Below are 225,332 nucleotides of genomic sequence, written 5' to 3'. Positions count from 1 at the left end.
CTGCTGCTCGGCGATATGAATGTGGATCGGGCATTGGGGGTCGCTGGCGGCTGTCACGTCGCTGATCTGTTGTGGGGTCACGGCGCGCAACGAGTGAAAGCAAAGCCCCAGGGCCTGAGCCGGCTGCTTACCGATGATCGGCTTCAGACGGGACTGCAAATCCAGGTAACTGTCGGTGCTGTTGATAAACCGGCGCTGCCCTTCGTTCGGGGTCAGACCGCCAAAGCCGGAGTGGCTGTAGAGCACCGGCAGCAGAGTCATGCCGATGCCAACCGAACTTGCCGCCTGACTGACCTGCAGCGCGAGTTCGGCAGGGTCGGCGTAAGGCTTGCCGGTGGTGTCCTGATGGACGTAGTGAAATTCGGCGACCGAGGTGAAGCCGCCCTTGAGCATTTCGATGTACAGCTGCCGCGCGATGACGCCAAGCTGCTGCGGACTGATCTGCCCGACGAGGCGATACATCAGGTCCCGCCAGGTCCAGAAACTGTCATTGGGATTGCCGGCCACTTCCGCAAGACCGGCCATGGCGCGCTGAAAAGCGTGGGAATGCAGATTGGGCATGCCCGGCACGACCGGCCCGTTGAGCAACTCGGCATCACCGCGCTCGGCGTTGGCCTGAACCTGGCTCAGCAAGCCGTCGGCGCTGACCTCGAAACGTACGTCAGTGGCCCAGCCGGTGGGCAGTAACGCGCGTTCGGCAAAGAAAACGGACATGAATCGGCACCCCCTTGCTTGAAATTGTCTATACATATACAGACGTTTATACGGCCGGTAAACTGCGAGGCGCTTGTCGGCCCACGTGTTAATGGTTAGCGTGAACGCTGTAACCTCTCTCGCCTGAATAACGCCATAACAAGGATTTCTCTGTGCCGACTCCACCTGCCCATTTGCCGCTGGCCTCCCAGATGGGTGACAGTCCGGCGCCGCTCTACGCCAGGGTGAAGCACATGATCACCCAGCAGATTCAGAACGGCACCTGGCCGCCGCATCACCGCGTGCCGTCCGAGAGCGAACTGGTGACGCAGCTGGGCTTCAGCCGCATGACCATTAACCGCGCCCTGCGCGAGATGACCGCCGAAGGGCTGTTGGTGCGCATGCAGGGCGTCGGCACTTTCGTCGCCGAGCCCAAGACTCAATCCGCGCTGTTCGAAGTGCATAACATCGCCGATGAGATTGCCGCCCGCGGACATGCCCACACCTGCAAGGTGATTATTCTGACCGAAGAAGCTGCCGGCTCCGAACGCGCGCTGGCGCTGGACATGCGTGAAGGCCAGCGGGTGTTTCACTCGCTGATTGTGCATTTCGAAAACGATATTCCCGTGCAAATCGAAGACCGCTTCGTCAACGCCCTCGTCGCGCCGGATTACCTGCAGCAGGACTTCACTCAACAAACGCCCTACGCTTATCTGTCCCAGGTCGCGCCGCTGACCGAGGGCGAGCACGTGGTCGAGGCGATTCTCGCCGAGCCCGACGAGTGCAAGTTGCTGCAGATCGAGAAGGGCGAGCCGTGCCTGCTGGTGCGTCGCCGCACTTGGTCCGGCCGCCAACCAGTGACCGCTGCCCGCCTGATCCACCCCGGCTCACGCCACCGCCTGGAAGGACGCTTCAGCAAATGACTCAACTGACTGTTCTGCGCGCCGCTGACTACCCGCGTATGCCGTGGAAAAACGGTGGCGGCAGCACTGAAGAAATTACCCGCGATGCTGGAAAAGGACTGGAAGGTTTCGGCTGGCGGCTGTCCATCGCCGACATCGCCCAGTCAGGTGGCTTTTCGGTGTTCGCCGGTTATCAGCGCATCATCACGGTGCTGCAAGGTGCGGGCATGACGCTGAATATCGATGGCAGAGACAGCGAGCCACTGCTGCCCTCCGATCCGTTCGCGTTCAGCGGCGACAGCGCGGTGTCATGCAGGCTGCTCGACGGCCCGATACGCGATTTCAACCTGATCTACTCGCCGGCCCGCTATAGGGCGCGCCTGCAGTGGATCGACGTGATGCAGCCGCAGCGATTTTTCAGTTCGGCTGACGTCTTTCTGGTGTTCAGCACCGCTGAGCAGATGGCCGCCAACATCGGCGAGCATCCGCCGCAATTGCTCGAACAACATGACTGCTTACAATTGGACAATGCCCCCGGTGCGCTAGTGGAAGCGGTGCTCTACGCTCCACGCGCCAGCCGCGTCTGCGTGATCGAGCTGTCACGCGTCTGAGTCCCGCCGTCACTGTGGTAGATTGCGTTTTTTTTCGCCAGCACACAGGGACGACCATGACGACGCTCAACAACAGAGAAAGCCCACGAGCCCTCGCCATTCTTGCCAGTTTCCTTACGTCGGAATCAGCAGGCGGCCTTGTGCTGATGGGCGCCGCCCTTGCAGCAATCATCGTTGCCAACTCCCCCCTCGCCCCCACGTATTTCGACGCACTGCAAAGTGTCTGGGGCGGGTTGTCGATCGAGCTGTGGATCAACGACGGGCTGATGGCGATCTTCTTTCTGATGGTCGGTCTGGAAATCAAACGCGAAGTATTGGCCGGCGGTCTCGCCAGTTGGGGTCAGCGGGCACTGCCCGGTTTTGCAGCAGCGGGCGGCATGCTGGTGCCGGCGCTGATCTACATCATCGTCAATATGGGCAACGCCGAGACCCTGAGCGGTTGGGCGATCCCGGCGGCCACCGACATCGCTTTCGCCCTCGGCGTGCTGTCGTTGCTGGGCAAGCGGGTGCCGACGTCGTTGAAGGTTTTTCTTGCCGCGCTGGCGATTCTCGACGACCTGGGCGCCGTTACCATCATTGCGCTGTTTTACAGCACCGGCCTGAACATGCCGATGCTCGGCGCCTCGTTCGCGACGCTGGCCGTGCTGGTGATCATGAACCGAATGGGCGTGCAGCGATTGCTGCCGTACCTGCTGCTCGGTCTGTTGTTGTGGTTCTTCGTGCTGCAATCAGGCGTGCATGCAACGCTGGCCGGTGTAGCCCTGGCGCTGTGCATTCCGTTGGGCACGCGCAAGGAAGAAGCCCGCTCGCCGCTGCTGTTTCTTGAAGAGAAAATGCACTACTGGGTGGCGTTCGCGGTGGTGCCCGTTTTCGGCTTCGCCAACGCTGGGGTGTCCTTGTCGGGCATCACGTTGGGCAACCTGGTAGACCCGGTGCCGCTGGGCGTGGCACTGGGGTTGTTTGTCGGCAAGCAGATCGGTGTGTTTCTCGCGGCGGTGCTGGCCATCCGGTCCGGTCTGGCGACACTGCCGGAAGGCAGCAACTGGACGCAGCTGTATGGCGTGGCCCTGCTCTGCGGGATCGGGTTCACCATGAGCCTGTTCATCGGCAACCTGGCATTCCCGGGCGTCGCGCATCTGATCGATGAAGTGAAAGTAGGCGTGTTGCTGGGCTCGATCGCGTCGGCGCTTGCCGGGGTGTGGCTGTTGCGCAGCAAGCTGGCTCAGCGCTGATTAGCACTGAGACTACCCTGATATATCCAGCGCTACCGATCATGTGGGAGTGAGCTTGCTCACGAAGATGGCAGTACATCCGCTACATCTCCGCGGCTGAAATGGCCTCTTCGCGAGCAAGCTCGCTCCCACACGTCGCGTTTCAGCGCACAAGGTTCTGTTACCCCTAGCCACGCACCGCACTGGGGCGCGCGCACCGAAAAGTAACAATTTCCTTCCTGTGGCCGCTTCTGCGCTTTTCGATATCCCGACTCACTCACCTTCGGAACGACCGGGCCAGCGCGGGCCAACGGCTTTTCTGCGCCCGCAAAACCAACATTGGCCCCTTGGTTGCATATGCTTGTATGTACAAGTAAGCATGAGTCAGCACGAGGCCATCGAGCCCGGTCCGGATCACAACGGCAGCACTCACGCAGAACCTTATTCCACGTTCGTCACGGACCCCGCGTCCAGGCCGGATTGATCATCGAGGATTGTTAAGTGACTACTGACCACACCCCCCCTGCTCAGCAATGGACCAAACGCCGCGATGTCGAAATCCGCGCAGCCCGTGGCACGCAACTGACCGCCAAGAGCTGGATGACCGAGGCGCCATTGCGGATGTTGATGAACAACCTCGACCCGGAAGTCGCCGAGAACCCGAACGAACTGGTGGTCTACGGCGGTATCGGTCGTGCAGCGCGTAACTGGGAGTGCTACGACAAGATCGTCGAGAGCCTTACGAACCTGAACGACGACGAAACCCTGCTGGTGCAATCCGGCAAGCCGGTCGGCGTGTTCAAGACTCACAGCAACGCGCCCCGCGTGCTGATCGCCAACTCCAACCTGGTGCCGCACTGGGCCAGCTGGGAACACTTCAACGAACTGGATGCAAAAGGCTTGGCGATGTACGGCCAGATGACCGCCGGCAGCTGGATCTACATCGGCAGCCAGGGCATCGTTCAAGGCACCTACGAAACCTTCGTCGAAGCCGGTCGCCAGCATTACGACGGCAATCTTAAAGGCCGCTGGGTGCTGACCGCAGGACTGGGCGGCATGGGCGGCGCGCAGCCACTGGCTGCCGGCATGGCGGGCGCCTGCTCGCTGAACATTGAATGCCAGCAAAGCCGCATCGATTTCCGCCTGAAAACCCGCTATGTCGATGAGCAAGCCACGGACCTCGACGATGCCCTCGCCCGCATCGCCAAATACACCGCCGAAGGCAAAGCGATCTCAATCGCCTTATGCGGCAACGCCGCCGAGATCCTTCCGGAAATGGTCCGCCGTGGCGTACGCCCGGACATGGTCACCGACCAGACCAGCGCCCACGACCCGCTCAACGGCTACCTGCCCAAAGGCTGGACCTGGGAGCAGTACCGCGAGCGCGCCGCCACCGAGCCTGCCGCAGTGGTCAAGGCCGCCAAGCAGTCCATGGCCGAGCACGTCGAAGCCATGCTGGCGTTTCAGAAGATGGGCGTGCCGACGTTCGATTACGGCAACAACATCCGCCAGATGGCCAAGGAAGTCGGCGTGACCCATGCCTTCGACTTCCCCGGTTTCGTGCCGGCCTACATTCGTCCGCTGTTCTGCCGTGGCGTAGGGCCATTCCGCTGGGCCGCGCTGTCGGGCGACCCTGAAGACATCTACAAGACCGACGCCAAAGTCAAAGAGCTGATCCCGGACGACGCACACCTGCACAACTGGCTGGACATGGCCCGTGAGCGCATCAGCTTCCAGGGTCTGCCGGCACGCATCTGCTGGGTCGGCCTGGGTCAGCGCGCCAAGCTGGGCCTGGCCTTCAACGAAATGGTCCGCAGCGGCGAGCTGTCGGCGCCGGTGGTGATCGGTCGTGATCACCTGGACTCCGGCTCCGTCGCCAGCCCGAACCGCGAGACCGAATCGATGCAGGACGGCTCCGACGCTGTATCCGACTGGCCACTGCTCAACGCCCTGCTCAACACCGCCAGCGGCGCGACCTGGGTCTCGTTGCACCACGGCGGCGGCGTCGGCATGGGCTTCTCGCAGCACTCGGGCATGGTCATCGTCTGCGACGGCACCAATGAAGCTGCCGAGCGCATTGCCCGCGTCCTGCACAACGACCCGGCCACTGGCGTGATGCGTCATGCCGATGCCGGGTATCAGATCGCGATCGACTGCGCCAAAGAGCAGGGCCTGAACCTGCCGATGATCAATAACTGATCAATGCCATTGGTGCACGTGGCACCTGTGGGAGCGAGCTTGCTCGCGAATGCTGAGGCCCAGACGCAGGTGATGCGTCGTCCGTACCGGCCCCTTCGCGAGCAAGCTCGCTCCCACAGGTCAGCGGCAGCACACGCAGGCGCGTCAACACTCGCTTTAAGGGGGATGTTTGAGATGGCTGTTCCAGATGATCGTGCTGCACCTGCTTCCGTGATCGAACGGCGTTCGATCGATTACATCCCTGATGCCGAACGACACGGGCGTCTGTTCAGCCAGTTCACCCTCTGGCTGGGCGCCAACCTGCAGATCACCGCGATTGTCACCGGGGCGCTGGCCGTGGTGCTGGGCGGCGATGTGTTCTGGTCGCTGATCGGGTTGTTCATCGGTCAGCTCATCGGCGGTGGCGTCATGGCGCTGCACGCGGCGCAGGGCCCTAAGCTCGGTCTGCCGCAGATGATTTCAAGCCGGGTGCAATTTGGCGTCTATGGCGCGGTGATTCCGCTGGTGCTGGTGTGCCTGATGTACATCGGATTTTCCGCCAGCGGCTCGCTGCTCGCAGGGCAAGCGGTGGCGCAACTGATCAACGTGCCGGACTGGCAAGGCGTGGTGATCTTCGCGGCGGCCATCGTGGTACTGACCATTCTCGGCTACCGGGTCATCCACATGATTGGCCGGGTTGCCAGCGTCATCGGTGTGATCGCCTTCGTTTACCTGTTCGCTGCGCTGCTGGCAGGCAACGACGTCGGCGCCCTGCTGGGCAACAAGCATTTCTCGCTAAGCAGCTTCCTGCTGGCGATCTCGTTGTCGGCATCCTGGCAGATTGCCTTTGGCCCTTATGTCGCGGACTACTCCCGCTACCTGCCGCGCAGCACATCCGCCGGCAAAACGTTCTGGGCAGTGGGTCTGGGTTCGGTGATCGGCGCGCAGGCGTCCATGGTCTTCGGCGTGTTCGCCGCGGCACTGGCCGGCAAGAACTTTGCCCATCATGAGGTCTCGTTCATCGTCGGCCTCGGCGGGACCGGCGCGGTGGCGGCAGCGCTGTATTTCAGCATCGCATTCGGCAAGGTGACCATCACTACGCTCAACGCCTACGGCAGCTTCATGTCCATTGCCACCATCGTCAGCGGCTTTCGCGGCAACCGGCACATCTCCAGCGCACTGCGACTGACGTACATCTTCGCCATGGTCGGCATCGCCACGGCCTTGGCGCTGCTGGGCAAGGACTCGTTCCTCAAGGACTTCTCGGCGTTCATCCTGTTTCTGCTGGCGTTCTTCACACCGTGGAGCGCGATCAATCTGGTGGATTTCTACTGCATCACCAAAGAGCGCTACGACATCCCGGCGCTGTCGGACCCGAACGGTCGCTACGGCCGCTGGAACGGGATGGGCATCGGGATATACGTGTTGGGCGTGCTGATTCAAATGCCGTTCATCTCCACGCATTTCTACACCGGCCCACTGGTGGCGAGCCTCGATGACACTGACATCTCATGGATCATCGGTCTCATCGTGCCGGCTGTGCTGTACTACGTGGCGGCGAAGACGTGGCCGGGTAACGTGGCCGATCGTTTGATCCTGCCAACGGAGCAAAACGCGTCTCCTGCAAGCGGCAGCGTTGCTCCTGCGCACGTCGAGGTGAACTGACCGTTCGTCATGCACGTCTGTTGCAGGGGGCATGCTGGAGAGAGAAGCGGGAAGAGGCCGACAAGTGCCTCTCCCCTTGGCTGGAAGCCGTCTGTTTTCGTTACTGCCGTCATCCACTACAAGACCGGAGCGTCACTCAATGAACACGAAAAAGGCCCTGCTATCCACGTTGCTCACCGCCGGCGTGCTCGCCAGTGGCGCCAGTCAGGCTGCGGGATGGTGCGAGTCCGGCAAGCCGGTGAAATTCGCCGGTCTGAACTGGGAAAGCGCAATGCTGCTGACCGATGTGCTGCAAGTTGTGCTGAACAAGGGCAATGGCTGCGAAACGGACAGCCTGCCGGGCAACTCCATCACCATGGAAAACGCCCTGAGCACCAATGACATTCAGGTGTTTGCCGAAGAGTGGGTAGGCCGCAGCGAAGTCTGGAACAAGGCTGAAGCCGCCGGCAAAGTGGTCGGTGTCGGCGCGCCAGTGAAGGGCGCGGTGGAAGGCTGGTACGTGCCGCGTTACGTGATCGAAGGCGACGCCAAGCGCAAGCTGGAAGCCAAGGCACCGGACCTGAAGTCCATCGCCGATCTGGGCAAATACTCGGCACTGTTCAAGGACGCCGAAGAACCGGAGAAAGGCCGCTTCTATAACTGCCCGGCTGGTTGGACCTGCGAACTGGAAAACAGCGAAATGCTGAAAAGCTATGGCCTGGAAAGCAAGTACACCAACTTCCGCCCAGGCACCGGCCCGGCGCTGGATGCGGCGATTCTGTCCAGCTACAAGCGTGGCGAGCCGATCCTGGCCTACTACTGGTCGCCAACACCGCTGATGGGCCAGGTGGACATGGTGCGTCTGGAAGAGAAAGACGGCGTGAACAAGACCATCGAGATCAAGGTCGGCCTGTCCAAGGCGTTCCACGAGCAGGCGCCTGAACTGGTGGCAGTGATGGAAAAGGTCAATATCCCGATCGACCTGCTCAACCAGAACCTGGCGCGCATGACCAAGGAGCGCATCGAGTCGCCGAAGCTGGCGAAGATCTTCCTCAAGGAACACCCGGAAGTGTGGCATCAGTGGGTGAGCGAGGATGCGGCGAAGAAGGTGGATGCTTCGCTGTAAGGTCTTGATCCGGGTGCCGTGGGATTGGCGGCATCCGAACCTGTAGGCCATCGCTTGCTCGCGAATGCGGATAATCAGGCGTCGAGATGCGGTGAATGTAAGCACTTCGCGAGCAAGCTCGCCCCCAAAGATTCGCCGCCAACCACCGACCCCCAAGCATTACCTGCACCCCGTATTTGAATGAGATAACGATATGTTCCCCGAAAGCTTCACGTTCTCCATCGCCGACTGGGTCAATGACTGGGTCGATAAGCTGGTCACCAACTACGGCGACGTGTTCCGGCACATCTCCGACACGCTGCTGTGGGCCATCGTCAAACTCGAAGGCCTACTGCGCGTTGCGCCGTGGTGGCTGCTGCTGGCCGTCGTCGGTCTGATCGCCTGGCACGCGACACGCAAAATCACGACCACTGTGGTCATCGTCGGGCTGCTGTTTCTGGTCGGTGCCGTAGGCCTGTGGGACAAGCTGATGCAGACCCTGGCGCTGATGCTGGTCGCCACGCTGATCTCGGTGATCATCGGCATACCGCTCGGCATTCTGTCGGCGCGCAGCAATCGCCTGCGTTCGGTGTTGATGCCCTTGCTGGACATCATGCAGACCATGCCCAGCTTCGTGTACCTGATTCCGGTGCTGATGCTGTTTGGCCTGGGCAAGGTCCCGGCGATCTTCGCCACGGTCATCTACGCCGCGCCGCCGCTGATTCGCCTGACCGACCTGGGCATTCGTCAGGTGGATGGCGAGGTCATGGAAGCGATCAACGCATTCGGCGCCAACCGCTGGCAACAACTGTTCGGCGTGCAACTGCCGCTGGCCCTGCCGAGCATCATGGCCGGGATCAACCAGACCACGATGATGGCGCTGTCGATGGTGGTGATCGCCTCGATGATCGGTGCGCGCGGCCTGGGCGAAGACGTGCTGGTCGGCATCCAGACCCTCAACGTCGGACGCGGCCTGGAAGCGGGCCTGGCCATCGTCATTCTGGCGGTCGTGATCGACCGCATCACGCAGGCCTACGGCCGCCCACGGCATGAGGCGAACAAATGAGCGTCGAGACTATTAATCCAGCGAGCTCGGGCAATCCGCTTGGCGCGGGCAGTCCAGATAGCACGGACGGCAAAATCGTCGTCAAGAACGTGTACAAGATCTTCGGCAACCGCGCCAAGGATGCGCTGGCGATGGTTCAGAACAACCAGAGCAAGGATCAGGTCCTGGCGCAAACCGGTTGCGTGGTCGGCGTGAACGACCTGTCGCTGTCCATTTCCAGCGGCGAGATTTTCGTGATCATGGGCCTGTCCGGCTCCGGCAAATCGACCCTGGTGCGCCATTTCAATCGTCTGATCGACCCCACCAGCGGCGAGATTCTGGTCGATGGCGAGAACATCCTGACCTACGACATGGAAGCGCTGCGCAACTTCCGTCGGCACAAGATCAGCATGGTGTTCCAGAGCTTCGGTCTGCTGCCGCACAAGACCGTGATCGACAACGTCGCCTACGGGCTGACCATTCGCGGCGAGAGCAAAACGCAATGCGCCGAGCGCGCGCAGCACTGGATCACCACGGTGGGGCTGAAGGGCTACGAGACAAAGTACCCGCATCAGCTTTCCGGCGGCATGCGTCAGCGCGTCGGTCTGGCCCGGGCATTGGCGGCTGACACTGACATCATCCTGATGGATGAAGCGTTCAGCGCCCTCGACCCGCTGATCCGCGCAGAGATGCAGGACCAGTTGCTGGAGCTGCAATCGAGCCTGAAGAAAACCATCGTGTTCATCACCCACGACCTCGACGAAGCCGTGCGCATCGGTAACCGCATTGCGATTCTCAAGGACGGTCGGCTGATTCAGGTTGGCACGCCGAAGGAAATCCTCTACTCGCCCGCCGACGATTACGTTGATCGTTTCGTGCAGCGGCGCGTGGCGACTCTTTAAGGACGCTGTGGTCATGTCGCGAGCAGAACAGATCATCATCGGCGAAGGCCCGCTCAGCTGGCGGGATGTGACCGCGGTTGCCCGTCATGGCGCGACGCTGTCGTTGTCGGAAGCCGCCTGGGCGCGGATCGACAATGCTCAGGCGATCGTGCAGCGCATCGTTGCCAGCGGCGAACGCGCCTATGGCGTGAACACCGGCCTCGGCGCCCTGTGCAATGTGTCGCTGGCGGGCGAGCAACTGGGTCGACTGTCACGCAATACCCTGCTCAGCCATGCCTGCGGCGTTGGCCCGGCGTTACCGGACGAGCAGACCCGCGCGATCACCTGCGCCGCGATCATCAACTACAGCCAGGGCAAGTCCGGGATTCATCGTCAGGTGGTCGAGGCCTTGCTCGCCCTGCTCAATCGACGCATCACCCCGCAAGTGCCGTCCCAGGGTTCGGTGGGTTATCTCACCCACATGGCGCACATCGGCGTCGCGCTGCTCGGCGTGGGTCAGGTCAGCTATCGCGGGCAGGTGATGTCGGCGTTGCAGGCGCTCAGCGAAGAAGGCCTGTCGCCGGTAGAGCTGGGCGCAAAAGACGGGTTGTGTCTGGTCAACGGCACGCCGTGCATGACCGGCCTCAGTTGCCTGGCCGTTGCCGACGTGAATCGCCTGATGCAGTGGGCTGACGTGATCAGCGCCATGACCTTCGAGGGCCTGCGCGGCCAGCTCGACGCTTTCGACGAAACCATCATTGCGCTCAAGCCGCACCCCGGCATGCAGCAGGTCGGCAAAAACCTGCGCGGCCTGCTCGCCGGCAGTGAAGTGCTCGCCAACAGTCAGGGTATCCGCACCCAGGACGCCTTGAGCATCCGCTCGATCCCCCAGGTCCACGGCGCCACCCGCGACCAGCTGGACCACGCAACGCGGCAGATCGAGATCGAGTTGAATTCCGCCACCGACAACCCGCTGCTGCTCGGCACGCCCGAAGCGTATCGCGTGGTTTCCCAAGCCAACCCCCACGGCCAGTCCGTAGCGATGGCGGCTGATCTGCTGGCGATTGCCATGGCCGAACTGGGCTCGATTGCCGAGCGACGGCTGGACCGCTTGATCAACCCGACAGTCAGCGGACTTCCGGCGTTTCTGGTCAGCCAGCCGGGGGTCAATTCCGGGATGATGATCACCCAATACGTCGCCGCCTCGCTGTGCGCGGAAAACCGCCAGCTGGCACAACCGGCGGTCATTGATAACTACGTGACGTCCGGCCTGCAGGAGGATCATCTGAGCATGGGCACCAGCGCCGCCTTGAAGCTGCACAAGGTGCTGGAGAACGTGACGCAGATCCTCGCGATCGAGTATTTGCTGGCCGCCCAGGCGTTCGAGTTTTTCAAGGGCCCGCGCTTTGGCGTCGGCACCGAAGCGGCGTGGCGTCTGCTGCGCGAGCGCGTGCCGGCCTACGACGAAGACCGCTGGCTGGCCCCGGACATCGCCAGCAGCGTGACCCTGCTGAAGAACGAAGAATCATTGGAAACCGTATTCCAGCGCTGCCGCGATTACGCGGCGCAGGCTCACCCCGACACCGACAACAACGGTCGCAGCGCAAGCGCCCCCCGCGCAGGACAGGCAGGAGCCGGTTCAGCGCAGACGACCGATATCCATTCAGGAGTAGCAGCATCGTGACCGACACCCAACAGGCGACCCCGCTGAATCTGATCCCCGGCCAATTGAGCCTCGCCCAGTTGCGCGCGATTTATCAGCGGCCGGTTACGCTGACCCTCGACGCCGGCGCCAATCGGCAGATCGAAGACAGCGTGGCCTGCGTCGAGCAGATCCTCGCGGAGAACCGCACCGCCTACGGCATCAACACCGGTTTCGGCCTGCTGGCGTCGACGCGCATTGCCAGCGCCGACCTCGAGAACCTGCAGCGTTCGCTGGTGCTGTCTCACGCTGCGGGCGTTGGCGGGCCGATCAGCGATGAGCTGGTGCGCCTGATCATGGTGCTCAAGGTCAACAGCCTGAGCCGGGGTTTCTCCGGGATTCGCCGCCAGGTCATCGACGCGCTGATCGCCCTGATCAACGCCGAGGTTTACCCGCACATCCCGCTCAAGGGTTCGGTCGGCGCCTCCGGAGACCTCGCGCCATTGGCGCACATGTCGCTGGTGCTGCTGGGCGAAGGCAAGGCGCGCTACAAGGGCGAATGGCTGAATGCTGTGGAAGCACTGGCCATCGCCGGGCTCACGCCGCTGACGCTGGCGGCCAAAGAAGGCCTGGCGCTGCTCAACGGCACGCAAGTGTCGACGGCGTACGCGTTGCGCGGCCTGTTCGAAGCCGAAGACCTGTTCGCCGGCGCCCTGAGCTGCGGCGCGCTGACCGTTGAAGCCGTGCTCGGCTCCCGCGCGCCGTTTGACGCGCGCATCCATGCGGCGCGCGGTCAGCGCGGCCAGATCGATTCGGCTGCGGCCTATCGCGATCTGCTCGGCGACGGCAGTCAGGTCTCCGACTCCCACCGCGACTGCGACAAGGTTCAGGATCCCTACTCCCTGCGCTGCCAGCCCCAAGTCATGGGCGCTTGCCTGACCCAACTGCGTCAGGCCGCCGAAGTGCTGGCGATCGAATCCAACGCGGTGTCGGACAACCCGCTGGTGTTCGCGGCCGAAGGCGAAGTGATTTCCGGCGGCAACTTCCACGCCGAACCCGTTGCCATGGCGGCCGACAACATCGCCTTGGCCATCGCTGAAATCGGCTCCCTCAGCGAACGCCGCATCTCGTTGATGATGGACAAGCACATGTCGCAGCTGCCGCCGTTCCTGGTGGCCAACGGCGGCGTGAACTCCGGCTTCATGATTGCCCAGGTCACGGCCGCTGCGCTGGCCAGTGAAAACAAGGCGCTGTCCCACCCGCACAGCGTCGACAGCCTGCCAACCTCCGCCAACCAGGAAGACCACGTGTCGATGGCGCCTGCCGCCGGCAAGCGCTTGTGGGAAATGGCGGAGAACACTCGCGGCGTGCTGGCTGTAGAATGGCTGGCTGCGTGTCAGGGTCTGGACTTGCGCAACGGTCTGAAGACCTCGGAAAAGCTGGAAATCGCCCGCACCACGCTGCGCGGCAAAGTCCCGTTCTATGAGAAAGACCGCTTCTTCGCCCCTGATATCGAGGCCGCCATCGAGCTGCTGGCTTCCAACTGCCTGAGCGACCTGGTTTCTGCTGACCTGCTGCCGAGCTTCTGATCGGGACAGGCCAGGATGGCCTGTCGTTGAAATGAGTGTGGGGGTATCGCCCCCTGTAGGAGTGAGCTTGCTCGCGATGCAATAGGTCAGAAACGCTTTGCCGTCTGACACACCGCAATCGCGAGCAAGCTCACTCCTACAAAAGCCTCTCGTTTCGCAGCAAAAAGTAAGACTAGGAACGTGTGAAATGACATCGCAAAACGCTACAGATCTGAAACGCGGGCTCAGCGCGCGTCACATTCGCTTCATGGCGCTGGGCTCGGCCATTGGCACCGGGTTGTTCTACGGTTCCGCGTCAGCCATCCAACTGGCCGGTCCCGCCGTTCTGCTGGTGTACATCATCGCCGGCGCTGCGGTTTACATGGTCATGCGCGCCCTTGGCGAGATGGCCGTGCGCAACCCGGTGTCCGGCTCGTTCGGCGAGTATGCCACCACTTATTTGGGCCCGCTCGCAGGCTTTGTCCTCGGCTGGACCTACGCGTTCGAGATGGTCATCGTCTGTTTAGCCGACGTCACCGCGTTCGGCATCTACATGGGCTTCTGGTTTCCCGAGGTGCCGCGCTGGATCTGGGTGCTCGGCATCGTGTTTCTGATCGGCGCGCTCAACCTGTGCAGCGTCAAGGTGTTCGGTGAAACGGAGTTCTGGCTGTCGCTGCTCAAGGTCGGCGCAATCATCGCGATGATCCTCGCCGGCTTCGGCATCATGCTGTTCGGCCTCGGCTCGGTCTCAGGCGGCGGCGTCAGCAGCGTGAGCAATCTGTGGGCCTACGGCGGCTTCATGCCCAACGGCATCGGTGGTCTTGTGGCCTCGCTGGCGGTCGTCATGTTTGCTTTCGGCGGCATCGAAATCATCGGCATCACCGCCGGCGAAGCGCGCAACCCGGAGCGCGTGATTCCTCGCGCGATCAATGCGGTGCCGCTGCGGATTCTGCTGTTTTACGTGCTCACGTTGTTCGTCCTGATGTCGCTTTACCCGTGGCAGCAGATCGGCAGCCAGGGCAGCCCGTTCGTCCAGATCTTCGATCACCTGGGGATTTCGTCCGCGGCCACCGTCCTCAACATCGTGGTGATCACAGCAGCCGTTTCGGCGATCAACAGCGACATTTTCGGTGCCGGACGCATGATGTACGGCCTGGCAAAACAGGGTCAGGCGCCCAAGGGTTTTGCTCAGTTGTCCGCCCAGGGCGTGCCGTGGATGACCGTGCTGGTGATGGGCGTCGCGCTGCTCTGCGGCGTTGTGCTGAATTACCTGATTCCTGAAAACGTGTTCCTGCTGATCGCTTCGATCGCAACCTTCGCGACCGTCTGGGTGTGGCTGATGATTCTGGTCACGCAGATCGCCATGCGCCGCTCCATGAGCGCAGAAGAAGTCACCCAGCTGAAATTCCCGGTGCCGTTCTGGCCCGTCGCGCCGATCGTTGCCACGTTGTTCATGGTGTTCGTATTTGGCGTGCTGGGTTATTTCCCGGACAGCCAAGCCGCGCTGGTGGTGGGGGCGGTGTGGATCGGGTTGCTGGTGGTTGCGTACTGGGTATGGGTCAAGCCGAAGCAGAACCTGAGGAAGGCAACATCAAACCGCTGATAAATGGGCTGTCATGAATGGTCCGTGTGGGAGCGAGCTTGCTCGCGAAGACTGAAGTTCAGGCGTTGGAGATTTGGCGGACACACTCGCCTCTTCGTGAGCAAGCTCACGCCCGCACTTAACGCTTGCTATACCCGAAACAGGTTGTAAAACCGGACTCTTGGAGGCATCGATGAAAACGCTCTGGCACCACTGTCACGCAGCAACCATGGCGAACGGCACGTACTCGATCATCGAGGACGCCGCCATCGTGACCGATGCAGCACAGATCGTCTGGATCGGTCCTCTCCACGAGCTGCCGGATCAGGGCGACATCAAGCGCGTAGACCTGAACGGCGCATGGGTGACGCCGGGCCTGATCGACTGCCACACGCACACCGTGTTCGGTGGTAACCGCAGCGGCGAGTTCGAGCAGCGTTTGCAGGGCGTCAGTTACGCGGAAATCGCCGCAGCCGGCGGCGGCATCGCCAGCACCGTGCGAGCCACCCGCGCCGCCAGTGAAGAAGAACTCTACGCCAGCGCCGAGCGTCGCTTGTTGCACCTGCTCAGGGACGGCGTGACCACGATCGAGATGAAATCCGGCTACGGCCTGGACCTCGCCAGCGAGCGCAAGATCCTGCGGGTGATTCGCCAACTGGGTGAAAACCTGCCGGTCACCGTGCGCAGCACTTGCCTGGCCGCCCACGCCCTGCCGCCGGAATACAAAGACCGCGCCGACGATTACATCGCCCATATCTGCAGCGAAATGTTGCCCGCGCTGGCGGCGGAGAATCTGGTGGATGCGGTCGATGCGTTCTGCGAATACCTGGCGTTTTCGCCGGCGCAGGTCGAGCAGGTGTTCATCACCGCCGGCCAGTTGGGGCTGCCAGTGAAGCTGCACGCCGAGCAATTGTCTTCGCTGCACGGCTCGAGTCTGGCGGCGCGTTATCAGGCACTGTCGGCTGATCATCTGGAGTTCATGACCGAAGAAGACGCCATCGCGATGGCGGCCTCAGGCACGGTCGCCGTCTTGCTGCCGGGGGCGTTCTACTTCCTGCGCGAAACTCAATTGCCGCCGATGGATGCCCTGCGCAAACACGGGGTGAAGATCGCCATTTCCACCGACCTCAATCCGGGCACGTCGCCGGGCCTGTCGCTGCGGCTGATGCTGAACATGGCCTGCACGCTATTCCGCATGACGCCGGAAGAAGCCCTGGCTGGCGCCACAGTTCATGCGGCTCAAGCGCTGGGCATGACCGAAACCCATGGCTCGCTGGAAGTCGGCAAAACGGCGGATTTCGTCGCCTGGCACATCGAACGGCCTGCCGACCTGGCCTACTGGCTGGGCGGCGATCTGGACAAACGCGTCGTGCGTCATGGCGTGGAACGCACTCTCTAATCAGGGGAATACTGTGGACAAGGTTCTGAGTTTCACTCGCGGTCGCGTACCGCTGCTGATCAGCATGCCGCACCCGGGACTGCACCTGACGCCCGTCGTGCGTGACGGTCTGGTGGACGAGGCCGTGAGCCTGCCGGACACCGACTGGCACATTCCGCGTCTGTATGACTTTGCGTCTGATCTGGGGGCAAGCGTGCTCTCGGCGGAATATTCGCGCTTCGTCATCGACCTCAATCGCCCGTCCGACGACACGCCGCTGTACGCGGGTGCGACCACCGGGTTGTTTCCGTCGACGCTGTTCGAAGGCGATCCGTTGTTTAAAGAGGGTTTGGCGCCAAGCAAGGAAGAACGCGCGACTTATCTGGAGAAGATCTGGACGCCGTACCACGATACGCTGCGCAGCGAGCTTGAGCGCCTGCGCGCGGAGTTCGGTTACGCGCTGCTGTTCGATGCGCATTCCATCCGTGGGCACATCCCGCATCTGTTTGACGGTCGGCTGCCGGACTTCAACCTCGGGACCTTTAATGGTGCGAGCTGCGATGAAGCGCTGGCCCGGCGTCTGGATTCAACCTGCGCCGCGGCGAAGAACTACAGCCATGTGCTCAACGGTCGTTTCAAGGGCGGCCACATCACCCGCCACTACGGCGACCCGGCCAACCATATCCACGCCGTGCAACTGGAACTGGCGCAGAGCACGTACATGGACGAGTTCGTGCCCTTCCACTACCGCCGTGATCTGGCCGAGCCGACGCAAGTGGTGTTGAAAGGTTTGCTGGAAGAAATGATCGCCTGGGGGCGGGAGAAGTACGGGAAGTAACCACCGGATGATGGTTCCCACGCTCTGCGTGGGAATCAATCCCCGGACGCTCCGCGTCAAAGGACGCGGAGCGTCCGCCACCCGCGTGCCCACGCAGAGCGTGGGCACGATCATCAATGCGCAGGTGCCTTTTGTAGGACCGGCTGTAGCCGGGAAGAGGCCTGTCTAAGCACCATCAGTCTCCTGATGGTGAGCGTCACTTCTTCAACAACCGCAACCCGTTGAACACCACCAACAGACTCACGCCCATGTCGGCGAACACCGCCATCCACATGGTCGCCATACCGGCGAAGGTCACCGCCAGAAAGATCAGCTTGATCACCAACGCCAGCGCGATGTTCTGCTTGAGCACCGCTGCGGTGTCCCGCGACAGCCGAATGAAGGTCGGGATCTTGCGCAGATCATCGTCCATCAGCGCCACGTCGGCGGTTTCGATGGCGGTGTCCGTACCCGCTGCCGCCATGGCAAAACCGATCTCTGCCCGGGCCAGCGCCGGCGCATCGTTGATGCCGTCGCCGACCATGCCCACTCGGTGGTTCTGCGCGTACAGGGCTTCAATGGCTTGCAGCTTGTCGGTCGGCATCAGATTGCCCTGAGCCTGATCGATGCCCACCTGAGCGGCAATGGCCTTGGCCGTGTGCGGGTTGTCGCCCGTCAGCATCATCGTCTTCACGCCCAGCGCATGCAGCTGCTCAATGGCCTCGCGGCTGCTGTCCTTGACCGTGTCGGCGACCGCAAACAAGGCCAGCGGGCCTGAGGCGTCGAACAACAGCACCACGGTTTTGCCCTGGCTCTCCAGCGCTTCAAGTTGCGCTTCCAGTTCCGCCGAGCAATAACCGGCGTCATGCACCAGACGGTGGTTGCCCAAGTGGTACAAACGCCCTTGCACCTCGCCCTTCACGCCAAGCCCCGCAAGGGCTTCGAACGCTTCAACCGGCAGTCGGGTACCGTCCTGCGCGGCCCTGGCGATAGCCTGAGACACCGGGTGATCCGAGCGACCGGCCAGGCTCGCCGAGATCGCCAGCGCCTGCTCGCCCAATGACGCGTCAAGCAATACGTAATCGGTCTGCACCGGCTTGCCGTGGGTGATGGTGCCAGTCTTGTCGAGGGCCAGGTAATCGTGCTTGTGCCCCATCTCCAGGTACACGCCACCCTTGATCAGGATGCCTTTGCGCGCCGCCGCCGCCAGGCCGCTGACGATCGTCACCGGCGTGGAAATCACCAGTGCACACGGGCACGCAACCACCAGCAGCACCAGCGCGCGATAGATCCAGTCGAACCACGCCGCGCCCATGAACAGCGGCGGGATGATCGCGATCGCCAGCGCCAACGCGAACACCGCAGGTGTGTAGATTTTTGAAAAGCTGTCAACGAATCGCTGGGTCGGCGCGCGCGCACCCTGGGCCGCCTCGACGGCATGGATGATCCGCGCCAGCGTCGAGTTGTTGGCAGCGGCGGTCACCTTGTATTCCAGCGAACCGGCCTGGTTAATCGTGCCGGCAAAAACCTTGTCACCGACGGTTTTCTCGACCGGCAGGCTTTCACCGGTAATCGGCGCCTGATCGATGCTCGACTGGCCGGCAACCACTTCACCGTCCAGCCCGATGCGCTCGCCCGGTTTGACCCGAACGATGCTGCCTAACTCAATGCTCTTGACCTCAATCTCACGCCACTCGCCATTCTGCTGCACCGTCGCGGTTTCCGGCGTCAGCTGCATCAGACCGCCGATGGCGTTGCGGGCACGGTCCAGGGACTTGGCTTCAATCAGCTCGGCAACAGTGAACAGAAACATCACCATCGCCGCTTCTGGCCACTGCCCGATCAGCACCGCGCCGGTGACGGCAATGCTCATCAGCGCGTTGATATTCAGATTGAAGTTTTTCAGGGCGATCCAGCCCTTTTTGTACGTGGTCAGGCCGCCGCTGAAAATGGCGATCAGCGCAACGATGGCGACCACCCAGGTGGGCGCGGCGTTGGTGAAATGGATAACTTCCGCAGCCAACGCAGCGACGCCCGACAGCGCCAGCGGCCACCACGGTTTGTTGGCAGGCGGCAGCGACGCGGTTTCCTTGTCGGCGCCCTCCTCGATCAGGTCCGCCTGCATACCCAGCGAGCCAATAGCGTCGCGGATGGGATCGGTGGACGGCAACTCGTGCCACACACCCAGCACGCGGTTGATCAGGTTGAATTCAAGCTTCTGAATGCCCTTCATTTTGCCGAGCTTATTCTGGATCAGCGTCTGCTCAGTAGGGCAGTCCATGGCTTCGATACGGAAGCTGCTGAGCTGACCTTCGGCGTCTGACGCGCCATCGATGGTCACGACGGCCGGCGCGCTGTCGTGGGAGCAGCAGGCGTGGGCAGCGTGGTCGTGTTTGTGCACGGGCGTGAGTTTGGCGCGCCCGTGGTCGTGACCGGCGTGATCGTGATCGGCGTGGTCATGGGCTGAATGGTCATGCCCTGCGTGATCGTGCTCGGCATGGTTGTGCGAGTCGTGGGCAGGTTTGAGCGATGAAGATGTGGGTACAGAGTCACTCATGGATTGAGTCTCTAAATGTGCGTGTTGCCAAGTGAACACCCTGTAGCCACTATAGGGTCAAGCGTCCTATCGAGATCTTGCTCATGAACCCTTCATTTAAAATCGGCGAACTGGCAAAACTGACGGACTGCCCGGTGGAAACGATTCGGTACTACGAGCGAGAGGGTCTGCTCAGCGAACCCGCGCGCAGCGAAGGCAACTATCGTTTGTACACGCAGGACCACGTTGAGCGCCTGACCTTCATCCGCAACTGCCGCAGCCTGGACATGACGCTGGACGAAATCCGCAGCTTGCTGGCCCTGCGCGACAGTCCGCGGGATCAGTGCGAGAACGTCAACGCGCTGATCGACGAACACATCCAGCACGTGAACGCCCGCGTTGCGAGCCTGCAAGCGCTGCAGGAGCAATTGGTGGACCTGCGCCAACGCTGCAGCGAAGGCGCACCGGATCACTGCGGAATACTTGATCGACTGGAAATCAGCGGCAGCGTCGTGGCCGCGGATATCGAACACTCCCACGTAGGCCGCAGCCACGGGCATTGACTGGTTAGTGGGACCGGCTTTAGCCGGGAAGGGGCCATTGGGGGCAACATCACTTTCGCGGTGTGGCATCCGACGCTCTCCCGGCTTAAGCCGGTCCCACAGGGATCAGGCGTTGTGAATACGCTCAACCGCAGCCGCCACACCAATCCCGTACTCAGGATCGGCCATCGAGCAGTGTTCGATGTGCAGCTGGATAATCGGCGCCGACACGCCGCGCAGCGAGCGGGCGGTGTTGTCGAACAGCGACTGTTTCTCCCGGGCGTTCATCAGGCGGAACAGGTTGCCTGGCTGTGAGTAGTAGTCGCCATCCACGCGGTGGTTCCAGTGAGCGGCCGCGCCTTCGATGGACAGCGGCGGCTCTCTGAAATCCGGCTGTTCCTGAAACGCGCCCTTGGTGTTCGGCTCGTAAGAGGTCATGCCCCCACGATTGCCGTCGACGCGCATCAGGCCGTCGCGGTGGTAGCTGTTCACGTGCAGCGCCGCCCGTGGCGAGTTCACCGGGATCTGGTGGTGATTGACGCTCAAACGGTAGCGCTGCGCATCGCCGTAGGAAAACAGCCGACCCTGCAGCATTTTGTCCGGCGAGAAGCTGATGCCGGGCACCACGTTGGAAGGCGCAAATGCCGCCTGCTCGACGTCCGCAAAGTTGTTCTCCGGATTGCGGTTTAGCTCGACCACGCCCACTTCGATCAGCGGATAATCGCCCTTCGGCCAGACCTTGGTCAGGTCGAACGGGTTGATCGGATACGAGCCCGCCTCTTTCTCCGGCATGATCTGCACGAACAGCTTCCAGCGCGGGAAGTTGCCCTGCTCGATGTTTTCGTACAGATCGCGGTGATGGGACTCACGGTCACGTCCGACCAGTTCCTGCGCTTCGGCGTCGCTCAGGTTGGCGATGCCTTGTTGAGAGACGAAGTGGAATTTGACCCAGAACCGCTCGTGCTGCGCGTTGAGGAAGCTGTAAGTATGGCTGCCGAAACCGTGCATTTCGCGGTAGCTGCGGGGGATGCCGCGCTCGCTCATCACGACAGTCACCTGGTGCAGCGCTTCCGGCAGTTGAGTCCAGAAGTCCCAGTTGTTTTCAGCACTGCGCATGCCGGTGCGTGGGTCGCGTTTGACGGCGTGGTTCAGGTCAGGAAACTTCATTGGGTCACGCAGGAAAAACACGGGCGTGTTATTGCCGACCATGTCCCAGTTGCCTTCCTCGGTGTAGAACTTCATCGCAAAACCGCGAATATCCCGCTCGGCGTCAGCCGCACCGCGCTCGCCGGCAACGGTGGAGAAGCGGGCGAACATTTCTGTGCTCTTGCCGATTTCAGAAAAGATTTTTGCGCGGGTGTAGCGGGTGATGTCGTGGGTGACGGTGAAGGTGCCAAACGCGCCAGAACCCTTGGCGTGCATGCGACGCTCAGGGATGACCTCACGATCGAAATGGGCGAGCTTCTCGAGGAACCAGACATCCTGCAGCAGCGCGGGGCCGTGGGGGCCAGCGGTCTGGATATTCTGGTTATCGACTACAGGGGCGCCAAAAGCGGTCGTCAGTTTGTTGCTCATGCGTGTTTCTCCACCAAGGATACTGGCGGGCGACCTCTGTTGAGGCCGCCCTGTGTCTGTCCGATGGGGAGAACGATAGGGAAATCGACGCGTTTAAGCTCATTGTCACTGCGCACTGAGCGGATAGAGGATTTCAATCGATTGCCGATTGATCAATAGCCTCCGCTCATGAGCGCAGCCGGATCACACCGCTACGGGCGCCTTGATGCTCGGATCCGCGTCATAACCCACGATCTCGAAATCTTCGAATCGATAATCGTAGATGCTCTCCGGACGACGCTTGATGTTCAGCTGCGGCAGCTGTCGAGGCGTGCGGGTCAGCTGCGTCGCGATTTGCTCTTCGTGGTTGGAGTAAGCGTGGGTGTCGCCCAGGCTGACGATGATCTCGTGGGGGATCAGGTCGCATTGTTGAGCGAGCATGTGGGTCAGCAGCGCCAGCGCGGCGATGTTGTACGGCAGGCCGAGGAAGACGTCGGAACTGCGAATGTACAACTGCATCGACAGCTTGCCATCGGCCACGAAGGCCTGATACAGCAAATGGCACACCGCAAGGGCCTGACGCCCGGCCTTGACGTTCTCCTGGGGCGACAGCTTCTCGTCCGGAAGGTATTCGGTATTCCAGCCGTGGAACAGGATGCGGCGGCTGTTCGGGTTGTTTTTCAGGCAGTCGACCATGTAGTCGATCTGGTTGATCTTGCCGCCGTCCTTGGTCGGCCAGCCGGTCCACTGCGCGCCGTACACCGGGCCCAGGTCGCCGTCTTCGGTGGCCCACTCGTCCCAGATGGTCACTCCGTTTTCATTGAGCCACTTGGTGTTGGTGTTGCCGCTGAGCATCCAGATCAGTTCGTTGGCGATGCTCTTGAAGTGCAGTTTTTTGGTGGTCAGCAGCGGGAAGCCATCGGCCAGGTTGTGGCGAATCTGCCGACCGAACACGGCAGTGGTGCCGGTCCCGGTGCGGTCGCCCTTGCGGGTTCCGTTATTGATGACGTCCTGCAGCAGCTCAAGGTATTGCTTCATGACCAGAGGTCCTCTGATTCGGTGAATCCGCCGAACCCTTCAGGCCCGGCGTTCAGCAGATGTAACCGGCGCGTCACGCCGCAGCGTTGTTGGCAGCGGGCGCGCGGTGGTAGGCAAGCCAGATCAGCACCAGACCGCCGATGATCATCGGCAGGCTGAGGATCTGCCCCATGGTGACCCAGCCCCAGGCCAGATAACCCAGCTGCGCGTCCGGTACCCGAACGAACTCCACAACAAAGCGGAAGATGCCGTAGAACAGGGCGAACATGCCGGACACGGCCATGGTCGGACGCGGCTTGCGGGAATAAAAATAGAGAATGGCGAACAAGGCCACGCCTTCCAGCGCGAACTGGTAGAGCTGGGACGGGTGGCGCGCCAGCTGCGCAGGATCGCTGTAGGGCGGGAACACCATGGCCCAGGGCAGATCAGTCGGTTTGCCCCACAGTTCGGCGTTGATGAAGTTGCCGATGCGCCCGGCGCCCAGACCAATCGGCACCAGTGGCGCGATGAAGTCCATGAGCTGGAAGAACGACTTGCCGTTGCGCTTGCCGAACCAGTACGTCGCGATCATCACGCCGATGAAACCGCCGTGGAAGGCCATGCCGCCCTTCCACACTTCGAAGATCAGCAGCGGGTTGGCGATGTAATTGGGCAGATCGTAGAACAGCACGTAGCCGAGACGCCCACCGACAATGACGCCCATGGCGACCCAGAAAATCATGTCCGAGAGTTTTTCCTTGGTCCACGTCGGGTCGAAGCGATTAAGCCGACGGGATGCCAGGTACCAGGCACTGCCGATACCGACCAGATACATCAGGCCGTACCAGTGAATTTGCAGCGGACCGATGGCCACAGCTACCGGGTCAATCTGCGGGTAAGGCAGCATTGCGACTCCTTGAAATAGAAGCGCTCATTGAGCGACGAAGCAGAACTATGCGGCGGCGGCAGCAGGTCATGCCACCCAATAATCATGAAATCTGGTGTAAGGCGACTGCGAAGGGAAACCCGCGAGCCGATGATGTCACCACAGCTTGGTGGGGCATCTCTCAAAAACAGAGTGCGGCATGTTACCGGACCGCGCCGATCCGCTCTAGCAGCGTGCGATGGATGTCGGTGTGCGGGGTGGGTAAAGTGGCGAAAAAAGGAGTCATCCATGTGCCTTATCGTCTTCGCCTGGCGGCCGACGCACGCGCAGCCGCTGATTCTGGCGGCCAATCGCGACGAGTTCTACGCTCGCCCTACTCTGCCGCTCGCGCAGTGGGAAGAAGCGCCACAGATCTACGCCGGACGCGATCTTGAAGCGGGTGGAACGTGGCTGGGGATCAATGCTGACGGACGATTCGCAGCGCTCACCAACATCCGCGAGCCAGGCAAGCCGCCAGGCCGTCGTTCGCGGGGGGAATTGGTCGCCGGTTTTTTAAACAATGAACTTGCAATTGACGAGTATTTGCGTGGTGTCGCCGCGCGTTCGGCGGAGTACGGCGGGTTTAACGTTCTGGTAGGTGATCGTGAGCAGTTGCACTTCCTCAATGGGAACGATCCAACACCCCGCCGACTGGAAGCAGGCATCTACGGAGTGTCCAACGCCGGGTTCGACACGCCGTGGCCCAAGCTGGTGAAGGCCAAGGCTGCCCTGTCTGATCATTTGGACAATCCTGATCCCGAGGCGCTGTTTGGCTTTCTCAGCGATCACGCGCCTGCGCCAGACGCTGAACTGCCAAGCACCGGCGTTGGGCTTGCGACGGAGAAGCTGCTGTCGAGCGTGTTCATCGCCAGCCCCAATTACGGCACGCGAGCGAGCACGGTGTTGCTGGTTAATGCGGATGGCAGCCGGCGACTTATCGAGCGCAGCTTTGGGCCGTATGGCGGGAGATTGGGGGAGGTGGACCTGCAGGTTTAACTGGCGCTGCGGTGTATCTGCTTACACATGATCTGAGGGAGTGAGCTTGCTCGCGAAGACTGCATCCCAGCCGCTGAAACTCTAGCGGATGTACCAGCCTATTCGCGAGCAAGCTCACTCCCACAATTTCTCGGTCGACAGATACATCTGCAGTGGTGTCTGAGCTAAGCCGGCTTTAGCCGGGAAAGCGTCCTGTGTCACACCGCACATTTGAGGGTGACTGATCCGGCCTCTTTCCGGCTGAAGCCGGTCCCACCAGGAGCAGCGCAGCGCCAGCCGTCAATGCCCTTTCACAGACCCCGGATTGATCATCCGCGACAGGCCCAGATTCCTCAGCGCCAGTTGCAACGAGCTGCTGATGACTTGCGGGTTATCGTTCTTCATCAGTTGGGCCAACAGGTCCTTGGCCATGCTCAGGTTGATCTGACGCAGCATCCATTTCACTTTCGGCAAGTTGGTGGCGTTCATCGACAGGCTGTCAAAGCCCATCGCCATCAGCAGCACCGCCGCCGCAGGATCACCGGCCATCTCGCCGCAAATGCTCACCGGCTTGCCTTCGGCGTGGGCATCACGCACCACGCTCTGCAAGGCCTGGAGCACCGCCGGATGGAGGTAATCGTACAAATCCGCCACGCGCGGGTTGTTACGGTCGACCGCCAGCAGATATTGAGTCAGATCGTTCGAACCAACAGACAGGAAATCCACCTGACGCGCCAACTCACGGGTCTGGTAGACCGCCGCCGGCACTTCAATCATCACGCCCACCGGCGGCATCGGCACGTCGGTGCCTTCATCGCGCACTTCGCCCCACGCCCGGTGGATGAGGTGCAGCGCCTCTTCGGTCTCGTGGGTGCCGGAGATCATCGGCAGCAGAATCCGCAGGTTGTTCAGGCCTTCGCTGGCCTTGAGCATGGCGCGGGTCTGCACGAGGAAGATTTCAGGATGATCCAGCGTCACGCGGATGCCGCGCCAGCCGAGGAACGGGTTGTCTTCCTTGATCGGGAAGTACGACAGCGACTTGTCGCCGCCGATGTCCAGGGTTCGCATCGTCACCGGCAATGGGTGGAACGCCGCCAATTGCTCACGGTAGATGGCGAGCTGTTCCTTCTCGCTCGGGAAACGCTGCTGAATCATGAACGGCACTTCGGTGCGGTACAGGCCAACGCCTTCCGCGCCCCGCTGTTGCGCGCGGGCCACGTCCGCCAGCAGACCCGTGTTGACCCACAGCGGCATGCGGTGTCCGTCGAGGGTCACGCAGGGCAATTCACGCAGCGCGTCGAGGCCTTGAGAAAGCTGACGCTCCTCTTCGACAACGACGGAATACTGTTTGATCAGAATCTCGGACGGGTTGGTGAAGACCTCGCCGTGATAGCCGTCGACGATCAGCTGGATGCCGTCGACTTTCGAGTACGGCAGGTCCACCACGCCCATGACCGTGGGAATGCCCATGGCCCGGGCGAGAATGGCGACGTGGGAGTTACCCGAGCCGAGCACCGAAATCAGGCCCACCAACTTCCCTTCCGGCACCTCGCCGAGCATGGCGGGGGACAGCTCTTCGCTGACCAGAATGGTGTTGTCGGGATAAACCAGTGTTTGCTGGCGCGCTTCCTGAAGGTAGGCAAGCAGGCGGCGACCGAGGTCTTTGACGTCCGATGCACGTTCGCGCAGGTAGGCGTCGTCCATCAGCTCGAAGCGTTTGACGTGCTCGTTGACCACCGAGCGCAAAGCGCCCTGGGCCCACTGGCCGGTTTTGATGACGTTGGTGACTTCACTGCCCAGCGACGCATCGTCGAGCATCATCAGGTATACATCGAAGAGCGCGCGTTCTTCTGGGCGCAACTGTGTCGCCAACTTCGCCGAAAGGGTGCGCATGTCATTGCGAACGCCTTCAAGGGCAGTCTGGAACAACTTGAGTTCAGCGGTGATATCAGAGACGGTTTTGTCCGGCACAACTTCGAGGTCAGCCGGCGGCAGCATGACCAGCGCAGTACCCACCGCAGCGCCCGGCGAACCCGGCACACCGACGAATCGGGCTTCCTGAATGCCCTTGCCCTGCCGACCCAGCCCGCGAATGGAGCCGGTGGCTTCCGCATGGGCGATAACGCCTGCGAGTTGCGCGCTCATCGTCACGAGGAAGGCTTCTTCGCCCTCGTCGAACTGACGGCGCTCCTTTTGCTGGATCACCAATACGCCCACTACCCTGCGGTGGTGGATGATCGGCGCGCCGAGGAACGACGCGTAACGCTCTTCACCGGTTTCAGCAAAGTAGCGATAGCGAGGGTGGTCGGCGGCGTTTTCGAGGTTCAGTGGTTCTTCACGTGTGCCGACGAGACCGACGAGGCCTTCGTTCGGGGCCATGCTCACCTTGCCGATCGAGCGCTTGTTCAGGCCTTCGGTCGCCATCAGTACAAAGCGGTTGGCTTCAGGGTCGAGCAGATAGACCGAGCAGACCTGGCTGCTCATGGCCTCTTTGACGCGTAACACAATAATGCCCAACGCCGCCTTGAGATCCTTGGCGGAGTTAACTTCCTGGACGATCTTGCGCAGCGTATTGAGCATGGCTCGGGGTCGAACTCCGTGTCAGTCGCGCGCCAACAGGCGCGGGGCAAGCTCTTTGAGTGCGCGGCGATATACCTCGCGCTTGAATGTCACCACCTGGCCCAACGGGTACCAATAACTGACCCAACGCCAGCCATCGAACTCCGGTTTGCCGGTCAAATCCATCCGCACCCGCTGCTCGTTGGAGATCAGGCGCAGGAGAAACCATTTTTGCTTCTGGCCGATGCACAGCGGCTGGCTGTGGGTACGGACCAATCGTTGCGGCAGACGATAGCGCAACCAACCCCGGGTGCAGGCAAGAATTTCAACATCATGCCGTTCCAGCCCGACTTCTTCATTCAATTCACGGTAAAGCGCGTCTTCCGGCGTCTCTTGAGGGTTGATACCCCCCTGCGGAAACTGCCAGGCGTCTTGATTGATGCGCCGAGCCCATAAGACCTGACCAGCATCATTTGTCAGAATTATCCCGACATTAGGGCGAAAACCATCGGGGTCGATCACGGCTACAACCTCGCAAACGCATGTCGCCGCATTGTTCCACAAAGATCGTGAAGGCAGCAACGAGGCTGCGACAGCTTATCGTGACAACGGCATTAATAGATGCGGTCTCTCGGGCAAACCTCGTATTCTTGTGCTCTTTTTTCTGATATTTCAGCGAGTAAAGCTCATGCGCCTGGCCCTCTTCGACCTCGACAACACCCTTCTCGGCGGCGACAGCGATCACGCCTGGGGCGATTACCTGTGCGAACGCGGCATCCTGGACGGCGCGGCCTACAAGGCACGCAACGATGCTTTTTATCAGGACTACCTGGCCGGCACGCTGAACCTGACCGACTACCTGAATTTCAGCCTGGAGATTCTGGGGCGCACCGACATGGCGCAGCTCGACGAATGGCACCGGGAATTCATGCGCGATTGCGTCGAGCCCCTGATCCTGCCAAAGGCCATGGCCCTCATCGCCAAGCACCGCGACGCTGGCGACAAACTGGTAGTGATCACGGCGACCAACCGTTTCGTCACCGCGCCGATCGTGGCCCGACTGGGCATCGACACGCTGCTGGCGACCGAGTGCGAAATCGTCGATGGCCGCTACACCGGGCGGACCACTGACGTACCGTGCTTCCGCGAGGGCAAAGTGACCCGCCTGAACCGCTGGATCGAAGAGAACGGTTTCAATCTGGACGACAGTTGGTTTTACAGTGATTCGATGAACGATTTGCCATTGCTGGAGCAGGTGGCGAACCCGGTGGCGGTCGATCCTGATGAAAAGCTGCGCGCCGAAGCCACCCGTCGCGGCTGGCCGGTGATTTCACTGCGCGGCTGAAAGCCTTCGCGAGCAAGCTCGCTCCCACCGTTCTTTATCGGCAGGAACATCTGCGCTGGCGTCAGTTTGGATGACTGAGGTTTAAACCGGTTTGGCACCCATAAGACCGGCAATCGCCACGAAGCAGACGACGCTGAAGATGGCCAGCGCCAGAGTGAAGCGGGAGTTACCCACGATGACCGGCCGGCGCAGGCGATTGACCCGTACCGCCAGCCAGGCCCAGCTCAGAGCGCCGAGTAGATACAGGACACTCGCCGCCAGCAGCCAGGTCTGTCCCAGCGGCCAGCCGGCGTAGTGCACCAGCCACCAGCCGCTGATCGGCAGGGTTAGCAGGCATACGCCCATCAGCACCCAGACGAATGCCCACGGCCGTTGCATGGCGCGGTTCTGCACGGTCACATCGCCGGCCCGACGGCCACGGACGATCCACACAACCAGCCCCATCGCGCAAATGAACAGCAGCACCGTGCTGACGACGTGCAGAATTTTCAGTGCAGCGAAGTGTTCCATTGTGTTCGTGTCCCTGTGTCTGGCGGTGTTTGAAGCGTAGCAGCCGGTCGCATGCCGCTGCCGTTATCCCAAAAACAGCTTGTACGCCGGGTTTCTGGTCTCGTCCCAATACGGATAACCGATCTCCGCCAACGCCTGCGGCACAAGATGCCGCTCATCTTCCGGCACCACCAACCCCGCCACCACTCGGCCATCCGCCGCGCCGTGATTGCGGTAATGAAACATCGAAATATTCCACTTCCCGCCCAGCTTGTTCAGGAAGTTGAACAGCGCTCCCGGCCGCTCCGGGAATTCAAACCTCAGCACTACCTCATCGCTGACCCGCTCCGAATGCCCACCCACCATGTGCCGCAGGTGCAGCTTGGCCAGTTCGTTGTCGGTCAGGTCGAGTACCGGAAAACCCTGTTCCGTCAGGCTCGCAATCAGGGCTTTGCGCGGGTCGGTGTCGGGGTGGGTCTGCACGCCGACGAAGATGTGCGCCTCGCGGTCGGTGTGATAGCGGTAATTGAATTCAGTGATCTGCCGCTTGCCGATCGCTTCGCAGAACGCCTTGAAGCTGCCCGGCTGTTCCGGAATGGTCACGGCAATGATTGCTTCGCGGCCTTCGCCCAGCTCAGCGCGCTCGGCCACATGGCGCAGGCGGTCGAAGTTGACGTTGGCGCCGGAGTCGATGGCCACAAACGTCTGCCCGGTGACTTCGTACTGTTCGGTGTACTTCTTGATCCCGGCCACGGCCAGCGCGCCGGCGGGTTCGGTGATGGAGCGGGTATCGTCATAGATGTCCTTGATCGCCGCGCAGATTTCATCGGTGCTGACGGTGATCACCTCGTCGACGTAATCCTTGCAGATCTCGAAGGTGTACTGCCCGATCTGCGCCACCGCGACGCCATCGGCGAACAGCCCGACTTGCTGAAGCACCACGCGCTCGCCGTAGGCCATGGCCTGTTGCAGGCAATTGGAGTCATCGGGCTCGACGCCAATCACCTTGATCTCCGGGCGCAGGTATTTCACGTACGCCGCGATACCGGCAATCAACCCGCCGCCACCCACCGGGACGAAGATCGCGTCCAGCGGCCCCTGATGCTGACGCAGGATTTCCATCGCCACCGTGCCTTGCCCGGCGATGGTGTCGGGATCGTCGTACGGATGAACGTAGACGTAGCCGTGTTCCTCAACCAGTTTCAGCGAATACGCCAGCGCCTCGGGAAACGAGTCGCCGTGCAGTACGACTTTTCCGCCCCGGGAGCGCACGCCTTCGACCTTGATCTCCGGCGTGGTCTTCGGCATGACGATGGTCGCCGACACGCCCAGGGTCTTCGCCGCCAGCGCCAGGCCCTGGGCGTGATTACCCGCCGAAGCCGTCACCACGCCCCGCGCCAGCTCTTCCGGACTCAGCTGCGCCAGCTTGTTGTACGCGCCGCGGATCTTGAAGGAATAGACCGGCTGCAAGTCTTCGCGCTTGAGCAGGACGTTATTGCCCAGGCGCTGGGACAGTTGGCGCGCGGCGTGCAGCGGGGTTTCCACGGCAACGTCGTAGACGCGGGAAGTGAGGATCTTTTTGACGTAGTGCTCGAGCATCGGAGAAGAATCGCTGGCGAAGGGGCAGGACCCGGAAGTCTACCCCTCGTCCCGGCGCACGACCATATCAAGACTCAGGCTTTGGCCACGGCATGTCGTTATACTGCCGGCCCTCGGACCTATCGCTATTCCCTGTAACCGGAGCCCACCTCGCATGACCCAGGATCAACTCAAACAGGCCGTTGCCCAGGCCGCCGTCGATTTCATTCTTCCGAAACTCGACGACAAAAGCGTTGTGGGCGTGGGCACCGGCTCTACCGCCAATTGCTTTATCGACGCACTGGCCCTGCACAAAGGCGCGTTCGATGGCGCAGTCGCAAGCTCTGACGCGACGGCCGCACGCCTTAAAGGGCACGGCATTCCGGTGTATGAGCTGAACACCGTCAGCGATCTGGAGTTTTACGTCGACGGCGCGGACGAAAGCGACGAGCACCTGAACCTGATCAAGGGCGGCGGTGCAGCCCTGACCCGCGAGAAGATCGTGGCCGCCGTGGCCAAAACCTTCATCTGTATCGCTGATGCCAGCAAACTGGTGCCGGTACTGGGAGCGTTTCCTCTGCCGGTCGAAGTGATCCCGATGGCCCGCAGCCACGTGGCCCGCGAACTGGTGAAGCTGGGCGGCGACCCGGTTTACCGCGACGGTGTGCTGACGGACAACGGCAACATCATCCTCGATGTGCACAACATGAACATCACCAACCCGGTGGAAGTGGAAGCGCAGATCAACAACATCGTCGGCGTCGTCACCAACGGCCTGTTCGCCGCGCGCCCGGCGGATCTGTTGCTGCTGGGCACCCAAGAAGGCGTAAAAACCCTCAAGCGCTAATGGTTGCGGGGCAAAGCAAATCCTAGCGGAGATGCCTTGCCCTCAGCGCTTCTTGAACACATAGAACAGGTTCGGCTCGCTCACGACGTACAACGTGCCGTCGTCCCCCATGGCAATGCCTTCGGCCTGGGGCACGCTTTTGCTCAGGCCCATGCTGCCCTTGGTCAGAGACACGTTGGCGACGGGTTTGCCTTCAGTGTCCAGTTCGAGAATCTGCCGCGACTCATCCGACAGCGCCAGCAGATGCCCGCTGCGTTCATCGAATTGCAGGCTGGAAAGGTCGCGCACAAACAGGCCTGCATCCCGCTGCTTGCTGGACGTCACTTCCAGAATATTCGGGGAATGGGTGCCGGCGTCAGGAAAGCCGCGCACTTCGATGATCTGCACGGGCCGCCGCTCTTTGGCGACGAACAGCCGACGGCCCTGATTATCGTAGGCCAGGCCTTCGAAGCCGTTGTTGCCGCCGGCGTCGATGCCCAGGGTCAGCTGCTCGGCATCGGCCGCGTCGAGAAATGTCGTGTCGTCATCCACATGAACCTTGATCAGCCGCTGACTGTGCTCGTCGCTGATCACGTAAATCCCGGGGCTGATGTACTCGACCGCCTCGGCGTCACCAAACCCGGTCAGGGGAATTCGTCTGAGAATCCGCCCTTCCAGGCTCAACTCGACCAGCTCGGGGTTTTTGTTGGTCACGGTAAAGAGGGTTTTGCGCTGCGGATCGAAGCTGAGCGCCGAGACATTAGCCTCCAGGCCGTCGATGGCCCGCGCCTCAATCTCGACCTCATAGGCATCGAGCCCCAGCGCTTGCGCATCGCTGGATTGCCAGAACACGTACCAGTTGAACCAGAGCCGCTCGATGACCCGGTACTCGCGCGCCACGAAAAATGACGCGGTCAAAATCAACAGGACAAGTAACGTGAGCACGACGCTCTGGAACGGGGACACACGACGCATGCAGGGGGCTCGACTTCAGTGGGGCGACTTTAATAGCACCGTATTCTGAAGCCAAACTGAAAGCGATGTGACATCTCGTTTGGACTTTTCGGGGCCATGACGAGCCCCGACCGACGTTCCAGGCGAAGCCAGCCGAGGCTTACCGGCGCTTGAAGGTATAAAACAGATTGGGCTCGCTGACCATGTAAATGGTGCCGTTCTCGTCCATCGCCACCCCTTCGGCGCGTGGAATGGTCTGGCTCAGCCCATTGAAACCGCTCAGCAGCGTCATGAAGCTGACCTGATTCCCCTTGCCGTCCAATTCCAGCAGCATGTGCGACTCGGCAGACAACACCAGCAAATGCCCGGTTTTCTGGTCCGCGTACAGAGACGACAGATTGCGCACGATGAGGTTGTCGTTAATCAGCTTGCGCTTCTCGCCCTTTACCTCGCTGCTGCCATCGGCCTTCCAGCTGTACAGCGCTGGCGGGCGCTCTTCACCGAATAGAAACTGCTGATCCCGTGGGTCCCAGGCGATGCCTTCGAAGGCTTTGTTCTGGTCCTTCGACGGACCGAGATCGTACTTGGGGAAGTCGGCGATGTTGAGGGTTCTGGTGTCAGGCGTGACGTGGACGATGGTCATCAGGTGCTGGCGCTCATCGACGATAGCAATCAGGCCGTCGCCCAGAACGGCTACACCCTCGGGATTGCCCCAGCCCTCAAGCGGAATTTTGCGAATGAAGTCGCCGGTCAGCGTGATCTCGGAAAGGAAAGGGTTTTTGCCCATCACCGAATACAGGGTTTTAGTCGCCGGGTCGTAGGACAAGTCCGAGGCCTCATCCTTTTCCATGCCAGTCAGCGGCTTGGCGTCGATGTCTACCTTGTAATCCGGCAGCCAGATGCCCGCCGCGCGCTCGGCTGGCGTGACGTTGCGCTCGCGCAGCCACAACAGACCGCGATCGTCCCAGTGCCAGGCGTAAGACAGACCGGCCAAAATCACCAGTGCTGCAGCGAGCAACCACCACCAACGGAAACGCAGACGGCTTCTACGCTGTGTCATCCGCGAACGTCGCTTTCAAAACGGCTGTGGCCGGTCAGCTCCAGCACGATCTCATCGCCAACAGTGAACGGCCCTACGCCGGCAGGCGTGCCGGTCATGATCAGGTCACCGGCCTGCAGCGAGAACTGCGAGGCCATGTGCTGGATCATCGGCACGATCGGGTTGAGCATGTGACTGCTCTTACCGTCCTGGCGGACTTCGCCGTTGATGGTCAGGCGGATGGCGATGTCGGTCAGGTCGGGATAAGCGTCAGCGGATACGAACGGCGCGATGACCGCCGCGCCGTCGAACGATTTGGCGATTTCCCACGGCAGGCCTTTCTCTTTCAGCTTCGACTGCACGTCACGCAGCGTCAGGTCCAGGCCCGGGGCGAAGCCGGAAATCGCGTCGAGGACTTCTTCGCGGCTGGGGTTCTTGCTCAGCGGTTTGCCGATCAGCACGACGATCTCGGCTTCGTAATGCACCGAACCCCGGTCCTGAGGAATGCTGAAGCCCCCCTCGATCCCGACCACGCAGCTGCCCGGCTTGATGAACAGCAAGGGCTCGGTCGGTACCGGGTTATCCAGCTCCTTGGCGTGCTCGGCGTAGTTGCGGCCGATGCAGACGACTTTACCGAGCGGAAAGTGAACCTTGGTGCCGTCGACGTATTTGTGCTGATAGCTCATGAGCGCTCCTGAGAAGCTTGTTGTAATGGGGAACCGCTTACACAGCGAAGATTTTGCCAGGGTTCATGATGCCGTTCGGGTCGAACACCGCTTTGACGGCCTTCATGTATTCGATTTCCACCGGCGAGCGGCTGTAATGCAGGTAGTCACGCTTGGTCATGCCGACGCCGTGCTCGGCAGAGATCGAGCCGTTGTACTTCTGGACGATCTCGAATACCCACTTGTTCACCGTTGCGCACTTGGCAAAGAACTCGTCTTTGCTCAGGTTTTCCGGCTTGAGGATGTTCAGGTGCAGGTTGCCGTCGCCGATATGCCCGAACCAGACGATTTCGAAATCCGGGTAATGCTCACCAACGATCGCATCCACTTCAGCGAGAAACGCCGGGACTTTCGAAACGGTGACCGAGATGTCGTTCTTGTACGGCGTGAAGTGGGAGATGGTTTCCGATATGTATTCGCGCAGTTTCCACAAATTCTGCAGTTGCTGTTCGCTCTGGCTCATCACGCCATCCAGCACCCAGCCTTGCTCGACACAGTGCTCGAAGGTTTCCAGCGCGTGGTTGGCCACCTCTTCGGTGGTCGCTTCGAATTCCAGCAGCGCGTAGAACGGGCACTCGGTTTCGAACGGGGACGGCACGTCGCCGCGCGCCATGACCTTGGCCAATGCCTTGTCCGAGAAAAACTCGAAGGCGGTCAGGTCCAGCTTGCTCTGGAACGCATGCAGCACCGGCATGATGGCGTTGAAATCAGTGGTCCCGAGCACCATCGCGGTGAGGTTTTTCGGCACGCGGTCCAGGCGCATGGTCGCCTCAACCACAAACCCCAACGTGCCTTCGGCGCCAATGAACAGCTGACGCATGTCGTAGCCGGTGGCGTTTTTGATGAGGTCTTTGTTCAGTTCGAGAAGGTCGCCCTTACCGGTGACAACCTTGAGGCCGGCGACCCAGTTGCGGGTCATGCCATAGCGAATCACTTTGATCCCGCCGGCGTTGGTGCCGATGTTGCCGCCGATATTGCTGGAGCCTGACGACGCGAAGTCCACCGGGTAATACAAACCGTTTTCTTCGGCGAGATTCTGCAGCTGTTTGGTGACCACGCCTGGCTGACAGATGGCTGTGCGGTCTGTCAGGTTAAGTTCGAGCACCTGATTCATGTAATCGAAGGAGACGACCACCTCACCATTGGCGGCAACGGCGGCGGCGGACAACCCAGTGCGGCCGCCCGAAGGGACCAGTGCGACCTTGCGCTCGTTGGCCCAACGGACGATGGCCTGCACCTGTTCGGTGGTCTTGGGGAACACGATGGCGGTGGGCGCCGGGGCGAAATGTTTGGTCCAGTCCTTGCCATAGGCTTCGAGGGAATCGGCGTCGGTCAGGACCTTGCCAGGCTCAACCAGGTTCTTCAGCTCATCTATCAGCGCAGGATGGGTCATCAACAGAACTCTCGAACAATTCATGGTCATCCTGAGAACGGCTCACGTCCAGGAATGGGGTGTTTCGCGGGGGGCATATGCTAGCATACGCCCCCCGCCAATCGAGCTTTCGACCCATTGGCGCGCGCTTCACTTACTGCCATTTCTCTCCGGGACACAGGTTTACGCAGATGAGCAAGACTTCCCTCGACAAGAGCAAGATCAAGTTCCTTCTTCTCGAAGGCGTCCACCAGTCCGCGGTCGACGTCCTCAAGGCCGCCGGTTACACCAGCATTGAGTACCACACCAAGTCTCTGCCGGAAGCCGAACTGAAGGAAAAGATTGCCGACGCTCATTTCATCGGTATTCGTTCCCGCACTCAACTGACTGAAGAACTGTTCGATAGCGCCAAGAAACTGGTCGCGGTCGGCTGCTTCTGCATCGGTACCAACCAGGTTGACCTGAACGCAGCCCGCGAACGCGGCATCGCAGTGTTCAACGCCCCTTACTCCAACACCCGTTCGGTGGCGGAGCTGGTGCTGGCGGAAGCCATCCTGCTGCTGCGCGGTATCCCGGAGAAGAACGCTTCCTGCCATCGCGGTGGCTGGATCAAGAGCGCGGCCAACTCGTTCGAAATTCGTGGCAAGAAGCTCGGCATCATCGGCTACGGCTCGATCGGCACGCAGTTGTCGGTCCTGGCTGAAGGCCTGGGCATGCAAGTGTACTTTTACGACACCCTGACCAAGTTGCCGTTGGGCAACGCCACTCAGGTGTCCAGCCTGAACGAGCTGCTGGGCATGGCTGACATCGTCACCCTGCATGTTCCGGAAACCAACGAAACCCAGTGGATGATCGGCGAGAAAGAAATTCGCACGATGAAGAAGGGCGCCATCCTGATCAACGCGGCGCGCGGCACGGTGGTCAAGCTCGACGCCCTGGCTGACGCGATCAAGGATCAGCACCTGATCGGCGCGGCCATCGACGTGTTCCCGGTCGAGCCACGTTCCAACGATGACGTGTTCGAAAGCCCGCTGCGCGGCCTGGACAACGTGATCCTGACCCCGCACATCGGCGGCTCGACCGCTGAAGCCCAGGCCAACATTGGTCTGGAAGTGGCCGAGAAGCTGGTCAAGTACAGCGATAACGGCACGTCAGTTTCTTCCGTCAACTTCCCGGAAGTGGCCTTGCCGGCCCACCCTGGCAAGCACCGTCTGCTGCACATCCACGAGAACATCCCGGGCGTGCTGATGGAGATCAACAAAGTCTTCGCTGAAAACGGCATCAACATCTCCGGTCAGTTCCTACAGACCAACGAGAAAGTCGGTTACGTGGTGATCGACGTCGACGCCGAGTATTCCGATCTGGCGCAAGAGAAACTGCAGCACATCAAAGGCACCATCCGTAGCCGCGTTTTGTTCTAAAACGGTGGTTTCGGGGTGATAAAAAAGGAGACCCTCGGGTCTCCTTTTTTTGTGCGCGAATCACGTAACACGCCGGCACCGGCTGTGCGCCAAATGCCCAGCCTACAGCAGGTTATTTCACCGTGATGGTGATCTTCTGCGACTCAACCGGCGGGTTCAGCGGGACATGGTTCTTGTCGCCAACCAGCAGTTGCAGGGTGTGCTGGCCCGGCGTCAGGTTCAGCTCGGTTTCCGTCTGGCCCTTGCCGAAGTGGCGGATGTTGTCGGTGGTCGGCAGCGGCGCGGTCATGTCGGGCTGATCCTTGACGTCGATCAGCAGGTGATGATGGCCGGTGTCCGGTACATCAACGCCGGCCGGGGCGACGCCCATGCCTTTGAGGCCGAACTGCACCTTGAATGCGCCGTTGACGGTCGCGCCGTCTTTGGGCGAGATGATGTAAACCTCGGCGCCTGCAGGCGATGCAGTGCGCGGCATGTCAGCGGCCTGGGCCAGCAAGCTCGCCCCCAACAGCAGTCCGGTCAGGGCAGTTCTCGCGAATAACGTCTTCATGATCTCTCCGTTTTTATCGATGTGCGATTGGCGGGCTCGGGGGTCGAAGCTTCTTTATCCGACAGACAACCGCCCAGAAACGACCTTCACCTTAGCTGCGTTGGCCGCGAAGTGTTTCGCTGAGTGGCTTGATGTAGAAGATTTCATGTTGGACCGATGCAGAGTTACACAGCTGCCACATCCCCTGCGGGAGCCGTCACGCCTCTGTCGCGCAGCAAACACCGTCCATGTGGGAGTGAGCTTGCTCACGAAGGCGGCATTTCAGGCGCAAAAGATGTAGCGGATGTCTGGGCCTCTTCGCGAGCAAGCTCGCTCCCACGGGATCGCGGGTCGGCTTGCAATCTCCGGCTGCTGCGGGACTTGTGGGGGTGAGTTTGCTACAGCTCGAACGGCTCGTTCCCGCGTCGCCTGAACCAGCCGGTCAGCGACAGACGCTCGCGGGTCGAGGGCATGACTTCGTGGGGCATGTCGCCCGAAAGAAACACCACGAGGCAGCCGCCCGTTGGCTGCACGTCATACTCAACGCCGCCTTTGAGGTACATCCGCAACTGGCCGCCGTGCTCTGGCAACCAGCCGTCGTTGAGGTAGACGACCGCTGAGACCATGCGTTTATCGTCATCGCGAAACCGATCCACATGCTTGAGGTAGAAGGCTCCCGGCGGATACAGCGCGAAGTGGCTTTCGTAATCCTCAAGGCCCAGAAACAGCCCCCGGTTCAGCGCCTGACGCAGGCTCTCCATCAGGTCGAGGTAACGATCGCACGGTTCGGCCTGCCCCGCTTCCAGCCATTGGATGTGGTCGCCGCGAATACCCTCGCGCACCTCCTGCGCCGGCCCGCGCCCCACTGCGGCAGGCGCGAGCTCACCCTGAACGGCACGCGTGCGGCATTCAAGGGCCAGCTCGCGGGTCAGGGTATCGGGCAGGAAGATGTTCTGCTGCGACCAGCCACGCTCGGCCAGGTCGTCGACGATTCGCAACAGCAGCGGGTGATCAGGGGATATGCGCATGGCGCGCATAGTATCCATACGCCGATTAATCCGACAGGGCCTGCAGTCCGGCGAATGAGGAATATTTTCGCGGGTTTGAATACGCCCGGCGGTTTTGCCCGATCACTGATCGAACCCACGGTTTTTAGCGGGGTCTGGCAAGTGTTAACTCGACAAATCCCCGCTGCCCCACCGAGAATGGCGGCCTGCCGACAGGAGTCTCTAATGCGCCGTCTGTTTTTCCTGCTGTTGATGTTCTGCACTTTGCCCGCTTGGGCAGACGGCCACGACCAGCTCTACAAGCTCGCCGGCTGGCCGGAACAACGCGCTCATTTTGTCGATGCCTTGAAAGCCGCTCAGCAGCGTTACCGCAACAGCCTTCCGCCCGCCGTATTCGACGCTCTGGTGAGTAACAGCAATCAGCGGTTCGCGCCGCAGGCGATGGACCAGCGCGGGGAGCAAATGTTGCGCCAGACGCTGCAGGACCCGAACCCTGCGCTGCAGTTTTTCCAGTCGCCGCTGGGCCGCAAGATCGTCAACGCCGAGCTCACCGCCACGCGCCCGGACCAGCTGGCCAAAAACGCTCAAGGCCTGCCGCACATCCAGGCCGACGACAACCGACTGCTGATCATCGGCCACCTGGCCAACGCCCTCCCCGCCAAAGAAGCCGGCGCCGAGGTCAGCATGGCGATTGCTGGCGTCGCCGCCGACAGCCTGAGTTCGATGATTCCAGGCCTGATGGGCGGCGGAACGACCCAGGCCATGCTCGACAGTCAGCGCCAGCGGCTCATGGGGCAGATCGGCAAGGACGTGAACAACACGCTGCTCTACGTGTATCGCGACCTGTCGGATGGCGAGCTGGACGAGTTCGCCAGCTTCGCCGAGTCCAACGATGGCAAGGCCTATTACAAGGCAGCGCTGGCAGCTGTTCGCGCGGGATTGGCGGTCGGCCAGACTGTCAAATGACGTCAGTGGGACCGGCTTCAGCCGGGAAGAGGACTGAGTGAACACCCCCCATCTTTCGGTGTGACCGCTGAAGCCTTCCCGGCTAAAGCCGGTCCCACACTCGCTATGTCTGCCGGGAAACCTGCCCTTCAAGCCCTACCCCATACGCTGCGTCAGAAACTCAAAAAACCGCGCGCGCAGCTCGGGTGACTCATTGACGAGATGGTGCCGCGCTTCGTGCAGCATGAAGATCTGCGGCTCGGCGAACTTATCCTTGAGCACCGGCAGGTTATGTTTCCAGTCCACGGTCATGTCCGACTCGCCCTGAACGATCAGCGGGCTGCGGCGGCTGCGGGGCGCGCGCTCGATGCGTTCGATCCATTTGGCCAGCGCGCCCACCCAGACGGTCGGCAGGCGTCGCGGCTGCAACGGGTCCGCCAGCAGAAAAGGCAGAAAGGTCGGAGCGTTTGAGTTTTCGCTAAAGCGTCTGTCGATGGCTTTGACGAAGCCGCGCAGCAGGTAATAGCTGAGTTTCGACAAGGCCCAGCCACGCGGCCGCACCAGCGGCGCGAGCAGGATCGTCTGACCCTGCGCCGGGCTGGCATCGCCGTGGTGCAGCAAGTGGTCGATGACAATCGCGCCGCCAGTGCTTTGCCCGCAAAGGTGCCATGGCTGCGGCAGGTTGAGGCTTTCGACCTCAACAAAAAGCCGGTCCAGCACCACCTGGTACTCCGAAAAGTCGGTAATGCTCGCCCGCGCCCCGCTGGACAATCCATGGCCCGGCAAGTCGCAGGCAATCACCGCCAGTCCAAGCCCCAGCGCCCAGTCGATAACGTGACGATACAGCCCGACGTGATCGTAAAACCCATGCATCAGCACCAGCGTGCCAACGGGTTGATCGGGCATCCACAGCTGCGTGACGATCTCATAGCCGCCCACTTCAACGCGTCCTATCCGGCTACTGGTCGCGCCACTCGGGCCGAGCGCATTCAAACCGTAGAAACGCTGATAAGCCTGGGCCTCTGCAGATGGCGCCTGTGACGCGTTCAGCGGCAACAGCTCAGCACGCAGATGGTCGGGGTCGAACGTGTCGGACATCGGAATTCCAGATGAAGGTGTGTAGGAAGCGACCGCACGGAAGTGTCATCTGTCCGCTGCGGCGTGGCAAGTTACGCCACTTAAATCCATCGGCGCGCCGTCTACCCAGTCGCGAGACAAATCTGTAGCCTGCAAAACCTTCCCGATTCTCATTTGAGCCCCTGGATGAAACGCAGCCTTTACGTCGTCGTCGCATTGTTGGTGCTCATCGGGGGCGCAGGCGCGTGGTACATCCACAGCAAACAGCCGGTCCGCGATGGCGAGCCAAGCCTCGCAGGTTTGCAGGCCCCGGTCACCGTGCGCTACGACGAGCGCGGCGTGCCGCATATTAGTGCCGACAACCAGGACGACTTATACCGCGCACTGGGCTACGTCCACGCCCAGGACCGCCTGTTCCAGATGGAAATCCTGCGCAGGCTGGCGCGCGGCGAGCTGGCTGAAGTGCTGGGTCCCAAGCTGGTCAGCACCGACAAGCTGTTCCGCAGCTTGCGCATCCGCGAGCATGCCGATGCCTATGTCGCCCGCCAGGACAAAAACTCGCCGGCGTGGAAGGCGCTTCAGGCGTATCTGGACGGCATCAATCAATACCAGGCGACGCATCCCAAACCGATCGAGTTCGACGTGCTGGGCATCCGCGAGCGACCGTTCACGGCGCAAGACACCCTCAGCGTCGGCGGTTACCTGGCGTACAGCTTCGCCGCGGCGTTTCGCACTGAGCCGCTGATGACCTACGTGCGAGATCAATTGGGCCCGGAATACCTGAAAGTGTTCGATGTGGACTGGCAGCCAAGAGGCGCCGTTGACCAGTCCCCTGCATTGACGAGCAGCGACTGGAAGGGCCTCAATGATCTGGCGCTGCTCAGCCAACAAGCGCTGGAGAAGGCCGGTCTGCCGCAGTTCGAGGGTAGCAATGCCTGGGCGGTGTCCGGCAGCCGCACCCAGAGTGGTAAACCGCTGCTGGCGGGTGATCCGCACATTCGTTTCTCGGTGCCAGCGGTCTGGTACGAAGCCCAGCTGACCGCGCCGGGTTTCGAGCTGTACGGGCATTTTCAGGCGCTCAATCCCTTCGCGCTGCTCGGCCATAATCTGGATTTCGGCTGGAGCCTGACCATGTTCCAGAACGATGATCTGGACCTGATCGCTGAAAAGACCAACCCCGATAATCCCGATCAAGTCTGGTACCACGGCGCCTGGGTAGACATGACGTCTCGGACCGAGCAGATCAACGTCAAGGGCGAATCTCCCGTCACGCTCACCCTGCGGCAGTCACCCCACGGCCCGATCGTGAACGACGCGCTGGGCGCCAATGGGCCGCAACAGCCGAGCGATACGCCGATTGCGATGTGGTGGTCGTTCCTGGAGTCGGACAACCCGATCCTGCAGGGCTTCTACGAAGCCAACCGCGCCGACACGCTGGAGAAGATGCGCAGCGCCGCCGAGAAGATTCAGTCGCCGGGCCTGAACATCGTCTACGCCAACGCCAAGGGCGATATAGGCTGGTGGGCGGCGGCGCAGTTGCCGAAGCGGCCTGCGGGGGTCAATCCGACGTTCATTCTCGACGGCAGCTCCGAGCAGGCTGACAAGCACGGTTTCTACCCTTTCAGCGACAACCCGCAGGAAGAAAACCCGGCGCGGGGTTATATCGTCTCGGCGAACTTCCAGCCGGTGTCGCCGACGGGGATGGAGATTCCGGGCTACTACAACCTCCCCGAACGCGGTCGCCAGTTGAATAACCAGTTGAGCGACGACAAGGTGAAATGGAGTCTGGAGAACAGCAAGGCGCTGCAGCTCGGCACGCGGACGGACTACGCCGCGCAGATTCTGACGCCGCTGATTCCGGTGCTGCGCCGGGTGGTGAGCGAACCGGAGGAGCACGATTTACTGGAGCGGTTGGCGGCGTGGAACGGTGAGTACTCCGTCGATTCGGTGGGGGCGACGCTGTTCAATCAGTTCCTGTTCAATCTGACCGATCAGGTGTTCCATGACGAGCTGAGCGACGGGATGTTCACGACGCTGCTGTCGACACGACTCATTGACTTGGCGCTGCCGCGACTGGCTGCCGACGCGGATTCGCCGTGGTGGAACAATCGCCATTCAAGAGAGCCCGAGAGCCGCGACAACACGGTGAAGGTCGCGTGGCATGCAGCGGTCTCGCATTTGAAATCGCTGTACGGGCAGAACCCGGATGAATGGACGTGGGGCAAAGCGCACACGCTGACCCACGAACATCCGCTGGGCAAACAACCGCCGCTGGACATGCTGTTCAATGTCGGACCGTTCGCTGCGCCGGGTACCCATGAGGTTCCGAACAACCTGTCAGCCAATATAGGCCCGGCCCCGTGGCTGGTCACTTACGGGCCATCGACGCGCCGCCTCATCGACTTCGCCGACCCGGCCCATGCGCTGGGGATCAACCCGGTGGGCCAGAGCGGCGTGCTGTTCGACGAGCACTACGCCGATCAGGCGCAGCGCTACGTCAACGGCGAGTACGCGCCGGAGCGGTTCAGCGAAAGAGATGTGGCGGGGAACAGCAAGGAAGTGTTGAGGCTTGTACCAGGGCGTTGAACCCATCTTCAGATTGTGGGACCGGCTTTAGCCGGGAAGGCGTTGAGCGCTGCACCGCAGAACTGCAGCGCTCACACCGGCCTCTTCCCGGCTGAAACCGGTCCTACGAGATCAAACCGATCCGACCACCTTCGCACGGCGCAGGTCCGGCTGTTTCCAGCCGTCTGCAGCGGCTTCTTCGATGGCTTGCTGGATCGCGCGTTTGCGGTTGTTTTCCGCGCGGCGGCTGAAGAACCAGACCAGGAACGTCGCAATCGACACCGCCAGCAAAATCAAACTGGCTATCGCATTGATCTCAGGCTTCACGCCCAGGCGCACCGCCGAGAACACTTCCATCGGCAGGGTCGTCGAGCCCGGGCCGGAGACGAAGCTCGCCAGCACCAGGTCGTCCAGCGACAGTGCGAAGGACATCATCGCCCCCGCCGCCAGCGAGGGCGCGATCATCGGAATAGTGATCAGGAAGAACACCTTCCACGGCCGCGCACCGAGGTCCATTGCTGCTTCTTCGATGGACATGTCCAGCTCACGCAGACGCGCCGACACCACCACCGCCACATACGCCGCACAGAACGTCGTGTGAGCGATCCAGATGGTGACAATGCCGCGCTCCTCGGGCCAGCCAAGCAACTGCGCCATCGCCACGAACAGCAGCAACAGCGATAGACCGGTGATCACTTCCGGCATCACCAGCGGCGCGGTGACCAGACCGCCGAAGAAGGTCTTGCCCTTGAACCGGGTGATGCGCGTCAGCACGAACGCCGCCATGGTGCCCAGCGCCACCGCCGCAATCGACGTATAAAGCGCGATTTCCAGCGAGCGCATGACTGCGCTCATCAGTTGGGTATTGTCGAGCAGCCCGACGTACCACTTCACCGACCAGCCGCCCCAGACCGTCACCAGCTTGGAGGCGTTGAACGAGTAGATCACCAGAATGACCATGGGCGCGTAGATGAAGATCAGGCCCAGTACCAACATCAGGTTCGAGAATCGGAAGCCTCTCATGCCTTGCCCTCCAGCTCTTTGGCCTGACTGCGGTTGAACAGAATGATCGGCACAATGAGGATCAACAGCATCACCACCGCCAGCGACGACGCTACTGGCCAATCACGGTTGTTGAAGAATTCCTGCCACAGCACTTTACCGATCATCAGCGTCTCGGGGCCGCCGAGCAGTTCCGGGATGACGAACTCGCCCACCACCGGAATGAATACCAGCATGCAGCCGGCGATGATGCCGTTCTTGGACAGCGGCACGGTGATCTTCCAGAAGCTGTTGAAGGTGCTCGAACCCAGGTCCGATGCGGCTTCCAGCAGACTTTGATCGTGCTTCACCAGGTTCGCGTACAGCGGCAGGATCATGAACGGCAGATACGAATAGACCACGCCGATGTACACCGCGAGGTTGGTGTTGAGGATCTGCAACGGCTCGCTGATCACGCCCAGCCACATGAGGAAAGCGTTGAGCAGGCCGTTGTTGCTGAGGATGCCCATCCACGCGTAGACGCGGATCAGGATCGCGGTCCAGGTCGGCATCATGATCAGCAGCAACAGCACCGTCTGCATCTCTTTGCGGGCGATGGAGATGCCATACGCCATCGGATAGCCGATCAACAGGCACAGCACAGTGCTGATGAACGCCATCTTCAACGAGCCGAGATACGCCGAGATGTACAGATCGTCACTGGTCAGCAGCGCGTAGTTGGCGAAGTTGAGCACGATGTCGAGCTTCTGCTCGACGTAGGTGAAGATCTCGGTGTACGGCGGAATCGCTACATCGGCTTCAGCGAAGCTGATCTTGATGACGATCAGAAACGGCAGCGCGAAAAACAGGAACAGCCACAGGAACGGTACGCCGATAACGGCCTGACGCCCGGTGGGTTTTATTCGATTGAAAGCCCGTTTAATTTTTCGGATTTTCATGAGCGCAATACCACGCCGCTGTCGTCTTCCCACCAGACGAACACTTCGTCGTCCCAGGTCGGTCGCGTGCCCTGGCGTTCGGCGTTGGCGACAAACGACTGCACCAGCTTGCCCGACGGCAGCTTCACGTAGAACACCGAGTGACCGCCCAGATAGGCGATGTCGTGAACCTTGCCCCGGGACCAGTTGTGTTCGAACGAAGGCTGCTCAGTGGTCACCAGCAGCTTTTCAGGACGCAGCGCATAGGTAATCCGCTTGTCTTCCACCGACGTGGTGACGCCGTGGCCGACGTAGATTTTGCGTTCGAGCTCAGGGCTGCTGATCAGCGCGTGGCCTTCCATGTCTTCGATGACCTCACCGTCGAACAGGTTGACGTTGCCGATGAATTCACAGACCAGACGGCTGGTGGGCGTTTCGTAGATATCGATCGGGCTGCCGATCTGCGCGATCCAGCCCAGGTGCATGATCGCGATGCGCTCGGCCATGGTCATGGCCTCTTCCTGGTCGTGGGTCACCATCACGCAGGTCACGCCGACGCGCTCGATGATCTCCACCAGCTCCAGCTGCATCTGCGAGCGCAGTTTTTTGTCCAGTGCGCCCATGGGTTCGTCGAGCAGCAGCAGCTTCGGCTTCTTCGCCAGCGAACGCGCCAGGGCCACACGCTGACGCTGACCGCCGGACAACTGATGGGGCTTGCGCTTGGCGTACTGGGTCATCTGCACCAGTTTGAGCATCTCGGCCACGCGGGCTTCGACTTCGGCCTTTGGCAACTTGTCCTGCTTGAGGCCGAAGGCGATGTTGTCCGCCACGGTCATGTGCGGAAACAGCGCGTAGGACTGGAACATCATGTTGATCGGACGTTCATACGGCGGCATGTCGGTGATGTCGACGCCGTCGAGGTAAATGCGGCCTTCGGTCGGTCGTTCAAAGCCGGCGAGCATGCGCAGCAGGGTGGATTTCCCCGAGCCGGAGCCGCCGAGCAGGGCAAAGATTTCACCCTTGTTGATCTGCAGAGACACGTCGTCCACAGCAATCGTCTCATCGAACTTCTTCGTGACCCGATCGATTTTGACCAGCACCTGTTTCGGTTGCTGACCACCCTCAAGGGATTTCTTGTAGGCGCCGGAGGCAACTGCCATGGGTGAAACTCCCAACTGTTTTTGCGCCCGGCCAATGTGGCCGGGCGCCAAGGTCTTTATTTACCGGTTTTGATCTTCGTCCAGCTGCGCGTCATCACACGCTGGATCTTCGGCGGCAGCTCGGAGTTGACGTACAGGCGCTCCTGTATTTCCTTCGAGGGGTAAACCGCCTCATCGTTGCGAATCTCCTGATCCATCAGCTCACCCGAAGCCGGGTTCGGGTTGGCGTAACCGACCTGGTCACTGACCTTGGCGATGACGTCGGGCTTGAGGACGTAGTTGATGAACGCGTGAGCGGCCTTCACGTCCGGCGCATCCGAAGGGATCGCGAGCATGTCGAACCACAGGTTGCCGCCCTCTTTCGGGATCGAGTAGGCAATCTTGACGCCCTTCCCGGCTTCTGCGGCACGGGCCTTGGCCTGGAAAACGTCACCGGAGAAACCGGCCGCGATGCAGATGTCGCCATTGGCCAGGTCCGTGATGTACTTGGACGAGTTGAAATAGGTCACGTACGGACGGACTTTGAGCAGCTTGGCTTCAGCGGCTTTGTAGTCTTTCTCGTCGGTGCTGTTCGGGTTTTTGCCCATGTAGTTGAGGACCGCGGGCAGCATCTCGTCAGCCGAGTCAAGGAACGCGACGCCGCACTTCTGCAGCTTCTTGATGTTTTCAGGCTCGAACAGCGTGGCCCAGGAGTCGATGGTGTCGACGCCCAGCACTTCCTTGATCTTGTCGACGTTGTAGCCGATGCCGTTGGTGCCCCACAGATACGGCACGGCGTACTGGTTGCCCGGGTCGTTCTTTTCCAGGCGCTTGAGCAGTTCGGGGTCGAGATTGGAGTAATTGGGCAGCTGGGATTTATCGAGCTTCTGAAACGCCCCGGCCTTGATCTGTTTGCCCAGGAAGTGGTTGGACGGCACGACCACGTCATACCCGGTGTGGCCAGCCAGCAGCTTGCCTTCCAGGGTTTCGTTGGAGTCGAAGACGTCGTACTTGGTCTTGATCCCGGTGCTGGACGTGAAGTCCTCCAGCGTCGTGGTGCCGATGTAATCGGACCAGTTATAAATGCGAACGGTGGAATCCGCGTAGGCACCGGCAGCGAGGGTGAGCCCGGCGCCGAGCAGCAAGCCTTTTGAAAATAAAGAAATAGACACGTGTGCCGTCCTTTTTAGTAGGTGGGCTGTTGCCCGTACCGATGACAGTAACGACTGCCTGTGACCCATCCGGCGCGCAACTTACCTTCGATAAACCCTTCTCGCAAAAAAACTTTTTGTGACGCGGGTGTCATGACGGGTGATGTGGGTGGGGCAAGCGCCCCACCCGGTCAGGCTTATTTACCCGATTTGATGTTGGTCCAGCTGCGGGTCATCAAGCGTTGAGTCGCCGCCGGCAAGTCGGCGATCGCGTACAACTTGGCCAGAACGTCTGCTGGCGGATATACGCCCGGGTCAGAGGTAATGTCCTTGTCGACGAACTCGGTTGCCGCCTTGTTGCCGTTCGGGAAGTGAACGGAGTTGGTAATTTCAGCCATCACCTTCGGTTGCAGGAGGAAGTTCATGAACTTGTAAGCGCCTTCGACGTTTTCGGCATCTTTAGGGATGGCGACCATGTCGTAGAAGCTGCCTGCACCTTCTTTCGGAATGTTGTAGCTGACTTTGACCTTGCCGCCCGCTTCCTCAGCGCGCGCCTTGGCCTGATAGATGTCACCCGAGTAACCGACGGCTACGCAGATGTTGCCGTTGGCCAGGTCCGAGATGTACTTGGACGAGTGGAAGTAGGTGATCGAAGGACGAATCTTCTTGAACAGATCCTCGGCCTTCTGGATGTCCTCTTTCTTCTGAGTGTCGGTCGGCAGGCCCAGGTAATGCAGCGCCACTGGCAGCATTTCGGTTGGCGAGTCGAGGAAGCTGATTCCGCAGCCCTTCAGCTTGGCAGCGTTTTCCGGCTTGAACAGCAGGTCCCACGAGTTGACCGGTGCATCAGCGCCCAAAGCGGCTTTGACTTTTTCAGCGTTGTAGCCGATGCCGATCGAGCCCCACATGTACGGGAATGCGTGCTTGTTGTCCGGGTCGCTGATCGACACGGCTTTCAACAGCGCAGGGTCGAGGTTTTTGTAATTTGGCAGCTTGGACTTGTCCAGCTCCTGGTAGACGCCGGCTTTGATTTGCTTGGCCAAAAAGTTGTTCGACGGAACGACGATGTCGTAACCCGATTTCCCCGCCAGCAGCTTGGCTTCCAGGGTCTCGTTGCTGTCGAACACGTCGTAGACCACTTTGATGCCCGACTCTTTCTCGAAGTCGGCGATGGTGTTTGGTGCGATGTAATCGGACCAGTTATAGACGTGCAGGACTTTGTCATCGGCCTGTGCAGCGGCGGCCACTGCGCCCATGAGGGACAAGGCCAGGAGGGTTTTGCCAAATTTCTTCATTCGTACGGCTCCAGTGTTTTTATGTAAGCGGCGTCTAGACGGCGGACAGTCTGGCAATTTCCCGGTAAAAATTCAGCCCTGCAATGACTCAAGCGTCAGGTCCAGGCACTTGCGCGCCTTTTCAATCAACTCGTCGATCTCGGCAAAGGTAATCACCAGCGGCGGCGAGATGATCATGGTGTCGCCCACGGCCCGCATGATCAGGCCATTGTTAAAGCAAAAAGTGCGGCAAATCATGCCTGCGCCTTTGCCGACATAACGCTCGCGAGTGGCCTTGTCTTTCACCAGTTCGATTGCGCCCAGCATGCCGACGCCCCGCACTTCACCCACCAGCGGGTGATCGCTCAGCTCGCGCAGACGCTTTTGCAAATAGGGTGCCGTTTCGGACTTCACCCGTTCGACGATTTTTTCTTCGCTCAGAATGCGAATGTTCTCCAGGCCCACTGCTGCCGCCACCGGGTGCCCGGAGTAGGTAAAGCCGTGGTTGAAGTCGCCGCCCTCGTTCAGCACCCTGACCACCTCGTCGCGCACGATGACGCCACCCATGGGGATGTAGCCCGAAGTCAGGCCCTTGGCAATGGTCATGAGGTCAGGCTTGAGGTCGTAGAAGTCGCTGCCAAACCATTCGCCGGTACGGCCAAAGCCACAGATCACTTCATCGGCCACAAAGAGGATGTCGTACTTGGCGAGGATCTCTTTGATCTTTGGCCAGTAGGTGTCCGGCGGCACGATCACGCCGCCAGCGCCCTGAATCGGCTCGGCGATGAACGCACCGACGTTGTCCACGCCCAGTTCTAGAATCTTCTTCTCCAGCTGTTCGGCCGCCCAGACGCCGAACTCGTCGGGCGTCATGTCGCCGCCTTCACCGAACCAGTACGGCTGCGGAATGTGCACGATGCCCGGAATCGGCAAATCGCCCTGCTCGTGCATGTAGGTCATGCCGCCCAGGCTCGCGCCAGCGACGGTCGAACCGTGGTAACCGTTGACGCGGCTGATGATGACTTTCTTGCTTGGCTGGCCTTTGATCGCCCAGTAATGGCGAACCAGGCGCAGCACCGTGTCGTTGCCTTCGGAGCCTGAACCGGTGAAGAACACGTGGTTCATGCCCTCGGGGGCAATGTCGGAAATGGCTTTGGCCAATTGAAGTGCCGGCGGGTGAGCGGTCTGGAAGAACAGGTTGTAGTAAGGCAGCTCGCGCATCTGCTTGCTGGCAGCGTCGGCCAGCTCTTCACGACCATAACCGATGGCGACGCACCAGAGCCCGGCCATGCCGTCGAGGATTTTGTTGCCTTCGCTGTCCCAGAGGTACACGCCCTTGGCGTTGGTGATGATGCGCGGGCCTTTCTCTTTCAACTGCTTGAAATCGCTGAACGGCGCCAGGTGATGATCACTGCTGAGGGCTTGCCATTCGCGGGTTTGCGGGTTGTTGGAACTCATGAATCACTCCATTGTGGTATCGCGTGTGGGGCGCCGTCGATCCGCTCGTGATCCACTCGGATCTGGCTCGGATCCGGCGACGCCCCGTGACGTCAGACGGCAAAGAGCAGGAATTCCCGCTCCCAGGAACTGATCACACGCTTGAAGTTTTCGTGCTCGGCGCGCTTGACCGCGACGTAGCCGGTGATGAATTTCTTGCCGAGGTATTTTTCGACCGTCTTGCTGTTTTCCATGCGTTCCAGCGCGTCTTCAATGGTCAACGGCAGGCGCAGGTTGCGGCGCTCGTAACCACGGCCGACCACAGGGGCGCTGGGGTTGAGGCCCTCGACCATGCCAATGAAACCGCACAACAGGCTGGCGGCGATGGCCAGATACGGATTGGCATCGGCGCCGGGCAGACGGTTTTCCACGCGGCGGTTCTGCGGACCGGCATCCGGTACGCGCAGGCCAACGGTGCGGTTTTCTTCGCCCCACTCCACGTTCACCGGCGCGGAGGTGTCCGGAAGGAAGCGGCGGAACGAGTTGACGTTGGGCGCGAACAGCGGCAACAGCTCGGGGATCAGCTTTTGCAGGCCACCAATGTGTTGCAGGAACAGCTGGCTCATCGTGCCGTCTTCATTGGAGAAGATGTTCTTGCCGGTCTCGATGTCGATGATGCTCTGGTGCAGGTGCATGGCGCTGCCGGGCTCGCCGGTCATGGGCTTGGCCATGAAGGTCGCGGCCACATCGTGCTTGAGGGCCGCTTCGCGCATGGTGCGCTTGAACACCAGAATCTGATCCGCCAGCGAAAGCGCATCGCCGTGACGGAAGTTGATCTCCATCTGCGCGGTGCCGTCTTCGTGAATCAGCGTGTCCAGGTCGAGGTTCTGCAGTTCGCACCAGTCGTAGACGTCTTCGAACAGCGGGTCGAATTCGTTGGCGGCTTCGATGGAGAACGACTGACGACCGGTTTCCGGACGACCTGAGCGCCCCACCGGGGGCTGCAGCGGGTAATCGGGGTCGTCGCTGCGCTTGGTCAGATAGAACTCCATCTCCGGCGCAACAATCGGTTGCCAGCCTTGATCGGCATAGAGCTTGAGGACTTTCTTGAGGACGTTGCGCGGGGACAGCTCGATGGGGTTGCCTTGCTTGTCGTAGGTGTCGTGAATCACCTGCGCAGTCGGCTCGATGGCCCAGGGCACCAGAAACACCGCGCTCTGGTCAGGACGGCAGAACATGTCGATGTCTGCAGGGTCCAGCAATTCGTAGTAGATATCGTCTTCGACGTAATCGCCCGTCACGGTCTGGAGCAGTACGCTTTCCGGCAAGCGCATGCCTTTTTCAGCGATGAACTTGTTGGTCGGTGAAATCTTGCCCCGCGTGATACCGGTGAGGTCGGCGATCATGCATTCGACTTCGGTAATCCTGTGTTCTTTCAACCAATCGGTGAGCTGGTCGAGGTTGGTACTCATAAATACCTCAGGGTTTTAATTCCTGGTCGCCGTCATGGCGGTCAGGCGTTCTTTGAAGCGCTGGCATTAGGGTGTCGCATTTTGAATCGAGGCATCGCCAAATGCTGGAAGACTCAAAGATAGTCGTGCTTGTGCGAAACGCGCGGCGGGAGATGCCGCAGAAAGCCGGGGCCGGGTACGACAGCCGAAGCAAAAGACGCGCCCGCTGGAACCGCTGCGTGGATAAAGAGTAAGGTGTCGAGGTGCCGCGCAGAGGCATGGGCAGTGCACGGCGCCCTGGCTGGGCCGCTACACTGAACGCGTGTGGTATGAAAAGCAGGTGCCCGAATGGCTGAGTGCAGGCGGTGAGGCCGATCAGCGGAAGGCGAAACATGAGACCCCCGGTATTATTGCTGTTATGGGTTGCAATCGAGCTTAGCGTTGTTCATTTTTTTCCACAACACGCCCGTAAAAAATAAAACACGCCCTGCTCAAACCCGCAGTTTGCATTACGTTAGGTGCCTAACATTTGCCCTAAAGTGCGGCGAAAATGGCTTTTTGGCGCCCTTTTAGGGCAAATCAGGGCTCCCTTGACTTCGTCTGGCCTTTCGGATTGACTGAAACCCGTAATGCTCGATGATTGATATTTTCAACAACAAAGGTGTTGCATCATGTCGGTACCCCCGCGTGCCGTTCAGCTCAACGAAGCGAACGCGTTCCTTAAGGAACATCCTGAGGTTCTATACGTTGACCTTCTGATTGCAGATATGAATGGAGTGGTGCGCGGCAAGCGCATCGAACGCACCAGCCTTCATAAGGTTTACGAGAAAGGCATCAACCTCCCAGCTTCCCTATTCGCACTGGATATCAACGGCTCGACGGTGGAAAGCACCGGTTTGGGTCTGGACATCGGTGACGCTGACCGAATCTGCTATCCAATCCCCGACACTCTCTGCAATGAGCCCTGGCAGAAGCGTCCTACCGCACAACTCCTGATGACCATGCACGAGCTGGAAGGCACGCCTTTCTTCGCGGATCCGCGTGAAGTGCTGCGCCAGGTGGTCAGCAAGTTCGACGAGATGGGCCTGACCATCTGCGCTGCATTCGAGCTTGAGTTCTACCTGATCGATCAGGAAAACGTGAACGGTCGTCCGCAACCGCCGCGCTCACCGATCTCCGGCAAACGTCCACATTCGACACAGGTCTACCTGATCGACGATCTGGACGAGTACGTCGACTGCCTGCAGGACATTCTGGAAGGTGCAAAAGAGCAAGGCATTCCCGCCGACGCGATCGTCAAGGAAAGTGCCCCGGCGCAGTTCGAAGTGAACCTGCACCACACTGCCGACGCGCTGAAAGCCTGTGATTACGCGGTGCTGCTCAAACGCCTGATCAAGAACATCGCCTACGACCATGAGATGGACACCACCTTCATGGCCAAGCCTTATCCGGGCCAGGCAGGTAACGGTCTGCACGTGCACATTTCGATCCTGGATCGTGATGGCAAAAACATCTTCACCAGTGAGGATCCCGAGCAGAACGCCGCATTGCGTCATGCGATCGGCGGTGTGCTCGAGACCCTACCCGCGCAGATGGCGTTCCTTTGCCCGAACGTCAATTCGTACCGCCGGTTTGGTGCTCAGTTCTACGTTCCGAACTCGCCGTGCTGGGGTCTGGATAACCGGACCGTGGCCGTACGCGTACCGACCGGTACCGCCGATTCGGTGCGTATCGAGCACCGAGTTGCCGGTGCGGATGCGAACCCGTATCTGCTGATGGCATCGGTACTGGCAGGTATTCACCACGGTCTGACCAACAAAATCGAGCCCGGTCCGCCCGTGGAAGGCAACTCCTACGAGCAGAACGAGCAAAGCCTGCCGAACAACTTGCGTGATGCACTGCGCGAGCTGGACGACAGCGAAGTCATGGCCAAGTACATCGATCCGAAGTACATCGATATTTTCGTTGCGTGCAAGGAAAGTGAGCTGGAGGAGTTCGAGCACTCCATCTCCGACCTTGAATACAACTGGTATTTGCACACGGTTTGATGGCTGCAAGGTCAAGAAAACGCCACCTTTTCGAGAGAATCGGTGGCGTTTTTCATTCTTTCGGCTGCGCCTGTAGAATGCCTGCGCCACCGACCGAGAGAGCGCCGATGACCCGCCTTGCCCCACCCCGCAAACCTCGTGCACGCAGCCAGGCGCGGATCGACTCAATCCTTGATGCCGCCCGTGCGCTGCTGGCCTCGGACGGCGTGGCCAGCCTCTCCATCTACAGCGTCGCCGAACGGGCCGAGATCCCGCCTTCCTCGGTCTATCACTTCTTCGCCAGCGTTCCCGCGCTGCTCGAAGCGCTCACGGCCGATGTTCACGAAGCCTTTCGCGAAAGCCTGCAGCAGCCCATCGATCATGATCAGTTAAATCAGTGGCGTGACCTGTCCCACGTAGTGGAATCGCGCATGCTCGCGATCTACAGCGACGACGCTGCCGCGCGGCAGTTGATCCTCGCCCAACACGGTTTGACCGAAGTCACTCAGGCGGATCGTCAACACGACATTGAACTGGGCAACCTCATGCACGCGCTGTTCGCCCGGCATTTCCAACTGCCGACGCTGCCCGATGATGTTGAGGTGTTTGCCCTGGCGCTGGAACTTGCGGATCGGGTGTACGCGCGCTCGGTGCAATTGCACCACGCGATTACCCCGCGCATGGCCGAGGAAGGGTTGCGTGTGTTTGATGCGTATCTGGGGTTGTACCTGCCGCCGTATTTGCCGAAGCGGTTAATCGAGCAATAATGCAGGTCAGTTGTGGGGGCGCCACCCCGGTCACTCCCACAAGTCCTCGACCAGCCCGAAGCCCGAGTCAGACGCTAAACCTGTGGGAGCGACCGGGGTGGCGCTCCACCTTGCTCGCGAAAGCATTCTGTCAGACAGCCTAACTATTACTGACCCACCGCATTCGTGAGCAAGCTCACTCCCACAAGTCCTCGATCAGCCCGAGGCCCGAGTCAGACGCTGGAGTTGTGGGAGATCGCTTGGGATCCAGCATCGATCACAACTTGGCGATCGAGACCTCGGTGGACTTCACGAACGCGATCACTTCGCTGCCGACCACCAGCTCCAGCTCTTTGACGGAGCGAGTGGTGATAACGGAAGTGACGACGCCCGACGCGGTCTGCACGTCGATCTCGGACAGCACGTCGCCGGTGACGATTTCCTTGATAGTGCCTTTGAACTGGTTACGCACGTTGATGGCTTTGATAGTCATGGTAAGGCTTCCTTAGTGAGATCAGCTCCGGGGCAAGATTGCCTCTGGAGTTAGTTGGCCCAACGCAGTTGCGTGGGCAGCGGTGAAGTCGGTTCGGGGTCGGGCGGATTGCCTGGTAGCGACAACACGCGGTTGAGCACTTCGGTTTCCAGCGCGGCGAGTCGGTAGGAGCCGCGCGCCCTCGGACGGGCCAGATCCACCTGTAAATCAAGCCCGATGCGGCCCTCTTCGATCAGCAAGACCCGGTCGGCTATAGCGACTGCCTCGCTGACGTCGTGGGTTACCAGCAATACGGTGAAGCCGTGCTTCTTCCACAGGTTCTCAATCAGTTGCTGCATCTCGATTCGGGTCAAGGCATCCAACGCGCCAAGGGGCTCGTCGAGCAGCAACAGGCGCGGCTGATGAATCAGCGCACGCGCCAGCGCCACACGTTGTTTCTGACCACCTGATAATGCCGCCGGCCATTCATTGGCGCGCTCGGCCAGACCCACGGCTTCCAACGCTTCCAGCGCTTTGCCACGCCAGTCGCCGCTGAGGCCAAGGCCGACGTTGTCGATGATCTTTTTCCAGGGCAGCAAACGCGCTTCCTGGAACATCAGTCGCGTGTCTTCGCGCGCATCCGCCAGCGAGCCGTTACCGGCGAGCAGTTGGCCGCTCGACGGCTGATCAAGGCCCGCCAGCAGGCGCAGTAACGTGCTCTTGCCGCAGCCGCTTCGGCCCACGACCGCCACGAACTGGCCGGCCGGGATGTGCAGATCGATATCTTTCAAGACTTCCCGCGAGCCGAAGGTCTTCTTCAGCTTGCGGACCTGCAAGGGGATCCCGCGCAAGAGGTTTGCCGGTTGTTGGAGATTGCTCATTGCGCGCCACCTTTAGCCACTTGATACGCCGGGTGCCAACGCAGGCAGACCCGTTCCAGACCACGCGCCGCGAGGTCTGCCAGTTTGCCGAGTACGGCGTAGAGGACGATCGCCAGTACCACGACGTCGGTCTGCAGAAACTCCCGAGCATTCATCGCCAGATACCCGATGCCGGAGCTGGCCGAGATGGTTTCCGCAACGATCAGCGTCAACCACATGAAGCCCAGCGCAAACCGCACGCCGACCAGAATCGAAGGCATCGCGCCCGGCAAAATCACGTGGCGGAACAGTCCGAAGCCGCTCAAGCCGTAGCTGCGGGACATTTCCACCAGCGCCGGATCGATATTGCGAATGCCGTGATACGTGTTCAGGTAAATCGGGAACAGCGTGCCCAGCGCGACCAGAAATATCTTCGCGGTCTCGTCGATGCCGAACCACAGGATGACCAGCGGAATCAGCGCCAGATGCGGCACGTTGCGGATCATCTGCACAGAGCTGTCGAGCAGGCGTTCGCCCCATTTCGACAGCCCGGTGATGAAGCCGAGCGCCAGACCGATCCCTCCGCCGATGGCGAAGCCGATCCCGGCACGCCAGCCACTGATTGCCAGATGGGTCCAGATTTCGCCGCTGCGCACCAGCGTGACGCCGGCCTCAATCACTGCGCTCGGGGCTGGCAGAATGCGGGTAGACAGCCAGCCCGCGCTGACCGCCAGTTGCCATATCGCCAGCAGCAGGACCGGTAGCAACCAGGGCGCCAGTCTGTGGGTAATTCTTTCCACGCTCATGGAGTTGTCTCCTTCCAATGCCGGGCTTACTGGGCTTTCGCGACAGCAGCAGGTGGCGTCCAGATCACATCAGCGATGCGCAACGGTTTAGGGATCAGCTTGAGCTGGTAGAAGGTGTCGGCGATTTTCTGCTGCGCGGCGACGGTTTCGGGCGTGATGAACGAGGCGCCATAGCCCTGACGTTTCACCGCCGTGCGCGTGATGTCTTCCGGCAGGCCGAGCAGCGGCGCGACCTGCTTGGTGACCTCCTCCGGGTTGGCCTTGGACCATTCGCCGACGGCGCGCACTTCTTCAACCAGGGTCTGGATCACCTTGGGATGCTGCTGCGCATAGGGTTTGGTCGCCAGGTAGAACTGATTGTTGTCGACGATGCCTGTGCCGTCGCGCAGGGTTTTGGCCTGCAGCTGCTGCTCGGCGGCGGCCTGGTACGGATCCCAGATCACCCAGGCATCGACGCTGCCGCGCTCGAAGGCTGCACGGGCATCGGCCGGTGGCAGGAACACGGTCTGGATATCGGTGTACTTCAGGCCAGCATCTTCCAGTGCCCGCACCAACAGGTAGTGCACGTTGGAGCCTTTGTTAAGGACGACTTTCTTGCCTTTGAGGTCTTTGACCGAACTAATCGGCGAATCCTTGGGCACCAGAATCGCTTCGCTGGTGGGCGCAGGCGGCTCGGAGGCGACGTACACGAGATCAGCGCCGGCGGCCTGGGCGAACACGGGTGGGGTTTCGCCCGTCACACCGAAGTCGATCGAGCCCACGTTCAGGCCTTCAAGCAACTGCGGGCCACCGGGAAATTCGGTCCACTGGACCTGGACGCCTTGATCGGCGAGCTTCTTCTCGAGCGAGCCTTTTGCCTTGAGCAGCACCAGCGTGCCGTATTTCTGGTAACCGATGCGCAAGGTATCGGCCTGGGCCTGAGTAAGGGCGCCGAAGGAAACCGCCGCAGCAAACAGAGCGACCAGGCCTCGACGCAAAATAACGGTGCCCATGGCACGCTCCTTTGGTGTGTAGCTAAGAGGTGGCACCTGCTTGTCCGATGACGGACCAGTAAGGCAGAAAGGGATTCATGGCCGGCGATCTCGCCAGGACGGAGAGACCATAACAGGGGATAGTTATTCTCTAAAATCATATTTATTCATTTGGTTAGCACCAAAACGAATATACGCACATCCGTTGTCTTTTTGCAGACAACAAACTTATGGGAGCGGGCTTGCTCGCGAATCGGCCGATATATGCACTGAAATTTGCGGCGGCTGGAATACAGCATTCGTGAGCAAGCTCACTCCCACATGGGCTGTGTTGGCTGTGCGATAGCGCTGTGTCAGAACCCTCGTAAACCTAAAACATGTTCAGCGTTTACAGCACAAAAAAAGGGCCGATAAATCGGCCCGAATGTCATGGTTGAAACGGGTGTATCAGCGGTTCGGCTGTGGCGTCAGGCGCAGGTAAGGGGTAACGGCGGTATAGCCTTTAGGGAAGCGCTCTTTGATCTCTGCTTCGTCCTTGATCGACGGCACGATGACGACGTCTTCGCCATCCTTCCAGTTCGCCGGCGTCGCGACTTTATAGTTGTCGGTCAGCTGCAAGGAATCGATCACCCGGAGGATCTCGTGGAAGTTACGCCCAGTGCTGGCCGGGTAGGTGATCGTCAGGCGGACCTTCTTGTTCGGATCGATCACGAACAGCGAGCGGACCGTCAGGGTTTCGCTGGCATTGGGGTGAATCAGGTCATAGAGCTCGGAAACCTTGCGATCTTCGTCTGCCAGGATCGGGAAGTTCACAAGGGTGTTCTGTGTGGTGTTGATGTCGCCGATCCACTTGGTGTGGGATTCGGCCGAGTCCACGGACAGGGCAATCGCCTTGACGTTGCGCTTGTCGAATTCGTCTTTCAGTTTTGCGGTGAAGCCCAGTTCGGTGGTGCAGACAGGCGTGAAGTCGGCGGGGTGCGAGAACAACACCGCCCATTTGCCATCCAGCCATTCGTGAAACCTGATCGGTCCTTCGCTGGAGTCCTGTTCGAAGTCGGGTGCAATGTCGCCGAGTTTAAGGCCCATACGTTGGTGCTCCTTGGTGATGATTCATCGGTTTACTGTGCATGCCAGCATCTGAAAGCAAAAGGAACGATTCGTGCTGAGTGGCATTGTTTCAGGCATAAAAAAGCCCCGCCGAAGCGGGGCTCTTTTCAACACATCACGCTTATTTGAAGGCGTAGGTGTAGTTGAGGACCAGACGGGTCTGGTCGGTGTCTTGCTGGCTAGCGTACAGATCGGAATCAGAACGCAGGCTGGCACGACGGAGGGTCACGCCGAAGCCTTTCATGAAGCCGTCCTGGAACACGTAGTCGATACGCATGTCACGTTCCCACTCCGAACCACGACCCAGCGCAGCATTCTGCAGGCGAATCTGGTCGCCCTTCAGGTAAGCAACGGCCGCTTTCAAACCTGGAACGCCCAGACGTGCAAAGTCGTACGAGTACTGACCGAACTTGGTCTTCTCACCGGTGCGGGTGAAGTTGGTGATCATGCTGTCGGTGAACAGGTAAACGCTGTTACCGCCTTCGCCTTCGTTGCGGCCGCGGCTATCGACGACGCTGCCGTTGTTGATGATCGGCATGGCGCCGTCGTCACTGACAGACTGGTAGCCCAACAGGAATGCGTTGCCACCCAGGGTGTAGGTGAACATCGCGGTCCAGGTGTTGTTGTCGACTTCACCGTTGTCGCTGTAGCCGTTGTTGTTGAACTTGTAACCGGTGTTGGCGGTTTGGCCGTTCTTGCCATCGGAGGTGCTGTGGAAGTAGCGCAGGTCAGTCTTGAACGACTGGTCTTCGGCGATCGGCAGGACGTGTACCAGGCCGAGGAACTGTTGCTTGTAATAATCTTCCAGGTTGGCGTAGTAGTACTGAACGGTCAGGTCTTTTGTGACCTTGTAATCGCCGCCAGCGAACTGGAAGTTATTGGAACCTTTGGTACCACCACCCAGAGACAGGTCATCGTAGTTGGTGGACGCACGACCGGCAGCCTTGGTCAATTTACCCGCTGTCAGCGTCAGGCCGTCGATTTCCTTGGACGTGACGATGCCACCCTCGAAGGTTTGCGGCAGCAGACGACCGTCGTTCGATACGAGGATTGGCAGGTTAGGCTGTAGGGCGTTACCCACTTTCAGCTCGGTCTTCGACAGCTTGACCTTGGCGTTCGCACCGGCACGCGCCCAGTCAGCCACCGGCGTACCGTCAGTGGATGTCGGAGAGACGGTGTTCGCAGTGCTGCCGTCGACGGCACGGTTGTCGATACCACCGCTCAAGTTGATGCCGTACATGCCTTGAACGTCGAGACCGAAACCAACGGTACCCGGGGTGTAGCCCGAGATGAAGTTGAACAGGAAACCCTGGGTGGTCTGACGCTGATCCTGACCTTTGAGAGTACCGCTAGCGTTACGGTTCTCACGCGGATCTTGTTCGAAGTACAACGTACGGGAACTGAGTGTCGCTTTGCTGTCATCCAGGAAACCGGCTGCACCAGCCTGAGTAGCCAAGACACCTGCGTATACGGCCAAGGCCAGGGTGGACTTCTTCATTGTGTATCGCTCCTCGTGAATCTAATTTTTGTAGTTCCCGGGCCCGAGCCTAAGGCTCAAAACCGAGGATGCGCGATTAGCGCCGGACCTGACTCGGCGAGTCAATGGCCCCAAGACTAATTGACTAGACCGCGTTACAGCTGGCTGCAAGGTAAGGTAGATCCTTTAAACCGAAAAAGACTTGTTAGACCTGCTTTTATGCCAAGCAGTTATATGTCACAAGCCGTTTCAGCCGTCCGTTGCGGAGTGTATCGGCCCTAATCCCTAATTCCCAAAACATATTTCAGTGCCGTTCGTCAGATCGATAGGTTTGGGCGGGTCATACAACAGGAACTTGACCGGCAAGTCACGGTCAGCCTGCGAAACCAGGTGAGAATTGCCGCTCCAACCTGCTGAAATACATGAGATTTCTTCGCCGCTAGCCGCATTCATTGCAGTTGTCACTCTGCCTTTCGTCTGTTTCCGAACGACGCAGGGCGAAAAGCTCATTCGCGACAACGCCCCCGTTAAACTCGTCGCCTCAACCGTGCAGTCATCCCACATCAGCCTGTTAAAAATGCGCCATCCCTGCGGAGACATCGTTTAGCGGGCGTCGCGATCGTATTTACAAATTGTGACGTTTAGATGAACTGTCTAGCGGAACAGTGCTTTTTGTTCTGGGCTCATAGGCTGTTGAGCACGCACAGAAAGAAATTAGCGCTAAGGAAATTCCAAAAGGTTATTTATTTCGATTTTCTTAGATCATTTACGCTCTGCGGCATTCGAAGGCGATCTGCCTTTCCACGGAGCCTCACCATGAAACTGCTCAACCCTTTACGCGCTCTGGCGGCCTTGTCCTTGGCCGGCTCCGTGCTCTTCGCCCAGGCCGCTGACTTCACCGTCGCCTACCAGACCACCGTGGACCCGGCAAAAGTCGCTCAGGCCGATGGCGCCTATGAAAAGGCGACGGGCTCGAAGATTTCATGGCGCAAATTCGATAACGGCGCGGACGTGATCACGGCGATCGCGTCCGGTGATGTACAGATCGGCTATCTCGGCTCGAGCCCTCTCACAGCGGCGGCAACGCGCAAAGTACCGGTGGAAACCTTTCTGATCGCCACCCAGATCGGCGCTGCCGAGGCGCTGGTTGCGCGTAATGGCTCCGGTATCAATGGCCCACAGGATCTGATCGGCAAAAAGATCGCCGTGCCGTTTGTGTCCACCGGCCACTACAGCCTGCTGGCGGCCCTGAAGTACTGGAAGATTGATCCGGCGAAAGTGACCATCCTCAATCTCGCCCCACCGGCCATTGCGGCAGCATGGAAGCGCGGCGACATCGACGCCACTTACGTCTGGGACCCGGCGCTCGGCGTGGCCAAGGAGACCGGCAAAGTGCTGATCACGTCGGGCGAGCTGGCGAAAGTCGGCGCGCCGACCTTTGATGCGTGGATCGTGCGCAAGGACTTCGCTGACAAACACCCGGAAATCGTCAAAGCCTTCGCCAAAACCACCCTCGACGCCTACGCCGCGTACCGCAAGGATCCAGCGGCCTGGCTGGCCGACGCCAGCAACGTCGACAAGCTGGTGAAGTTGTCCGGCGCCAAACCTGGCGACATCCCCGGCCTGTTGCAGGGCAACGTCTACCCGCTGGCGGCCGATCAGGTAACTGAACTGGGCGCGCCGACCACCGACGCCATCACCAAGACCGCCGCGTTCCTCAAGGAACAGGGCAAGGTCGACGCAGTGCTAGCTGATTACACCCCTTACGTGAGCGCGAAGTTCGTCACCCCGTAAACGAAAACGTCCACCCGATACCGCGCCGGCTTCGACGGCCCTGCCGCTCGCGCACATCTATTAACGCGGAGTCCACGCCATGGCTTTGTTACAGCTGGAGCGCATTAGCGCACAGTATCCCGGTGCGGCCGAACCGGTGCTGTCGGATATTTCCCTGACCCTCGGTCCGCAGCAGCTGCTGGTTGCCCTGGGCCCATCCGGCAGCGGCAAGACTTCGTTGTTGAACCTGATTGCCGGGTTCGTCGCCCCCAGCGCAGGCCGCATCACCCTTGATGGCGCACCGGTTAACGGGCCCAGCGCCGAGCGCGGCGTGGTGTTTCAGGATGACGCTTTGCTGCCCTGGCAGGACGTGTTGACCAATGTGGCATTCGGACTTGAGCTGGCGGGTGTGCCCCGGGACAAACGTGAGACGAAAGCGCGGGACATGCTGACGTTGGTCGATCTCGCCGGTTTCGAGAAGCGGCGTATCTGGGAATTGTCCGGCGGGCAGAAGCAACGGGTGGGCCTCGCCCGAGCGCTGGCGGCCGATCCGCGGGTGCTGCTGATGGACGAGCCTTTCGGCGCGCTGGACGCCTTTACCCGTGAACAGATGCAAGAGCTGCTGCTGCAGGTGTGGCAACGCAGCGCCAAGCCGGTCTTCCTGATCACCCACGACATTGAAGAAGCGGTGTTCCTGTCGACCGATCTGATTCTGCTTGCGCCGAACCCTGGTCAGATCGTCGAGCACCTGAAGCTCGACTTCGGTCAGCGTTACAGCGCAGGTGAATCGGCCAGAGCCATCAAGTCCGACCCTCGCTTCATCGAAACCCGCGAGCACGTGTTGGCTCGAGTCTTTTCCCAGCGGCAAAGCATTCGGGAGCAACGGGCATGAGTCTTTATCAGTCGCCAGAGCCCGCCCTCACTCGCGCGCCAGTGCAAACAGCACCGCGCCAGCCCTCTTCTTTCTATGTGAGCACGCGCGCCATCAGCGTGCTGACCCTCGCCGTTTTGCTGGGGAGCTGGTGGCTGGTCACAGCCCTTGAGTGGGTCGAACCGCTATTTCTTCCGCCGCCTGCCGCTGTGCTTGAAAAAGCCTGGCTGTTGATGACCAAGGGCTACATGGACTCCACGCTGTGGCAGCACTTGGGGGCGAGTTTGCAACGCATCGGACTGGCGCTGTTCTTCGCCGTGCTGACGGCCATTCCCATTGGTATTGCCATCGGTCATAACCGCATCGCGCGTGGGATTTTCGACCCGCTGATCGAGTTCTACCGCCCGGTGCCGCCGCTGGCCTACCTGCCGTTGATCGTGATCTGGTGCGGCATTGGCGAGTTCTCCAAGGTCCTGCTGATTTATCTGGCGATCTTCGCGCCCGTTGCGATTGCCACTGCGACAGGCGTGCGCACGGTCGACAAGACGAAACTGCGCGCGGCTCAATCCCTTGGCGCCAGCCGCTGGCAGCTCATCCGCCACGTCATCCTGCCCAGCGCCCTGCCCGACATTCTCACCGGCGTGCGTATCGGCCTCGGCGTGGGTTGGTCGACGCTGGTGGCGGCCGAGTTGATTGCCGCCACCAGTGGCCTGGGCTTCATGGTTCAGTCCGCTGCGCAGTTTCTGGTGACCGACGTGGTGGTGCTGGGAATTCTGGTCATCGCGCTGATCGCCTTCGCGCTGGAGATGGGCCTGCGCGCGCTGCAACGCAAGCTCGTGCCCTGGCACGGCCAGAACCATTGAATCCCGGACCTTACTGACTACGCCGACACCTCGGCGCCTAATACACGAGAACACCATGAGCATCGACATCCACCCGCTCAGCCCGGCATTGGGCGCACAGATCAGCGGCGTTGACCTCAGCCTCGACCTGACCGGTGAGCAACGCAACGTCATTGAACGGGCGCTGCTTGATCATCAGGTGCTGTTTTTCCGGGATCAGCCGATCACGCCGCAGCAACAGGCGCGATTCGCCGCCCATTTTGGTGACCTGCACATTCACCCGATATACCCCAACGTGCCGGAACAGCCTGAAGTGCTGATCCTCGATACGGCGGTCACCGACGTGCGCGACAACGCCATCTGGCACACCGATGTCACCTTTCTGCCGACCCCTGCGCTGGGTGCGGTGCTTAGCGCCAAGCAGGTGCCGGCTTACGGTGGGGATACGTTGTGGGCGAGCGGCATCGCTGCGTTCGAGGCGCTGTCCCGGCCGATGCAGATGTTGCTCGATGGCCTCACCGCGACCCATGACTTCACCCGGTCATTCCCGCTGGAGCGCTTTGGCAATACGGCTGAAGACCTCGCGCGTTGGGAGGAGACCCGCCGCAAAAACCCGCCGCTGTCGCACCCGGTGATTCGCACGCACCCGGTTAGCGGCCGCAAAGCGTTGTTCGTCAACGAGGGTTTCACCACGCGGATCAATGAGCTGGAAGCGGCCGAGAGTGAGGCCATTTTGAAATTGCTGTTCGCCCACGGCACGCGACCGGAGTTCACCCTGCGCTGGCGTTGGCAGGCGAACGATGTAGCCATGTGGGACAACCGCGTGACTCAGCATTACGCGGTCGACGATTACCGGCCGCAGCGCCGAGTGATGCACCGCGCGACGATTCTGGGTGATGCGCCGTTTTAACAGGACGCCAGCAAGCGCGCTGATGCTTTTAGTAGGACCGGCTTCAGCCGGGAAGAAGCCGGTAGGTGTGCCGTAGACTTGTCGCCGCTTTAGGGCGTGCATCACTTTGGTTACTTAGCACGGATAAATGCGCGAATAGCGTGCAAAAACGCTCACTAAACGGCCAAGTCCGAAAGCCGATTCGAACCTCAGCTCGGTGCCGACAGTGAAATGGCTCGGCATAAAAGGCCCTAAACCCGTCTCCTGCAGGACATTACGAATATTCCTACGGACATTTCCCAAAACTGGCACGCACGCTGCAGTAGGTTATACATCACCAGTTTTGGGGACCTTGGTACAGGCAGGCCGGGGATTCCCCTCTTTTATTCCTCCCGGAGACTGACCTCCAGTCTCCAGCGCCCGTCCTGGGTTGCACCGCGCCAGTCGCCGTGCAGAGGACGGGCCGCCAGCAAGTTCAGCAACAACCCCTTATCACTTCGTTGCACCCTCCAGCGCACATCTTTGCCGTTGAGCTTCAATTCGCCTTTCTGCGCCTGACCCTGGGCGTTGAACAGCAACGCCACCGCGCCATCGATGTGTTCACCATGAAGCTGCGGCTCGCGGTTGAACCACACGGCAACGCCGTTAGGCAGCACTTCAATGGTTTGCAGCTGGATGGGGTCCGGGGTCGTCACGCGGCCGATCATCAGCCCGACCATCACACCAACAATCGCCACCGAGCCCAGAAACTTGGGCCATAGCTTCGGCCTGGGGTCTTCTTCAGGGGTAGAATGCATCCCGTCCTTTCGTTCGGAGCCGTGCATGTTTCACGTGATCCTTTTTCAACCAGAAATTCCGCCGAATACCGGCAACATCATCAGGCTCTGCGCCAACAGCGGCTGCAGCCTGCATTTGATCGAGCCGCTGGGTTTCGAGCTGGATGACAAGCGCCTGCGTCGAGCCGGCCTTGATTACCACGAATACGCCACGCTGCATCGTCACGCCGACCTGCCGAGCTGCCTTGAAAGCATCGGCCACCCGCGGCTGTTTGCTTTTACCACAAAGGGCTCGCGGGTTTTTCACGATGCGCAATTCGAGGAGGGTGATGCCTTCCTCTTCGGCCCGGAAAGCCGGGGCCTGCCGCCGGAGGTGCTGGATCCGCTGTCGAGCGACCAACGCCTGCGCCTGCCCATGCGCGAAGGCTGCCGCAGCCTGAATCTCTCGAATACTGTCGCAGTGGCAGTGTATGAGGGCTGGCGGCAGTTGGGGTTCAAGTAGCCAACCCGCAGCACCGTCGAATGCCGCCCACAAAAAAGCGCCCATCACGGGCGCTTTTTTATTGCAGCGACAGCGCTTACTGAACGGTAGGCGTTGGCGTTTCGCCGCTTTCCTGCATGCGTTGCAGTTCTTGCGCGTACAGGGCGTCGAAGTTCACCGGGGCCAGCATCAGCGCAGGGAACGAACCACGGACAACCAGGCTGTCGATGGTTTCGCGAGCATACGGGAAGAGGATGTTCGGGCAGAACGCGCCCAAGGTGTGGCTCATCGAGCTGGCATCCAGGCCCTTGATCAGGAAGATACCGGCTTGCTGGACTTCAGCGATGAAGGCGATTTCTTCGCCGTTCTTCACTTCGACCGACAGGGTCAGCACGACTTCGTAAAAGTCATTTTCCAGCTGCTTCTGGCGGGTGTTCAGGTCCAGGCTGACGCTCGGGGTCCATTCCTGACGGAAGATCGCCGGGCTTTTTGGCGCTTCGAACGACAGGTCGCGAACATAGATGCGTTGCAGGGAAAACTGCGGTGCTTCTTCTTCGTTGGAAATGGCGCCGTTATTCGGTTGATCAGTCATCTCAAATCCTTGCATTGAGGTCTTGTAGGCTTCCGGGCTGTGCAACAAACCATTGGTTCCACATCCCGGCTCGAATTCAGGCGCTCAGCAGCTTATCCAGCTTGCCGGCGCGTTCCAGGGCGAACAGGTCATCGCAACCGCCAACATGGACCGAGCCGATCCAGATCTGCGGAACCGAGGTACGCCCGGATTTTTTGGTCATTTCAGCGCGAATCTGTGGCTTGCCGTCGACCTTGATCTCTTGGAAGCCGACGCCCTTGCCCGCCAGCAGCGACTTGGCGCGGGAGCAATAAGGGCAGTAATCGCTGGAGTAGACGACGACGTCGGTCATGTCACTTCACCAACGGCAGGTTGTCACCGCGCCACGACGAAATACCACCGGACAGCTTGGCGGCATTGAAGCCCACCTTTAGCAGTTCGCGGGCGGTATGGCCGGCGTGCTGGCCAGCGGCGTCGACGATGATCAGGGTTTTAGGCTTGAATTTCTCGAGCTCCGCCGTGCGGGTCAGGATTTTGTCCTGGGGGAAATTCACGGCGCCGACGATGTGGCCGGCGGTGAAGTCTTTTTTGGCGCGGACATCGATGACAACGGCTTCATCGCGGTTAACCAAAGCGGTCAATTCGCCAGTGCTCAGGCTGCGGCCGCCTTTGCTAAGCTCGGTTGCGATCAGCAGGCCCAGCAGGATGACGAAAGCACCCGTCAGCAAATAGTGATTCGTGGCAAATTCAATCAGGTGAGCAACCATCATCGGGTTCCAGGGCGTTAAAATGTCGGCCAGTATACACAGCCCCCAAGGTGGGCCAAAGCCCGTACGGCAGTGACGTCGTTTAGCTTGTTGCTGATTTGAACTTGTCCCTAAACTGTCGATCTTTTTTCTACTTCACCTATTAGCCAAGAGTGGGATTCATGACTACCACGCCTAAACCTCTGGTTCTGATCATCCTTGACGGCTTCGGTCACAGCGACAGCCACCACGGCAATGCGGTCTACGCAGCGAAGATGCCGGTCTTCGATCGCTTGTACCAGACCATGCCAAACGGCTTGATCTCCGGGTCCGGCATGGATGTCGGTCTGCCTGACGGGCAGATGGGCAATTCCGAAGTCGGCCACATGAACCTGGGCGCCGGCCGCGTGGTGTATCAGGATTTCACCCGCGTGACCAAAGCGATCCGCGACGGTGAGTTCTTCGAGAACCCGGCTATCTGTACAGCGGTCGACAAGGCCGTAGGCGCTGGCAAGGCCGTGCACATCCTTGGCCTGCTGTCCGACGGCGGCGTTCACAGCCATGAAGATCACCTGGTGGCGATGGTCGAGCTGGCCGCCAAGCGTGGCGCCGACAAGATTTACCTGCACGCCTTCCTCGATGGCCGCGACACGCCACCGCGCAGTGCCCATCAATACCTGCAGACCATGGAAACGGCCTACGCGCGCGTGGGCAAAGGGCGCACCGCCACGATCATCGGCCGTTACTTCGCCATGGACCGCGACAATCGCTGGGACCGTGTCGAATCCGCCTACAACCTGATCGTTGACGGCACCTCGGAATTCCACGCCGACAACGCCAAGGCCGCGCTGGACGCCGCTTATGAGCGCGGCGAGAACGACGAATTCGTCAAAGCCACCAGCATCGGCGCGCCGGTGACAGTCGAAGACGGCGACGCGGTGGTGTTCATGAACTTCCGTTCCGACCGTGCCCGCGAACTGACTCGCGTGTTCGTCGAAGACGATTTCGCGGACTTTGCCCGTCGGCGTCAGGCCAGACTGGCCGGTTTCGTCACGCTGACCAAGTACGCAGCCACCATCGACGCGCCGGCGGCGTTCGAAAAAGCCGGCCTGCACAACGTGCTGGGTGAATACCTCTCGAACAACGGCAAGACGCAGCTGCGCATCGCCGAAACCGAAAAGTACGCCCACGTGACGTTCTTCTTCTCCGGCGGCCGTGAAGAACCCTTCCCCGGCGAAGAGCGCATCCTGATCCCTTCACCAAAAGTGGCCACTTACGACCTGCAGCCGGAAATGAGCGCGCCGGAAGTCACCGACCGAATCGTCGACGCCATCGAGCATCAGCGTTACGACGTGATCGTCGTCAACTACGCCAACGGCGACATGGTCGGCCACAGCGGGATCATGGAAGCAGCGGTCAAGGCCGTTGAGTGCCTGGACGTCTGCGTTGGCCGCATCACCCAGGCGCTGGAAAAAGTCGGCGGCGAAGCGCTGATCACGGCCGACCACGGTAACGTCGAACAGATGACCAACGAGGAGACCCACCAGCCCCACACCGCCCACACCACAGAGCCGGTGCCTTTCGTTTATGTAGGCAAGCGTGACCTGAAGGTGCGTGAAGGCGGTGTATTGGCAGACGTGGCGCCGACCATGCTGATGCTGCTTGGCATGGAAATCCCGCAAGAAATGACCGGCACGCCGATTCTGGTCGCCAAGTAAGCCCCACGAACCGGTCCGCCAGTCGCTGACGGGCCGGTTTTGTATGAAATGTCTGACGGCCACGTCGTCCGAGCGTTTTTTTTGAAGCCACCGCCGGGCATACTAGGCCGGTCTTTACTCCTGGTGTCGCCCAACCTCATGCTTCGCGCCCTGATCACCCTCGCCTTGATTTGTCTGCTCAATCCGGCCTTCGCCGACGATGATCGCGCACAGACGCAGAAACAGCTGGATGCCACGCGTCAGGACATCACCGAACTGAAAAAAGCGCTAAGCCAGTTGCAGGAAGAAAAATCCGGCGTCCAGAAAGACCTGCGCTCTACTGAAACTCAAATGGGCAAGCTGGAAAAGCAGGTGGAGGCCCTGCAAAAAGAACTAAAAAAGACTGAAAGCGAGCTGCAACGGCTCGACCAGGAGAAAAAAAAACTCCAGAGCGCACGGGTTGAACAGCAACGACTGATCGCAATTCAAGCCCGCGCTGCCTACCAGAGCGGCCGCCAGGAATACCTCAAACTGCTGCTCAATCAGCAGAACCCCGAAAAATTCGCCCGCACCCTCACCTATTACGATTACCTGAGCCAGGCCCGCCTGGAGCAGTTGCGCAACTTCAATGAAACCTTGCACCAGCTGGCCGGCGTCGAGAAAGACATCGACCTGCAGCAAGCGCAGCTCCTCGTGCAGAAGAGTTCGCTGGATGACCAGAAAGCCCAGCTCGATACCGTTCGCCAGGAACGTCAGGTAGCACTGGCCAAGCTGAATCAGGATTACAAGGTTCGCGACCAGAAGCTTCAGTCGCGGCAGCAGGATCAGGCCGACCTGACCAAGGTTCTCAAGACCATCGAAGAAACCCTCGCCCGCCAGGCTCGCGAAGCCGAAGAGGCTCGCCAGAAGGCATTGCTCGCGCAGCAGGAAGCCGAAAAACGTCAGCGCGAGCAAGAAGCGCTGGCGAAGAACCGGGCCAAAGACGATGCGAAGGACGACAGCGATGTGGCCCCGCGTCGTCCGATCAAAGCGCCCGGCGCGATAGTTTCCAGTGCCGGTCAGTCGTACGGCGGCGCTTTTGAGCAAGCAAGGGGAAAACTTCCTTGGCCCGTCGATGGTCGATTGTTGGCGCGATTCGGTGAAAGCCGTGGCGATGACGAGCGCACCAAGTGGGATGGCGTGATGATCAGTGCAGCTGCAGGCAGCCAGGTCCGGGCGGTGCACGGTGGTCGGGTGGTCTTCGCCGACTGGTTGCGCGGCGCCGGGCTTCTGGTCATTCTCGACCACGGCAATGGTTATTTGAGTTTGTACGGTCACAACCAGAGCCTGTTGAAAGAGGCCGGGGACGTCGTAAAAGCCGGAGACGCGATCTCTACTGTTGGTAACAGCGGTGGCGGTCAGGACACTCCGGCGTTGTATTTCGCTATTCGTCAGCAGGGTCGCCCTAGTGATCCGGCCCAATGGTGTCGCACTCAAGGATAAGTCGACACCTCACTCAGGAGTTCGTAAGACATGCTGTTTTCGTCCCGCCTCACCTCGCTGGCCCTGACTATCGCCGTGGTTATCGGCGCTCCTCTGGCCCAGGCTGCCGGCGCCGCCCCTGCTGCTGCGCCTGCCGCCACTGCGCCCGCCAACGCCGCGAACATCAAGGCGCCGCTGCCGCTCGACGAGCTGCGCACCTTCGCCGAGGTCATGGACCGGATCAAAGCCGCGTATGTCGAGCCCGTGGATGACAAGACCCTGCTGGAAAACGCTATCAAAGGCATGCTCAGCAACCTTGATCCGCACTCCGCTTACCTGGGCCCGGAAGATTTCCAGGAGCTGCAGGAAAGCACCAGTGGCGAGTTCGGCGGGCTGGGTATCGAAGTGGGCGTCGAAGACGGCTTTGTAAAAGTCGTCTCCCCCATCGATGACACCCCTGCGTCCAAAGCTGGCATCGAAGCGGGTGACCTGATCGTCAAAATCAACGGCACGCCGACCCAGGGCCAGACGATGCAGGAAGCCGTGGACAAAATGCGCGGCAAGATCGGCGAGAAAATCACCCTGACGCTGGTGCGTGACGGCGGCACTCCATTCGATGTGACGTTGGCCCGCGCAACCATTCAGGTCAAAAGCGTGAAGGCGCAGATGCTGGAGCCGGGTTACGGTTACATCCGCATCACCCAGTTCCAGGTCAAGACCGGTGAGGAAGTCGGCAAGGCACTGGCCAAGCTCCGTAAGGACAACGGCAAGAAGATGAGCGGCCTGATCCTAGACCTGCGCAACAACCCGGGCGGTGTGTTGCAGTCGGCGGTCGAGGTGGCTGACCACTTCCTGACCAAGGGCCTGATCGTTTACACCAAAGGCCGCATTGCCAACTCGGAACTGCGCTTCTCGGCAGACCCGGCTGACGCCAGCGAAGGCGTGCCTCTGGTAGTGCTGATCAACGGCGGCAGCGCCTCGGCGTCGGAAATCGTTGCCGGCGCCTTGCAAGACCAGAAGCGCGGCATCCTGATGGGCACCGATACGTTCGGCAAAGGCTCGGTGCAGACTGTTCTGCCGCTGGCCAACGACCGCGCACTGAAGATCACCACGGCCCTGTACTACACGCCGAACGGCCGCTCGATTCAGGCCCAGGGCATCAATCCGGACATCGAAGTGAAACGCGCCAAGCTCACGGCCGAAGCCGATGGCGACAACTACAAAGAGGCCGATCTGCTCGGTCACTTGGGCAATGGCAACGGCGGCGCGGACAAACCGACCACCAAGGCCAAGGCTGGCAAGGCGCGTCCGCAGGACGATGACTACCAGATGAACCAGGCCCTCAGCTTGCTCAAGGGTTTGAGCGTCACGCGCGGCAATTGAGATGCGCGTCTGGCTAACCGGCCTGGTCTGCGCCCTTGCCGTCACCACGGGGGCTGCACGTGCAGCGCCCGTTGAATCCTCAGCGACCGCAGGCAAAGCGCCGAAGGTCGCTTATCTCAGCCTGATCATCGACGATCTCGGACAAAACCCTGAACGGGACAGCCGCGCGCTGGCCCTGCCCGGCCCCGTGACGCTGGCGATCATGCCTGACACGCCCCACGCAACGGACTTTGCCCGTCAGGCGCACAAGGCTGGCAAGACGGTCATGCTGCACATGCCCATGGACCCAGCGACCGGGCCGTACGCCTGGCATCCGGAACTGCCGCTGCCCGAACTCGAATCGCGTCTGAACGCCGCGCTGCTGAAAGTCCCCTACGCCGCTGGCATCAACAACCACATGGGCAGCCGCATGACGGCCGAGCCGGTGGCCATGAGCTGGTTGGTAGGCGAGTTGCAGCGCCGTCATTTGTTTCTGGTCGACAGCCGCACCAGCGCCAAAACCGTTGCGGCGGCTGAAGCGCAGAAGATTGGGCTGGCCAGTGTGTCCCGCGATGTTTTTCTCGACGACGAGCGCACCGCCGAGGCCATCAGCGGCCAGCTTCAGACAGCGATCAAGCTCGCTCACAAGCAAGGCTCGGCCGTGATGATCGGCCATCCCTATCCGGTGACGCTCGATGTGCTTGAGCGCGAGCTGCCCAAGCTTAAATCCCAAGGTATAGAGCTGATCGAGATCCGCCACATGGTCACTGAGCGCGGAAATGAGGCGATGGCCGGCCACGGAAAGAACGGGCGTTATCGCTAGGCCGGCACTGCTTCGCTAGAGATATTTGGCGAAAATCGAATCGACCACGCCTTCTTTGCGCAGATGATCGAGCGCGCGCTGCAGCCGTTGGACCACGGCGTCCGGGGTGTCTTTGTTCAATGCCAGAAACAGTTCGGCGCTGTTGAAACGCAGCACGGTTTTCAACCCTGTGATGCCCTCCTGCCGCGCCAGATAGCGCCCCGCCGGATCGCCAGTGGCCCACAGATCGAGCTGGCCGTCGACCAGCTTCCTGGCGTTGTCTTTATCGCTGAGCACCGTGATCGGGTTCATACCCTGACGCGCCAGCTCCACGGCAATAGCGTCGCCCTTGTAGGCACCGATTCGGTAAGACCGTGCAGCCTCAAGGGTGCTCAGCTGGATCGGGCTGTCAGCGCGCGCCAGCAGAATCCAGTCGTCCGGGCCGATTGGTCCGACCCACTTGAAGCGTTTTTCGCGCTCGGGCAACCGCGCAGTCACGAACACGCCGTAACCGGGATTTTCCAGCGCCAGTTTGTAGATGCGATCCCAAGGAAAGCGCAAGGTCATGTTGTAGCCGACACCGGCGCGCTTGAAAGTCTCGCGCACTACCTCGACGGCGATGCCCTTGATGTTGGCTTCCTGGGCGAAATTCTTGCCGTCGGTAGCCATGTTGTAAGGCGGGAAGTTTTCGGTCAGCAGGACCATTGAATAGGCCGGCGTATCGTCGGCCCGGGCCGCTCCTGACAGCATTATCGCGACGCTGATCAGTGCAAGAAAAACACCTTTGAACATATCCCTGGCCCCTGATCCTGACGACGGCAAGAGAGTGCCGCTAACGATCAGCAAAGTCCAGTTCGACGACCGGCACGCTCGTCTTCAGAGCAGGTTCGCCACGACGCGCCAGACCACTTCGGCGCAATGCGAGCACCGCCCTGCGGAGTGAGCCGGCTCATGGAGACTCAGCCCTCAAGCATCAAGGACTGAGCGGCCCCAGGCTCAGCGAACCACGATCCCTTGCGCCGCCATGTACGCCTTGGCCTCAGGCACGGTGTATTCGCCAAAGTGGAAAATACTCGCCGCCAGCACGGCGCTGGCGTGACCTTCCAGCACGCCGGCCGCCAGGTGCTCAAGATTGCCGACGCCGCCCGAAGCAATGACCGGGATGCCCAGCGCATCACTGATGGCACGGGTCACGCCGAGATCGAAGCCGTTTTTCATCCCGTCCTGATCCATGCTGGTGAGCAGGATCTCGCCGGCGCCAAGGTCTTCCATCTTTTTGGCCCACATCACTGCGTCCAGGCCGGTTGGCTTGCGACCGCCGTGGGTGAAGATTTCCCAGCGTGGCGCTTCGCCGGGCAGCGAAACCCGTTTGGCATCAATGGCCACGACGATGCACTGCGAACCGAAACGGGCAGCGGCTTCACCAACGAACTCGGGGTTGAACACCGCAGCGGTGTTGATCGACACCTTGTCGGCACCGGCGTTGAGCAAATTGCGAATGTCCTGCACCGTGCGCACGCCGCCGCCAACGGTTAACGGGATGAACACCTGACTGGCCATGCGCTCGACCGTATGCAGCGTGGTGTCGCGGCCATCGACGCTGGCGGTGATGTCGAGGAAGGTAATCTCGTCGGCACCCTGCTCGTCATAACGACGGGCGATCTCGACCGGATCACCGGCGTCGCGGATGTTCTCGAACTTCACGCCCTTGACCACACGGCCGTTGTCGACGTCGAGGCAAGGGATGATGCGTTTGGCGAGGGCCATGGGCCGGTTCTCCGAAAACGGTTGGGAATCTGCCCAACATCACAACATTCTGATTTGAAGCACCTCCCTGTAGGAGTGAGCTTGCTCGCGATGCGCCTGGTCAGTCAGCAAACATACGTCTGACACACTGCTATCGCGAGCAAGCTCACTCCTACACGGGGGCGTGCCAGTCAGCCTTTGTACGAATCACAAAACGCCTGTGCTTCAGCCACATCCAGTGTGCCTTCATAGATCGCACGGCCGGTGATTGCGCCGATGATGCCCGGTGCCTTGGCGTCGAGCAGCGCTTTGATGTCGCCCAGGTTATGAATGCCGCCCGACGCGATCACCGGAATGCGGGTGGCAGCGGCCAGCGCGGCGGTGAACGGGACGTTGCAGCCCTGCATCATGCCGTCTTTGGCGATGTCGGTATAAACGATGGCCGAGACGCCGTCGGCCTCAAAGCGCTTGGCCAGGTCGATCACCTGCACGGTGCTGACCTCAGCCCAGCCGTCGGTGGCGACGAAGCCATCTTTGGCATCCAGGCCTACAATCACTTTGCCAGGGAACGCGCGGCAGGCTTCGGCGACGAAGTCAGGGTCCTTGACCGCTTTGGTGCCGATGATCACGTAACTCACGCCGGCTTTGACGTAGTGCTCAATGGTTTCCAGCGAGCGGATCCCGCCGCCGATCTGGATCGGCAGATTCGGGTAACGACGCGCAATCGCCGTCACGACCTCGCCATTGACCGGCTGGCCTTCGAACGCACCGTTCAGGTCAACCAGATGCAAGCGACGGCAGCCGCCCTCGACCCATTTGGCAGCCATGCTCACCGGATCATCGGAGAACACCGTGGAATCTTCCATCCGACCTTGGCGCAGTCGTACACATGCGCCGTCTTTAAGGTCGATCGCGGGAATAATGAGCATTCTTTTTCCTTCGTCAAAAGAGCTGCGCGCCGCGAGCTGTAAGCTGCAAGTCTGCGCATCTAACCATTCTTGCAGCTTGAAACTTGCCGCCTCTAGCTGCTCTTCTCCAACGCCCACAGGTCGCTTTCGATGCTTTCGAAACGCTCCTTGAGGTGCGTCTGAACATCGAAGATCGCCCGGTTGTAGTAATGCGGCGCGATCTCGCGGGTGAACACTTCCAGGATTTCAGCCGCTTCGAACGAACCCAGGTCCAGCTCGAAACGGTCTTCCATGAACCGCTTGATCCTGTGGCACGCCTCACTCTCCTGCTCGGGAGTGAGGGTCAGAATCGGCGGTTTGGTCTTCTTGCTCATTACCAGCGGCCGTTCCACGCCGCGAAGTTCTGCAGCAACTGCAGGCCATGGGTGTGGCTCTTCTCGGGGTGGAACTGCACGGCGAAGCGCGAGCCATCGGCCAATGCGGCGGCGAAATCATGGCCGTAATGGCCACGGCCGACGATCTGCTGCGGGTTGGGCGATTCGATGTAATAGCTGTGCACGAAGTAGAACCGCGCCATGTCCGGAATGTTGGCCCAGAGCGGGTGATCCACGGCCTGCGCCACTTCGTTCCAGCCCATGTGCGGGACTTTCAGATGCTGGCCGTCTTCGTGGAGATCCTTGCCGAAGAAGCGCACCTGACCGGGGAAAGTGCCGATGCAATCAACACCGCCGCTCTCTTCGCTGCGCTGCATCAGCGCCTGCATGCCCACGCAGATCCCGAGAAACGGACGGTCCTGACTGACTTCACGCACCAGGGCATCGAAGCCCAGCCGACGAATTTCCGCCATGCAGTCACGGATCGCGCCGACACCGGGAAACACGACGCGGTCAGCTTCACGGATGACGTCGGCATCGCTGGTAATCAGCACGCGACCGGCGCCGACGTGCTCCAGCGCCTTGGCCACCGAGTGCAGATTGCCCATGCCATAGTCGATAACGGCAACGGTCTGCATTACAGCACGCCTTTGGTCGAAGGCATCTGGCCGGCCATGCGGTCGTCCAGTTCTACCGCCATGCGCAGTGCACGGCCGAACGCCTTGAAGACGGTTTCAATCTGGTGGTGAGTGTTGTGGCCGCGGAGGTTGTCGATGTGCAGCGTGACGTTGGCGTGGTTGACGAACCCCTGGAAGAATTCCTGGAACAGGTCCACATCAAAGCCGCCGACGGTGGCGCGGGTGTACGGCACATGCATTTGCAGGCCAGGCCGACCGGAGAAGTCGATGACCACGCGCGACAGCGCTTCATCCAGCGGGACGTAGGCGTGGCCGTAGCGACGGATGCCTTTTTTGTCGCCGATGGCTTTGCTGAACGCCTGACCCAGCGTGATGCCGACATCTTCCACGGTGTGGTGATCGTCGATGTGCAGGTCGCCTTTGCATTCGATGTCCAGATCGATCAGCCCGTGACGGGCGATCTGGTCGAGCATGTGTTCAAGAAAAGGAACGCCGATGTCGAATCGGGACTTTCCTGTGCCATCCAGGTTGATCGAGGCTTTGATCTGGGTTTCCAGAGTGTCGCGCTCGACGAACACCATACGTTCGGCCATCACCAGCTCCGCAAAATCATTGGGCGAAAAGGCGGCCATTATAGGCGTGTGGCGGGGAAACAGAAACATGAAGCGAGCAATGCCGGACCGGGGGGAATGCGGGCTGCATGGGATAGACATGTGTGTACAAGCGAATATGTACAGCCAAAAAAATGTGGGAGCGGGCTTGCTCGCGAATAGGCCCTCACATTCGACATCTCTGCCGACCGTTGGACCGCCTTCGCGAGCAAGCTCACCCCCACAGGTTCAGGTCAGCCTGAAACATCTCAGGCTGGCCAGATCAGCTTTTAGTGAAACAGCACCGCAGTCTTCTGCAGAGTGATCCACACGCCCCATGCCAGTGGAATGCCCACTGCCAGCCAAGCCAGAATCGCCAGTGGCTTGGTGCTCGGGTCCGCTTTCCATTCCAGCGAAGTGCTGTGATCGGCGCCGGCATCGTGACCGATGGCTTGCTCAGCCTTCAATTGCTCGTCGGTCATGAAGTACTTGTCGGCCACCGGGCGCACCAGCAGGTTGCAGATGAAGCCCAGCACCAGCAGACCCGCGAGGATGTACAAGGTGATGTCGTAAGCATCGGCACGAGCAACGCCGTGGCTCAGCTGGTACTCACGCAGGTAGTTCACCAATACCGGGCCAAGCACACCAGCGGCAGCCCATGCAGTCAGCAGACGACCGTGAATCGCGCCGACCATTTGCGTACCGAAGAGGTCAGCCAGGTAAGCCGGAACGGTGGCGAAACCGCCGCCGTACATCGACAGCACGACGCAGAACGCCGCCACGAACAGCGCAACGCTGCCCAAGTGACCCAGGGTCGGTACCGACGCGTAGAGCAGGAAGCCCAGTGCGAAGAACACGAAGTAGGTGGCTTTACGGCCGATGTAGTCCGAGAACGAGGCCCAGAAGAAACGGCCGCCGATGTTGAACAGGCTCAGCAGACCGGTGAAGCCGGCCGCAATGGCCGCGATGGCCGCCAGTTGCGAAGCATCCAGCTGCCCGAACGGCTGGTCGGTGCCCAGCAGCTTGCCGCCGAACACTTCCTGCAGCAGGGGCGAAGCCATGCCGAGGATGCCGATGCCTGCCGAAACGTTCAGGCACAGCACCAGCCAGACCAGACGGAACTGAGGCGTCTTCCATGCAACGCTGACGTGCACGTGGCGGTTGGTGATCATCGCGCTGTTGGCTTTCTTCGCCGGAGCGGTCCAGCCTTCAGGTTTCCAGCCGGTGGGCGGAACGCGGTACGACAGTGCGCCGCCGATCATGAAGATGAAGTAAATCACCGCCATCACCGCAAAGCTCTGCCATACGCCGACGCTGTCAGGCGTGGCGAAGTGGCTCATCAGTGCGGTAGCCAGCGGAGCACCCACCATCGCGCCACCGCCGAAACCCATGATCGCCATACCGGTCGCCATGCCGCGCTTGTCCGGGAACCACTTGATCAGCGTCGAGACCGGCGAGATATAACCCAGGCCAAGACCGATACCGCCGATCACGCCCGAGCCGATCCACATCAGCCAGATCTGGTGCGTGTATACGCCCAGCGCCGAGATCAGCAGACCGCCACACCAGCACAGTGCCGATACAACACCGGCCTTGCGCGGGCCCGCGTGTTCCAGCCAGCCGCCCCAGATCGCTGCGGAGCAACCCAGGAAAATGAAGAACAGGGTGTAGATCCAGCCGAGCATGGAGATCGGCCAGTCACAACTGGACGAAATGACTTGCTCGAAGAAACCCATGTCAGCCGGGCAGGCGACAGCAGTCTTGATGCCGATTGCCTTGGACAACGGCAGCCAGAACACCGAGAAGCCGTAGGCCATGCCGATACACAGGTGGATTGCCAATGCAGCTGGCGGAACCAGCCAACGGTTGAAACCGCGTTTGGCGATAATGCGCTCTTTGGACAAGAACGCAGGCTGAGCGGCCGTACCGCCCAGAGCAGTGCTCGTAGTCATTTATTGTTGCCCCCAATTTTTAGTTATATCCCGCAAGAACAGCGACATCGCTCTGCCACCACTCTTCAAGCACGCAGGCCTCGGTGGTTTATCGGCAGACCGTCTCTTTACGTGACAATTCGACGCAGCAAAGCTGGCGAACGGCGCGAGATTACCATTTGCGACAGAAAAGAAAGCATTCTGCTACTACCTTTTTCGTGCCGTTTGTCATTGTGCAAGGCGCTGACATTTCGATCGGAGGTGTCTGTGGCGATCCAAAACCCGATGCCTGCGTGAGGACGCTATACTCGCGGGCTAAATTTTGAACGACTCGACACAAGGACTCGCCCATGAAAGCGTTCGGCAAAATCCTGGGGCTCACCCTTCTCGGGCTGTTGCTGATCATCGTGGCTCTCGGCTTTGCCTTGACCCACTTTTTTGATCCCAACGACTACAAAGACGAGATTCGAAAACTGGTTCGCGATCGCGCCCACGTCGAGCTCACGCTCAATGGCGATATCGGCTGGAGCCTGTTTCCGTGGCTGGGCCTGGAGCTGCACGATGCCAGCGTTGCCACCTTGAGCGAGCCGTCCAAACCCTTCGCCGACCTGCAGATGCTCGGGTTGTCCGTGCGCGTTCTGCCGCTGCTGCGCAAGGAAGTGCAGATGAGCGATGTACGTGTCGAGGGCCTGAACCTGACGCTGACCCGCGACGAAAACGGCCATGGCAACTGGGAAGACATCGGCAAAGTCCCCGCCACTGCGGCTAATCCAGCCCAGCCGCCCGCCACGCCGGATGCGCCGGCCAATACAGCGTCGGCTAAACCCGACAAGCAGTGGCAGCCGCTCAAGCTGGACATTGACAGCCTGACCGTGAACAACGCGCGGATCGATTTCAACGATATTCCCAAGGCCCGGCAGTTCACCGCCGAGAGCATTCAGCTGAGCACCGGCCCGATCCACAACGCGACCGACATCCCGCTGAAACTGACCGCGTTCCTCAGCACCAACCAACCTGTCGTGCGCACCAAAACCGAACTGACCGGCAAGCTGCGCTTTGATCGCGCGCTCAAGCGTTATCAGCTTGATGACATGCGGTTCTCCGGGGAAGCGGCGGGCGATCCGCTGCAGGGCAAGACGCTGACGTTCTCGGCCCAGGGACAATTGCTGGCAGACATGTCCGCTAACGTCGCGGAATGGACCAATCTGAAGCTGTCCGCGAATCAACTGCGGGCTCTCGGCGAGTTGCATGTGCGTGATCTGGACAAGACGCCGCAGCTTACAGGCGGTATCTCGATTGCCCAGCTCAATCTGCGCGACTTCCTCGACGGCGTCGGTCAACCTGCGCCACCCCTTGGCGACGGCAGCCTGAACAAACTGGAATTGGTCACCCGCATCGCGGCAACACCCACTAGCGTTTCGCTGGATGACCTCAGGGTGAAACTCGACGACAGCACCATCACCGGTCATGTCGCCGTGGAAGACTTCGCTAAACAATCCCTGCGCCTGCAACTCAAGGCCGATGCGTTCGACGCCGACCGATATCGCAAGCCCGAAGGCGAGCAGGCGAAGAGCGCCGGGGCCGCGCGCAGAGCCGAAGTTCAGGGCGCGGAAGCCGAAGCCATGGTGGCGTCGGGCACCTCGCCTCTGCCGAATCAGCCGACTCAAGGCGCCTGGAGCGACGCGAAACTGCTGCCCCTCGAGCGCCTGCGCAAACTGGACGTCGACGCCGACCTGAGCTTCGGCAAGCTGACCCTGGAGAAACTGCCGATCCAGAACGCGGCGCTGAAAACCTCGGCGCTTGATGGCGTGATCACGGTCAGCAGCCTGCGCGGCGATCTGTACAACGGTAATTTCGAGGTCAAGGGCGACTTGGATGCGCGCCCTGAAGTGCCATTGGCACGTGTTCAGACGCGCGTTGCCAAGGTGCCGGTGGAACATTTCATTCAGAGCCAGGGCACCACGCCGCCGTTGCGCGGTTTGCTTAACCTCACCAGCGATGTGACCGCCAAAGGCAACAGCGAGAAGGCGCTGGTCGAGAGCCTCAACGGTACTGCGAGTTTTGCGCTGAACGATGGCGTGCTGGTCAATGCCAACCTTGAGCAGCAGCTCTGCCGCGGCATCTCGACGCTCAATCGCAAGAGCTTGAGCGGCGAACCGCGCGGCAAGGACACGCCGTTCCAGCAGTTGAATGGCAATCTGGTGTTCCGCAACGGCGTGGCCAGCAACCCGGACTTGAAAGTCCGCACCCCGGGCCTGACGGTCAACGGCGATGGCGACATCGACCTGCGCGTCATGGGCATGAACTACCGCGTCGGCGTGATCATCGAAGGCGACAAGAGCGACATGCCGGACCCCGCCTGCGAAGTGAATCCGCGCTTTGTCGGCATCGAATGGCCGGTGCTCTGCCGCGGCCCGCTGGAAATGGGCGCCAAGGCCTGCCGTCTGGATAACGACGGCCTGGGCAAGGTCGCTGCCAAGCTGGCAGGCGACCGGATCGGCGACAAGATCGATGAAAAGCTGGGGGACAAGGTGAGTCCCGAGCTCAAAGACGCGATCAAGGGATTGTTCAAGCGTTAACCCTGGTTAACAGCCGCAGGGAACAGTTGTAGGAGCAGGCTTGCCCGCGAATGCGTCAGATCAGAAACCCCGTGTCGCTGATCCAACGCATTTGCAGGCAAGCCCCCTTGAAATGAGCGATGCAACTCCACTTTCTTGATCACCGGAACCCTTGATGCAACCCGAGCAGTTCTCCTCCGCCGTTCTCGACTGGTACGACCGCCACGGCCGTCACGATCTTCCCTGGCAACACGACATCACCCCCTACCGTGTGTGGGTGTCGGAAATCATGCTGCAGCAAACCCAGGTCAGCACGGTGCTTGGCTATTTCGATAAATTCATGGACTCGCTGCCCACCGTGCAGGCGTTGGCCGAAGCGCCGGAAGATGAGGTCCTGCATCTGTGGACCGGGCTGGGTTATTACACCCGCGCGCGCAACCTGCAGAAAGCCGCGAAAATCGTGGTGGCCGAGCACGGCGGTGAATTCCCCCGCGACGTGGAAAAGCTCGTCGAGCTGCCCGGTATCGGCCTCTCCACGGCGGGCGCGATTGCCAGCATCAGCATGGGCCTGCGCGCGCCGATCCTCGACGGCAACGTCAAGCGCGTGCTCGCCCGCTTCACCGCCCAGGAAGGCTATCCGGGTGAGCCCAAGGTGGCGAAGCAGATGTGGGCCACGGCAGAGCGCTACACGCCGCACAGCCGGGTCAATCACTACACCCAGGCGATGATGGATCTGGGCGCCACACTTTGCACCCGGACCAAACCCAGCTGCCTGCTCTGCCCCCTGGAACGTGGGTGCGAAGCGCACATGCTCGGTCAAGAGACCCGCTATCCAATACCGAAACCGCGCAAGGTCGTGCCGCAAAAACGTACCTTGATGCCCATCTTCGCCAACCACGAAGGCGCGATTCTGCTGTATCGCCGCCCTTCGACCGGGCTTTGGGGCGGGCTGTGGAGCTTGCCGGAACTGGACGACTTCAACGACATGCAGCATCTGGCCAACCAGCACGCCCTTGAATTGGGCGAGCATCAAGCCCTGCCGGGCCTGATCCACACGTTCAGCCACTTTCAGCTGACCATCGAGCCCTGGCTGGTCCGGGTCCGCGCGTCCACCCATCACGTGGCCGAGGACGACTGGCTCTGGTATAACCTCGCCACCCCGCCGCGCCTGGGCCTTGCCGCCCCGGTGAAGAAACTGCTGAAAAACGCAGCCGACGTACTGAATGCAGGAGAGTCCTCATGACCCGCACCGTGATGTGCCGCAAATACAAAGAAGAATTGCCTGGCCTGGACCGTCCGCCGTATCCGGGCGCCAAAGGTGAAGACATCTACAACAACGTCTCGCTGAAAGCCTGGGGCGACTGGCAGAAACACCAGACGCTGCTGATCAACGAGCGCCGCCTGAACATGATGAATGCCGAAGATCGCAAATTCCTGCAGACCGAGATGGACAAATACCTGTCCGGCGAGGAATACGCCAAGGCCGACGGCTACGTTCCCCCTGCCGAATAACCCATCGGAGACAGTGTCGTCGTAAGCGGAGGAAATAATTCAGATTTTTTTCGACACCATGCTTGACGACCTCCTGAAAAACACGTTTAATGCGCCCCGTTGCCCAGATAGCTCAGTCGGTAGAGCAGGGGATTGAAAATCCCCGTGTCGGCGGTTCGATTCCGTCTCTGGGCACCACCTTTCGTTTTCAGGTGATGCCAAGCACAGCTGAAAGCACACAAGAAGCCCGCCTCGTGCGGGCTTTTTGCTTTTCACGGTTCCCCACCGCTTCTTTGTAAGCCCGGATAGATGTGAATGGATTCGTAAGCTCAGAGCCGTATATGTGTGAAGACGCCCAGCTGGTGGCCGACGTCTCCGACAAACGCGCGTGTGTCGTCGCTTAAATCACTCGATTGGAGGTGTTGGAGCAGATCGCCGGGCTATCAATCATGCTTATTTTTCTTGTGTCCATGTCGCTTACCGTGAGATCGGTTGTTGCCGCCGTCATCTGCCAAGTTGCTACCCACTGCGCCTCCGGCAGCGCCGCCTAAGCCGGCACCTATGGTTGACCCTGTTGAGCCACCCAACTGGTTACCAATGACAGACCCACCCGCTGATCCCAGCCCCCCGCCGATAGCCGCTTCGGTCTTGCTTCCTCTTTTGGCGCCTAAAGCTCCGCCAGCGGCTCCGCCGACACCCGCACCAACCGCCGCGCCGGTGCTTCCACCCATTTGCTGTCCAATGACATTCCCAAGCGCGCCGCCTATGCCTCCGCCCACTGCGGATGTTCCATCCCCAGCCGCCAGCGCGCATTGAGCGCCAAGCATGCCTAAAAGTAGTACCGGTACAGTTATTCGCATGGATTCAATCTCAAGTGAGTGAAGTAGCCTCTCGGAGATGCATCGAGCAGGACTAAAACAAAGGTGCTGGACTGGGCTAGGAAGATTCAACTCAGAGTATGTCCAGCGGGATGCTCATACCCACACATCGGCTGCCATGGATAAATCTTGATGAGCTAGAACTACTGGCGGGTGGCCAGCGCCGGGATGGACAGCCACAAGGGATTCCTATTCGCCACGCACCGGTTTTTTACAATTTTCCCCTGAGCGCTCGCCCAAGATCAGTTGAACGAGACTCTGAGCAACCTCAGAATGCATTTTTTGAGCAACCACGGACACGGGAGGTGTGCATGAAGACTATCGAAACGTCCAGCCGCCTCATTGGAGTCGGCGTATACACGCCTTCAGAAGCAGCCCTCTACACGGGTATTGCCGCCAAAGACATCCGCCGATGGCTCTTCGGATACAAGGTAGATGGTGTGGATCACTCTGGCCTGTGGCTACCTGAGCTAGGCGTCAACGACGAGAAGCTGCTTGGCTTCCACGACCTGCTTGAGATCAGATTTGTCCATGCCTTCCGAAAACATGCCGTAAGCCTTCAAGCTATTCGCGCAGCATCCAGGCAAGCCAAGGAAATTTTTAACCTGCACTATCCGTTCACCTGCAGAAGATTCCAGACTGACGGCAGGAGCATATTCGCCACCGTGTTTGATGAGACCGGCGATGAGGCGATCCTGGATCTGGCGAAACGTCAGTACGCATTCAGGCAAGTCATCGCGCCTGCACTGTATGAAGGCATTGACTATACGGGTGAGGGAAAGGCGCAGCGTTGGTATCCGGTCAAGCGCAGCAAGGCAATTGTGCTCGACCCGCACCGTAACTTTGGAAAACCGGTGCTCTCCTCCACTGGTGTCGATACCGCGTCGATTTATCAGGCTTACCTGGCTGAAGGCCAGGATGCAAAACGTGTGTCTGTGATTTTCGAAATTCCGACCGCGGCAGTGGACGCTGCGGTGACCTACGAGCACAGGATTGCTGCTTGAATTTTCTGATCGATAACAATCTTCCACCGTCCATTGCCAGAGCCTTGCACGAGCTTTGCAGCGGCGAAGGCCATGTCGTCGTCTCGCTCAGGGACAGGTTCCCAGCGGACACAAGTGACATCCACTGGATTACCGACCTCACTGCCGAAGGCGGGTGGGCCGTGGTGTCGCAAGACAAGTTCTCCAAGGGAAACGCCGAGCGGCAGGCCTTCAGAGAGTGCGGACTCCCGGTTTTCTGTCTCGCGAGGCAATGGGGTCAAACGACCCACTGGAGTAAGGCCGAAAATCTTGTCCGATGGTGGCCTGCCATCATTCGGCAGGCAGAACTAAGTATCCGGCGGTGCAGCATTCAAGGTGGCCTGGAAATTTTCAGCGCCGGGGAATTTTGAGCAATTGAAAATGTAACCCCGCATCAGACCTACCCCTTGCAACTCCGTCTCCGGGCACCATAAATACCGAAAAACCCCTGCATCGAAATATTCAGGGGTTTTTATTGGGCGTGATTTATTAACATTGCAGGCTTGAGCCGACTAGAGGACTTCGTGATGGCATCTGTCAGCAAGCAACAGAAACGAGCCAAGCGCGCCAAGACCAAAGCCAAAGAGCAGCGGGTCGCTCGCCAGCACCCGCAGACGCCCAGCCCGATCGTCCCGGATTACTTCATGCCTGATTTCTTCTCGGACGACGAAACATCGCTGCTCGACGACGATACCCTGCTCAAGAATTTCGTAGAGCCCGACATCCTCGAAACAATGGACGAGGAAGAGCGGGAGGCGATGGCGGCGATGATCAGGGGCGAGGACATCGGGATGTCGATCACTGAGGACGAAATGCTATTGGCGGAGGTCTATCAGTCCCCTGCGCCAGAGCCGTCTCAGGAGCAGCGACTCGCGCATTACGAAGTGCTCAAGTTTGCCGAGCAGAAAGGGTTCCTGGATTTGCTCGATGCCTTTGCCAAAGGTCCGATAGCCGCACACGCCTTCTACGACTTCGATTTCGACGACTACCTCGACGTTCTGGTGAACACGCTGGGCGCCTACATGATGTGGGCCCACGGACTGGATAAGGCGACCGTCAGGGCGCGCATCCACGACGATGATTTCTATGAGGCGTTCCGCGCCATTCTCAGCGAGATCGAGATGGAATCCACGATGGAGATGCTGGGGATCGACCGCAACAAGCACGACGAACCGGCTCAAGACTGAATACAATACGCGCCCGATGATCCTGGGCCATGCGAATGGCTGCACCGCACAAGGAACCGCCGTCATGGCCTCCCCCGACAAACAGCAAAAACGCGCCCAGCGTGCAAAGGCCAAGGCCAAGCAGAACCGCTCCGGCAAGGCCCGGCCGAGCGTCATTCACCCGGTGCTCAACCACGCTTTCGTCAACGAGCCATTCGATGACGTAGAAATCGACCTGAGCACGTTCGATTTCAAAGACATCGAAGAGAACGGTTTCGACCCGGCGGACTTCCACGACCTGTTCGAAGCAATGAAGCAGGCAGAATCGATAAGCCTGCTGGCGCTGTGCGTAGTCTTCCTGCAATACCCGGTGCTGGAGCTGGTGATCGCCGAAGAAGACGAAGAGCCGGCAACCGACTTCATGATGGGCCTGCTGATCACCTACCGCGGGCTCTTCCACGAGGAAGATGAAGACGCGTCCATTGAATGGATCGGCAGCGATGCCTTCCAGACTGCCTACAACGAAGCGTCCGTGATCCTGCAGAAAAAGAACGCGAAAGGTGCAGGCGGGCGTTCTTAAAACGTTTTTTGATTTACATGACCCCGGTCAAAACGGTAGCTTTGCGCCATTACGAGAATGCAACTCCTTCTCAACTAAAGGCTGGCCGTTTTGACACTTCCAAACACTCCTTCGCCTGAACCCATACCAGGCGAAACGAGCGCTTACTCCCGAACCCGAATTGTCCTGCATTGGTTGTCTGCTGCCGTCATCCTGTGGGCGACGTTTAGCGGCTTCGGCGTGGCATTGCTGGATCAGAACGACCCGTTTCGGCTGTGGGTTGAGTCGTTCAACCCCCAACTGACCAGTCTGTTTATTCCGTTCTTCGCGTGGCGGTTGTGGCTGGCGATCAGAGCCCCTGGGCGGCACTCCGCTAAAAACGTCCAGGCGCGACTGGCGAGCGCTGCGCACAAGGCGATCTACGGGACGGTGGCGGGCGTGCTGATTACTGGGGTGCTGATGATGAGCCATCCGGTCATGCTGCTGGCGCTGGTGCCGCTGCCACAGCTCATTCACTCAAAGATCGCGCTGCTGGAGCTGCATCAGCTGCACCACGTCCTGTGCGCGGTGTTGGCCGGGTTGGTGGCGCTGCATCTGGCGGCGGTGGTACTGCATCAAGTGCGTGGGAAATCGGTGCTGGCCAGGATGAGCTAAGGGACGGCAACGCTCATCGAATATCTGCCGGCGATTACAGATAGCTCAGAGCTTGATTTGAGATAACTTTTCATAGACCCTCATTAGGGCCTCCTAAATCAGGGCGTCTTGCGCCTAACTTTATAGATAACGAAATTCGCTCTTCGAGATAGTTTTCCATGCCTAATTTCTTTCACTACGATCTTAAGCTGCTGAATCCCACGTTCGATTCAGAGCTGGTGGACGTGCTGAGCGAGCTGGAACACCTGCGTAAGCTGCGACTGGAGGGCGACACTCCTGCCCCAGTGTTTTTTCAGCTGAAATCCATTTTCCATACCCTCGAGAGCTTAGGATCGGCGCGTATCGAAGGCAATCACACAACCCTTGCCGACTACATCGACAGCAAAGTCGGGGGCAAAACCGACGACACCGACCAGCTACGTGAAGTCGCCAATATCGAAAAAGCGATGGATTACATTGAGGAGCGGGTGACTCACGGCAGTCCGCTCACTGAGCATTTCATTCGCGAATTGCATGCGATGACCGTCCTCGATCTGGATCGTGAAGGAGACAAGACGCCAGGTGCGTACCGTCAAAGCCAAGTGCGAATATCTCAGTCTGATCACCTACCGCCCGACGCGATTCTGATTTCGGGCTACATGCAGGAACTGGTCGAGTTCGTTAACAACGCAGACTCACCAAAATATGACCTCATGAAGGTTGCCTTGGCACATCATCGGTTCGGATGGATTCACCCCTTTGGCAACGGCAACGGTCGGGTAGTCCGGCTCATTACTTATGCGCTGCTGATGAAATACGGCTTCAACGTAAGCACCGGGGGGCGCGTGCTAAATCCCACGGCTGTGTTTTGCAACAACCGTGAACGCTATTACGCAATGTTGAGCACGGCAGATTCTGGAACCAGCCAAGGGCTAGAAATGTGGTGCACCTACGTATTGCAGGGGGTTCGTGACGAGCTGAATAAGGTGGACTTACTCACTCGTTATGAATATCTCACTCGCAATATCTTAACCCCAGCCATTGCGTTCGCTCGCCAACGGCGATGGATCACAGAAACAGAAGAGCTGGTACTGGCGCTAGCCATCAAAGCGAGGCTGGTGAAATCTGCAGATCTATCAAGTGCAGTCCCGGACTTGAATAGCGCTCAACGTACGTACCTCATCAAAAAGCTGGTTGCTCAGGGGATGCTCTTACCCATCAATGAAGGCGCAAGGCAATACACCATTGGTTTTTCCAATAATTACTTGATACGGGGTGTCATCAAGGCGCTACGGGAACAAGGATTTATTCCTGCTCCTTTGGAAAATCCATAAAAAAAACCGCCATCATCCCTGATAGCGGCTTCTCGACAGCGGTCGGTCACAACCGACTCACTTCCCCATCAATTCAAAACAACTTTCCCTGCCTTCCCCGCCTTGCGACGGCTTGAAACGATCAGGCCTGCTGCCACGACCATCAGGCTCAGCAGCCCGGTGGCGATGATTTCCATACGGTGGCCTTCCTGGAACAGCATGATGGTCAGCACGGCGACGATGAACACGATCACCGTCCAGGTCAGGCCGGGGAACAGCCACATGCGGAAGTCCACCGCCTGGCCTTCTGCTTCGCGCTTGCGGCGCATACGCAGCTGGGACACGGCGATCACCAGGTACACCAACAGCGCGATGGCGCCCGAGCTTGCCAGCAGGAAGTCGAACACCGCTGCGGGTGCGACGTAGTTGGCGAACACGGCGGCAAACGCGGCACCGGTCGACAGCAGCACCGCCCAATAAGGCGTGCCGGCTTTGGTGGTGCGCTGGGAAACAGCAGGCGCGTCGCCACGTTTGCCGAGGGAAAACAGCATGCGTGAAGCCGTGTACAGCGCCGAGTTCAGGCAACTGGTCACGGCGACCAGCACGACGATGTCGACAATCAGCTTAGCGTTTGGAATGCCCATCAGGTCGAGCACGGTCTGGTACGAACCCACGTCAGCCAAGCGGCTGTCGTTCCACGGCACCAGCGCGACGACTAGGAAGATCGACAGCAGGTAGAACAGGCAGATCCGCCAGATCACCGAGTTGGTGGCCTTGGTGATTTGCTGGCCAGGATTCTTCGATTCCGCCGCCGCGATGGTGACGATCTCCGTTCCCATGAACGAGAACATGGTGGTCAGCATCGCTGCCAGCACTGCACCCATGCCGTTAGGCAGGAAACCCTGGGTGTCATACAGGTGACTGACGCCGCTGACTTGGCTGTTCGGCAGCAGACCCAACACCGCCGCAATGCCCAGCACCACAAAGCCGATGATCGCGAGCACTTTGATCAGTGCGAACCAGAACTCGAACTCTCCGTAGTTCTTCACGCTGAACAGGTTGGTCGCGGTCAGCAGCAGAGTGATCACCAGTGTGAACGCCCAGATCGCCACGTTCGGGAACCATGCGTGCAGAATCGTCGCGGCAGCGTTGGCTTCCAGCGGAATGACCAGCACCCAGAACCACCAGTACAACCAACCGATGGTGAAGCCGGCCCAGTGCCCGATCGCGCGGTCGGCGTAGGTCGAAAAAGAACCGGTGTCAGGCGAAGCGACAGCCATTTCCGCCAGCATCCGCATCACCAGCACCACCAGTGTGCCTGCGGCGCCGTACGCCAGAAGCACGGCCGGCCCCGCTTCGGCGATCGCGTGGCCGGAGCCGACGAAGAGGCCGGCGCCGATGACGCCGGCGATAGAGAGCATCGTGATGTGCCGCGGTTTGAGCCCTTGTTCAAGGTTTGAAGCGTTGGGTGTACTGCTCATGGAACCAACCTTAGAAGGATTTTGTACGGATCAGGACGTGTAGCGGCTCTTCGTAAAGAGAACACAACAGCTCTGTTATTTATTTTTTACGCAAGAATTACGCCAAGATGTTTCAAATACGACGTCGCAGCGGGATACGCCCACTCCAGACGATTTCCGCAAGTCCATGAATGCAATAGCAATTCGCCACTCATGTAGGAAACGTTACTTGGAGCAACAGGAGGGTGACGATTAGCCGCACCGAAAATACACACTCAGGACCAAATGGCACCAAATAAGCGCACAAGAACAGCCGCCAATCGCCTGCATGGCCGAAACACCCTTCCCCACGGCGGGTAAAGCTGGCACCATCGCGCCCTTTTTGCGCAACGGCATTCAACGCCAGCGCTCATCAAGCTCATCCTTATGAAGCTCGCGCCGCACGACTGTGCGACCGCCAGGTTGTGTCCAGCTGGGCCAACCCGATGAGCCCACCGAACACACGAGGACTGAACATGGCCGAGGCCACGCCCGCCCTGGAGATCCGCAATCTGCACAAACGCTACGGCCAACTCGACGTGCTCAAGGGCATCTCGCTGAGTGCGCGCGATGGCGACGTGATTTCGATTCTGGGTTCCTCTGGCTCAGGCAAGTCGACGCTGCTGCGCTGCATCAATTTGCTGGAGAACCCCCATCAAGGGCAGATTCTCATTGCCGGGGAAGAGCTCAAGCTCAAAGCCACCCGCAAAGGTGAACTGATCGCCGCCGACAACCGTCAGATCAACCGCCTGCGCAGCGAGATCGGTTTTGTCTTTCAGAATTTCAATCTCTGGCCGCACATGACCGTCCTCGATAACATCACCGAGGCGCCGCGCCGCGTGCTGGGGCAAAGCAAAGCCGAGGCCACTGAAGTCGCCGAAGCGCTGTTGGCCAAAGTGGGGATCGCCGACAAGCGTCATGCCTATCCGGCGCAGTTGTCGGGCGGCCAGCAACAACGTGCCGCCATTGCGCGCACGCTCGCGATGCAGCCCAGGGTCATTCTGTTCGATGAACCTACCTCTGCCCTCGATCCCGAGATGGTGCAGGAAGTACTTAGCGTTATTCGTGGCCTGGCCGAAGAAGGCCGGACCATGCTGATGGTGACCCACGAAATGAATTTCGCCCGGCAGGTGTCCAGCGAAGTGGTTTTCCTGCACCAAGGGCTGGTAGAAGAACAAGGATCGCCAGACCAAGTCTTCGATGACCCGCGGTCGGCGCGCTGCAAACAATTCATGTCCAGCAATCGCTAACGGAGCAACATCGATGCAGACCCTGAGAACTATTCTGTTGGCCGCTGCCGCCACCCTCGCCATGGCCTCCAGCGCCTTTGCTGCCGAGACCCTGAAAATGGGCATCGAGGGCGCCTATCCCCCGTTCAACAACAAGGACGCCAGCGGTCAGGTTGTGGGCTTCGACGTGGAAATCGGCAACGCCCTGTGCGCCAAGATGAAAGTGACCTGTGAAACCGTCACCTCCGATTGGGACGGCATCATTCCAGCGCTCAACGCGGAGAAGTTCGACTTCCTGATCTCGTCGATGTCGATCACCGACGAACGCAAGCAGGCCGTGGATTTCACTATTCCGTACTACTCCAACAAGCTGCAGTTCGTCGCGCCAAAAACCACCAACCTCAGCGGCGACCTGGCCGCCATCAAGGAAACGCTGAAGGGCAAGACCATCGGCGCACAGCGTGCGACGCTTTCCGGCTCGTGGCTGGAAGACAACTGGGGCGACGACGTGACCGTCAAGCTGTACGACTCCCAGGAAAACGCCTTTCTCGACCTGGCCTCGGGCCGCCTCGACGCACTGCTCGGCGACAAATACGCCAGCTATGAGTGGCTGAAAGGCAAGGAAGGCCAGAGCTTCGAGTTCAAAGGCGACGCGCTTCCTGTTGACGACAAGATCGGCATCGCGGTGCGCAAAGGCGACCCGCTGCGCGACAAGCTGAGCGAAGCACTGAAAGAAATCATCGCCGACGGCACCTACAAGAAGATCAACGACAAGTACTTCCCGTTCAGCATCCTCTGACCTGCCTGACCCGCGCTGTTGCCTGCCTTTACAGGCAGCAGCGCCTGCCCTCTAGACAAACAACGCCATGAACTTCGATCTCTATGGATTCGGCCCGGCCCTGGCCGCCGGCATGCTGATGACACTTCAACTTGCGCTGTCGGCCCTCTGCCTGGGATTGGTCCTCGGCCTGCTCGGGGCGCTGGCGAAGACTTCGCCGAATCGGGCCTTGCAGTGGCTGGGTGGCACCTACTCCACGCTGGTGCGCGGCATCCCTGAATTGCTATGGGTATTGCTGATCTACTTCGGCACGGTCAGCTCGATGCGGGCGATCGGCAAGCTGTTCGATATTCCCAATCTGTCGCTGAGTGCGTTCGCGGCTGGCGTCATTGCCCTGGGCCTGTGCTTCGGCGCGTACGCAACCGAGGTGTTTCGCGGCGCCATGCTCTCGATCCCCAAAGGCCACCGCGAGGCCGGGCTGGCGCTGGGCATGTCGCGCTCGCGCATCTTCTTCAAGCTGGTGATGCCGCAGATGTGGCGCATCGCGCTGCCGGGGCTGGGCAACCTGTTCATGATCCTGATGAAGGACACCGCGCTGGTGTCGGTCATCGGCCTTGAGGAGGTCATGCGTCACGCGCAGATCGCCGTCACGTCCACCAAGCAGCCTTTTACCTTCTATATGGTCGCGGCGCTGATGTACCTGTGCATGACCGCGCTGTCGATGATCGGCCTGGCATGGCTGGAGAAGCGCGCTTCTGTGGGCTTTGCAAGGAGCGCGTCATGAGTTGGGAGTTCGTCCTCAAATGGCTACCGAAACTGCTGCATGGCGCCACCGTGACGCTGGAATTGGTAGCCGTCGCAGTGATCGCGGGCCTCATTCTCGCCATACCGCTGGGCATCGCCCGCGCCTCGCGTAACGCGTACGTGCGGGCGCTGCCCTACGCTTACATCTTCTTTTTCCGTGGCACGCCGCTGCTGGTGCAGCTGTTTCTGGTCTATTACGGCCTGGCGCAGTTCGACGTCGTCACTAAAGGTCCGCTGTGGCCTTACCTGCGTGATCCGTTCTTCTGCGCAGCGCTGACCATGACCCTGCACACCACCGCCTACATCGCCGAAATCTTGCGCGGCGCCATTCAGGCGGTGCCGCCAGGCGAGATCGAAGCGGCTCGCGCACTGGGCATGTCCAGAGGCAAAGCGCTGCTGTACATCATCCTGCCCCGTGCCGCACGCATCGGTCTGCCCGCCTACAGCAACGAAGTCATTCTGATGCTCAAGGCCAGCGCACTGGCGAGCACCGTGACCCTGCTCGACATCACCGGCATGGCCCGCACCATCAACGCGCGGACCTACATGCCGGAGCAGACCTTCCTTATCGCCGGGTTGATCTATCTGGTGATGTCGTTCGTGCTGGTGCAAGGCTTCAAGCTGTTGGAGCGGTACTTGCGGGTGGACGCCAGCCAAGGGCGGTGAAGATTGCCGCGCGCTAGCAGGCGCGCCTCTCTTCGTCCAAACACCGAGGGGGGCGCATCAAACACGGTACTCGTGGCAGATCGCCTGTCGCACAGCAAGTACCGAACCTGTGGGAGCGAGCTTGCTCGCGAAAGCGGCATTTCAGCCGCCAAAGATCGCTATGCCTGATAAACGCGCCCAGGCACTGATTCACCGTATCCTGCAACGCACATCCCGACTGCCTTAATCCAATGCCACTCACACCCACGCAGCTCCAATCCCGATTCGCAGCGCTCGATGCCTTCCTCCTGGAGCATCAAGCCCTGTGGCGCCCGCGCCCCTTCACCCATCACCATCTACCGTGGGAATCGCAGCACCCGGAGCTGTCACGCTGGCTGCGGCAACGTTCGCTCGAAGAAGCAGAAGCCGCACACAGCCACCCCGAACTTCTCGATGCGCCTCAGCCCTTTGCTCAGCTGGCCTTACAGTCGAAGGCGTTAAGCGAGATCGACGCGCTGCCGCCCGTTAGTCTGGCGCCTGTGTCATCGCGCATGAGCGTCGACGTACCTGGCCGCAAATGGCAGCAAATCGAAGCCTTCGCCAGCCGCTTGAGCTTTCAAAGGCAGCCAACCCACTGGCTGGATTGGTGCTCGGGCAAAGGCCATCTCGGTCGACGCCTCGCCCATGGCGGTCAATTGCTGACCTGCCTGGAATACGATGCGGACCTGGTTGAATCAGGAAGGCAACTCAGCGAAAAACTGGGCATCACCGCCGACCATCTGCACCAAGACGTCATGGCCGACGATGCAGCCAGGCGTCTGGGAACGCATCACACGCCCGTCGCCCTCCACGCCTGCGGCGACCTTCATGTGCGCCTCATGCACCTCGCCAGCGACGCACGCTGCCGACAACTGGCCATCGCGCCCTGCTGCTACAACCGCATCGTCGGCGAGCACTACCTGCCGATCTCCCAGCGGGGCAAAGCGTCCGCGCTTACGCTCTCCATCGACGACCTCGGCCTGCCCCTCAGCGAAACCGTCACCGCCGGCGCCCGTGTACGCCGCCAGCGCGACATCTCCATGGCTCGCCGCCTCGGCTTCGACCTGCTGCAGCGAGAGCTGCGAGGCGTCGACGACTATCTACCAACGCCGTCGCTGCCCGGCGCCTGGCTCGACAAACCCTTCGCCGACTACTGCCGGGACCTGGCTGAACTCAAACAACTCCCCTCCCCCGGCATTCAGGACTGGACGGCACTTGAGGCGGCGGGCTGGAGGCGTTTAGCCGAAGTGCGCAACCTCGAGCTGCTGCGCAATCTCTTCCGCCGGCCGCTGGAAATGTGGCTCATCCTAGACCGCGCGCTTTATCTGACTGAGTGCGGCTACGACGTGCACATCGGCACCTTCTGCGACAGCCAAGTCACTCCGCGGAATCTGCTCATTCTTGCAGAACGACCATGAGCGTTTTTTGACGCGCGCACCTGTGGATAAGTCTGTTGATTAAATTCCAGCGAACGCCCGGAATTCCTGCTGTGAGGGGATGTAACCATTTGTTCATTTTTTAGTCAGCGTAAAATTGGCGCTAAAACAGTAGCTTGCGAACGATTGAGAATGGTTCCTGAATCTGACCGATCGTCGCCTTAGGTTTGTGCGGATTGTGAATAACGGTAATCACCTTCTGGCATAAGGCCGCCGAAAAAACTGAAATTAGGGCTTTACTCGCCAGATCAAATCCCTATAATCAGCGCCCACAACGCCGGTATAGCTCAGTTGGTAGAGCAACTGACTTGTAATCAGTAGGTCCCGGGTTCGACTCCTGGTGCCGGCACCAGATTTAGCAAAAAGGCTCACCGAAAGGTGGGCCTTTTTTGTTTGAGCGGGTTTAGCAATCATCCATCAGGCAACCTCAATTTGCTCCGCTCCTCACCAAGCCTGCCCCCTCTTTAGCGTCTAGTCTCTTCCGCACCCCTGAACGAGAGACTTACCATGCCTCAGCCAAACAATGCTCCATCACCCCGACCGGCCCCGGACTTCAACGCACTCCTGCGCGCGAATCTGGAACAGGTGTTCAACGAGCGAGATGCCAATAAACGCATCGCTGCCATCCAACAGTTATTCTCCGCTGAACCCACGATGTACGAGCCAGAAGGCGTCGTCACCGGACAGGCCGCTATCTCCGACGTTGCAGGCGCACTGCTTGAGCAGTTCGGTCCCGACTTTTCCTTCGTCGCCCAGGGCGTGGCGGTGGGGCATCACGGGATGGCTTACCTGCGCTGGCATGCGGGACCGAAGGAAGGTCCGGTGGTTGTAACGGGCGCGGATGTGGCCGAAGTCGTCGACGGCAAGATCGTCCGGCTGTGGGTCTTGCTGGATCCGCCAGCGCAGTAAATCCGCCAAAAATCTCCGGCGTTCCGTGCGTGGTAGGCAGGCGTGAAAGCGTCTGGCGTAAGGGCGGCGGTGAACCTTCGGCGGTGTCGGGGCTCAGTTGTGCAGAGTCACTCTTGCGATCGCCAAGAAGGATCTGTCATGGAAAACCCTGCTCTTTCAACCCTGCCTCCTCCTCGTGCGCAGCGTGAGCTGAGTGCGCGTGCGGTGCTCACTGGCGCGGTGCTGGGTGTTTTGCTGACGCCTTCGAACGTTTACGCCGGGCTGAAAATCGGCTGGTCCTTCAACATGTCGATCATCGCTTTGCTGATCGGCTTTGGCGTGTGGCAGGGCCTGGCCAGAAACCGCCAGATGGGTCCCTCGTGGTCGCTGCACGAAAGCAACATCAACCAGACGGTGGCCTCAGCGGCGGCCTCGATTATCTCCGGCGGTTTGGTCGCGCCGATTCCTGCGTACACGCTGCTGACGGGGCATCAACTGGACCCATTGCCGATGATGGCGTGGGTCTTTTCCGTGAGCTTTCTGGGCGTCTGGATCGCATGGTATCTGCGCCCTACCCTGCTGAACGACCACGGCCTTACATTCCCCGAGGGCATGGCGACGCTGGAAACGCTGCAGCACATTTACCATCACGGCAAAGAAGCGGTGGCGCGGATCAAGGTGCTGTCTGCGGCCGCGTTGCTGTCCGGCGGGTTGAAGTGGATCGACGAGTTTGTCTGGGCAATCCCGCGCTGGGCTCCCAATCCCGGGCTGGAACGTCTGACGTTCACGTTGGACCCTTCGCTGTTGCTCATCGGCTTCGGCGGCATCATCGGCATACGCGTGGGCCTGAAGCTGATGCTCGGCGCAGCGCTGGCATGGGGCGGGCTCGCGCCGTTTCTCATCGACCACGCGCTGGTGGTGCTCGCCCCGAATGCCAGCGGTCCTCAATTTGCCAAGCTGGTGGAATGGCTGTTGTGGCCGGGCGTGAGTTTGATGGTGTGCGCGACCCTGACGTCATTGGCGGTGCGGGTCTTTCAAGTGCCGAAGCGCACGCCGGCTGACCCGTATCCGCGCGCCAAAGTGCGCTTCTCGTCCATACCCGCCCTGGGCATGTTATTCGCGGTCACTCTGGTTGTGTTGCTGCAGGTGCAGTTGTTTGAGATTGACCTGTGGATGGCACTGCTCAGTATTCCCTTGGGTATTTGCCTGGCCGTGGTCGCGGCGCGAGTCGTGGGCGCCACCGGCATTGCGCCGATTGGCGCCATCGGCAAGCTGTCGCAGTTGAGCTTCGGTTTGATTGCTCCCGGCCAGGTAGCGATCAATCTGATGAGCGCCAACACGGCTGGCGGCGCTGCCGGCCAGTCCACTGATCTGATGAACGACTTCAAGGTAGGCCTCGGGATTGGCGCAACGCCGCATAAACAGCTCATTGCCCAATGCATCGGCATTTCGATTGGCAGCGTAGTCGGCGTTCTGGTGTATCTGGCGCTGATCCCGGACCCACAGACGATGCTGCTCACTGAGGAATGGCCGGCACCGGCTGTTGCAACCTGGAAGGCAGTGGCGCAAACACTGACCCACGGGCTTGCGTCGCTGTCACCCGAGGTGCGGTGGGCGATCGTAATCGGCAGCGGGTTTGGCGTGCTGCTCGGGGCACTGGACAGCCTGCTGCCGGAACGCGCGGCCCGCTGGTTACCCAGTACCGCTGCGCTGGGGCTGGCCTTCGTGTTGCCGGCCTCCACCTCGGTGATGATGGGTCTTGGAGCAGTGCTGACCTGGCTGGTCAGCCGCGGATGGCCGCGCATCACCGAGCGCTTTGCGATCACTGCGGCTGCGGGCCTGATCGCTGGTGAGAGCATCACCGGCGTGGGCGCGTCGTTCTGGGAGATGCTGCGCAACATCTAGGCGGCTGGCAAATTCGGAGCGGTTCAGCGCCCTTCCCGGGCATCGAGCCGCGTAATCCATCGTTGCGCCTGGGCGTGCTGGACCAGGAAATCCACAAACGCCCTCGTTTTCGCAGGCAGTAATTTCTGACTGGAGAAGTACAGGTAGATCTGCCCCGCATCCACGTACCACTCGGGCAGAACCCGTTCCAGGCTGCCATTCTCAAGGTAAGGCAACACATCGGGTACAGCCAGCAACGCGATGCCCAACCCCAGACGCGCACATTGACACAAAGCTTGGGGGTCGTTGGCCAACAGCCGGGGTTTCAACTCCAATGGCATCTGCCCATCTTCAGGCCCCTGAAGCGTCCAGCTTCTTATCTTGCCGGTCTGCACCGAACGCATGGCGAGATGATCCAGCGTCGCCAAGTCTTCTGGTCGGCGAACACTTCTTTTGGCAGACAAGTACTCGGGGGATGCGACGAGCACCAGGTGAGCGGGCGCTATGTTTCTTGCGACAAGGCCCTGGGCCAGCTCGATTCCTCCGCCAATGGCGGCATCAAATCCTTCGGCAACGAGGTCCACCTGACGGTTCTCCAGGCTCCACTCGGGCACCACATCGGGGTACTGCTTCAGGAATTCAGGCATCAGGGGCAGCAGAAAATCCTTGCCGAATCCTGGGGCGGCGGTAACCCGCAGGACGCCCGAAGGCCGGCCAGCATTTCCGGCTAAGTCTTCAATCGCAGCCTGAACACTTTCAAGACCTGCCTCCACATTGCTCAGGAAGCGCTCGCCCGCCTCGGTCAACGTGAGCTTGCGCGTGCTGCGCTGGAACAATCTCACGCCAAGGTTAGCTTCCAGCTGGGCAACGTTACGGCTGACTGCAGCCGGGGTTAGCCCCAGACGACGGGCAGCGGCGGAGAAACTGCCGGTCTCGGCGCTACGCACAAATGACAGCAAATTACCCATCGTTTCCACGTTTAGACCTTCAAGCATTCGTTGAAAGTAATTCTAGCGATTACCTACTACTGGCGAACAGCTGAAAAGCGTCTCATAGCCTCATCAACTCACTGATCGAGGCTCAACACATGAACATTTCCACTCTTCCCCTCTCTGGCAAAATCGCTGTCGTTACCGGTGGCTCACGCAGCATCGGCGCGGCCATTGCCAAACGTCTGGCTGCAGACGGTGCCACCGTAGCCATCACCTATAACGCGTCGCCGGACCGCGCCAGCACCGTGGTGAACGACATCATTGCGTCCGGCGGCCAGGCCATCGCATTAGCGGCTGACGCTGGCAATCCTCAGGCAGTTCGGGCCGCCATCGACGACATCGCGCAACGCTTTGGGCGTATCGACATTCTGGTCAACAACGCGGGCATCAGTGTTCTTGGCGCACCGGAGGACATTGCGTTCGAAGACTTCGAGCGAATCCTTGCGGTTAACGTGACCGGTGTTTTTGTCGCCACTCAGCAAGCGCTTAAACACATGGGTGAAGGCGGGCGAGTAATCCACATCGGGAGTTCGATGGTGCAACACGCCGCTTTCGGCACTGCATCTGCCTACACACTGACCAAAGGTGCGCTGACCGGCTTCAGTCGTGGGCTGGTGAGGGATCTGGGCCCACGAGGCATTACGGTCAACACTGTGCACCCTGGCCCAACGGACAGCGACATGAACCCGGCCGACGGCGCAGTGGCTGACTTTGTTCGACCGAACATCGCCGTTGGGCGGTATGGCGAGGGCAAGGACGTCGCGGGCGCTGTTGCCTATCTGGCCAGCCCGGACGCCGGGTTCGTGACAGGGGCGGAATTAATGGTCGACGGCGGCTTCACTGCCTAAAGGGGATTGCCATGAACATCAGCATTATTGGAGCAGGTGCCATCGGCACCGCTATCGCCCGACTGTTAGTCAACGCAGGCGTGCCCGTCAGCATCGCCAACAGTCGCGGCCCCCAAACCCTCGCGTCTCTTACCGCTGAACTCGGACCACTGGCCAAGGCTGTAAACGTCCGGGAGGCCGGTCAAGCGGAGATTGTGTTCCTCGCCGTGAACTGGTCAAAGATTGCGGATGCGGTTCAAAAGGTCGGGCCTTGGGATGGTCGAATCGTGATCGACGCAACCAATCCGATCGAAGCACCATTGTTCAAAGCCTTTGACCTCGGCGGCAAACCATCATCGCAGGTTGTCGCGCAGATGCTGCCAGGCGCACATCTGGTGAAGGCGTTCAATCACCTTACGCCCGCGCTGCTCGCACATCCTTCGGCTGAGGGTGGAAAGCGCGTGCTGTTTTATTCGGGCGAGCACGGCCCAAGCAAACAGCGCGTCGCGGGCCTCATTGATGAGCTGGGCTTTCATGGCATCGACCTGGGCAGTCTTGAACAAGGACTACCTGCGCAATTTCCAGGCGGTCCGCTTCCGGGACTGAACTTGGTCAAGCATGGATAAAGCCGCGCTCCCATGCGCCTGAACACAGGCGCATGGGGGTTCGAACATGGCGTTGGGTTGCCTGCCGAAACCGGCGCAGTCCGTGCTTTACTAAGGCCCATTCACGCCGGGAAACCTTATGACTGACCTCGACCTGTGTGCCGCCCAATATTGCTCAGTGGCAGGCGACCTCAACGCCAATCTCGACCGACATGCTCAGGTCATGCGACTTGCCGCCCATCACGGCGCTAAATTTCTCTTGTTCCCGGAGCTTTCTTTAACCGGTTACGAGCCTTCGCTCGCCAGCAACCTTGCCCTTAACGCTGACTCCCAATTGCTGGAGCCGTTACGGGACCTGGCGAAACAGTCAGGGATGACCACTGTGCTCGGCGCGCCCCTACGCCAGTCGGGGGCGGAAGAAGTCTTCATCGGCGCACTGGTTTTTTGCGCTGACGGCTCACAGATCACCTACACCAAACAGCACCTGCATCCGGGCGAAGAGGTCGTTTTCACTCCGGGACAAGGCGGCCCGCTGGTGACCGTCGGTGCGGGGCAGATTGCGCTGTCAGTCTGCGCGGATTTCAGTCACGCCAGTCACGCACGGACTGCGGCGCAGGAAGGCGCCGGTATCTACGCCGCCAGCGTCTTGATCAGCGACAACGGCTATGAGCATGACAGTGGCTTGCTACAGGGCTACGCGCGGCAACATGCTTTTGGGGTATTGATGGCCAACCACGGCGGCGTCTCTGGAGGATGGGCCTGCGCAGGTCGAAGCGCGTTCTGGTCGCCTGATGGAGAACTCGTCGTGAGCGCGGCCGGTGCGGGGGATTGTCTGGTTATGGCCCGCAGACGGCGAGGCGCGTGGGAAGGCGAAGTTTTGCAGGCCTTGTAGAGCGCTCCCGACATCAACCGCGCCACCGAAGCAGTTATCGTTAATCTCCACGCCTGACATCAGGCGCCAGCGCCGGCATACCATGCCATGGGCGTCGTTGTGACCCAGACACAGGAGGTTGAAATGGCCAAACCTACACTGCATCTCATGTGCGGAAAGATTGCATCCGGAAAATCTACGCTGGCGAACGCTCTAAAAACTGAGCAAGCAGCGATCCTATTGACCGAAGACCATTGGCTCTCAAGACTCTACCCAGGCCAGATCCACTCGGTCGCAGACTACGTAACACTCTCAAGAAGACTCCGAGATGTCGTAGGCCCTTTAGTCATCGACATGCTAAAGGCCGGGATCAATGTGGTTCTCGATTTCCCCGCCAACACTCCCGGAGACCGCCACTGGTTACGGAGTCTGGCGGATACCGCCCAAGCCTCTCACAGCCTTCACTTCCTCGACGTCGACGACGACACTTGCCGAGCCCGGCTGCACCTTAGAAACGAGCGCGGCGAGCATGATTTCGCAGCAACTGACGCTGAATTCGATTTGATCACCAGCTACTTCCAAGCCCCAGATAAGGAAGAAGGGCTAAACATAGTCATTCACCAGGATCGTTCCTAAACGGCTGCCACCCGGAGCGAACCAAACCGTCAGGTTCAAATGGCGCCCTAAGATTCAGAGCGCCCCCTCCCCCATCCCGCCCCCATCGAGTAACGTATACCCATCCAACGGGCCCTCGCGTCTGCGTCAGGACAGCGACCCGCCATCAGAAACACGATAGAAGGCCCAACCGTGCACAAAGTCCGATTGATCAAGTACGTCTGGACCCACCAGACCCCGGAGATTTCATCTGAATGGTCCAAGCTGCTTTACGAAGTGGAACTGCCGTTCGTCCCCTTCCATGGATTGAACATTCAGTTGCCGATGCAGCGCGTCTGGCGGATTCGGGATGTGGAGTGGAACGTAGAGGAGCAGACCTTTCGGTGCCATATCGAAGATCAGTTCATGAACTTGCTGGACGTGGATGACTCGTACGAGGACTGGATCGAAACTTTGCTGGAATGTGGCTGGGTGCTGAGCGGCCGCTACACCAATGAGCACAACAAGACCTGATCCGCCTTTGCTCGAATTTTTCCCCGAAACTTACGCAGGATGCGCGCTGTGCCCGGCAGAGACGACTAACCAATGCCAGACTGGATAGCAAGCCAGGCACAAGACCTGTATTGACGCCCTATTCCCTTTGAGCATGACTGCCATGAAATGGATTTCCTGTTGTATCCGTTACGCGGCCGGTGCGCTCTTGGCGTGCTCGTCGATGGCGTATGCACTTCCTTTTGTTGACGTGTACGTGGCCGAGGCTCCGCCACTGACCATGGCCAGCCAGGGTGACCAGCACGGGATAGCGGGCGACATCACCCTGCAGGCCATGGGAATGGCCGGGTATTCCGCTCACCTGCTCTCACCTCCGTGGCCACGGGCGCAACGGGACGTGATGCTGGGCACCAACAAGCTCATCGCGCCGCTGACCCGCACACAAAGCCGTGAAGACAGCTTCACCTGGATCGCTCCGGTGATGACGATGGACCGGGCGTTTTTCAGCCTTGATCGTCATGTCGACAGTTTTGAAGAGGCGCGCCAGACCTTCAAGATGATCGCCGTCGGCAGTGGCTCGGCACAGGAGACGCGGTTACGTGAGGAAGGTTTTTCAGCCGCTCAGATTTATCCGCTGAAGATCGGCGAGAACCCGGCGCTGATGTTGCTCAAGGGCCGGGTGGATGCGTGGTTTAACGGCGTGCCGGAAACGCTCTACATCTGGAAGCAGATCAGCGAACGGCCGCTGTTGATGAGCAGGCCGTTGATGACCGCCGACCTGTATCTGGCGTGCTCGAAGGATTGCGACCCTCAGATGGTCGAGAAGCTCAGGGCTGCGATCGGCAAGCTTCAGTCAAACGGGTCGATCAAACGCGTCCAGCATGACTATCTAAAAGGGCTACCCGTCCAGTGATCGGGTCAGCCCTGCTCCAACGCTCATGCTTGCCTGTCACGGCAGCAAAATCACCTTGTCAGCGCCGCCTTGATTCACATCGGCGTAACGCGCCAGGCCTTCTTCCAGCGGCGATTCAATCAGGCCGGTTGGCAGCGGCAAGGTGCCGTCGTCGAACTGTTTGCCGAACTGCTCAAGCATCCGCGCGCAGGCTTCAACGCCGTACAGCAGCGAGTTGATCCCCACCACCGAACCGCCCTTGCGGTACAGCGCCAGCGCGGGCAGTTGCACGTGACCGTCCGTTGGCGCGGCGATAATTGCGATGCGACCGAATTGCGCCAACGCAGGCACAGAAGCCGGCAGCCAGAAGCCGGTGGTGTCGAAGATCACGTCGGCGCCGCCTGCAAAAACCGCGTTCACTTGAGCGCCCAGGTCTTCTGGCCTGTCGAGCTGGATCGCGTTGAAGCCTTGCTCTTGCAGCGCTTTCAGCTGGTCCGGTTTACGCACCGCTGCCAGCACCTGGGCGCCGCGTATCTTCGCCAATGCGATGGCGGCGCTCCCCACTGCACCACTGGCACCGATGACCAGCAACCGAGTGCCAGCCTGCACGAGGCTGCGCTCGAGCGCGTCCCACGCTGTGGTGTACGGAACCCCCAGGCTGGCGGCTTGGCTGAAAGTCAGCGACGCCGGTTTGATCGCCACGCCTCTGGCCGACAGGGTGATGTAGCCCGCGTGGGAGCCGTCGCGGACAAAGCCGATTTCCTTGCCAGTGCCCCACACTTCTTTGCCGATCAGTTCCTGCGGGCCTTCAACGACAACGCCCGCGAAGTCACGACCCGGAATGCGAGGCATCGTGGTGTAGGGGAAACGACCCAGGACGTTTTTGACGTCGCTGGGGTTCAGGCCTGCGGCCTTGATCTGCACCAGAACTTCGCCAGCCGCCGGGACAGGCGTGGGCAGATCGACGACTTCCAGCGCAGCCAGGTCGCCGGTGCGGGAAAATTGCAGAGCTTTCATATGGATTCATCCAGAGTGGGGAAAGGAAAATCGTCGATTCAGGACGCCAGATTGGACAAGAACTGCTTGCCCACCGGCCACAGCCATTCACCGGCTTGCATGCCGAGCAGGCCAACCAGTGCGACCAAAGGCGGTGCGGGTGAACGGAAATCCAGCAGGCCGTACAGCAAACCGACGGCGATACCGATGGCAAGGGAAATGACGTAGCTCATGACAGACTCCGGTGCGTGGGACGCGCGACTCGATGGCGGCGCGACTGCGTTAAGCGATGACCAGAGTGTAAGGAGGGTCGGCAGGCGCTACCGGCCAAGAGCTTCTGAATTTCGGACAGAAGCACCGCGCGCGCTAGCTAGCGGGATCTACAACCGGGTACTGGGAAGGCGCCATGCCCAGTTCGCGGCGAAACATGTCGCTGAAGCTGCTCGGCGAATACCCCATTGAACGGGCGATGGCGTTGACCGGTACGCCCTGGATGATCTCCGCCACCGAGGTCGCCAGTTGCACCTGACGCCGCCATTCGGCGAAACCCATGCCGAGCACCGCCTGAAACAGCCGGGACAGCGTCCGCACGCTGGCACCGGCGTTTTCGGCATGCTGCTCGAATGAGACGTCGATGGACGGCTCGATCATCACCGCCTGGCACACGCTCATCAGCCTGCGGTCGCTGTCATCGGGCATCGGCACTTTCAGCAGTGAACGCCGGGCGCGCTTGAGTTCGAGCAACGCCAGGTTCACCACGGCCTCGTAGTAGTCCGACTCCTTGTCCTGCTCGGCCACCAGACCGACGATCAATTCGCGCAACAAGCGCCCTACTTCCAGGACCTGAACCGTGGCGTCGAGGGTTTGGGCGAGCGCCGGGCGCAGGTAGATGTTGCGCATTTCCAGATCCGACACCACGCGGATGCCATGGGGCACGCCGGGCGGCAGCCAGACCGCACGCTGCGGCGGCACGACCAGCGCTTCATTGGGGGTCTCGACCCACATCACGCCCGACATCGCATACAACACCTGCCCCCACTCATGCTCATGGGGCTCGATGTACAACCCGCGTGGATAGGTCCGTGACAAAGGTTGCACGGGGACGGCGGTATCGGTGAGGTCGGGTGGCGCAGCGATTGCCATGGCGAAACCGAAGGGATTGAGATGCGGCGATGGTAGCGGGAGAGCAGGCTGGATCGCCAGTTCGGTGAAGGCTCATAGCAGAACGCCCCGATCTTGCGACCGGGGCGTCAGGGTAAATCAGTCAGCTCTTCAGCCGATCAACATCAAAACACGTTGATCGGGTAATCCACGAAGATCCGCGTTTCATTACCGCCAACGTTGTACTGATCCACGTCGTTGGAGACGCGCAGGAACGAGTTACGCAGGCGCACCGACAGGTCTTTGACCGGGCCGCTCTGGACCACGTAGGTCAACTGGCTGAACAGTTCGCGCTCTTCGCCACGCCCACGGTCGCTGCCGTCGTCGATGTTGTCGCCGCGTACGTAGGCCACACGGTAGCTCAGGCCCGGAGTCACGACGGTGGACAGGTTCACGCCATAGCCCACCTGCCACGACCGCTCGTCTTTGCCGTTGAAGTCAGACCAGTAGGAGTTGGCCAGATAGATGGTATTGCCGCCATCGCCGGTGCCGCCTGCGTTGCGGTAGCCGCCGTAGGTGTAACCGGTCTCGCCGGTGCTGCGCTGATGCGCCAGAGTAAACGAGTGGATGCCCACCGCCCAGGTCGCCGCCAGGCTCCAGATCTTGTTGTCGCGGGCGTCGTCGACGGCGAAGTCTTTGTCCAGTTTGGTCTTGTAGCCGTTGAAGTCGAAGGTCAGCGACTGATCTTTCGGCATCGCCCAAACGTAATTCAGGTTCACGTACTGCTTTTTCAGCACGTCTTCGTCGTCAGAGGCGTAAAACGCGGCGCTGAGGGCTTCGGTGAATTTGTAACTGCCGCCGTAAACGTTGATGCTCTTGAGATCACCGCTGTCGCGGCCTTCGGCGCTCTTGCGGGTCTCGGCGGTGAAGCGGCCAGCCACCAGCGTGAGGTCCTTGATCTCTTTGGAGGTGATCATGGTGCCGGTGTAGGACTCAGGCAACAGACGCGAGTTGTCGTAATTGAGTACTGGCAGCTCCGGCATCATGTCGCCGTATTTCAGTTCGGTATTGGAAACCCGGAATTTGACCGCGCCGCCAAAGCGCGACAGGTCGTCTGCCGCGTTACCGCTGTCGCCCTGTTTGAAGAAGTCGATACCGCCCGCGCCGCTCTTGCCCTTGCCACCGTCCAGACGCGCTGCGTACAGACCGAAGGCGTCAACGCCAACACCCACCACGCCCTGGGTGAAACCGGACGTGTAGCCGGCCATGAAAGCCTGACCCCATTCCGAGCGGTCCTGCGGTCCGTTTTTGTAGTCGCGATTGATGTAGGCGTTACGCAGGTTGATCTTCAGGCTGCTGTCTTCGACGAAGCCCTTGGAATCTGCCTGACCGTCCGCCATGGCGTGAGTGGCGGCAAGGATGCCCAGAGCGAGCAGGCCGATACGCTGTTTCATCTTGTTGTCCTTGTGAGCAGATTAATCGCGCGCTGTGGCAAATGCCCGGGGTGGGCAGTTGCGTCCCCCGGAACTGGAGCAGTTCCGGAAGCCCGCACGAATCATCGCAGTGGACTACTGATGCACGTACATGGCGCTAGGCCACAGGCGGTGGGGCCGCGAATGCTATCCCCGGCCTGCCGGGGTGTCAATTTGATGAAAGTCAAACCGAGGCAGGCCGTGTCTGTGGTCGCACCCACAACACCTTTGTCAGCTATGAAGCAGGCCCAGCATTGCTTCGATCTCTGCGTCGTTGATCAGCCCGATGGGGTAACGCTTGGAGAGCATCTCTCGAAAATCACCGCGTTGCTCCAGCGCTTGCACGTCGGGCATGCGCTCCATCGGGATCCGGGTCGTCCGTAACCAGTCCGCCATCATCTGCCGTGCTTCACTGCTCGCAGAAAAACCTCGAGTCACTCGCAACTCATGACCTGCGTTCATAAGGACAACCTCTTATGTCGTGGACTGCGAAATCTACGGGGCTTTTGTTACAGACGGACGACCCGGCGCGAGCCATTCCGCGCCTTGGGATCCCATCTTCCTACGACCGACTGGAAACTGTCCGCCCATAAAAAAGCCCATCGTCTGATGGGCTTGATGACAGCAAGAAGCGAACCAACTCAGCTGCGATGGGGGGCCGGTTGCTGCTGCGTCAGGCAGTGAATGTTGCCGCCGCCCAGCAACATTTCACGGCCCGGAACCATGACCACCTCGTGTTCCGGGAACAACTGCTGGAGGATCTTGCGGGCCGTGTCATCCATCGGATCGTCGAAACACGGGGCAATGATGCCGCCGTTAACGATCAGAAAATTCACGTACGAGCCGGCCAGACGCACCGATGGGTTGCGCTCCTGACTGCCGTGCACCTGATCAACCCCGGCGCACTCTTCTTCGGTGGCATACAGCGGACCCGGGATCGGCATCTTGTGTACGACAAACGGACGTCCCTTGGCGTCGCGGGCATTTTCCAGCACCTTCATGGCTGCCTGGCAGCGCGGGAAATTGGGGTCTTTCGGATCATCTGTCCAGGCGAGTAACACTTCACCGGGGCGTACGTAGCAGCAGAAGTTATCCACATGCCCGTCGGTCTCGTCGTTGTACAAACCATCCGGCAGCCAGATGATTTTTTCGACCGACAGGTGATCGCGCAGCACGGCTTCAATATCTTCGCGAGACAAGTGCGGGTTGCGGTTACGGTTGAGCAGGCATTCTTCCGTGGTGATCAGCGTGCCCTCGCCATCGACGTGGATCGAGCCGCCTTCCAGCACAAACCCATCGGTGACGTAGCGCGAGCAGCGCTCGATTTCCAACACTTTGCTGGCGACCTGTTCATCCAGGTTCCACGGCGCGTATAGCCCACCGTCGAAACCGCCCCAGGCGTTGAAGCCCCAATTGACGCCGCGAACCTCGCCCGCGTCGTTGATGACGAAGGTCGGACCGGAGTCGCGTACCCAGGCGTCGTTACTGCTCAGCTCGACGACGCGAATGTTGGGTACGTCCAGCCGTGCGCGGGCGTTGTCGTACTGTGCGGCCGAGACGCCAACGGTGACGGGCTCGAAACGGGCGATGGCCTTGGCCACGGCAACGTGATCGTTCTGAACCGGCTTGCCGCCCAGACGCCAGTTGTCCGGACGCTCGGGCCAGATCATCCAGGTTTGCGTTTGCGGCGCCCACTCGGCAGGCATGTAGAAGCCATCGGCGCGGGGGGTGCTGTTGAGAGTGGTCACAGTAATCAGAACTCCATGAAACGACGAAGGCGTCTACGGCCAAATAAGGAAGACGTTATAGACGATAAAAATCGGATTTAAAAACACTAATCGAGCTTTCGGCGCACACCAAGACAGCAAACACCGATATATATCGACCTATGTTCGACGTGTGAATCAGCTCAGCTCTCCAGTTCACCCAGCACCTTCGACACACTGTCGACGAAGAAGTCCACGCTCCGACGGCTGGTCACCATCGGCGGCTTGATCTTGAGGATGTTCAGATAATCCCCCGTAGGCTGCATGAAGATCCCCAGCTCACGAAGACGATCGCACAAGTAGGCCGTTTCCTCGGTTGCGGGTTCCAGCGTCTCACGGTCGCGAACCAGCTCAAGTCCCAGATAGAACCCCGAGCCATGGACAGCCCCGGCCAACGGGTGTTTGTCGATCAGCGTGAGCAGACGTTCCTTGAAATAGCCGCCTACCACGCGGGCGTTCTCCCAAAGCTTTTCTTCTTCCATGACGTCGAGCACCGCCATGCCGATGCGGCAGCTCACCGGACTGCCGCCTGACGACGAAAAGAAATAGCCCTCGGCTTCCAGCGCCTCAGCGATCTCGCAGCGGGTGATGACGGCGCCGAGGGGATGGCCGTTGCCCATGCCTTTGGCCATGGTGATGATGTCCGGCACCACGCCCTGCTCTTCGAAGCCCCAGAAGAACTGGCCCAAGCGGCCATAACCCACCTGCACTTCATCGGCGATGCACACGCCGCCCTGATCACGGACCCTGGCGTAGACCTGCTGCAGATAACCCGGCGGCAGGGAGATTCCGCCGGCATTGCCGTACACCGGCTCGCAGATGAAGCCCGCCACTTGCCGCCCCTGCTCCTTTAGCGCGCTCAAATACGCGTCAACGCTGCGCAGGTAGAACGGCGCAGTGTCCGCGCCACGAAACTCGCCGCGATAGGTATTGGGCGCCACCACAGGGTGCACCCAGTCGGGACGCGTGCTCAGGGCTTGCGGGTTGTCGGCGATGGATGTCGAAATCGCATCGGTCGCCACCGACCAGCCGTGATAAGCCTCCAGCACGCTCAATACATCGCGGCCACCGCTGTAGGCCCAGGCCAGACGAATCGCCAGATCATTTGCCTCGGTGCCGCTGTTCACCAGAAATACACGGTCCATGCCGGCGGGCGCCAGCTTCAGCAGCCGCTCGGAAAACTCGGCGATCGCCGCGTAATGAAAGCGTGAGTTGGTGTTAAGCAGCGACCACTGCCGCGACGCAACCTCAGCCATGCGCGGATGGCCGTGACCAAGCACCGCGACGTTGTTGAGCATGTCCAGATAGGACCGGCCCTGCAGGTCAATCAGGTGGTTGCGCCAGCCACGCTCGATCTGCGGCGGGGCCTGGTAATAATGCTTTTGAGAGCGGGCGAAGCTGGCGTCGCGACGGGCGAGCAGCGCGGCGGAATCGGCCAACGCCGGCGCATCGCAATCGAAACCCAGGAGCCCTTTGGGTGACGGGCACAGCGAACGCCAGGCGGGAGCCCGCGACGGGGTGGTGAACAACGGCGGGCTCACGTCAGGCTCCGAACACAGCTGCACGATCAACGCGCCACCGCCCTGCCCGATCACGTCCCCCGCGCCGAACTCGACGCCGGAATCAAAATCAGAACGTACCCCCCACAGACGCAGGCTCACCTCGGCGCCAACCAGCTGCAAGGCGCCGTCAGCGGTGTGGCGCAGGATTCCGGCAAACGGCGCATGAACAACGGTGCCGTGGGGGATGTACAGTTCGGTATGCAACGCGAAGGTATCCGGCTCCTTTGTGCTGTCCGGCAACGTGCGCGATAGCCGGTATTCGCCATAGCGACTGGCGGCCAGCCCATGAGCTTGCGCAGCCTCTCTCAATAGTTGCTCGTCGATGCCGCTCTGTTCCCAATTGCCAGCCACAAAGTGCTCGCTGAGCACCCCCAGGTCCACGAGGGTAAAACCCTGCCTGCTCAAGCTCGGCAACAGCGGCGAAAACAGCTCGGGCTCTTCGTCCGATTCCCATTCACCTACTGCGTCGAGAATCGCCGCTTCCATCAGCGCAATCGGCACGGAAGTGGCGACGTCGAAAATGTTCCACTCGCTCGCCAGATTGGCCTGGATGTAGGTGTTTTCCGGCTCGATGCTCGCCTGTTGCTCGCTGCCCAAGACCAGCACGGCCGAGCGCGCGACGATCAACGGCCACAGCGCCAGCAGCTCCTCGGTCTGAAGAGGATTAATGAGGTGGTAAGCCTGAACGGCGGGCAGGATAAAAAACGGATCGCCCTCGGCGTGGTGCAGCAGCGCGGCGCAGGTCACCGAAAGATCGGCGATGCGCCATGTACGGATCAGATCCCCGAAGTCGATCAGGCCTTGAAGCTGCCATTGGCGATGGGCATCTCGAGCCCAGACCACGTTGTACTCAGTGATGTCCATGTGGATCGCCTGCACCGGCAGCGACGCCACCAGCGGCAGCAAATAGGCTTGGGCCTGCTCGGCGGCCTCGGCGATACAGGCGCGCTTGTCGGCATCGGGGATGACCGGGAGCAAGTGCTCGATCAACGCAAAGGCGTGGCGAGGGTCCCATTGCAAAACACGATCCAGGCCGGCGTGCTCGAACCCCGCCAGCGCCACGTCGACACGGGCGCAGAGCTTCGCCAGCCCGGTCACAATGTGCCGGTTCAGGTGCGCAACGTGGGCGAGTGATTGTCCGTTGATAAACTCCAGAACGCGAAAGTGCACGGCGTTGCCGTTGTGATCGACGGTCAATACGTCCTCACCCTTCAACGTCGGCATCACCGCCGGGACGCGCACCGGCGACTCGCGGCTCAAATGCCGCAGCGCCGCATGCTGCGCGGCAAGTTCGGTGGTTGAGTAATCTCCGTGGCAGATCTTCAGGACGAAACGTCGCCCGTCACCGCAGTCCACCAGGAAGTTTCGGTCCTGATGGCTACCCAACTCTTTCAACGTCCCCGACAGCCCGTAATACGTCGCCAGCCATTCGGCGGCCTGCGCGGCACCGACATCCGGGCATGGCAGGCTGGAGCGGCGAATCAAGGTGTCAAGCGACATGAAGGAAGTCCTGATAGAAAGAGGCGCCCAAATACTATCGCCAGTTGCGCGGCGGTTAATCAACCCCGTGCCATAGCTAATAAAGAAATGCCTTAAAAGACCGACAGATACACAAAGCGTTGAGGTCGTGAAACACGTGCGGCGGTTTTATGGCGCTAATCGCGATAGGCCATCAATTAATATCATCGCTTGTCGGCGGATTGCTCCTTGCGCCAGTCAGCAAGGCCCCACAAGCTATGCTCCATCGTCTTACATCTTTCCAGGGAAGAAGGTTTATCCATGCGAATACTTGTTACCGGTGGCGCCGGCTTCATCGGCTCTGCGCTGATCCGTCATCTGATCAACAACACCGATCACGACGTCCTCAATTTCGACAAGCTGACCTACGCCGGGAATCTTGAGTCGCTGCAGGGCATTGCCACCAACACCCGGTATGAGTTCGTACAGCAGGACATCGTTGATCAGGCCGCAGTGAGCAAAGTCCTCGCGCGCTTCAAGCCTGACGCGATCATGCACCTGGCGGCAGAATCCCACGTCGACCGTTCGATTGACGGCCCGTCGGAGTTCATCCAGACCAACATCGTCGGCACCTACAGCCTGCTGGAAGCGACCCGCTGCTATTGGCTGACCTTGCCCGAAGACGAGCGCGCCGCCTTCCGCTTTCACCACATTTCCACCGATGAAGTGTATGGCGACCTCCACGGCGTGGACGACCTGTTCACTGAAACCACACCCTACGCGCCAAGCTCGCCGTATTCGGCCAGCAAAGCGGCGTCGGACCATCTGGTTCGCGCCTGGCAGCGCACCTACGGGCTGCCGGTGGTCGTCACCAACTGCTCGAACAACTACGGCCCGTTCCATTTCCCCGAGAAGCTCATCCCGCTGGTGATCCTCAACGCCCTGGCCGGTAAGCCGCTGCCGGTGTACGGCAATGGCTTGCAGGTGCGTGACTGGCTGTTTGTCGAAGATCACGCCCGCGCACTGCTCAAGGTGGTGACCGAGGGCCAGGTCGGCGAGACCTACAACATCGGCGGCCACAACGAACAAAAGAACATCGACGTCGTGCGCGGCATCTGCGCGCTGCTCGAAGAACTGGCGCCGGAACAGCGCAAAGGCGTGGCCAACTACGCGGACCTGATTACCTACGTGACTGACCGCCCTGGCCATGACATGCGCTACGCCATTGACGCCAGCAAAATCGAGCGCGAACTGGGCTGGACGCCGAAAGAGACGTTCGAGTCCGGCCTGCGCAAAACCGTGCAGTGGTATCTCGACAACCTTGAATGGTGCCGCAACGTGCAGGATGGCAGTTATCAGGGCGAACGCCTGGGCACCGACGTAAAGGAACTGATCGCATGACTAAAGGAATTGTACTGGCGGGCGGCTCGGGCACACGCCTGCACCCGATTACCCTCGGGGTCTCCAAACAGCTGTTGCCGATCTACGACAAACCGATGATCTATTACCCGATCTCGGTGCTGATGCTGGCGGGGATCAAGGACATCCTGGTCATCTCGACGCCGCTGGACCTGCCGCAATACCGGGCGTTGCTGGGTGACGGCAGTCAGTTCGGCGTGCGCTTTCATTACAAGGAGCAGCCCAAGCCGGACGGCCTCGCGCAGGCATTCCTGCTTGGCGAAGAATTCATCGGCGATGACTCTGTATGCCTGATTCTCGGCGACAACATCTTCCACGGTCAGCACTTCAGCGAACAGCTCAAGCGTGCGGCGGACAACACCTCCGGCGCGACTGTGTTCGGCTACTGGGTCAAGGATCCGGAGCGTTTTGGCGTGATCGATTTCGATGAGCACGGCCACGCGCTGTCCATCGAAGAGAAGCCCAAGGCGCCTAAATCCAGCTACGCCGTGACCGGTCTGTATTTCTACGACAACGAGGTCATCCAGATCGCCAAGGACGTCAAGCCGTCCCCGCGCGGCGAGCTGGAGATCACCGACGTCAACAACGCTTACCTCAAGCGCGGCGACTTGCGCGTTGAACGTTTAGGCCGCGGTTTCGCCTGGCTCGACACGGGCACTCATGACAGCCTGCTGGACGCGTCGCAATACGTGCAGACCATCGAGCACCGTCAGGGCCTGAAAGTCGCGTGCCTGGAAGAGATCGCCTATCAGAATGGCTGGATTGACCGCGCCCACCTGTTGAATCGGGCTGACTATTTCGGCAAGACCGGCTACGGTCAGTACCTGTTCAAGATCGCAGGGGAAAGTCAGTGAACGTGGTTGCCAGCAAGTTGCCTGAAGTCCTCATAATCGAGCCCAAAGTGTTCGGCGATGAGCGTGGCTTCTTCTACGAAAGCTTCAACGCCCGGGCCTTTGCCGAGGCCACCGGTGTAGCCGATCAGTTCGTCCAGGACAATCACTCGCGCTCGCAAAAAGGCGTCCTGCGCGGGTTGCATTACCAGATTGAAAATCCTCAGGGGAAACTGGTGCGCGTGACCGCTGGCAGCGTGCTGGACATCGCTGTCGACATCCGTCGCAGCTCGCCGCAGTTCGGCCAGTGGTTCGGTCTGGAGCTGTCGGCCGAGAACGCTCGTCAGCTGTGGATTCCCAAAGGTTTCGCCCACGGCTTCGTGGTGCTGAGCGACTACGCCGAGTTCCTCTACAAGACCACCGACTACTACACGCCGTCGGCCGAGCGCTGCATTCGCTGGGACGATCCGGAGCTGAACATCGACTGGGGCCTGAGCGAAGCACCTCAACTGTCGGCCAAGGATCAGGTCGGCAAGCTCCTGAAAGAAGCGGACCTGTTCCCGTGAATGCGCCGCTGCGGATTCTGATCAGCGGGCAACAGGGCCAAGTGTCCCAGGCGCTGCAGCAACACTTGCAGAACATGGGCGAGCTGATCGTGCTGGGCCGCGATCAGCTGGACTTGAGTCAGCCGGAATCCATCCGTCCAGTGGTTCGCGACATCAAGCCGGACCTGATCATCAACGCTGCCGCACACACTGCGGTGGATCAGGCCGAAAGCGAGCCGGACCTGGCCTTCGCCATCAACGCGACCTCCCCTGGTGTGTTCGCTGAAGAAGCCGCTGCCCTGGGCGTTCCGCTGATTCACTACTCCACCGATTACGTGTTCGACGGCAGCAAGGCTGGGGCGTGGGTTGAGGCAGACACGCCCAATCCGCTGGGCGTTTACGGCAACAGCAAGCTGGCAGGCGAACGCGCGATCGCCGCAGCGGGCGGGCAGCACCTGATTTTGCGCACGAGCTGGGTTTATTCCCTGACCGGGCGCAACTTCCTGCTGACCATGCAGCGCTTGCTGCAAGAGCGAGAGAAGCTGTCGATCGTTGCCGACCAGATTGGCGCACCCACCTGGGCCGGCACCATCGCCGCCAGCACCGGCGCGCTGATTGAGCGCTGGCGTGACGGCGCGCTGGGCGCCTGGGGTGTTTATCACCTGACGGCCAGCGGCGAGACGTCGTGGTTCGGGTTCGCTGAAGCCATTGGTCAGCAATTGATCAACAGCGGCAAGCCCTGCGCGGCGCTGGAACCGATTGCTTCCAGCGCTTATCCGACCCCGGCTGCGCGCCCGCTCAATTCGCGTCTGGATTGCAGCCTGCTGCAGAGAGAATGGGGCGTCAGCCAGCCCGACTGGCACGATGCGTTGCTGGAGTGCTTAGCGCAGCAGCGGTAGGCATAATGGGCCGACTCGCTGTTGAGCGGCTGCGGAGCACTGATACATCCGCAGCCGCCCCGCATCGCAACGAACCCACCGGCGATTCCATGATCAGCACTAACGCCCTTCCCCGCCGTCCTCGCTGGCGCAGCCTTGCCCTGCTGGCGCTGATCCTCGCCCCGCTGTTGTGGCCGCTCGAACGCCTGGCCGAACACTATTACCGCAATGAGCTGCTGAGCCAGAATCGCCAGACCCTCGACCTTTACGTCGCCAACCTGCTCGGCACCTTGCACCGCTATGAAGTCCTGCCGCAGATTCTTGGCGACCTGCCCGGCCTGCGCGCCACGCTGGCGAACCCGCAGGACCAGCACGCCCAGGCCCAGGCGAACCTGCTGCTGATGAACACCGCCAGGCAGACTGGCGCTGAGGTGATTTACCTGATGGCGCCCAATGGCGACACCCTCGCTGCGTCGAACTGGGACAAGCGCGACAGCTTCGTCGGGCGCAACTTCGCGTTTCGTCCGTATTTCAGCAACGCCATGGCCGGCAACCTCGGCCGCTTTTTCGGCTTGGGCACGACGTCGGCCAAACGCGGCTATTTCTTCGCCGCAGCGGTGCGCGATGGCGACGCTGTGATCGGCGTGCTGGTGGTCAAAGTCGACCTGGACCTCACCGAAACGCTGTGGGGCAAAACGCCGGAGCAGCTGCTTGTCACCGACCACAACGGCGTCGTGATCCTCACCTCCAATCCCAACTGGCGTTTCCGCGCGACCCGGCCGCTCAGCGAGGAGGAAAAGCAGGCCATCGTCGCCATCCAGCCCTACCCGACCCGCGACCCGCGCCCGCTGCAGCTGGATGAAACCGGCTGGCTGACGCAGACGCAGCAGATCGACGAGACTGGCTGGAGTGTCAATATCCTTGCGCCGAAGGTGCTTGTGTCGAGGCCGGTGCGAACGGTCGTGGCCATTGGCGGTGCGGCGTTGCTGGTCCTGATGTTGCTGCTGGGTCTGATGATGCAGCGGCGACGGCATTATCTGGATCGCATCAACTTCGAGGCCAAGGCGCGCCGTGAGCTGGAAGTGCGAGTCGCCGAGCGGACCTGTGATCTGGAAGGCGTCAATCAGCGACTTCGCCAGGAAGTCCTCGAGCGCGAGCAGGCCCAGCAAGAGCTGTTTCGCGCTCAGGACGAACTGGTTCAGGCTGGCAAACTGTCGGCGCTGGGCACGATGTCGGCGAGCATCAGCCACGAACTCAACCAGCCGCTGGCGGCGATTCGCAGCTACGCCGAGAACGCCGAAGTGCTGCTCGATCACCAGCGCACTGAAGACGCCCGCGGCAACCTCAAGCTGATCAGCGAACTCACCGGGCGCATGGCGTCGATCATTGCGCACCTTCGCGCCTTCGCCCGACGGGACCGACATGCGCCTGAGAGCGTAGCGCTGCAGCCGGCGCTGGACGATGCGCTGGCCCTGCTCGCCAAGCGCCGGCGCGCGATGGAAGTGGAGCTGATCCGCGACCTGCCCGCCGCGACCTTGTGGGTGCAGGCCGGCGAGACGCGCCTGCGTCAGGTGCTCGGCAATCTGCTGGCGAATGCGCTGGATGCACTGACCGAGAAAGGCCCGCCGCGCAAATTGTGGATCAGCGCCGAGTACAACGCCGAGGGCGTCAATCTGTTCATCCGCGACAACGGCCCGGGGTTTTCCAAAGAAGCGCTGGAGCACGCGCGCGAGCCGTTTTTCACCACCAAGACGCGCACCCAGGGCCTCGGTTTGGGCCTGGCGATCTGCGATACGTTGATGCGCGCACTGGGCGGGGAGTTGCTGTTCGCCAATCACCCGGAAGGCGGTGCGCTGCTGACGTTGCGGATGCGCACCGGCGCCTCGGGCGTCAACCTTCAACCGTCTGAGGACTTATCTGCATGAGCACCGACGCCATCGACAGCCGCATTCAGGTGGTGCTGATCGACGACGACCCGCACCTGCGTCAGGCCCTGAGCCAGACGCTCGATCTCGCCGGCCTGAAAATCCTGCCGCTGAGCGACGCCAAAGGCCTGCAAGCGCGCATCGAGCGTGACTGGCCGGGGGTAATCGTCAGTGACATCCGCATGCCGGGCATCGACGGCCTCGAATTGCTCAATCAGCTGCATGCCCAGGATCCGGAGTTGCCGGTGTTGCTGATCACCGGTCACGGCGATGTCCCGCTGGCGGTTCAGGCCATGAGGGCGGGCGCCTACGATTTTCTGGAAAAACCGTTCGCCAGCGACGCTTTGCTCGACAGCGTGCGTCGCGCCCTGGCGCTACGCCTGCTGGTGCTGGACAACCGGAGCTTGCGGCTCGAGCTCAGCGACCGTCAGCAATTGAGCACGCGACTGGTGGGGTTGTCCGCACCCATTCAGCGCCTGCGCGATCAGATCGGCGCGCTGGCTGCGACCAAAGCCGACGTGTTGATTCTTGGCGAAACCGGCGCAGGCAAAGAGGTGGTCGCCCGCGCGCTGCATGACTTGTCCAACCGCCGTAACGGTCCGTTTGTGGCGATCAACGCGGGAGCGCTGGCCGAGTCGGTGGTCGAGAGCGAGCTGTTCGGCCATGAGTCGGGGGCGTTCACCGGCGCGCAGAAGCGTCGCATCGGCAAGTTCGAATTCGCCAACGGCGGCACGCTGTTTCTGGACGAAATCGAAAGCATGAGCATGGACGTTCAGGTCAAGCTGCTGCGCTTGCTGCAAGAGCGCGTGGTCGAGCGCCTGGGCGGGAATCAGCAGATCCCGCTGGACATTCGGGTGATCGCGGCGACCAAAGAGGACCTGCGCCAGGCGGCGGATCAGGGCCGTTTCCGGGCCGACTTGTATTACCGACTCAACGTCGCCCCCTTGCGCATTCCGCCGCTGCGGGAGCGTGGCGAAGATGCGCTAGTGCTGTTCCAGCATTTCGCCGACACCGCCAGTTTGCGCCACGGCCTGCCCCGCCATGAATTGCAGCCGGGACATCGCGCGCTGCTGCTGCGCCACACCTGGCCGGGCAACGTGCGTGAACTGCAGAACGCCGCCGAGCGTTTCGCCTTGGGCCTTGAGCTGGAACTGGAAGGTGACGCGCAGCCGGATCTGGTGGCGTCCAATGGCGGACTCAGCGAACAGGTCGAAGCGTTCGAGCGGGCGTTGATCGCTGCCGAACTGACCCGCCCGCACAGCTCGGTCCGCAGCCTCGCCGAAGCCTTGGGGCTGCCCCGCAAAACCCTGCACGACAAACTGCGCAAGCATGGGCTGACCTTCAACGGCGCGGGGTCCGATGATAATGACTGACCTGCAACGCTTGTCCGCTAGAGACCTGGAAGCGGTGCTGCATCGGGACATTCCCCTCACCCGGGAAATGGGCATCAAGGTGCTGAGCTGGCGAGACCACCAACTGCGTCTGCACCTGCCATTGGCCCCGAACGTCAATCACAAGAACACCCTGTTCGGCGGCAGCCTGTATTGCGGCGCGGTGCTGGTGGGCTGGGGCTGGCTGTATTTGCGGCTCAAGGAAGCCGGGATCGATGACGGGCACATCGTGATTCAGGACGGCCAGATCAGCTATCCCCTGCCGGTCACACGCGATGGCGTCGCTGTTTGCGACGCACCGGATGAAGCAAGCTGGGAGAAATTTCTGAAGCTCTACCAACGCCGCGGCCGTGCAAGGCTGGCGCTGCACACCCGCATCGTGGTGGAAGGATCAGAGGAAACGGCGGTGCAATTCGTCGGGCAGTTCGTGCTCCATCGCTGAACAAAGCTGCCCGACACGCCTTGCCTATGTGGGAGTGACCGGGGTGGCGCTCCACCTTGCTCACGAAGACGGCATTCCAGCCGCTGAAAATTGCGTGGATATACCGACCTGTTCGCGAGCAAGCTCGCTCCCACAATTCGTATTCGGCAGAGACATCCGCGGCGTCTTCTGACACCGCGCTTTGTTGCAGCGGACATATCCCCTTGTGGAGTGAGCTTGCTCACGAAGACAGCATTCCAGCCGCTGAAAACTGCGTGGATGTACCGACCTGTTCGCGAGCAAGCTCGCTCCCACAATTCGTATTCGGCAGAGACATCTGCGGCGTCTTCTGACACCGCGCTTTCTCGCAGCCGACACAGCCCCTGTGGGAGTGAGCTTGCTCACGAAGACGGCATTCCTGACGCTGGAGATTTACCGGACCTGATGTGAGCTCAAGTCCGCGCCAACGCCAGCAACGCGTCGCGCCACGTTGCTTCCCCCGGCAACGCCAGAAAGAACGAATTGAGCAGTGTCTCCCGTGCCGGGTACTCGAAGGTCGTGCCGTCCAGGTTCAACACCACGCCGCCGGCGCCTTCCACCACGCCTTGGGCAGCAGCGGTGTCCCACTGAGAAGTCGGCGCCAGACGCGGGTAGCAGTCAGCAGCCCCTTCGGCGAGCAGGCAAAACTTCAGCGAGCTGCCAATATTCGTCAGCTCTAGCTCACCCACTACTTCCGATAACCCGGCGAGCAACCTCTGTTGCTCGGGGCTGGAGTGACGACGGCTGGCGACCACCGTGAACGCTTCCCCTGCGCCCGGCTCATTGCGCACCTGAATAGGCGCCAGATGCCGCGCGTCGTCACTGCGCCAAGCACCCAGACCGGCGCCACCGAAATAGCAGCGGTTATTGGTCGGCATCGATACCACGCCAAATACCACCCGACCGTTCTCGATCAGCGCGACGTTGACGGTGAACTCTTCGCTGCCGGCGATAAATTCCTTGGTGCCATCAAGCGGGTCCACCAGCCACCAGCGTTGCCACTGGCTGCGTTCGCTCAACGGGATGTTGGCGTCCTCTTCGGAGAGGATATGAATGCTCGGATCCAGCGCCTTGAGGCCCGCCACCAGCAGCTCATGGGCGGCCAGGTCGGCGGCGGTGACAGGCGAGTCGTCCGACTTGACCGTGACGTCCACGCCGGAGCGCCAGAACGGCAGAGTAACTTCTCCAGCCTGGCGGCAAAGCTCAATCACGGGCGCAAGCAGCGGGTGTGGCAATTGGGAAAATGTCGGGTTCATGGCAGGAAATCCCCACGCTCGGCCAGCAGGTCGCGGGCAAGGTACAACGCAGCCAGCGCGCGCCCCTCAGTGAACTGCGGGTTCTGCACCAGACTGGAAAGCTCGCGCAAATTGACCTTGTCCACACGCATTGGCTCAGGCTCATCGCCGGGCAGCGTTTCTTCATACAAATCGGTGGCCAACACGACCTGAATTTTCTGGCTCATGTAGCCCGGCGAAAGAGAGAGTTCGGTCAGGTGCACCAAGGTCCGCGCGCCATAACCGGCCTCTTCCTTGAGCTCGCGATTGGCGGCGGCCAACACGTCTTCGCCTGGTTCGATCAAGCCCTTGGGCAGCGAAAGCTCGTATTGGTCAGTGCCGCCGCAGTACTCCTCGACGAGTACGGCGTGATCTGCATCGAGCATGGCTACGATCATCACCGCGCCGTAGCCACTGCCGCTGCCGACCAGCCGCTCGTAGGTACGCTCGACGCCGTTGGAGAAGCGCAATTGCACTTCTTCAACGCGGAACAGACGGCTGCTCGCGACGATTTCGCGAGAGAGGACGGTAGGTTTCTGCTGCATGACGAGCTCCTTGGCGTAGACGGGTTACTATACCGTGGCTTTTGCGGATGTCTTCGCCGCAAACCCACGCGACTCATTCAACGCCGAGAGACCTGTATGCCTTCCTTGCCCTGGCGCGATATCGACACCGTTCTGCTGGATATGGACGGCACGCTGCTCGACCTGCATTTCGACAATCACTTCTGGCTGGAGCATCTGCCCAAGCGCTATGCCGAAGTGCACGGGGTCAGTCTGGCGATGGCGCAAATGGAGCTGATGCCGCTCTTCGAAAAAAACGCCGGCACCCTAAACTGGTACTGCACCGACTTCTGGAGCACCGAGCTGAAGCTGCCGGTGAAAGACCTGAAAATTGAAATCGCTCACCTCATCGCCTTGCGCCCCGACGCCGCGACGTTTCTGGCCGCCATCAAGCAGGCCGGAAAACGGGTGATCATGATTACCAACGCGCACCGGGACTCGCTGTCGCTGAAGATGGAAAGACTGGAGTTGGCACCCTACTTCGAGCGTTTGATCAGCTCCCATGACTACGGCTACCCCAAGGAAAACCCGCAATTCTGGGATGCGCTGCAAGCCGATATCCAGTTCGATCGTGCACGTAGCCTGTTTATTGATGACACTCTGCCAATCTTGCGCAGCGCGGGACGATACGGCATTGGTCATCTGCTGGCGGTACGTGAGCCGGACAGTCGCAAAGGCCCGAAGGACACCGAAGAATTCGAAGCCGTGGAGGATTATCGGTCGTTGATACAGGGCTTATAAGCACCGCAAAACAACTGTAGGAGCGCGCTTGCCCGCGAAGGATTCGTACACCCGATGCAGATCAACCGGATGTACGATTTTTCGCGGGCAAGCGCGCTCCTACAAGGGTCAGTGTACGGTCTTCACGCCAGCCGCATTATTCAGGAATACGCAGAACCTGACCCGGATAGATCTTGTTTACGTCTTTCAGCATCGGCTTGTTGGCGTCGAAGATTTTCTGGTACTTGTTGGCATCGTGATAAACGCGCAGCGAAATAGCGCTCAGCGTATCGCCCTTCTGGACAGTGACGAACGTCGCGGCAACCACGGCAGGTGCGCCGGCGGCGATAGTCAGTTGATCATCAACACTGCCTACACCGGCGATGTTGCCGGCAGCCAGCACGACCTTCTCTTTCTCTTCCTGACTGGCGACTTCGCCCGTCAAAGTGATCTTGTCGCCTTCGACCGTTGCATGAACATTGGGATTGCCCAAGCCAACAGACTCGATGTGCTTTTTCAGCTCATCACTGGCATTGGCGTTTCCCGGGGTGAGCAGGTCGATAAGCTTCTCGCCGGCTTCCTTCACAAAACTGAACAGACTCATGGGTTTCTCCTTGGTGTCGTTGTGATGTCGTTGTGGTTTCCCCGCGCAACATCTAATCCGCTGACATTGCCCGACAAAAGTCCGACCCCTGGCCGCGCCTCAAGGTTTCAAGCCATTTGACGTTCGGTCGCGATAGACTTCGCCGGGCCAGCCTGTGCCTTCTGGAGTGAAGATGGACATTAAACAGCTGAAATTTCTGATCGCCCTCGACGAAACGCGTCACTTTGGGCAGGCGGCTGCGCGCTGCCACATCACGCAACCGACACTGTCGATGCGTCTGCGCAGCCTTGAGGAAGAGCTGGACCTGCCACTGGTTAATCGCGGCCAACGCTTCGAAGGTTTCACTGCGCCGGGCGAACGCGTTCTGGCATGGGCGCGCACCGTGCTGGCGGCGTACGACGGTTTGCAGGCTGAAGCAGCCGCCTGTCGCGGGCATCTTGTCGGCACATTACGGCTGGGCGTGGTGCCGCTCTCCAATTTTGATCCATTGCCCTTGCTGCAACGTTTGCACTCCCTGCACCCGAACATGCGCTTCGAACTTTCATCCCTGAGCTCCGAGCAGATCCTCGACCAACTCGCCAGTAACCGCCTGGACCTCGGGGTTTCGTATCTGGACCGGCTGGACACCGAACGGTTTGACTCATTGCAACTGGCCGAAACCCGCATGGGCGTGATGTACGACCAGCGTTATTTCAGCTTTGCCGAAGCCACTTCAAGCTGGGAAAGCCTGACCGAATTGCCCCTGGGCATGCTCACCAGCGGCATGCACTTTCGGCAGTCCATCGATCACAACTTCCACAGCCGCGGCCTTCATCCGCAGCCAATCATCCAGACCGACGCCGTGCATCAACTGCTGCAAGCGGTTCATGGCGGTTTCTGCTGCGCGATCATGCCGCTGCACGGCGGCCTTGAATACCTCACTGAGCATCTACGTCTGCAGCCCATCGAAGACGCGCAAACCCTCGCCCGGCTTGGCTTGATCATGCGACGTTCCGCGCCACGTTCGGCATTGGCTGAAGCTTGCCTGGCGCTGTACCACACGATGATGGAAGCATCTTGATCGACGTCATCTATCGGTGCATCAGTACTAGCAATTAGACGTTATCCGACCAGAGGCCTAGGCTTAAGCCTAATCAATCTGCCGGTCACTCCCGATGCACGCCAAGCACATGGATATCACGGCGCCCGCACAACAACTGCCCGCGCCCGCCGCAAGCCAGTCCTACAGCTATTCGAACCTCGATCACGACGTCAGCGAGCCCAATGTGCTTGCCGAGGAAGTCGCGTTGGCGATTGCCTATAACGGCATCAGTCAGGCGGTCATGCTGGTCACGCCCACCGATCTGGAAGACTTTATCGTCGGCTTCAGCATCGGCAGCGGACTCATCGAATCACCGGATGAGATCTACGACATCAAGCTCGGTGGCTGCGGCTCTGCGCAGACCGCAGAAGTGGAAATCGCCAGCCGCGCCTTCTGGAATCTCAAGACCCAGCGTCGGCAAATGGCCGGCACCAGCGGCTGCGGCCTGTGTGGCGTCGAAGCCGTTGAGCAGGCGTTGCCCGAGCTCAACGTGCTGCCCGGCGCGCCCCTTCCCCCCGCCGAATGGCTGAAAGGCCTGCGCGAACGTATGGGCCAATTTCAGCCGCTGGGCGAACACTGCGGCGCCGTCCATGCAGCGATGTTCATGGACGCTCGCGGCGAAATTCTTTTAGGTCGTGAAGACATCGGCCGACATAACGCTTTGGACAAGCTGATCGGCGCGCTGATTCGCCAGGACATCCCGACCACGGGCGGTCTGGCCATCGTCACCAGCCGCTGCAGTCTCGAACTCATTCAAAAAGTATTACGTGCCGGCATTCAGACCCTGGTCAGCCTGTCATCGCCCACCGGGCTGGCGCTGCAATGGGCTCGCCGCCACAACCTCAACCTCATTCATCTGCCTAAACACAGTGCGCCGCGGGTTTACAGTCCTGCGTTGGAGAATCAAGCGTGAGCATGCATAAAGAAGCCGACAAGGTATCGACCCCCCGCTACAAGCCCTACAAAGGCCCGGCCGGCGGATGGGGCGCATTGATCAGCGTCGCCCACTTCTGGCTGACCAGCGACAACGCCCTGAAGAACATCCGCACGATGCTCAAGACCAATCAGAACGGCGGTTTCGACTGCCCGGGTTGCGCGTGGGGCGATTCGCCGGAAAGCGGCATGGTCAAGTTCTGCGAAAACGGCGCCAAGGCAGTGAACTGGGAAGCGACCAAGCGCCGCGTCGACCCGTCCTTTTTCGCTCGCTACAGCGTCAGCTCGCTGCTCGAACAAAGTGATTACTGGCTGGAATACCAGGGCCGTCTGACCGAACCGATGGTCTACGACGCTCAAACCGATCGCTACAAGCCGATCGCCTGGGACGACGCCTTCGCGCTGATCGCCAAGCACTTGAACAGCCTGCCAAGCCCGAACATGGCCGAGTTCTACACCTCGGGCCGTGCCAGCAATGAAGCGGCGTATCTGTATCAGCTGTTCGTGCGTGCCTACGGCACCAACAACTTCCCTGACTGCTCGAACATGTGCCACGAAGCCAGCGGCGTTGCGTTGTCGCAAAGCGTGGGCGTCGGCAAAGGCACAGTGACCTTTGAAGACTTCGAACACGCAGACGCGATTTTCGTCCTCGGCCAAAACCCGGGCACCAACCACCCGCGCATGCTGGAACCGCTGCGTGAAGCGGTTAAACGTGGCGCCCAAGTGGTGTGCGTCAACCCGCTGAAAGAGCGTGGCCTGGAACGTTTCCAGCACCCTCAGCATCCGCTGGAAATGCTCAGCAACGGTTCGGAGCCGACCAACACGGCGTATTTCCGTCCGGCACTGGGCGGCGACATGGCCCTGCTGCGCGGCATGGCCAAGTTCCTGCTGCAGTGGGAGCGTGAAGCCCAGGCGAGCAACGAGCCGTCGGTGTTCGATCACACCTTCCTCAACGAACACACCAATGGCGTGCTGGAATACCTCGCCGCCATTGACGACACCTCGTGGGAATTCATCGTCGAGCAGTCGGGGCTGCCACTGACCGACATCGAACTCGCCGCGCGCATGTACGCCAAAGGCAAGAACGTGATCATGTGCTGGGCGATGGGCATCACTCAGCACCGCCATTCGGTGCCGACCATCCAGGAAGTCTCCAACCTGATGCTGCTGCGCGGCAACATCGGCCGGCCCGGTGCTGGCCTTTGCCCGGTGCGCGGCCACAGCAACGTGCAGGGCGACCGCACGATGGGCATCAACGAGCGTCCACCGGCGTTCTTCCTCGATGCGCTGGAGAAACGTTTCCAGTTCAAGGTACCGCGTGAAAACGGCCATAACGTCGTTGAAGCGATTCACGCAATGCTGGAAGGCCGCGCGAAGGTCTTTATTGGTCTGGGCGGCAACTTCGCCCAGGCAACTCCGGACAGCCCGCGCACCTTCGAAGCCCTGAGCAACTGTGACCTGACCGTGCAGATCAGCACCAAGCTTAACCGCAGCCACTTGGCCCATGGCAAGGAGGCGCTGATTCTGCCGTGCTTCGGCCGTACCGACATCGACATCCAGGCCGAAGGCCCGCAAGCGGTGACCGTTGAAGACTCCTTCAGCATGGTTCATGCGTCCAACGGCCAGCTCAAGCCGCTGTCAGCGCAGATGCGTTCCGAGCCTGCGATCCTGGCAGGCATCGCCAACGCAACGCTGGGCAAGCAGCCGGTAGACTGGCTGTGGCTGGTAGCGGACTACAGCCGCATTCGCGACCTGATCGCCGACACCATTCCGTCGTTTCAGAACTTCAACGAGAAGATCAAGAACCCGGGCGGTTTCTATCTGGGCAACGCCGCAGGCTCCCGTCGCTGGAACACGCCAAGTGCGCGGGCCAACTTCAAGCCGAACGTATTGCCGAGCGATCTGGTGCATGAAAGCGTGCGCGGGACAGGCATCGTGCCGGACCTGATCATGCAGTCGATGCGTTCGCACGATCAGTACAACACCACCATCTATGGCCTGGACGACCGTTATCGCGGCGTTAAAGGTCAGCGTGACGTGATGTTCGTAAACGAGGCCGACATCATTCGGCTGGGCTTCGTACCGGGTCAGAAAGTCGACATCGTGTCGATCTGGGGCGATGACATCACCCGGCGCGTGAAGGGCTTCACCCTGCTGCCGTTCGACATCCCGGCTGGCCAGGCTGCTGCGTACTACCCGGAAGTGAACCCGCTGGTACCGCTGGAAAGCGTCGGCGACGGCAGCAGCACGCCAACGTCCAAGTTCGTCGCGATCAAGCTTGAGCGCCACGCGGAAACAGCGCGGATTATCTGATCTGCGTAGCAAAGCATGTCTATGTGGGCGAGATGGCCCACATAGACATGCTTTCAGTCTCTAGAGAAATTGGCTGAATGTTCCGGCCCATTCGTGAGCAAGCTCACTCCCACAGGTCCAGCGGCTTGGCCAAATATCAAGTTGACCGCTGCCCACGTGGGAGCGAGCTTGCTCGCGAAGGGGATCTGACAACCGCTGGATAGTTAGCGGATGTACCGGCCTCGTCGCAAGAAAAAGCTCACCCTTCCTGCAGGCACAAAAAAAGGCCCGAATCGCGAGATTCGGGCCGTTATCAAGTAGCGTATGACTCACTAACCTGACTTAGGTTCCCGAGCCAAAACAATAAGTTAGCGTTTTGTATACAGGTCGTGTTATTCGTCGGAATTCGATTGTGACATTTTCTTCATGATCGCAGGATCGCGGCGTCATCCCTATGAGCATCCATATATGAAGTATTCCTCGATTCTGTTGTTGTCGTTCTCACTGGTCAGCGGTTTTGCCTCAGCAGGCGATAACGTGACGGCCGGCGTGGGCGGCGCATTGGGTGGGGTACTCGGCTCCGTCGTTGGCCAACAGGTCGGCGGCAGCACAGGTTCGGCAATTGGTGCCGGCCTTGGCGGTGCGGCCGGTGGCGCAGTGGGCGCCAATCGCCGGAACCGTACCGAAGCCGCAATCGGCGGCGGCCTGGGTGCCGCTGGCGGTAACGTGATCGGTCGCAGCGTCGGTGGTAGCACCGGCAGTTTGATCGGCGCAGCAGCAGGCGGCGGCGCAGGCGGCGCACTTGGTAACTACATGGGCGACGAAAGCCGCCGTGACGACGACCGAGGCCGTGGCTACCGTGGCGATCGCCGCGACTACAAGCATGGTCGTGGCCACGCGTATGGCCATCGCAAGCACCATCGTGACTGATGCCGTCGACTTCCTCTCGCGCGTCTGACCCGATGAACGCCGGCCGCCGATAACGCGGCCGGTTTCATGTTCAGGCCACCAATCGCTCAAGCGCCTGCCGCAACCCTGTCGGGATCGGCACCGGCTGATTGGACGCCCGATCCACAAACACATGCACGAAGCGGCCTGCTGCCCGCGCCTCCTCCTCTCCCGCCTTGAACACTGCCAATTCATATTGCACCGAGCTGTTGCCCAGCTTGCCGACCCGCAGCCCGACCTCGATCAGCTCGGGATAGGCGATCGATGCAAAGTAATCGCACGACGAACTCACCACGAATCCCACTGTTTCACCGTCATGAATATCCAGCCCGCCCTGTTCGATCAGATAGGTATTCACCGCGCTGTCGAAAAAGCTGTAGTACGTGACGTTGTTGATATGGCCGTACACATCGTTGTCGTGCCAACGCGTCACGATCGGCTGAAAGTGGCGGTAGTCGGCGCGCTGCGGGGTGTCGTTCATGTGGCTCCCTCCGGTGTGTCTGTTGTGCTTCTTCGTTCATGAGGTTCGTGACCACTATTGAATCTGGCGCTGAATCCACTGACGCACCTCCGCATATGGATATGCCTCCAGCGCAGCAAATCCGCCGATATTACGGGCCTTGAGCCGGGTAAACATCGGCACGCTGATCCCGCAGAGAAACCGCGTCAGGCACTCAGCTCCAGGCTCATGCCCTCGGACCTCGAGGTGCTTGCTGACGAAATCGCTGCACAGGTCCGCAAAGTCCTGCTCGCTCAAGGACGTCAAGGCTGGCGGCTCGGGGAGTACGGCCACATGGCCCTCGCACACCGAACAATGACCACAGCGCTCGGGCGCACGGTCGTCGCCGAAATATTGAGCGAGACGATGACTAAGGCACTGCTCGCTGGCGAACAGCTCGAGCATCGCGTGGATGCGCGCGACTTCGGTCTTTTCATGATGGACGAAGTAGTCATGCAACTCCTCGCTCAGCGCCTGTGCGTCGAAGTCGGCAGCGATCAGGCTGTAGACCTCGGTCATCTGCTTGCTTTCAAGCTCGATCCAGCCCTTCTCCTGAAAGAAATCCAGCGCCGTCACCACGCGCCCGCGCTCGGCCTGATACTGCTGATACATCGCGTCGAAGTTCACGGTTGCCCACGTCCGCGCCCGGCTTGATGTCTCGGTCAGCGCCTGCACGAATTCGCGTCGTTCGCCTTGAAACCGCTGCACCAGCACCTGCGGCTCAATCAGGTACTTGAAGCGGTACTCCGCGAAATACGAATAACGCGGCGCGATGATCCCGCGCAGTTCCAGTTGCACCAGCAGCGTCTTGAGGGGCAGTTGGCGGATGTTGCTGAGGTCCGACAAGGGCGCCAGCAGAAACTCCCATTGACTGTCGTTGCGCGCGCCTTGCAGATCTTCCAGCACCAGTCGAATGCCTTCCTGCTCCGGCGTGTCGCCGTACACGAAGTTCTCCAGCACGTTCAGGCTGTCGCGATTGGCCAGAACCAGACACTCCGACGTCGCCCCATCCCGGCCTGCACGACCGATTTCCTGGCTGTAGTTCTCGATGGATTTGGGCAAGTCGAAATGGACGACGTTGCGGATGTCACTCTTGTCGATGCCCATCCCGAAAGCGATCGTGGCGACGATGCAGTTGAGCCGCCCCTCCATGAACTGGCGCTGAATCGACTCGCGCTTATCGTGGGGCAGGCCGGCATGGTAGGCGTGCGCCTGGATGCCGTTCTGCGACAGATGAGCGGCCACGAACTCGGCAGTTTTCTGCAACGTGACGTAGACAATGCTCGGCTGCCCGGCCCGTTCGCCGAGCCACTCCACCAGCCGCCGGCGCTTGTCCCGGCCTGCGACGGGCTCAACCCTCAGGGTAAGGTTTGGCCGGTAGAAACCGGTCGTCACCACATCGTCCGGCGCGATGCCGAACTTGCTCTGCATGTCATCGATGACTTGAGGTGTCGCGGTCGCTGTCAGTAGCAGCGCCTGGGGGATGTTGAACTCGCGCTGGTAATCAGGAAGCTTGAGGTAATCGGGCCGGAAGTTGTGGCCCCACTCGGAGATGCAGTGCGCCTCGTCTACGACCAGCAGGGAAATCGGCACTTGGGTGATGAAATGCCTGAAGCGTTCGTTTTTCAGGCGTTCGACGGAAATCATCAGGATTTTCAGCTCACCCGAACGCGCCCGGGCCATGACATCGGCGACCTCGTCGCGACTTTGCGCGGAGTCGATACTCGCCGCCGCAATGCCGTGCCGCTGCAGGAAAGCCAACTGGTCCTGAATCAGCGCCAACAGCGGTGACACCACCAACGTCAGATGCGGCAGCAGCAATGCCGGCAGCTGATAGCAGAGGGATTTACCGGAACCTGTGGGAAATATCGCTGCGGCGGAGCGCCCGGCCAACACCGCACTGATGGCGGCCTCTTGTCCGGCGCGAAACTGCCGATAACCGAAAACCTGCTCAAGGGTTTGATGCATGTGCTGCCACTCCTTTGACCGTCGCCAGGGCGTGAACCATAGCGCGGTGGGTCCGGGCGCAATAGACCTAAACCATTACAGAAATATCGGACAGGATACATCCCGGATACAAACACCGCGCGCAATGCTGGCAAAACGTCATTCCGAGGATTAATCTCGCGCGACGCGCCCCGACCGACTGCAAACCGGTCGACACCACACGATTCGCCAAGGAGAGGCAATGCAATCCACCCCCCAGCCCGAGGATGACGGGCTCACCATGCAACGGCTGGCCCCCGGCCAGTTCGACGTTGTGCTCGGCTCTCATCCTGCCCGGCGAACCGCGGCGTCCGGCAATGGCAACTGGCCGTTCAGTAGCGTTCTGATCTGCTTGGCGCTGCTGATCGCAATTATCTTTCTGATCGCCCAGATGTTTCGCACACCCAAACCAGCAGCGATGGTCATTCCCGCCCCGCCCACCGCAGAAGTCGTCAGCGAGCCCGAGGCGATACAACCCGTTGCTCAAGTGCGCAACATCGAACAAGTCGTTTATATCGCCCCCAAGGCTGATGTCTCGCAACCCGTCACCGCGCGGCCGCTCGATACCTGCTTGAAAAGCGGCAACCTCATCGACCAGGATGTCGTCAACTGCCGCTTCGGAGACGCTCAGGGCAACGACGCCCAAGTCGTCCGCCCCCAAGGCATGGTTTCAGAGCGTTACATGGCGAACTACAAGTCCGCAGCCGCCAAACCCAGAACCGAGCCCGCTCGGCGTTATGAAGTAGCGGGTGTGTTTATCCGTGAAATCGACGGGCGAAACCGATATGAAGCCCGCTATCGTATTTCCAACAATCATATTGAAACCAGCAGTGTCTGCATGAACTTCTTGGCCGACAGTGTCGAACACCGTGAGTGCCGCCGGGCTGCCGTACCCTACTTCAAAGACATGTGCAGCGATTGGAGCAAACGCGTCGCCAAAGACAAAAGTGATAAAAATAAACTGGCGCAAGAACAGTACTGTACAGCGGCCCGGGATTATTCAGCGTGATGGATAACCCATTCACGCCGCTGGATATTCATTTACGCTCGTCACTCAACATGAAGTAACAACAACCGCGGACGCTTCCCCAAACAGTCTTCTAACCTCGTGATTCCTATCAACCAACGAGGTTAGAAACATGACAACATTTACAATTTTCTTTTGCGGCACGGGCTCGACTAAATACGACAACCTGCACAAGAACTACTGGAACGGTGAACTGGTTGCGACGTTGGCCAATAACATTGCCGGTCACGAGTTCGCGGAGTGGATTGTTATCGACGGCCCGGGTAGCGGCAATATGCAGGCCGACGAACTGTTTACCGAATCCAAAGGATTTGGCTGGACTGGCACTGCATTCGGCAAAGGCTGGCATGAGAATGTGCAGCATGCTGTCAACATCATCCGGGGCCAATTCGATTGGCAAAGAACCAAGCTGTCTGAAGCCGACTACCAGCGTCTCAAGCGAGCCGACGTGCCTATTCCAGACGCGCAGGCACACGGCTCGTGGTTCTGGCGGCAATACGACTACGGCAATCGCATCAGCCCGCAGGAACTCCAGCAACAGCTGATCAAGAACCTGAGAAAAGACGGCTTGCTTCCCAAACAGATCAACCTGGTGGGGTGGAGCCGTGGCGGGATAAGTTGCCACATGCTCGCCAACGCGCTGATGGCTAATCCGGTCACGCGTCAAATACCGGTCAACATATTCGCGGTAGATCCGGTACCCGGTCCCTTGAATTACCAACTTGAGAAAGTTTCTCTCGGCAGCAACGTCAAAGAATACGTGGCGTTCTATGCCCGCGACGAACGCTCTAAAGGGTTCTCATGCGTCATTCCGAAAACAGACGCCAGAACTAAGGTCAGCATCTTTCCCATGGCAGGGCGCCATGCGTCTTTGGTAGGTAATGCGTCGCTCACAGGGGCAAGCGGGCCAGGAGACCTCACAGAACCGGGCACAATCGTTCGACACTATGCCGAAGTCTGCCTGTCCCGATGGGGCACGAAGCTGCAACGAAAACTGAATCTGTCAGCGATCGATGTCAGCCGGCTTCATCAGAGCATCGTCATGCACGAGGCTGACTTCATCAGGATGCGCAATCATTCTTACACTGCCTTGCGTGAAGACCATAAAACAGAGCGTTATGTCAGCTATGCAGATAAAGGGACTGGCTTCAGCATGGTTGCCGGTACTCCATTCAAGCCAGCGCAGGGCCTGGCGGCAACACTCGCTAAGGGGAATGAAGCCTACAAAGACATCTGCTGAAACCATGCTCGGCGTCACGGGCGACTAAAGCCGTTTTATGGCTGTCCAGTCCATCGCCAATGGCCTCCTCGCCGAGCGCCGCGGTGGCGAAAACCGAATTCCTGAAGAAACCGCCCACGAGGGCGGTTTCTTCGTTCCGCTTTTTATCATTGCTCGATTGACCCGTCAGCGCTTTCTGCGGTCATACGGAGCGACAGTCAGAGCCAACCGCAGCGATTACGGACGGAACACCATGCTTCAAGCAGCCACGCGAACCACCACCCGCCTTTTCCCGCTGCTATTGGCCGTCACGACCGCCATGCTGTGCGGCTGCGGCGACGATTCCAAGACCTCCGACGTCGCGACGGCAAGCGCCTCGCCAGCGCAGAAAACCATGAGCGTGGATGTCAGCGGTGCGTTGAACCTTCATTACGAAGCTCGCGGGGATCAGGTGAGCCTGGGCTTCTTGCCCGGCAAACTGCCTGGCTCCAACTGGTTGACGCTGAGCGCGGACCAGGAAGCAGAAGGTGACCGCAATGAGGTCAGCATCGGGCCGATCCTCGGATTCTCCTTCGATAACCCCGATCAGGAAAAGAAGGCGATCATGTTTCAGGGAGGCCGCGTCGAAGTTGCCCACGATGAAAACAGCGCGTCCTACGACACCGGTTCGTACTACCAGTATTTCGATACGGACAAGAACGGCAGCAACAGCAACGTCCAACTCGTCTTCAGCAAAATCGAGAAGCTAAACTCCCCCAATAAACTGCTCGACCGCTACCGGTTGATCGGTACGTTTCAGTTCAATGCGGCGTTGTCACCTGAGCAACCCACCGACGACTGCACCCGGGAAGCCGCTGCTTACGCGGCAGAGCATGGCGAGCGCCACCCGGGGTTCGACGCCAGGCTGTGTAACGCGAAAAGCGTTGTGGCGAAGGGCAGCTTTGATATCACCCAGGACTTTCCGGCAACGACGAAAGCAGACGGATAACATCGCGCAGGCATAAAAAAACCGCCCCGAAGGGCGGTTTCTTTTTAACAGGTGCCGATCTTACAGCTTCGGACCCGCTGCCTTGATTGCGTCGCTCACTTCGAACTTCTTGAAATTCTCGATGAACAGGCCGGCCAGTGCTTTGGCTGCTTCGTCGTACGCTGCTTTGTCAGCCCAGGTGTTGCGTGGGTTGAGCAGTCCGGTTTCGACGCCCGGTACGGAAGTCGGGACGTCCAGATTAACGGTGTCGAGGTGCTCGGTTGCTGCACCGATCAACGCGCCGCTCTGAATGGCCGCGATGACACCACGGGTGGTCGGAATATTGAAGCGTTTGCCGACGCCGTAGCCGCCGCCGGTCCAGCCGGTGTTGACCAGATAGACCTTGGAGCCGAAACCGCGGATGCGCTTGATCAGCAGCTCTGCGTATTCGCCCGCCGGACGCGGGAAGAACGGTGCGCCGAAGCAGGTGGAGAACGTCGACTTGATGCCAGCGCCCGAGCCCATTTCAGTGGAGCCAACCAGTGCGGTGTAACCCGACAGGAAGTGGTAGGCCGCTTGTTCTTCGCTGAGGATCGACACGGGTGGCAGCACGCCGGTGAGGTCGCAGGTCAGGAAGATGACTGCGTTTGGCTCGCCGCCCAGGTTCTTCTCGGAGCGCTTTTCAACGTGCTCGAGCGGGTAAGCGGCGCGGCTGTTCTGAGTCAGGCTGCTGTCGGCGTAGTCGGCATGACCGGCTGCGTCCAGCACCACGTTTTCCAGCACAGCGCCGTGCTTGATGGCCTTCCAGATAACCGGCTCGTTCTTCTCGGAGAGGTCGATGCACTTGGCATAGCAACCGCCTTCGATGTTGAAGACAACGCCTTCGCCCCAACCGTGTTCGTCGTCACCGATCAGGTAACGGGTCTCGTCGGCGGACAGCGTGGTTTTACCAGTACCGGACAGACCGAAGAACAGCGTCACGTCGCCTTCTTCACCGATGTTGGCCGCGCAGTGCATTGGCAGCACGTCAGACGCCGGCAGCAGGAAGTTCTGCACCGAGAACATGGCTTTCTTCATTTCACCGGCGTAACGCATACCGGCAATGAGCACCTTCTTTTGAGCGAAGTTGATGATGACGCAACCGTCGGAGTTGGTGCCGTCACGCTCAGGCACGCACTCGAAGTTGGCCACGTTGAGCACTTGCCATTCTTCACGACCGGCCGGGTTGTACTGGGCCGGATTAATGAACAGGCAGCGACCGAACAGGTTCTGCCAGGCCGTCTGCGTGGTCATCTTGACCGCGAGGTAGTGATCTTCGGCTGCGCCTACGTGAACGTGGGAAACGAAGTGTTCCTGGGCGTTGTTGAACGCCTCGACACGGGCCCACAGAGCGTCGAACTTATCGGCAGGGAATTTGCGGTTGATCGGACCCCAGGCGATCGCGGCCTGAGTGGTCGGTTCATCTACGATGAAGCGGTCGACAGGCGAGCGGCCTGTGCGGTGGCCTGTTTCCACGACGAGTGCGCCAGTATCGGACAGCACGCCTTCTTCGCGTTTGAGGGCTTCTTTAACCAGATCGTCGACACTGAGATCGGTGTGAACGGCGTTATTGGCTTGCGTCATGAGATTCCCCGTCGGCTCGATGGCCGAGTGCTCCAAACGTTTTGTAGTAGAAAAACCAACACTACTACAGCTAAAAAGTGGCCGGATTATGCCAGAAAAGCCCAAAAAAGGTAGGGCCCTCCTGTCAGAACTACATGAAGAAGAGTCAAGCGGGCCGGGCGGAAAGCTTTCAGCGCAGGACCCGCACTACATTAATGGCGGGTATCGGAAGGGGTATCCACCCCACCCCCTGCAAACAGCTGCGCTACATCGGTTGCATCGAACAGATAGCGCTGATTGCAGAACTGGCAGTCGATCTCCACCGCACCGTGATGCTCGATCACCAACTGCTGTGCATCTTCCAGACCAAGACTGACCAACGCATTGCCAGAACGTTCGCGTGAGCAGCTGCAACGGAACACCAATGGCTGGACGTCGAACATGCGCACGACGTCTTCGTGGAACAGCCGATGCAACACGGTTTCGTTGGTCAGGCTGAGCAGTTCCTCGGCGGTCAGGGTGTCGACCAGTGTGTTGACGTGCTGCCAGCTGGCCTCGCGTTCTTCAGGCTCTTTCAGCTTTTCAGCTGGCAGCTGTTGCAGCAGCAGGCCCCGTGCGCGCTTGCCGTCGGCCTTGATCCAGAAGCGAGTCGGCAATTGTTCCGACATCACAAAATACTCGGACAGGCACGCCGACAGGTCGACGCCATCAAGGCCCACGATGCCCTGATAGCGTTTGCCCTGACGCGGGTCGATGGTCATGGTCAGGTCGCCATTGGGCATCAGGTCGAGTAGCGTGGCGTCAGGCTTGACCAGGGTTTCGTCGTAGCGCGCGATGCCGCGCAATTCCCGCTCGCTGGAGCACTCGACCATCAGCAACGATACCGGTCCAAGCGACCGCGCCTGCAAAATCAGCAAGCCGTCGAACTTCAGTGTGCCGACCAATAGCGCGGCGGCGGCGAGCATCTCGCCGAGCAACTGGGCGACTGGCTCGGGGTACGGATGCTTGGCAAGTACCTCGGCGTAGCTGCGCTCAAGGGCCACGAGCTCGCCGCGAACGTCGCTCTCGTCGAAGATGAAGCGCTGGGTGTAATCGGTATCCGCAAAGTCTGACATAGGAGAAGGTATCTGAATGGATGACAAAATGATGACAAGCGCCTATAAAGCGCGGTTTAGCACCGACGGGTGCACTGTCATGCCGATGGGGGCATTTTATGGACTATCCCGCATTGTTCCAACCCAAGTGGAACGCCAAAAAATTCATGCTGTGCAATCTGGTGGCACTGGCACTGCTGCTGCTTTGGATCTGGCCCACGGGCCACGCGGCTTTCACGCACTTCGATGAAGGCCTGTTTCACGTACTGAACCGCCCGCTTGAGCAAAACAAGGCGTGGTTGTGGATCTGGACGATTGCCAGCATGCGGCCCTTCGATGTCGTCGTTGGCCTGATCCTTCTTACGCTGCTTATCAAAGGCGAGTGGGTATTCAAATCACTGCAAACGCGTGCTGCGCTGATCGGCTTTGTGTTGACGCTGATTCTGCTGCTTATCATCCGCACGGTGTTTTCCAAGATCATCGACCACAGCGCGCTGCAACATGACAGCGCATCGATGATGATCCCTGATGCCATCAAGCTCAGCGACATATTCCCGGGGCTTGAAGACAAATGGCAGCTCAAGGATCGCTCCAGCCAGAGCTTCCCGGGGGACCACGCTTCGGTGCTGTTGATCTGGGCGATGTTCATGAGCGTCTATAGCCGCACGGTCAGCCAGCGTGTCGTCATCTGGGCGCTGGCGTTCCTGTTCATGATGCCGCGCCTGGTTGCTGGCGCTCATTGGGGTCAGGACGATTACATCGGCGGCGTGATGATCGCGTTGCTCGCCCTTGGCTGGAGCTGCTACACCCCGTTCGTTGCCACCGTCACCGCTTTCCTGTTTCGACTGACCGCGCCCGCCTTCAATGTGCTGGGCCGCCTGCCGCTGCTCAAATGCCTGAGCATCATGAAGCAGGGCTCTCATTTGTAAGCTGCCTGTCGCCACTAGCAGTCCGGGGTCGATGAGTGCGCGATCCCGGAAAGCGGCGAGATCGTCAGTCGTCACCCGAACGAAAATGAAACAATTGCCGGCGCTGCTTCTTGGTCGGCCTGCCGTCAGTCGTCACGCCCAGGCTTCCGGCCTTGCGCATCTCCGCGGCTTGCTCGCGTTTGGCAAGGCTCTCCGGCGTTTCGCTGTACAGCAGCTGAGCCTCAGGCGCGCCACGGCGCACGATCGACAATGCCTGGACGACTACGGTCCGCTCATCGAAGCCTGCTCTGATCTGCAACTCATCCCCCACACGCGGCTCTTTTCCCGGCTTGCAACGCTCGCCGCGGCAATGGACCTTCCCGCTTTCAATGGCGGCTTTCGCCAGGGCGCGCGTCTTGAAGAAGCGTGCCGCCCAAAGCCATTTGTCCAGACGGACTTTGTCGTCCTCGTCTGACTTCTGTGTCATCTGAATTCCTCAATCGTGTAATGGTCAGAAACCGTACTACGTCACGCCGGGGACGCAGTAACCGCCACCCTCGTTTACACTGCCCACCAAGACTAAAGCACCGGCTTCAGGAGAACGACGTGACAGACTTCCCAACGTCATTGACTGGTGGGTGCCAGGGCTGCAAAGAAAGCTCCGCGCTGGATTTCGAATTTGAGTTTGCCTACCAGCCTATCGTGGACGTCCGCGACCACTCGGTGTTTGCCCACGAGGCGTTGGTACGTGGCGTCAACGGCGAGGGTGCCTTGTCTGTGCTGAACCGGGTTGACGACACCAACCGTTACCGTTTCGATCAATTGTGCCGAACCCGCGCGATTTCAACTGCCGCCCGGCTGGGAATGGACGAATACCTGTCGATCAACTTCCTGCCGAATGCGGTTTATCGCCCCGAACTGTGCATTCGCAGCACCCTGGAAGCCGCCCGGGCCCACAACTTTCCGCTGGACCGACTGATCTTTGAAACCGTCGAAACCGAGCACATTTGCAACAACAGCCACCTGACCAACATTCTTCGCCAATACCGCCAGTTTGGCTTCAAGACCGCCATCGACGACTTTGGCGCCGGGCACTCGGGACTGACCCTTCTTGCCGACTTTCAGCCTGACTTGATCAAGCTAGATATGGCGCTGGTGCGCAATGTTCATCTCGACCCCGCACGGCAGGCCATCGTGCGCGGCATTGTCACAATGTGTGCGGACCTGGGCGTTACAGTGATCGCCGAAGGCATTGAACATGCAGGCGAACGGGATTTCCTCGCCGACTGCGGCATTTACCTGATGCAAGGCTACTGGTTCGCCAAGCCAGCATTCCAGGCGTTGGCGCATATCGATGCCGCCGCCTGGCAGAACGTGTAAACGAACGGAACCGCTTTGAAAACATTTGACCATCTGACAGTTATCGGCCTCCGCGAATGGGTGGCTTTGCCCCATCTGGGAGTCGCCGGGTTGCGCGCGAAAATCGACACCGGGGCCAGCACGTCCAGTCTGCACGCGACAGAAATAGAACCGTTCGAACGGGACGGCGAAAAATGGGTGCGCTTCAATGCGCATCTGGGGACGGTGGTGCAGCTGCGTCATCGTCGCTGCGAGGCTCAACTGGTGGCGATGAAAACCATCAAAAGCTCCAACGGCCACGCTCAGGTTCGCTATGTCATTCGTACGACACTGGCGCTGGGGGATCGGGTCTGGCCAGTGGAATTCACGCTGGCCTGCCGCAAGGCCATGCGCTACCGGTTGCTGCTGGGCTCCAAAGCCCTGATTGATGGCCAGTTGGTGGTCAATCCGGGTGTTACTTATATTCAGGACAAGCCGGTGTTCCCGGCTTCAAATCTCTCTGCCACAGGTGCTGCATGAAGATCGCTGTGCTTTCGCGAAACCCGCGTCTGTATTCAACTCGTCGTCTGGTCGAAGCTGGCATTCAGCGCGGCCACGAGGTCGTGGTGGTCGATACCCTGCGCGCCTATATGAACATCGCCAGTCATAAGCCGCAGATCCACTACCGAGGAAAACCCCTGGAAGGCTTTGATGCGGTGATACCTCGCATTGGCGCCTCCGTGACCTTCTACGGCTGCGCCGTGCTGCGTCAGTTTGAGATGATGGGCGTGTTCCCGCTCAATGAATCCGTCGCGATCGCACGATCGCGCGACAAATTGCGCTCGCTGCAGTTGTTGTCGCGTCGGGGTATCGGTTTGCCCGTCACCGGCTTCGCTCACTCACCGGATGACATCCCAGACCTGATTCAAATGGTCAACGGCGCGCCCCTGGTCATCAAAGTGCTCGAAGGTACGCAAGGCATTGGCGTGGTGTTGTGCGAAACCGCGACGGCGGCTGAATCCGTAATCGAGGCCTTCATGGGTCTGAAGCAGGACATCATGGTCCAGGAGTACATCAAGGAAGCGGGTGGCGCCGACATCCGCTGCTTCGTGGTGGGTGACAAGGTCATTGCTTCGATGAAGCGTCAGGCGAAGCCCGGGGAATTCCGTTCCAACCTGCATCGCGGCGGCACCGCCAGCCTGATCAAGATCACCCCCGAAGAGCGAATGACGGCCATTCGGGCCGCCAAGGTCATGGGCCTGAGTGTCGCGGGTGTCGACATCCTGCGCTCCAATCACGGGCCATTGGTGATGGAAGTGAACTCGTCGCCAGGTCTTGAAGGCATTGAAACCACGACCGGCAAGGATGTCGCGGGAATAATCATCGAGTACATCGAGAAAAACGGCGGGCCGCACATGACCCGCACCAAAGGCAAAGGCTAACGCCCTAGCCCGTTTCTGCACGGAGGCTTTGGTCGCGAGCACGCCAGTCGCCCAGGGCCCCCAGGCAGAATCACGAACCAATCAATCGGCATCCCGCGGCAGCAACAGCCCCAACGGCAACCGAACCCTGGCCTCCAGCCCGCCTCCCGAACGATTACGCAACTCGACATTGCCGCCGTGCATCGCCGCAATGCGCTTGACGATCGCCAGGCCAAGTCCTGTGCCCTTGCCACTTCTGGCGCGGTCGCCACGGATGAAGGGATTGAAAATCCCCTCCAGTTCCGACGGATCAATACCCATACCGCGATCCAGCACGCTTAGCACCACATAGGGCGCACCGCTGTCGCCGGAAACGTAGGCCGCCACTTCAACGCCGTCACCAGCATGGTGCATGGCATTGCCGATGAGGTTATTGAGCAGCCGCTTCATGGAAACCCGTCGTAGCGGGAAAGGCGGAATGGACTCCAGACACAGCCGGACCTGCTCCACCGGGTTGTTGTATGGCGCGACAACTTCGTGGACCAGCTCGACCAGATCGACTTCCTCGACCTCTTCATCACGCCCATCCCTGATAAATGCCAGGAACTGATCGAGGATGGCGTCCATGTCTTCGATGTCGCGCACCATGCCTTCCATGAACTCGTTGTTGGTCGGCATCAACTCCAGTGACAGGCGCAACCGGGTCAGCGGCGTCCGCAAATCGTGGGAAACCCCGGCCAGCATCAGCTCGCGCTCCTGACCGGCTTGCTCAACGTCTTCGGCCATCTGGTTGAACGCGCGGTACACCTCGGTGATCTCGCTGGGCGTGTCGCCGACCGGCAAACGCACACTGCGCCCCTGCCCTAACTGGCGCGCGGCAAAAACAAGGCGTTTGAGCGGCTGATTGAGCTGGCTGACGAAGATCCACGCCGATGCCGTCGAGAGCAACCCGATCGCCAGGAACCAGCCCAACACGCTCCAGATTTTCTGCCCGCGCAAGGGATGCGGGTACAGCGGCACCTTCAGCCAGCCATCGCCGAGACTCGGCGCCCTCACCCACAGTGCGGGGGGCGCGTGGACACGCAGGCGCACTTCGGTGTCAGCGCCCAACTCATCCTGCATCTGCCGCTGATAGATCTCTGAGTACGGCCAGTGCTGCTCGCCTTCAGGCACACCGCCGCCTACCACACGGATAAGCCCGGCAGCGTCGGCGATGGTCTGCCGGTCGCTCTCATCGGCCGCCCAGTAAGCCCGCAAAGTGAGTGCAACGCCGTGGCTGTACTGGCGATCCACCAGAACATCCTCGTTCATCAGCAGATAGACGAGGGTCAGCGCCTTCGAAAACAGCACGACAATGAGCACCAGCCACAGGGTGCGGGAGAAAAAGCTTTGCGGGAACCAGAGCGGTGTCTTCATAACAGCAGCTATACACTTTGCGGAAGCGAGGCGGGCTCGCGAATTTGCGGAACACATGACACAGCAAAAACCAGTCACGCCAATGGCCGCTTTCGCGAACATTGAGGTGACTGGCTAACGGAGGCGGGCGTAAGACTGGCCCGGCAGGTTACCGTCGAACTTGCTGTTACTGCTTGTTGGCACCGTCTGGCACGAAAACATATCCCACTCCCCAAACCGTCTGAATGTAACGCGGCTTGGCAGCGTCCACTTCAATCAGACGACGCAGGCGGGAGATCTGGACGTCAATGGAGCGCTCCAGCGCGTCCCATTCGCGGCCACGGGCCAGGTTCATCAGTTTGTCCCGCGTCAACGGTTCACGGGCATGCATGACCAATGCCTTCAGCACGGCGAATTCACCGGTGGTGAGCATGTGAACTTCGTCGCCGCGCTTGAGCTCGCGAGTGGCGAGCGACAGAGCGTAATCGCCAAAGGTGACGGTTTCGTCTTCGGTGGCGGGTGCGCCGGGTACGGGTGCGGATTGACGACGCAGCACGGCGCGGACGCGAGCCATCAGTTCGTCAGGATTGAAAGGTTTTGCGAGGTAGTCGTCGGCGCCGAGCTCAAGGCCCTTGATGCGGCTAAGCTCGTCGCCCTTGGCGGTCAACATGATGATGGGGACTTGATTGTTCGCGGCGCGCAGACGGCGGCAGGCGGACAAGCCGTCCTCGCCCGGCAGCATCAGGTCCAGCACCACGAGGTGGAACACTTCGCGCGCCAGCAGCCGATCCATTTGCTCCACGTTGGGCACAGCCCGGGCGCGGTAGCCCTTGCTGTTGAAAAAGCGTTCTAGCAGGCTGCTCAAGCCCGGGTCATCGTCAACGATGAGGATTTTCTCGCCTTCAGCCGTTTGTGCAGTGCTGCTCATTGGAAGCTCCTTTGATCTCGGCGCGCATTATGGCGTAGCTGCAGTTATGCGCACCGTGTGCATTGTTAGCAGATTTTTCCTGACTCCACATGGGCGCTCTCGTCCAGTCGCCTGAGGGGAATTCACAGCGTCTGAGCGGGCTGAAACCGGCGTATCGACGGGCCGATCCCCTATTCAGGGCTCACTGGGTATAATGCGCCGCCTTCAAGGTCAGGCAACGCTCGTTCAAGGCGGTTCGCCAGTCGCTGATTTTATGCACACACATTTGCCAGGTGGTTTTATGGACAGTATCAACAGCCGCATCGCCGAGGAACTCGGCGTCCGCCCGCAACAGGTCGAAGCGGCCGTAGCGCTGCTGGATGAAGGCTCAACGGTGCCTTTCATCGCTCGCTACCGCAAGGAAGTCACTGGCAGCCTCGATGACACTCAACTGCGTCATCTGGAAGAGCGCCTGCGCTACCTGCGCGAACTCGACGAGCGCCGCATCAGCATCCTTGCCAGCATCGAAGAGCAAGGCAAGCTGACCCCTGAACTGGCGCGCGACATCAAGCTCGCCGACACCAAGACCCGCCTTGAAGACTTGTACCTGCCGTATAAGCAGAAGCGCCGCACTAAGGGCCAGATCGCACTGGAAGCCGGCCTGGGCGAGCTGGCCGACGGCATCTTCAACGATCCGACCCTGTCCCCTGAAACTGAAGCCGCGCGCTTCGTCGATGCCGAAAAAGGCTTCGCCGACGTCAAGGCCGTACTTGAAGGCGCCAAATACATTTTGATGGAGCGCTTTGCCGAAGACGCGACGCTGCTGGAAAAGCTGCGCAGTTTCCTCAAGCACGAGGCCGTGATCAGTGCCCGGGTGGTGCCAGGTAAAGAGGAAGAAGGCGCCAAGTTCCGCGACTACTTCGAACATGACGAGCCGCTCAAGAGCATGCCGTCGCACCGCGCGTTGGCGATCTTCCGGGGTCGCAACGAGGGCGTGCTGAGCTCGGCGCTGAAAGTCGGTGAAGAACTGCCAGGCACCCTGCACCCCTGCGAGATGATGATCAGCGAGCGCTTCGGCCTGCAGAATCAGAACCGCCCTGCGGACAAATGGCTGGCTGAAGTGGTGCGCTGGACCTGGAAGGTCAAGCTGTACTCCAGCCTCGAAACCGACCTGCTCGGCGAGCTGCGCGAAGGTGCTGAAACCGAAGCGATCAACGTATTCGCTCACAACCTGCACGACCTGTTGCTGGCCGCTCCTGCGGGGCCGCGCGCCACGCTGGGCCTCGACCCGGGCCTGCGCACGGGCTGCAAGGTCGCCGTGGTCGATTCCACCGGCAAATTGCTGGACTACGCCACGGTTTACCCGCACGTACCGAAAAACCAGTGGGATCAGACCATCGCCGTGCTGGCTGCCCTGTGCGCCAAGCACTCGGTTGACCTGATCGCGATCGGCAACGGCACTGCCAGCCGCGAAACCGACAAGCTGGCCGGCGATCTGATCAAAAAGTACCCAGGCCTGAAGATGACCAAAGTCATGGTCTCCGAAGCCGGCGCTTCGGTGTACTCGGCGTCGGAACTCGCCGCCAAGGAATTCCCGGACCTCGACGTTTCGATCCGCGGCGCCGTGTCCATCGCCCGCCGCCTGCAGGACCCGCTCGCCGAACTGGTGAAAATCGACCCGAAATCCATCGGCGTTGGCCAGTACCAGCATGACGTATCGCAGCTGAAGCTGGCCCGCGGCCTCGACGCAGTGGTGGAAGACTGCGTGAACGCCGTCGGTGTGGATGTGAACACCGCTTCCGTGGCCCTGCTGGCGCGGATTTCCGGCCTTAACACCACGCTGGCGCAGAACATCGTTTCCCACCGCGACCAGAACGGCGCGTTCAAAACCCGCGCTGCGCTGAAGAAAGTCCCGCGTCTGGGCGAGAAAACCTTCGAGCAGGCTGCAGGCTTTCTGCGCGTGATGAACGGTGACAACCCGCTGGACTCGTCAGCCGTACACCCTGAGGCGTATCCGCTGGTGCAACGCATTGCCGCCCAGACCGATCGCGACATCCGCTCGCTGATCGGCGACGCGAGTTTCCTGAAGCGTCTCGATCCGAAGAAATTCACAGACGAAACCTTCGGCCTGCCGACCGTCACCGACATCCTTCAAGAGCTGGAAAAGCCAGGCCGGGATCCGCGTCCGGGCTTCAAGACCGCCGAGTTCCAGGACGGCGTTGAGGACTTGAAGGACCTTCAGCCGGGCATGATCCTCGAAGGCGTGGTCACCAACGTCACCAACTTTGGCGCGTTCGTTGATATCGGCGTGCATCAGGACGGTTTGGTGCATATCTCCGCGCTTTCGGAGAAGTTCATCAAGGACCCACGCGAGGCGGTCAAAGCCGGCGATGTGGTGAAGGTCAAGGTGATGGAGGTGGACATCCCGCGTAAGCGCGTGGGTCTGTCGATGCGCATGAGCGATACACCGGGTGAGAAAGTAGATGGCGCTCGCGGTGCCCGTCCGGGAGCCGCGCCGCGTCAGCAGCAAAGCAATGCCCCTCGCAAGGAAGCCGCCACCCCGGCGCCGAGCAATAACCCGATGGCGTCGCTGTTCGCCAACGCCAAGCAACTGAAGAAGCGCTGATGGATATCCCTGACGAACTGACCCAGAGCGCCTACTTCAAGACGCTCGGATGCCGAGTGGTGCAACTGGACGAAGGCGTTGCTGTGGTGGCCTTGCCGCTGGAGCCACACCTGCGCAATCGCGGCAACGTTATGCATGGCGGCGCGCTGTTCAGTCTGGTCGACATCACCATGGGCCTGGCCTGCTCCAGCGCCCACGGCTTCGACAAGCAAAGCGTCACCGTGGAATGCAAGATTAATTACATGCGCGCCGTGGCCGAGGGCGAAGTCATCTGCACCAGCACGGTGCTGCATGCCGGACGCCGAACGCTGGTGGTTGAAGCTGACGTTCGCCAGAACGACAAGCTGGTTGCCAAAGCGCAGGGCACGTTCGCGATCGTCTAGCTGTCCGATAGCGTTATGAGTTAATTTCGGCACTGTTCAGCAGTGTCGAAATTTTCTGATTTCCTAGTAGGAACGATCAGCGACGGGCATCGGCGTTAGGGCCATCGACGAGGCGAAAACGCCAGTTCCTTTCTTCACCCTTGTAGACCGCCATATCGCCCCCATATAGGGCCGACTGACGCGTGAAGGATTCCAACTTGAGCGAACTTCTCAACCGCCGCCTGACTCTGCTTGGCGAGCACTCCAACCTCTCCCTTCTGGAGAAGTGCTTGCATGGCATCGAGCGTGAATGCCTGCGCGTTACGGGCGAAGGCCGCCTGGCACAAACCCCGCACCCGGAAGCCCTCGGCGCGGCGCTGACCAATGAGCAAATCACCACCGATTACTCCGAGTCTTTGCTGGAGTTCATCACTCCGGCCCTGGCCAACCCTGCCGACACGCTGGAAAGCCTTGAGAAGATTCATCGCTTCGCGTACAGCAAACTGGGTAGCGAATACATCTGGAGCCCTTCGATGCCGTGCCCGCTGCCGGCCGAAGCGGATATCCCGATCGCCTATTACGGCACCTCCAATATCGGCAAGCTGAAATATGTCTATCGTCAGGGCCTTGCCTTGCGTTACGGCAAAACCATGCAGTGCATCGCCGGCATTCATTACAACTTCTCGCTGCCCGAAGCCATCTGGCCCGTGCTCAGGCAGGACGCGAAATTCGAAGGCAGTGACCGTGATTTCCAGTCGGAAAGCTATATCGGCCTGATCCGCAACTTCCGCCGTTACAGCTGGCTGCTGATGTACCTGTTCGGCGCGTCGCCGGCCCTGGACGCGAGCTTCCTGCGCGGCCGCTCGCATCAGCTGGAGCAGTTCGACGCCGAGACGCTGTATCTGCCTTACGCCACCAGCCTGCGGATGAGCGATCTGGGTTACCAGAGCAATGCCCAGGCGGATCTGACGCCTTGCTACAACGACCTGCTGACCTACACCGACAGCCTGCGCCGTGCAGTGGCAACGCCCTACGCGCCTTACGTTGAAATCGGCACGCACAAGGATGGCGAGTGGATTCAGCTCAACACCAACGTGCTGCAGATCGAGAACGAGTATTACTCGACGATCCGTCCGAAACGCGTGACTTATTCCGGCGAACGTCCGATTCAGGCGCTGGTGGCGCGCGGCGTGCAGTACGTGGAAGTTCGCTGCCTGGACATCAACCCGTTCCTGCCGGTGGGCATCGACCTTCAGCAATCGCGCTTCATTGATGCGTTCATTCTGTACTGCGCACTGCACGACAGCCCGCAACTGGCGAGCAACGAGTGCTGCAACGCCAGCACGAACTTCCTGACCGTGGTCAAGGAAGGTCGCCGCCCAGGCCTGCAACTGAACCGCAACGACACGACGATTGATCTGAAAGTCTGGGCCAACGAGATGCTGGACACGATCAGGCCGATCTGTGAACTGCTCGACGCCAGCCACGGCACGGATCAGCACGTCAAATCGCTGGACGTTCAGCGAGCGAAAGTGGCGGACGCCTCCCTGACGCCTTCGGCACAGGTGCTCGCAGCGATGACTGAGCATAAGGAAGGCTTCACGGCCTTCTCGCTGCGCCAGTCACAGGTTCACGCTGATCATTTCCGCAGTAATCCGCTGAGCGCCGAAGAGCAGACCTCTTTCGAAAGCAAGGCACGCGAGTCCCTGGCCCAGCAGGCGGAGCTGGAACAGACCGAAGAGAAAGTGGATTTCGACACGTTTGTGGGTGCGTATCAGGCGAGCATTCTGGCGATCAGTAACTGACGCGAGGCTGTTCAAGATGTTGTAAAAGGGCCTGCTCGCGAAAGCGGCAGACCCTGATGCAACTCGCTTAGATCGCCTTCTCGAAAATCTTCGAATTACGCTGGTAGTTGTAGAGCGACGCACGTGCGCTGGGCAGGCGATCAACGCTGCTGGCCTCGAAACCGCGCTCCTGGAACCAGTGGGCGGTGCGCGTGGTGAGGACGAACAGGGTTTTCAGACCCAGCGCCCGGGCGCGTTCTTCGATGCGTTCGAGCAGTTCGTCGCCGCGCCCGCCGTGACGGTATTCCGGGTTAACCGCCAAACAGGCCAACTCACCCGTCTCGGAATCGGCAATCGGGTACAGCGCCGCGCAGGCGATGATCAGGCCTTCGCGCTCAACCACGCTGAACTGCTCGATTTCACGCTCAAGCACTTCCCGCGAACGACGCACCAGGATGCCCTGCTCTTCAAGCGGCGTGATGAGGTCGATGAGCCCGCCAACGTCGCCAATCGACGCTTCGCGCACCAGTTCGAACTGCTCCTGGGCCACCAGTGTGCCGCCACCGGCGCGGGTGAACAGCTCCGAGAGCAGCGCGCCATCTTCGGCGTAGCTGACGATATGGCTGCGCGCCACACCACCGCGACAGGCCTGAGCCGCCGCATCCAGCAGCTCTGCCTGGTAGTTGCTGCCCAGCCGCTGAAGGTGCGCGGGGACCTGTTGTGGACGCAGCTCACGGACCAATCGGCCCTGCTCGTCCAGCAGGCCTGACTCGGCGCCAAACAACAGCAGCTTTTCCGCCCCCAGATCAATCGCCGCACGCGTCGCAACGTCTTCGCAGGCAAGGTTGAAAATCTCGCCAGTGGGCGAATACCCCAGCGGTGACAGCAACACGATGGAGCGTTCGTCGAGCAGCCGGCTGATGCCCTTGCGGTCGATGCGGCGTACTTCACCGGTGTGTTGGAAATCGACGCCCTCAAGGACGCCGATCGGGCGCGCCGTGACGAAGTTGCCGCCTGTGACGCGCAATCGCGAGCCCTGCATCGGCGAGGCGGCCATGTCCATCGACAAACGCGCTTCGATGGCGATGCGCAGGGCGCCGACGGCGTCGATCACGCATTCGAGGGTGGCGAAATCGGTCACGCGCATGTCGTGATGAAAATGCGGCGTCAGGCCACGGGCCTGCAAGCGGCTTTCGATCTGCGGGCGGGAGCCGTAAACCAGTACGAGGCGCACGCCGAGGCTGTGCAGCAACACGAGGTCGTGGACGATGTTGCCGAAGTTCGGGTGCTCGACGCCATCGCCTGGAAGCATGACGACGAACGTGCAATCCCGGTGGGCATTGATGTAGGGAGACGCGTGGCGGAGCCAATTAACGTAATCGGGCATATCCGAAAGGAGCCTGTAGTGGATGGACGAAGGGTGGAAACACTCAAGACGGCATGAGCTTTATCGTCGGAACAGGCATCGCAACACGCGTACTCTCCTTTTCGGTTGATTCTGAGACAGGCCCTGCCTCATGCAGCACCTGGGTGCACTCAAGGGGTAGCCAGGCAGTAATGTTCGATCAATTGACGTAACAGACGCACTGTAGGCTGCAAACGTGACATTTCAAGATACTCACCGGGCTGGTGCGCGCAGGCAATGTCCCCGGGCCCCATCACGATGGTTTCGCAACCAAGGCGCTGAAGATAAGGCGCTTCGGTGCCAAATGCCACTGCTTCGGCCGTATGACCGGTCAAACGCTCGGCGATTCGCACCAGTTCCGCGTCGGCGCTTTCTTCAAACGGTGAGACTTCCGAAAACAGTGGCGCGTAATCGATCTGCACCTGATGGAGTTCGGCAACGGGTTGCAGCTTCTGCCGAATCGCCGCGCGCAGCACTTCAGGGTCCATGCCCGGCAGCGGGCGCAGGTCGAACTCCAGCGAGCATTGCCCGCAGATCCGGTTCGGGTTGTCGCCGCCATGGATGCAGCCGAAGTTCAGGGTCGGTTGCGGCACGCTGAACTGCGGATTGCGGTGTTGCTCCTGCCATTGGCGGCGCAGGCCTTTAAGCTCGCCGATGGCGTCGTACATGGCTTCAAGGGCGCTACGCCCCAGGCTCGGGTCAGAGGAGTGACCGCTGCGGCCGAGAATCTCGATGCGCTCCATCATCACGCCCTTGTGCAGGCGGACCGGCTTGAGGCGCGTCGGCTCGCCAATAACCGCCGCGCGACCCAGCACACCGTCCGCCGCAGCCAATGCCTTGGCACCGGCCATCGAGCTTTCTTCGTCGCAGGTGGCGAGAATGATCAGCGGCTGCTTGAACGGCTGATCGAGCAGCGGTTGAAGCGCCTCGATGGCCAGCGCGAAAAAGCCCTTCATGTCGCAGCTGCCCAGTCCTACCCAGTTGCCGTCGACTTCGGTCAGCTTCAGCGGATCGGTCTTCCACAATGCATCGTCGTAAGGAACGGTATCGCTGTGGCCCGCCAGCACCAGCCCGCCGGGGCCAGTTCCATACGTCGCCAGCAGATTGAACTTGCCGGGGCTTACCTGCTGGATGTCGCAGGCGAAACCCAGATCGCCCAGCCAGCCCGCCAGCAGGTCAATGACGGCGCGATTGGACTGGTCGAGCGCGAGCTGCGTACAGCTCACAGACGGCGCGGCGATCAGGGCGGCGAACTGGTCTTTCATGGACGGCAACGGCATAGGCGACTCCGGTGATGGGGTGCGACACGCCAGCCATCATAGGTCGATTGGCCCGCATGAATAAACTGTCACGGTTGATGTCCTGTACACTGCACGGCCCACGCAGCTGTGTCGATTCCGGCTGCGCCCCCTGTTATCAGCGATAGAGCGTTTGGATTCTCCGGCCATGCAGAAAGAAACCGAAATCAAACTCCGCGTCAGCCGCGAAACCCTCATAGCCCTGCGCGAGCACCCGTTGCTGAAGAAGCGCAACAAGGGTGGCTGGGAGCGGTTGGAGCTGTTCAATCAGTACTTCGACACTCCCGAGCGTGAGCTGGCCCATGCCAAAGTTGCGCTGCGCCTTCGCCGCGATGGCGACGCAATCATTCAGACCCTCAAGACCCGCGGCCAGAGCGTGGCGGGCCTGTCCGAGCGCAACGAATACAACTGGGACGTGCCCAAGGCCAAGCTGGACCTAAAGAAGCTCGACGGCGAATGCTGGCCCGAGCAACTGGCGGATCTGGACAAGAAAACCATCAAGCCGGTGTTCACCACTGATTTCGTCCGCGAGAAAGCGGAAATCGCTTGGGGCCGTGGCAAGACCAAGGTGGTGATCGAAGCAGCGCTGGACCTGGGCAAGGTTGTCGCCGGCAAGCAGCAGGAAGAAATATGCGAGCTGGAACTGGAGTTGCGCGAAGGCGACCCTGCCGCGCTGCTGGAACTGGCCGCAGAGCTGGCCGAGAAGCTGCCGCTGATGCCCTGCGATATCAGCAAGGCCGAGCGTGGCTATCGCCTGTTCGACGCCAGCAGCTACTCGATCAAGTTGCCGACGCCCGAGCTGCATGGCGAACTCTCGGTAGACGACGCGTTTAACGCCATCGCCTGGTTCCTGCTCGGCAGCAGCCAGCGTCTGGCCGAGCAATACCGTTTCAATGGTCACTGGAGCCTGTTGCAGGAGTGGGTCGAAGTGCTCGCTGAACTGCGCGCTCTGGCCGGCAGCCTGGGCCAAGCCGCTCCGCGCTCAACGACCCATGACCTGCGCGCCGCGCTGGACGCCTTGCTGGAAGACTGGCGCACGCTGGTGCTCGCCGGCCAGGAAGATGGCGACGTACGCGCCGCTGCCCATGAGCAGTTCATCGAAGAGTTGCAGGACACCCGCTGGGGCCTGTTCTCACTGACCACCTCACGCTGGTTGATGGCGCGCAGCTGGACAGTCGAGCGCAATAATCGTGGCAATCGTCAGGGCCACGCGATGCTCAGCAGCTGGGTACCGCGTTTCCTGGGCGATGAAGCGACCGCGCTGAACCTGCCGCGCTACCAGCAGCAGCCGGAAGACCTTGCCGAGCAACTGCCACGCATCGAGCGCATCCAGGTCTGGCTGCACTATGCCCGCCAGGCCCTCGACCTGCCTGAGCTGGACCGCTTGTATGGCGAGTTGAACAAGCTCGAGCAACTGGCGCACCTGGACATCACCGACGAAATCCTCGATGCCCGCATGCAGCAGACCATCACCGTGCTGCAAAGCCGGGCGTGGAAGACATTGCTGAAGTTGTAAGTACGCGTAGGACCGGCTTTAGCCGGGAAGAGGCCGGGTTGTACACCCTTATCTTTATGGTGTGCCACCGACGCTTTCCCGGCTAAAGCCGGTCCCACTAGATGTATACGGTCCTACCAAATACGTGGGATAAGCGGCCTATCTGCCAATTGGCAAGCTCGTCGTCGATTTGATTTCCGACAGCGCCACGGTCGAATTCACCTCTTGAATCCCCGGCACCAGCGAGAGCTTTTCGAAGAAGAATCGCTCGTACGCTTCGATGTCCGGCGTCACGATACGCAGCAAAAAGTCCACCGACCCCATTAGCACATAACACTCCAGCACTTCCGGGAAACTACGGATTGCCTCGGTGAATTCAGTGAAGTTGGACCGACCGTGGGCGTTGAGTTTCACCTCTGCAAAAATTTGCGTATTCAAGCCGATCTTCTTGCGATCCAGCAGCGTCACCTGCCGTCGGATAACGCCCTCATCTTTGAGCCGCTGGATCCTGCGCCAGCAAGGCGATTGCGACAGGCCCACCTGCTCGGCGATTTGCGCGCTGGACAGCGACGCATCCTCCTGCAGCAGCGCGAGAATCTTCCGGTCGTAGGCATCCAGGTCAGTTTGCATAGTCAATTCCTGAAAGTAGGCTCTGTCACATAAACAAGTCCAATACAGCCTAATACAGCGCATCTTCGATCAGAAATTTCTTTTTCAACGTGTAAAACTTTCTGCCATTCAACGTCATTGCCACGACGAGATTGTCAGGAGGTATCCCATGCCACATTTCGAAACCGTCAGCCCTGCTCCGTTTCGCCACGACGTCTGGTCGGTCGGCAACGCTCATTGCCTGTCGCGCTACCAAATCCTCGCCGAGGCAGAGGCTGACGTGCTCTGCCGGCTGCTCAACCTGTTCGCGATGCAGTACCTGATCCCCCAACAGGTCAGCGTGCTGCAGCAGGACGGCATGCTGATGGTGAATGTCGAGGTGGGCGGCATGACGTGGCACCGCGCTCAGGTGATTGGCGAAAAAATGCGCAATCTGGTCAGTGTTTGCTCGGTTGAACTTGAACCCATGGGCAATTTGCACGTCGTAACCGAGGTCGTCTCACTCGCCGCCAGTTGAGTGCTCCGAAAATATTGGCAACGCTTCGCTACCGGCAGGGCGCTACAACTGGCACGCTTGGGACTACTCTTGCTCAACACCGAAGTAAGCCGTCTCGTACCAAGGAGCCCGCATGTCCGTCCTCGCCTCATCATCTCAGGACCGCTGGCTGGATCTGAACGAAGTACTGCGTGACCTCGTCGCGCAGGGATACCTCGATCAGGACAACGCCGAATATGCGCTCACGCTGCGCCGAGCCGCGCAGAACCTCCACGCCCACCCGCTCGAACTCATCGCCACCCAGCAGTTCGACAACCACAAGCGGCCCGGCAAGAAACTAGACCTCGAAACCCTGACCGCCTGGCTGGCGGAGCAATCGGGCCAGCCCTATCTGCGCATTGACCCGCTGAAGATCAACGTCGCCGCCGTGACCCCGTTGATGTCCTACGCCTTCGCCCAACGCCACAAGATTCTTGCGGTGGACGTTGATCGCGACGCAGTGACCATCGCCAGCGCGCAACCGTACGTGAATGCGTGGGAAGCCGACCTCACCCACGTGCTGAAGATGCCGATCAAGCGCGTCGTCGCCAATCCCGTTGACGTACAGAAACTGGCCGTCGAGTTTTACCGGCTGGCGAAATCGGTCAGCGGCGCGAGTGCCAGCGATCAGAAAATCAGCAACATGGGCAACTTTGAACAGTTGCTCAAGCTCGGCGCCAGCGATCAAGAGCCGGACGCCAACGACGCGCACATCGTCAATATTGTCGACTGGCTGTTCCAGTACGCCTATCAGCAGCGGGCGAGCGATATTCACATCGAGCCCCGCCGCGAGGCCGGTACCGTACGCTTCCGCATCGACGGCGTGCTGCACAACGTTTATCAATTCCCGCCCCAGGTGGCGATGGCCGTGACCAGCCGCCTGAAAAGCCTGGGCCGGATGAACGTGGCCGAAAAGCGCAAGCCCCAGGACGGCCGGGTGAAGACCAAAACGCCTGACGGTGGCGAGGTGGAGCTGCGGCTGTCGACGCTGCCCACGGCCTTCGGCGAAAAGATGGTCATGCGGATTTTTGACCCGGAAGTGCTGCTCAAGGACTTCGACCAGCTCGGATTCTCCGGCGATGACTTGCGTCGATGGGAGGGCATGACCCGACAGCCCAACGGCATCATTCTGGTGACCGGCCCGACAGGTTCCGGCAAGACCACCACGCTGTACACGACGCTGAAAATGCTGGCGACTTCGGAGGTGAACCTCTGCACCATCGAAGACCCGATCGAGATGGTTGAGCCTGCGTTCAATCAGATGCAGGTGCAGCACAACATTGATTTGACCTTTGCCAGCGGCGTGCGCGCGCTGATGCGGCAAGACCCGGACATCATCATGATCGGCGAGATTCGCGACCTGGAAACCGCAGAAATGGCGATTCAGGCGGCGTTGACCGGTCACTTGGTGCTGTCGACGCTGCACACCAACGACGCGCCCAGCGCCATTAGCCGTCTGCTGGAGTTGGGTGTGCCGCATTATCTGCTCAAGGCAACGATCCTCGGCGTGATGGCGCAGCGTCTGGTGCGTACGCTGTGCCCGCACTGCAAGGCGCCGATCGAAATGGATGAGGTGGACTGGCAGACCCTGACGCGGCCATGGCAGGCGCCGGTGCCCACCGGCGCGCATCGGGCCGTGGGTTGCGCGGAGTGCCGCGACACGGGCTATCGCGGGCGTGCGGGGGTGTACGAAATCATGCTGATGTCGGACGCCGTGAAGTCGCTGATCACGGCGGACCTGGACCTGACGGCGTTGCGCCGTCAGGGCTTCAAAGACGGCATGCGCAGCCTGCGCTTGTCCGGCGCACAGAAGGTCGCGGCGGGCCTGACGACGGTTGAAGAGGTGCTACGCGTGACACCGCAGAGCGAGCAGCGTTAGTTACTGGTCCGGCACCCCGAAATCCAGCACGACTTTCATCGCTTGCTGCTTGTCCCCGGCCAGCTCGAACGCCTGGACCGCGTCCTGAAACGCGAGGGTGTGGGAGATCACCGGGGTCACGTCGATCACCTTGCGATTGAGCAAGTCCACCGCCTGGGCGAATTCGGGATGGAAGCGAAAGGTACCGCGCAGGTCGATTTCCTTGCCCACCACTAGGTTCAGCGGAATTGCCACATCGCCACCGAGCCCGACTGTCACCACAACCCCACGCGGTCGCATGCAGGTCAGGCCATCGCGCAGGGCTTGCGCACTGCCGGAGGCCTCGAACATCACGTCGAAATAACCCTTGTCGGCGGTATAGCGCGCCAGTGCTTCGGGCTCGTCGCGCAGATTGTGGGTTTCGCTGGCACCCATGCGGCGCGCGCAGGCCAACGCGCTGTCGCTCAGATCTGCGGCAATAATCTGCAACGCACCCGCCGCGCGCAGACTGCCGATTAGCAAGTTGCCTATCGGGCCGCAGCCGGTCACCAGGACGCGCTTGCCGAACACGCCGCCGGCGCGCTGGATCGCGTGAAGCCCGACCGACAGGGGCTCGGCCAGGGCGCCTTCAGCCAGCGTCGCGGTCGGCGCCAGCACATGGGCCTGGTTCGATTCGATCACCAAGTGCTCCCGGAAGGCGCCCTGAATGTGCGGAAACGGCATCGCGCTGCCGTAAAAACGCATGTTCAGGCAATGGTTGAGCAGGCCTTCGTGACAGTATTTGCAGTCTCCGCACGGCCGTGACGGCGACACGGAAATCCGTTGCCCGACGCTGAAAGCGCTCTGGGCGTCGCCGACTTCCTCGATGACTGCCGAAATTTCATGGCCAAGGACCATCGGCTCTTTCAGCCGAACGGCACCGAATCCGCCGTGCTGGTAGTAGTGAAGATCCGAGCCGCAGATACCGCCGCGAGCAACGCGTACGCGCAACTGTCCGGCAGACAGGGGCAGTGCTTCGTTGCCGGGCTCGACACGCAGGTCTTTCGCGGCGTGGCAGACAATCGCTTGCATGTTCGTTCTCCGGGTTACAGCGATGCCGTAATGGCACCGTCGACGTAAAGAATATGGCCATTGACGAAGCTGGCTGCGTCCGAGGCCAGAAACACCGCCGCGCCCGCCAGCTCCGACACTTCGCCCCAACGACGGCTCGGCGTGCGCTGCACCAGCCAGTCGCTGAATTCGGTATTGGCGACCAGCGCAGCGTTCAGCTCGGTCTTGAAGTATCCCGGTCCGATTCCGTTGACGTTGAGACCGAACGGGCCCCAGTCGATCGCCATGCCCTTGGTCAGCATCTTCAGCGCGCCTTTGCTCGCGGTGTACGGCGCGATACCCGGCCGGCCCAGCTCGCTTTGCACGGAACAGATGTTGATGATGCGCCCGCGTCCACGGGGGATCATGCAGCGCGCGACGGCCTGGCCGACGAAGAACGCGCTGTCGAGGTTGGTGCGCATCAGCTCGTGCCAGTCCGCCTCGGCGAACTCCGCCAGCGGCCCGCGCCGTTGGATGCCGGCGTTGTTGACCAGGATTTCCAGCGGTCCGACGCGTTCTTCGATGTCCTGAACCGCAACGGCGACCGCCTTGCTGTCCGTCACATCAAAACTCTGCGTGTGAACTGCATGACCCTCCGCGATCAGGGCTTGGGCGGCCGATTGCAGCGTCTCGGCATTTCGGCCGTTGAGCACGACCGTGGCGCCCGCTTCCGCCAGGCCCCGGGCAATCGCCAGACCAATGCCTGCGCTGGAGCCGGTGATCAGCGCCACCCTGCCGTCGAGACGAAAACTTTCCAGAACAGCCATGACGCCCTCCTATTGTTTTTGCGGCTTGAATCTCGATGGGCTGCGCCAGCCGTTCCTCCGCTCAAACACAGAAGCCGCGCAGATTGCAGTCGCCTTACTCTGCCCGATCGACTTCCCACCGTCATCAACCGTGACCCTCTGAACGTTGATCAACTCCCGGCGCGAGCCGACTTGGCAGGCCGTCGCGCTATGACGCCCTGTGCCTGGGGAACTAGAGCAGGGAACGGCGTATCAAATCGTTTCAGAACAAACAAACATCGGAGTACCTCTCATGCGTCTCAAACTTGCTGTAGCCACGTTAGCTTTGCTTTCCCTGCCGGTCGGTTCAGCGATGGCTGACGGTTTTCTGCGGGACGTGCTGTCGTCTGGTGCCACAACCGGTTCCACCTACCTTACCTTCCGTCACCACAAGCTGATCGTCGCCGCACAAGACGACGCTGGCAGCTTCGTCGCCAGCAACGGCGAAATCCGCGGCCCATACCTGGAAGCAGCCATGGATCAGGTGCGCAAAGACAATCCGGCCCTGAAGGCATCGGACATGGACCTGGCAAACGCCATCCTGGCGAAGAATCTGGTTGCCGAGCAATAAGTCGGATCTGTTGTGACGAGTTGGCGGCATAACGCCAATCTCGCTCCCAATAAAAAGCCGCTCACTTGAGCGGCTTTTTTGTGCCTGACCGACCGGCTTATTCGCCGATCAGTGCCTTGTAGCCCGCTGCGTCGAGCAGCTTGCCCAGGTCTTCGGTATTGGCTGGCTTGACCTTGAAGATCCACGACGCGTATGGCGCCTCGTTCAATGCCTCTGGGCCATCAGCCAGCGCCTCGTTGACTTCGACGACTTCGCCCGCCACGGGCGAGTAGATGTCAGAGGCAGCCTTTACCGACTCGACGACACCGGCCTGATCACCTGGGGCCGCGAAAACCTTACCCACCTCAGGCAGCTCGACGAACACCACGTCACCCAGCGCTTCCTGCGCATGATCGGAAATACCGACAACGATCAGATCACCCTCTTGCTTGGCCCACTCGTGGCTCTCGGCAAAACGCAGTTCGGCGGGAATAGTGCTCATGTTCTTATCCTCTCTACTTCATCAGGTCAGCGGAAAAACCCGCCAGGGATGGCTTTCAAAATCAGGGTTATATCAAGGCCTTGCCGTGCCGCACGAATGCGGGTCGAACCACTCGGACCGGGTACCACTTGCCCCGGATTTCCACCTCGGCACGGTCAGCGGTAGCCATCGGCACTCGCGCCAGCGCGATCGACTTGCTTAGCGTAGGAGAGAAACTACCACTGGTGATCTCTCCTTCGCCAACTTCCGCTATTCGGACGACCTGATGAGCACGCAAAACGCCGCGCTCTTCCAGGACCAGCCCTACAAGCCTTGAGGCGATGCCTCGCGCTCGCTCTGCTTCGAGTGCAGCGCGCCCGATGAACTTACGGTCTTCAGGTATCCACGCGACCGTCCAGGCCATATTGGAGATCAGGGGCGAAACCTGCTCGTCGATTTCCTGACCGTACAGATTCATGCCCGCTTCCAGCCGCAGCGTATCGCGGGCGCCCAGACCGATCGGCGAGATGCCGGCACCGACCATGTCGTTGAAAAAACTGCAGGCTTCGGTGGCGGGCAGGATGATCTCCAGGCCGTCTTCACCGGTATAACCTGTGCGGGCAATGAACCAGTCGCCCTCTTGCTGGCCTTCGAAGGGCCTGAGGGTGTGGATAAGCGCAGTGCGTTCCTGATTAACCAGTTCGCCGATCTTCTGCCGGGCGTTTGGCCCCTGAATGGCAAGCATCGCCAGTTCCGAGCGGTGTTTGACGCGCACGTCGTAGCCGGCAACGTTGGCGTTCATCCAGGCCAGATCCTTATCGCCGGTGGCTGCGTTGACCACCAGGCGATAACCCTCGTCGGTCAGGTAGACGATCATGTCGTCGACGATACCGCCCTGAGTGTCCAGCATCGCGCTGTAGAGCGCCTGCCCGGTCTGTTGCAACCTGCCGACGTCGTTGGCCAGCAGATGTTGCAGCCAAAGCTTGGCCTGGCTGCCAGATACGTCGAGCACATGCATGTGGGACACGTCGAAAATCCCGCAATCCCGGCGCACCTGATGGTGCTCCTCGACCTGCGATCCGTAGTGCAAGGGCATGTCCCAACCACCAAAATCAACCAGCTTCGCGCCAAGCGCGAGGTGTAGGTCAAAGAGGGGCGTACGCTGTCCCATGGGTTTCTCCTTCCGGGCGTGGCGAAGACGCGGTCACTGGCAATCCCGCAGATCCCCCGTGAATTGGGGTCTGACACCTTTGCTAATTTGAGGAATTGTCTGACAGACCGAGTCGATTGCGGCGCATTGTAGCCGCAAGGTTAGGACCCCGCACCTAACCAATCGGCCTGGCCGAACGTCTAATCAGACCGATGACCGGCAGCAGCCCGACCAGCACCAGCGTCAGCGCAGGCAAAGCCGCACGCGACCACTCACCTTCGCTGGTCATTTCGAAGATGCGCACGGCCAGCGTGTCCCAGCCAAACGGCCGCATGAGCAGCGTGGCGGGCATTTCCTTGAGGACATCGACGAAGACCAGCAGCGCAGCGCTCAGCGTGCCGGGTATGAGCAGCGGCAGATAAATCCTGAAAAACAATCGTGGCCCGCTGACCCCCAGACTGCGCGCGGCTTCGGGCAGTGACGGACGAATGCGCGACAGGCTGTTCTCGAGCGGCCCGTACGCGACCGCAATGAAGCGCACCAGGTACGCAAGCACGAGCGCCCCCAGGCTGCCCAGCAGCAATGGCCGGCCAGCGCCGCCCAGCCAGCTGGATAACGGCACGACCAGTTCCCGGTCCAGATAACTGAACGCCAACATGATCGACACCGCCAGCACCGAGCCGGGCAGCGCGTAACCAATGTTGGCGACGCTGACGCCCGCGCGAATGGCGCGTGTGGGGGCGAGACGCCGGGCAAACACGAGGATCATCGCGACGCACACCGTGACCAGCGCAGCGATACCGCCCAAGTAAAGCGTGTGCAGGATCAACCCGGCGTAGCGCTCGTCGAGGTCGAAACGCCCGCGTTGCCAGACCCAGACAATCAACTGCAGCAGTGGCACCACAAACGCGCAGGCGAACACCAGCCCACACCATGTGCTGGCGGCGATGGCTTTCAGGCCATGCAGGTGATACAGCGCCTTGACCCTCGGGCGCTCGTTGCTGGGCCGGCTCGCCCCGCGCGCGCGATGCTCGCCGTACAGCAGGACCATGACGGCCAGCAGCAGCAGGCTCGCCAGTTGCGCCGCGCTCGACAAACTGAAGAAGCCGTACCAGGTTTTGTAGATCGCGGTGGTGAAAGTGTCGAAGTTAAACACCGACACCGCGCCGAAATCGGCCAGGGTTTCCATCAACGCCAACGCCACACCAGCACCGATCGCCGGCCTCGCCATGGGCAGAGCTACGCGCCAGAACGCTTGCCACGGCGACTGACCGAGAATACGTGCCGCCTCCATCAGGCCTTTGCCCTGGGCCAGAAACGCCGTGCGCGCCAACAGATACACGTAGGGGTAAAACACCAGCACCAGCACGATGATCACACCGCCGGTAGAGCGGACTCGCGGCAGACGCAGGCCGGAGCCGAACCACTCGCGCAACAGCGTTTGCACAGGGCCTGCGAAATCCAGCAAACCCACAAAGACGAACGCCAGCACATACGCCGGGATGGCAAACGGCAGCATCAGCGCCCAGTCCAGCCAGCGCCGCCCCGGAAACTCACACAGCGCCGTCAGCCACGCCAGACTCACTCCCAGCACCGTGACGCCCAGCCCCACGCCAAGCACCAGCGTCAGGGTGTTGCCGAGCAACCTTGGCATCTGGGTTTCCCAGAGGTGCGACCAGATCTGCTGATCGATGGTCTGCCAGGAGAACAGCAATACGCTCAATGGCAGCAGCACCAGCGCGGCAATGGTAAGAACCAGGGGGTACCAGCGACGCTGGAGGGAATGGGCCAAAGGGGTTACTCATGGAGAGGTGCGGATTGACGAAGCCCTCGGGGGGAGCGACCGGGGTGGCGCTCCACCTTGCTCGCGAAGAGGCCGGCACATCCGCTAGATCTCCAGCGATTAAAATGCCGTCTTCGTGAGCAAGCTCACTCCCACAAGAGCTTCACCATGCAAAACCGGCGTAATTCGGGCTTCTTTCGCGAAAGATCAATTCCAGCCAGCACGGTCCATCATGCGGATTGCCTCGGCCTGCCGCCGACCGGCCACTTCAACCGGGACAGTGTCCGCCTTGAACGCGCCCCAGCTTGCCACTTCCTCAGACGGTGCGACTTTGGGGTTGGCGGGGAATTCCTGGTTGGTTCCGGCGAATATCGTCTGGGCTTCGGGGCCTGTCATCCATTCCACCAACGCTTTGGCGGCGTCGGCATGGGGCGCGTACTTGGTCAGGCCAATCCCGGACAGGTTGACGTGCACGCCGCGGTCCGACTGATTGGGCCAGAACAGGCGCACAGCGAGGTCCGGATTGTCCTTGTGCAAGCGACCGTAATAGTAGGTGTTGACGATGCCGACGTCGCATTGTCCGGCATTGATGGCTTCCAGCACCGCGATGTCATCGGAAAACACGTCGGTCGACAAGTTATTCACCCAGCCCTTTAGGATCTTTTCAGACGCCTCGGCACCATGGGTTTCGATCAGCGTGGCGGTCAGCGACTGGTTATAGACCTTTTTGGCTGTACGCATGCACAGACGCCCTTCCCACTGTTTGTCGGCCAACGCTTCGTAGGTGGTGAGTTCTTCAGGTTTGACGCGGTCGGTGGAGTAGGCAATGGTCCGGGCGCGCAGGCTCAGGCCGGTCCAGCTGTGGGTGGAAGAACGGTATTGCGAGGGAATGTTGGCATCGATGACCGGCGAGGTGAACGGCTGCAGGATGCCCATCTGTTCAGCTTGCCAAAGGTTACCTGCGTCGACGGTGAGCAGCAGGTCAGCCGTTGCGTTTTGGCCCTCGGCCTTGATGCGCTGCATCAGCGGCGCTTCCTTGTCGGTGATGAACTTGACCTTCACGCCGGTTTTGGCGGTATAGGCGTCGAACACCGGTTTGATCAGCTCATCGATTCGGGAGGAATACACCACCACTTCATCTGCGGCCTGGGCGGTGCTGCCGAGCATGGTTAATGCCAGGGCAGCCAAAAGACGCTTGCTCGCCTGCATGCAGGTTCTCCTGATTCGAGAGAGGGGAAAAACGAGGCGAAATGGTAGTGAATCGCATCTACCTTCTCAACCGAAGTCAGGATTGAGCCGTTACCGGATGTTGCGGAGTGCCCGCAGTGCCACGTTCAGAACCACTGACCGCGCGCAGTTTTAGTGGGACCGGTTTGAGTCAGGAAAAGGCCAGCTTGAACGCCATCAGAGTCCCGGCGTAACGAGTGGCGCTTTCCCGGCTAAAGCCGGTCCCACGGTGAAGCGCGCGTACAGACAGTGCTGTGTTGTCAGAGCCGTGCCAGCGTCGGCAAATCCCCGGTCAGCCCCAAGGCCTGGCGAACGAACAACGCTTTGGCTTCTGCCGAACGATCGACCATCTTCAACCCGGCGTTGCGCAACAGGCGAACTGGCAGTGCGTCGGCCTGGAACAGCCGCTCGAAGCCCTCCATCGCCGCCATCAACGCCAGGTTATGCGGCATGCGCCGACGCTCGTAACGGCTCAACACACGTTCATCAGCCAGCCGTTCCCCGCGCTCGACCGCATCGCGCAGCACTTCGGCGAGCACTGCTGCGTCGAGAAAACCCAGGTTGACGCCCTGCCCTGCCAATGGATGGATGGTGTGGGCGGCATCGCCGATCAACGCAAGGCCTGGCGCCACGTAGCGCTTGGCATGGCGTTGACGCAGCGGGACGCAAACCCGCGAATCAGCCGATATCACCTGCCCGAGACAGCCTTCGAACGCATTCTCCAGCTCACGGCAGAAGCGTTCGTCATCAAGCTTCATCAACCGCTCGGATTGCTCCGGTGTCACCGACCAGACGATGGAGCACCAATGCTCACCCTCTCGATCCAGCGGCAAAAAGGCCAGCGGGCCGTCGTCTGTAAAGCGCTGCCACGCGGTTTTGCGGTGGGAATCCGCCGTGCGCACGCTCGTCACAATGGCGTGATGCAGGTAGTCCCATTCCCGCGTTGCGGTGCCGGTCATGCGCCGCACAGTCGAGTTGGCGCCATCGGCCGCGACCACCAGCGGCGCGCGCAATGTGCGGCCGTCGGACAGGGTCAGAAGCCAGTCATCGCCGGAGTGGCGCATCTGCTCCAGACGTGCATCGGCCAACAAGCCGATGTCGCTGTCATGCAGATGTTCGACCAGCGCATCCTGCACCACGCGGTTTTCGACGATGTGCCCAAGCACCTCAGCGTGAACGCTTGAGGCAGAAAAATGCACCTTGCCTGTGCCGCTGCCATCCCACACGTGCATGTCGCTGTAGGGGCTGACCCGCCGCGCAACAATGCCGTCCCAGACGCCGAGCCGCTCGAGAATGCGCTGACTGGCGATGGACAGTGCGCTGACCCGGGCTTCAAATGGGGCATCAGCCACGAACGGTTTGACCGTCAGGGGACCGCCATCCACCACGAGGATGTTCAGCCCACTGTCTCGCAGCGCCAGCGCCAGCGCGCTCCCCACCATTCCGGCCCCGACAATTAGCAGATCTGCGCGCGTTTCCATGCTTTAAATCGTTCTCGGTTGTGGCGAAGGCCACGAATGAATGGAGTGTTCAGACATCGCTTCGCGTTCCCAGGCCCATGGCCTGACGGGCAAACCAGCTCTTGGCGGAAGGCAGCAGATCCAGGCCCAGAAGGCCCAGGTTGCGGCCCGCTGTGACGAGGGACTGCTGACTGCTGAACAGCCGGGTGACTTGATCCGAAAAGCCGACGGTCAGTTTTTGATCAACCCGCTGACGCTCGCGGTAGGCCTGCAACGTCGACAGCTCGCCCAACGGCGCGTCACTGGCCAGCAGTGCCTCGGCCAGGGAGGCAGCATCACGCAAGGACAGGTTGAAGCCCTGCCCCGCAATCGGATGCAGACTGTGGGCAGCGTTGCCGAGCACCACCAGGTGGGAGCGGATCTGCTCTTCGGCCTCGATCAACGCCAGCGGATAGCTGTGGCGCGCACCCACTTGCTTCAGCGCGCCCAGACGGTAGCCGAAGACGCCCTGCAGTTCTTTGAGAAAGCTTCGGTCGTCCAGCGCCATCAGCCGCTGAACGTCATCGCCGGTGCGCGTCCAGACCAGTGCGCAGCGGTTATCCGGAAGCGGCAGCAACGCCATGGGGCCATTTTCGGTAAACCGCTCGAAGGCCTCACCACCATGGGCAGCGCCCGGCGTGACGTTGGCAATCAGCGCGCTCTGATCGTACGGCGTGTGTCGCACGGCAATCCCCAACTGCTCGCGCAGGCTGGAACGGCCACCGTCGGCCAGCACCGCGAGGTCGCAGGTGAGCAGAGTTTCGTCGTTGAGCGTGAGTTGGTAGCCATCGGGCAGCGCCTGCATGTGCGTGACCTCGGCCGGCACACGCCAACTGATCACGTCCTTGTCCAGCGCCTGCCACAGGCATTGGCCCAGCCAGGCGTTTTCAACCACATAGCCCAGGGCCGGAACGCCTTCCTCCATCGAAGACAGGTGCGCTGCGCCAAACCGGCCTTTGTCTGAAACGTGAATTTTGAGGATGGGCTCGGCGCGGTGGCTGATCTGCTGCCACAGGCCCAGGCGCTCGTAGATCTGCCGCGCGCCGAACGACAGCGCTGAAGAGCGGGCGTCGTAGCTGGGCTGGTACGTGTCGCCGGGCGCAAACGGCTCGATCAGGACAATCTTCCAGCCCCGAGCCTTCGCTCCAGCTTGCAGGGCGAGAGCCAGGCTTGCGCCGACCAGCCCGCCACCGACGATGGCCAGATTAAAGCGGCTCATGCGGCTTGCGTTCGTGCGGCGGCCATTAACGCCTCGATCTCGGCCACGGTCTTCGGCACATCGCCCGTCAGGATTTCACAGCCTTTTTTGGTCACCACGACGTCATCCTCGATTCGCACGCCAATCCCGCGCCATTTTTTAGCGACGGTCTGATTGTCCGGGGACACATAAATACCGGGCTCGACCGTCAGCGCCATCCCGGCCTCCAGCACACGCCATTCTCCGCCGACCTTGTATTCGCCGACATCGTGCACGTCCATGCCCAGCCAGTGTCCGGCGCGGTGCATGTAAAAGGCTTTGTACGCTTCGGCGGCAATCAGTTCATCCACCGCGCCTCGCAGCAGCCCAAGCTCAACCAAGCCTTCGGTGATGACCCGAACGGTCGCCTCGTGGGCCTGATTCCAGTGATTGCCGGGTTTGATCGCAGCAAACGCTGCTTCCTGGGACTTGAGCACCACCTCGTAAATCGCTTTCTGTTCGGCGGAGAATTTGCCGCTTACCGGGAAGGTACGGGTGATATCGCTGGCGTAGCAGTCGATCTCGCAACCGGCATCGATCAGCACCAGATCGCCGTCTCTGAGCAGCGCATCGTTCTCCTGATAATGCAGGATGCAGGCGTTGCGCCCCGAGGCAACGATCGAGCCATAGGCCGGCATCTTCGCGCCCCCCTTGCGGAATTCGTAATCAAGTTCCGCTTCCAGGCTGAACTCGTAGAGCCCCGCGCGACTGGCCTGCATCGCCCGCACGTGGGCTCGGGCCGAGATCTGTGCCGCCTCGCGCATCACTTTCACTTCGGCCGCCGATTTATACAGGCGTATGTCGTGCAGCAGGTGATCCAGCGCAACGAACTCTTTCGGCGGCTGCGCGCCCAGATGCGCTTTGGAACGGATGACGTTGATCCACTCCATCACATGCCGGTCGAATTCGGGGTTGCTGCCCATGGACGAATACACCCGGTCGCGACCCTCAATGAGGCCGGGCAGGATGTCGTCGATGTCGGTGATCGGGAAGGCATCGTCGGCGCCGTACTCGCGCACCGCGCCGTCTTGGCCTGCGCGCAGGCCGTCCCACAGCTCGCGCTCGGGGTTGCGCTCGCGACAGAACAGGACGTACTCACCGTACTCGCGGCCGGGGATCAGCACGATCACCGCCTCAGGTTCGGGGAAGCCACTCAGGTACTGAAAGTCGCTGTCCTGGCGATACACATGTTCAACGTCCCGGTTCCGAATGGCCACAGCCGCCGCTGGCAGAATGGCGATGCTGTTGGGCTCCATCTGCTCCATCAACGCCTTGCGGCGGCGGGCATATTCGGCTTTCGGGATATGAATCATGGGCAAGTGCGGTTCTCCGGGTGGTGCGCGTCGGCCACCGCCGCGCATGGGCGGCGTGGCCGATGCAGCATTGACGCGCTGTCAGTGCAAAGAGGGCTTGGCTTCGTCTTCAGCGTCGGATTTCTGGTTGAACTCTGTGAACAGCAGCAACGGCGCAACGCGCAGGTACTCCATGACTTCCATGTAGTCGCTCTCGCCGTCTTCGGACTCGTCCAGCGCGTCATGAACCTGAGCGATGGCGGCCAAGTCTTGCAGCACGTCCCTGGCGTCATCGCTCAGTGACTGACCACCCACCCGGGCAAAGCCGCTGAGGAAACCCTGGCACCACTGGGCCATGGCGGCAGTGCGGGCAGCCAGAGGCTCATCATCGCCAGGCAACAGCAACACGACGGTCATGTCGTCGCCGGTCAGTTCGCTTTTGACCATTGCCTGCAGGCCGATCAGCGCCTGGCGCACTTTGTCGTCAGGCTCTGTTTCCAGCAGCAGATGAGCGTCGGCCAGCCACTCCTCTGCATCGAAGCCTGCGCCGGCGCAACTGCGCCCCAGCAAAAGGCCGTGCAATTCGGCAGGAGATACGTGATGACCACTGCTGGTGAGCAGGGTGGCGAAGCCGTTGTACGGGGAATTCTGAATAGGCATGGGCAACTAGGCGCCAAGCGGCGCAATGTCTAGAATGAAGGCCTTGTATCGTAGCACCGGCAGACGCGCCCAAGCTATCAGGCGATGCCCGGGGCGAATCCAGACGCCAGCGCCTGCACCACTCATCTGAAAGTAATCAGTGGAAAACAATGGAAGACAATGACCTGCAAGCGCTGATGGCTCGACTGGAGTTATTGATCAATCGTGTCGAGCAACTAAAAAGTCAAAACGGACTCCTATTAGCTCAGGAAAAATCCTGGCGCGAGGAACGCGCTCAACTCATTGAAAAAAACGAAATCGCCCGGCAAAAGGTCGAGTCCATGATTTCGCGCCTCAAGGCCCTGGAGCAAGACTCATGAGTAATGGCAACAGCATCACCGTGCAAATCCTCGACAAAGAATATTCGATCATCTGTCCGCAAGAGGAGCGCACCAATCTGGTCAGCGCCGCGCGTTACCTGGACGGCAAAATGCGCGAGATCCGCAGCAGCGGTAAAGTCATCGGCGCCGACCGTATTGCGGTGATGGCCGCGCTGAACATTACCCATGACCTTCTGCACAAACAGGAACTGCCAACGGCAAAGGCCCAGGCCAATAGCGCCAATAGCGAGCAGGTTCGCGATTTGCTGGACCGTGTTGACCTGGTCCTTGCCACGGATTCGGATAAAGCACAAGGCTGATTGTTCGGACATGATTCGGTATACTTGCGACCGCTCCCTGGAGTGCTTGCCAGTCGGTCATGTCCCTGAGCCGATACGCACAACCACGGGGGTTGCACGTTGGGGTTGGTGTGCATGTCCGCTCGACGGAAAGCCTTAAAACCTCCTGCAATCTCCACCTTGAACTTTCGGGTTCAAGGGCTACACCGACAGCGGTTCGTCGGGGAGTCTCGAACCTTCTACCCATCGCCAGGCGCCCCGTCTGGCGGTGGGCATCGTGAATCCGCCTGATTACACGACATCACCTTCCAAAGCCTCACGGACCCGCCAGCATGACCTCATCCGGCGCCGCTCCCCTCCCAGATCATTCAAACCTCTCTCGGCCCCAGTTGCGTCGGCTGCTTCGTCACAATCGTCGCGCGCTCAGCCCGGCAGAACAGCGACAGGCGGCGAAGGGTTTGTACCGTCAGCTTGCGCAAATCCCTCTCTTTCGCCGCGCCCGGCACGTTTCTCTCTACCTTCCGATGGACGGTGAGATCGACCCGCGCCTGCTGCTTCGTGCCGCTCAAAAACGCGGCAAGACCACGTACTTGCCAGTACTCAGTGCCTGGCCGCGAACGAAAATGGTGTTTCAGCGCGTCCGACCTGGTGAGAAGTTCAAGCCGAACCGGTTCCGTATCCCGGAGCCACGTATCAATGCCAGGCGACAGCGGAAGATCTGGACGCTGGATCTGGTGCTGATGCCGCTCGTGGGGTTCGATCCGGAAGGGGGACGCCTTGGCATGGGTGGCGGCTTTTACGACCGCAGCCTGGCGTATCTCGCGCGCCGTAAAACCTGGCGCAAGCCGATATTGCTAGGCCTGGCCCATGAGTGTCAGAAAGTCGCGAAGCTGGCGGTCGCCAGTTGGGACGTCCCGTTGGCGGGAACGGTGACGGATAAGCGTTGGTATATGGCGGGGTGAGTCGTCATCGAGGCGCGCTCCTTCGAAGAGAGCGCGCCTCGAAATAGCGGTTTAGCGGCGGAGCTGTGGCTGCTGTTGCTGAGTGATTTCGACCGGCGCGTCAGCCTTGGCAGCCCACAGACTTTGCGCGTAACCGGTGGTGACGATTCCCAAGCCGAACAAAATCGCCAAAATCCACAGTACATCCGGCTTGCGTCGCATTCATCGTCCCCTTTGTAACGAATCAGTATCTAAAATCGATAACGTTTAAACAGGCTGCCACATCGTGCAGCCCTTAAAATCCCGGCATTCTGCGGCAACGTGATGCAACACGCAAATACTGACGCCAGCCGACCGTCGGGTTGTCATCAAACCGTAGGACAACTTTCCCAACACCTGTTCAGGAGCCTTGTAAATGGCCTATTGGCTGATGAAATCCGAGCCCGACGAGCTCTCGATCAGCGGGTTGAAAAAGCTCGGGCAGACGCGCTGGGACGGTGTCCGCAACTATCAGGCCCGCAACTTTCTGCGCGCGATGGCCGTGGGCGATCAGTTCTTTTTCTACCATTCCAGCTGCCCCGAGCCCGGGATCGCCGGGATCGGAGAAATCGTCAAGGCTGCGTATCCCGATCCCACTGCGCTGGACCACAAAAGCCCCTACTACGACGCTAAAGCCACCGAAGAGAAGAACCCTTGGACCGCCGTTGATGTGGCATTCTTCGAGACGTTTCCGAATGTGCTGGGGCTGGGTTTTCTGAAACAACAAGCTGCCCTTGAACAGTTGCCGCTGGTGCAGAAAGGCAGCCGTCTGTCCGTCATGCCGGTGACCGACGAGCAATGGGCCGCCGTGCTTGACCTGCGCTGAATTCGGAGTGTCGCGCTTTACTGGGCAATAAAGTTATTGAACAGCAGATCATCAACCACAGGCTTGCCCGTTTCCTGGGTGAGCACTTGCTGGGTCTGCTTCAGCGCTTCCTGACGCAGTTTTTCCTTGGCATCGACGTTGCCCATGCTGTCGACCGTTTGCTGAGTGAACAATGCCACCAGTTGGTTGCGAATCAGCGGCTCGTTCTGCTTCACCAGTTTCTGCGCCTCGGCGCCGGTCACGCGCAAGGCGACATCGGCCTTGTAGACGTGCAATTTCGGGCTGCCGTCCAGTGAGTAGTTGCCTACGAAGGGAGGCGTCAACGCCACGTAGGAAACCTTGTTCGGATCTTCTTTCTCGCCGCCCTCTTCCGCCAGCGCTACAACAGGCATCGACAATGCCATCAACATTACAATCCACGCTTTCACAGTCCGCTCCTCAATCCGTTTCGCCGCATAGCTTACTTCAGCTTATGCACACCTATCAGGCCGGGCCATGCTCATTGACCCCACAACCTCGCTACCTGTACTTATCGGCCATCCCCGAAAAAGGAATAGCCCTCGATGAAAGCCGTGCTTTGTAAAGCCTTCGGTCCCGCTGCAGATTTGGTGCTGGAGGAAATCCCCAGCCCGGAGCCGAAGAAAAACGAGATTCTTCTGGACGTGCACGCTGCCGGGGTCAACTTCCCGGACACGCTGATCATCGAAGGCAAATACCAGTTCAAGCCGCCTTTTCCGTTTTCGCCCGGAGGTGAAGCCTCGGGCGTTGTGACCGCTGTCGGCGAGAAGGTCAGCCATGTCCGTGTCGGTGACCGGGTGATGGCGCTGACCGGCTGGGGCAGCTTCGCTGAACAGATCGCCGTCGCCGGTTACAACGTCCTGCCCATTCCCGAAACGATGGACTTCACCACCGCCGCCGCATTCAGTATGACCTACGGCACGTCCATGCACGCCCTCACACAGCGCGCCAAGCTACAGGCAGGCGAAACGCTCCTCGTCCTCGGCGCCTCCGGGGGCGTCGGCCTAGCCGCGGTAGAGATCGGCAAAGCCATGGGCGCTCGCGTGATCGCCGCCGCCAGCAGCGCAGAAAAGCTGGAGGTCGCCAAAACCGCAGGCGCCGACGAGTTGATCAACTACAGCGAGCACAATCTGAAGGATGAAATCAAGCGCCTCACCAACGGCAACGGCGTCGATGTGATCTACGACCCTGTGGGCGGTGACCTTTTTGATCAGGCTGTTCGCGGCATCGCCTGGAACGGTCGCCTGTTGGTCGTCGGCTTCGCCAGTGGCCGCATCCCCGAACTGCCCGTCAATCTCGCGTTGTTGAAAGGTGCCTCGGTTGTAGGTGTGTTCTGGGGCTCATTTGCTCAACGCCAGCCCCAGGACAACGCGGCGAACTTCCAGCAACTGTTCAATTGGTTCGGCGAGGGCAAGCTGAAGCCGTTGGTGTCGAAGGTTTACCCGCTGGAGCAGGCGGGGGAAGCCATTGAATCGTTGGCGCAGAGAAAAGCGGTTGGCAAGGTGGTGGTGAGCATCAGGTAGCGTGCATCGGGATCGCCTCCGTTCCGAAGGGGCCGACGTGGCGGTACTCCCCCCACGCGCTCACAGCATCATGCTCACCTGATCAGGCAACACGTCCTTATAGCGCAGTGCCGGATTCGCCCGGCATCGCTGAATGACCTCCGGCACTGCCTCTGCCAGCGCATCACCGAGCGCGAACCTTTGCTCGTCAGACAGCTTTCTGTAAGTCGCCACCCTTGCAAGCACGCTGTAGGTGTGCCGGAACACGCTCATCTCCACCTGTTCAAGATCAGACGAGTTCTGCTGGAAGTCGTCGAAGCGTTTGCTGAATTTCGCGCAGGACAGGTGGCGCAGACTGCGATGAAGCCAAGGGACGGGAGCATTTCCTTCACGCGGGTGGACGAAGTAATGCTCCTGACGCAGCGAAATGACTGCCGGACGCTGCTCACTGACGACCCAGGGTTTTACGCGCCACGTTGGCACAACGTTTACGACGGAGAGGGAAAACAGAGGGTGAGAGCTGTCCAGCACCTCAGGCTTGGAAACCCGTCCGTCATGGTGCGCCTTCAGGTCGTAGACGACCCACCCGGATATTCCGGATTTCGAAAGCGAATACGGCCAGGCGGGCGCCCTGCGGTAATCAAACTCCACACTGCGCTCATCTGCATTGGCACCGATACATGCCGCGAACATCATCCATAAAATCCACCTGCTCATTAATGCAATCACCTGCGCGTTTCTTCCAGTCTGCCTCCTGCGCGGGTGCAAAAGGCTGGCGCGCATTCTGTGCGCCGGTCTGCGGCGGCAACAGCTCATGACTTCCCAGGACTGCGTAGGATCGGTCCCAAAAAGGACACTTAGCTAAACAACCCACGACGGCGCCTGATGTGTTCCGTATATTTCACGGCCGATACATACCGAACGGGCTCTCATTCGGTATCGACTCCAATACAAACTGCGGACCCCGTATTGATGACCGTCACTCTGATTTTGATCACGCTATACGCGCTGTCGATCGCGCTATTTTGCTTCGCCACCCGGCGTCTGCCGATTCTCTCCCAGGACGCGCTCCACCGCGTTTCGTCGCTGGACGGGCTGCGTGGCGTGCTCGCAACCGCTGTCATCGTTCATCACTTCATCGTCAGCTATTACTGGCACGTCAACGGCGTCTGGGAAACCACGGACAGCCGAGTTCTGAACAACATGGGCACGGTGCCGGTGTCGTTGTTTTTCATGATTACGGGTTACCTGTTTACCGCGAAGATCTACCGAAGCGAGCCTAAATGGGGTCAGATTCTGTCGTCACGGATACGACGAATCTTCCCGATGTACCTCTTCAGCGTCGCGCTGATTACGGCGATCGCGCTGCACCAGTCCGCAGGCATCAGCGCGCCGGTCATGGACACCATCAAGTCGCTCGGCCGATGGGTGATTTTGATCGGCAGCCCCATCAACGGTTTCCCGGACACCGTGCGTATCAACGCCTCGGTGCAGTGGACGCTGCTCTATGAAGCGGTTTTCTACCTGTCGCTGCCGGTGCTGTATTGCCTGCTTCGGCGCAAGCTCCCCGGCATGGCGGTCGTCGTCGCGCTGATAGTGCTGGCGTGCCTGTGGGGCGAATACCACCATCACTTTCACAACCGGTTCATCAAACTGTTTGCTGTCGGCATTGCAGTGGCGGTCTTTGAAGACCGGATGCGCCAGTGGAAAATCGACTTCTCGGGCGTGCGCTGCACGTTGGTTGCAGTCGCGATACTGCTGATCTGCATGAAGCTCAAATCGTACTCAACGCTGCAAATGCTGATTCTCGGCGTCCCGTTCGCGCTGTTCGTGCTCGGCAACAGTTTGCACGGGGTACTGGAGATCCGCGGGTTGAAGATTCTGGGCGAGGCCAGCTTCAGCATCTATCTGCTGCATGGCATCGTCATCTACAGCGTGTTCAGCCTGCTGGACGCGTATGACTTCGCCACGCCGGATCCGCTCAGCTACTCGCTGTACTTACCGCTGATCATCCTGCTCACCAGCAGTATCAGCGTCGCGACGTACTGGTGCATCGAGCACCCATTCCTACGCAAGGCATCGCCAAGTGCCAAAGCAACCCTGCCGAATGCTTAAGGTTCGGTAGCGGGTAACCGCGGCGGGCTGGCTGGGGGCGGACTGAAAACCTCGTTCGCCCAACTGGCCATGCTGTACCGCCGCACGACTTCTTCGGGCAGGTCCACGTAGTCCCCGTTAATGAACGACTCAGGGATAACGGGGTGATCGCTGTCGATGATCAGAATGTTGCACGGATCATAGAAGTCGTAATCCGCCACCGATGCATTGTTGGTGATCATTTTCTTGCGATACAGCAGCGCCTCAAAAAAACGGAAGCTCAAACCCGCGTGGCCCGGCCGGACGATGTCGATGAGTATTTCCGAACGCCTGACGTATTCGGCCGTTTCATCGATGTCCATGCGCTGGCGAAAGAATGTCAGTGATGGACTGGCTCCGGGCACTGGTTTGCTCTGCACCAGGAATTTGCAGGTGCTGGTGTACCCCAGCTGTTCAAACGCTTGAGCCACTCGGCCAAGCACATCAACGCGGTGCTTGCCGCCCATCACGACAAAGGCCTTGAAGTCGGACGTTGTTTTGAAATCGGCGTGTTCTTCGTAGATGTAGTTGTAGAGCTTGCGCAGTCGATACTCGCGAGCATCAGCGCCATCGAAGGTGTAGACCTTGTCAAACGTCGCCAGTTGATCAATCGGCATCGATAATCGCGCAATCCCGTCAGACAGATACGCGACGCTGAGTGCCGCCGCAGCCTGGGCCTGCGTGACCAAAACCTGATCCAGCTGGCTTGGATTCACCACCAGCAATGCATCGACATGGCCCGCCGCCCGAATGGCTGCACGAGCACGCTTAACGATCAGGTACTTTTTCAGCCATCGCCGCAGTTTCCCCGGAAGCCATGGCAGTTCCTTCGCGCCGCGGGTCAGGTCAATGAACACAACGTCGTTCGACTTGCCGAGAAAGTTGCCGAGCCGGGCGAGGTATCCGCCGACATCGCGGCACAGAATGATGATCTTTTGATTCTGAATCTCAAGCGGGGGTGACTGCATGTGGGTTTGCCAATCGTGAGCGCGTGAGCGCGCATTTTATCTGTCCCGCGCAACGAAACCCATCGTTGGGCAGCCCTGCACAAACGGGATGTTCGCAAAGGAATTTCCTCTCGGCCCGTGTTTACGCCCTTTTTATCCGATGAGAAGCCTTCCTATTTTCTGTAACGAAAATGTAATATTCGGATTCGCATAACAAGAAAATAAATGGAGTGTCCCGATGTTTGCCTTTTTCCGTCCTGCCGCGCATCAGGCTCCGCTGCCTGCGGAGCGTGTCGACTCCACCTACCGCCGCCTTCGCTGGCAGATTTTCGCCGGTATCTTCTTCGGTTACGCCGGCTACTACTTGCTTCGCAAGAATTTCTCGCTGGCCATGCCCTACCTGATCGATGAGGGATACACACGGGGTCAGCTGGGTCTTGCGATCTCGGCGATCGCCATTGCGTACGGCCTGTCAAAGTTCCTCATGGGGCTGGTGTCGGATCGCTCCAATCCGCGTTACTTCCTGCCATTCGGGCTGTTGATTTCCGCGCTGGTGATGTTCGTGTTCGGATTCGCACCCTGGGCGACGTCCAGCGTGACGATCATGTTCATTCTGCTGTTCATCAACGGATGGGCACAGGGCATGGGCTGGCCGCCAAGCGGACGCACGATGGTGCACTGGTGGTCGCAGAAGGAACGTGGCGGCGTAGTGTCGGTGTGGAACGTGGCGCACAACGTCGGCGGCGGCTTGATCGGCCCGCTGTTCCTGCTTGGGCTTGGCTGGACCAACGACTGGCACGCAGCGTTTTACGTGCCTGCGGCGGTTGCCCTGTTTGTCGCCCTGTTTGCCTTCGTGACCATGCGCGATACCCCGCAGTCCGTGGGCTTGCCACCGGTCGAGGACTACAAGAACGACTATCCGGAGGGCTACGACGCGAGCCACGAAGAGGAATTCACCGCCAAGGAAATCTTCGTCAAATACGTGCTGCGCAACAAAATGCTCTGGTACATCGCGTTGGCCAACGTGTTCGTCTACCTGCTGCGTTATGGCGTGCTGGACTGGGCGCCAACGTACCTGAAAGAAGCCAAACACTTCGACGTCGACAAGACCTCGTGGGCCTACTTCTTCTATGAGTGGGCAGGTATTCCGGGCACGCTGCTGTGCGGCTGGATGTCCGACAAGATCTTCCGTGGCAACCGTGGCCTGACCGGCATCGTGTTCATGGCGATGGTGACCGTTGCGACGCTGGTCTACTGGCTCAACCCGCCAGGCAACCCCACCGTCGACATGATTGCGCTGGTCTCGATCGGCTTCCTGATCTACGGCCCGGTCATGCTGGTCGGCTTGCAGGCGCTTGAGTTGGCTCCAAAGAAAGCCGCTGGCACCGCGGCAGGATTCACAGGCCTGTTCGGCTATCTCGGTGGGTCGGTCGCCGCAAGCGCGCTGATGGGTTACACGGTAGACCACTTCGGCTGGGACGGCGGCTTCGTGCTGTTGGTGTCCGCCTGCATCCTGGCGATAGCGTTCCTGGTGCCGACCCTGCGCCATACGCGGGTGGCGAGCCAGTCGCGAGAGGAGATGGCTTAAGTCTCAAACGAAAAGGCTTGGTCAGTGCGCTGATCAAGCCCCGCCCATTTCAAGGGTATTGCTGGCGAGCGTGAAGGACACTCAGGATTTCGATCCCATCCGTTAACCGGTAAATAACCAGGTAATTCGGGTGGACAATGATTTCGCGGGTATTGGGCACGCGACCTAAGCGGTAAAGGTAAGGATGCTCGGGCAGTGCTGAAGTAGCTCTCTCAATTTCAGCATAAAGCTCCTCCGCCGCTTGTGGATTTCGCTCATCGATATACTCAAGTATCTCCCACAGATCGGCGACTGCCTCCGGGCGCCACTCAACGATCATCGCTACGCTTGTCGCGCTTGGCGGCCAGTCTCGATTTCAGTTCGGCCATGGCTTCAGAGTGGGCGATATTCGGTCTTGGATCGTCCAGTGAAGCTTGCACTTTTGCACGCAGCCAGGCGTCGTAGCGCGCAGCCTGCTCCTCTGATTCGAACTCCGACACAAGCGGAGAAAGCCGAGCACTCATGATGAACTCCTCAATCGATTTCAATGCAGTCTAGCGCCTCGCACGCGGGACTGGACGGAAGATCGTGACCAGATGCTATATCGCCAACAACACCGGCCTGCAGCGCTTGAATCGCGCCTCCAGGCTCAGGTCCGGCATGGCGTGGGTGCGCAGCGCGTGGATAGTTTGCTCGACATATTCCCACGTGGTCCCGTACCGCCCGCTGGCATTGGCCAGCACCTGGGTGAGCACGCTGTCTGGCAGGTTGCCGGCGTAACTGGGCAGATGCCGCTCCAGCACAAACCCCAAAGCCTGCACCTTGGTGCCGTCTTCAAGTCGGCAGTTGAGCCAGTGTGGGCGATAGGACGGGAACGGCATTTCTCTCTGCCACAACGCCAGCAGGGACTCGTCGATATTGTCTTCGGGCAAACGGTACGCGAAGCCGCTGCAGGAGCCGCCGCGGTCGAGACCGAAGACCAGCCCTGGCTGCTCGGGCGTGCCCCGGTGTTCGTGGGACCAGAGATAGAGACCGCGGTGATAGCCGTGGACCCGACCGCGCTGACGCTCGACGGCGCTGCACTCGGGCCGCCAGATCAATGATCCGTACGCGAATAACCAGATCGGGCCGCCCTGGTGACGACTCATCGTGGCGTGGATGGAGGCAAGAAGCTGTTCCCGGGTGAGCTTCGGCCCAAGATCGATGACCGGCGGGTAGGACAACCCCAAGCCGTCATGGACAGCTTCCGCCAGGATATTGATTTGATTACCCATCTGGTTCCCCCCACCGGCAAGGCTGACGCCGGTGCAACGCTGAACACTCATGAAACGGGTCTGGCAACAACGAATGAACAATCAGACGGCATCGCAGGCAGTGTGACGTTGTGACTTGGTCACCGGCGCATGGGTCACGCCGGAGAAACCGTTATCTGACAAACAGTCATGCAATACGCTGTCCACATCCTGTGTCAACGAGTGGCTGCGCTTCAGGGTCTCGGCGCATAAGCGAAGACATCGGCACGCATTTGATGCGCGTCCATGCCGGCCAGCACCAGCGCATCCAGGGTCGAATAGACCATCGCTGGTGAACCGCTGGCGTACACATAAAGGGACTTCAGATCGCTGAAGTCCTCGCAGACCGCCTCGTGCAGCATGCCGCAGCGCCCTTCCCAACCGCACAGGTCACTGACAACTTTGTGCAGGAACAGGTTGGGCAGCGTCTGCCATTCATCCCAGTGCTTGAGCTGGTAAAAATCTTCCGGACGGCGCATTCCCCAATACACATGCACCGGATACGGAAAGCCTTTGGAGCGGCAATGCTCGATCAGGCTGTGCATCTGCCCCATACCGGTGCCTGCCGCGATCAATACCAGCGGACCATCGGGCAATTCGCCCAAGTGAGTATCACCGAAGGGCAGGTCAACCCGCGCCATGCCATCGCGCTGCAGCTGCTTGATCAGATTTTGCGCACTCGCCTCACGGGCGAGCACGTGAAATTCCAGATCTCGCCCGCTTTCCGGCGCTGAGGCCATGGAAAATGCGGATTTCTCTCCGTCGTCCCGATGGATCATCAGGTACTGGCCGGCGTGATAACGCGGCGGCTTGCCTGCAGGCGCTCTGAGCATGACGCGCCAGACATCGCCGCCCACTTCTACACACTCGCTGACCTGGCAGGCAAAGGTGCGCACCGGCAGCTCACCGAGCGCCAGAACGCTGTCCCACAGCACGACGCAGTCTTCCTGCGGCACCGCCAGGCACGTATAGATTTCGCCGTGGTTGCGGATCTCTCCGGCCTGCTCGACGCTGCCTTCAACCAGCAGCGCGGAACAGATGTGACAATTGCCGTTGCGACAGCTCTGAGGGCATTCGTAGCCCAGACGTTGAGCGGCGTCGAGGATCCGCTCGCCTGGCAATGTCTCGATGACCGCGCCCGATGGCTGCAAGGTTACACGCATCAATCAATTCCCAGCTGAGTCCAGATTTCATCGATCCGGCGGGTCACCGCTTCGTCCTTGACGATAGCGCGACCCCATTCACGGGTGGTTTCGCCCGGCCACTTATGGGTGGCATCGAGCCCCATTTTCGAGCCGAGACCTGAGACCGGCGAGGCGAAATCGAGGTAGTCGATTGGCGTGTTGTCGATCATCACCGTGTCGCGCTTGGGGTCCATGCGCGTGGTGATCGCCCAGATGACGTCATTCCAGTCACGGGCATTGATGTCGTCGTCGGTGACGATAACGAACTTGGTGTACATGAACTGTCGCAAAAACGACCAGACGCCCAACATCACGCGCTTCGCATGGCCGGGGTACTGCTTCTTGATCGTGACGACCGCCATGCGGTACGAGCAACCCTCGGGCGGCAGGTAGAAGTCGACGATCTCCGGGAACTGCTTCTGCAGGATCGGCACGAACACTTCATTCAGCGCGACACCCAAAATCGCGGGCTCGTCAGGCGGCCGGCCTGTGTAGGTGCTGTGGTAAATCGGCTTGATGCGGTGGGTGATCCGCTCGACCGTGAAGACCGGGAAGCTGTCGACCTCGTTGTAATAGCCGGTGTGATCGCCGTACGGGCCTTCATCGGCCATTTCGCCGGGATGAATAACGCCTTCGAGGACGATCTCTGCACTGGCCGGGACCTGGAGGTCGTTGCCACGGCACTTGATCAGCTCGGTACGGTTGCCACGCAGCAGGCCGGCGAATGCGTACTCGGAGAGGCTGTCAGGCACTGGCGTGACGGCGCCGAGAATGGTGGCGGGGTCAGCGCCCAAGGCCACGGACACCGGGAATGGCTGACCCGGGTGCTTGTCGCACCAGTCCTTGAAGTCCAGCGCACCGCCACGATGGCTGAGCCAGCGCATGATCACCTTGTTGCGGCCAATCACCTGCTGGCGGTAGATGCCCAGATTCTGCCGTTCTTTATTGGGCCCGCGAGTGACCGTCAGGCCCCACGTGATCAGCGGGCCGACATCGCCGGGCCAGCAGGTTTGCACAGGCAGCATGCCAAGGTCGACGTCGTCGCCCTCGATCACGATTTCCTGACACGGGGCGTCCTTGACGACTTTCGGCGCCATGGCGATGACTTTTCTGAAGATAGGCAGCTTGGACCAGGCGTCTTTCAAGCCCTTGGGTGGCTCGGGCTCTTTGAGGAACGCCAGCAGCTTGCCGATTTCCCGTAGCTCGGACACCGATTCGGCGCCCATGCCCATGGCGACGCGCTCAGGTGTGCCGAACAGATTGCCGAGCACTGGAATGTCGAAACCCGTCGGTTTTTCGAACAGCAGTGCCGGCCCCTTGGCGCGCAGGGTCCGGTCGCAGATTTCGGTCATTTCCAGTACAGGGGAAATGGGTACCTGAATGCGTTTCAACTCTCCGCGCTGCTCAAGCTGCTGCACGAAATCCCGTAGATCCTTGAATTTCATTAACCCGGCCACTCACCAAATAGATGCACATCCTACCTGCTCTGACCGCAGACGGCAGCTTGTGTCCAACTCAAATGCGCGGTGTTGCGCGGAATACCGGTATGAACAGCGGCTGCATCTTCTCGCCGCCCAGATCCGACAGGTGATCTTCGTCCTTGTACAGAGAATGCCCGTCGACTTCGGCACGGCAAAGGCCGCCCTCACACAGCAGCGGCTCTGGATCAATCAGGTGAACGCCCGGATCCGCTTCGCTAAGGGTGGCAAACAGCTGATTGATGAACGCTTGCCGCGCATCGAGCTCCGCTGCCGGCCGCCCAACCTGTGCAGCGGAGAGCCCAACCCGCGCCAGACTGCTCAATCTTTCGATGGATCCCTTGCGCTGCTGCGGCACCTCCTTGAACAACCAGACCTGCGCGCCGGCAGCCCGCAATTCAGCGATCTGCGCTTTCAAAGCCTCGGCGAAATACGCTTCGTTTCGGGGAATGGATTCGTGTTTCCGCAGCACGTTGCTCTTGTTGCCGTCTTCCAGGCCGTAGATATACAAACTCCAGCGTGCGGCCAGCGTCACGTCAGGGATTTTCTGTGCTCGAACGCGCTCGACGTTCAGGGCGTTGAAGTCCTGACAACGTTTGCTTGTTGCAGTGCTGACAAGCGGCGCGCATCCGCTCATGCTCGCCAGCCAGACAGGCACGTGGGCTTGCTCGGCCGCACTTCTGACCCCAGGCCACAAGGCCGCTGCATGACTGTCGCCCCAGATCAGATGGGACGGCGCGGCGTCCGTGCTGCCCCCCGCTCGACAGAGCTTGTCCAGGTCTTTGCTTTTCTTTGATCCCAGCAGGAAGCAGTCCATCTGCCCGGCGCCCCACTCCCGCGACTGCGCATATTGCAGGGCCTGGCCGGACAGGCGTTGCGGCACGCCTTCATTGGAGCGCACCGCCTGCCCCATCAGCGCCAGCACGGCCAAGGTCAGCAGGCCGCCAATCAGTATCGGCTTGCGGCCGGCCAATACGCGGCGCTCACGGAATGGGAGCTCGACGAACCGCCAGCTCAGCCAGGCAAGCACAGCCGCCAGCAGGATCCAGCCGATCGCTTCCGGATCGGAAATACCGTCGGCGGAAATGGCGTTGGCGTAGACATGAATAGGCCAGTGCCACAGGTACAGCGAGTAGGAAATAAGCCCGATCGCCACCAACGGTTTGATACTCAGGAAGCGCCCTACCCATGACGCGGGATGACCGTTGGCCCAGATCATCGCGGTCGTGCCCAGCACCGGCAGCAGCGCCGCCCAGCCGGGGAATTGAGTGGTTTTGTCAAAGCTCAGCATCGCCAGCACCACTGCAGCAAAACCGCTCAGGCTGATCGCTTGATAAAGCCAGCTCGGCAGCCGGTCTTTGGGCGTCGGCGCGACGGCCAGCATCGCCCCGCACAGCAGCTCCCATGCACGCATCGGCAGCAGAAAGAACGCGGCTTCGGGTTTGTGCTTCATCGCCCAGATGTTCAGCCCGAAGGACAGCACCAGCAAGCCAAGCAGCAACCAGCGCCAATGCCGTACGTACCGCGTCGCCAGAACCATCAGCAATGGAAAGAAAATGTAGTACTGCTCTTCCACCGCCAGCGACCAGGTGTGAAGGAGTGGTTTGAAGTCTGAAGCGGAATCGAAGTAGCCGTCCTGGCGCATGAACAGCAGGTTGGACATGAACATCGACTGATAGCGCACCTCCCGGCCCAGCTCGGCGTAGTCCTTGGGCGTCAGCAATATCCAGCCAAACGCCAACGTGGCCAGCACGACAACGGTCACGGCGGGGACGATACGCCGCGCGCGACGGGCCCAGAAGTCGACGAAGCTGAAGCGTCCTGCGCTGATCTCGCGGAAGATGATGGACGTGATCAGGAAGCCGGAGATGACGAAAAACACGTCGACGCCGACGAACCCACCGTTCAGGCCAAGACCGAAGTGAAACAACAGCACCGGGACCACGGCCAAGGCTCGCAGCCCATCGATATCACGGCGATTGCCAAACGTGTGCATGACGCTCCTTGTCTACGGGAGATATCTAGTAAAAAGGTCAAAAAAAATGGTGCCCAGAAGGACACCATTTTTCTACGATCGGCTCAGCGCGGTGTTACTTGCGCTTCATCGACAGGAAGAACTCATCGTTGGTCTTGGTCTGTTTCAGCTTGTCGATCAAGAACTCGATGGCTGCGACTTCATCCATGGGATGCAGCAGCTTGCGCAGAATCCACATGCGCTGCAGCTCGTCGTCGGCCGTCAGCAACTCTTCGCGGCGTGTGCCGGAGCGGTTGATGTTGATGGCCGGGAAGACGCGTTTCTCTGCGATCTTGCGATCCAGAGGCAGCTCCATGTTGCCGGTGCCTTTGAATTCTTCGTAGATCACTTCGTCCATCTTCGAGCCGGTTTCAACCAGCGCGGTGGCGATGATGGTCAGCGAGCCGCCTTCTTCGATGTTACGTGCCGCACCGAAGAAACGCTTTGGCTTCTCAAGGGCGTGTGCATCGACACCACCGGTCAGGACCTTGCCGGAGCTCGGAATGACAGTGTTGTAGGCGCGAGCCAGACGGGTAATGGAGTCGAGCAGGATGACCACGTCTTTCTTGTGCTCGACCAGGCGCTTGGCCTTTTCGATCACCATTTCGGCGACCTGCACGTGACGGGTCGGTGGCTCGTCGAAGGTGGACGCAACCACTTCGCCGCGCACGGTGCGCTGCATTTCGGTAACTTCTTCCGGACGCTCATCGATCAACAGAACGATCAGATGGACCTCAGGGTTGTTGCGCGTGATGTTCGACGCAATGTTCTGCAGCATGATGGTCTTGCCCGCTTTTGGCGGAGCAACGATCAGGCCGCGCTGACCTTTACCGATCGGGGCACACAGATCGATGACGCGACCGGTGAGGTCTTCCGTGGAACCGTTACCGGCTTCCATCTTCATGCGAATGGTCGGGAACAGCGGCGTCAGGTTTTCGAACAGGATCTTGTTCTTCGCGTTTTCCGGACGGTCGAAGTTGATGGTGTCGACCTTGAGCAGTGCGAAGTAACGCTCGCCTTCCTTCGGCGGACGGATCTTGCCGACAATGGTGTCGCCCGTGCGCAGGTTGAAGCGGCGGATCTGGCTGGGCGAGACGTAAATGTCGTCTGGGCCGGCGAGATAGGAGGCGTCTGCAGAACGAAGGAAGCCGAAGCCATCCTGGAGGATCTCCAGCACGCCGTCACCCGAGATTTCCTCGCCGCTTTTCGCGTGCTTCTTCAGCAGGGAGAAAATCACGTCCTGCTTGCGCGAACGGGCCATATTTTCTATGCCCATCTGTTCGGCCATTTCGAGCAGATCGGTAATAGGCTTTTGCTTGAGTTCAGTCAGGTTCATATAGGAATGACGTAATCATGTATGGAGGGGGAAATTAAGCTTTTGGCTTAATGAGGCCGCGCCGCAGAGAAGGCGACAGGATCGCGTGCAAATCGAAAGGAGACGGTCGGCGACGGCTAGCAGGGGGCAACGGAGAAGCCGTTGCGGGGCCGAATGTACCACTTGATTTTCTAAGCGTCTAGTACGACGCCAGAAAAAAAACCCCGCGATTTGCGGGGCTTTAACGTCATCAGATATTGGCGTCGAGGAACGCCTGCAACTGTGACTTGGACAGTGCGCCGACCTTGGTCGCCGCAACTTGACCGTCCTTGAACAGCATCAGCGTCGGGATACCACGAACGCCGTGCTTGCTTGGGGTTTCCTGGTTGTCATCGATGTTGAGCTTGGCAATGGTCAGCTTGCCTTCGTAGGTAGTAGCGATGTCGTCCAGAACCGGAGCAATCATCTTGCACGGGCCACACCATTCAGCCCAGTAATCGACCAGTACAGGGCCGCTGGCCTTCAGGACATCGGCTTCGAAGCTCGCGTCGCTGACGTGTTTGATCAGGTCGTTACTCATGAGATTTCTCCGAGGTCATAGGCAAAAAAACGTGGGCCATCATAACTGTGTCGCGCGGCGACAGGAAGCCGAGGTTGATTGTCTCTCGCTATGACTCGATAGGGTTGCCTCAATCGACGGTATTCAGCCGGAGGGAGCGACGAACACGATGCCGGTGCGTAACGCCGCGCCCCGAATGTGCTCTTGCATGGCCTTCTGAGCCGGGCCAGACGCGTTTCGCGCCAGCGCCCGCAGGATCTTGCGGTGCTCCTGCCAAGTCTCCATCGCCCTGCCCGCCCGAATAAAAGGAAGCTTCTGGCTCTCCAGAAAAATGTCGGCGCTGGCGGTGATGATCCCCAGAATGGCCTGATTGCCACTGGCGACGAGGATGCGCCGGTGGAAATCAAAGTCCAGCCGGGCCGCGCAGTCAAAATCCCCTGCCTTGAGTTCAAGGCGCATGGCCTCGACGTTGTCTTCCAGCACATCGCGCTCGTCGGCTGTCAGCGTGACCGCTGCAAGCCCGGCGGCAAACCCTTCCAGCGCATAGCGCAACTGGAAAGTCTCTGCGGGCGAGGCGTGCGCTGCATACGGCCAGGAAAATCCACTCGTGCTCCGTTGTGGTTCAGAAACCGCCTGCACGAAAACACCTTTGCCGGGCTGAACACTGACCATCCCCAAAGCGCTCAGTGACGACAACGCCTCACGCAACGAAGCGCGACTGACGCCCAGACGAATTGCCAGATCCCGCTGGGATGGCAGGCTGTCGCCGGGGACATAGCCTTGCTCGGCGATCAATTTGCGGATCGCCTGGAAGGCGGCTTCAGGCACTGCTACAGGGCTCGGATGCATGGCGATCAACGTGCGTAAACCGTGGGTAAAACCCCTTGTATCGCCCCCGGAGGCATCCGGCAAGTGACGCCCAAGCGAGGGGCGCCGGGGCTTTCAGGCGCGCCAAAGCGGGGCGGCCTTCGCACTCACTGTTCAGACCAGTTAGACCGGATCGTGCATGCGGCCCGCGTTCCATGGTCGCGAGCGAGCGGCTGGCATGGGCTGTGCACTGGAGCTTGGCCATCATTTGGGCTTTGCCTACACACTGATCGATTCGGAGACACCCCATGACCCAGCGTTACAGCGCCCTTCTCGCCGCCCTGTTTGCCAGCCTCATGCTCGGCCAGGCTCCCGCTCACGCTACCGGCCTGGATGATGTAACCGCCCGCGGCACGTTAAAAGTCGCCGTTCCGCAAGACTTCCCTCCCTTTGGCTCGGTCGGCCCCGACATGAAACCGCGCGGTCTGGACATCGACACCGCACAACTCATCGCCAATCAGTTGAAGGTCAAGCTTGAGCTGACGCCGGTCAACAGCACCAACCGCATCCCGTATCTGACTACTGGCAAGGTTGACCTGGTCATTTCCAGCCTCGGTAAAAACCCGGATCGCGAAAAGGTCATCGACTTCTCCCGCGCCTACGCACCGTTCTACCTCGCTGTGTTCGGTCCGCCGGAAGACGCGATCAAAACCGTGGACGACCTGAAGGGCAAAACCATCAGCGTGACCCGCGGCGCCATCGAGGACATTGAGCTGACCGCCGTCGCTCCGAAGGAAGCCACGATCAAACGCTTCGAAGACAACAACTCGACCATCGCGGCCTACCTGGCCAAGCAGACCGATCTGATCGCCAGCGGCAACGTGGTCATGGTCGCCATCAGCGAGAAGAACCCCAAGCGCATCCCTGAACTGAAAGTGAAGCTCAAGGACTCGCCGGTCTACGTCGGTGTGAACAGAGGTCAACCCGAGTTGCTCGCCAAAGTGAACGAGATTCTCGAAGCGGCGAAACAAGACGGCTCGCTGGAAAAGAACGCGCAGACCTGGCTCAAGCAGCCATTGCCTGCCGACCTCTGATCATCGACTGCCGAGGCGCATAAATGGCTTATCAGTTCGACTTCATTCCGGTCCTGCAAAACACTGACCTGCTCCTGCGCGGCGCGCTGTTCACGCTGGAACTGACCGCCATCGGCACTCTGTTAGGCGTCAGTCTCGGCATAGTCGGGGCGGTGGTCAGAGCATGGAAAATCCAGCCGCTCTCGGCCGTTTTCGGTGTCTACGTCGAGCTGATCCGCAATACGCCGTTTCTGGTGCAGCTGTTTTTCATTTTCTTCGGGCTGCCGTCGCTGGGGCTGCAGATATCCGAGTGGCAGGCCGCCGTGCTGGCGATGGTCATCAACCTTGGCGCCTATTCGACAGAAATCATCCGTGCAGGTGTCCAGGCGATTCCCCGCGGCCAGATCGAGGCCTCGGCCGCGCTGGCGATGACTCGCTTCGAGACGTTTCGCCATGTCGTGCTGGTCCCGGCGCTGGGCAAGGTCTGGCCGGCGCTGAGCAGCCAGATCATCATCGTGATGCTGGGCTCGGCCGTCTGTTCGCAGATCGCCACCGAGGAGCTGAGCTTTGCCGCGAACTTCATTCAGTCGCGCAATTTCCGCGCGTTTGAGACGTACATCATCACCACGCTGATCTACATGTGCATGGCGCTGCTGGTGCGTCAGTTGCTGGCGTGGATCGGCCGACGCTACATCGCGAGGACCCGCTGATGGATTTCACCCTATGGGACGTCGTGCGCAACTTGCTGACCGGGCTGCAATGGACGCTGGCATTGTCGCTGGTGGCGTTCATCGGCGGCGGTGTGATCGGGTTGCTGGTGATGACCCTGCGCATCTCCGAAAAAGCGGCCCCGCGCAGGCTGGCACGTTGCTACATCGAGCTGTTTCAAGGCACGCCGCTGTTGATGCAGCTGTTTTTGGTGTTCTTCGGCGTGGCGCTGATGGGCATCGATATTTCGCCCTGGCTGGCGGCGGCGCTGGCGTTGACATTGTTCACCAGCGCCTATCTGGCTGAAATCTGGCGGGGGTGCGTGGAGTCGATCTCCAACGGCCAGTGGGAAGCTTCCGCCAGCCTGGCGCTGACGCCTTTCGAGCAACTGCGTTATGTGATTCTGCCGCAGGCGTTGCGCATCGCGGTGGCGCCGACGGTGGGGTTCTCGGTGCAGGTGGTCAAAGGCACAGCGGTGACTTCGATCATCGGCTTTACCGAGCTGACCAAAACCGGCGGCATGCTCGCCAATGCCACGTTCCAGCCCTTCATGGTCTACGGCTTCGTCGCCTTGGGCTACTTCCTGCTTTGCTATCCGTTGTCGCTCAGCGCGCGCTACCTGGAAAGGAGACTTCATGCCTCTGCTTAGAATTTCCGCCCTGCACAAGTATTACGGCGACCACCACGTGCTCAAGGGCATCGACCTCAGCGTCGAGGAAGGCCAGGTCGTGGCGATCATCGGGCGCAGCGGTTCCGGCAAAAGCACGCTGCTACGCACGCTCAACGGACTGGAGTCGATCAATGACGGCGTGATCGAGGTCGACGGCGAATACCTCGACGCCGCGCGAGCTGACCTGCGCAGCCTCAGACAGAAAGTCGGCATGGTCTTCCAGCAATTCAACCTGTTCCCGCACCTGACGGTGGGCGAGAACGTGATGCTCGCGCCCCAAGTGGTGAAGAAGGTCTCCAAAGCCGAAGCGACCAGGCTGGCAAAGGAAATGCTGAATCGCGTGGGCCTGGGCGAGAAATTCGACGCGTTTCCGGACCGGTTGTCTGGCGGTCAGCAACAGCGCGTGGCGATTGCCCGTGCGCTGGCGATGTCGCCCAAAGTGCTGCTGTGCGACGAAATCACCTCGGCACTCGACCCGGAGCTGGTCAACGAAGTCCTTGCCGTCGTTCGCGAGCTGGCCAAAGACGGCATGACGCTGATCATGGTGACCCACGAAATGCGCTTCGCCCGTGAAGTGGGCGACAAGCTGGTGTTCATGCATCAGGGCAAGGTGCATGAAGTGGGCGACCCGAAAGAATTGATGGCCAACCCGAAGACGCCCGAGCTGGCGAATTTTATTGGCTCAGTCGAGCAGGCTTGAGCCCGGGTGCAGGACCGGCTTTGGCTCAAATTGTAGAACCGGCTTTAGCCGGGAAAGCGTCAGTTGCCATGCCGCAAATTGATGTTGCACCCACCGGCCTCTTCCCGGCTGAAGCCGGTCCCACAGTCATAATGCGCACTAGTGGGACCGGCTTTAGCCGGGAAAGCGTCAGCTGCCATGCCGCAAAATTGATGGTGCACCCACCGGCCTCTTCCCGGCTGAAGCCGGTCCCACTAAACAGCGATGCTCGTGCCGCAAATGCATCCGCGAGGCGTTGCCGGTTTGGCGACGGGGATGGATCGTGGCACGATGTCGGGGTTATCGACCGAGACCTTTTGACCATGCCGCTATCCACAGCCAAAAAACTCTCGCTGATCGCCGCGATCGACCTGGGCTCCAACAGTTTCCACATGGTTGTCGCCAAAGCCAATGAGGGCGAAATTCGCATCCTTGAGCGGCTCGGTGAGAAAGTGCAGCTGGCCGCGGGGATCGATGACGACCGCCGCCTCAGCGAAGAATCCATGCAGCGCGGGCTCGACTGCCTCAAGCGTTTCGCTCAGCTGATCAACGGTATGCCGCCCGGCGCCGTGCGCATCGTTGGCACCAACGCCTTGCGCGAGGCCCGCAACCGTAACGAATTCATCCACCGCGCCGAAGAAATCCTCGGCCATCCGGTCGAGGTCATCTCCGGCCGTGAAGAAGCGCGCCTGATCTACCTCGGCGTCTCCCACACCCTGGCCGACACGCCTGGCAAACGCCTGGTCGCCGACATCGGCGGCGGCAGCACCGAGTTCATCATCGGCCAGCGCTTTGAACCGCTGCTGCGCGAAAGCCTGCAGATGGGCTGCGTCAGCTTCACTCAGCGTTATTTCAAGGATGGCAAGATCACCCCGGCGCGCTACGCACAGGCCTACACGGCAGCGCGGTTGGAGATCATGAGCATCGAGCACGCGCTGCATCGTCTGACGTGGGATGAGGCCATCGGCTCGTCCGGGACCATTCGCGCCATCGGCTTGGCGCTGAAGGCAGGCGGCCACGGCAATGGCGAGGTCAACGCCGAAGGCCTGGCCTGGCTCAAGCGCAAGCTGATGAAGCTTGGGGAAGTCGACAAGATTGATTTTGAAGGCCTCAAGCCTGATCGTCGGGCGATCTTCCCGGCAGGGCTGGCGATTCTCGAAGCCATCTTCGATGCCCTCGACCTCAAGCGCATGGACCATTGCGAAGGCGCACTGCGTGAAGGCGTGCTCTACGACCTGCTCGGCCGTCACCACCACGAAGACGTGCGTGAACGCACCCTCAGCTCGCTGATGGAGCGCTACCACGTTGATCTTGAGCAAGCCGCCCGTGTCGAGCGCAAGGCGCTGTCAGCGCTGGAGCAAGTGGCAAAAGCGTGGGAGCTTGAGGACAATTCGTATCGCGAATTACTGAGCTGGGCCGCCAAGGTGCATGAAGTGGGTCTGGACATCGCCCACTATCACTACCACAAGCATGGCGCGTACCTGATCGAGCACTCTGACCTGGCTGGTTTCTCCCGCGAGGACCAGCAAATGCTTGGCCTGCTCGTGCGCGGTCATCGCCGTAATATTCCGAAGGACAAGTTTGCCGAATTCGGCAACGAAGGCGTGAAGCTGATTCGTCTGTGCGTGCTGCTGCGTTTCGCGATCCTGTTTCACCACATTCGCGGCACCCAGGAGATGCCGCAGCCTGTGCTGACCGCCAACGAAAACCACCTGGACATCGTGTTCCCGGATGGCTGGCTGGAAAACAACCAGCTGACTCAGGCCGACTTCGCGCTCGAAGCGGAGTGGCTGACCCGAGTCGGCATCATCCTCAACGTACGCTGAGGACCGGGTTGCTCAGCTTCTCAAGCAGACTCGCCTGCACATTGCGGGCGTTCTGGTTGCCGGTCGGGGTGCTGCGAATGTAGCGCCCGTCCGGCTGCAGCAGCCAGCTATGGGTGTTGTCGGTCAGATACCCTTCCAGCTCTTTCTTCACACGCAAGATCAGCTTCTTGCCTTCCACCGGGAAGCAGGTCTCGACGCGCTTGTCGAGGTTGCGCTCCATCCAGTCGGCGCTCGACAGGAACATCTGCTCGTCGCCGCCATTGAGGAAGTAGAACACCCGCGTGTGCTCAAGGAAGCGACCGATGATCGAGCGCACCTGAATGTTGTGGGACACGCCCGGCACGCCTGGCCGCAGGCAGCACATGCCGCGCACGACGAGGTCGATCTTGACCCCGGTCTGGCTGGCCTTGTACAGCGCGCGAATGATCTTCGGGTCGGTCAGCGAGTTGAACTTGGCGATGATGTGCGCAGGCTTGCCCTCGGACGCGAACTGCGTCTCGCGGGCAATCATATCCAGCATGCCTTTTTTCAGGGTGAACGGCGCGTGCAGCAGCTTCTTCATGCGCAGGGTCTTACCCATGCCGATCAGCTGACTGAACAGTTTGCCGACGTCTTCGCACAACGCATCGTCCGAGGTCAGCAGGCTGTAGTCGGTATAGAGACGCGCGTTGCCGGCGTGATAGTTGCCGGTGCCCAAATGCGCATAGCGGACGATCTCGCCGGCCTCACGGCGCAGGATCAGCATCATCTTGGCGTGGGTCTTGTAACCGACCACACCGTAGATCACGACCGCACCCGCCGCTTGCAGGCGGCTCGCCAGTTGCAGGTTCGACTCTTCGTCAAAACGCGCACGCAGCTCGATGACGGCGGTGACTTCTTTGCCGTTGCGCGCGGCATCCACCAGCGCATCGACGATTTCCGAGTTGGCGCCGCTGCGATACAACGTCTGCCGCACGGCCAGCACGTGAGGGTCCTTTGCCGCCTGGCGCAGCAGGTCGACGACCGGCGTGAAGGACTCGAACGGGTGCAGCAGCAGAATGTCCTGCTTGCTGATGACGTTGAAAATGTTTTCGCTGTTCTGCAGCAGCTTTGGAATCGCCGGGGTAAACGGCATGTACTGCAGCTCGGGGTGACTGTCGAGGCCAGTGATGCTGAACAGCCGCGTCAGGTTCACCGGGCCATTGACCTGATACAGCTCGGTCTCGCTAAGGTTGAACTGTTTGAGCAGGTAGTCCGACAGCAGTTTCGGGCAGGTGTCTGCCACTTCCAGACGCACCGCATCGCCGTAGCGACGGGAGAACAGCTCGCCACGCAGCGCGCGGGCAAGGTCTTCCACGTCTTCGGAATCGAGGGCCAGGTCAGCGTTCCGGGTCAGACGGAACTGGTAGCAGCCCTTGACCTTCATGCCCTGGAACAGGTCATCGGCATGGGCGTGAATCATCGACGACAGGAATACATAGTTATCGCCTGTGCCGCCCACGTCTTCCGGCACCTTGATGATGCGCGGCAACAGGCGCGGTGCCGGGATGATCGCCAGACCGGAATCGCGACCGAAGGCATCGATGCCCTCCAGCTCGACGATGAAGTTCAGCGACTTGTTCACCAGCAGCGGGAACGGGTGCGTCGGGTCCAGGCCGATTGGCGTGATGATCGGCGCGATCTCGTCACGGAAATAACGGCGCACCCAGGCCTTGATCTTGGCATTCCAGTTGCGACGCCGGATGAAGCGCACTTGATGCTTTTCCAGCTCAGGCAACAGGATGTCGTTGAGAATGGCGTACTGGCGATCCACATGGCCGTGAACCAGTTCGCTGATGCGCGCCAGCGCCTGATGAGGCTGCAGGCCGTCAGCGCCAGCTTGTTCGCGGGCGAAGGTGATTTGCTTCTTGAGGCCGGCGACGCGGATTTCGAAGAATTCGTCGAGGTTGCTAGAGAAGATCAGCAGGAACTTGAGCCGCTCGAGCAGAGGGTAGGACTCGTCCAGCGCCTGTTCCAACACGCGGATGTTGAACTGCAGCTGCGACAGCTCGCGATGGATGTAGAGACTGCTGTCATCCAGATTGGGCACCGCGATGACATGCGGAGCTGGATGAGGCGGTTCCAGCGCGGGGACCACTTCAATGGTCGGCTCGACCACGGCAGTGACCTCTTGGTTGACGGGCGGCTGATTGACAGGCTGAGGGTCAAGCTCGATTGCGGCTTCGGTAGATCCTTCGGTGCTCATGAATAATCCTGTAAGGCAATTGGCCTTGTAACAGTTGGGCCGCGCATACGGCCGATGTCGGAATGCCGCTTGCGCCACAACAGTGGTGACGTACAGCGTGGGGCAACGGTCACGCCCAAGGCGTGGCGGTTCTGAAGATGTTTGCAGCCTGACTCTATGTCGTGCGGCGGGGCGACCGGCGTCAGGCTCGATGCTGTGAGCGGTTTGACTCTCCACGCTACGGATTTCTCCGTACGGTGCAAGCCCTGACCTGCAAACATTCGGGTGGTGCCAGGTGGATGGCAATGTGCAAGGAGGGGCTCCGAGCCCATCCAGACGATCAAGCGTGACATTTATAAGTGGCGATTATGACGCTTGCGTGACAAGCGTAATTGCGACGTAACGTGTGCGACACAAACCTGCTCTTCGCGCGAATAATCGCTCCCGAACGTAGGAAACTTTAACGCGGTGACACATTTGCATACTTTCCTGAATGCCTTGGGCGCGTTAGGCTGCGCGTTCATTTCGCCAGCACCCAAATGATGCTCCAGCATTTTTTACAAGAATTTGGCTACTTCGCCCTTTTCCTCGGGACCTTTTTTGAAGGCGAGACCATTTTGGTGCTTGCCGGCTTTCTTGCGTTCCGCGGATACATGGATATCAATCTGGTCGTGGTGGTTGCCTTTTTTGGCAGCTACGCAGGCGACCAGCTGTGGTATTTCATGGGACGCAAGCATGGCCGCAAGCTTTTGGCGCGCAAGCCTCGCTGGCAGTTGATGGGCGACCGCGCGCTGGAGCATATCCGCCGCCACCCCGACATCTGGGTGCTGAGCTTCCGCTTTGTTTACGGCTTGCGCACGGTCATGCCGGTCGCCATCGGCCTGTCCGGCTATCCGCCGGGGCGCTACCTGTTGCTCAACGGCATCGGCGCAGCGGTATGGGCAGCAGCGTTGGGCGCAGCGGCGTACAAGTTCGGCTCCGTGCTGGAAGGCCTGCTGGGCAACGTCAAGAAGTACGAGCTGTGGGTGCTTGGCGCGCTGCTTGTGATTGGCGTGTTGCTGTGGATTCGCCGCCGCATCAAAAATGCGCGCATAGCCCGGGAAGAGAAGCTGGCCGTTGCGGCCAATGCCGAAGCCAAGGTAGAAGCCAGAAAAACCCCTGATGAGTAAATCCTCGACGCAGGCCGATGAGTCCGGAGACATTCGCTGACGGCGTTGTCCTAGGTTCATGGCTTGCGACAATCAGCGCAATGCTGACCTGCGTAACCGGCAAATGGCCGGAGCGCCCGAAGGAGGAACACGCGAATGACCAAAACAGTGGCCGTTATTCTTTCTGGCTGTGGCGTTTACGACGGCGCGGAAATCCACGAAAGCGTGCTCACGCTGCTGCGCCTTGATCAGCGAGGCGCAGTCGTAAAGTGCTTTGCACCCAATATTCCCCAGCACCACGTCATCAATCATCTGACCGGCGAAGAGATGCCCGAATCGCGCAACGTGCTGGTCGAATCAGCCCGCATCGCCCGCGGCGCCATTGAAGACCTCCGCGAAGCCGACGTCACTGAATTCGACGCATTGATCATCCCCGGCGGCTCCGGTGCCGCGAAAAACCTGTCGAACTTCTCCACCCAAGGCGCTGGCTGCAAGGTCCAGGCTGAAGTGCTGGCAATGGCCGAAGCGTTTGCGGCAGCCGGCAAACCCATCGGGCTCATCTGCGTATCGCCTGCGCTGGCGGCCAAAATCTACGGCCCCGGCGTCACCTGCACGATCGGCAACGATGCCGATACCGCTGCAGCGATCAACCGCATGGGCGGCACTCACCAAGAGTGCGAGGTGACGGAAATCGTTGAAGACAAGGACCGCAAGTTGGTGAGCACGCCCGCTTACATGGTCGCCACGTCCATCGGCGAAGCAGCGTCCGGAATCAACAAGCTGGTGGATCGAGTCCTGGAGCTGGTGCAGGAAAATGATGACCGTCTCGCCGACTGATCTTTTAAAGCGGGGCGGGTGACACATCCACTGCTCACCCTGACTCGGCCCTAATGGCTCTCGCCTGCTGGCGGCGCGGGATACTCGCGGGCCAGCCGCGTCAGGATCCGGTCCAGGCAATTAGCGAAGGCCTGTTTCTCCCGTTCGCCATAGGCGCCCTGCCCGCCGCTCGCCTGGCCTTGCTCTCGCAGATCCGTGAAGAGATTACGCATCGCCAGGCGCTGACCCATATTCTGCGCATCGAACTCCTTGCCCCGGGGATCGAGCGCCGCAACGCCCTTCTTGACCAGCCGATCAGCCAAGGGCACATCGCTGCAGATCACCAGCTCGCCCGGCACGGCATGCTCCACCAGATAATCGTCAGCCGCATCCGGCCCGCTGGGCACTACGATCAACTTCACCAGGGTCAGGCTCGGCTTGATCTGACTCTGCCCCGCCACCAGCACCACTTCAAACTTGCGTTTGAGGGCGAACTTGATGACCAGGTCCTTCGCGGCCTTGGGGCAGGCGTCGGCATCGATCCAGACGCGCATAAGCGACTCCAATTCCAGAAAATGAATTTATGCAGCAGCCGCTCGGCGCTTCTCGGCTATCCGGCTGCGGCCATACAGCACCACAATCGCCAACAACGCTATGGCTTGCGCACCGAGCGAATAGGCGTCGGCGTGGATCCCAAGCCAGTCGAAATCGAAGAACGGTACCGGACGCGTTCCGAAAATCCCGGCTTCCTGCAGCGCCTTGACGCCATGGCCCGCGAACACCACCGACAGCGCGCACAGCAGCGCAGCATTGATGCCGAAGAACAGCGTCAGCGGCAGCTTCGCCGAACCCCGCAAGATCACCCACGCCAAGCCGACAAGCAGCACCAGCGCCGTGGCGCCTCCCGCCAAGACGGCGTTGTGGCCGGCGGGGCCTGCCTGCAGCCACAGGGTCTCGTAGAACAGAATGACTTCGAACAGCTCGCGATAGACCGAGAAGAACGCCAGCACCGCAAAACCAAAACGGCCACCGCCGCCTACCAGGCTGCTCTTGATGTAATCCTGCCAAGCGGCGGCATGACGTCGGTCGTGCATCCACACGCCCAGCCACAGCACCATGACGCTGGCGAACAGCGCGGTGGCGCCCTCCAATAGCTCGCGCTGCGAACCGCTGACATCGATGACGTACGCTGCCAGCGCCCAGGTGCCTAGGCCCGCCAGCAACGCCAGCCCCCAACCAATGTTGACGCTGCGCACCGCCGATTGCTGACCGGTGTTGCGCAGGAACGCGAGAATGGCGGCGAGCACGAGAATCGCTTCCAGCCCTTCGCGCAGCAGGATCAGCAAACCGGAGATGAAGCTCAATGTGGTGCTCAGGCCATCGCTGCCAAGCAGATCGGCCGACTCCTTGAGTTTGACCTTGGCATCAGCGAGCTTCTGCGCCGCTTGTGCTGCGGGCAGGCCATCCTGCAACGACTGCCGGTAGGCCATGAGCACTTTTTCGGTGTCCTTGCGCACGGTGGCGTCGACGTTGTCCAGCGAGCTTTCGACCAGCTCGAAGCCCTCCAGATACGCTGCGACGGACAGGTCATACGCCTGCTCGCGATCGCCGGCCTGGTACGCGGCAAGGCTCTTGTCCAGAGTTGCGCTGGTGTAGTCGAGCAGCTGCGCCGGGCCGCGTTGAACCTGCGGCGGCTGCGCGCGCTGGGCACGGAAGCTGGCAGCGGCTTGCGGCCCTTCGCTGGCGCTGACTTCTGCCGGTGTCTGCCGCGCCAGATCAGCGAGGTTGTAGGGCTTGTCCTGCTTCGCAGCAGAATCCGCGCTGAAGCCTGCGATGTAAGTGGCGAGGTCCCAACGCTGGCGGTCATCCAATTGGTCCGCGAAGGCTGGCATTTCAGTGCCTTCAAGGCCCAGCCCGAGGGTGTTGTAGATGTCGTAGAGACTCAGGCGGTCGAGCCGCACCGCGTCACGCAAATTCGAAGGCGGCGGCGTGAGACCAATCCCGGCCGGCCCGTCGCCTGCGCCGGCATCGCCATGGCACACCGAACAATACTGCGCATACAAGGGCGCGCCACGGGCGGGATCCGGGGTAATCACTGGGGCCTGACTGACTTCGTACGCCACTGCCAGCTTTGCGCCGAGCTGACGCGCCTGACGGGACACTTGAGCGCCGTCCTGCTTCTGGTTGACCGCATTCAACAGCGCTGTGAGGCCCTGTTCCAGCGCTGCCTGCTCTGGCTTGGCGGGTAACGCGGCGATCGTGCCCTGCAGCGCCGCGAGAGATTCCAGCTGCTCGCGGTATCCGGCGTCATCCACGACCTTGCCGTCCGCGATCGTCGCCGGGTAGTCCGCTCCGACGTAATCGAGTAAATGCAACGCCTGAGCCGCGTCCTCGGCAGGCGCTGCGCAGGCACTGGCGCTGAACAGGCTCAACAGCACGAGGCTCAGGCAGGTCAAAAAGCGGGAGCGGAACATGAGGGTGGATCTCAATCAGGAATGCGAGGGGTTGCCATTGTTCATGTTAGGCGCTGAGGACTCAAGCGCTGAGTTGATGGCTATGACTCAACTGTGGGACTGGCTTCAGCCGGGAAGACGTCAGGTGTCACACCGCAAAAATGAGGGTGCTGCCAATGGCCTCTTCCCGGCTAAAGCCGGTCCTGCTGACAGCACGTATTCCTCATGTAGGACCGGCTTCAGCCGGGAATGCGTCAGTGGCCACGCTGCAAAATTGAGGGCGCTCACACCGGCCTCTTCCCGGCTGAAGCCGGTCCTACTGAGACATCGTATGCATCCAACTGGCTTTCTCCGATTCAAGCCCGATGCAAGGTGGCGAGGAAGGCCGCGGCGCTGACGAACAATCCGGCGAAGGTGCGGTTCATTCGACGCTGCTGTTTGGGGGTTTTAAGGGCGCGGAGTACTTTCGAAGCCAACCCGGTGTAGCCCGCCATGACGATCAGATCCACGCAGACCATGGTCGAGGCGATGATCAGGTATTGCGGCAGCAGCGGCAGATGCGTGTCAATGAACTGCGGCAGGATCGCCAGGATGAACACCAGCGCCTTGGGGTTGCTGATGTTCACCAGAAAACCGCGGGCCATGAGCACAAGCGGCTTGCCCACCGGCCGGACTGCTGAATCATCCGCCAGATCGCTCGGCAGCGCACGCCACTGTTTGATGCCCAGATAGACCAGGTAGGCGACGCCAAACCATTTAATCAGGGTGAATGCCAATGCCGAAGTGGCCAGAACCGCGCCTAGCCCTACGGCGACCACAGCGATCTGCACGACAAGGGCGACCTGCAGGCCCAGCGCGTTCCAGTAGCCACGCCAGAACCCGTATTGCAGACCGCTGGACATCGAGGCAATAGCGCCCGCACCCGGAGACAGGCTGATAACCCAGCAAGCGGCGAAGAACCCCAACCATGTTTCGAGCGACATCACACACCTCAGGCAACGAAATCTACGCTTAACCTAGTGTTTCCGGGCCCTTGAAGGCCAGTCATTTCTGACTGTTGCGGCGACTTGCCAGACAGCTGTAACGGTCGCCTGCGGTAGACGGCTAACGCAGGCGACGCTGTCAGGACAACGCTTCCAGCTCGGCTTGCATCGACTCCAGCAACTCCAGCGCTTCCATCCAGGCTTCTTCGAGTTCGGCCTCACGGGATTTGAGCTTCGCCTGATCGGCCAGCAGGTCGCGCAATTTGTCTTTGTTGGCCGCTTCGTAGATACCGCTGTCGCCCAAGGCCGCTTCTATCTTCGCCAGCTTCTCGTGCAGCGTGCCAAGCTCTTTTTCAAGCTTGTCGGCTTCGCGTTTGTGGGGCGCGAGTTGCTGGCGCAGTGCGGCAGCCTGCTGACGCTGGGCCTTCTTGTCGGTCTTGTCGACATTGACCGGTGTATTACTGGCCGGCGCATTGCGCAGGCGGTAGTCCACCAGCCATCGCGCATAGTCATCCAGATCGCCATCGAACTCCTGAACCAGGCCATCGGCGACGAGAAGGAAGTTGTCAGTCGTGCTCTTGAGCAAATGCCGATCGTGTGAGACCACCAGCACCGCGCCACTGAACTCCTGAAGCGCCATGGTCAGGGCCAGGCGCATTTCCAGATCCAAGTGGTTGGTCGGTTCGTCGAGCAGCAGCAGGTTGGGTTTGTCCCATGCAATCAGGGCCAGCGCCAGCCGCGCTTTCTCGCCACCGGAGAAATTCAGCACCGGCTCGTCGAGGCGCGCACCGCGGAAATCGAAACCGCCGAGGAAATCCCGCAAGGCCTGTTCGCGCTCGGTGGGCGCGATACGCTGAAGGTGCAGCAGCGGACTGGCCTTGGCGTCCAGGGAATCAAGCTGATGCTGCGCGAAGTAGCCGACCACCGTGTTTTCGCCGCGCACCATACGCCCGCTCAGTGGTTCGAGTTCGCCTGCGAGGTTTTTGATCAGCGTGGATTTACCGGCACCGTTCGGGCCCAGCAAACCGATGCGTGCACCCGGCGTCAGTTGCAGCTTCACCTTTTGCAGAATGGCTTTGTCGCCATAACCGAGTCTTGCGTCAGACAAATCCATCAGCGGGCTGGAGATCTTGGTCGATTCACGGAAGGTGAAGTCGAATGGAGAATCGACGTGGGCCGCCGACAGCTCTTCCATTCGCTCAAGCGCCTTGATCCGGCTCTGGGCCTGTTTGGCCTTGGTGGCCTGGGCCTTGAAGCGCGTGATGAATTTCTCCATGTGCGCGCGCTGGGCCTGTTGTTTGTCGTAGGCCTGCTGTTGCTGGGCCAGGCGTTCGGCACGAGCGCGTTCGAAAGCGCTGTAACCGCCGCGATAAAGCGTGATCTTTTTCTGCTCGACGTGGGCAACGTGATCGACCACCGCATCCAGAAAATCGCGGTCGTGGGAGATCAGCAGCAGCGTGCCCTGGTAGCTCTTGAGCCAGTCTTCGAGCCAGAGAATGGCATCGAGGTCCAAGTGGTTGGTCGGTTCATCGAGCAGCAGCAGGTCCGAAGGACACATCAACGCCTGCGCCAGGTTGAGACGCATCCGCCAGCCACCGGAGAAATCGCTGACCTGGCGCTCCATCTGCTCGTTGGTAAAGCCCAGACCTGCCAGCAACTTGCGCGCCCGCGCGTCGGCCGTGTAGCCATCGGCGCTGTCGAGCTCCGAATGCAGACGCGCCTGCGCGGCGCCGTCCTGGGAAGCTTCGGCAGCAGCAAGGTCATGCTGCACCTGACGCAGACGCAGGTCGCCGTCAAGAACGTAATCCACCGCCAGCCGATCGAGGGTATCGACCTCCTGACGCATGTGGGCGATGCGCCAATCGGCGGGCAGCAGGCAATCGCCGTTGTCGGGGGTCAGTTCACCCCGAAGCAACGCAAAGAGGCTGGATTTACCGGCGCCGTTGGCGCCGATCAGGCCGGCTTTCTGGCCGGCGTGCAGGGTCAGCTCGGCGTCTTCTAGCAGACGTTGCGGACCACGCTGTAAGGTAAGGCTTTGAAGTCTGATCATAATGGCCGCGGAGTCTACCAGCTTCGCCCAAAACAGGTAGATGACGATGCTTTCGGACCTATGGAGTTTCACCCTCGATTTTTATGCGCGCCCAGGCGTCGAGCAGGCGTGCCTGAACCTGCAAGCCAATGGCGCCAATGTCTGCGCGCTGCTGTGCGGGGTCTGGATGGACCGGCGTGGTGTGCAGTTCGACCCGGAGCGTGCACGACAAATCGGACAATTGGCCGACCCGTGGCACGAGCAGGTGGTGGGGCCTTTGCGGGATATTCGGACACGCTGGAAGGCTGACGCGACCGGCGACGAAGAACTAAAGGCGTTACGCGACAGGCTGAAAACCCTGGAGCTTGATGCCGAGCGTGAGCTGCTGGTGCGATTGCAACGGCTGACCGAAGACTGGCCTCAGCGAGATGCTCAACCTACGGGTGTATGGCTGGAAGCGCTGGCGGGAGGTGCCGCTCAAGCCAGTCCCGACGCGTTGCATATCCTGCTTCGCGCCGGGACCGATATCGCTTAGGACGCGCTGTTCGAGGTCGAATCAGCAGCTGGCGCTGCCGGAGCGGCTGGCGCAGCGGAGGCCGCCGGAGCGACAGACGTGGCGGCTGGCTTTGCCGCAGGCTTGGCTGCGACTGGCTTGGCGGCAGCAGGTTTTGATGCAGCTGGCTTGACGGCAGGCTTGGCGGCTACTTTGCTCGCGGCCGGCTTGGCGGCGGCAGTGGCGCCTGGTTTTGCCGCAGGCGCTTTAGCTGGAGCAGGTTTGGCAGTGGCTTTCACGGCAACCGGTTTGGCAGCGGTGCTCTTGGCTACAGGCTTGGCGGCCGATTTCGCGGCAACAGGCGTTTTCGCCGCCGGCTTGCTCGCAGCTGGCTTGGCGGCCACGGTTTTCGCAGTCACTTTGGCAACGGTTTTCTCAGCGACGGCTTTGACCGCAGTTCTAGCAGCAGGCTTTGCCGGGACGACTTTAACCGCAGGTTTTGCAGGTGATTTCGCAGGCGATTTTACAGCGACAGACTTGGCAGCTGCTTGAACCGGAGGTTTTGCAGCGCGATCGTTCAGCGCTTTGCCAACGGCTTCCTTCACGCGGCCAATGCCTTGGGCCAGCTTAAGGCTTTCCTGAGCATCACGCTTGAGGTTGAGGATGTAGCTGCGGGTTTCAGTCTGACGATCTTTCAAAGCGTCGAGCAGCGATTCGAGCTCGGCCACGCTGTCTTTGGCCTTGCCTTGGGCCTTGGCTTTACCGGCGGCGGCAGCGTCCTGCAATTTGGTGCGCGACTTGTGCAGTTTTTCCTGCGCCTTGCCACGTTGTTTTTCGAGTTTGGCAAGCAGTTTTTCAGCGTCAGCCAATGCTTGAGAGCAGGCCTCTTCGAGATGCTCGAGCAGGCTGCTCGAAAGCTGTTGAAGCAAATGCAACGGAGTGTTTACTGGCTTCTTGGTGGCCGACATGACTTACCTCCTGGCTGATTTGAGTGCGGCCATACTAGACCTCCGCCCGCACCGCCGCTAGGGCATCTTGACACTACGATCCCCGCTCTGTTGCAAGACGCCGAAAAGCGCGGCAATACCCGTCACGCTCGGGCTTCAGCGCTGGCATAATCGCTCACTTCCCAGGCCGGAGAGCATTCATGTCGCGCTACCTGTTTATATCGTTGTTCCTCTTGGTACCCTTTGCTCACGCGACTGATGCTCCGGCGTCCGACAACACTCACGACCTTTCATACAGCCTTGGCGCAAGTCTGGGGGAGCGTCTGCGCCAGGAAGCACCTGACCTGCAGCTGCCCGCACTGCTTGAAGGTCTGCAGTCGGCGTATCAAGGCAAGCCGCTGGCGATCAAACAGGAACGCATGGAGCAGATCCTCAGCGACCACGACGCCGCCCTCGCCCAGGCTGAAAGCTCTGGCCAGACTGAACCGCAAACCGAAGCGGCGCTGAAGGACGAACGCAAATTCATGGACGTCGAAAAGGCCAAACCTGGCGTTCGCCAACTCGCGGATGGCATCCTGATGACCGAACTGACGCCGGGCAACGGCGCCAAACCCGACATCAATGGCCGTGTGCAGGTGAAGTACGTGGGCCGTCTGCCTGATGGCACGATCTTCGATCAGAGCCAGCAGCCACAATGGTTCCGCCTGGACAGCGTCATCGCTGGCTGGACCACAGCCCTCGCCGACATGCCGGTGGGTGCCAAATGGCGGCTGGTCATCCCCTCGGCCCAGGCGTACGGTGCAGAGGGCGCAGGCGACCTGATCGATCCCTACACGCCGCTGGTGTTCGACATCGAGCTGCTCGGGGTGTCGCCGTAACGCTGGCAGTGGCTCAGGCTCGTCGGCGGCAGCCCTAAAGACAGACCATAAAAAAGGGTGCCCAAGGCACCCTTTTTTTCATCAGCGGTCTGCTCAGACCTCTGCCTCAATCTGTTCCTTGTGCGCGTTATGCAGCACTTCGATCAGGCAGTCTTCCAGTTCAAAGCGCTCGTGCAGCAAGCCGCCCAACTCCTTGAATTTCTCGGCGACGCATTTGCCTTCGTCACAGAGATCGTTGAACGCCAGCAACTTCTCGGTGATGACGTCGATACGAGGATAGATCGTGTCAGCCAGCTCAAGGCCGCGCTGATTCTTGAACGCCTTGGCCTCGTTGGTGAGCTGCTCGTAAATTTCGAAATGACCCGCCGACACGTAATCGACCAACGAGCCGCAGAATTCCTGCAAGGGCGTGCTTTTTTCGGCAAACGCTTCCGGATCTGCACTCAAGGCGTAATAAGCCGTGATCAACTCGTTGCGCTCCAGCAACCAGCGGTCAATCAGCTTGTGAACCCCACCCCAGCGTTCCTGAGCGTTCTGACAACTTTCCAGCATGATGTTCTCTCTTCCCTTCAGGGGCATGCTGCTTCAAGCGCTTTGCGGTTCGGTCCGAGACGTGTCGGAGCCGGCCGGGAAAAGCGCAAACAGCAGCATTGATCCGATGATGCGTGCGGCCCAGATTATGCCCGCATGACTAGCCCATCAAGGTACGCAGGACATAAAGTTCATACAAGTGTTTAATCGGCCGTCCCCACATCCATTGATCTGAAGCGGCGAAACTCGATAAAAAGGTAGTACAGCGCGAACAGGCTTAAACCTGAAAACGCCAACAGGCTCCACTCCGGCAAGCTGATGCCAAACAGCGACCAGTTGATCTCGGAGCACCCTGCGCTTCCCGCCAGCACCATCGCCATGACCTTCACGTAGCTTTGCGTTTCCATGAGGTAGTGCAGGTTTTCAATACACGCTGCCATGTTCTCGGGCGGCGAAGCCTGCAACCAGACCTGACGTGCCGCGACGCTCGCTCCCAAAGCGGAAAACAGTAAAAGAAAGCCCGCGTAGATACGCCAGCCAGATTTGCCCGGCGCGTGCAGCGCGGCGAGCAAACACACACCCGCAGATACCGCCATGAGCACACGCTGAAGCAGACACATCGGACATGGCGCCGCATCAACTACAGGGCCGAGATAAACTGTCGCTCCCACAATCGATGCGCAGGCCAGAAACGCCAGAGAGAACAAGGAGCGCGTACGAGCCAGCTGCATGGAAAATCCGTAACAAAAGACGAAGGCGGCTACGGTAGAGGAAAGCGCGAGTCGCTTTCAAGGCGCTCAACGGAGGATATTTCTTTGTTGATGTAGGTAAATCCCGACGCCGTGTTTAAGACGTTATACCGGTAGCCCAAAGATCCTCTCAACAAGCCACACGAAGCACGGAAATGCCCTACACAAATAAAAGACTCAGACACTGAAGAGGCCCGCAAGCGGGCCTCTTCGAGTTGACGTCTTACCCCAGTCTAAGCGCGTGTCAGTGCTGGCAACGGACGGGCGAGCAAACGCTCATCCAGCAAACCCAGACCTTCCTGAAACAGCTGATTGCTGCGATCAGTCTCGCCCAGCTGCGCAAGCAGACGAGCCAGTTCGGCACACGCTTCCGGGTTGCGCTGCAACCTCAAGCTCGACTCGAGGTAATCACGCGCTTTACCCCACAAGCTGCTTTGCAGGCACAGACGACCCAGGGTCAACAGCAAGCCTGGGTCATCGGTATGACTTTTCAGCCAGCCTTCGGCGGTCTGCAGTTGCCTGGCAGGGTCGGCGCCGCGCACCAAGCCATACAGCCGCGCAAGGTGAGTGTTGTAATCGCGCTTCATCGCCGTACGCAAAACCTCTTCGGCCTGCACGTCGGCGCCCAGGCGCCGCAACTGCTCGGCATACGCCAACACAAGTGCGGGCTCCTGGCGCTGAGCCGAAGTCAATTGCTGCCAGGCGTGCTCCAGCGAAGGCAAACCGGTGGCGACAGTATCGCTGCCTGATTCCCGATGGGCAGCCAAGGAGAGGTTTTCGCCCCAGGCGCGTCTCTCCAGTTCAGCCAGCTCCTGCGCCGGAAGGACTTTATCCTTGCGCAGCTCCGGCATCAGACGAATCAACTCCGGCCACGCGCCACGCTCGCGGTAAAGGCGCTGCAAATGGCGCAAGACCTGCGGGTTATGCGGATGGCGTTCTTGCATGGCCTGCAGGGTAACCAGTGCTCCATCGAGGTCGCCACGGTCCACCTGCAGCTGCGCGTGACTCAGCGCGATGGCCAGTTCAGCCTGTGGCTGACGCTCAAGCGCGCGTTCGAGCAGGTTATCGCTTTCTTCATAACGCCCCTGCTCGTTCGCTGCCCGGGCAGCACCGAGGTAGTACAGCAGCGGCTGAAGCTCCGCTTCAGCGGCGCGATGCAAGTTGCGTTGCGCACTGGCCCAACGTCCTTCTGCGAGATCCATCTGCCCTTGTTCGATCGCGTTCTGCACACGACGGCTTCGATTGCGGCGTGACCAGGGATTGACCACCCCACCAGAGGTCGTCAGCAACGTGATCAGCACGCGCACCAGCCACAGAATAAAGAGGACGGCGACCAGCAGCGCCAGGGCTGCCCAGATGCTCGATTCGTAGCGGAAGGTGTCGTAGGAAATCAGCACGTAGCCCGCATGACGGGAGATCGCGACGCCTATTAGCGCCGCCGCCACGACCAGCACAAAGAGGATGACGTAAGCGCGCTTCATGGCTGTTTCCCAGGCTGCGCCTCGTCAGGGCGTTTCTCCAGCGCACCGCCGACAGGCGTATGACGCTGTTCGAGATACGCCTGCACCGCCGCCAGACTTTGTGTCAGGTCAGGGGTCGCGACGGAGACCGGCTGTTTGCTGAGCTCGTCCAGACGCTGCCCAAGCGCTTTGCTTTGCTGGTTATCGCGATTGAAATTGTCGTCCAGGACGCTGCGCGCTTCAGCCACGGCCTTCTCGTAGACCGGGGCCTGGCCGTTGAGCGCAGCCCATTGCGCCTGCTCGATAGCCAGGCTTAACGCCAGACGAACCTGGGTCAGGCTCTGGCCTGCCAGCAACGGACGAATATTCTTGTCTGCGTTGAAGTCGATGCGCACGAACTGGGAAATCTTGTCCCACCACTTGGCCCAATAGCTGTCCTCACTGCCATCGGTCAAACCGAACAGCGAATCGCCCTTGTCCTTGTATTCCGGCGCCAGCTCATTCAACTGCGCGACTTGATCCCGCACGGCCGCCAATTGCAGAAACAGTCCGGTGCGATCCGGTTGGTCGACGCTGCGCAGCGCGGTCAGGCTTTTGGCCAATTGCTCGCGAGCCGCGAACGCACCCGGATCGTCCTGCTCGCGCAGAATCTCGTCGGCGCCCTGAACCAGCGCTGCAGCGCTGTTGACGTCTTGCAGTGCAGACAGTCTCAGGCTCGCCAGCCGTAGCAGATGCTCCGCCTCGGCCAGACGCCAATCCTTGCGGCTGGCGCCGAGCACAGTCTCCACACGCTGGCTCAGTCGCTGCTGATCACCCTGCAACTGCGTAACGAGGCGACGGCGATCCTCCAGCTCCTGCGCCGGTGGCAATTGCGCCAGACGTGCGGCGATTTGCTGCTCGCTCTGCTTGAGCGCCTGGGTCTGCGAACCGATGTCCTGCAGCTGACCTGACTGCTCCTGGTGACCGGTCTGCATGGCGCGCAGTTGCCAAACACTCCAGCCGCCAACGGCAACGCCCGCAGCGCCCAGCAACAGCGCCAGTATGGCGAGCCCGTTGCTGCTACGGCGACTCGACGGTTCTTTGTACGCTGGATCCGGCAGCGGCTCAGGTTTGGCCAGTACCGGTTCAACGTCATCTTTTGGCAAGACTGTTTCGCTCACGTATCCATCCTTCGCATTTTGGGCGTCGCGTAATCCGACTGATCGACCCTTACACCTGTAAGGCAGGCGCGGGGTGTTCACGCAATGCTGCCAACAAGGCCGGGGCGCTGGCGCCACGGCAATCCACTACGGTAAGGACCCCGGCAGCACGCGCCATTTCGGCGACCCGGGGGCTTGGTACAAATAAAGGCATCTGCGCAAGCGTAGGCCAGGCGTCGCCCGCCAACTCGCGCAGATGCTCGAAACCCTGTCCACTGCTGACCACCAGCCCATTCAAGCGTTCCGCCTTTACGGTATGAGGCAGTGCGAAAGCCGGGTATTGCGGCAGGTTGCGACGATACAGCGGCAGGTAATCGACCACCACACCACGCTCACGCAACCGTTCGGCCAGCAGCTCGCGACCGTCTTCGCCACGCATGATCAGCACTTTGGGGTCGTAACCCGAGACGGCCTGTTGAAACTGCGGCAGGTCGAGAAGCGCTTCGCTGTCGTCGCCATGCTCAGGGAAGAACACATGCAATCCGTAATCATCAAGAATTTGCGCGGTGGCGGCGCCCACGGTGAACCACTTCTGCATTGGCGGCTGTGGCCAGACTTCATCGAGCATCGCCAGCCCCAGGCGCGCGGCCGGCTTGCTGACGACGATAACCGCGCAGTACGCGGCGAGGTCGTAGATGATCGAGCGGTTGGCTTCTGACACCGGCAAAGGCTCGATCTGCAGCAGCGGCAGGCTGGCGCTGTGCACGCCAACCTCAGCCAAGGTCTGCGCGAGCGCCTGCGATTCTTCAGCCGGACGCGTGAGCAGCAGGCGCCAGGCTTTCACTCGCCGTCAGCCTCGCCGTATACCGCTTTGAGAATCTTCGCTGCACCTTGAGCCAGCAGAGCTTCGGCCACTTGCACGCCCAGCGCTTGGGCGTCCACTTGTGGCGCGCGCGCTTCTGCGTGCAGCAGCACGGTGCCGGAGGGGTCGCCCACCAGACCGCGCAGCCACAGGTGCTCGCCTTCCAGCACGGCGTAGCAGGCGATCGGCACCTGGCAACCACCGTTGAGGTGCTTGTTCAGCGCGCGCTCGGCGGTGACCCGCACGGCAGTGTCGTCATGGTGCAGCGGGGCCAGCAAGGCATGAAGTTCGATGTCGACGCTGCGGCATTCAATGCCCACTGCGCCCTGCCCGCCAGCCGGCAAGCTGTGGTCGATGCTGATGGGGGCGGTGATGCGGTCTTCGAAACCCAGACGGATCAGGCCGGCCGCGGCAAGGATGATCGCGTCGTACTCACCCGCGTCCAGTTTGGCGAGTCGCGTGTTGACGTTGCCACGCAGAAACCGGATTTGCAGGTCAGGCCGACGCGCCAGCAACTGAGCCTGTCGACGCAGGCTCGACGTTCCGACCACGGCTCCGGCGGGCAGCTCATCGAGACTGGCGTAAGTGTTGGAAACAAAGGCGTCGCGCGGGTCTTCGCGTTCGCAGATACAGAACAGGCCGAGCCCCTGAGGGAAGTCCATCGGGACGTCTTTCATCGAGTGGACGGCGATGTCGGCTGTGTGCTCCATCAGGGCTGTTTCCAGCTCCTTGACGAACAGACCCTTGCCACCGATTTTCGAGAGCGGCGAGTCCAGCAGCTTGTCGCCGCGACTGACCATCGGCACCAGCGTCACGATCAGGCCGGGATGCGCCTGCTCCAGACGCGCCTTGACGTACTCGGCTTGCCAGAGGGCCAGGGCGCTTTTGCGGGTGGCGATGCGGATTTCGCGAGAAGACATGAACCGGTCCGTACTGAGTGAATGCGGCGAATAATAACAGCTCGGCCGGATCGGACCGAATGACTGTATTCAATCGTTGCGCATCATGATCTCAATCAACCTGCCCACGCCATGCGACGGCATGTCGCCCGCATCGCACGGCATCGCCTTCGCGGCACTTGCTTACAACTGCTGCATCATCTTGCGCACACCGGCAACGTGCCGGCGGCTGACGATCAACGCATCACCGTTGAGCCCCTTGAGGAACAACTGGAAATGGCCCAGCGGCGTGCGCTGCAGGCGTTCGATGCGCTCACGGGCAACCAGCGCGTTGCGGTGAATACGCACGAAGCGATCGCCGAACTCATCTTCCAGAGCTTTAAGCGGCTCATCCAGCAGCACTTCGCCGCCTTCGTGGCGCAGGGTCACGTATTTATGATCAGCGATGAAATAGATCACCTCAGCGAGCGGGATCAGCTCAATGCCCTTTCGGGTACGCGCGCTGATGTGACTGCGCGGGCCGGCGCCGCTTTCCGCAGCAGGCCGGGTCATCGCTGCCAGCTGCACGCGATTTGGCCGCTCGGCCTTGCGCAACGCATCGATCAAGTGCTCTGGACGAACCGGCTTGACCAGGAAACCCACGGCGCTGACCCGGAAGGCTTCTAGCGCAAATTCATCGTGGGCCGTGCAAAACACGACGGCGGGAGGGGCGTCGCGCTCGCACAATTTTGCCGCGACCTGAAGTCCATCCAGGCCAGGCATGCGGATATCCAGCAACACCACGTCGGGTTTCAAATTTTCAATCAGCTGCAATGCTTCTTCGCCATTTGTGGCGCTGGGTTCCAGAACCTTGTAACCCTCGAGCTCGCTTACCATACGGCTCAGGCGCTCTCGGGCTAGGGGTTCGTCATCAACGATCAGGACATTCATATTGCTCTGGCTTCCTGCGTGAGTCTCGCACAAGGATAGCGTAGACAGGTGAAGTGACGACCGTCTCGGCGCTCCACGCTCAGACTGGCGAGAGGGCCGAAAAGTGCCGTGAGTCGAGCGCCGATGTTTGCCAAGGCCTGCTGAGTGCCGCTCGGGTTTTGCCCCAGGGCGGCCTCATCGTATGGATTACTGACGCGCAATATGAATACTCCCCGTTCGTAGTCCGCCTCAACTCTGACCACGCCGCCTTCAATGCGGGGCGCGATGCCGTAAATCAACGCGTTTTCCAATAATGGCTGCAAGGTTAGCTGGGGAATTGGCAAGTCGTCGGGAATTGCACTTATGGCCCAGTCCAACTGTAGACGCTCGCCAAGTCGATATTGCTCAATCGATAAATAGCGTTTCGCCAAATCAAGCTCTTCACGCCATGTCGTCAGGCTGCCGGGCTTGCCCAGACTGGCCCGAAACAGGTCAGACAGATCAAGCACCGCCTGCTCCGCCTTGACCGGATCGCTGGTGACCAGGCTGGCGATGCTATTGAGTGTATTGAACAGAAAATGCGGGCGAATCCGCGCCTGCAGGGACTCGATCCTGGCCTGAAGTTCGGCCTGCTGCTGTTTTCGCCACTGACTCTGCAGGTAAAAGTACCGCAGCATCAGTGCGGACATGATCAAGGCGATCAGGGCGTAACGCAGGTACCGCTCGACGACCCCATTGAACGAGGTCGGGGGATTCACTTGGTAATAGTCAGTCACGGCGGTGCACATCAGCGTCACCGCGACCACCAGCAGACAACCGATGCAGCCGGCCACGCCAGCACGCATCCGCGCCAGCCAGGGACGCAAGCCACACAGCAGCGCGGCGGACAGCAGCACGATCCACTGCACGAAAAGAGAAATCAGCGCCAGACGCACCCAGTCGAACTCCGGCCGCATGGGCTCGATGAGCACGAGCACGAAGACCAGCAACTCCGCCAGCACCACCAGCATCAGCAACGCCTGTGGCAGGCACAGTTCCGGGAGGAAGAACTCTTTGCCGGGCGCACTGCTCTGCCCCGGTTGTTTGCGCTCGTTTTGCATGGCCGCCAGTCTCTTCGCTCATACCGTCGCAGGCAAGCCGCCGGGGATAAATAAGCGGCAATGCTGTTATCATCGCCCGCGTCTTTAGAATCGGCCGGCGCCGGTTTTTCATCAGTTTCAGCCACCAGCAAAGCAGCGAGCGAATCATGAGCACCGACAAGACCAACCAGTCCTGGGGCGGCCGCTTCAGTGAACCCGTCGACGCCTTCGTCGCACGCTTCACCGCCTCCGTCACCTTCGATCAGCGCCTTTATCGCCACGACATCATGGGCTCCGTCGCCCACGCCACGATGCTGGCCAAAGTCGGCGTGCTGACCGATGCCGAGCGCGACACGATCATCGACGGGCTGAAGAGCATTCAGGGCGAGATCGAAGCCGGCACGTTTGACTGGCGCGTGGACCTCGAAGACGTGCACATGAACATCGAAGCGCGCCTGACTGATCGCATCGGCGTCACCGGTAAAAAGCTGCACACCGGGCGCAGCCGCAACGACCAGGTCGCCACCGACATCCGCCTGTGGCTGCGTGACGAAATCGACCTGATTCTGGCTGAAATCACTCGCCTGCAAGAAGGCCTGCTGGGGCTCGCCGAGCGCGAAGCCGACACCATCATGCCGGGCTTCACTCACCTGCAGACCGCGCAACCGGTGACCTTCGGCCACCACATGCTGGCGTGGTTCGAAATGCTCAGCCGTGATTACGAGCGTCTGGTCGATTGCCGCAAGCGCACCAATCGCATGCCCTTGGGCAGCGCCGCGCTGGCCGGCACCACGTACCCGATTGACCGCGAACTGACCTGCCAACTGCTGGGCTTCGAGGCCGTCGGCGGCAACTCGCTGGACAGCGTCTCCGATCGCGACTTCGCCATCGAGTTCTGCTCTGCCGCGAGCATCGCGATGATGCACCTGTCGCGTTTCTCCGAAGAGCTGGTGCTGTGGACCAGCGCGCAGTTTCAGTTCATCGACCTGCCTGATCGCTTCTGCACCGGCAGCTCGATCATGCCGCAAAAGAAAAACCCTGATGTTCCTGAACTGGTCCGTGGCAAAAGCGGCCGCGTATTCGGCGCTCTGATGGGCCTGCTGACCTTGATGAAGGGCCAACCGCTGGCCTACAACAAGGACAATCAGGAAGACAAGGAGCCGCTGTTCGACGCTGCCGACACCCTTCGCGACTCGCTGCGTGCCTTCGCCGACATGATCCCGGCGATCAAACCCAAGCACGCCATGATGCGCGAAGCCGCGCTGCGTGGCTTCTCCACGGCAACCGACCTGGCCGACTATCTGGTCCGCCGTGGCTTACCATTCCGTGATTGCCACGAGATTGTGGGTCACGCGGTGAAGCATGGCGTCGAGACCGGCAAGGATCTGGCCGAGATGACGCTGGACGAGCTGCGTCAGTTCAGCGACCAGATCGACCAGGACGTCTTTGCGGTGCTGACGCTCGAGGGCTCGGTCAACGCTCGTAATCACATCGGCGGCACGGCGCCGGAGCAGGTCAAGGCCGCGGTTGTGCGTGGCCAGCATTTGCTCGCCACCCGCTAAACGCATAAACGGCGTCGCCCGATGCGGGCGATGCCATTCAATTGGCAGGACATCGAGAACCACATGAGCGACAACATCGAAAACGACGAAGAAGAGTTTGCGGAAGCGACGCTGATTGAAGCCATCGAAAATCAGATCGAGAGCGACAACCCGCCAGCGGCCAAAGCCACCTACAACAAGCTGACCCTGGTGGGCATCGAGCGCGAAGAGATTCTGCAGATGATGGCCCACATTCTGGCATTGGAGATCGACGGGATCCTGGCTGAAGATCGCCCGTTTAATACTGCCTGGTACGAAGCCGCCCTGCGTGCACTGCCCGACATGCCGCCGGGCGTGCGACTGGCGGAAGACGAGTAACACCTGCCAGATATGCCGGTCGCTCACCCGACCTGACGACCGGCCAGATACTTCCTGCAAAATCCCCAGACCTGACTACACTCCAACAGCCTCGCTGCCGCATGGCGACGGGGCCGTCACGCCTGCGATTCTGATCGCGGTGTATCCACTGGAAAAAGTCTGGAGCACCTATGTCGTTTACCCCTGAATTGGTTGCCGAGCTGGAAATCCTGTCGCTGTTCAATCTGAGCAACACCAAAGAGGGACTGAAGGTCCACCACCATTCCGCGGCTCCCGCAGCCATCGCTGCCGCCCAACGACTCTTCGACAAAGGCCTCACCACACAACACGACGGAGGCTATTTGACCAGCCTGGGGCTGGATGCCGCCGACCACGCTCAATCGCTGCTGATCATTCTTGCCACCAGCCAGGAAGCTGCCTGACTCGACCCTCGCGAAACCTTTGCATGTACGCATCAAATAAAGGTTTCGCGAATCCTCCATTTCGACGATGCTGCGCCGATAAAATAATGGCGCCATAAAAAAGACCCGCGATTGTGCCGTATCGGCCTGACGCCACGCTGTCTTGATTATCGCTACACCTTTACTTCATGCAGTGCCGCCCGCCGGCTTCGAGTCGCGATGACGCGTAGTTCCGAAATTCGCCCGGATCTGGATGAGGGCATTGATCGCAAGGTCCTCGCTCAGTTACGCAGCCGCTTCCTGGCCCTGAGTGAGAGTCGACTGGCGCGCGCATACGAAGGCTTATCGCCTCGCCAGCAAAGCGTGCTATCGCTGCTGCCGTTGTTTTTCCACGTTAATCATCCTCTGTTGCCAGGCTATGTGTCGGGCTCCACCCCCGCTGGCGTTTCCCATTACGAGCCTGACGCCCAGGCCCTTGCCGAAGCGCAGCGCTTGACGCGGTCGTTCTCCTACAAACCACGCCGGGTGAATCCCCCCCAGCCGATTCACGGCATCTTTCTGATGGGCAGCCTTGGGACCCTTGCCCAGGCTGACCAGAGCGACATGGACGTGTGGATCTGCCACGACCCGCTGCTGTCGGCCGACGAAATCCAGGAGTTGCGCAGGAAGTGCCAGTCCCTGGAAAGCTGGGCGGCGAGCATGGGTGCCGAGGCGCATTTCTTTCTCGTCGATCCGGAGCGTTTTGTCGTCGGCGAGCGCGACGCGCAGCTGAGTGGGGAGGACTGCGGGACGACGCAGCACTATCTGTTACTCGACGAGTTTTATCGCACTGCTATCTGGCTCGCCGGGCGCACCCCGATGTGGTGGCTGGTGCCGGTCTATGAGGAAACGCGCTACGCCGAATACACGCACACCCTGCTGTCGAAGCGATTTATTCGTGCCGACGAGGTGCTGGACCTCGGCAACATGTCGCACATCCCACCGGGCGAATTTATCGGCGCCGGGCTCTGGCAGTTGTTCAAAGGCATCGAATCGCCCTACAAGTCGGTGCTCAAACTGCTGCTCACCGAGGCCTACGCCAGCGAACACCCGCAGGTGCAGTGCCTGAGCATGCGCTTTAAGAACGCCGTGTTCGCCAAGCGAGTAGACCTCGACGAACTGGACCCGTACGTGATGGTGTACCGGCGCATCGAGGAATACCTGCTGGCACGGGGCGAGCCCGAGCGGCTGGAGCTGGCACGTCGCAGTTTGTACCTGAAAGTGAACAAAAAACTCACGGGGGCCACTCGCCACCGCAGCAACGGTTGGCAGCGTCTTCTGCTGGAGCGGCTGGTCAATGAGTGGAACTGGGACGATCGTCAGCTGGCGCTGCTCGACAGCCGCAGCCAATGGAAAGTGCGTCAGGTCGCCAGCGAGCGTCGCGCACTGGTCGGCGAGCTCAACCTCAGTTACCGCTTCCTGACCCAGTTCGCGCGGGCGCAAAAGGCAGTCAGTTCGATCAGCAAGCGCGACCTCAATGTGCTCGGGCGCCGGCTGTATGCGGCCTTCGAACGCAAAGCCGGCAAAGTGGAATTTCTCAATCCGGGCATCGCGCCGGATCTGGCAGAAGATACGCTGACGCTGGCGCAACTGCCTAACAAGCGCGAGCCCGGCAGGTATCAATGGTGTCTCTATAACGGCAACCTGAGTGCCCACGAGTTGGAGACGTTTGCGCCGATCAAGCGCAGCCGCGAGTTGCTGGAGCTGCTTACGTGGTGCCATCGCAACAACGTCATCGACAGCAGCACGCGCCTGGCGCTGCACCCTGGCATCAGCGATCTCACCGAATTCGAGCTTTTCAATCTGCAAAGCGCGTTGCAGCAGAGCATTGTCCTGCCGCTGGGCATGATCGATGAAGACGTACTGCTGAGCCCGAGCGTGCCCCACGAGATCCTGCTATTGGTCAACGTAGGCATCGACCCGCTCAGGCACCACAAAGACCTGAACATCCTGATGACCACCGAGCGAACAGACTCGCTGAGCTACGCTGGCGTCCGCGAAAATCTGGTGCTGACCTTCGACCAGATCACCCTCAACAGCTGGAACGAGGTGCTGGTCAATCGCTTCGACGGCCCCCATGCACTGCTGGACTGCCTGACAGAACTGCTCAACGGCCTGCCGGAAAAGTCCGCAAGGCCTGTCATTCGCGTGCGCTGTTTTTGCCACAACCGTGCGCAGGCTATCGCCCAGCGCGTGGAAGAGCTCATCGGCACCGCGCAACTGCTGCTGGACCGGCGCCTGAATCATCGCTATCTCATTCAGGTCGAGCAGCGTTACCACGTTCTGGAAATGATCCCCGGCCAGGTCAGCCACGTCACGCTCGAACACGTGCCGGCACTGTTTGATTATCTGGGTGAGGAGCTTTCTGCCTACAGCCCGCTTCATCTGGACCCGCAAGCACTGGACGACTCGGACTTGTCGCTGTTCATCCCGTACGGGCAGCCCGAGTGCATTCAGGTTTTTTACCGGATCAACGAACCCAATGCCGACCTGTACGTGCTCGATGAGCGCAATGCGTTATGGCATCAGCAGGTGCCGTATCACACTGAATCCAGCCTGCTGGTGCCGCTGCAGCGCTTCTTTCAGTCGCTGATGTACCGACGCGTAGCGTTGTTGCCGATGGATAACCCGCTGGAATCAACCTCGCTGGAGGCTTTGTATTACCGCATTACCCCCGATGGATCAGGGCGAGCCCGCCGCGTCGAGCAGCGCTCGCCCCCGGCAATGCTCATCGAAAAACCATTCTTCGATGTGCAGGCGATTATCGAGGAGGCGAGCCCAGGCCAGGTCAGCGTGACGCTGTATTGCGACGGGATGGAGTTCTCCGACCTCGAATTCGGCGATCAGCTGTTCAGCTTCGTGGCGCGGCGGATTCTCGACCAGCGCCGTGAGCCGCAACGTTACCGCTGTTACATCACCGACCTGGACCTGTCCGGGATTCTGGGGGATGCGCGCGGTCAGACCATCCTGTTCCTGCGCTACAAAGCCGAGCTGGAACAGTCACTGAATGCCGCGATGGATGAGGCCTAACGACGACCGACTCGCTACAGACGATTCAGCGTGCGACGGAATTTACACTGCGACGCTGATCGGCTTGCCGCACGATCTCACGCCGACGCTCATCGGTCGCCGCCCGCCACTCGCGTATGTCTTCGACGTGGCGCTGGCACCCCGTGCAGACTTTGTCTTCGTCGAGCCGGCAGATGCTGATGCAGGGCGACGGAACAGCCGGGCTGACGTTGCTGAACAGCGGCTTTGGCGGTTTGACCGGTGTTGCGTTAACGGTCACTGGCGGTTGCCATCGCTGCCGTCGAGGGCATCGAAGTCGATCTCTTCGCCGGCCTGCTGCTTCGCCAGACGATAGAGCATCTCGCTCAACAGCTCTTCGCTCTTGTCGCAGATCCAATGCTTCGCTTCTTCGTCGTAGTCAAAGTGAAAACCACCCGACGCAGCCGCCAGCCATAGCTGACGCAAAGGCTCCTGACGGCTGAAAATGAACTGCGAGCCGTTTTCGAATTTCACAGTCAGCACACCGGCCGAACTCTCAAGGTCCAGATCCAGACCGCTCTCGTCGAAGATGTCCTGGAGCTTTTCCTGGGTGGCATCGACCAGATCGTGAAAACGGGCTTCAGTCAAACTCATTGCATGAACCTCAAAAGTGTCGGCGGATGGCGCAGCGACGCACGATACGGTCGCTCCCCGGCAAATGCAAAGCCTACCCGCCCAACTGCAATGGCGGGACCGGCTTTTGTCGGGAAGGTACCGAACGTCATTGCATCACAGACTGCGTCAGAAATCCGCGCGTGCTGCTCAGTCTAATTGCGTGACGGCGTCAAACCCCCGCCGGACGGGAACTCCAGCGCATAGGCAATCTGTCGGGTGGCCGGTATACTCGGGCGCAATTAATGCTTATACAAAGGATTTCGCCATGAAGCGCCTGATTTCCTCCCTGGCCGCGCTGCTTGCAGTTGCGTGTCTGGTCTCTGCCTGCGGTCAGAAAGGTCCACTGTATCTGCCCGACGACGACTCGTCCGACGGTTCCAGCCAGACCAAGTCGCACTCGCACAAGCATCAGACTTCGACCTACTAGGAATCAGTCATGGACGCCTTCAACTACCGCGACGGTGAGCTGTTCGCGGAAGGAGTGGCGTTGTCTGCCATCGCCGAACGCTTCGGCACGCCGACATACGTCTATTCCCGCGCGCACATCGAGGCGCAGTATCGTGCCTACGCCGACGCCCTGAGCGGCATGCCGTATTTGGTCTGTTACGCGGTCAAAGCCAACTCCAACCTGGGTGTTCTCAATGTCCTGGCGCGCCTGGGCGCCGGTTTCGACATCGTTTCCCGTGGCGAACTGGAGCGCGTACTGGCGGCAGGCGGTCAGGCCGACAAGATTGTCTTTTCCGGCGTCGGCAAGACCCGTGATGACATGCGCCGAGCCCTCGAAGTCGGCGTACATTGCTTTAATGTCGAATCCACCGACGAACTCGAACGCCTGCAAGTCGTTGCCGCCGAAATGGGCGTGCGCGCCCCGGTTTCGTTGCGCGTCAACCCGGACGTCGACGCCGGCACCCACCCCTACATCTCCACCGGCCTCAAGGAAAACAAATTCGGCATCGCCATCGCGGACGCCGAAGACGTTTACATCCGCGCCGCGCAGCTACCGAATCTTGACGTTATTGGCGTCGACTGCCACATCGGCTCCCAACTGACCACGCTCTCGCCTTTCGTGGATGCCCTGGATCGCTTGCTCGATCTGGTCGACCGCCTGGGCGATTGCGGCATTCTGCTGAAGCATATCGATCTGGGCGGCGGTCTGGGTGTGCGTTATCGCGACGAAGAGCCGCCACTCGCGGGCGATTACATCAACGCCGTGCGTGAACGCCTCGATGGCCGCGATCTGGCGCTGATGTTCGAGCCCGGCCGCTTCATCGTGGCCAATGCCGGCGTGCTGCTGACCCGCGTCGAGTACCTCAAGCACACCGAGCACAAAGACTTCGCTATCGTCGACGCCGCCATGAACGACCTGATTCGTCCGGCGCTGTACCAGGCGTGGATGGACGTAACTGCGGTCAGGCCCCGTGACGGCGCCAAACGCACCTACGACATCGTCGGCCCGATCTGCGAAACCGGGGATTTCCTGGCCAAAGAGCGCGAACTCGCGCTGGCTGAAGGCGATTTGCTGGCCGTGCATTCCGCCGGCGCCTATGGCTTCGTGATGAGCTCCAACTACAACACCCGCGGACGTACGGCCGAGGTGCTTGTGGATGGCGAGCAAGCCTTCGAAGTGCGTCGCCGTGAAACCGTGACTGAGCTGTTTGCCGGCGAAAGCCTGCTGCCGGAGTAATCCCATGCTGCTGCGTTTTACCAAGATGCATGGCCTGGGCAATGATTTCATGGTGTTGGACCTTGTGAGCCAGCACGCGCACATTACGCCCAAGCATGCCAAGCAATGGGGCGATCGCCACACCGGCATCGGCTTCGATCAGTTGCTGCTGGTCGAAGCACCGAACAATCCGGACGTGGACTTCCGTTACCGGATTTTCAATTCCGACGGTTCCGAGGTCGAGCAATGCGGCAATGGCGCGCGCTGCTTCGCCCGTTTCGTGCTGGACAAGCGGCTGACGGCCAAGAAGCAGATTCGCGTCGAGACCAAGGGCGGCATCATCGAGCTGGACATCCGCAACGACGGCCAGATCAGCGTGGATATGGGCGCGCCGCGCCTGGTGCCGGCGGACATCCCGTTCGATGCGCCGGAGCAGGCCACCTGCTATTCCCTTGATGTCGATGGCGAGACCGTCGAGCTCGCGGCCGTGTCCATGGGCAACCCGCACGCCGTGCTGCGCGTCTACGACATCAACAACGCACCGGTGCATGTGCTGGGACCGAAGATCGAGAACCATCCGCGCTTTCCGGCGCGGGTGAACGTGGGCTTTCTCCACGTCGTCGACCGCCAGCGCGCGCAACTGCGGGTGTGGGAACGTGGCGCCGGGGAAACCCAGGCCTGCGGCACCGGTGCCTGCGCGGCAGCGGTCGCGGCCATTACTCAGGGCTGGATGGATTCGCCAATGCTGATCGACCTGCCGGGCGGACGCCTGTCCATCGAGTGGGCAGGCCCCGGCCATTCTGTGATGATGACTGGCCCGGCTGTCCGGGTTTACGAAGGCCAAGTACGTCTATGAGTGAGAGTATCCAATGACCGACCAGCCTCAGACTTCAAACGACACGCCCGGCCAGTCCCCTGCCGAGAACGCAGTGCCTGCCCTTGAAGCCGAGGCGGTCGCGGCCTGGCTGCAACAACATCCTGATTTCTTCGCCGAACACGACGAGCTGTTGGCGATGATGCGCGTCCCGCACCAACGGGGCGACACCGTCTCGCTGGTCGAACGCCAGCTTAAATTGCTGCGCGAGCGCAACATCGAGATGCGCCACCGGCTTTCGCAACTGATGGACGTGGCCCGGGACAACGACCGGCTGTTTGAAAAAACCCGCCGGCTGATTCTCGATCTGATGGACGCAACCAGTCTGGAAGAAATCGTCATCTGCGTGGAAGACAGCCTGCGCCAAGAGTTTCAGGTGCCCTTCGTCAGCCTTATCCTGTTCAGCGACCACCCGATGACCGTCGGACGCTGGGTCAGCGCTGCCGACGCGCAGAAAGCCATCGGTGGGCTGATGTCGGGCGGCAAGACCCTGTGTGGCGCGCTGCGCGAGCATGAACTCGAGTTCCTGTTCGGCAGCGAGCAAAGCAAGGAAGTAGGCTCGACCGCCCTGGCTTCCCTCACCCATCAAGGGTTGCATGGCGTTCTGGCCATCGGCAGCCGTGATCCGCAGCATTACAAAAGCTCGGTCGGCACGCTGTTTCTCAGTTACATCGCCGACGTGCTCAGCCGCCTGCTGCCCCGCTTCACCAACTCGCTGCGTTCGGTTCGCTAGTCATGGAAGGGCAACTGGACGCTTACTGCACGCACCTGCGCAGTGAGCGCCAAGTGTCGAGCCATACGCTTGAAGCCTATCGCCGCGACTTGAACAAGGTCCTGGCGTTCTGCGAAAAGCAGCACATCGACAGCTGGAAAGCGCTGGATATTCAGGCCATGCGCAGCCTTGTCGCGCGCCTCCACCAGCAGGGCCAATCCTCGCGCAGCCTGGCCAGACTGCTGTCAGCCGTTCGCGGCTTCTATCACTACCTCAACCGCGAAGGCCTTTGCGATCACGATCCGGCCAATGGCCTGTCACCGCCCAAGGGCGAGCGTCGCCTGCCGAAAACGCTTGATGCCGACCGAGCCCTGCAACTGCTTGAAGGCGGCGTCGAAGACGATTTCCTGGCCCGGCGCGATCAGGCCATCCTCGAGCTTTTCTATTCGTCAGGCCTGCGCCTGTCCGAATTGACCGGACTGAACTGTGCAGACCTGGATCTGGCGGACGGTCTCGTGCAGGTCCTCGGAAAAGGCAGTAAAACCCGCGTTTTACCGGTCGGCAGAAAAGCCCGGGAAGCGCTGGAGGAATGGCTCAAGCAGCGGGCGCTGGCCAATCCACAGGACGATGCTGTATTCGTCAGCCAGCAGGGCCGGCGCCTCGGGCCGCGATCGATCCAGCTGCGGGTCAAGGCCGCTGGCGAACGCGAGTTGGGCCAGAATCTGCACCCCCACATGCTTCGCCATTCATTCGCCAGTCACTTGCTGGAGTCGTCCCAGGACCTGCGCGCCGTGCAGGAGCTGCTGGGTCACGCCGATATCGCCACCACTCAGATCTACACCCACTTGGATTTCCAGCATCTGGCCACGGTGTACGACAGCGCCCATCCACGGGCCAAGCGCAAAGGTAACGCCGACAATGAGCATTAAGCTGATCACCTTCGATCTGGACGATACGCTGTGGGAAACCGCACCGGCGATTGTCAGTGCGGAAGCCAAGCTGCGTGAGTGGCTGGCTGCCAACGCGCCAAAACTAGGGCCGGTTCCGGTCGAGCATCTGTGGGAAATCCGCTCGCGACTCATCGAAGAGGATCCGACCTTCAAGCACCGGATCAGTGCGTTGCGCCGTACGGTGCTGTTTCACGCTCTGGAGGACGCTGGCTACGGCCAGGCTGAAGCCCACGAGCTGGCGGACCAGAGCTTTGAAGTATTCCTTCAAGGGCGGCACCAGTTGGACATCTTCCCTGAAGTGGTGCCGACACTGGAAATCCTGACCAAGTCTTACACGCTGGGTGTCGTGACCAACGGCAATGCCGACGTCCGCCGCCTGGGCCTGGCCGATTACTTCGCCTTCGCGCTCTGTGCCGAGGACCTGGGCATCGGCAAACCAGACCCTGCACCTTTCGTTGAAGCGCTGAAACGCGGCAATGCCGATGCCAGCCACGCCGTGCATGTCGGCGATCACCCGGGTGATGACATCGCCGGTGCTCAACAAGCCGGCATGCGGGCGATCTGGTACAACCCCGGCGGCAAAGCCTGGGAGGCTGAAAGAGCGCCGGATGCCGAGATCAGCAGCCTGACGCAATTGCCCGAGGTGCTGGCGCGCTGGGGTTGATCCGTGTCTCCCCCGGTATGAATGCCGGCTTTTGCGCCGGCAACCCGGATCGCAGGCAATAAAAAACCCGCAGCGACAGCGGGTTTTTCATCAAGCGCACAACCGGCCCTTAGATAGGACGGCTGCCGTACTTGTTATCAGGCTTCTTGGGCGGATCGGCGACCACATTGGCCTCCACTTCCACGACCTTGCCACCGCGAGCGAGGAATTCTTCCATCGCGCGAGCCAGAGCATCACGCTCTTTGTTCTTGGCTTCCACGCTCGGCAATTCGTCTACCGAGACGGCGGCCTTGGCCTTGCCCTTGGCCGGAGTCGCAGAGACTTCAGCGCTGTCGTCGACCTCCACTACATCTTCATCGGAAGCCGCAGCGAGCCCCTCGCCGCCCTCCTCGTCTTCCAGCTCGTCTTCCAGACCTTCTTCGATGTCGTCGTCGCTCATGTTCTACCTCATGACTTGCGCAAGCAGATTAGTTATAGCCCAGCCGGGCTTGATTTCTTGGACAGCCGGAAAAAATTCAACTACCGCATACTCTCAGCGGTCGTGTCCCTCACCTTGAAGCGTGGCGAGGACTCTACGGGCTCCGCCTGCATCGCGGTGCTCGCCCAGATAAATACCTTGCCATGTGCCCAACGCCAGCCGTCCATTTGTAACCGGCAATGTCAGCTGGCAGCCAAGCAGACTGGCTTTGAAGTGCGCAGGCAGATCGTCGGGTCCTTCGTCGTCATGCTCGTAACCGTCGCGCCCCTGAGGCACCAGACGGTTGAAGAAACGCTCGAAATCGCGACGTACCGCCGGGTCGGCGTTCTCGTTGACGGTCAACGAGGCCGAGGTGTGTTGCAGCCAGACATGCAGCAGGCCAATGCGGCATTCGCGTAATTCGCGAAGGCCCGCAACGATCTCGTCAGTCACCAGATGGAAACCACGAGGCCTTGCCCGCAGCGTGATCAAGGTCTGTTGCCACATACCGTTCTCCGCCCTTCGGCGCGCATTCTAACGCGCTGGAAAAAAAAACAAAGTGCGTAATGAGCGACGATTTTTACGGGCGCAGAACAAGGGCATTTATGCCCTCTCAAGCGTCCGGAATCGCCAGGTTTGGCCGAACATTGCAGCGGATGTCCCTGCCTGGAACACCCGCCCCCTGTGCGGACATCCCTATCGACAAACCCCAGGCAAAAAAATGCCCGGAGACCCGGGCATTTTTTCATGCGTGGATTACAAGTTGTAGCCACGTTCGTTGTGTTGCGCCAGGTCCAGGCCGACCGCTTCTTCTTCTTCGGTGACACGCAGGCCCATGACCATGTCGAGCACCTTGAGGATGATGAAGGTCACGATCGCGGTGTAGATGACCGTGAAGCCGACGCCTTTGCACTGAATCCAGACTTGTGCCGCGATGTCGGTCACAGTGCCGAAGCCGCCCAGCGAAGGGGCTGCAAACACGCCGGTCAGGATCGCGCCAAGGATACCGCCGATACCGTGAACGCCGAACGCATCCAGGGAGTCGTCGTAGCCCAGTTTGCGTTTCAGGCTGGTGGCGCAGAAGAAGCAGACCACGCCTGCCGCCAGACCGATGATCAGGCCGCCCATTGGGCCGACAGTACCGGCAGCCGGAGTCACAGCAACCAGACCGGCAACCACACCCGAGGCAATGCCCAGCGCGCTTGGCTTACCGTGGGTCAGCCATTCGGCGAACATCCAGCCCAGCGCTGCAGCAGCAGTGGCGATCTGGGTGACCAGCATGGCCATACCGGCGGTGCCGTTGGCCGCAGCTGCGGAACCTGCGTTGAAGCCGAACCAGCCCACCCAGAGCATGGCCGCACCTACCAGGGTGTAACCCAGATTGTGCGGGGCCATCGGAGTGGTCGGGAAACCTTTACGCTTGCCGAGTACCAGGCACGCTACCAAGCCAGCCACACCGGCGTTGATATGAACAACGGTGCCGCCCGCGAAGTCGAGAACGCCCCAGTCCCACAACAGACCGCCGACGCCGCTCCAGACCATGTGCGCAATCGGCGCGTAAACCAGAGTGAACCAGATCGCCATGAAGATCAGCATCGCGGAGAACTTCATACGTTCTGCGAAGGCGCCGACGATCAGGGCCGGGGTGATGATGGCGAAAGTCATCTGGAAGGTCACGAAAACGGCTTCCGGGAACAGTGCCGCAGGGCCAGTGATGCTTGCCGGGGTGATGCCTGCCAGGAACGCCTTCGACAGACCGCCGACGAAGGAGTTGAAGTTGACGACGTTGGCTTCCATCCCGGTGGTGTCGAAGGCCATGCTGTAGCCGTAGACGACCCACAGAATGCTGATCAGGCCGGTAATGGCGAAGCACTGCATCATCACGGAAAGAATGTTTTTCGAGCGGACCATGCCGCCGTAGAACAGCGCCAGACCGGGGATGGTCATGAACAACACCAGCGCGGTGGAAGTCAGCATCCAGGCGGTATCGCCGGAATTGAGTACAGGGGCTGCCACTTCGTCTGCCGCCATGGCCAAGCCAGGGGTTACGAGGGACAACAGGGCTCCTAGCCCTGCGAATTGACGCAGAGTCATATTGTTTTCTCCTGGGGCGTTGGGGTTTGGCGGCTTAGATTGCGTCGGTATCGGTTTCGCCGGTACGGATGCGGATGGCCTGTTCCAGATTGACCACGAAGATCTTGCCGTCACCGATCTTGCCGGTGTTGGCCGCTTTGGTTATCGCTTCGATAACGCGGTCCAGATCCTTGTCGTCGATCGCAACATCGATCTTCACCTTGGGGAGGAAGTCGACTACATACTCCGCACCGCGATACAGCTCGGTGTGGCCTTTCTGACGTCCGAAGCCTTTGACTTCAGTAACCGTGATGCCCTGCACGCCGATTTCGGACAGCGACTCGCGTACGTCGTCCAGCTTGAACGGCTTGATGATGGCAGTGACTAGCTTCATGAAACTTTCTCCCGAATTGGTGGACTTGCCCCAGGAAAACAAACCCGACTCAAGTCTAAGCGCAGTGTCTGGCTTTGTAACGCGTCGTGTCCGCAAGAGACCTGACCAACTCCAGAAAACCGCTTCTGACGAAACATTCCCCGCTCCGCCTGCCGCACTGCATTCGTCACAGCGACTGCATCAGTGCATGGGTTACAAGCCACTAAGCAGAAAGCTTGCCATCTCATCGATCAGCGTGAATTTCGGCACTTGGCCCGTTAATTCACGCTTCAGCGTAGTCGTCGATTGCCATCGCCGCACAACAACGGTGCGCGTGTGCCCGAGGCGATGCGCGAAAAGCGTGCAGAGCGTTGCGCGTGGCGGACGGTCGAAAGCTGCGTGCTACACTCGCGCCCTCTGATTCTGGAGTTTCATCATGCTCGCCCCTAAAGCCTTTCTCGACGCCCTGAGCGGCCACGCGTCCCGCCTGTTCAACGGCGAAACCCCGGTTCCCCGCAGCGAATTCGAAACCCAGTTCAAGGCGCTGCTGCAGAGCGGTTTTAGCAAGCTGGATTTGGTCAGCCGGGAAGAATTCGACAGCCAGATGATCGTCCTCGCCCGTACCCGCGCCCGTCTTGAGGCACTGGAAGCGAAGATGGCAGAGATGGAAGCGCAGTTGGCGACGCAGCCGAAAGCGCCAGGGGCCGAGCCACAAGGTTAAGCGTTTAACCCTGCGGGTGCTCAGGCGCAGTGCGCAATGCGCTGAACCTGGGCTTTGATGGCCTCCAACGTGGCCATCGACCTATCCTCCTGTGCCCCTGCCCATCGATACACACCCCGAAAAACATGCCTCCGCCCACGCGCCAGGGCAATGACTATCCTTCAGCTCGCCGCAGGAAGCGGTGCTGCCTTCAAGGAAAGACATGTCCCTCGCGATCGTTCTGAGCCGTGCCCAGGTTGGCGTTGAAGCGCCTGCCGTGACCGTCGAAACCCATCTCGCCAACGGGCTGCCCAGCCTGACGCTGGTGGGTCTGCCGGAGGGCGCGGTCAAGGAGAGTAAGGACCGGGTGCGCAGCGCAATCCTCAACTGTCGGCTGGAATTCCCGGCGCGGCGGATCACCCTGAATCTCGCCCCTGCCGATTTGCCCAAGGACGGCGGGCGCTTCGATGTCGCCATCGCACTTGGCTTGCTCGCCGCCAGTGCGCAGGTGCCGACGCTTGCGTTGGAGGGCATCGAATGTCTGGGGGAACTGGCGTTGTCGGGTGCGATTCGGCCCGTGCAGGGCGTGCTCCCGGCGGCGCTTGCTGCGCGGGAAGCAGGGCATACGCTGATCGTGCCGGCAGTGAATGCCGAGGAAGCGTGTCTGGCGTCAGGCTTGAAAGTAATCGCGGTCAGTCATCTGCTGGAGCTGGTGTCACACTTGAATGGGGACACGGTTATCCCGCCCTATAAATCCAACGGCCTGATTCTGCAGACGCAGCCTTATCCCGACTTGAGTGAGGTGCAAGGCCAGACCGCTGCCAAACGCGCGTTGCTGGTGGCCGCGGCCGGCGCGCATAACCTGCTTTTCAGCGGTCCCCCCGGCACCGGCAAAACGCTGCTCGCCAGCCGTTTGCCAGGGCTGTTGCCGCCGCTGGATGAACTCGAAGCGCTGGAGGTGGCGGCGATTCAGTCGGTCGCCAGTCATGCGCCGCTGACCAGTTGGCCCCAGCGCCCTTTTCGGCAACCCCATCACTCTGCATCGGGTCCTGCGTTGGTCGGGGGTGGCAGTCGCCCGCAACCTGGCGAGATCACCCTGGCGCACCACGGTGTGCTGTTTCTGGACGAACTTCCGGAATTTGATCGGCGGGTGCTGGAGGTGCTGCGCGAACCCCTTGAATCCGGCCACATCGTCATTTCCCGCGCGCGGGATCGGGTGCGCTTTCCGGCGCGCTTTCAACTGGTCGCCGCGATGAACCCCTGCCCGTGTGGTTATCACGGCGAGCCGACCGGGCGCTGCCGCTGCTCAACCGATCAGATTCAGCGCTATCGCAACAAGCTGTCCGGACCGCTGCTCGACCGGATCGACCTGCATCTGACGGTCGCTCGGGAAACGACCTCCTTGGCCGCCACTGCAGACAGCAAGGGTGAAAGCGCCAGCGCAGCGGAAGTGGTCTCCGAAGCCCGACAACGCCAACAACGGCGCCAGGGCTGTGCCAACGCCTTTCTTGACCTGCCTGCGCTGCGTCAACACTGCGCGTTGCTGCCGGAAGACGAAGCCTGGCTCGAGAATGCGTGTGAACGCCTGAACCTGTCCCTGCGCGCTGCCCACCGCCTGCTGAAAGTGGCGCGCACGCTCGCTGATCTGGAGAAGGTGGACGCCATCGCCCGATGCCACATCGCCGAGGCGCTGCAGTATCGGCCTTCGACGAATTAAAACCGACTACCTATGCCACGGCGGGAGATACCCTGTCGTTCAGCACCGCGCTGTCGCGCAGCATGTACAACACGTGCGGGAGTGAGCTTGCTCACGAAGGCGGCATCTCAACCGCTGATTATTTAGCAGATGTTCTTGCCTCTTCGCGAGCAAGCTCACTCCCACAACGCGTGTATCGCCAGATCCATCTGCGGTGTTGCTTGATGAGAGTGAGTTTGCTCACTCCAACACTGCTCCGCTCTGGCGATTCTGAAACGCTCCAGCCTCACCGAAACCGATCCACTTCCTTCTGCAAGTCAGCTGCCACCGCGTTCAGCTCTTGAGCCGTGATCGCCAGGTTGGACACGACTTCGCGTTGCTCGCTGTTCGCCAGGGCGATGCTTTGCAGGTTGGCGCTGAGCAGCGTTGCCGTGTTGCTCTGCTCCTGGGTCGCGGTGGTGATGGAAGTGAATTGCTCACCAGCCGATCGGCTTTGTTCGTCGATCTGGGCCAGGGCTGCGGCGACTTTGGCGTTGCGCGACAGGCCTTCCTGCATCAGCGCGTTGCCTTGCTGCATGGTGTTGATCGCATTGCTGGTCTCTTGCTGGATGCTGCTGATCATGCCGGAGATTTCGTCGGTGGCTTGGCGCGTACGAGATGCCAGGCTGCGGACTTCATCCGCTACCACCGCAAAACCACGGCCTTGCTCACCAGCGCGTGCTGCCTCAATGGCGGCATTGAGGGCCAGAAGGTTGGTCTGCTCGGCAATCGACGTGATGACGCTGACAATCCCGCCAATCTCCTGCGAGCGCTGGCCCAAGGTATCGATCACCGTCGCGGTGCTGCTCAGCGAGCCTGCAATTTGCTCCAGCGAGGCCGATGCCTCCTCCATGGACGTACGACCGATACGCGTCTGCTGGGCATTGCCCTGGGCCATGCGCTCGGTGGTGCCCATGTTGTCGGCGATGGTCAGGGCCGTGGCGCTGAACTCCTCCACCGCGCCGGCCATACTGGTGATTTCGCCGGATTGCTGCTCCATCCCTTCATAAGCACCGCCCGACAGACCGGACAACGCGTTGGCACGACTGCTGACTTCCAGCGCTGCTGTGCGGATGTGGGACACCATGGTTTCCAGCGCCTGACCCATCTTGTTGAAGCTACCCGCCAGCTGACCAATTTCGTCATGGCTGGAAACGTTCAGACGCGCGCTCAAATCACCGGCACCCAGGGCTTCGGCCTGACTCACCAACGCCGACAGCGGCCGCAGCTTGCTGCGCAGCAGCCAGATTGCGGCAGCGACAGCGATCAGCATCGCCAGCAGGCTGCCGATGGCCAGTTGCGTGCCGACGCTCCAGGTCACTGCGCTGATTTCATCCTTGGGCATCGTCGCCAGAACCGTCCACGGGCCGCCGGCAAACTTCTCGCCGACGGTGTAGAAGTCTTCACCGGCGTCCTGCCAGAACCGCCCAACGCCTGGCGTCTTGGCGAACTCGGCCAGGGTGGTGCTTGCCTGATCCAGATCCTTCACGCCCGCTGGTGCCACCAGCCATTTGCTCTGCTCGTCGAGTAGAGCCAGCGAGCCGGTGGAGCCGATGCGGAAGTTTTTCAGGTTGTCGAACTGCGCTTTCTGCGCGTCGGTGTAGTCGAAACCGACAAACAGCACGGCGATGACCTTACCGCTGGCGTCACGCACCGGGCTGTATTGAGTCATGTACAAGCGATCGAACAACAGCGCGCGACCGACGTATCCCTGGCCGGCGAGCAGCTTGTCGTAGGCGGGATGTTTGTGATCCAGCGAGGTACCGAGGGCGCGTGAGCCGTCCTGCTTGCTCAGGGATGTGCTGACGCGCACGAAGTCGTCGCCGCTGCGCACAAAGACCGTCGCCACGCCGGCCGTCATTTTCTTGAAATCATCGACTTCCGTGAAGTCGTTGTTCAATGCCGTACCGTTCAGCAGCAGCGCAGGAGTCTGCACGCCCGCAACCGCGATCTGTTGATCGGCCTGGACGCTCAAACCGCCCGAAAAGCGCTTTTCGAACAGGCCGCTTAAACGCTGGGTGCTGTCACGCAGCGTGCTGTGGAACGTGTTCAACTGGTCGGCCAGCAACCGGGCTTCGCTGCTCATGTGCTCTTCGCGAATGACCAGGTTAGCCGAGTCCAGAGAGCGCAAGGCGAATAGCGTACTGCCGCTGATGACGACGGCCAGAATAACGGCCAGGGCGATGCCGAGTTGCGAGGCAATTCGGGCGCGAGGCTGAGACATTGGAGCTCCTTGCCGAACGACTGGACCGTCCTGATCTCAGGAACACCATTCGGACGAATCTAATAGAGGGGATCGATG

The 225,332-nt window shown here is 60.4% G+C and carries 214 protein-coding genes, 2 tRNA genes, 1 other RNA gene and 1 pseudogene (1 of these 218 only partly in view); 110 read left to right on the top strand and 108 right to left on the bottom strand.

All coding sequences use genetic code 11. The features are described 5' to 3' along the window. Window positions 1-714 carry the 5' portion of a formimidoylglutamate deiminase gene (locus FX982_RS09270; protein ID WP_172610421.1) on the bottom strand. 651 nt of this gene lie to the left of the window's left edge, so only the first 714 of its 1,365 coding nucleotides appear in the window; it begins with the start codon at window positions 712-714; the stop codon falls past the left edge of the window. Window positions 715-905: 191 nt separating this feature from the next. Between FX982_RS09270 and hutC the strand changes: the two genes are divergently transcribed. The 13 genes from hutC to hutG all read left to right on the top strand — a co-directional run bounded on the left by hutC (window position 906) and on the right by hutG (window position 17,278). Continuing rightward, window positions 906-1,616: a histidine utilization repressor gene (hutC, locus tag FX982_RS09265; protein WP_172613015.1), complete on the top strand. Its 711-nt coding sequence runs from the start codon at window positions 906-908 to the stop codon at window positions 1,614-1,616. After that, the gene (locus FX982_RS09260; RefSeq protein WP_172610420.1) at window positions 1,613-2,206 is read left to right on the top strand and encodes a HutD/Ves family protein; all 594 of its coding nucleotides are present in this window, start codon (window positions 1,613-1,615) and stop codon (window positions 2,204-2,206) included. The genes hutC and FX982_RS09260 overlap by 4 nt, the downstream gene beginning before the upstream one ends. Before the next feature lie 56 nt (window positions 2,207-2,262). Further along, the gene (nhaA, locus tag FX982_RS09255; protein WP_172610419.1) at window positions 2,263-3,438 is read left to right on the top strand and encodes a Na+/H+ antiporter NhaA; all 1,176 of its coding nucleotides are present in this window, start codon (window positions 2,263-2,265) and stop codon (window positions 3,436-3,438) included. A 480-nt stretch (window positions 3,439-3,918) separates the two neighbouring features. Beyond that, window positions 3,919-5,616, top strand: a complete 1,698-nt coding sequence (gene hutU, locus FX982_RS09250) for a urocanate hydratase (protein ID WP_172610418.1) — start codon at window positions 3,919-3,921, stop codon at window positions 5,614-5,616. 174 nt (window positions 5,617-5,790) lie between these two features. Continuing rightward, window positions 5,791-7,260: a purine-cytosine permease family protein gene (locus FX982_RS09245; protein WP_172610417.1), complete on the top strand. Its 1,470-nt coding sequence runs from the start codon at window positions 5,791-5,793 to the stop codon at window positions 7,258-7,260. 139 nt (window positions 7,261-7,399) lie between these two features. After that, the gene (locus tag FX982_RS09240) at window positions 7,400-8,365 is read left to right on the top strand and encodes an ABC transporter substrate-binding protein (RefSeq protein ID WP_172610416.1); all 966 of its coding nucleotides are present in this window, start codon (window positions 7,400-7,402) and stop codon (window positions 8,363-8,365) included. 193 nt (window positions 8,366-8,558) lie between these two features. Then, complete coding sequence (locus tag FX982_RS09235) at window positions 8,559-9,410, top strand: ABC transporter permease (RefSeq protein WP_172610415.1); 852 nt, start codon at window positions 8,559-8,561, stop codon at window positions 9,408-9,410. Beyond that, window positions 9,407-10,291, top strand: a complete 885-nt coding sequence (locus FX982_RS09230) for a quaternary amine ABC transporter ATP-binding protein (RefSeq protein WP_254074885.1) — start codon at window positions 9,407-9,409, stop codon at window positions 10,289-10,291. Before FX982_RS09235 ends, FX982_RS09230 begins: the two co-directional genes overlap by 4 nt. Before the next feature lie 13 nt (window positions 10,292-10,304). Continuing rightward, entirely contained in the window at window positions 10,305-11,954 is a 1,650-nt protein-coding gene (gene hutH, locus FX982_RS09225; RefSeq protein ID WP_172610414.1) for a histidine ammonia-lyase, read from the top strand. Next, window positions 11,951-13,501 (top strand): histidine ammonia-lyase, encoded by a 1,551-nt coding sequence (gene hutH / locus FX982_RS09220; RefSeq protein WP_438826309.1) that lies wholly within the window; start codon window positions 11,951-11,953, stop codon window positions 13,499-13,501. The genes hutH (FX982_RS09225) and hutH (FX982_RS09220) overlap by 4 nt, the downstream gene beginning before the upstream one ends. A 187-nt stretch (window positions 13,502-13,688) precedes the next feature. Further along, entirely contained in the window at window positions 13,689-15,083 is a 1,395-nt protein-coding gene (locus FX982_RS09215) for an amino acid permease (RefSeq protein ID WP_172610413.1), read from the top strand. Between the two features lie 172 nt (window positions 15,084-15,255). Further along, the gene (gene hutI / locus FX982_RS09210; RefSeq protein WP_172610412.1) at window positions 15,256-16,461 is read left to right on the top strand and encodes an imidazolonepropionase; all 1,206 of its coding nucleotides are present in this window, start codon (window positions 15,256-15,258) and stop codon (window positions 16,459-16,461) included. Window positions 16,462-16,474: 13 nt separating this feature from the next. Continuing rightward, window positions 16,475-17,278 carry an N-formylglutamate deformylase gene (gene hutG, locus FX982_RS09205; RefSeq protein ID WP_172610411.1) on the top strand — a complete coding sequence of 268 codons (804 nt, stop codon included), beginning with the start codon at window positions 16,475-16,477 and terminating at the stop codon, window positions 17,276-17,278. 196 nt (window positions 17,279-17,474) lie between these two features. Here the strand turns inward: hutG and FX982_RS09200 are convergent, their stop codons facing one another. Then, on the bottom strand, window positions 17,475-19,814 hold the full coding sequence (locus tag FX982_RS09200) for a heavy metal translocating P-type ATPase (RefSeq protein WP_172610410.1): 2,340 nt from the start codon (window positions 19,812-19,814) through the stop codon (window positions 17,475-17,477). Window positions 19,815-19,897: 83 nt separating this feature from the next. On the opposite strand from FX982_RS09200, the gene cadR reads away from it, so the two are divergent. Next, window positions 19,898-20,356: a Cd(II)/Pb(II)-responsive transcriptional regulator gene (gene cadR / locus FX982_RS09195; protein WP_172610409.1), complete on the top strand. Its 459-nt coding sequence runs from the start codon at window positions 19,898-19,900 to the stop codon at window positions 20,354-20,356. A gap of 105 nt (window positions 20,357-20,461) precedes the next feature. Here the strand turns inward: cadR and FX982_RS09190 are convergent, their stop codons facing one another. The 3 genes from FX982_RS09190 to lgt form a co-directional block, all read right to left on the bottom strand. Beyond that, on the bottom strand, window positions 20,462-21,910 hold the full coding sequence (locus tag FX982_RS09190) for a catalase (protein WP_172610408.1): 1,449 nt from the start codon (window positions 21,908-21,910) through the stop codon (window positions 20,462-20,464). A gap of 183 nt (window positions 21,911-22,093) precedes the next feature. Then, entirely contained in the window at window positions 22,094-22,927 is an 834-nt protein-coding gene (locus FX982_RS09185) for a thymidylate synthase (protein ID WP_074889717.1), read from the bottom strand. Window positions 22,928-23,000: 73 nt separating this feature from the next. Beyond that, on the bottom strand, window positions 23,001-23,813 hold the full coding sequence (gene lgt / locus FX982_RS09180) for a prolipoprotein diacylglyceryl transferase (protein WP_037016162.1): 813 nt from the start codon (window positions 23,811-23,813) through the stop codon (window positions 23,001-23,003). Between the two features lie 267 nt (window positions 23,814-24,080). On the opposite strand from lgt, the gene FX982_RS09175 reads away from it, so the two are divergent. Then, the gene (locus tag FX982_RS09175; protein ID WP_172610407.1) at window positions 24,081-24,827 is read left to right on the top strand and encodes an NRDE family protein; all 747 of its coding nucleotides are present in this window, start codon (window positions 24,081-24,083) and stop codon (window positions 24,825-24,827) included. A gap of 279 nt (window positions 24,828-25,106) precedes the next feature. On the opposite strand, the gene ptsP is transcribed toward FX982_RS09175, so the two are convergent. Further along, entirely contained in the window at window positions 25,107-27,386 is a 2,280-nt protein-coding gene (gene ptsP / locus FX982_RS09170) for a phosphoenolpyruvate--protein phosphotransferase (protein ID WP_122533979.1), read from the bottom strand. A gap of 21 nt (window positions 27,387-27,407) precedes the next feature. Beyond that, window positions 27,408-27,887, bottom strand: coding sequence for an RNA pyrophosphohydrolase (locus FX982_RS09165; RefSeq protein WP_062379340.1), 480 nt, complete (start codon window positions 27,885-27,887; stop codon window positions 27,408-27,410). Between the two features lie 166 nt (window positions 27,888-28,053). Between FX982_RS09165 and FX982_RS09160 the strand changes: the two genes are divergently transcribed. Continuing rightward, the gene (locus tag FX982_RS09160; RefSeq protein ID WP_172610406.1) at window positions 28,054-28,710 is read left to right on the top strand and encodes an HAD family hydrolase; all 657 of its coding nucleotides are present in this window, start codon (window positions 28,054-28,056) and stop codon (window positions 28,708-28,710) included. A gap of 81 nt (window positions 28,711-28,791) precedes the next feature. Here the strand turns inward: FX982_RS09160 and FX982_RS09155 are convergent, their stop codons facing one another. Continuing rightward, window positions 28,792-29,220 (bottom strand): DUF2269 family protein, encoded by a 429-nt coding sequence (locus tag FX982_RS09155; protein ID WP_172610405.1) that lies wholly within the window; start codon window positions 29,218-29,220, stop codon window positions 28,792-28,794. Window positions 29,221-29,283: 63 nt separating this feature from the next. After that, a complete protein-coding gene (gene ilvA, locus FX982_RS09150) occupies window positions 29,284-30,798 on the bottom strand; it encodes a threonine ammonia-lyase, biosynthetic (RefSeq protein ID WP_172610404.1) in 1,515 nt (504 codons plus the stop codon). 154 nt (window positions 30,799-30,952) lie between these two features. Here ilvA and rpiA point away from each other — a divergent pair, with 154 nt between their 5' ends. Beyond that, complete coding sequence (rpiA, locus tag FX982_RS09145; protein ID WP_122533983.1) at window positions 30,953-31,624, top strand: ribose-5-phosphate isomerase RpiA; 672 nt, start codon at window positions 30,953-30,955, stop codon at window positions 31,622-31,624. A 42-nt stretch (window positions 31,625-31,666) separates the two neighbouring features. On the opposite strand, the gene FX982_RS09140 is transcribed toward rpiA, so the two are convergent. The 4 genes from FX982_RS09140 to FX982_RS09125 form a co-directional block, all read right to left on the bottom strand. Then, window positions 31,667-32,578, bottom strand: a complete 912-nt coding sequence (locus FX982_RS09140) for an SdiA-regulated domain-containing protein (protein ID WP_172610403.1) — start codon at window positions 32,576-32,578, stop codon at window positions 31,667-31,669. Window positions 32,579-32,717: 139 nt separating this feature from the next. Next, window positions 32,718-33,617 (bottom strand): SdiA-regulated domain-containing protein, encoded by a 900-nt coding sequence (locus FX982_RS09135; protein WP_172610402.1) that lies wholly within the window; start codon window positions 33,615-33,617, stop codon window positions 32,718-32,720. Continuing rightward, window positions 33,614-34,282, bottom strand: coding sequence for a fumarylacetoacetate hydrolase family protein (locus FX982_RS09130; RefSeq protein WP_172610401.1), 669 nt, complete (start codon window positions 34,280-34,282; stop codon window positions 33,614-33,616). Before FX982_RS09130 ends, FX982_RS09135 begins: the two co-directional genes overlap by 4 nt. Window positions 34,283-34,319: 37 nt before the next feature. Then, on the bottom strand, window positions 34,320-35,714 hold the full coding sequence (locus FX982_RS09125; protein WP_172613012.1) for an FAD-binding oxidoreductase: 1,395 nt from the start codon (window positions 35,712-35,714) through the stop codon (window positions 34,320-34,322). 170 nt (window positions 35,715-35,884) lie between these two features. On the opposite strand from FX982_RS09125, the gene serA reads away from it, so the two are divergent. Next, window positions 35,885-37,114, top strand: coding sequence for a phosphoglycerate dehydrogenase (serA, locus tag FX982_RS09120; RefSeq protein WP_122533988.1), 1,230 nt, complete (start codon window positions 35,885-35,887; stop codon window positions 37,112-37,114). A 112-nt stretch (window positions 37,115-37,226) separates the two neighbouring features. Here serA and FX982_RS09115 read toward each other — a convergent pair whose 3' ends face one another. Next, window positions 37,227-37,664: a DUF4399 domain-containing protein gene (locus FX982_RS09115; protein ID WP_122622878.1), complete on the bottom strand. Its 438-nt coding sequence runs from the start codon at window positions 37,662-37,664 to the stop codon at window positions 37,227-37,229. Window positions 37,665-38,041: 377 nt separating this feature from the next. Then, window positions 38,042-38,680 carry a 2OG-Fe(II) oxygenase gene (locus FX982_RS09110; RefSeq protein WP_172613011.1) on the bottom strand — a complete coding sequence of 213 codons (639 nt, stop codon included), beginning with the start codon at window positions 38,678-38,680 and terminating at the stop codon, window positions 38,042-38,044. 195 nt (window positions 38,681-38,875) lie between these two features. On the opposite strand from FX982_RS09110, the gene FX982_RS09105 reads away from it, so the two are divergent. Then, window positions 38,876-39,616, top strand: a complete 741-nt coding sequence (locus FX982_RS09105) for a DUF2059 domain-containing protein (RefSeq protein WP_122533991.1) — start codon at window positions 38,876-38,878, stop codon at window positions 39,614-39,616. A gap of 135 nt (window positions 39,617-39,751) precedes the next feature. Here FX982_RS09105 and FX982_RS09100 read toward each other — a convergent pair whose 3' ends face one another. After that, entirely contained in the window at window positions 39,752-40,693 is a 942-nt protein-coding gene (locus FX982_RS09100) for an alpha/beta hydrolase (RefSeq protein ID WP_172610400.1), read from the bottom strand. A 165-nt stretch (window positions 40,694-40,858) separates the two neighbouring features. Here FX982_RS09100 and FX982_RS09095 point away from each other — a divergent pair, with 165 nt between their 5' ends. After that, complete coding sequence (locus tag FX982_RS09095; protein WP_172610399.1) at window positions 40,859-43,258, top strand: penicillin acylase family protein; 2,400 nt, start codon at window positions 40,859-40,861, stop codon at window positions 43,256-43,258. Between the two features lie 111 nt (window positions 43,259-43,369). Here the strand turns inward: FX982_RS09095 and FX982_RS09090 are convergent, their stop codons facing one another. The 7 genes from FX982_RS09090 to FX982_RS09060 all read right to left on the bottom strand — a co-directional run bounded on the left by FX982_RS09090 (window position 43,370) and on the right by FX982_RS09060 (window position 51,629). Continuing rightward, window positions 43,370-44,260, bottom strand: a complete 891-nt coding sequence (locus FX982_RS09090) for an ABC transporter permease subunit (RefSeq protein WP_172610398.1) — start codon at window positions 44,258-44,260, stop codon at window positions 43,370-43,372. Then, window positions 44,257-45,177 (bottom strand): ABC transporter permease subunit, encoded by a 921-nt coding sequence (locus FX982_RS09085; RefSeq protein ID WP_037016213.1) that lies wholly within the window; start codon window positions 45,175-45,177, stop codon window positions 44,257-44,259. The genes FX982_RS09090 and FX982_RS09085 overlap by 4 nt, the downstream gene beginning before the upstream one ends. Beyond that, window positions 45,174-46,316, bottom strand: coding sequence for a polyamine ABC transporter ATP-binding protein (potA, locus tag FX982_RS09080; RefSeq protein WP_074889771.1), 1,143 nt, complete (start codon window positions 46,314-46,316; stop codon window positions 45,174-45,176). The genes FX982_RS09085 and potA overlap by 4 nt, the downstream gene beginning before the upstream one ends. A gap of 56 nt (window positions 46,317-46,372) precedes the next feature. After that, the gene (locus tag FX982_RS09075) at window positions 46,373-47,467 is read right to left on the bottom strand and encodes a polyamine ABC transporter substrate-binding protein (RefSeq protein WP_122533995.1); all 1,095 of its coding nucleotides are present in this window, start codon (window positions 47,465-47,467) and stop codon (window positions 46,373-46,375) included. 176 nt (window positions 47,468-47,643) lie between these two features. Further along, window positions 47,644-48,741: a polyamine ABC transporter substrate-binding protein gene (locus FX982_RS09070; protein WP_122533996.1), complete on the bottom strand. Its 1,098-nt coding sequence runs from the start codon at window positions 48,739-48,741 to the stop codon at window positions 47,644-47,646. 72 nt (window positions 48,742-48,813) lie between these two features. After that, window positions 48,814-50,178 carry an aspartate aminotransferase family protein gene (locus tag FX982_RS09065; RefSeq protein WP_172610397.1) on the bottom strand — a complete coding sequence of 455 codons (1,365 nt, stop codon included), beginning with the start codon at window positions 50,176-50,178 and terminating at the stop codon, window positions 48,814-48,816. 92 nt (window positions 50,179-50,270) lie between these two features. Continuing rightward, window positions 50,271-51,629, bottom strand: coding sequence for a glutamine synthetase family protein (locus FX982_RS09060; protein ID WP_037016227.1), 1,359 nt, complete (start codon window positions 51,627-51,629; stop codon window positions 50,271-50,273). A 650-nt stretch (window positions 51,630-52,279) separates the two neighbouring features. Between FX982_RS09060 and FX982_RS09055 the strand changes: the two genes are divergently transcribed. Then, window positions 52,280-53,656, top strand: coding sequence for a glutamine synthetase family protein (locus tag FX982_RS09055; protein ID WP_037016229.1), 1,377 nt, complete (start codon window positions 52,280-52,282; stop codon window positions 53,654-53,656). A gap of 107 nt (window positions 53,657-53,763) precedes the next feature. Next, window positions 53,764-54,402 carry a TetR/AcrR family transcriptional regulator gene (locus FX982_RS09050; protein ID WP_172610396.1) on the top strand — a complete coding sequence of 213 codons (639 nt, stop codon included), beginning with the start codon at window positions 53,764-53,766 and terminating at the stop codon, window positions 54,400-54,402. 256 nt (window positions 54,403-54,658) lie between these two features. On the opposite strand, the gene FX982_RS09045 is transcribed toward FX982_RS09050, so the two are convergent. The 6 genes from FX982_RS09045 to FX982_RS09020 all read right to left on the bottom strand — a co-directional run bounded on the left by FX982_RS09045 (window position 54,659) and on the right by FX982_RS09020 (window position 60,095). Beyond that, complete coding sequence (locus tag FX982_RS09045) at window positions 54,659-54,874, bottom strand: TOBE domain-containing protein (RefSeq protein WP_037016233.1); 216 nt, start codon at window positions 54,872-54,874, stop codon at window positions 54,659-54,661. A 50-nt stretch (window positions 54,875-54,924) separates the two neighbouring features. Next, window positions 54,925-55,734, bottom strand: a complete 810-nt coding sequence (gene ssuB / locus FX982_RS09040; RefSeq protein WP_172610395.1) for an aliphatic sulfonates ABC transporter ATP-binding protein — start codon at window positions 55,732-55,734, stop codon at window positions 54,925-54,927. Further along, window positions 55,731-56,519 carry an aliphatic sulfonate ABC transporter permease SsuC gene (gene ssuC, locus FX982_RS09035; protein WP_122533999.1) on the bottom strand — a complete coding sequence of 263 codons (789 nt, stop codon included), beginning with the start codon at window positions 56,517-56,519 and terminating at the stop codon, window positions 55,731-55,733. The genes ssuB and ssuC overlap by 4 nt, the downstream gene beginning before the upstream one ends. 26 nt (window positions 56,520-56,545) lie before the next feature. Then, complete coding sequence (locus FX982_RS09030; RefSeq protein ID WP_172610394.1) at window positions 56,546-57,511, bottom strand: sulfonate ABC transporter substrate-binding protein; 966 nt, start codon at window positions 57,509-57,511, stop codon at window positions 56,546-56,548. 426 nt (window positions 57,512-57,937) lie between these two features. Continuing rightward, entirely contained in the window at window positions 57,938-58,576 is a 639-nt protein-coding gene (locus FX982_RS09025; protein ID WP_172610393.1) for a peroxiredoxin, read from the bottom strand. 142 nt (window positions 58,577-58,718) lie between these two features. Then, the gene (locus FX982_RS09020) at window positions 58,719-60,095 is read right to left on the bottom strand and encodes an OprD family porin (protein WP_172610392.1); all 1,377 of its coding nucleotides are present in this window, start codon (window positions 60,093-60,095) and stop codon (window positions 58,719-58,721) included. A 795-nt stretch (window positions 60,096-60,890) separates the two neighbouring features. Here FX982_RS09020 and tauA point away from each other — a divergent pair. From tauA to tauD, 4 genes are all read left to right on the top strand, one after another. After that, entirely contained in the window at window positions 60,891-61,868 is a 978-nt protein-coding gene (gene tauA, locus FX982_RS09015) for a taurine ABC transporter substrate-binding protein (RefSeq protein ID WP_172610391.1), read from the top strand. 79 nt (window positions 61,869-61,947) lie between these two features. Further along, window positions 61,948-62,739, top strand: a complete 792-nt coding sequence (gene tauB, locus FX982_RS09010) for a taurine ABC transporter ATP-binding subunit (RefSeq protein WP_172610390.1) — start codon at window positions 61,948-61,950, stop codon at window positions 62,737-62,739. Continuing rightward, window positions 62,736-63,581, top strand: coding sequence for a taurine ABC transporter permease TauC (tauC, locus tag FX982_RS09005; RefSeq protein WP_172610389.1), 846 nt, complete (start codon window positions 62,736-62,738; stop codon window positions 63,579-63,581). Before tauB ends, tauC begins: the two co-directional genes overlap by 4 nt. A gap of 55 nt (window positions 63,582-63,636) precedes the next feature. Next, the gene (gene tauD, locus FX982_RS09000) at window positions 63,637-64,470 is read left to right on the top strand and encodes a taurine dioxygenase (RefSeq protein WP_172610388.1); all 834 of its coding nucleotides are present in this window, start codon (window positions 63,637-63,639) and stop codon (window positions 64,468-64,470) included. 362 nt (window positions 64,471-64,832) lie between these two features. Here tauD and FX982_RS08995 read toward each other — a convergent pair whose 3' ends face one another. Further along, window positions 64,833-65,273, bottom strand: coding sequence for a hypothetical protein (locus FX982_RS08995; protein ID WP_122534007.1), 441 nt, complete (start codon window positions 65,271-65,273; stop codon window positions 64,833-64,835). Between FX982_RS08995 and FX982_RS08990 the strand changes: the two genes are divergently transcribed. After that, window positions 65,272-65,727, top strand: coding sequence for a tRNA (cytidine(34)-2'-O)-methyltransferase (locus FX982_RS08990; RefSeq protein WP_037016260.1), 456 nt, complete (start codon window positions 65,272-65,274; stop codon window positions 65,725-65,727). The genes FX982_RS08995 and FX982_RS08990 overlap by 2 nt on opposite strands. Window positions 65,728-65,803: 76 nt before the next feature. Here the strand turns inward: FX982_RS08990 and secB are convergent, their stop codons facing one another. The 3 genes from secB to FX982_RS08975 form a co-directional block, all read right to left on the bottom strand. Continuing rightward, complete coding sequence (secB, locus tag FX982_RS08985) at window positions 65,804-66,298, bottom strand: protein-export chaperone SecB (protein ID WP_065987376.1); 495 nt, start codon at window positions 66,296-66,298, stop codon at window positions 65,804-65,806. Window positions 66,299-66,374: 76 nt separating this feature from the next. Next, window positions 66,375-66,629, bottom strand: coding sequence for a glutaredoxin 3 (gene grxC, locus FX982_RS08980; protein WP_065987377.1), 255 nt, complete (start codon window positions 66,627-66,629; stop codon window positions 66,375-66,377). Between the two features lies 1 nt (window position 66,630). Further along, window positions 66,631-67,044: a rhodanese-like domain-containing protein gene (locus FX982_RS08975; RefSeq protein ID WP_122534010.1), complete on the bottom strand. Its 414-nt coding sequence runs from the start codon at window positions 67,042-67,044 to the stop codon at window positions 66,631-66,633. A gap of 161 nt (window positions 67,045-67,205) precedes the next feature. On the opposite strand from FX982_RS08975, the gene gpmI reads away from it, so the two are divergent. The 4 genes from gpmI to FX982_RS08955 all read left to right on the top strand — a co-directional run bounded on the left by gpmI (window position 67,206) and on the right by FX982_RS08955 (window position 72,366). Further along, entirely contained in the window at window positions 67,206-68,741 is a 1,536-nt protein-coding gene (gpmI, locus tag FX982_RS08970; protein WP_172610387.1) for a 2,3-bisphosphoglycerate-independent phosphoglycerate mutase, read from the top strand. Window positions 68,742-68,879: 138 nt separating this feature from the next. Continuing rightward, complete coding sequence (locus tag FX982_RS08965; protein ID WP_172610386.1) at window positions 68,880-70,202, top strand: murein hydrolase activator EnvC family protein; 1,323 nt, start codon at window positions 68,880-68,882, stop codon at window positions 70,200-70,202. A gap of 30 nt (window positions 70,203-70,232) precedes the next feature. Next, the gene (locus FX982_RS08960) at window positions 70,233-71,564 is read left to right on the top strand and encodes a S41 family peptidase (protein WP_172610385.1); all 1,332 of its coding nucleotides are present in this window, start codon (window positions 70,233-70,235) and stop codon (window positions 71,562-71,564) included. A gap of 1 nt (window position 71,565) precedes the next feature. Continuing rightward, the gene (locus FX982_RS08955; protein ID WP_172610384.1) at window positions 71,566-72,366 is read left to right on the top strand and encodes a divergent polysaccharide deacetylase family protein; all 801 of its coding nucleotides are present in this window, start codon (window positions 71,566-71,568) and stop codon (window positions 72,364-72,366) included. Between the two features lie 15 nt (window positions 72,367-72,381). On the opposite strand, the gene FX982_RS08950 is transcribed toward FX982_RS08955, so the two are convergent. From FX982_RS08950 to FX982_RS08920, 7 genes are all read right to left on the bottom strand, one after another. After that, the gene (locus FX982_RS08950) at window positions 72,382-73,137 is read right to left on the bottom strand and encodes a substrate-binding periplasmic protein (RefSeq protein ID WP_172610383.1); all 756 of its coding nucleotides are present in this window, start codon (window positions 73,135-73,137) and stop codon (window positions 72,382-72,384) included. Window positions 73,138-73,341: 204 nt separating this feature from the next. After that, a complete protein-coding gene (hisF, locus tag FX982_RS08945) occupies window positions 73,342-74,112 on the bottom strand; it encodes an imidazole glycerol phosphate synthase subunit HisF (RefSeq protein ID WP_122534017.1) in 771 nt (256 codons plus the stop codon). A 170-nt stretch (window positions 74,113-74,282) separates the two neighbouring features. After that, on the bottom strand, window positions 74,283-75,020 hold the full coding sequence (gene hisA / locus FX982_RS08940; RefSeq protein WP_172610382.1) for a 1-(5-phosphoribosyl)-5-[(5-phosphoribosylamino)methylideneamino]imidazole-4-carboxamide isomerase: 738 nt from the start codon (window positions 75,018-75,020) through the stop codon (window positions 74,283-74,285). Window positions 75,021-75,112: 92 nt separating this feature from the next. Further along, window positions 75,113-75,373: a DUF2164 domain-containing protein gene (locus FX982_RS08935; RefSeq protein ID WP_172610381.1), complete on the bottom strand. Its 261-nt coding sequence runs from the start codon at window positions 75,371-75,373 to the stop codon at window positions 75,113-75,115. Then, window positions 75,373-76,011: an imidazole glycerol phosphate synthase subunit HisH gene (gene hisH / locus FX982_RS08930; RefSeq protein ID WP_172610380.1), complete on the bottom strand. Its 639-nt coding sequence runs from the start codon at window positions 76,009-76,011 to the stop codon at window positions 75,373-75,375. Before hisH ends, FX982_RS08935 begins: the two co-directional genes overlap by 1 nt. Then, window positions 76,011-76,604 carry an imidazoleglycerol-phosphate dehydratase HisB gene (gene hisB / locus FX982_RS08925; RefSeq protein WP_065987388.1) on the bottom strand — a complete coding sequence of 198 codons (594 nt, stop codon included), beginning with the start codon at window positions 76,602-76,604 and terminating at the stop codon, window positions 76,011-76,013. Before hisB ends, hisH begins: the two co-directional genes overlap by 1 nt. Before the next feature lie 287 nt (window positions 76,605-76,891). Continuing rightward, complete coding sequence (locus tag FX982_RS08920) at window positions 76,892-78,553, bottom strand: OFA family MFS transporter (RefSeq protein ID WP_122534021.1); 1,662 nt, start codon at window positions 78,551-78,553, stop codon at window positions 76,892-76,894. Window positions 78,554-78,882: 329 nt separating this feature from the next. On the opposite strand from FX982_RS08920, the gene FX982_RS08915 reads away from it, so the two are divergent. Then, window positions 78,883-81,111, top strand: a complete 2,229-nt coding sequence (locus FX982_RS08915; RefSeq protein ID WP_172610379.1) for an AsmA family protein — start codon at window positions 78,883-78,885, stop codon at window positions 81,109-81,111. Between the two features lie 60 nt (window positions 81,112-81,171). Here FX982_RS08915 and FX982_RS24665 read toward each other — a convergent pair whose 3' ends face one another. After that, window positions 81,172-81,267, bottom strand: a complete 96-nt coding sequence (locus FX982_RS24665; RefSeq protein WP_172613010.1) for a hypothetical protein — start codon at window positions 81,265-81,267, stop codon at window positions 81,172-81,174. On the opposite strand from FX982_RS24665, the gene mutY reads away from it, so the two are divergent. The 3 genes from mutY to FX982_RS08895 all read left to right on the top strand — a co-directional run bounded on the left by mutY (window position 81,266) and on the right by FX982_RS08895 (window position 82,779). Then, entirely contained in the window at window positions 81,266-82,333 is a 1,068-nt protein-coding gene (gene mutY, locus FX982_RS08905; protein WP_172610378.1) for an A/G-specific adenine glycosylase, read from the top strand. The two genes, FX982_RS24665 and mutY, sit on opposite strands and share 2 nt — an antisense overlap. Next, the gene (locus FX982_RS08900; protein WP_122622902.1) at window positions 82,330-82,602 is read left to right on the top strand and encodes an oxidative damage protection protein; all 273 of its coding nucleotides are present in this window, start codon (window positions 82,330-82,332) and stop codon (window positions 82,600-82,602) included. Before mutY ends, FX982_RS08900 begins: the two co-directional genes overlap by 4 nt. A 101-nt stretch (window positions 82,603-82,703) precedes the next feature. Then, a tRNA-Phe gene (locus tag FX982_RS08895) sits at window positions 82,704-82,779 on the top strand. A gap of 245 nt (window positions 82,780-83,024) precedes the next feature. Here the strand turns inward: FX982_RS08895 and FX982_RS24520 are convergent. Then, on the bottom strand, window positions 83,025-83,441 hold the full coding sequence (locus FX982_RS24520; RefSeq protein WP_254074884.1) for a glycine zipper domain-containing protein: 417 nt from the start codon (window positions 83,439-83,441) through the stop codon (window positions 83,025-83,027). Between the two features lie 329 nt (window positions 83,442-83,770). Between FX982_RS24520 and FX982_RS08890 the strand changes: the two genes are divergently transcribed. From FX982_RS08890 to FX982_RS08865, 6 genes and pseudogenes are all read left to right on the top strand, one after another. After that, window positions 83,771-84,463 (top strand): DUF433 domain-containing protein, encoded by a 693-nt coding sequence (locus tag FX982_RS08890; protein WP_172610377.1) that lies wholly within the window; start codon window positions 83,771-83,773, stop codon window positions 84,461-84,463. Beyond that, window positions 84,460-84,868: pseudogene (locus FX982_RS08885) on the top strand (hypothetical protein). The gene FX982_RS08890 and the pseudogene FX982_RS08885 overlap by 4 nt, the downstream one beginning before the upstream one ends. 140 nt (window positions 84,869-85,008) lie before the next feature. Then, entirely contained in the window at window positions 85,009-85,668 is a 660-nt protein-coding gene (locus FX982_RS08880; RefSeq protein ID WP_172610376.1) for a hypothetical protein, read from the top strand. Window positions 85,669-85,732: 64 nt separating this feature from the next. Continuing rightward, entirely contained in the window at window positions 85,733-86,227 is a 495-nt protein-coding gene (locus tag FX982_RS08875) for a hypothetical protein (RefSeq protein WP_172610375.1), read from the top strand. Between the two features lie 174 nt (window positions 86,228-86,401). Continuing rightward, window positions 86,402-86,860: a cytochrome b/b6 domain-containing protein gene (locus FX982_RS08870; RefSeq protein ID WP_241043491.1), complete on the top strand. Its 459-nt coding sequence runs from the start codon at window positions 86,402-86,404 to the stop codon at window positions 86,858-86,860. Window positions 86,861-87,018: 158 nt separating this feature from the next. Then, window positions 87,019-88,173 (top strand): Fic family protein, encoded by a 1,155-nt coding sequence (locus FX982_RS08865; RefSeq protein ID WP_172610374.1) that lies wholly within the window; start codon window positions 87,019-87,021, stop codon window positions 88,171-88,173. Window positions 88,174-88,241: 68 nt separating this feature from the next. Here the strand turns inward: FX982_RS08865 and gabP are convergent, their stop codons facing one another. Next, window positions 88,242-89,633, bottom strand: a complete 1,392-nt coding sequence (gene gabP / locus FX982_RS08860; RefSeq protein ID WP_172610373.1) for a GABA permease — start codon at window positions 89,631-89,633, stop codon at window positions 88,242-88,244. Window positions 89,634-90,127: 494 nt separating this feature from the next. Between gabP and FX982_RS08855 the strand changes: the two genes are divergently transcribed. From FX982_RS08855 to FX982_RS08820, 8 genes are all read left to right on the top strand, one after another. Continuing rightward, window positions 90,128-90,901, top strand: coding sequence for an ABC transporter ATP-binding protein (locus FX982_RS08855; protein WP_172610372.1), 774 nt, complete (start codon window positions 90,128-90,130; stop codon window positions 90,899-90,901). Window positions 90,902-90,914: 13 nt separating this feature from the next. After that, a complete protein-coding gene (locus FX982_RS08850) occupies window positions 90,915-91,679 on the top strand; it encodes an ABC transporter substrate-binding protein (protein WP_172610371.1) in 765 nt (254 codons plus the stop codon). 67 nt (window positions 91,680-91,746) lie between these two features. Then, a complete protein-coding gene (locus FX982_RS08845; protein WP_065987400.1) occupies window positions 91,747-92,442 on the top strand; it encodes an ABC transporter permease in 696 nt (231 codons plus the stop codon). Then, window positions 92,439-93,128, top strand: coding sequence for an ABC transporter permease (locus FX982_RS08840; RefSeq protein WP_133773605.1), 690 nt, complete (start codon window positions 92,439-92,441; stop codon window positions 93,126-93,128). Before FX982_RS08845 ends, FX982_RS08840 begins: the two co-directional genes overlap by 4 nt. A 230-nt stretch (window positions 93,129-93,358) precedes the next feature. Next, on the top strand, window positions 93,359-94,564 hold the full coding sequence (locus FX982_RS08835) for a methyltransferase (RefSeq protein ID WP_172610370.1): 1,206 nt from the start codon (window positions 93,359-93,361) through the stop codon (window positions 94,562-94,564). A gap of 294 nt (window positions 94,565-94,858) precedes the next feature. Then, window positions 94,859-94,934, top strand: a tRNA-Thr gene (locus tag FX982_RS08830). Window positions 94,935-95,089: 155 nt separating this feature from the next. Next, on the top strand, window positions 95,090-95,491 hold the full coding sequence (locus FX982_RS08825) for a nuclear transport factor 2 family protein (protein ID WP_172610369.1): 402 nt from the start codon (window positions 95,090-95,092) through the stop codon (window positions 95,489-95,491). A 138-nt stretch (window positions 95,492-95,629) separates the two neighbouring features. Then, the gene (locus FX982_RS08820; protein ID WP_172610368.1) at window positions 95,630-97,375 is read left to right on the top strand and encodes an OPT family oligopeptide transporter; all 1,746 of its coding nucleotides are present in this window, start codon (window positions 95,630-95,632) and stop codon (window positions 97,373-97,375) included. Window positions 97,376-97,398: 23 nt separating this feature from the next. On the opposite strand, the gene FX982_RS08815 is transcribed toward FX982_RS08820, so the two are convergent. Further along, window positions 97,399-98,331, bottom strand: a complete 933-nt coding sequence (locus FX982_RS08815; RefSeq protein ID WP_172610367.1) for a LysR family transcriptional regulator — start codon at window positions 98,329-98,331, stop codon at window positions 97,399-97,401. A 110-nt stretch (window positions 98,332-98,441) separates the two neighbouring features. Here FX982_RS08815 and FX982_RS08810 point away from each other — a divergent pair, with 110 nt between their 5' ends. From FX982_RS08810 to FX982_RS08785, 6 genes are all read left to right on the top strand, one after another. Then, complete coding sequence (locus FX982_RS08810; protein ID WP_172610366.1) at window positions 98,442-99,194, top strand: 3-oxoacyl-ACP reductase family protein; 753 nt, start codon at window positions 98,442-98,444, stop codon at window positions 99,192-99,194. Window positions 99,195-99,205: 11 nt separating this feature from the next. Next, complete coding sequence (locus FX982_RS08805; RefSeq protein WP_172610365.1) at window positions 99,206-99,799, top strand: NADPH-dependent F420 reductase; 594 nt, start codon at window positions 99,206-99,208, stop codon at window positions 99,797-99,799. Between the two features lie 118 nt (window positions 99,800-99,917). Continuing rightward, window positions 99,918-100,670, top strand: a complete 753-nt coding sequence (locus FX982_RS08800) for a carbon-nitrogen hydrolase family protein (protein WP_172610364.1) — start codon at window positions 99,918-99,920, stop codon at window positions 100,668-100,670. A 123-nt stretch (window positions 100,671-100,793) separates the two neighbouring features. Beyond that, window positions 100,794-101,285, top strand: coding sequence for an AAA family ATPase (locus FX982_RS08795; RefSeq protein WP_172610363.1), 492 nt, complete (start codon window positions 100,794-100,796; stop codon window positions 101,283-101,285). A gap of 171 nt (window positions 101,286-101,456) precedes the next feature. Further along, the gene (locus tag FX982_RS08790) at window positions 101,457-101,777 is read left to right on the top strand and encodes a hypothetical protein (RefSeq protein WP_037016364.1); all 321 of its coding nucleotides are present in this window, start codon (window positions 101,457-101,459) and stop codon (window positions 101,775-101,777) included. Window positions 101,778-101,979: 202 nt separating this feature from the next. Next, a complete protein-coding gene (locus tag FX982_RS08785) occupies window positions 101,980-102,669 on the top strand; it encodes a substrate-binding periplasmic protein (protein ID WP_254074883.1) in 690 nt (229 codons plus the stop codon). A gap of 36 nt (window positions 102,670-102,705) precedes the next feature. On the opposite strand, the gene FX982_RS08780 is transcribed toward FX982_RS08785, so the two are convergent. From FX982_RS08780 to FX982_RS08750, 7 genes are all read right to left on the bottom strand, one after another. Further along, a complete protein-coding gene (locus tag FX982_RS08780) occupies window positions 102,706-103,665 on the bottom strand; it encodes a quinone oxidoreductase family protein (RefSeq protein WP_172610361.1) in 960 nt (319 codons plus the stop codon). A gap of 38 nt (window positions 103,666-103,703) precedes the next feature. Then, window positions 103,704-103,877 carry a DUF1427 family protein gene (locus FX982_RS08775; protein WP_074889899.1) on the bottom strand — a complete coding sequence of 58 codons (174 nt, stop codon included), beginning with the start codon at window positions 103,875-103,877 and terminating at the stop codon, window positions 103,704-103,706. A gap of 133 nt (window positions 103,878-104,010) precedes the next feature. Continuing rightward, complete coding sequence (locus FX982_RS08770) at window positions 104,011-104,787, bottom strand: AraC family transcriptional regulator (protein WP_172610360.1); 777 nt, start codon at window positions 104,785-104,787, stop codon at window positions 104,011-104,013. A 143-nt stretch (window positions 104,788-104,930) separates the two neighbouring features. Further along, window positions 104,931-106,199 (bottom strand): OprD family porin, encoded by a 1,269-nt coding sequence (locus FX982_RS08765; protein ID WP_172610359.1) that lies wholly within the window; start codon window positions 106,197-106,199, stop codon window positions 104,931-104,933. 249 nt (window positions 106,200-106,448) lie between these two features. Continuing rightward, entirely contained in the window at window positions 106,449-106,679 is a 231-nt protein-coding gene (locus FX982_RS08760) for a hypothetical protein (RefSeq protein WP_122534045.1), read from the bottom strand. Between the two features lie 179 nt (window positions 106,680-106,858). Continuing rightward, window positions 106,859-107,923 (bottom strand): agmatine deiminase, encoded by a 1,065-nt coding sequence (aguA, locus tag FX982_RS08755; protein ID WP_438826318.1) that lies wholly within the window; start codon window positions 107,921-107,923, stop codon window positions 106,859-106,861. Between the two features lie 203 nt (window positions 107,924-108,126). After that, complete coding sequence (locus FX982_RS08750) at window positions 108,127-111,045, bottom strand: aminotransferase (RefSeq protein ID WP_172610357.1); 2,919 nt, start codon at window positions 111,043-111,045, stop codon at window positions 108,127-108,129. Window positions 111,046-111,324: 279 nt separating this feature from the next. On the opposite strand from FX982_RS08750, the gene rfbB reads away from it, so the two are divergent. The 7 genes from rfbB to FX982_RS08715 all read left to right on the top strand — a co-directional run bounded on the left by rfbB (window position 111,325) and on the right by FX982_RS08715 (window position 118,433). Next, a complete protein-coding gene (rfbB, locus tag FX982_RS08745) occupies window positions 111,325-112,404 on the top strand; it encodes a dTDP-glucose 4,6-dehydratase (RefSeq protein WP_172610356.1) in 1,080 nt (359 codons plus the stop codon). Continuing rightward, on the top strand, window positions 112,401-113,276 hold the full coding sequence (gene rfbA / locus FX982_RS08740; protein WP_172610355.1) for a glucose-1-phosphate thymidylyltransferase RfbA: 876 nt from the start codon (window positions 112,401-112,403) through the stop codon (window positions 113,274-113,276). The genes rfbB and rfbA overlap by 4 nt, the downstream gene beginning before the upstream one ends. Beyond that, entirely contained in the window at window positions 113,273-113,818 is a 546-nt protein-coding gene (rfbC, locus tag FX982_RS08735; RefSeq protein WP_172610354.1) for a dTDP-4-dehydrorhamnose 3,5-epimerase, read from the top strand. The genes rfbA and rfbC overlap by 4 nt, the downstream gene beginning before the upstream one ends. Then, window positions 113,815-114,696, top strand: a complete 882-nt coding sequence (gene rfbD, locus FX982_RS08730; protein WP_172610353.1) for a dTDP-4-dehydrorhamnose reductase — start codon at window positions 113,815-113,817, stop codon at window positions 114,694-114,696. Before rfbC ends, rfbD begins: the two co-directional genes overlap by 4 nt. A gap of 89 nt (window positions 114,697-114,785) precedes the next feature. Next, window positions 114,786-116,600: a sensor histidine kinase gene (locus FX982_RS08725; RefSeq protein ID WP_122534369.1), complete on the top strand. Its 1,815-nt coding sequence runs from the start codon at window positions 114,786-114,788 to the stop codon at window positions 116,598-116,600. Then, window positions 116,597-117,973 (top strand): sigma-54-dependent transcriptional regulator, encoded by a 1,377-nt coding sequence (locus FX982_RS08720; RefSeq protein ID WP_172610352.1) that lies wholly within the window; start codon window positions 116,597-116,599, stop codon window positions 117,971-117,973. Before FX982_RS08725 ends, FX982_RS08720 begins: the two co-directional genes overlap by 4 nt. After that, complete coding sequence (locus FX982_RS08715; RefSeq protein WP_172610351.1) at window positions 117,966-118,433, top strand: YiiD C-terminal domain-containing protein; 468 nt, start codon at window positions 117,966-117,968, stop codon at window positions 118,431-118,433. Before FX982_RS08720 ends, FX982_RS08715 begins: the two co-directional genes overlap by 8 nt. A 431-nt stretch (window positions 118,434-118,864) precedes the next feature. Here the strand turns inward: FX982_RS08715 and cysQ are convergent, their stop codons facing one another. After that, entirely contained in the window at window positions 118,865-119,707 is an 843-nt protein-coding gene (cysQ, locus tag FX982_RS08710) for a 3'(2'),5'-bisphosphate nucleotidase CysQ (RefSeq protein WP_172610350.1), read from the bottom strand. Then, entirely contained in the window at window positions 119,704-120,270 is a 567-nt protein-coding gene (nudE, locus tag FX982_RS08705; protein ID WP_122623475.1) for an ADP compounds hydrolase NudE, read from the bottom strand. The genes cysQ and nudE overlap by 4 nt, the downstream gene beginning before the upstream one ends. A 96-nt stretch (window positions 120,271-120,366) precedes the next feature. On the opposite strand from nudE, the gene yrfG reads away from it, so the two are divergent. Further along, on the top strand, window positions 120,367-121,029 hold the full coding sequence (yrfG, locus tag FX982_RS08700; protein ID WP_172610349.1) for a GMP/IMP nucleotidase: 663 nt from the start codon (window positions 120,367-120,369) through the stop codon (window positions 121,027-121,029). A 136-nt stretch (window positions 121,030-121,165) separates the two neighbouring features. On the opposite strand, the gene lysM is transcribed toward yrfG, so the two are convergent. Continuing rightward, window positions 121,166-121,612: a peptidoglycan-binding protein LysM gene (gene lysM, locus FX982_RS08695; RefSeq protein ID WP_122534056.1), complete on the bottom strand. Its 447-nt coding sequence runs from the start codon at window positions 121,610-121,612 to the stop codon at window positions 121,166-121,168. Between the two features lie 172 nt (window positions 121,613-121,784). On the opposite strand from lysM, the gene FX982_RS08690 reads away from it, so the two are divergent. From FX982_RS08690 to FX982_RS08675, 4 genes are all read left to right on the top strand, one after another. Beyond that, window positions 121,785-122,672, top strand: coding sequence for a LysR family transcriptional regulator (locus FX982_RS08690; RefSeq protein ID WP_122534057.1), 888 nt, complete (start codon window positions 121,785-121,787; stop codon window positions 122,670-122,672). A gap of 94 nt (window positions 122,673-122,766) precedes the next feature. Then, window positions 122,767-123,606, top strand: a complete 840-nt coding sequence (gene fdhD / locus FX982_RS08685; RefSeq protein ID WP_172610348.1) for a formate dehydrogenase accessory sulfurtransferase FdhD — start codon at window positions 122,767-122,769, stop codon at window positions 123,604-123,606. A 2-nt stretch (window positions 123,607-123,608) separates the two neighbouring features. Then, window positions 123,609-125,939 (top strand): FdhF/YdeP family oxidoreductase, encoded by a 2,331-nt coding sequence (locus tag FX982_RS08680; RefSeq protein WP_163022078.1) that lies wholly within the window; start codon window positions 123,609-123,611, stop codon window positions 125,937-125,939. A gap of 447 nt (window positions 125,940-126,386) precedes the next feature. Beyond that, on the top strand, window positions 126,387-126,848 hold the full coding sequence (locus tag FX982_RS08675; protein WP_037016408.1) for a glycine zipper domain-containing protein: 462 nt from the start codon (window positions 126,387-126,389) through the stop codon (window positions 126,846-126,848). A gap of 70 nt (window positions 126,849-126,918) precedes the next feature. Here the strand turns inward: FX982_RS08675 and FX982_RS08670 are convergent, their stop codons facing one another. Together FX982_RS08670 and FX982_RS08665 are read right to left on the bottom strand one after the other, a co-directional pair. Then, window positions 126,919-127,347, bottom strand: a complete 429-nt coding sequence (locus FX982_RS08670; protein ID WP_172610347.1) for an acyl-CoA thioesterase — start codon at window positions 127,345-127,347, stop codon at window positions 126,919-126,921. 54 nt (window positions 127,348-127,401) lie between these two features. Next, window positions 127,402-129,333 (bottom strand): RecQ family ATP-dependent DNA helicase, encoded by a 1,932-nt coding sequence (locus FX982_RS08665; RefSeq protein ID WP_172610346.1) that lies wholly within the window; start codon window positions 129,331-129,333, stop codon window positions 127,402-127,404. A gap of 220 nt (window positions 129,334-129,553) precedes the next feature. On the opposite strand from FX982_RS08665, the gene FX982_RS08660 reads away from it, so the two are divergent. From FX982_RS08660 to FX982_RS08650, 3 genes are all read left to right on the top strand, one after another. Beyond that, entirely contained in the window at window positions 129,554-130,360 is an 807-nt protein-coding gene (locus FX982_RS08660) for a hypothetical protein (RefSeq protein WP_172610345.1), read from the top strand. 130 nt (window positions 130,361-130,490) lie between these two features. Beyond that, window positions 130,491-131,618, top strand: coding sequence for a hypothetical protein (locus FX982_RS08655; RefSeq protein ID WP_172610344.1), 1,128 nt, complete (start codon window positions 130,491-130,493; stop codon window positions 131,616-131,618). Window positions 131,619-131,850: 232 nt separating this feature from the next. Further along, window positions 131,851-132,585 (top strand): hypothetical protein, encoded by a 735-nt coding sequence (locus FX982_RS08650; protein ID WP_172610343.1) that lies wholly within the window; start codon window positions 131,851-131,853, stop codon window positions 132,583-132,585. A gap of 60 nt (window positions 132,586-132,645) precedes the next feature. On the opposite strand, the gene FX982_RS08645 is transcribed toward FX982_RS08650, so the two are convergent. Further along, the gene (locus tag FX982_RS08645; protein WP_172610342.1) at window positions 132,646-134,187 is read right to left on the bottom strand and encodes a phosphoenolpyruvate carboxykinase; all 1,542 of its coding nucleotides are present in this window, start codon (window positions 134,185-134,187) and stop codon (window positions 132,646-132,648) included. A gap of 191 nt (window positions 134,188-134,378) precedes the next feature. Then, window positions 134,379-135,281, bottom strand: a complete 903-nt coding sequence (hslO, locus tag FX982_RS08640) for an Hsp33 family molecular chaperone HslO (protein WP_122534067.1) — start codon at window positions 135,279-135,281, stop codon at window positions 134,379-134,381. A gap of 98 nt (window positions 135,282-135,379) precedes the next feature. Here hslO and FX982_RS08635 point away from each other — a divergent pair, with 98 nt between their 5' ends. After that, window positions 135,380-136,189, top strand: coding sequence for a phosphatase PAP2 family protein (locus FX982_RS08635; protein ID WP_172610341.1), 810 nt, complete (start codon window positions 135,380-135,382; stop codon window positions 136,187-136,189). Window positions 136,190-136,253: 64 nt separating this feature from the next. Here FX982_RS08635 and FX982_RS08630 read toward each other — a convergent pair whose 3' ends face one another. Continuing rightward, window positions 136,254-136,655 (bottom strand): RNA-binding S4 domain-containing protein, encoded by a 402-nt coding sequence (locus FX982_RS08630; RefSeq protein ID WP_122534069.1) that lies wholly within the window; start codon window positions 136,653-136,655, stop codon window positions 136,254-136,256. A 119-nt stretch (window positions 136,656-136,774) separates the two neighbouring features. Between FX982_RS08630 and FX982_RS08625 the strand changes: the two genes are divergently transcribed. The 3 genes from FX982_RS08625 (at window position 136,775) to rimK (ending at window position 138,948) form a co-directional block, all read left to right on the top strand. Next, a complete protein-coding gene (locus FX982_RS08625) occupies window positions 136,775-137,548 on the top strand; it encodes an EAL domain-containing protein (protein ID WP_172610340.1) in 774 nt (257 codons plus the stop codon). 75 nt (window positions 137,549-137,623) lie between these two features. After that, on the top strand, window positions 137,624-138,046 hold the full coding sequence (locus tag FX982_RS08620) for an ATP-dependent zinc protease family protein (RefSeq protein ID WP_237250307.1): 423 nt from the start codon (window positions 137,624-137,626) through the stop codon (window positions 138,044-138,046). Continuing rightward, on the top strand, window positions 138,043-138,948 hold the full coding sequence (gene rimK / locus FX982_RS08615; RefSeq protein WP_065987438.1) for a 30S ribosomal protein S6--L-glutamate ligase: 906 nt from the start codon (window positions 138,043-138,045) through the stop codon (window positions 138,946-138,948). Before FX982_RS08620 ends, rimK begins: the two co-directional genes overlap by 4 nt. An 81-nt stretch (window positions 138,949-139,029) precedes the next feature. Here the strand turns inward: rimK and FX982_RS08610 are convergent, their stop codons facing one another. Together FX982_RS08610 and ompR are read right to left on the bottom strand one after the other, a co-directional pair. Then, complete coding sequence (locus tag FX982_RS08610; RefSeq protein WP_065987439.1) at window positions 139,030-140,343, bottom strand: ATP-binding protein; 1,314 nt, start codon at window positions 140,341-140,343, stop codon at window positions 139,030-139,032. Between the two features lie 166 nt (window positions 140,344-140,509). Further along, window positions 140,510-141,250, bottom strand: coding sequence for an osmolarity response regulator transcription factor OmpR (ompR, locus tag FX982_RS08605; RefSeq protein ID WP_065987440.1), 741 nt, complete (start codon window positions 141,248-141,250; stop codon window positions 140,510-140,512). A 280-nt stretch (window positions 141,251-141,530) separates the two neighbouring features. On the opposite strand from ompR, the gene FX982_RS08600 reads away from it, so the two are divergent. The 3 genes from FX982_RS08600 (at window position 141,531) to gshA (ending at window position 146,022) form a co-directional block, all read left to right on the top strand. Next, window positions 141,531-143,855 carry a Tex family protein gene (locus tag FX982_RS08600; protein ID WP_172610339.1) on the top strand — a complete coding sequence of 775 codons (2,325 nt, stop codon included), beginning with the start codon at window positions 141,531-141,533 and terminating at the stop codon, window positions 143,853-143,855. After that, entirely contained in the window at window positions 143,855-144,238 is a 384-nt protein-coding gene (locus FX982_RS08595) for a PaaI family thioesterase (RefSeq protein WP_122623487.1), read from the top strand. Before FX982_RS08600 ends, FX982_RS08595 begins: the two co-directional genes overlap by 1 nt. A 197-nt stretch (window positions 144,239-144,435) precedes the next feature. Further along, on the top strand, window positions 144,436-146,022 hold the full coding sequence (gshA, locus tag FX982_RS08590) for a glutamate--cysteine ligase (protein WP_172610338.1): 1,587 nt from the start codon (window positions 144,436-144,438) through the stop codon (window positions 146,020-146,022). 67 nt (window positions 146,023-146,089) lie between these two features. Here the strand turns inward: gshA and argA are convergent, their stop codons facing one another. Beyond that, a complete protein-coding gene (gene argA / locus FX982_RS08585) occupies window positions 146,090-147,388 on the bottom strand; it encodes an amino-acid N-acetyltransferase (protein WP_122534074.1) in 1,299 nt (432 codons plus the stop codon). 149 nt (window positions 147,389-147,537) lie between these two features. Beyond that, window positions 147,538-148,686, bottom strand: coding sequence for an acetylornithine deacetylase (gene argE, locus FX982_RS08580; protein WP_172610337.1), 1,149 nt, complete (start codon window positions 148,684-148,686; stop codon window positions 147,538-147,540). Between the two features lie 166 nt (window positions 148,687-148,852). Between argE and FX982_RS08575 the strand changes: the two genes are divergently transcribed. Continuing rightward, window positions 148,853-150,220 (top strand): CYTH domain-containing protein, encoded by a 1,368-nt coding sequence (locus tag FX982_RS08575; protein WP_122623491.1) that lies wholly within the window; start codon window positions 148,853-148,855, stop codon window positions 150,218-150,220. Between the two features lie 138 nt (window positions 150,221-150,358). Here the strand turns inward: FX982_RS08575 and FX982_RS08570 are convergent, their stop codons facing one another. Continuing rightward, window positions 150,359-150,829 carry an Lrp/AsnC family transcriptional regulator gene (locus FX982_RS08570; protein ID WP_172610336.1) on the bottom strand — a complete coding sequence of 157 codons (471 nt, stop codon included), beginning with the start codon at window positions 150,827-150,829 and terminating at the stop codon, window positions 150,359-150,361. A gap of 148 nt (window positions 150,830-150,977) precedes the next feature. On the opposite strand from FX982_RS08570, the gene FX982_RS08565 reads away from it, so the two are divergent. Both FX982_RS08565 and FX982_RS08560 read left to right on the top strand, forming a co-directional pair. After that, complete coding sequence (locus FX982_RS08565; RefSeq protein WP_172610335.1) at window positions 150,978-151,325, top strand: hypothetical protein; 348 nt, start codon at window positions 150,978-150,980, stop codon at window positions 151,323-151,325. 112 nt (window positions 151,326-151,437) lie between these two features. Continuing rightward, window positions 151,438-153,222 (top strand): GspE/PulE family protein, encoded by a 1,785-nt coding sequence (locus FX982_RS08560; protein ID WP_122534079.1) that lies wholly within the window; start codon window positions 151,438-151,440, stop codon window positions 153,220-153,222. On the opposite strand, the gene FX982_RS08555 is transcribed toward FX982_RS08560, so the two are convergent. Next, on the bottom strand, window positions 153,223-154,272 hold the full coding sequence (locus FX982_RS08555; RefSeq protein WP_172610334.1) for an L-idonate 5-dehydrogenase: 1,050 nt from the start codon (window positions 154,270-154,272) through the stop codon (window positions 153,223-153,225). A gap of 14 nt (window positions 154,273-154,286) precedes the next feature. After that, on the bottom strand, window positions 154,287-155,057 hold the full coding sequence (locus tag FX982_RS08550; RefSeq protein ID WP_172610333.1) for a glucose 1-dehydrogenase: 771 nt from the start codon (window positions 155,055-155,057) through the stop codon (window positions 154,287-154,289). A gap of 271 nt (window positions 155,058-155,328) precedes the next feature. Between FX982_RS08550 and FX982_RS08545 the strand changes: the two genes are divergently transcribed. Then, window positions 155,329-155,646 carry a DUF2388 domain-containing protein gene (locus FX982_RS08545; RefSeq protein WP_065987516.1) on the top strand — a complete coding sequence of 106 codons (318 nt, stop codon included), beginning with the start codon at window positions 155,329-155,331 and terminating at the stop codon, window positions 155,644-155,646. A gap of 97 nt (window positions 155,647-155,743) precedes the next feature. Here FX982_RS08545 and gcvH read toward each other — a convergent pair whose 3' ends face one another. The 8 genes from gcvH to FX982_RS08505 all read right to left on the bottom strand — a co-directional run bounded on the left by gcvH (window position 155,744) and on the right by FX982_RS08505 (window position 164,954). Continuing rightward, window positions 155,744-156,127, bottom strand: a complete 384-nt coding sequence (gene gcvH / locus FX982_RS08540; RefSeq protein WP_172610332.1) for a glycine cleavage system protein GcvH — start codon at window positions 156,125-156,127, stop codon at window positions 155,744-155,746. Window positions 156,128-156,194: 67 nt separating this feature from the next. After that, window positions 156,195-157,277 carry a glycine cleavage system aminomethyltransferase GcvT gene (gcvT, locus tag FX982_RS08535; RefSeq protein WP_172610331.1) on the bottom strand — a complete coding sequence of 361 codons (1,083 nt, stop codon included), beginning with the start codon at window positions 157,275-157,277 and terminating at the stop codon, window positions 156,195-156,197. 154 nt (window positions 157,278-157,431) lie between these two features. After that, entirely contained in the window at window positions 157,432-159,048 is a 1,617-nt protein-coding gene (locus FX982_RS08530) for an ABC transporter permease (RefSeq protein WP_172610330.1), read from the bottom strand. A 198-nt stretch (window positions 159,049-159,246) separates the two neighbouring features. Continuing rightward, complete coding sequence (locus tag FX982_RS08525) at window positions 159,247-160,248, bottom strand: extracellular solute-binding protein (RefSeq protein ID WP_172610329.1); 1,002 nt, start codon at window positions 160,246-160,248, stop codon at window positions 159,247-159,249. Window positions 160,249-160,526: 278 nt separating this feature from the next. Then, the gene (locus FX982_RS08520; RefSeq protein ID WP_172610328.1) at window positions 160,527-161,747 is read right to left on the bottom strand and encodes a 2-octaprenyl-3-methyl-6-methoxy-1,4-benzoquinol hydroxylase; all 1,221 of its coding nucleotides are present in this window, start codon (window positions 161,745-161,747) and stop codon (window positions 160,527-160,529) included. 49 nt (window positions 161,748-161,796) lie between these two features. After that, window positions 161,797-162,984: a 2-octaprenyl-6-methoxyphenyl hydroxylase gene (ubiH, locus tag FX982_RS08515; RefSeq protein WP_172610327.1), complete on the bottom strand. Its 1,188-nt coding sequence runs from the start codon at window positions 162,982-162,984 to the stop codon at window positions 161,797-161,799. After that, window positions 162,981-164,315 (bottom strand): Xaa-Pro aminopeptidase, encoded by a 1,335-nt coding sequence (gene pepP, locus FX982_RS08510; RefSeq protein WP_172613007.1) that lies wholly within the window; start codon window positions 164,313-164,315, stop codon window positions 162,981-162,983. The genes ubiH and pepP overlap by 4 nt, the downstream gene beginning before the upstream one ends. Before the next feature lie 81 nt (window positions 164,316-164,396). Next, window positions 164,397-164,954 carry a YecA family protein gene (locus tag FX982_RS08505; RefSeq protein ID WP_172610326.1) on the bottom strand — a complete coding sequence of 186 codons (558 nt, stop codon included), beginning with the start codon at window positions 164,952-164,954 and terminating at the stop codon, window positions 164,397-164,399. A gap of 149 nt (window positions 164,955-165,103) precedes the next feature. Here FX982_RS08505 and FX982_RS08500 point away from each other — a divergent pair, with 149 nt between their 5' ends. From FX982_RS08500 to FX982_RS08485, 4 genes are all read left to right on the top strand, one after another. After that, complete coding sequence (locus FX982_RS08500) at window positions 165,104-165,313, top strand: TIGR02449 family protein (protein WP_037016503.1); 210 nt, start codon at window positions 165,104-165,106, stop codon at window positions 165,311-165,313. Beyond that, on the top strand, window positions 165,310-165,633 hold the full coding sequence (locus FX982_RS08495) for a cell division protein ZapA (RefSeq protein ID WP_172610325.1): 324 nt from the start codon (window positions 165,310-165,312) through the stop codon (window positions 165,631-165,633). Before FX982_RS08500 ends, FX982_RS08495 begins: the two co-directional genes overlap by 4 nt. 31 nt (window positions 165,634-165,664) lie before the next feature. Continuing rightward, a non-coding RNA gene (ssrS, locus tag FX982_RS08490) (6S RNA) lies at window positions 165,665-165,843 on the top strand. A 101-nt stretch (window positions 165,844-165,944) separates the two neighbouring features. Further along, entirely contained in the window at window positions 165,945-166,574 is a 630-nt protein-coding gene (locus FX982_RS08485) for a 5-formyltetrahydrofolate cyclo-ligase (RefSeq protein ID WP_172610324.1), read from the top strand. A 51-nt stretch (window positions 166,575-166,625) separates the two neighbouring features. Here FX982_RS08485 and FX982_RS08480 read toward each other — a convergent pair whose 3' ends face one another. Continuing rightward, window positions 166,626-166,775: a hypothetical protein gene (locus tag FX982_RS08480; RefSeq protein ID WP_122534092.1), complete on the bottom strand. Its 150-nt coding sequence runs from the start codon at window positions 166,773-166,775 to the stop codon at window positions 166,626-166,628. A gap of 193 nt (window positions 166,776-166,968) precedes the next feature. Here FX982_RS08480 and FX982_RS08475 point away from each other — a divergent pair, with 193 nt between their 5' ends. Next, window positions 166,969-167,418 carry an EVE domain-containing protein gene (locus tag FX982_RS08475; protein ID WP_172610323.1) on the top strand — a complete coding sequence of 150 codons (450 nt, stop codon included), beginning with the start codon at window positions 166,969-166,971 and terminating at the stop codon, window positions 167,416-167,418. Window positions 167,419-167,435: 17 nt separating this feature from the next. Here the strand turns inward: FX982_RS08475 and FX982_RS08470 are convergent, their stop codons facing one another. Next, on the bottom strand, window positions 167,436-167,846 hold the full coding sequence (locus FX982_RS08470) for a flagellar basal body-associated protein FliL (RefSeq protein ID WP_122623502.1): 411 nt from the start codon (window positions 167,844-167,846) through the stop codon (window positions 167,436-167,438). A gap of 135 nt (window positions 167,847-167,981) precedes the next feature. On the opposite strand from FX982_RS08470, the gene FX982_RS08465 reads away from it, so the two are divergent. After that, on the top strand, window positions 167,982-168,959 hold the full coding sequence (locus FX982_RS08465; RefSeq protein ID WP_172610322.1) for an NADPH:quinone oxidoreductase family protein: 978 nt from the start codon (window positions 167,982-167,984) through the stop codon (window positions 168,957-168,959). 60 nt (window positions 168,960-169,019) lie between these two features. Here FX982_RS08465 and FX982_RS08460 read toward each other — a convergent pair whose 3' ends face one another. Next, window positions 169,020-169,655, bottom strand: coding sequence for an energy transducer TonB (locus FX982_RS08460; RefSeq protein WP_172610321.1), 636 nt, complete (start codon window positions 169,653-169,655; stop codon window positions 169,020-169,022). 255 nt (window positions 169,656-169,910) lie between these two features. On the opposite strand from FX982_RS08460, the gene FX982_RS08455 reads away from it, so the two are divergent. Then, window positions 169,911-171,053 carry an acyltransferase family protein gene (locus FX982_RS08455; RefSeq protein ID WP_172610320.1) on the top strand — a complete coding sequence of 381 codons (1,143 nt, stop codon included), beginning with the start codon at window positions 169,911-169,913 and terminating at the stop codon, window positions 171,051-171,053. On the opposite strand, the gene FX982_RS08450 is transcribed toward FX982_RS08455, so the two are convergent. Then, a complete protein-coding gene (locus tag FX982_RS08450; RefSeq protein WP_172610319.1) occupies window positions 171,050-172,039 on the bottom strand; it encodes a hypothetical protein in 990 nt (329 codons plus the stop codon). The two genes, FX982_RS08455 and FX982_RS08450, sit on opposite strands and share 4 nt — an antisense overlap. A gap of 217 nt (window positions 172,040-172,256) precedes the next feature. Here FX982_RS08450 and glpT point away from each other — a divergent pair, with 217 nt between their 5' ends. After that, window positions 172,257-173,606 (top strand): glycerol-3-phosphate transporter, encoded by a 1,350-nt coding sequence (glpT, locus tag FX982_RS08445; RefSeq protein ID WP_172610318.1) that lies wholly within the window; start codon window positions 172,257-172,259, stop codon window positions 173,604-173,606. A 49-nt stretch (window positions 173,607-173,655) separates the two neighbouring features. Here the strand turns inward: glpT and FX982_RS08440 are convergent, their stop codons facing one another. From FX982_RS08440 to FX982_RS08400, 9 genes are all read right to left on the bottom strand, one after another. Further along, window positions 173,656-173,925 (bottom strand): type II toxin-antitoxin system RelE/ParE family toxin, encoded by a 270-nt coding sequence (locus tag FX982_RS08440; RefSeq protein ID WP_172610317.1) that lies wholly within the window; start codon window positions 173,923-173,925, stop codon window positions 173,656-173,658. After that, complete coding sequence (gene relB / locus FX982_RS08435) at window positions 173,915-174,109, bottom strand: type II toxin-antitoxin system RelB family antitoxin (protein WP_172610316.1); 195 nt, start codon at window positions 174,107-174,109, stop codon at window positions 173,915-173,917. Before relB ends, FX982_RS08440 begins: the two co-directional genes overlap by 11 nt. 75 nt (window positions 174,110-174,184) lie before the next feature. Beyond that, a complete protein-coding gene (locus tag FX982_RS08430; protein WP_172613006.1) occupies window positions 174,185-174,859 on the bottom strand; it encodes a gamma-glutamylcyclotransferase in 675 nt (224 codons plus the stop codon). Between the two features lie 212 nt (window positions 174,860-175,071). Next, complete coding sequence (locus FX982_RS08425; protein WP_172610315.1) at window positions 175,072-176,040, bottom strand: CDP-6-deoxy-delta-3,4-glucoseen reductase; 969 nt, start codon at window positions 176,038-176,040, stop codon at window positions 175,072-175,074. Next, window positions 176,040-177,506: a 4-hydroxy-3-polyprenylbenzoate decarboxylase gene (ubiD, locus tag FX982_RS08420; RefSeq protein WP_122534102.1), complete on the bottom strand. Its 1,467-nt coding sequence runs from the start codon at window positions 177,504-177,506 to the stop codon at window positions 176,040-176,042. The genes FX982_RS08425 and ubiD overlap by 1 nt, the downstream gene beginning before the upstream one ends. Window positions 177,507-177,576: 70 nt before the next feature. Then, window positions 177,577-179,535, bottom strand: a complete 1,959-nt coding sequence (locus FX982_RS08415) for an acyltransferase family protein (RefSeq protein ID WP_172610314.1) — start codon at window positions 179,533-179,535, stop codon at window positions 177,577-177,579. A 94-nt stretch (window positions 179,536-179,629) separates the two neighbouring features. Continuing rightward, window positions 179,630-180,889 (bottom strand): transcription termination factor Rho, encoded by a 1,260-nt coding sequence (rho, locus tag FX982_RS08410; protein ID WP_037016529.1) that lies wholly within the window; start codon window positions 180,887-180,889, stop codon window positions 179,630-179,632. Between the two features lie 229 nt (window positions 180,890-181,118). After that, the gene (gene trxA / locus FX982_RS08405; RefSeq protein ID WP_172610313.1) at window positions 181,119-181,448 is read right to left on the bottom strand and encodes a thioredoxin TrxA; all 330 of its coding nucleotides are present in this window, start codon (window positions 181,446-181,448) and stop codon (window positions 181,119-181,121) included. A gap of 123 nt (window positions 181,449-181,571) precedes the next feature. Continuing rightward, window positions 181,572-182,276 (bottom strand): FadR/GntR family transcriptional regulator, encoded by a 705-nt coding sequence (locus FX982_RS08400; RefSeq protein ID WP_172610312.1) that lies wholly within the window; start codon window positions 182,274-182,276, stop codon window positions 181,572-181,574. A gap of 266 nt (window positions 182,277-182,542) precedes the next feature. Between FX982_RS08400 and FX982_RS08395 the strand changes: the two genes are divergently transcribed. The 5 genes from FX982_RS08395 (at window position 182,543) to ppx (ending at window position 187,229) form a co-directional block, all read left to right on the top strand. Then, window positions 182,543-183,328, top strand: a complete 786-nt coding sequence (locus FX982_RS08395) for a transporter substrate-binding domain-containing protein (protein ID WP_172610311.1) — start codon at window positions 182,543-182,545, stop codon at window positions 183,326-183,328. A gap of 23 nt (window positions 183,329-183,351) precedes the next feature. Next, window positions 183,352-184,017, top strand: a complete 666-nt coding sequence (locus FX982_RS08390) for an amino acid ABC transporter permease (RefSeq protein ID WP_172610310.1) — start codon at window positions 183,352-183,354, stop codon at window positions 184,015-184,017. Beyond that, window positions 184,014-184,664, top strand: coding sequence for an amino acid ABC transporter permease (locus FX982_RS08385; RefSeq protein WP_172613005.1), 651 nt, complete (start codon window positions 184,014-184,016; stop codon window positions 184,662-184,664). Before FX982_RS08390 ends, FX982_RS08385 begins: the two co-directional genes overlap by 4 nt. Continuing rightward, window positions 184,651-185,385 carry an amino acid ABC transporter ATP-binding protein gene (locus tag FX982_RS08380; protein ID WP_122534109.1) on the top strand — a complete coding sequence of 245 codons (735 nt, stop codon included), beginning with the start codon at window positions 184,651-184,653 and terminating at the stop codon, window positions 185,383-185,385. Before FX982_RS08385 ends, FX982_RS08380 begins: the two co-directional genes overlap by 14 nt. Before the next feature lie 341 nt (window positions 185,386-185,726). Further along, window positions 185,727-187,229: an exopolyphosphatase gene (ppx, locus tag FX982_RS08375; protein ID WP_172610309.1), complete on the top strand. Its 1,503-nt coding sequence runs from the start codon at window positions 185,727-185,729 to the stop codon at window positions 187,227-187,229. On the opposite strand, the gene ppk1 is transcribed toward ppx, so the two are convergent. Then, window positions 187,216-189,453: a polyphosphate kinase 1 gene (ppk1, locus tag FX982_RS08370; protein ID WP_172610308.1), complete on the bottom strand. Its 2,238-nt coding sequence runs from the start codon at window positions 189,451-189,453 to the stop codon at window positions 187,216-187,218. The two genes, ppx and ppk1, sit on opposite strands and share 14 nt — an antisense overlap. Before the next feature lie 518 nt (window positions 189,454-189,971). On the opposite strand from ppk1, the gene FX982_RS08365 reads away from it, so the two are divergent. Both FX982_RS08365 and elbB read left to right on the top strand, forming a co-directional pair. Continuing rightward, on the top strand, window positions 189,972-190,601 hold the full coding sequence (locus FX982_RS08365; protein WP_254074882.1) for a DedA family protein: 630 nt from the start codon (window positions 189,972-189,974) through the stop codon (window positions 190,599-190,601). 135 nt (window positions 190,602-190,736) lie between these two features. Then, window positions 190,737-191,417 (top strand): isoprenoid biosynthesis glyoxalase ElbB, encoded by a 681-nt coding sequence (gene elbB, locus FX982_RS08360; RefSeq protein WP_172610307.1) that lies wholly within the window; start codon window positions 190,737-190,739, stop codon window positions 191,415-191,417. 50 nt (window positions 191,418-191,467) lie between these two features. On the opposite strand, the gene FX982_RS08355 is transcribed toward elbB, so the two are convergent. From FX982_RS08355 to FX982_RS08340, 4 genes are all read right to left on the bottom strand, one after another. Further along, window positions 191,468-191,950, bottom strand: coding sequence for a YaiI/YqxD family protein (locus FX982_RS08355; RefSeq protein ID WP_172610306.1), 483 nt, complete (start codon window positions 191,948-191,950; stop codon window positions 191,468-191,470). Between the two features lie 27 nt (window positions 191,951-191,977). Further along, a complete protein-coding gene (locus FX982_RS08350) occupies window positions 191,978-193,870 on the bottom strand; it encodes an FTR1 family protein (protein ID WP_172610305.1) in 1,893 nt (630 codons plus the stop codon). 335 nt (window positions 193,871-194,205) lie between these two features. After that, on the bottom strand, window positions 194,206-194,832 hold the full coding sequence (locus tag FX982_RS08345; RefSeq protein ID WP_172610304.1) for a LysE family transporter: 627 nt from the start codon (window positions 194,830-194,832) through the stop codon (window positions 194,206-194,208). A 139-nt stretch (window positions 194,833-194,971) separates the two neighbouring features. Further along, the gene (locus FX982_RS08340) at window positions 194,972-196,882 is read right to left on the bottom strand and encodes an ATP-binding cassette domain-containing protein (protein WP_172610303.1); all 1,911 of its coding nucleotides are present in this window, start codon (window positions 196,880-196,882) and stop codon (window positions 194,972-194,974) included. A gap of 46 nt (window positions 196,883-196,928) precedes the next feature. On the opposite strand from FX982_RS08340, the gene FX982_RS08335 reads away from it, so the two are divergent. Then, window positions 196,929-197,396, top strand: coding sequence for a TIGR02444 family protein (locus tag FX982_RS08335; RefSeq protein ID WP_172610302.1), 468 nt, complete (start codon window positions 196,929-196,931; stop codon window positions 197,394-197,396). Here FX982_RS08335 and FX982_RS08330 read toward each other — a convergent pair. Further along, window positions 197,393-198,322, bottom strand: a complete 930-nt coding sequence (locus tag FX982_RS08330) for an AlgP family protein (RefSeq protein ID WP_172610301.1) — start codon at window positions 198,320-198,322, stop codon at window positions 197,393-197,395. The two genes, FX982_RS08335 and FX982_RS08330, sit on opposite strands and share 4 nt — an antisense overlap. Before the next feature lie 179 nt (window positions 198,323-198,501). Here FX982_RS08330 and FX982_RS08325 point away from each other — a divergent pair, with 179 nt between their 5' ends. After that, entirely contained in the window at window positions 198,502-199,179 is a 678-nt protein-coding gene (locus tag FX982_RS08325) for an FKBP-type peptidyl-prolyl cis-trans isomerase (RefSeq protein ID WP_172610300.1), read from the top strand. 93 nt (window positions 199,180-199,272) lie between these two features. Here the strand turns inward: FX982_RS08325 and rsd are convergent, their stop codons facing one another. The 8 genes from rsd to FX982_RS08285 form a co-directional block, all read right to left on the bottom strand. Beyond that, complete coding sequence (rsd, locus tag FX982_RS08320) at window positions 199,273-199,731, bottom strand: sigma D regulator (RefSeq protein ID WP_172610299.1); 459 nt, start codon at window positions 199,729-199,731, stop codon at window positions 199,273-199,275. A gap of 182 nt (window positions 199,732-199,913) precedes the next feature. Beyond that, window positions 199,914-200,441, bottom strand: coding sequence for a disulfide bond formation protein B (locus tag FX982_RS08315; protein ID WP_172610298.1), 528 nt, complete (start codon window positions 200,439-200,441; stop codon window positions 199,914-199,916). Between the two features lie 251 nt (window positions 200,442-200,692). Continuing rightward, window positions 200,693-201,940: a heme biosynthesis protein HemY gene (locus FX982_RS08310; protein WP_172610297.1), complete on the bottom strand. Its 1,248-nt coding sequence runs from the start codon at window positions 201,938-201,940 to the stop codon at window positions 200,693-200,695. Then, complete coding sequence (locus FX982_RS08305) at window positions 201,937-203,079, bottom strand: uroporphyrinogen-III C-methyltransferase (protein ID WP_172610296.1); 1,143 nt, start codon at window positions 203,077-203,079, stop codon at window positions 201,937-201,939. The genes FX982_RS08310 and FX982_RS08305 overlap by 4 nt, the downstream gene beginning before the upstream one ends. A gap of 49 nt (window positions 203,080-203,128) precedes the next feature. Next, window positions 203,129-203,902, bottom strand: a complete 774-nt coding sequence (locus tag FX982_RS08300; RefSeq protein WP_172610295.1) for a uroporphyrinogen-III synthase — start codon at window positions 203,900-203,902, stop codon at window positions 203,129-203,131. Next, complete coding sequence (gene hemC / locus FX982_RS08295; protein WP_172610294.1) at window positions 203,899-204,840, bottom strand: hydroxymethylbilane synthase; 942 nt, start codon at window positions 204,838-204,840, stop codon at window positions 203,899-203,901. The genes FX982_RS08300 and hemC overlap by 4 nt, the downstream gene beginning before the upstream one ends. 162 nt (window positions 204,841-205,002) lie before the next feature. Next, on the bottom strand, window positions 205,003-205,749 hold the full coding sequence (locus tag FX982_RS08290) for a LytR/AlgR family response regulator transcription factor (protein WP_172610293.1): 747 nt from the start codon (window positions 205,747-205,749) through the stop codon (window positions 205,003-205,005). Further along, window positions 205,746-206,828, bottom strand: coding sequence for a sensor histidine kinase (locus FX982_RS08285; RefSeq protein ID WP_172610292.1), 1,083 nt, complete (start codon window positions 206,826-206,828; stop codon window positions 205,746-205,748). The genes FX982_RS08290 and FX982_RS08285 overlap by 4 nt, the downstream gene beginning before the upstream one ends. A 146-nt stretch (window positions 206,829-206,974) precedes the next feature. Here FX982_RS08285 and argH point away from each other — a divergent pair, with 146 nt between their 5' ends. The 4 genes from argH to FX982_RS08265 all read left to right on the top strand — a co-directional run bounded on the left by argH (window position 206,975) and on the right by FX982_RS08265 (window position 212,196). Beyond that, window positions 206,975-208,369, top strand: a complete 1,395-nt coding sequence (gene argH, locus FX982_RS08280; protein WP_172610291.1) for an argininosuccinate lyase — start codon at window positions 206,975-206,977, stop codon at window positions 208,367-208,369. Window positions 208,370-208,432: 63 nt separating this feature from the next. Beyond that, the gene (locus tag FX982_RS08275) at window positions 208,433-208,726 is read left to right on the top strand and encodes a hypothetical protein (RefSeq protein WP_122534371.1); all 294 of its coding nucleotides are present in this window, start codon (window positions 208,433-208,435) and stop codon (window positions 208,724-208,726) included. A gap of 170 nt (window positions 208,727-208,896) precedes the next feature. After that, window positions 208,897-209,148 carry a TIGR02647 family protein gene (locus FX982_RS08270; RefSeq protein WP_122534129.1) on the top strand — a complete coding sequence of 84 codons (252 nt, stop codon included), beginning with the start codon at window positions 208,897-208,899 and terminating at the stop codon, window positions 209,146-209,148. Window positions 209,149-209,346: 198 nt separating this feature from the next. After that, entirely contained in the window at window positions 209,347-212,196 is a 2,850-nt protein-coding gene (locus FX982_RS08265; protein WP_172610290.1) for a class I adenylate cyclase, read from the top strand. Window positions 212,197-212,221: 25 nt separating this feature from the next. On the opposite strand, the gene FX982_RS08260 is transcribed toward FX982_RS08265, so the two are convergent. After that, entirely contained in the window at window positions 212,222-212,455 is a 234-nt protein-coding gene (locus FX982_RS08260) for a DUF1289 domain-containing protein (RefSeq protein WP_172610289.1), read from the bottom strand. Beyond that, window positions 212,452-212,808: an iron donor protein CyaY gene (cyaY, locus tag FX982_RS08255; protein ID WP_122534132.1), complete on the bottom strand. Its 357-nt coding sequence runs from the start codon at window positions 212,806-212,808 to the stop codon at window positions 212,452-212,454. Before cyaY ends, FX982_RS08260 begins: the two co-directional genes overlap by 4 nt. A 286-nt stretch (window positions 212,809-213,094) precedes the next feature. On the opposite strand from cyaY, the gene lptM reads away from it, so the two are divergent. From lptM to FX982_RS08225, 6 genes are read left to right on the top strand one after another with little or no spacing between them, the layout of a single operon-like run. Continuing rightward, window positions 213,095-213,256 carry an LPS translocon maturation chaperone LptM gene (gene lptM, locus FX982_RS08250; protein ID WP_037016591.1) on the top strand — a complete coding sequence of 54 codons (162 nt, stop codon included), beginning with the start codon at window positions 213,095-213,097 and terminating at the stop codon, window positions 213,254-213,256. Between the two features lie 9 nt (window positions 213,257-213,265). Further along, window positions 213,266-214,513, top strand: coding sequence for a diaminopimelate decarboxylase (gene lysA, locus FX982_RS08245; RefSeq protein WP_172610288.1), 1,248 nt, complete (start codon window positions 213,266-213,268; stop codon window positions 214,511-214,513). A gap of 4 nt (window positions 214,514-214,517) precedes the next feature. After that, window positions 214,518-215,348 (top strand): diaminopimelate epimerase, encoded by an 831-nt coding sequence (gene dapF / locus FX982_RS08240; protein WP_172610287.1) that lies wholly within the window; start codon window positions 214,518-214,520, stop codon window positions 215,346-215,348. Window positions 215,349-215,361: 13 nt separating this feature from the next. Next, on the top strand, window positions 215,362-216,099 hold the full coding sequence (locus tag FX982_RS08235; protein ID WP_122623531.1) for a DUF484 family protein: 738 nt from the start codon (window positions 215,362-215,364) through the stop codon (window positions 216,097-216,099). A gap of 2 nt (window positions 216,100-216,101) precedes the next feature. Then, a complete protein-coding gene (gene xerC / locus FX982_RS08230) occupies window positions 216,102-217,007 on the top strand; it encodes a tyrosine recombinase XerC (protein WP_172610286.1) in 906 nt (301 codons plus the stop codon). After that, entirely contained in the window at window positions 216,997-217,692 is a 696-nt protein-coding gene (locus tag FX982_RS08225; protein ID WP_172610285.1) for an HAD family hydrolase, read from the top strand. Before xerC ends, FX982_RS08225 begins: the two co-directional genes overlap by 11 nt. 109 nt (window positions 217,693-217,801) lie before the next feature. Here FX982_RS08225 and FX982_RS08220 read toward each other — a convergent pair whose 3' ends face one another. From FX982_RS08220 to glnK, 4 genes are all read right to left on the bottom strand, one after another. Beyond that, window positions 217,802-218,131, bottom strand: coding sequence for a hypothetical protein (locus tag FX982_RS08220; RefSeq protein WP_122534138.1), 330 nt, complete (start codon window positions 218,129-218,131; stop codon window positions 217,802-217,804). Window positions 218,132-218,224: 93 nt separating this feature from the next. Next, window positions 218,225-218,656: a secondary thiamine-phosphate synthase enzyme YjbQ gene (locus FX982_RS08215; protein ID WP_122623534.1), complete on the bottom strand. Its 432-nt coding sequence runs from the start codon at window positions 218,654-218,656 to the stop codon at window positions 218,225-218,227. Between the two features lie 249 nt (window positions 218,657-218,905). Further along, complete coding sequence (locus tag FX982_RS08210) at window positions 218,906-220,243, bottom strand: ammonium transporter (protein ID WP_037016614.1); 1,338 nt, start codon at window positions 220,241-220,243, stop codon at window positions 218,906-218,908. A gap of 34 nt (window positions 220,244-220,277) precedes the next feature. After that, on the bottom strand, window positions 220,278-220,616 hold the full coding sequence (glnK, locus tag FX982_RS08205) for a P-II family nitrogen regulator (RefSeq protein WP_002555808.1): 339 nt from the start codon (window positions 220,614-220,616) through the stop codon (window positions 220,278-220,280). Between the two features lie 415 nt (window positions 220,617-221,031). Here glnK and FX982_RS08200 point away from each other — a divergent pair, with 415 nt between their 5' ends. Then, window positions 221,032-221,316, top strand: coding sequence for an accessory factor UbiK family protein (locus tag FX982_RS08200; RefSeq protein ID WP_172610284.1), 285 nt, complete (start codon window positions 221,032-221,034; stop codon window positions 221,314-221,316). 202 nt (window positions 221,317-221,518) lie between these two features. Then, window positions 221,519-223,012 carry a YifB family Mg chelatase-like AAA ATPase gene (locus tag FX982_RS08195; protein ID WP_172610283.1) on the top strand — a complete coding sequence of 498 codons (1,494 nt, stop codon included), beginning with the start codon at window positions 221,519-221,521 and terminating at the stop codon, window positions 223,010-223,012. A 265-nt stretch (window positions 223,013-223,277) separates the two neighbouring features. On the opposite strand, the gene FX982_RS08190 is transcribed toward FX982_RS08195, so the two are convergent. Further along, window positions 223,278-225,254, bottom strand: coding sequence for a methyl-accepting chemotaxis protein (locus FX982_RS08190; RefSeq protein ID WP_172610282.1), 1,977 nt, complete (start codon window positions 225,252-225,254; stop codon window positions 223,278-223,280). Window positions 225,255-225,332: the final 78 nt, after the last annotated feature.

It is taken from the genome of Pseudomonas graminis, from assembly GCF_013201545.1.
GTDB lineage: Bacteria > Pseudomonadota > Gammaproteobacteria > Pseudomonadales > Pseudomonadaceae > Aquipseudomonas.
This window is presented reverse-complemented; position numbering and strand designations above follow the sequence as displayed.

Excerpts from the sequence above, each read along its gene's own strand:
- hutC (WP_172613015.1), top strand. The coding sequence starts at position 906 with ATGGGTGACAGTCCGGCGCCGCTCTACGCCAGGGTGAAGCACATGATC.
- FX982_RS09260 (WP_172610420.1), top strand. The coding sequence starts at position 1,613 with ATGACTCAACTGACTGTTCTGCGCGCCGCTGACTACCCGCGTATGCCG.
- nhaA (WP_172610419.1), top strand. The coding sequence starts at position 2,263 with ATGACGACGCTCAACAACAGAGAAAGCCCACGAGCCCTCGCCATTCTT.
- FX982_RS09245 (WP_172610417.1), top strand. The coding sequence starts at position 5,791 with ATGGCTGTTCCAGATGATCGTGCTGCACCTGCTTCCGTGATCGAACGG.
- FX982_RS09240 (WP_172610416.1), top strand. The coding sequence starts at position 7,400 with ATGAACACGAAAAAGGCCCTGCTATCCACGTTGCTCACCGCCGGCGTG.
- FX982_RS09235 (WP_172610415.1), top strand. The coding sequence starts at position 8,559 with ATGTTCCCCGAAAGCTTCACGTTCTCCATCGCCGACTGGGTCAATGAC.
- FX982_RS09230 (WP_254074885.1), top strand. The coding sequence starts at position 9,407 with ATGAGCGTCGAGACTATTAATCCAGCGAGCTCGGGCAATCCGCTTGGC.
- hutH (WP_172610414.1), top strand. The coding sequence starts at position 10,305 with ATGTCGCGAGCAGAACAGATCATCATCGGCGAAGGCCCGCTCAGCTGG.
- FX982_RS09215 (WP_172610413.1), top strand. The coding sequence starts at position 13,689 with ATGACATCGCAAAACGCTACAGATCTGAAACGCGGGCTCAGCGCGCGT.
- hutI (WP_172610412.1), top strand. The coding sequence starts at position 15,256 with ATGAAAACGCTCTGGCACCACTGTCACGCAGCAACCATGGCGAACGGC.
- FX982_RS09200 (WP_172610410.1), bottom strand. The coding sequence starts at position 19,814 with ATGAGTGACTCTGTACCCACATCTTCATCGCTCAAACCTGCCCACGAC.
- cadR (WP_172610409.1), top strand. The coding sequence starts at position 19,898 with ATGAACCCTTCATTTAAAATCGGCGAACTGGCAAAACTGACGGACTGC.
- FX982_RS09190 (WP_172610408.1), bottom strand. The coding sequence starts at position 21,910 with ATGAGCAACAAACTGACGACCGCTTTTGGCGCCCCTGTAGTCGATAAC.
- FX982_RS09185 (WP_074889717.1), bottom strand. The coding sequence starts at position 22,927 with ATGAAGCAATACCTTGAGCTGCTGCAGGACGTCATCAATAACGGAACC.
- lgt (WP_037016162.1), bottom strand. The coding sequence starts at position 23,813 with ATGCTGCCTTACCCGCAGATTGACCCGGTAGCTGTGGCCATCGGTCCG.
- FX982_RS09175 (WP_172610407.1), top strand. The coding sequence starts at position 24,081 with ATGTGCCTTATCGTCTTCGCCTGGCGGCCGACGCACGCGCAGCCGCTG.
- ptsP (WP_122533979.1), bottom strand. The coding sequence starts at position 27,386 with ATGCTCAATACGCTGCGCAAGATCGTCCAGGAAGTTAACTCCGCCAAG.
- FX982_RS09160 (WP_172610406.1), top strand. The coding sequence starts at position 28,054 with ATGCGCCTGGCCCTCTTCGACCTCGACAACACCCTTCTCGGCGGCGAC.
- FX982_RS09155 (WP_172610405.1), bottom strand. The coding sequence starts at position 29,220 with ATGGAACACTTCGCTGCACTGAAAATTCTGCACGTCGTCAGCACGGTG.
- ilvA (WP_172610404.1), bottom strand. The coding sequence starts at position 30,798 with ATGCTCGAGCACTACGTCAAAAAGATCCTCACTTCCCGCGTCTACGAC.
- rpiA (WP_122533983.1), top strand. The coding sequence starts at position 30,953 with ATGACCCAGGATCAACTCAAACAGGCCGTTGCCCAGGCCGCCGTCGAT.
- FX982_RS09140 (WP_172610403.1), bottom strand. The coding sequence starts at position 32,578 with ATGCGTCGTGTGTCCCCGTTCCAGAGCGTCGTGCTCACGTTACTTGTC.
- FX982_RS09135 (WP_172610402.1), bottom strand. The coding sequence starts at position 33,617 with ATGACACAGCGTAGAAGCCGTCTGCGTTTCCGTTGGTGGTGGTTGCTC.
- FX982_RS09130 (WP_172610401.1), bottom strand. The coding sequence starts at position 34,282 with ATGAGCTATCAGCACAAATACGTCGACGGCACCAAGGTTCACTTTCCG.
- FX982_RS09125 (WP_172613012.1), bottom strand. The coding sequence starts at position 35,714 with ATGACCCATCCTGCGCTGATAGATGAGCTGAAGAACCTGGTTGAGCCT.
- serA (WP_122533988.1), top strand. The coding sequence starts at position 35,885 with ATGAGCAAGACTTCCCTCGACAAGAGCAAGATCAAGTTCCTTCTTCTC.
- FX982_RS09115 (WP_122622878.1), bottom strand. The coding sequence starts at position 37,664 with ATGAAGACGTTATTCGCGAGAACTGCCCTGACCGGACTGCTGTTGGGG.
- FX982_RS09110 (WP_172613011.1), bottom strand. The coding sequence starts at position 38,680 with ATGCGCGCCATGCGCATATCCCCTGATCACCCGCTGCTGTTGCGAATC.
- FX982_RS09105 (WP_122533991.1), top strand. The coding sequence starts at position 38,876 with ATGCGCCGTCTGTTTTTCCTGCTGTTGATGTTCTGCACTTTGCCCGCT.
- FX982_RS09100 (WP_172610400.1), bottom strand. The coding sequence starts at position 40,693 with ATGTCCGACACGTTCGACCCCGACCATCTGCGTGCTGAGCTGTTGCCG.
- FX982_RS09095 (WP_172610399.1), top strand. The coding sequence starts at position 40,859 with ATGAAACGCAGCCTTTACGTCGTCGTCGCATTGTTGGTGCTCATCGGG.
- FX982_RS09090 (WP_172610398.1), bottom strand. The coding sequence starts at position 44,260 with ATGAGAGGCTTCCGATTCTCGAACCTGATGTTGGTACTGGGCCTGATC.
- FX982_RS09085 (WP_037016213.1), bottom strand. The coding sequence starts at position 45,177 with ATGAAAATCCGAAAAATTAAACGGGCTTTCAATCGAATAAAACCCACC.
- potA (WP_074889771.1), bottom strand. The coding sequence starts at position 46,316 with ATGGCAGTTGCCTCCGGCGCCTACAAGAAATCCCTTGAGGGTGGTCAG.
- FX982_RS09070 (WP_122533996.1), bottom strand. The coding sequence starts at position 48,741 with ATGAAGAAATTTGGCAAAACCCTCCTGGCCTTGTCCCTCATGGGCGCA.
- FX982_RS09065 (WP_172610397.1), bottom strand. The coding sequence starts at position 50,178 with ATGAGTTCCAACAACCCGCAAACCCGCGAATGGCAAGCCCTCAGCAGT.
- FX982_RS09060 (WP_037016227.1), bottom strand. The coding sequence starts at position 51,629 with ATGAGTACCAACCTCGACCAGCTCACCGATTGGTTGAAAGAACACAGG.
- FX982_RS09055 (WP_037016229.1), top strand. The coding sequence starts at position 52,280 with ATGTCGGTACCCCCGCGTGCCGTTCAGCTCAACGAAGCGAACGCGTTC.
- FX982_RS09050 (WP_172610396.1), top strand. The coding sequence starts at position 53,764 with ATGACCCGCCTTGCCCCACCCCGCAAACCTCGTGCACGCAGCCAGGCG.
- FX982_RS09045 (WP_037016233.1), bottom strand. The coding sequence starts at position 54,874 with ATGACTATCAAAGCCATCAACGTGCGTAACCAGTTCAAAGGCACTATC.
- ssuB (WP_172610395.1), bottom strand. The coding sequence starts at position 55,734 with ATGAGCAATCTCCAACAACCGGCAAACCTCTTGCGCGGGATCCCCTTG.
- ssuC (WP_122533999.1), bottom strand. The coding sequence starts at position 56,519 with ATGAGCGTGGAAAGAATTACCCACAGACTGGCGCCCTGGTTGCTACCG.
- FX982_RS09030 (WP_172610394.1), bottom strand. The coding sequence starts at position 57,511 with ATGGGCACCGTTATTTTGCGTCGAGGCCTGGTCGCTCTGTTTGCTGCG.
- FX982_RS09025 (WP_172610393.1), bottom strand. The coding sequence starts at position 58,576 with ATGGGCCTTAAACTCGGCGACATTGCACCCGACTTCGAACAGGACTCC.
- FX982_RS09020 (WP_172610392.1), bottom strand. The coding sequence starts at position 60,095 with ATGAAGAAGTCCACCCTGGCCTTGGCCGTATACGCAGGTGTCTTGGCT.
- tauA (WP_172610391.1), top strand. The coding sequence starts at position 60,891 with ATGAAACTGCTCAACCCTTTACGCGCTCTGGCGGCCTTGTCCTTGGCC.
- tauB (WP_172610390.1), top strand. The coding sequence starts at position 61,948 with ATGGCTTTGTTACAGCTGGAGCGCATTAGCGCACAGTATCCCGGTGCG.
- tauC (WP_172610389.1), top strand. The coding sequence starts at position 62,736 with ATGAGTCTTTATCAGTCGCCAGAGCCCGCCCTCACTCGCGCGCCAGTG.
- tauD (WP_172610388.1), top strand. The coding sequence starts at position 63,637 with ATGAGCATCGACATCCACCCGCTCAGCCCGGCATTGGGCGCACAGATC.
- FX982_RS08990 (WP_037016260.1), top strand. The coding sequence starts at position 65,272 with ATGTTTCACGTGATCCTTTTTCAACCAGAAATTCCGCCGAATACCGGC.
- FX982_RS08995 (WP_122534007.1), bottom strand. The coding sequence starts at position 65,273 with ATGCACGGCTCCGAACGAAAGGACGGGATGCATTCTACCCCTGAAGAA.
- secB (WP_065987376.1), bottom strand. The coding sequence starts at position 66,298 with ATGACTGATCAACCGAATAACGGCGCCATTTCCAACGAAGAAGAAGCA.
- grxC (WP_065987377.1), bottom strand. The coding sequence starts at position 66,629 with ATGACCGACGTCGTCGTCTACTCCAGCGATTACTGCCCTTATTGCTCC.
- FX982_RS08975 (WP_122534010.1), bottom strand. The coding sequence starts at position 67,044 with ATGGTTGCTCACCTGATTGAATTTGCCACGAATCACTATTTGCTGACG.
- gpmI (WP_172610387.1), top strand. The coding sequence starts at position 67,206 with ATGACTACCACGCCTAAACCTCTGGTTCTGATCATCCTTGACGGCTTC.
- FX982_RS08965 (WP_172610386.1), top strand. The coding sequence starts at position 68,880 with ATGCTTCGCGCCCTGATCACCCTCGCCTTGATTTGTCTGCTCAATCCG.
- FX982_RS08960 (WP_172610385.1), top strand. The coding sequence starts at position 70,233 with ATGCTGTTTTCGTCCCGCCTCACCTCGCTGGCCCTGACTATCGCCGTG.
- FX982_RS08955 (WP_172610384.1), top strand. The coding sequence starts at position 71,566 with ATGCGCGTCTGGCTAACCGGCCTGGTCTGCGCCCTTGCCGTCACCACG.
- FX982_RS08950 (WP_172610383.1), bottom strand. The coding sequence starts at position 73,137 with ATGTTCAAAGGTGTTTTTCTTGCACTGATCAGCGTCGCGATAATGCTG.
- hisF (WP_122534017.1), bottom strand. The coding sequence starts at position 74,112 with ATGGCCCTCGCCAAACGCATCATCCCTTGCCTCGACGTCGACAACGGC.
- hisA (WP_172610382.1), bottom strand. The coding sequence starts at position 75,020 with ATGCTCATTATTCCCGCGATCGACCTTAAAGACGGCGCATGTGTACGA.
- FX982_RS08935 (WP_172610381.1), bottom strand. The coding sequence starts at position 75,373 with ATGAGCAAGAAGACCAAACCGCCGATTCTGACCCTCACTCCCGAGCAG.
- hisH (WP_172610380.1), bottom strand. The coding sequence starts at position 76,011 with ATGCAGACCGTTGCCGTTATCGACTATGGCATGGGCAATCTGCACTCG.
- hisB (WP_065987388.1), bottom strand. The coding sequence starts at position 76,604 with ATGGCCGAACGTATGGTGTTCGTCGAGCGCGACACTCTGGAAACCCAG.
- FX982_RS08920 (WP_122534021.1), bottom strand. The coding sequence starts at position 78,553 with ATGACTACGAGCACTGCTCTGGGCGGTACGGCCGCTCAGCCTGCGTTC.
- FX982_RS08915 (WP_172610379.1), top strand. The coding sequence starts at position 78,883 with ATGAAAGCGTTCGGCAAAATCCTGGGGCTCACCCTTCTCGGGCTGTTG.
- mutY (WP_172610378.1), top strand. The coding sequence starts at position 81,266 with ATGCAACCCGAGCAGTTCTCCTCCGCCGTTCTCGACTGGTACGACCGC.
- FX982_RS08900 (WP_122622902.1), top strand. The coding sequence starts at position 82,330 with ATGACCCGCACCGTGATGTGCCGCAAATACAAAGAAGAATTGCCTGGC.
- FX982_RS24520 (WP_254074884.1), bottom strand. The coding sequence starts at position 83,441 with ATGCGAATAACTGTACCGGTACTACTTTTAGGCATGCTTGGCGCTCAA.
- FX982_RS08890 (WP_172610377.1), top strand. The coding sequence starts at position 83,771 with ATGAAGACTATCGAAACGTCCAGCCGCCTCATTGGAGTCGGCGTATAC.
- FX982_RS08880 (WP_172610376.1), top strand. The coding sequence starts at position 85,009 with ATGGCATCTGTCAGCAAGCAACAGAAACGAGCCAAGCGCGCCAAGACC.
- FX982_RS08875 (WP_172610375.1), top strand. The coding sequence starts at position 85,733 with ATGGCCTCCCCCGACAAACAGCAAAAACGCGCCCAGCGTGCAAAGGCC.
- FX982_RS08865 (WP_172610374.1), top strand. The coding sequence starts at position 87,019 with ATGCCTAATTTCTTTCACTACGATCTTAAGCTGCTGAATCCCACGTTC.
- gabP (WP_172610373.1), bottom strand. The coding sequence starts at position 89,633 with ATGAGCAGTACACCCAACGCTTCAAACCTTGAACAAGGGCTCAAACCG.
- FX982_RS08855 (WP_172610372.1), top strand. The coding sequence starts at position 90,128 with ATGGCCGAGGCCACGCCCGCCCTGGAGATCCGCAATCTGCACAAACGC.
- FX982_RS08850 (WP_172610371.1), top strand. The coding sequence starts at position 90,915 with ATGCAGACCCTGAGAACTATTCTGTTGGCCGCTGCCGCCACCCTCGCC.
- FX982_RS08845 (WP_065987400.1), top strand. The coding sequence starts at position 91,747 with ATGAACTTCGATCTCTATGGATTCGGCCCGGCCCTGGCCGCCGGCATG.
- FX982_RS08840 (WP_133773605.1), top strand. The coding sequence starts at position 92,439 with ATGAGTTGGGAGTTCGTCCTCAAATGGCTACCGAAACTGCTGCATGGC.
- FX982_RS08835 (WP_172610370.1), top strand. The coding sequence starts at position 93,359 with ATGCCACTCACACCCACGCAGCTCCAATCCCGATTCGCAGCGCTCGAT.
- FX982_RS08825 (WP_172610369.1), top strand. The coding sequence starts at position 95,090 with ATGCCTCAGCCAAACAATGCTCCATCACCCCGACCGGCCCCGGACTTC.
- FX982_RS08820 (WP_172610368.1), top strand. The coding sequence starts at position 95,630 with ATGGAAAACCCTGCTCTTTCAACCCTGCCTCCTCCTCGTGCGCAGCGT.
- FX982_RS08810 (WP_172610366.1), top strand. The coding sequence starts at position 98,442 with ATGAACATTTCCACTCTTCCCCTCTCTGGCAAAATCGCTGTCGTTACC.
- FX982_RS08805 (WP_172610365.1), top strand. The coding sequence starts at position 99,206 with ATGAACATCAGCATTATTGGAGCAGGTGCCATCGGCACCGCTATCGCC.
- FX982_RS08800 (WP_172610364.1), top strand. The coding sequence starts at position 99,918 with ATGACTGACCTCGACCTGTGTGCCGCCCAATATTGCTCAGTGGCAGGC.
- FX982_RS08795 (WP_172610363.1), top strand. The coding sequence starts at position 100,794 with ATGGCCAAACCTACACTGCATCTCATGTGCGGAAAGATTGCATCCGGA.
- FX982_RS08785 (WP_254074883.1), top strand. The coding sequence starts at position 101,980 with ATGGCGTATGCACTTCCTTTTGTTGACGTGTACGTGGCCGAGGCTCCG.
- FX982_RS08780 (WP_172610361.1), bottom strand. The coding sequence starts at position 103,665 with ATGAAAGCTCTGCAATTTTCCCGCACCGGCGACCTGGCTGCGCTGGAA.
- FX982_RS08775 (WP_074889899.1), bottom strand. The coding sequence starts at position 103,877 with ATGAGCTACGTCATTTCCCTTGCCATCGGTATCGCCGTCGGTTTGCTG.
- FX982_RS08770 (WP_172610360.1), bottom strand. The coding sequence starts at position 104,787 with ATGGCAATCGCTGCGCCACCCGACCTCACCGATACCGCCGTCCCCGTG.
- FX982_RS08765 (WP_172610359.1), bottom strand. The coding sequence starts at position 106,199 with ATGAAACAGCGTATCGGCCTGCTCGCTCTGGGCATCCTTGCCGCCACT.
- FX982_RS08760 (WP_122534045.1), bottom strand. The coding sequence starts at position 106,679 with ATGAACGCAGGTCATGAGTTGCGAGTGACTCGAGGTTTTTCTGCGAGC.
- aguA (WP_438826318.1), bottom strand. The coding sequence starts at position 107,923 with ATGCCTGCCGAGTGGGCGCCGCAAACGCAAACCTGGATGATCTGGCCC.
- FX982_RS08750 (WP_172610357.1), bottom strand. The coding sequence starts at position 111,045 with ATGTCGCTTGACACCTTGATTCGCCGCTCCAGCCTGCCATGCCCGGAT.
- rfbB (WP_172610356.1), top strand. The coding sequence starts at position 111,325 with ATGCGAATACTTGTTACCGGTGGCGCCGGCTTCATCGGCTCTGCGCTG.
- rfbA (WP_172610355.1), top strand. The coding sequence starts at position 112,401 with ATGACTAAAGGAATTGTACTGGCGGGCGGCTCGGGCACACGCCTGCAC.
- FX982_RS08725 (WP_122534369.1), top strand. The coding sequence starts at position 114,786 with ATGATCAGCACTAACGCCCTTCCCCGCCGTCCTCGCTGGCGCAGCCTT.
- FX982_RS08720 (WP_172610352.1), top strand. The coding sequence starts at position 116,597 with ATGAGCACCGACGCCATCGACAGCCGCATTCAGGTGGTGCTGATCGAC.
- FX982_RS08715 (WP_172610351.1), top strand. The coding sequence starts at position 117,966 with ATGACTGACCTGCAACGCTTGTCCGCTAGAGACCTGGAAGCGGTGCTG.
- cysQ (WP_172610350.1), bottom strand. The coding sequence starts at position 119,707 with ATGAACCCGACATTTTCCCAATTGCCACACCCGCTGCTTGCGCCCGTG.
- nudE (WP_122623475.1), bottom strand. The coding sequence starts at position 120,270 with ATGCAGCAGAAACCTACCGTCCTCTCTCGCGAAATCGTCGCGAGCAGC.
- yrfG (WP_172610349.1), top strand. The coding sequence starts at position 120,367 with ATGCCTTCCTTGCCCTGGCGCGATATCGACACCGTTCTGCTGGATATG.
- lysM (WP_122534056.1), bottom strand. The coding sequence starts at position 121,612 with ATGAGTCTGTTCAGTTTTGTGAAGGAAGCCGGCGAGAAGCTTATCGAC.
- FX982_RS08690 (WP_122534057.1), top strand. The coding sequence starts at position 121,785 with ATGGACATTAAACAGCTGAAATTTCTGATCGCCCTCGACGAAACGCGT.
- fdhD (WP_172610348.1), top strand. The coding sequence starts at position 122,767 with ATGCACGCCAAGCACATGGATATCACGGCGCCCGCACAACAACTGCCC.
- FX982_RS08680 (WP_163022078.1), top strand. The coding sequence starts at position 123,609 with ATGCATAAAGAAGCCGACAAGGTATCGACCCCCCGCTACAAGCCCTAC.
- FX982_RS08675 (WP_037016408.1), top strand. The coding sequence starts at position 126,387 with ATGAAGTATTCCTCGATTCTGTTGTTGTCGTTCTCACTGGTCAGCGGT.
- FX982_RS08670 (WP_172610347.1), bottom strand. The coding sequence starts at position 127,347 with ATGAACGACACCCCGCAGCGCGCCGACTACCGCCACTTTCAGCCGATC.
- FX982_RS08665 (WP_172610346.1), bottom strand. The coding sequence starts at position 129,333 with ATGCATCAAACCCTTGAGCAGGTTTTCGGTTATCGGCAGTTTCGCGCC.
- FX982_RS08660 (WP_172610345.1), top strand. The coding sequence starts at position 129,554 with ATGCAATCCACCCCCCAGCCCGAGGATGACGGGCTCACCATGCAACGG.
- FX982_RS08655 (WP_172610344.1), top strand. The coding sequence starts at position 130,491 with ATGACAACATTTACAATTTTCTTTTGCGGCACGGGCTCGACTAAATAC.
- FX982_RS08650 (WP_172610343.1), top strand. The coding sequence starts at position 131,851 with ATGCTTCAAGCAGCCACGCGAACCACCACCCGCCTTTTCCCGCTGCTA.
- FX982_RS08645 (WP_172610342.1), bottom strand. The coding sequence starts at position 134,187 with ATGACGCAAGCCAATAACGCCGTTCACACCGATCTCAGTGTCGACGAT.
- hslO (WP_122534067.1), bottom strand. The coding sequence starts at position 135,281 with ATGTCAGACTTTGCGGATACCGATTACACCCAGCGCTTCATCTTCGAC.
- FX982_RS08635 (WP_172610341.1), top strand. The coding sequence starts at position 135,380 with ATGGACTATCCCGCATTGTTCCAACCCAAGTGGAACGCCAAAAAATTC.
- FX982_RS08630 (WP_122534069.1), bottom strand. The coding sequence starts at position 136,655 with ATGACACAGAAGTCAGACGAGGACGACAAAGTCCGTCTGGACAAATGG.
- rimK (WP_065987438.1), top strand. The coding sequence starts at position 138,043 with ATGAAGATCGCTGTGCTTTCGCGAAACCCGCGTCTGTATTCAACTCGT.
- FX982_RS08610 (WP_065987439.1), bottom strand. The coding sequence starts at position 140,343 with ATGAAGACACCGCTCTGGTTCCCGCAAAGCTTTTTCTCCCGCACCCTG.
- ompR (WP_065987440.1), bottom strand. The coding sequence starts at position 141,250 with ATGAGCAGCACTGCACAAACGGCTGAAGGCGAGAAAATCCTCATCGTT.
- FX982_RS08600 (WP_172610339.1), top strand. The coding sequence starts at position 141,531 with ATGGACAGTATCAACAGCCGCATCGCCGAGGAACTCGGCGTCCGCCCG.
- FX982_RS08595 (WP_122623487.1), top strand. The coding sequence starts at position 143,855 with ATGGATATCCCTGACGAACTGACCCAGAGCGCCTACTTCAAGACGCTC.
- argA (WP_122534074.1), bottom strand. The coding sequence starts at position 147,388 with ATGCCCGATTACGTTAATTGGCTCCGCCACGCGTCTCCCTACATCAAT.
- argE (WP_172610337.1), bottom strand. The coding sequence starts at position 148,686 with ATGCCGTTGCCGTCCATGAAAGACCAGTTCGCCGCCCTGATCGCCGCG.
- FX982_RS08575 (WP_122623491.1), top strand. The coding sequence starts at position 148,853 with ATGCAGAAAGAAACCGAAATCAAACTCCGCGTCAGCCGCGAAACCCTC.
- FX982_RS08570 (WP_172610336.1), bottom strand. The coding sequence starts at position 150,829 with ATGCAAACTGACCTGGATGCCTACGACCGGAAGATTCTCGCGCTGCTG.
- FX982_RS08565 (WP_172610335.1), top strand. The coding sequence starts at position 150,978 with ATGCCACATTTCGAAACCGTCAGCCCTGCTCCGTTTCGCCACGACGTC.
- FX982_RS08560 (WP_122534079.1), top strand. The coding sequence starts at position 151,438 with ATGTCCGTCCTCGCCTCATCATCTCAGGACCGCTGGCTGGATCTGAAC.
- FX982_RS08555 (WP_172610334.1), bottom strand. The coding sequence starts at position 154,272 with ATGCAAGCGATTGTCTGCCACGCCGCGAAAGACCTGCGTGTCGAGCCC.
- FX982_RS08550 (WP_172610333.1), bottom strand. The coding sequence starts at position 155,057 with ATGGCTGTTCTGGAAAGTTTTCGTCTCGACGGCAGGGTGGCGCTGATC.
- FX982_RS08545 (WP_065987516.1), top strand. The coding sequence starts at position 155,329 with ATGCGTCTCAAACTTGCTGTAGCCACGTTAGCTTTGCTTTCCCTGCCG.
- gcvH (WP_172610332.1), bottom strand. The coding sequence starts at position 156,127 with ATGAGCACTATTCCCGCCGAACTGCGTTTTGCCGAGAGCCACGAGTGG.
- gcvT (WP_172610331.1), bottom strand. The coding sequence starts at position 157,277 with ATGGGACAGCGTACGCCCCTCTTTGACCTACACCTCGCGCTTGGCGCG.
- FX982_RS08525 (WP_172610329.1), bottom strand. The coding sequence starts at position 160,248 with ATGCAGGCGAGCAAGCGTCTTTTGGCTGCCCTGGCATTAACCATGCTC.
- FX982_RS08520 (WP_172610328.1), bottom strand. The coding sequence starts at position 161,747 with ATGGAAACGCGCGCAGATCTGCTAATTGTCGGGGCCGGAATGGTGGGG.
- ubiH (WP_172610327.1), bottom strand. The coding sequence starts at position 162,984 with ATGAGCCGCTTTAATCTGGCCATCGTCGGTGGCGGGCTGGTCGGCGCA.
- pepP (WP_172613007.1), bottom strand. The coding sequence starts at position 164,315 with ATGATTCATATCCCGAAAGCCGAATATGCCCGCCGCCGCAAGGCGTTG.
- FX982_RS08505 (WP_172610326.1), bottom strand. The coding sequence starts at position 164,954 with ATGCCTATTCAGAATTCCCCGTACAACGGCTTCGCCACCCTGCTCACC.
- FX982_RS08500 (WP_037016503.1), top strand. The coding sequence starts at position 165,104 with ATGGAAGACAATGACCTGCAAGCGCTGATGGCTCGACTGGAGTTATTG.
- FX982_RS08495 (WP_172610325.1), top strand. The coding sequence starts at position 165,310 with ATGAGTAATGGCAACAGCATCACCGTGCAAATCCTCGACAAAGAATAT.
- FX982_RS08485 (WP_172610324.1), top strand. The coding sequence starts at position 165,945 with ATGACCTCATCCGGCGCCGCTCCCCTCCCAGATCATTCAAACCTCTCT.
- FX982_RS08480 (WP_122534092.1), bottom strand. The coding sequence starts at position 166,775 with ATGCGACGCAAGCCGGATGTACTGTGGATTTTGGCGATTTTGTTCGGC.
- FX982_RS08475 (WP_172610323.1), top strand. The coding sequence starts at position 166,969 with ATGGCCTATTGGCTGATGAAATCCGAGCCCGACGAGCTCTCGATCAGC.
- FX982_RS08465 (WP_172610322.1), top strand. The coding sequence starts at position 167,982 with ATGAAAGCCGTGCTTTGTAAAGCCTTCGGTCCCGCTGCAGATTTGGTG.
- FX982_RS08460 (WP_172610321.1), bottom strand. The coding sequence starts at position 169,655 with ATGAGCAGGTGGATTTTATGGATGATGTTCGCGGCATGTATCGGTGCC.
- FX982_RS08455 (WP_172610320.1), top strand. The coding sequence starts at position 169,911 with ATGACCGTCACTCTGATTTTGATCACGCTATACGCGCTGTCGATCGCG.
- FX982_RS08450 (WP_172610319.1), bottom strand. The coding sequence starts at position 172,039 with ATGCAGTCACCCCCGCTTGAGATTCAGAATCAAAAGATCATCATTCTG.
- glpT (WP_172610318.1), top strand. The coding sequence starts at position 172,257 with ATGTTTGCCTTTTTCCGTCCTGCCGCGCATCAGGCTCCGCTGCCTGCG.
- FX982_RS08440 (WP_172610317.1), bottom strand. The coding sequence starts at position 173,925 with ATGATCGTTGAGTGGCGCCCGGAGGCAGTCGCCGATCTGTGGGAGATA.
- relB (WP_172610316.1), bottom strand. The coding sequence starts at position 174,109 with ATGAGTGCTCGGCTTTCTCCGCTTGTGTCGGAGTTCGAATCAGAGGAG.
- FX982_RS08430 (WP_172613006.1), bottom strand. The coding sequence starts at position 174,859 with ATGGGTAATCAAATCAATATCCTGGCGGAAGCTGTCCATGACGGCTTG.
- FX982_RS08425 (WP_172610315.1), bottom strand. The coding sequence starts at position 176,040 with ATGCGTGTAACCTTGCAGCCATCGGGCGCGGTCATCGAGACATTGCCA.
- ubiD (WP_122534102.1), bottom strand. The coding sequence starts at position 177,506 with ATGAAATTCAAGGATCTACGGGATTTCGTGCAGCAGCTTGAGCAGCGC.
- FX982_RS08415 (WP_172610314.1), bottom strand. The coding sequence starts at position 179,535 with ATGCACACGTTTGGCAATCGCCGTGATATCGATGGGCTGCGAGCCTTG.
- rho (WP_037016529.1), bottom strand. The coding sequence starts at position 180,889 with ATGAACCTGACTGAACTCAAGCAAAAGCCTATTACCGATCTGCTCGAA.
- trxA (WP_172610313.1), bottom strand. The coding sequence starts at position 181,448 with ATGAGTAACGACCTGATCAAACACGTCAGCGACGCGAGCTTCGAAGCC.
- FX982_RS08400 (WP_172610312.1), bottom strand. The coding sequence starts at position 182,276 with ATGCATCCGAGCCCTGTAGCAGTGCCTGAAGCCGCCTTCCAGGCGATC.
- FX982_RS08395 (WP_172610311.1), top strand. The coding sequence starts at position 182,543 with ATGACCCAGCGTTACAGCGCCCTTCTCGCCGCCCTGTTTGCCAGCCTC.
- FX982_RS08390 (WP_172610310.1), top strand. The coding sequence starts at position 183,352 with ATGGCTTATCAGTTCGACTTCATTCCGGTCCTGCAAAACACTGACCTG.
- FX982_RS08380 (WP_122534109.1), top strand. The coding sequence starts at position 184,651 with ATGCCTCTGCTTAGAATTTCCGCCCTGCACAAGTATTACGGCGACCAC.
- ppx (WP_172610309.1), top strand. The coding sequence starts at position 185,727 with ATGCCGCTATCCACAGCCAAAAAACTCTCGCTGATCGCCGCGATCGAC.
- ppk1 (WP_172610308.1), bottom strand. The coding sequence starts at position 189,453 with ATGAGCACCGAAGGATCTACCGAAGCCGCAATCGAGCTTGACCCTCAG.
- FX982_RS08365 (WP_254074882.1), top strand. The coding sequence starts at position 189,972 with ATGATGCTCCAGCATTTTTTACAAGAATTTGGCTACTTCGCCCTTTTC.
- elbB (WP_172610307.1), top strand. The coding sequence starts at position 190,737 with ATGACCAAAACAGTGGCCGTTATTCTTTCTGGCTGTGGCGTTTACGAC.
- FX982_RS08355 (WP_172610306.1), bottom strand. The coding sequence starts at position 191,950 with ATGCGCGTCTGGATCGATGCCGACGCCTGCCCCAAGGCCGCGAAGGAC.
- FX982_RS08350 (WP_172610305.1), bottom strand. The coding sequence starts at position 193,870 with ATGTTCCGCTCCCGCTTTTTGACCTGCCTGAGCCTCGTGCTGTTGAGC.
- FX982_RS08345 (WP_172610304.1), bottom strand. The coding sequence starts at position 194,832 with ATGTCGCTCGAAACATGGTTGGGGTTCTTCGCCGCTTGCTGGGTTATC.
- FX982_RS08340 (WP_172610303.1), bottom strand. The coding sequence starts at position 196,882 with ATGATCAGACTTCAAAGCCTTACCTTACAGCGTGGTCCGCAACGTCTG.
- FX982_RS08335 (WP_172610302.1), top strand. The coding sequence starts at position 196,929 with ATGCTTTCGGACCTATGGAGTTTCACCCTCGATTTTTATGCGCGCCCA.
- FX982_RS08330 (WP_172610301.1), bottom strand. The coding sequence starts at position 198,322 with ATGTCGGCCACCAAGAAGCCAGTAAACACTCCGTTGCATTTGCTTCAA.
- FX982_RS08325 (WP_172610300.1), top strand. The coding sequence starts at position 198,502 with ATGTCGCGCTACCTGTTTATATCGTTGTTCCTCTTGGTACCCTTTGCT.
- rsd (WP_172610299.1), bottom strand. The coding sequence starts at position 199,731 with ATGCTGGAAAGTTGTCAGAACGCTCAGGAACGCTGGGGTGGGGTTCAC.
- FX982_RS08315 (WP_172610298.1), bottom strand. The coding sequence starts at position 200,441 with ATGCAGCTGGCTCGTACGCGCTCCTTGTTCTCTCTGGCGTTTCTGGCC.
- FX982_RS08310 (WP_172610297.1), bottom strand. The coding sequence starts at position 201,940 with ATGAAGCGCGCTTACGTCATCCTCTTTGTGCTGGTCGTGGCGGCGGCG.
- hemC (WP_172610294.1), bottom strand. The coding sequence starts at position 204,840 with ATGTCTTCTCGCGAAATCCGCATCGCCACCCGCAAAAGCGCCCTGGCC.
- FX982_RS08290 (WP_172610293.1), bottom strand. The coding sequence starts at position 205,749 with ATGAATGTCCTGATCGTTGATGACGAACCCCTAGCCCGAGAGCGCCTG.
- FX982_RS08285 (WP_172610292.1), bottom strand. The coding sequence starts at position 206,828 with ATGCAAAACGAGCGCAAACAACCGGGGCAGAGCAGTGCGCCCGGCAAA.
- argH (WP_172610291.1), top strand. The coding sequence starts at position 206,975 with ATGAGCACCGACAAGACCAACCAGTCCTGGGGCGGCCGCTTCAGTGAA.
- FX982_RS08275 (WP_122534371.1), top strand. The coding sequence starts at position 208,433 with ATGAGCGACAACATCGAAAACGACGAAGAAGAGTTTGCGGAAGCGACG.
- FX982_RS08270 (WP_122534129.1), top strand. The coding sequence starts at position 208,897 with ATGTCGTTTACCCCTGAATTGGTTGCCGAGCTGGAAATCCTGTCGCTG.
- FX982_RS08265 (WP_172610290.1), top strand. The coding sequence starts at position 209,347 with ATGACGCGTAGTTCCGAAATTCGCCCGGATCTGGATGAGGGCATTGAT.
- cyaY (WP_122534132.1), bottom strand. The coding sequence starts at position 212,808 with ATGAGTTTGACTGAAGCCCGTTTTCACGATCTGGTCGATGCCACCCAG.
- lptM (WP_037016591.1), top strand. The coding sequence starts at position 213,095 with ATGAAGCGCCTGATTTCCTCCCTGGCCGCGCTGCTTGCAGTTGCGTGT.
- lysA (WP_172610288.1), top strand. The coding sequence starts at position 213,266 with ATGGACGCCTTCAACTACCGCGACGGTGAGCTGTTCGCGGAAGGAGTG.
- dapF (WP_172610287.1), top strand. The coding sequence starts at position 214,518 with ATGCTGCTGCGTTTTACCAAGATGCATGGCCTGGGCAATGATTTCATG.
- FX982_RS08235 (WP_122623531.1), top strand. The coding sequence starts at position 215,362 with ATGACCGACCAGCCTCAGACTTCAAACGACACGCCCGGCCAGTCCCCT.
- xerC (WP_172610286.1), top strand. The coding sequence starts at position 216,102 with ATGGAAGGGCAACTGGACGCTTACTGCACGCACCTGCGCAGTGAGCGC.
- FX982_RS08225 (WP_172610285.1), top strand. The coding sequence starts at position 216,997 with ATGAGCATTAAGCTGATCACCTTCGATCTGGACGATACGCTGTGGGAA.
- FX982_RS08220 (WP_122534138.1), bottom strand. The coding sequence starts at position 218,131 with ATGAGCGACGACGACATCGAAGAAGGTCTGGAAGACGAGCTGGAAGAC.
- FX982_RS08215 (WP_122623534.1), bottom strand. The coding sequence starts at position 218,656 with ATGTGGCAACAGACCTTGATCACGCTGCGGGCAAGGCCTCGTGGTTTC.
- FX982_RS08210 (WP_037016614.1), bottom strand. The coding sequence starts at position 220,243 with ATGACTCTGCGTCAATTCGCAGGGCTAGGAGCCCTGTTGTCCCTCGTA.
- glnK (WP_002555808.1), bottom strand. The coding sequence starts at position 220,616 with ATGAAGCTAGTCACTGCCATCATCAAGCCGTTCAAGCTGGACGACGTA.
- FX982_RS08200 (WP_172610284.1), top strand. The coding sequence starts at position 221,032 with ATGCTCGCCCCTAAAGCCTTTCTCGACGCCCTGAGCGGCCACGCGTCC.
- FX982_RS08195 (WP_172610283.1), top strand. The coding sequence starts at position 221,519 with ATGTCCCTCGCGATCGTTCTGAGCCGTGCCCAGGTTGGCGTTGAAGCG.
- FX982_RS08190 (WP_172610282.1), bottom strand. The coding sequence starts at position 225,254 with ATGTCTCAGCCTCGCGCCCGAATTGCCTCGCAACTCGGCATCGCCCTG.